This window comes from Pelomonas nitida (genome assembly GCF_043555975.1).
Taxonomy (GTDB): domain Bacteria; phylum Pseudomonadota; class Gammaproteobacteria; order Burkholderiales; family Burkholderiaceae_C; genus Pelomonas; species Pelomonas nitida.
Window position 1 is genome coordinate 1 of sequence record NZ_JBIGIA010000001.1, and the last position, 227,934, is coordinate 227,934.

Consider the following 227,934-nt stretch of genomic DNA (forward strand, 5'->3'; position numbering starts at 1 on the left):
CAAGCCCTGGCCGCACTTCGCATCAAGAAACCGACCATCGACACCCAACTGACCCTGCTGTAGTGGCAATTCCGAAGGGCCAGCCTATACGGATCAGGCACTTACGGCGGTTGGTGTCGAACTCGGGATGTCGGCCTGCCACTTGATCATGGGCGTCAGCGACGAAGGACCGGCCAGGTGCGCGCTGCGTGCGACCTGCAGGCCGTCGGCGAAGGCCAGCAGGGCTGCCGCAGAGCCCATCGAATGGCCGACGACGCCATGCACGGGGCCGCAGTCCGCCGCCATGGCCCGCAACGCCCGCGCCGCATGCACCACGCTGGCGGCCTGGCCGCCCGAATCGCCGTGGGCGGGCAAGTCGAACAGCGTGGCGGAAAAGCCGGCCTCCACCAGCGCCTGGGCGATGTCGAGCAGATGCGCGCCGCGGCTGTTCCAGCCGTGGACCAGCAGCACGCGCGGGCCGGTGCCGAGCGTCCAGCGGGCCAGCTTCAGGCCTTCGTGTCGCAGCGGCGGTTCGGCGGCGCCGGCCAGCGCAGCCTCCTCGTGCGGGGTCATCGGGACTCGCTCAGGCGTCGAGAACGCGTGGCGTGCGGCGGCCAGCCGATGGTCGGCCGACGTGGGCGGGGGTAGGGCGGCGTCCACGGCGTCGCTCGTCAGCGCACATAGGCCGGCGTGGCGCTCGACAGGCTGGCCTTGACCTGCCGGCTGATGTCGTCGGCCAGCACTTCGGCGGCGCCCTCCTGCACGGCGGCCAGCGCGGCCTGGGCGACCGCGTCGGGCGAGGTCTTGGGGGCGTCGATGCCGCGCGTCATGTCCGTGTCCATGTAGCCCACGTGCAGGCTGGTCACCTGGGTGCCCTGCTCGCGCAATTCGCCGCGCAAGGCGTTGCTCACGGCCCAGGCCGCCGCCTTGCTGGCGCTGTAGCCGGCCGTGCCGGGCAAGGACACCCAGGTCAGCGCAGACAGTACATTCAGCACCGCACCGCCGCCGTTGGCGCGGAGCACGGGTGCGAAGGCCTGGCTGAGCTGCCACAGGCCGAAGACGTTGGTGTCGAAGCTGCGGCGCGCGGCCGCGATCGCGTCGGCGCCGAGCACCGGCGCGTTCAGCGAGATGCCGGCGTTGTTGACGAGCAAGGTCACATCGCCGCAGCGTGCCGCCGCTTCGGCGACCTGCGCGGCGTCGGTGACGTCCAGCGCGACGGGGACGACGCCCGGCAGCGTGACGCTGGCGGGGTCGCGCGCGGCGGCATAGACCTTGGCCGCGCCGGCCGCGAGGGCGGCCCGGGCGAAAGCCAGGCCGAGGCCGCGATTGGCCCCGCTGATGAAGACGACGGCATTGCGCAACTGCATGGTGCTCTCCTTTTCATGTCGACTGACATGATTGAGATAAATGTCGGTCAACATATAAAATTCGTCAAGTCCCTTGTTGGAGCGCACCATGAAGGTCACCCGCGAACAGGCCGAAGCCAACCGTGAACGCATCCTCGACAACGCCGGCCGTCTCTTCCGGGAGCGTGGCTTCGACGGCATTGGGCTGAACGACCTCATGCAGGCTGCCGGGCTGACGCGCGGTGGCTTTTACGGTCACTTCGAGTCCAAGGAAGATCTGGCCGCGCAGGCCAGCCGCCAGGCGCTGGCGAGCCATCGGGAGGCCTGGCAGGCGCGCCCCGACCGGAGCCTGGGTGATTGGGTGGCCGCCTATCTGTCGGATGCGCATCGGGACGGGCGTGGCCAGGGCTGCGGGCTCGCGGCACTCGCGGGCGATGCAGCCCGCAGCGGCCCCGCCGTGCAGGCGGCCTTCGCGCAAGGGGTGCGCGGCATCGTCGCCGAGCTGGAGCCGCAGATGCCTGCCGCGGACGCCGAGCATCAGCGCGCGCAGGCCCTGGGGATGCTGTCGACGCTGGTGGGAGCGCTGGTGCTGTCACGTGCGGTGGGCGATGACCCGTTGTCCCGCGAGTTGCGCGACGCAGCGCGCCAGCTTCTGCCTGTCGGCGGCTGAAAGGTCGTTCTGACCGCTTCGGCGGTCGGCGCAGACCGGGGGGGCTGTGGCATGCTCGCGCCCCATGTTGATGCGCGGAAAACCTGGCCGGTTGCGGGCGGGGGCCTTGTGGTGCCTGGGTTGGGTGCTGCTGGGCGCCAGCCTGGTGGCACAGGCACAGGCGCAGCGGCTGCCGCAGCCAAGCGCGGCGGGCGCTGATGATGCCGCCCCTGCGATGCTGGCCACCTCGACCTGGACCCGCGCGCAGTTGGAGACGTGGTGGGACACCTTGCGCCGGCACACCGTGGCGGGCGGCGCGTCGCTGGATGTGCCGGCCGAGTTGCTGCCCCCGGAGACCGACAGCGACTGGCAGCCGGTCATGCTGCCGGATGTGCGCGAACGTCCCGGCGCCTCGGTCGTCAGCGATGCGGGCAGCTTCGAGATGCGCTGGTACCGCGTCCACGTGCCGGCGGACGACGCCGTCATGGCGCTGTACGTGCCGCGCCTCGTGACGCTGTCCGCAGCGGTGCTGGTGCGCACACCTCAGGGTTGGCAGTTGCTGCTAGACAACCAGCACGTGGAACGTCGGCAATGGGTGGAGCCACTGTGGCTGTCGCTGCCGGGCCGGTCAGAGACGGGCATGGATCTCATCGTCGCCGCGCCGGTGCCGGCGGGCAGCTATCACGCCGTCTCGCGCATCTGGGTGGGGCCGCGCGACCAGCTCGAGCGGCGCTGGCTGTGGCGCGAGCGCATGCAGAGCGACCTGCCGCAGGCCGTCAGCTTCACGCTGGCGGTGTTGGGCCTGTTCTCGTTGACGTTGTGGCTGCGCCGCCCCGGCGAGGCGATCTACGCGCTGTTCGCGCTCGGCGCCCTGGCCTGGATGGTGCGCAACCTGCACTACTACGTCAGCCTGCCGGTGGCGCCGTTGGCCCAGGACTGGTTCTGGTGGGCCACGCATGCGTCGCTCGGCTGGGTCATGCTGACCGCGCTGCTGTTCACGCTGCGCTTCACCGAGCGGCGCTGGCCGTGGGTGGAGCGGGTGCTGACCACGAGCGTGGGGCTGATCAGCCTGGTCAGCATGCCGATGTGGCTGCGCCAGGTCGACATGGTGGTGTTGCAGTACGCCGTCACGGCGGCCATCGCGGCCGGCGGCGTCGGCTGGGTGTGCTGGCTGGCCTGGCGCGAGCGGCGCAGCGAGCTGAGCCTGATGGCGCTGGCCCTCGTGCTGGGTGTGGGGCTGGGCGTGCATGACCTCGCCGTGCTCGCAGGCTGGGCCTGGCCCGAGCACTTCTTCGTGATGCCGTTCGCGACGCTGGCGGTGATGCTGAGCTTCCTGCACGCCATCCAGTGCCGCTACGTCGTCACCGTGGCGCAGGTGCAGGCGCAAAACAGCCAGCTGCAGGAAGACCTGGACGAGCAGATCTCGGTGCTGCAGGTGCAGAACGCGCAGCTGCGCGAGGCCGAGCGCCAGCAGGCGCTGCTGCTGGAGCGCCAGCGCATCATGGCCGACATGCACGACGGGTTGGGCTCCTCGCTGCTGTCGGCGCTGGTGGCGGTGGAGCAGGGCAACATGGCCCATGAAAAGGTTGTGGAAGTGCTGCGCGAATGCGTGGACGACTTGCGCCTGGTCATCGACTCGCTGGAGCCCGTGGGGCACGACCTGGTGTCGCTGCTCGCCACGATGCGCTACCGCTTGGGCAAGCGGCTGCAGACCGGCGGCCTCAAGCTCGACTGGGACGTGCAAGACCTGCCCCCGCTGGACTGGCTGGAGCCGCCCGACGCGTTGCACGTGCTGCGCCTGATGCAGGAAGCGCTCAACAACGTGCTCAAGCATGCGCGCGCCAGCCGCGTGCGGCTGGTCACGCGGCATCACGGCAGCTATGTGGAGATCCGCGTCGAGGACGACGGTGCCGGCTTCGACCTGCAGTCCGTCCAGCACGGCCGCGGCCTCAAGAGCCAGATCAAGCGGGCCCAGCGCCTGGGCGGCAAGCTGCGCATCGACTCCGCACCCGGCATGGGTACACGGCTGACGTTGCGATTGCCCGTCGAGCGCAAGGCCTAAACACCATCCTCGACAATCGCCCCATGGTCAAGCAACGCACCCTCAAGTCGATCACGCGCGCCGTCGGCGTGGGCATCCACAGCGGACAAAAAGTCGAACTGACCCTGCGCCCGGCGCCCATCGACACCGGCATCGTCTTCCGCCGTGTGGACCTGTGCCCGCCGGTGGACATTCCCGTGGGCGTGATGTCTGTCAGCGACACGCGCATGGCGACGACCATCAGCCCGGCGGGCGACCCCGGTGCGCCGAAGGTGCAGACCATCGAGCATCTGCTGTCGGCCTGCGCCGGCCTGGGGCTGGACAACCTGTACGTGGACATCAACGCCGACGAGGTGCCCGTGCTCGACGGCTCGGCCGCCAGCTTCGTCTTCCTGCTGCAGTCGGCCGGCATCGCGATGCAGGATGCGCCCAAGCGTTTCCTGAAGGTCAAGAAGCCCATCGAAGTGCGGCAGGGCGAGGGCAAGAAGCTGATGTGGGCGCGGCTGGAGCCGCACCACGGCTACACGCTGAGCTTCGAGATCGAGTTCGACAACCCGGCGGTCGCGGCCACCGGCAGCCAGTTCGTGTTCGACATGGGCTCCGGGCTCTACAAGAAAGAGATCGCCCGCGCGCGCACCTTCGGCATGACGGCCGACATCGACCTGATGCGCTCGCGCGGCCTCACGCTCGGCGGTTCGATGGACAACGCCATCGTCGTGGACGACTACCGCGTGCTGAACGCCGACGGCCTGCGCTACGACGACGAGTTCGTGAAGCACAAGATCCTCGACGCGATCGGCGACATGCAGGTCGCGGGCATGCCGCTGCTGGCTGCTTACACCTCGTTCAAGGGCGGTCACGCGCTGAACAACAAGCTGCTGCGCGCGCTGCTGGCCGACGAGGATGCCTTCGAGATCGTCACCTTCGACGATGCCAAGGCGGCTCCCAAGGGCTTCGCTGAGCTGGCACCGGCCTGGTGAGCGAGCCGCGATGCTGATCGCCCGTCTCGTTATCGGCCTGCTGCTGTTTTCCGCCGTGCTCTGCTTTGCGCTGTCCATCGCCACCGGGCAGCGGCGCTGGCGCCAACTGGGCATCGTCATCGTCAAATGGACGCTGATCGCCGGCTTGGCGTTCTTCGGCGTGCTGATCCTCGAACGATTGGCGCTGTTGCTGTGAAGCCGTTCACGCCAAGGGCCGGTAACCCTGGGCTCACGGGGATGCCGATCGGCCCGGCTGTGCGCAGAATGGCGGCACGGTTGATCGCTGAAGAGTGACAGCCCAGCCCGTCGAAAAGCAAGGCATCGGGCGCCGCGCGCGGAGATGGCCGGGGGGCCGGGGAAGCGCGATGGACTGCACAAGTCCGTTCGACCGAACTTGGGCCGCTCCCGCAGGAGCGGCCCTATTTTTTTGTTCGCCCGCCGCCGTGTGGCCGGCTCAAATGGCTGCGGTCGACGGCGCCGTGTCAGCGCGTCAGGCGCCCAGGTAACGCTTGCGCAGGTGCGCTTCGAAGTGCGCCGGGTTCAGCGCCTCGCCACTCGCGCGGCGCACCAGCTCCGGTGTCTCCCAACGGCTGGCTTCCTGCCAGACGTGGGTTTGCAGCCAGTCGAACACGCCGGCCAGTTCGCCGCGCGCGATGCGGGCGTCCAGGTCGGGCCGCTGGGCGCGCATCGTCGCGAACCATTGCGCCGCGTACATGGCCCCCAGCGTGTAGCAGGGGAAGTAGCCGAACAGGCCGGCGGGCCAGTGCACGTCCTGCATCGGCCCGTCCTTGAAGTTGCCGCGCGTGTCCAGTCCCAGCAACTCGGCCATCTTGGCGTCCCACAGTGCCGGAATGTCGTCGACCTCGGCGTCGCCCTCGATCAAGGCACGTTCGATGTCGAAGCGCAGCAGGATGTGGGCGGGGTAGGTCACCTCGTCGGCATCCACGCGGATGTAGCCGGGTTGCACGCGCGTCAGCAGCTTGTGCAGGTTGCCGGGCTCGAAGGCGGGCTGGTCGCCGAAATGCTTCACGAGCAGCGGCGCCAGCAGGCCGGCGAAGGCGGGGTGGCTGCCCAGCTGCATCTCGAACGACAGGCTCTGGCTTTCGTGGATGCCCATCGAACGCGCGCGTGCGATGGGCTGGCCGAGCAGTTCGCGCGGCAGGCCCTGCTCGTAGCGGCCATGCCCGGTCTCATGGATGACGCCCATCAGCGCCGGCAGGAAATTGTCCTCGCGGTAGCGCGTGGTCATGCGCACGTCTTCGGGCACACCGCCGCAGAACGGATGGGTGCTCTCGTCGAGGCGGCCTGCCGCGAAGTCAAAGCGCATCAGCCGCATCGCGTCCAGGCCCAGTGCCTTCTGCGCGGCGGTGGGGAAGGGGCCGACGGGCTCGATGACCGCCTCGCTGGCCTGCTTCGTCGTCACGTCGCGGATCAGCCCCGGCAGCCATTGGCGCAAGGGGGCGAAGGCCTGTTGCACGTCGGCCGAGCGCATGCCGGGCTCGTACTGGTCCAGCAGCGCGTCGTACTTGCTCAGCCCCGCGCTCTGAGACAGCAGCTCGGCCTCCTCGCGCGCGATCTTCAGCACGTCGCGCAGGTTGGGCGCGAAACCGGCCCAGTCGTTGGCCGGACGCTGTGTGCGCCAGGCGTGTTCGCAGCGGTTGTTGGCCAGGCTCTTGGCTTCCACGAGCGCTTGCGGCAGCGCATTGGCGGCGCGCCAGGCTCGCCGGATCTCGCGCAGATTGGCGCGCTGTTCTTCGTTCAGCGGTTCGGCGGCGGCGGCGTCCAGCAACCCGGCGAGGGCCGGGTCGGTGGCCAGCTGATGCAGCAGGCCGTCCATCTCGGCCAGCGCCAGGCTGCGGGCCTCATTGCCGTTGGCGGGCATGTTGGCGGCCTGGTCCCATTGGGCGATGGACTGCAGGTGCGCCAGGCGGTAGTGGCGCAACTGGCGAGTGGCGAGGTCTTGGTAAGCAGAGGTCATGACAGCCAACTTTCAGGAACGAGCCACAGCAGCGCGGCGGTGTAGAAGACGAAGCGCAGGAACTTGCCGACCGCCATGTAGCCCACGCAGGGCCAGAACGGTAGCTTGAGCCAGCCGGCAACGGCGCACAGCGGGTCGCCAACGATGGGCAGCCAGCTCAACAGGCAGGCCTTGGGGCCGAAGCGCTGAAGCCACTGGACGGCTCGCGAGTGTCGGGGCTCCTGGTGGCGGACGGCTTCCACGGCTTTTTCTGCGCCATAGCCCATCCACCAGCTGACCATGCCGCCGAGCGTGTTGCCGGCGGTTGCCACGAGGATGGCGGGCCAGAACATGGCCGGGTCGGCCTTGACGACCAGGAACACCGCAGGCTCCGAGCCCAGTGGCAGCAGCGTTGCGGAAACGAAGGTGACGACGAAGATCGCGACCAGCCCGACCTGCGGCAAGGCGAGGGCGGCCAGCAGGTCGTGAACGAATTGACCAAGCCAAACTTCCATGGGGTGATTGTCACGGCGGCCGGCTCGCTACAATCCCGCCTCTTTTTTGAGCAGACACGCGTGCAACTCGGCCCCCACCTCCTCCCCAACCGGCTCTTCGTGGCGCCGATGGCCGGGGTGACCGACAGGCCGTTCCGCCAGTTGTGCCGGCGGCTGGGTGCGGGCTACGCAGTCAGCGAGATGGTCACGTCGCGCCGCGAGCTCTGGGGCAGCCTCAAGACGTCCCGACGGGCCGACCACGCGGGCGAGCCTGGCCCCATCGCGGTGCAGATCGCCGGCACGGATGCGGCCATGATGGCCGAGGCTGCGGCCTACAACATCGACCGCGGCGCGCAGATCATCGACATCAACATGGGCTGCCCGGCCAAGAAGGTCTGCAACAAGTGGGCCGGCTCGGCGCTGATGCGCAACGAGGCGTTGGCGCTGGAGATTGTCGACGCCGTCGTTGCGGTGGGGGCGCCGCGCGGCGTGCCCGTGACGCTGAAGATGCGCACCGGCTGGAGCCTGGAGGAGCGCAATGCGCTGCGCCTGGCGCGCCAGTTCGAGGCGGCGGGCATTGCCATGCTCACCATCCACGGCCGCACGCGCGAGCAGGGCTACAAGGGCTTTGCGGAGTACGACACCATCGCGGCCGTGAAGGCGGCGCTGGGCATTCCCGTCGTCGCCAACGGCGACATCGACTCGCCCGAGAAGGCGCGCGATGTGCTGGCCTACACCCAGGCCGACGCCTTGATGATCGGCCGCGCCGCGCAGGGGCGGCCCTGGATCTTTCGTGAAGTGGCCCATTTTTTGGCGACGGGAGAACACCTGGCGGCACCGACCATCACCGAGGCGCGCGATGTGCTGACCGAACATCTGCATGACCACTACGGCCTGTACGGCGAGCTCAGCGGTGTGCGCAGCGCCCGCAAGCACATCGGCTGGGCCGTGCGCGGCCTGCCTGGCGGCGAAGCCTTCCGCCAGCACATGAACACCCTGGAGCGCTGCGACGAGCAGGTGCAGGCGCTCCGCGACTGGTTCGACGAACTCGGCCAGACGCACGACCGGCTGCCGCCCGCCGCGGCCGCCAACGACGAAGAGACGCCGGCCGAAGAAGCCTGCGCCGCCTGACATGGCGCATCCCCTTGCCCAGCGCTGCCCGCCAGATTGGGAGCGGCCCAGCGCTCGGCCCGACAGTGAATAGAGATTTGATATGAGCGCCCAGAAGACCCCCCCGCCCAATCCCATCGACGCCTGCGTGCGCGACAACCTCGAAGCCTTCTTCCGTGACCTCGACGGCCAGGAGCCCCACTCGATGCACGAGATGCTCGTCAAGCTGGTCGAGAAGCCGCTGTTCGAGATCGTCATGCGCGAAGCCGGCGGCAACCAAAGCAAGGCCGCGCAATGGCTGGGCATCAACCGCAACACGTTGCGTCGCAAGCTCGACGACCACGGCTTGCTCTGACCTGCACGGAAAACCTATGGGCCTGCTCGCGTCCTTCAGTGAGTTCCTTGAAGACAGCTTCGGCGTCCTGCGTCGGCTCAGCGCGCGGCTGGAGGTGGTCGAGCAGAACGAGCAGCTGTGCGTCATTCAGGGCGACCGCCGCCGGGTGGTGTTGAACCTTGAGCGCCGCATCGCCGATGTCGGCTCGGCCGGCCGGCTGCCGTTCGCCCAGTTCGGCTCGGTGGAGGTCGAGTACTTCCATGACGAGGACCGCGGCACGTTCTGGCGCGTCAGCCTCATCACCCGGCTGCGCGGGCGCCTGGAGGTCGGCAGCAGCACCATCGACGTCGACGCGTCCATCGCGGCGGCCACCTTGGCACGCCACCTCGGCTGTCCCGTGAAATCGTTCTGAACCGCGCGTCGCCGAGCCCCTATTCAAGACTATTTCGCCTTGCCCACACCATGACCCAACTCACCGCACTCCTCTCCGTCTCCGACAAGACCGGCATCCTCGAATTCGCTCGCGGCCTGCACGCGCTGGGCGCCAAGCTGCTGTCCACCGGGGGCACGGCCAAGCTGCTGGCCGACAACGGCCTGCCCGTCACCGAGGTGGCCGAGCACACCGGCTTCCCAGAAATGATGGACGGCCGCGTGAAGACGCTGCACCCCAAGATCCACGGTGGCCTGCTGGCGCGCAGCGACCTGCCCGAGCATGTGGCAGCGATGAACCAACACGGCATCACGCGCATCGACATCCTGGCCGTCAACCTCTACCCGTTCGAGGCAACGGTGGCCAAGCCCGGTTGCACGCTGGAAGACGCCATCGAGAACATCGACATCGGCGGCCCGGCCATGGTGCGCAGCGCGGCCAAGAACTGGGGTGACGTGACGGTGCTGACCGACGCGGCCCAGTACGCCGCCGTGCTCGACGAACTGCAGACCCAAGGCAAGACCAGCGACAAGACCCGCTTCGCGTGTTCCGTCGCCGCGTTCAACCGCATCGCGCAGTACGACGCCGCCATCAGCAACTACCTGTCGACGCTGAACGAGGACGGCAGCAAGGCCGAATACCCCGCGCAGATGAACTCGACCTTCGTGAAGGTGCAAGACCTGCGCTACGGCGAGAACTCGCACCAGACCGCCGCGCTCTACCGCGACCTGTTCCCGGCGCCTGGTTCGCTGGTCACGGGCAAGCAACTGCAGGGCAAGGAGCTGTCGTACAACAACATCGCCGACGCCGATGCGGCCTGGGAATGCGTGAAGAGCTTTGACGTGCCCGCCTGTGTCATCGTCAAGCATGCCAACCCCTGCGGCGTGGCCGTGGGCGTGAATCCGGCCGAGGCCTACAGCAAGGCCTTCAAGACCGACCCGACGAGCGCCTTTGGCGGCATCATCGCCTTCAACCGCGAGGTGGATGGCGCGGCCGCTCAGTTGGTCAGCAAGCAGTTCGTCGAAGTGCTGATGGCGCCGTCGTTCAGCGCCGAAGCGCTGGAGGTCTTCAAGAGCAAGGTCAACGTGCGCCTGCTGCAGATCGCGCTGCCGGCGGGTGGTGCCCGCCCCTGGGACCAGGGGCGCAACGCGCAGGACGTCAAGCGCGTCGGCTCGGGCCTGCTGGTGCAGACGGCCGACAACCACTTCCTGAAGCGTGAAGACCTCAAGGTCGTCACGGCGCTCAAGCCCACCGAGCAGCAGCTCGACGACCTGATGTTCGCCTGGACCGTCGCCCAGTACGTGAAGAGCAACGCCATCGTCTTCTGCGGTGGCGGCATGACGCTGGGCGTCGGCGCCGGCCAGATGAGCCGCCTGGACTCGGCCCGCATCGCGTCCATCAAGGCCCAGCACGCCGGCCTGACGCTGACCGGCTCGGCCGTGGCCAGCGACGCCTTCTTCCCGTTCCGTGATGGCCTGGACGTGCTGGCCGATGCCGGCGCCAGCTGCGTCATCCAGCCGGGTGGCTCGATGCGCGACGACGAAGTGATTGCCGCCGCCAACGAGCGCGGCATCGCGATGGTGCTGACGGGCGTGCGCCACTTCCGGCATTGATGCGCCCCTCGTCCGGTCTGGCCTGCTGAACGCGGGCCAGACCAGCTGGTCTTGCAGAGCTACGTGACCCAGGACGGCCGAGATCTTTGTCGCCTGCGCGACTAGACGCAATGCTCTAGTCCAGGGCCGGCCCCCATGCCGGCGCCTGCACTTGCGGTTAGCCTTCTGCGATTCGACCAAGAACCGGAGACGAGCCCATGGACATCGCCCTGCAGGAACGCCTGCACCTGGCGCTGACGACGCAACGCCGCGCCTTTGAGGCGGAGCGCATGCCGACGCTCGAGGTGCGCCGCGACCGACTGGCGCGGCTGCTGAAGATGACGCGCGACCACGGCGAGGCGCTGGCCGCCGCCATGGCGCAGGACTTCGGCCACCGCGCGCGCCAGGAGTCGTTGCTGGCCGACCTGTTCACCGTCGAGTCCGCCGCCCGCCATGCCATCAAGCATCTGCGCGGCTGGATGAAGACCCGGCGCGTGGCCACGCCGCTGCACTTCCTGCCCGGCCACAACGTGCTGATGCGTCAGCCGCTGGGCGTGATCGGCGTCGTGGCGCCCTGGAACTACCCGTACTACCTGGCCATGGCGCCCGCCGTCGCCGCGCTGGCGGCCGGCAACCGGGTGCTGATCAAGCCCTCGGAGCTGACGCCGGCCACCAGCGAGCTGATGGCGCGGCTGGTCGCCGAGCATTTCAAGCCCGAGGAGATGCACGTCGTCACCGGCGATGCCGATGTCGGCAAGGCCTTCACGGCATTGCCGTTCGACCATCTGTTCTTCACCGGCTCCACGGCGGTGGGCCGCCATGTGGCGCAGGCGGCGGCCCGGAACCTGACACCCGTGACGCTGGAGTTGGGCGGCAAGTCGCCGGCCATCGTGGACCGCAGTGCCGACCTGGCGCTCACCGCGTCTCGGCTGGCCTTCGGCAAGTGCTTCAACGCCGGGCAGACCTGTGTGGCGCCCGACTACCTGCTGGTGCCGCGCGAGATGGCGGAGCCGCTGGCGCAGCGCATCCTGGCCGAGATGCGCCGCATGTACCCGCGCATTGCCGGCAATGCCGACTACACGAGCATCGCGGCGCCGCGCCACCTGGCCCGGCTGCAGGGCCTGCTGGACGATGCCCAGGCGCGCGGTGCGCGCGTTCTGCGCAGCCACGACGAGGTGCCCGCCGACCGCCGCCTGGTGCCGGCGCTGCTGCTGGACGTGCCGGCCGACGCTGCCGTCATGCGGGAGGAGATCTTCGGCCCGCTGCTGCCGGTGGTGCCGTACGACCGCGTCGACGACGCGCTGGCCCACATCAACGCGGGCGAGCGGCCGCTGGCGCTGTACTGGTTCGGCAGCGACAGCGCGGCGCGCGACCAGGTCATGCAGCAGACCCACGCCGGCGGCGTCACCGTCAACGACTGCCTGTGGCACCTGGGCCAGGAGGAGCAACCCTTCGGCGGCGTGGGCGCAAGCGGCATGGGCGCCTATCACGGCGAATGGGGATTTCGCACCTTCAGCAAGGAGAAGCCGCTGTTCATCCAGTCGCGCTGGGCGGGCACGAAGCTGTTCCAGCCGCCCTACGGCGCCACGTTCGAGCGCCTGCTGGGCCTGCTGAAGAAGATCGTCTGACGCCATGGGCGACACCTCGCGCTTCGACGAGGCGCACGACGTCATCGTCATCGGCGGCGGCTCGTCCGGCTCGGCGCTGGCCGGCCGGCTGAGCGAAGACGACGGCTGCCAGGTGCTGGTGCTGGAGGCCGGCGCCGACGTGCACAACTGGCTGGGTAGCGTGCCCACCGCCGCCGTGCTGATGGTGCCCAGCCATCTGCACAACTACGCCTTCGAGACCGTGCCGCAGCCGGGCCTGAACGGCCGCCGCGGCTATGTGCCGCGCGGCCGCATGCTGGGCGGGTCGTCGGGCATCAATGCCATGGTCTACACGCGCGGCCAGCCCGAGGACTACGACGGGTGGGCGGCCCTTGGCAACGCCGGCTGGGGCTGGGCCGACGTGCTGCCGTTCTTCGTCAGGAGCGAGGGCAATGACAGCTTCGGCGCGCCGCTGCACGGCCGTGACGGCCCGCTCAAGGTGAGCCGCCTGCGCACCGACAACCCGCTGCACGACGCCTGGCTGGCCGCCGGGCGCGAGGCCGGCCATGTCGTCACCGACGACTTCAACGGCGCGTCGCAGGAAGGCATCGGCATCTACCAGGTCACGCAGGACCGGGGAGAGCGCTGCAGCGCGGCGCGCGCCTATCTGCGGCCGCATCTGCAGCGGCCCAACCTGCGCGTGACCGTGCAGGCGCAGGTGCAGCGCGTGTTGTTCGACGGCCGCCGCGCCGTGGGTGTGGAAGTGAAGGTGGCGGGCCGCCTGCGCCGCCTGCAGGCGCGCCGCGAGGTGGTGCTGGCGGCCGGTGCCATCCAGTCGCCGCAGTTGCTGATGCTGTCCGGCGTGGGGAACGCCGCCGAGCTGCAGCGGCTGGGCATCCCCGTGCTGCATCACCTGCCCGGCGTGGGCGCGAATCTGCAGGATCACCCGGACTTCGTGTTCGGCATGCAGACGCGCAGCCCGCATGCCTTTGGCCTGTCGCTGCGTGGCGGCTGGGCGTTCTGGCGGGCCCTGCGGCGTTACCGGGCCGAACGCCGTGGTCCGTTGACCAGCAACTTCGCCGAAGGCGGCGGCTTCCTGCGCAGCAGCGCCGCGCAGCCGCGGCCGGATGTGCAACTGCACTTCGTTGTCGCCGGCGTTGAAGACCATGCCCGCACGCTGCGCTGGGGTCATGGGCTGTCATGCCATATGTGCCTGCTGCGGCCCAAGAGCCGCGGCACGCTGACACTGGCCAGCCCCGATGTAGGCGCGGCGCCGTTGATCGACCCTGCGTTCTTCCAGCACGCGGACGACCTGGCGCAGATGGTGGACGGCTTCAAGCTGACCCGCCAGTTGCTGCAACAGCCGGCGCTGCGCGCCCATTGGCAGCGCGAGCTGTGGAGCACCGAGACCGGCAGCGATGCCGACATCGAGGCGCTGCTGCGCGCGCGCACCGACACCATCTACCACCCGGTAGGCACCTGCCGGATGGGCCATGACGACATGGCCGTGGTGGACGCCCAGCTCCGGGTGCACGGCCTGCAGGGGCTGCGCGTGGTGGATGCGTCCATCATGCCCACGCTGGTGAGCGGCAACACCAACGCGCCGGCCATGATGATCGGTGAGAAGGCCGCGCAGATCATGCGCGCGGGGTGAGCCGCTGCTTGGCCTGCGTCGCCGTCCTACACGTAAAGCCTTGAAACCTGACAGGCCGCCGCCAACTCAGGGGCGCAAACTCTGTCGTGTCACCGCGCCCGTGCGCGGGCAAGGTTTGAGGAGAACGAGATGAAGTCCCCCCGATTCCTGTTGGTCTGCCTGGCGCTGCTGTCCACGCTGTGGATGGGCGTGGCCCATGCGCTGCCGACGGTTGACCAGGTGCAGGCCGCCGCCAAGAGTGGCGATTACGCTGGCGCCGAGAAGATGGTGCGCGAGGTCGTGGCGGCCCGGCCCGACAGCGCGCGTGCCCACTACGTGCTGGCCGAGATCCTGGCCCACGAACGCAAGTTCGACGAAGCGGCCGAGCACACGCGCCGCGCCCGGGCGCTGGACCCCGCCATCAAGTTCACCGATGCGGCCAAGTTCAACGCGTTCGAGCAGTTGCTGCAGCGTGAGCAGGTGTCGGCCGCCAAGCCCGTGGCGCCGACGCCGCTCGAACCGTCTCCGGCCCCTCGCGCCGCACCCGTGCCGCGCGCCGAGCCAGCTGCCGTGAGCGGCGGCGGCAGCAGCGGTGGCGGCGTGCCCGTCTGGCTGCTGGCCGTGGGCGCCATCGCCTTCATCGCCATGGCGGCGAGCTGGATGCGCCGTCGCACGGCGGCACAGGCGCAACCCGTCATGCAGGGCGGCTATGCGCCGGCCGGCTATGGCGCGGGCGGTTACGGCGCCGGTGGCTACGGCGTGCCGCAGCAGCCCACGTCGGGCGGCCGGGGCATGTTGGGCGTGGGCCTGGGTGTGGCCGGCGGTGTGGCGGCCGGCATGCTGGCCGAGCGGCTGCTGCACGGCGGCGACCATGGCGACCGTGGCAGCCTGCCGTCCAACGCCGATGCCGGCAGCCACGCGGGCGGCCTGCTGCCCGGCGCCTTCGGTGGCGGGGGCGATACGGGGGCGGCCGACGAGCTCACGCGGCGTGACATCGACTTCGGCAGCGGCGATGGCTGGGGCGGCGGTGGCAGCAGCGACGCCGGCGGTGGTGACTTCGGTGGCGGCGGCAGCGACGACTGGTAACCCGGAACGGTGGGGCGGATGAGGCGGGGCAGCCCACGATAATCCACCCCATGACGCCAGCCGCCTTCACCGGCCAGTTGCTCGCCTTCATCGCCCGTCTCATCACGGGCGCGCAGGGACACTGGAAGGGCTGCCCGCCAAAAGCCGAGCAGCGCATCTACATCGCCAACCACCAGAGTCATTTCGACCTCGTCCTGATCTGGGCCGCCTTCCCGCATGAACTGCGGGCGCAGACGCGGGCCATCGCCGCGCGTGACTACTGGACCAAGAGCCCCTTCAAGCGCTGGCTGACGACCGAGGTGTTCAACGCCATCTACGTCAGCCGTACCCGCGCCAACCCGGAGGAAGACCCGCTGGAGCCGCTGGTCGAGGCGCTCGCCAACGGCGACTCGCTGGTGATCTTTCCGGAGGGCACGCGTTCCAGCAAGGGCAACCCGATGCCGTTCAAGAGCGGCATCTATCACCTCGCCCAGCAGTTCCCGCACGTGCAGCTCATCCCGACCTGGATCGACAACGTGCAGCGCGTCATGCCCAAGGGCGAGGTCGTGCCGGTGCCCATCCTGTGCACGGTCACGTTCGGCGCGCCGATCCAGTTGCGCGAGGACGAGAGCAAGGTTGACTTCCTGTGCCGTGCGCGCGAGGCCGTCATGGAGCAGAGGCCCGACCCTAGCGAGGTCGGCCGTCTGTTGGAGGCCGACTGATGCGCTGGCTGAAATCGCTGGCCGCCTCCGAGCAGGTGGCGCTGTTGTTCGTCGTGCTGTTCGGCCTGTTGATGCTGCTGACGGCCGGGCTGTTCCTGAACTCGCTGCGTGAGCGCGAGGACGAAGAGGCGCGCCGCGCCTCCGAGCTGACGTGGGAGCGCGTGCGGCGCGACCTGCGGGCCGCCTGGATCGGCGGCAGCATGTTCTGGGTCGCCTGGATCTCGGGTCCGCTGGGCGCGACGCTGCTGTTCGCGCTGTTCTCGTTCCTGGCGCTGCGCGAGTTCATCACGCTGATGCAGACGCAGCGCAGCGACCATCGCACGCTCATCGTCGCCTTCTTCGTGCTGCTGCCCGTGCAGTACATGATTTGCGGCACCCGCTTCTTCGACCTCTTCACCGTGTTCCTGCCGGTCTACGGCTTCCTCGTGCTGCCCATCGTCAGCGCGCTGGCGGACGACCCGACGCGCTTTCTCGAGCGCAACGCCAAGATCCAGTGGGGTGTGATGGTCTGCGTGTACGGCCTGTCCCATGCGCCTGCGCTGCTGCTGCTGGAGTTCCCGGGCTTCACGGGGCGCGGCGCCTTCCTGCTGTTCTTCCTGGTCATGGTGGTGGCGGCCTCGCAGATCGCGCAGGAGATCGCCACGCGCACGATGCGCCGCCGCCCGGTGGTGCGCCGCATCAGCCGCAGCTTCTCGATGCGCGCCTGGTGGATCGGCACGGCAACCGGCTCGCTCGCGGGCCTGGGGCTGTACTGGATCACGCCGTTCAAGGCCGGCCAGGCGCTGGCGATGGCCTTCGTCACGGCTGCCGCAGCCGGCTTCGGTGGCCTCGTCATGAAGGCGCTGAAGAAGGATGCCGGCGTGCGCTACTGGGGCAACCGCAGCTCCATCACCGGCGCCGTGGGCCTGCTCGACCGCATCGCCGTGCTGTGTTTTGCGGCCCCGGTGTTCTTCCACTCGGCGCGCTGGTATTTCCAGTTGCCGCTGGGGTATCGGTGATGACATGACGCAGCCCCTCGCCCAGTCTGGTCGCGCTGAACGCGGGCCAGCCCAGTCGATCCCCCGAGGGGAGGGCGATGCTCGCCGGATCGACCGGCAAGCACATCGCCTCGCGCGGTCCGGCTCGGGAGCGGCCCGGGGCCCGGCCCGCAGGGGTGGAAAGCTGCCATGAGGATTCTCGGCATCGACCCGGGTTTGCAGACGACCGGTTTTAGTTCCGGCCCGTCGCTGTCGCGACTTCACGAGCGCTGCGCGCTCATGAGCCTGCACAGAAACCTCGCTACCGTCACCACCAGCGGTGATTGGCAGCCATGAGGATTCTCGGCATCGATCCGGGCCTGCAGACGACCGGTTTTGGCGTCATCGACGCCGACGGTCCGCGGCTGGCCTACGTGGCCAGCGGCACCATCAAGACCAGCGGCGTCGCGGTGGGCGATCTGCCGGCGCGGCTGAAGATCCTGTTCGATGGCATTCGTGAGGTGTCGGCGCGCTACCAGCCCCAATGCGCGGCGGTGGAAATCGTTTTCGTCAACGTGAACCCGCAGTCCACGCTGCTGCTGGGCCAGGCCCGTGGCGCGGCGCTGACCGCGCTGGTGTCCACGGACCTGCCCGTCAGCGAGTACACCGCGCTGCAGATGAAGAAGGCCATCGTCGGCCACGGCCATGCCAGCAAAGACCAGATCCAGGCCATGGTGCAGCGCCTGTTGAACCTGCCGGGTGTGCCGGGCAAGGACGCGGCGGATGCGCTGGGCCTGGCCATCATGCATGCGCACGCCAGCGTCAGCTTCGAGGCCATGAGCCGCAGCACGACGCTGACGCGGCGCCAGCATGCGCTGTTCAAGGGAAGCCGCACGTATTGAATGGAAACGGCCCGCCGAGGCGGGCCGTTCAAACGACGCAGGGTCTCTCAGGCCTGGCGGCGGCGGGCGACAAAGCCCACGGTGCCCAGGCCGGCCAGCACCAGCGCAAGGCTGGCGGGCTCGGGGACGGCGGAGATACGGTAACCGCCGCTGCTTTCGATGCCGCCAGTCGTTTGGTAGTGCAGGAAGGCGTCGGTCAGATCCATGCTGCCCGAGGTCATGTTCAGCGTCTTGCCCGCATCGGCGTAGCTGTAGGTCAGGCCCAGGAAGACGCCATCCTGGTAGTCGGCAGTGGCACCGGCCGTCAGCGCGTAGCTGGTGAGCTGGAACGTCAGCGAGAAGTCCGTCAGGGACAGGCTCTCGAAGCCGCTACCGGCCAGCACCGAGGTGTCCACGTCGTAGCTGCCGAAGAACGTCTCGGTGGTCAGCGGACCGGCGTCGATGGTGCCGCTGAAGTTGACCGTGGCAGCCTGAGCCGAGGCGGCGATCAGGGCGGCGGCGGCGATGAGCAGGGGACGGAATTTCATGGTTTTGTTGTCCTTGCGTTGACTCAGAACTTGAACGAGGCGTTGCTGATCGCGGAGCAGAGCACACCCTTGAGCTTGACCACGGGGCGGGAGGCCGCGCTGCCGGCGGAACCGTCGGGGTCGTAGCCGATCAGCGCGCCGTCGCTCTGGGCGGTGCAGGTGACGTGACCGGTGGCCAACGGATCGGCGCTGGTGATGCCGACGTTCTTCAACAGGGCCGTGAACACCAGCGTGTCCTTGCCGGGCACAAAGTCCGTGACGGTGTCCAGGCCATCGGAGCCGGTGCGATACACGAACTGGTTGCGGCCACCCTTGCCGGTGATCGTGTCGCGGCCCAGGCCGCCTTCGATGACGTCGTCGCCGTCGGTGCCGGCGATGGTGTCGTTGCCACTGGTGCCAGCGATCGACTTGACCAGATTCAGCCCGATCAGCATCGGATCATGGTCAGACGCGCGGAACGCCGTGGGCTGGTACCAGTCGTTGCCGGCGGCCTTGTCCTTGGTGGTGTAGTCGGTCCACTCGGGTTCGTCGGCGTTGATGTGCCAGCTGGTGGCGCCGGTGACCTTGGGCGCGATGGTGGCGGTGCCCAGGCCGTGGTCCAGCCGGCCCGCGCTGGCGTCGAACACATAGCTGTAGTCGGCCGGGTCGAACTGGCCCACCAGGTCGACGATGCCGGCGCTGGTCAGCACGTGGATGGGGTCTTCCTGCGCATAGGCGTTGAAGTCGCCGATCAGGATGACGTCGTCGGTGCCGGCGGTGGATTTGACCGTTGGCAGCCAGTCCAGCAGGCGCTGGGCCTGCTGCTGGCGCTGCAGGTTCCAGCAGCCTTGCAGATCACCGGTGTCGCCGTTGGCGCCACTGCCGCAGCTGCCCTTGGACTTGAGGTGATTCACGGCCACGGCGAATTTCTCGCCGTTGGGCGCCACGAAGCCCTGGGCGAATGTCGGGCGGTTGTTGATGCTGTGGGTGTCGGCCATGGACGGGCCGATCAGCGCGAGCTTGGCGGGCTTGTAGATCATCGCCACGCGGATCGCGTCCGTGCCCGTGCCGGCGCCGCCGGAGGAGATGAGGGTGGGCAGCGGCACGGCGGCGTAGGTGCCCGCGCCGAGCGTGGCGTTCAGTCCGTCGACGAGGTTCTGCACGGCGAAGTTGCTGGCGTTGTTCTGGATCTCCATCAGGCCGACGACGTCGGCGTTCAGGCCCGACAGCGCCGCCAGGATCTTGGTGCGCTGGCGCGTGAACTCCGTCAGCGAGGTGGCGCCGCGGCAGTCGCTGCAGCTCGGGCTGCCGGCCACGAAGGCGCCGCTGGTGCCGCTGGTGAAGTAGTTCAGCACGTTGGCGCTGGCCACCTTGATGTTGCCGCCCACGGCCGGTGGCGTGACGGGCCGGGCGAGGGGGCGTGCGAAGACGGGCGCTGCGGTCGGATGGATCTTGTAGGCCAGCGAGCCGCTGGTGGAGTCGGTCGACGGGCCGAAGTCGACCACGCCGACCACGCCCTCGACCGTGTCGCCGGCACGCACGGTGCCGTCCTGCCAGAGGTAGGGCGTCGGGTTGGGCAGCTGCAGCGAGCTGCCGTCGTCCAGCACGATGCTGCGTGCCAGGTTGGCCGCCTGCAGCGCGAGCGCGGCGGGGCCCGGCCGCAGCACGTTGGTGGGCGTCAGCGTGCGGCCGCCGGCCGACAGCGTCAGCTGGCCGTAGCTGCCGACGAAGTTGGTCTGATTGACGGTCAGCGGGTCGACGATGCGCACGAGCATGCCCTCGTAGCGCTCCATGTCGGCCTGGGCTGCCAGCGCGGCCAGGCTCACCTCGACGGGCTGCGGCAGCGCGTTGTGGCTGCTGAGCACGGTGACGTTGGACACGCTGCTCAGCTCGGTCAGCGGGGCAGCCTGGCTGGCGGCGCTGGTGGACACCGAGTACTCCTGCACCTTGGCCGTGACGCTGACCTTGTCGCCGACGGCAACGGTCGGCGCCGTGTTCGTGTAGACGAAGATGCCGTCGGAGGTCGTGACGTCGTTGTCGCCGTCAGGGTCCTGCAGGTAGAAGCCGTTGTTCAGCAGCTTGGTGACGACGCCGCGGGCGGTGACGGTGTTGCCGTCCATCAGGCTCCTGGCCCCTGAGCCCTGGATGGCCGGGATCGTGATGGTGCCGCCCACGGTCAGCTTGACGGTGCAGCTCGCGCTCTGGACGGCGTCGTTCTCCCACTTCAGGCCGATGTTGTAGGCGCCGACGGCGACGCTGGCGGCGACGTCGAAGGTCTGCGTCGCGGCGGCGCCGTTCTCTGCGGCGGCAACAAAGCTGCCGAGCAGCACGCCGGCGGGCAGGCTGCCGACGACGGTGACCTTGTCGACCTTGCTGTCTGCGTCGGTCGCGCTGACGGCGAAGCTGCTGGCCGTGCCGGCGGTGGCGGTCTGGTCCGGGCAGTTGGGCACGATGGGCTGGTTGATCGGCGTGCCGTTGCAGCTGAGCGCGGCGCTGGCGCTGTTGCGCGGCGCGGGCGTGCCGGTGGCGAAGTCGGCGGCGTTGTTGTTGGTGTCGGTGCAGCCGTTGCCGGCGCGGAACAGCGCGAGCGAGGTGGAAGCGGCCGGCGCGGCAGCGCTGCCTTCGAAGAAGTTGGCGGTGCCATAGCCCACCAGGTCTTCGATCTGTGCGAGCTGTGCGGCCGAGCAGACCGCGGAGCCACCGTTGCAGGCCAGGCCGGTTGCCACGTTCGCCAGCACCACCTTGCCGGCCGCGCCGGCGAGGTTGAGTGTGCCGGTCGCGTCGGCCGCGGGCAGCGCGGTGCCGCTGGTGGTGCTGGTGAGCTTGACGAGGTAGTAGCCACCCGGGGCGATACTGCCGGACAGTGCAGTCACGCCGTTGCCCGCAAAGTTGCCGGTGCCGGTTGCGCTGGCGTACTGGATGGACCAGCCGCTCAAGCTCACGCTCACCGTGCTGGTGTTGTGCAGCTCGACATAGTCGCTTGCATACACATTGCCATGCGCGCCGTACAGCTGGCTGATGACGACGCCGCTCGTCGAGGCCAGCACGGCGGGCGTGGCGAATGCCGCCGCGAGGAGAGACACCAGGAGCTTGATGCGCATGACTATTTAGTAAGAATTTCGGGAAGCGGCGCGCATCCTATTGACCCTTCATGACGATTTGACCCACCACGTTCATGGGGGGTCTCCTGGCTTCGTATGTTCACCATGTCTCCTGCACTGCTTTTGCTCGGGGTTCTCACTTATTTCGCCCTGCTGCTGGTGCTGGCGCGGTGCGTCTCGCACGGTTCCGGGGCTGAGGGTTTCTACGTGGGAGGCAGGGAAAGTCCCTGGTTGGTTGTTGCGTTAGGCATGGTGGGTACGTCGCTTTCCGGCGTCACCTTCATCAGCGTGCCGGGGTCGGTTGCGGCCAGCGGCTTCAGTTACCTCCAGGTCACGCTGGGCTATGTGGCCGGCTATGTGGCCATTGCCTTCGTGCTGCTGCCGGCCTATCACCGACTAGGGGTGGCCTCCATCTACGAGCTGCTGGGCGAGCGCCTGGGCCCCCCGGCGCGGCGGCTGGGTGCCGGCTACTTCGTGCTGTCGCGCACCGTTGGCGCCACGGCCAGGCTCTACCTTGTCGTGCAGGTGCTGCACTCGCTCATCCTCGGCCCGCTGGGCGTGCCGTTCGTCGCCGGCGCGGCAGTGGTGCTGGCGATGATCCTGCTCTACACGGTGGAGGGCGGCGTGAAGGCGCTGGTGTGGACAGACATGCTGCAGACGGCCGGCATGTTGACCGGCCTGGGAGTCTGCATCGCGCTGCTGTGGCGGCCCGACGCATTTGCTCAGCTGGACGCCGCCGGCCTGAGCCGCGTGTGGGTGACCGACCCGCTGAGCCGCGACTTCTCCGTCAAGGCGCTGCTGGCCGGCATGTTCATCGCCATCGCAATGACGGGGCTGGACCAGGAGATGATGCAGAAGAGCCTGTCGGTGGCGAAGCTGCGCGATGCGCAGAAGAACCTGCTGCTGCTGGCCGGGCTGCTGGTGGTGGTCATCGGCGCCTTCCTGCTGCTGGGCGGTCTGCTGACGCTGTTCGCCCGGGAGCATGGGCTCGCGGCCAAGGGCGACGCGCTGTTCCCCACGGTGGTCATGCAGCATCTGCCGGCCTGGGTGCAGGTGGTGTTCGTGCTGGCGCTGGTGTCGGCGTTGCTGCCCAGTGCCGATGGGGCGCTGACCGCGCTGACAGCCAGCACCTGCCTGGACTTGCTGCGTGTGTCGCGCGACGACGTGCGAACGCGGCGGCGCGTGCATTTCGGTTTTGCGGCGCTGTTTCTGTTGCTGGTGCTGGGCTTCAAGGTGCTGGACAACGCCAGCATGGTGTTCCTGATCCTGAAGCTGGCGGGCTACACCTACGGGCCGCTGCTGGGCCTGTTCGCGTTCGCGATGTTCACGCCGCGACCGGTGTCGGGTCGTGCCCTGGTGGTCATCTGCATCGCCGCCCCCTTGGTGGGTGCCGTGCTGGACTTCGGGCAGCCGTGGGGGGGTTACCAGATCGGGCTGGAGTTGCTGGTGCTCATCGGCTCGCTGACCTGGGCGGGGTTGTGGCTGGTGTCCCGGCGTCCGGCGGCGATCAGACCTGTCTTGGGAGAAATTGGGAACGATTCACCTCGTTAACCTGAAGCGCCTTCCGGTGACGATCCCGGCCTCGCGATACGCTCCCCGCCGCATGTCTGTCTCTGCTGCTTCAGGCCACGCCTTCACACTCACCCGCATGCTCGCTGCCTTTGTGCGCGAGCATTGGCGCGCCTACGGTGCAGCGGGGGCCATGCTCAGCTGCATCGCGGCGATGACCGTCTGGATTCCTCGGCAGGTCGGCCATGTCGTCGACACGCTCGTGGCCGGCGGCCTGCAGGGGCAGGCGCTGATCGGGCAGCTGGGGCTGCTCGTGGCGGCCGGCCTGGTGATCTACCTGCTGCGCGTCGGCTGGCGGCTGCTGCTGTTCAAGGCGGCCTACCAGCTCGGCGCGCGGCTGCGCACACGGTTGTTCGGGCGGCTGGCGCTGCAGGGGCCGGCCTATTTCCAGGGCCAGCGCACGGGTGACCTGATGGCGCTGGCCACCAACGACATCGATGCCGTCGAGCAGGCCGCCGGTGAGGCCATGCTCGCGGGCTTCGACGGCACGCAGACGCTGCTGCTGGTGCTGGCGATGATGACGGTGGCCATCGACTGGCGGCTGGGCCTGGCGGCGCTGCTGCCTTTCCCGTTGATGGGGCTGGCGTTCTGGTGGATCTCCCGGCACCTGCACCAGGCCGCGCAGGATTCGCTGACGCGCTTCGGCGACCTCAACCAGCAGGTACAGGAGAGCCTGGCGGGTGTGCGCACGCTGCGCGCGCTGGGCCTCGTGCACCGCAGCGAGCAGCGTTTCGCCGAGCTGGCGGAGAACGCCGCCGAGGCTGCCTTCCGTTCGCAGCGCTGGGAGGCGGCTTACGAGCCGGCGGTGGGCATGACGCTAGGCCTGGCCACGGCCATCGCGCTGGCCGTGGGGGGCTGGCTGGTCGCGCGGCACGAGATCAGCATCGGCCAGTTGACGGCGTTCACGATGTATCTGGGCCAGTTGATCTGGCCGATGTTCGCCGCCGGCTGGGTGCTGGCGCTGCTGGAGCGCGGCCGGGCGGCCTGGGCGCGGCTGGCGCCGGTGCTGGACGCGCCACTGACGCTCACCGACGAGGGCAGGGCGGCGTTGCCCGCCGGCGCGACGCTGCGGGCCGAAGGGCTGACGTTCAGTTTCCCCGGTGCCGGGGCCAGATCAAGGCCGGCGCTGGATGGCGTGGACCTCACGCTCGCGCCCGGCAAGACGCTGGGCATCGTCGGCGCGACCGGCGCCGGCAAGTCCACGCTCGTGCGCCTGCTGCTGCGCCAGGCCGAGCCCGATGCGGGGCGGCTGACGCTCGGTGGCGTGCCGCTGCCCGAACTGCCGCTGGCCACGCTGCGCGCCCACATCGCCTGGGTGCCGCAGGAGCCCTTCCTGTTCTCGGCAACGGTGGCGGACAACATCGCGCTGGCCAAGCCCGGTGCGACGCCGGCCGACATCGAGGCCGCCGCCCGGCTGGCAGCCGTGCATGACGACATCGCCCGGTTGTCGCAGGGGTACGCCACTGAGGTCGGCGAGCGCGGCGTGACACTGTCCGGCGGCCAGCGGCAGCGCGTCGCCATCGCGCGGGCGCTGCTGGCCGACGCGTCTTTGCTGGTGCTGGACGACGCGCTATCGGCCGTGGACACCGGCACCGAGACGGCCATCCTCGACCATCTGCGCGAGCTGCGCACCGCGCGGCCCGACCGCAGCGTCATCGTCATCGCGCACCGGCTGTCGGCGGTCATGGAGGCCGACGAAGTCATCGTGCTGAAGCAGGGCCGCGTCATCGAGCGCGGTACGCACGCGCAGCTGCTGGCGCTGGGTGGCTGGTATGCCTCGCAATGGCGCTATCAACAGATCGAGGCGACGTTATGAGCCCACCCCCTACCGGCTTCACCGGCCTCCTCAAAGGGGCGCCGCCGACCGCCCGGCAAAGCCGGCTCGGTGGCGGCTGCTGGATGTGTCGCGCGCCTGCGCTCCTGCGCTGGGGAAGGCCTTGATGATGCAAAGAGAGCGCACTTGGCAAGGCGTCGGCCTGCTGCTGGACGCCGCCCGCCCGGAGCGCTCGCACCTGATCCGCGGCGGCCTGTGGCTGCTGCTGGCGGCCGGGCTGGAGGCCGTCGGGCCCATCCTCGGCAAGCGCTACATCGACCATCACCTGCTGCCCGGCCACTACGACATCGGCGCGATGGCGGGGCTGCTTGCGCTGGTGCTGCTGACGGGCTGGGCGTCCACCTGGCTGCGCTACGCGCAGCTGTCGCGCATGGCCGGCGTGGCGCGGCGCTCGGTGCTGCGGCTGCGTGAGCGGGTCTACGCGCATGTGCTGGCGCTGCCCATGGCCTTCTTCGACAAGGCCATCACCGGTCAGCTCGTCAGCCGCGTCACCAACGACACGGAATCCGTCAACCAGCTCTACCGCCAGGTGCTGTATGTGATGCTGGACTCGTCCATCGTCGTCGCCGGCTCGCTGGTCGCCATGGCGTTCCTGGACTGGCGCTTGATGCTGGTCGTCGCCACGCTGGTGCCGGCCATGGTGGTCATCATCCGCGCCTACCAGCGGCTGTCGGCGCCGGCCGTGGCGCGCACGCGGCAGCTGCGCAGCGACATCAACGCGCAGATGGCCGAGAGCATGGCGGGCATGGCCGTGCTGCAGGCGGCCGGCGCGGCGGAGCGGTTCGGCGCGCGCTTCGAGGCGGTGAACGCCCAGCACTGGGAGTCGCGCATCGCCGAGCTGCGCGCCAACGCCTGGCTGCTGCGCCCGGCGCTGGATCTGCTGAACGTGCTGTTGATCGTCACGGTCCTCTACGGATTCGGGCGGCGTGACCTGTCCGGGCCGCTGGGGGCCGTGGAGGTGGGGTTGCTGTATGCCTTCCTGGCCTACATCGCGCGCGTCGTCGAGCCGCTGATCCAGATCACCATGCAGTTCGGCCAGCTGCAGCAGGCCATGGTGGCGGCCTCGCGGGTGAAGGTGCTGCTGGAGGAACACGAGCACCGCGGGCCGCCGCAGGACGGTCAGCCCATCACGCAGGGTGCGCTGCGTGTCGAGGGGCTGGGCTTTGGCTACGACCCTGCGCGGCCGGTGCTGCAGCACATCGACGTGGACATGCCCGCAGGCTCGTTCACCGGTGTCGTCGGCCACACGGGCAGCGGCAAAAGCACCCTGCTGTCGTTGCTGCTGCGCTTCTACACGGCCCAGCAAGGCCGCATCACCGTGGACGGGCAGCCGCTGCAGGCGGTGCCGGACGCGGCCTTCCGGGATGCCGTGGGCCTGGTGCCGCAGGAGCCGTTCCTGTTGTCGGCCAGCGTGCGCGAGAACATCTCGATGGGGCGGGCCGGCATCAGCGACGCGGCCGTCGAGCAGGCGGCTGTCGCGGCGCGCGCGCACGACTTCATCGCCGCACTGCCCCAAGGTTATGACACTCGATTGGGCGAGGGCGGCGCCCGCGTGTCGGCCGGTCAGAAGCAACTGCTGGCCATGGCCCGTGCGCTGGCCGGCGCGCCGCGCCTGTTGTTCCTGGACGAGGCCACCAGCAACGTCGACAGCGAGACCGAGGCACGCATCGGCGAGGCGTTGGCGGCGCTGCATGGCCGGGTGACGGTCATCGCGATCGCCCACCGCTTGTCCACCATCCGCGCAGCCGACCAGATCCTGGTGCTTCACCACGGCCGGCTGGAGGAGCGTGGCTCCCACGAAGCGCTGATGGGGCTGGAGGGCGGTCTGTATCGGCGGCTCGTCGAGTTGCAGACGCTGGAGGAGCGCGAGCTGGATGCCGAGGCGCTTTGACGCCCGGGCCATGGCCTGGCGGCATAGATCTCTGATGTCGGTCAAGGCGGCGGGCGGCGCGCTTCACTAGGCTGCGCGGATGACTGCCCCTGCTTCCTTCGCTCCCCAGGTGTTGATCAGCGGCGCCGGCCCCACCGGCCTGGCGCTGGCGTGTGCACTGCACGACCGCGGCCTGGCCGTGCAGGTGCTGGAGCAGGCCGACGAGGCCTTGCTCGCGGCGCCACCGGATGATGGCCGCGAGATCGCGCTGACCCATCGATCGCGCCGCCTGCTGCAGGCGTTGGGCCTGTGGTCGCACTTGCCGGACATCGCGCCACTGCGCCGCGCCAGCGTGCGCTCCAGTGGTTCGCGCACGGCGCTGCCCTTCGAGGCGGGCGGGCAGGAGCTGGGCTGGCTGGTGTCCAACCGGCACCTGCGTGCAGCGGCCTGGGCGGGCGTGCGCGAGCGCGGCGTGCCGGTGCTGTGCGGCCGCACGGTCGTGGGGTTCGAGGCGGAGGTGCATGTGGCCCGGCTGCGCACGCAGTGCGGCGAGGTCCACGCGGCGCCGCTGGTCGTGGCGGCGGACAGCCGCTTCTCCACCTTGCGCCGGCTGGCCGGCATCGGCGCCCGGCACCGTGACTTCGGCCGCAGCGCGCTGCTGGTGCCGCTGGCTCACGAGCGGGATCACGAGGGGCTGGCGCAGGAGTGCTTCCTGACCGGCCATACGCTGGCGCTGCTGCCGATGAACGGCGGGCGCAGCTCGGCCGTGTGGACGGTGGCGAACGCCGACCTGCCGCGCCTGGCGGCCATGGACGATGCCGCGCTGGCGGCGGCGATCACGGCAGCCGCCGATGCCCGGCTCGGTGCGATGCGCGTGGCCGGCGCCCGCCGTGTGTACCCGCTGGTGGCCGTGTGGGCCGAGCGCTTCGTCGCGCCACGGTTTGCGCTGATCGGCGACGCCGCCGTGGGCATGCACCCGGTGACGGCGCATGGCTACAACCTGGGGCTCTACGGCATCGAAGCGCTGGCGCGGCGGCTGGATGCGGCCCGTGACCCCGGCGAACTCGCGGGCCTGCTTGCCTACGAAGCCGAACATCGCCGTGAGGCGGGGCCCATCTATGCCGGCACCAACGCGCTGGTGCGCTTCTTCACGGACGACCGCGCACCCGTGCTCGCGCTGCGGCGTGCCGTCATCGACATCGCCCGCCACCTGCCGCCGCTGCGCGCGGCGATCACGCGCCGCCTTGTGGACGCGTAGCGGCCCGTTGCGCGCGGCGGTGCTTCAGGCCGCGCGGGCTTCCAGTTGGCTGAGCGAGCGGCGCAGCGAGCGCAGGGCCTGATCCAGGCGCGTGTCACCGGGCTCGGGCAGCAGGCGCGCGTCGCGGTTGGCAAGCACGTCGCCGCGCAGGCGCAGGCCCGCGCGGGCGAACTGAGGGGCCAGCGTGTCGGCGCGCTCGCGCAGCAGGGCGCGTGTGGCCTGGTAGGCGTGCTCGGCCAGATGGCGGCGCTGGCGGTAGCTGAAGGTGTTGGCCAGGAAGAGCTCGGCGTCGCGCGGGTCGGGCTCGAACAGCAGGATGTCGGTCTGCGGATGCGTCAGCTCGTAGCCCTTCATGCCCAGCGCCAGCCGCGAATGGATGAGGGCGCGGAAGGTTTGCGACAGCACCAGCGGCAGGCCGCCGTCCACCAGCCGGTGAATGTGCGGCTGCAGCGCGCGCCCGGCCGGCCGGCCCAGCCGACGCGCCAGGCCGCGCGCGCGGCGCGAACGGTCTTCGCGGGCGGTGGAGCGCCGGTCGCTGGCATAGGGCACCAGCGGGTTCAGACAGATGAGCAGGTCCAGCCCACGGTCCAGCAGCACCGACGCGTGCAGCGTCTTCTTCAGCGCGCCGTCCACGTAGTGCCGGCCGTCGATCTCCACCGGCGGGAACAGGCCCGGCAGTGCGGCGCTGGCCTGCACGGCCTGCGAGATGGGCACGTGGGCCCAGCCCGGCGCGCCGAAGGGCACGGCCTCGCCGCTGTCCAGGTCGGTGGCGACCAGCACCAGCGGGCGGCGCAACTGGCGAAAGTCGTCGCTGCGCCCGGGCTGGGTGAACACCTGCTTCAGCGCCGCGCCGAAGCGCTCGCTGCTGAGCAGCCCGGTGGGCAGCGCCCGCCCCAGTCGCTCGATGGCGCCCAGCGCCGAGCGGCCTTCCAGCAGCACCTCGCGGGCTGCGCCAGCCAGCACTTGCGGCACCAGGCGCAGCCGGTGCCCGAACTCATGCCAGGCGGGCTGCAGCAGCGCACCCGGGTCGAAACGGTCCGGCGCAGCGGCCGTGTTCTCGATGAAGGCGGCGCACAGCTGGCGCGGCGTCATGCCGTTAGCCAGGCCGGCCGCGATGAAGGCCCCGGCGCTGACGCCGATGTAGCCGTCGCAGGCCGTGAAGTCCAGGCCGTCGATGGCCTCTTCCAGTGCGCACAGCGCACCGACCTCGTAGATGGCCCCCAGCGGGCCGCCGCCGGCCAGTGCCAGGCCGATGCGTGGGCGCCCGCCCATCTGGCGGGCGGAACGGCGCTTGAGCCCGTCTGGCGCCCGTTGCCCGCGCATGGTCAGAGCGCGTCAGCGGTGCGTCAACCCTGGGCGACCGGCTGGGTCTTGCGGGCCGTGGCACTGCGCGCGGTCGGGGCCTTCTTGGCGGGTGCGGCCTTCTTGGCTGCGGGCTTGGCCGAGGCGGTCTTGCGTGCGGGCGCGGCAGCCGGCGACTTCTTGGCGGTGGCTGCGCTCTTCTTGGCCGCGGCCTTCTTTACGGGGGGCGCGCCGGCGGCCTTGGCCAACGCGTCGATGCGCTCGATCAGCGCGTCAATGTCGGCCTTGCTGGGAACGCCCAGGCCCTGCAGTGCCTTGGCCACGCGGGCCTCGAAGATGTTCTCCAGCTTGTCCCACTGCTGGCCGGCCTTGCTGCCCACATCGCCGGCGACGCTGCTGACCTTGCTGGCCACGGCGCTGAGCTTTTCCTCGGCGGCGGACTGCGTCTTTTTCTGCAGCTTCAAGCCTTCGGAGACGAGCGCCTCGAACACCTTGGCGCCTTCGCCCTGTGCCTTGGCGAAAGAGGCGAGGCCGGCAGCCCAGATGTGCTGCGCACTGTCCTTCACGTTCTGCGCCACCGCGCTGTCGAGCAGCCCGGCCGGGAAGCCGCTGGCGGCAGCTGCCTTCTTCTTGTCAGCCATCTTCTGAAGCTTCTTGACCATGGGTGTCCTTTCGAGTTCGCGGATTGCGCGAGAAGCACTGTAGCCGCGGCCCGGCGAGCCGGTGCAGACGGCCTTAGTGTGGGCGCTCTACCTTCACCTCCGAGCGGCCCCGGGAAAGTGCCCACCGGGCCGTTCGCGACACTGGGGAAAATCCGCACAAACGCGACAAGCAGGAGACCTACGCATGCAGTATTTCGTCACCGGCGCCACCGGCTTCATCGGCAAGCGGCTCGTCAAGCGGCTGCTGGCCCGGCGCGGCAGCGTCGTGCATTTCCTGCTGCGCGAGGAAAGCGCGGCAAAACTACCCGATCTGCTGGCGTATTGGGGTGTTTCCAAAGCCCGCGCCATTCCCGTCTATGGCGATCTGACGAGCCGCAAGCTGGGCGTGGCCGCCGACGTCGTCAAAGGCTTGAAGGGGCAGATCGATTATCTCTATCACTTGGCTGCCGTCTATGACCTGGGCGCCGACGAGGAGTCGCAGGTGGCCGTCAACATCGAGGGCACGCGCAGCATGGTGGAGTTCGCGCAGGCGGTCGAGGCCCGGCATGTGCACCATGTCAGCTCGATCGCTGCGGCAGGGCTCTACGAGGGCGTGTTCCGCGAGGACATGTTCGACGAGGCCGAGAACCTCGATCACCCCTACTTCATGACCAAGCACGAGAGCGAGAAGATCGTGCGCCAGGAGTGCAAGCGGCCCTGGACGGTCTACCGCCCGGCGCTGGTGGTGGGCGACTCCACCACCGGCGAGATGGACAAGGTCGACGGGCCTTACTACTTCTTCAAGCTGATCCAGCGCATGCGCCAGATCCTGCCACCCTGGATGCCCAGCGTGGGGCTGGAGGGCGGTCGCATCAACATCGTGCCGGTGGATTTCGTCGTCAACGCGCTGGACCACCTCTCGCACAAGGTGACCAAGGGCCAGGGCTGCTACCACCTCGTCGATCCGCAGGGCTACCGGGTGGGCGATGTGCTGGACATCTTCAGCAAGGCAGCACATGCGCCCAAGATGAACCTGTTCATCAACGCGGCGCTGCTGGGCTTCATCCCGCGCAGCGTGAAGAAGGGGCTGATGGCGCTTGCGCCGGTGCGCCGCATCCGCAATGCGGTCATGAAGGACCTCGGCCTGCCGGACGACATGTTCACCTTCATCAACTACCCGACGCGTTTCGACTGCCGAGAGACGGAAGCCGCGCTGAAGGGCTCGGGCATCGCCTGTCCGGACCTCAACGACTACGCGTGGCGGCTGTGGGACTACTGGGAGCGCCACCTCGACCCCGACCTCTTCATCGATCGCTCGCTCAAGGGCGCGACCGGCGGCAAGGTGGTGCTGGTCACCGGCGGGTCGTCGGGCATCGGGCTGGCGGCGGCGATCAAGTTCGCCGAGGCCGGCGCGGTCACCCTCATCTGCGCACGTGACAGCGAAAAGCTCAACGCCGCAGTGGCCGAGATCAAGTCGCACGCCGGCAAGGGCGCCCAGGTGCACGCGTTCGCCTGCGACATTGCCGAAGAGGAGGGCGCCGCCAGCCTCATTCGCTGGTGCACCGAGGAGTTCGGCGGCGTGGACTTCCTCATCAACAACGCGGGCAGGTCCATCCGCCGCGCCATCGAGAGCAGCTACGACCGCTTCCACGATTTCGAGCGCACCATGCAGCTGAACTACTTCGGCTGCCTGCGTGTGACGATGGGCCTGCTGCCGGGCATGGCGGCGAAGAAGAGTGGCCACGTCGTCAACATCAGCTCCATCGGCGTGCTGACGAACGCGCCGCGCTTCAGCGCCTACGTGGCCAGCAAGGCCGCGCTGGACGCCTGGACGCGCTGTGCCTCCAGCGAGTTCGCCGACACGGGCGTCACGTTCACCACCATCAACATGCCATTGGTGCGCACGCCGATGATCGCGCCCACCAAGATCTACAACAACGTGCCGACGCTCTCGCCCGAGGAGGCCGCCGAGATGATCGCCCAGGCCTGCACGGCCAAGCCCGTGCGCATCGCCACCCGGCTGGGCATGACGGGCCAGCTGCTGCACGCCGTGGCGCCGCGCATCGCGCAGATCGTCATGAACACCACCTTCCGCATGTTCCCCGACAGCGACGCTGCCAAGGGCGAGAAGGGGGGCAAGGGTGGCCTGTCACCCGAGGCCGTGGCCTTGCAGCAGATGATGCGCGGCATCCATTTCTGACGCGCCGGGGCGGCGGCTGATGTCGATGCCTGCGGCGGAGCGCGGGCATCGTGTTGTCGTTGCAACGCAGCGGGGCTGTCCACGCGGTCCGGCCTGTGGCAGCAACAGTTTGTCAACGCTTCGCCGCTGGAAAGCCGCTATCGTGCCGCGACAAAAGTGCGCCACGCGGGTCGTCGAGCCCGGGCGCTTGATGGGAGGATTTCTTGCAGCAGCAGCAACCCGCCGGGTCGCGGCCGGCGTTCGAGCCGGCGGCCACGCCGCGCAGCTACCGTCTTCGTGTGTGGGGCGCCGTCGCGGCGCTGGTCGGTTTCCTGGTGGCGTATTTCGGCCTGGCCGGCTGGTTTGCGTGGACGGCCTGGCGCCTGGGGCGCGGTGCGCTCGCGGGCCGGGATGACGCACTGTGGGCGGCGCTGGTCGCGCTGTGCGCGCTGCTGCTGGCCGTCTTCATGTTCAAGGCACTGCTGTTTCGCCAGCGCCGCGACGAGGACCACAGCCTGGAGATTCAGCCGGCTTCGCAGCCCGCGCTGTTCGCGGAGCTGTACGCCGTGGCCGACGCCGTGGGCGCCCCCCGGCCGCATCGGGTGCTGCTGTCAGCACGCGTCAATGCCGCCGTGTTCTATGACCTCTCGCCGCTGAACCTGCTGTTCCCGACAAAGAAGAACCTCGAGATTGGCCTCGGTCTGGTCAATGTGCTGACGCGCAGCGAACTGCGCGCGGTGCTCGCGCACGAGTTCGGGCATTTCGCGCAGCGGGCGATGTCCGTCGGCCGTTGGGTCTATGTGGCACAGCAGATCGCCGGGCGGTTGGTGGCGCAGCGCGACCTGTTGGACAGCTTCCTGAAGAAGCTCGGGAATTTCGACGTTCGCGTCGCCTGGATCGGCTGGCTGTTGAGCCTCATCGTCTGGGCGATCCGCAGCCTGGTGGACAGCGTCTTCACGGGCGTGCAGTTGCTGCAGCGCAGCCTGAGCCGCGAGATGGAGTACGGTGCCGACGCGGTGGCGGTCGCACTGACGGGCAGCGACGCGCTCGTGCACGCGCTCTACAAGCTGCAGACGGCCGACAGCGACTGGGATCGGGCCGTCGGCATCGCCAGCCAGCTCAAGGCCAGGGAGCAGTGCGTGCTGGACCTGTTCGCGCTGCAGAGCGTCATCACCGAGCGCACCGGCCGGGTGCTGGACGACGATCGCTATGGTCGGCTGCCGGTGCAAGGTGGCGGGCCGGCGCGGCTCTTCGATACCGCCGACAGTGCGGTGCCGCAGATGTGGCGGACACACCCGCTCAACCATGAACGAGAGGCGCGCGCCAAGGCCGACTACCGTTCCGGCAAGGTGGACGACCGCAGTGCCTGGACGCTGTTCCACGATGCCCAGGCGCTGCGCACGCAGCTCACGCGCCGGCTGTTCGACCTGCCGGCAGCCGCGCAGCCGGTCGACGACGCGGCGTTGCAGGCGGCGCTGGACCAGCATTTCGGTGGCGAGCTGGCGCGCCCGCGCTACCGCGGCGTCTACCTGGGCCGTGCGTTGACCCGCCATGTCGCGACGCCGCAGGAACTGGTCGGCGAGCTGCCGGCCGGTACCGACGGCATTCGTCGGCTGGTGTCGCTGTACCCGGCCAGCCTGGGAGAGGCGGTGCGCCGCTGGCGCCGTGTGGATGCGCAAAAGGCGTCGGGCGAGCACCTGAGGTTGCAGGCTGAACTGCGCCGCCACGACCGCGCGGCCCGCGAGACTCACCTGGCGCTGGCCCGTGCCTTGGGGGATGGCAGCGAGGCCCGTCTGCGCGGCCTGCTGGCGCAACTGCACTATGCCGAGCACATGTCGGCCAATCTGCGGGACTTGCGTGGTGTGCTGGCCCACACGGTGCAGGTGCTGTCGGCCGGCCGCATCACGGCGTCCGTGCGCAAGCGCGTGCTGGTTGCCGCCGACGAACTGCACGAGGCGTTGGAAGACCTTCATGGACAAGCCGGGCAGTTGAGGCTGGATGCGGCGACGCTCAAGCGCATGGATGTTCAAAGCTGGGCGGCCGTGCTGGGGCCGCTCAGGCTGGGGCCGCCGAGCGCCGACAACCTGGGCGACTGGCTGAATGTCATCGACGGCTGGCTGGACCAGGCGGAGCAGGCGCTGGGGCGGTTGCGCGCGGCCGTGCTGGGCGAACTGCTGGATGCCGAAGCCCGCGTGGCCTGCGGCGAGGCACAGACCTCGCTCCCGGACGATGCGCTGCCCGCCACGCCTTCCCGCTACCCCGTGCTGCTGGAGGGCGCCGAGCGCCCGCGCGCGCTCAAGCCCACGTTGTGGGCGCGCTTTCTGGCGGCCCAGGGGCGTGGTGCCGCGGCGGCGCGTGTGCTCGTGGCAGGCGCCATCGTCGCCGGCGTGCTGAGCTTCGGCGGGGGCTATGGCGACATCAACGTCCATGTGCTCAACGGACTGGATCGACCGGTGCGCGTCAAGCTCGGCAGCGTTCGGGCCGTCACGCTGCCGGCATTCGGCAGCGCCCAACTGTCGCTGGGCCCGGACAGCCGCCTCGGCGTCGTCGCCGAAACGCTTCAGGGTGAGCTCATCGAGCGCTTCGAGGTGGCGCTGGACGACGGCGCCGGAGAGCCGGTCTACAACATTGCGGGCGCTGCGCCGTTGGTGGAACTGTCCTTCAGCTACGGCCGTGAGGCTCAAAACCCGCCACCCCGCGTGGTCGGCGCGCCTCGCTGGTCGACACAGCACGCGCACATCTTCTTCGCCGATCCGCCGGCGAGCGTGTCCGTGAAGGCAGGGCAGACCGAGGTACGCCGCGTGCTCTACAGCGCGGCCGATGCGGCGCCGGGCCTGCAGTTCAGCTTGCTGCAAAACGACGCCGCCGCCGTCGAACGGCTGAGCGAGCAGCATCTGCGCTGGGATCGACCCAATTCGCCTGTGCGTGTCAGCTGGCTGAGCCAGCTGCGTGGTCGCCCGGGTTATGAGCGGATCATGAAGGCAGCACTGGCGCGCGAGCCGGCCAATGTGGACCTGCTGCGCGAGCGTTTCGACACCTTGTCGGCCGAGGCGCTCAAGCCGATGTGCGACGACCTGGGGCGCCGCGCGGCGCTGGCGGGTGCAGATGGCGATCTCACCTACCTCGCCGCTCGCTGCCTGCCCGATGGCCCCGAGCGCGACGCCGCGCTGCACGACGGCTTGCGTCGCTTTCCGAATCACGCCTGGCTGGCATATGGCGCCGCGTGGATGGAGGCCGGCGCGGGCAGCTGGCGCGTGGCTTTGCGCAACTACGAGCTCGCGCGTGCGGAGCCCATGCTTGCGCCGTTCGCCACCATCGAGGCCAACCGGCTGCGCCGTTTGCTCGGTGAGACGCCGTGGAGCGCCGACGGCGAGAGCTTCGGCCCGCCGAGCCGGCTGCTGACGGCGCTGGGATTCGAGGTGCGCGCGGGTTCGGTCATCTCGCAACCGGCCAGCTATGCCCAGCTGGCTGCGGGTCAGCCCGACCAGGCGGCAGCCGTGAGCGCGGCGCCGACCCCCCACTTGCTGCGGCTGGCTGCTGCGTCGGACGGTGCGTCGGCCGAGTTGCGGCAGCGCGCCGCCGAGCTGCCCGCCGGTGCCGGCGTGGAGGCGCAGACGTACTGGACGGCGCTGGCGCTTGCCGAGCGCGAAGGCTGGCCGGCCCCGGAGCTGCCCGACGGCGCGCTGGGCGCGATCGAGCCCGAGCAATGGCGCCGCATGGAAGCCTTCCATGCGGCGCTGGCCAGCTCCGCGACGCTCGGCGGTGCCGAGAAGCTGCTGCAGGGCTTGTCACTCGAGTTGCGTGGTCAGGCCTACAGCATGGCCGTGGTGCGGCTGGGCAACCAGGCGCCACCGGCCTGGCGCGAGGGAGCCAAGCGGCTGCTGCTGGCGCACGAGCGGCCGTATTTCAACTGATGCGGCATGCCGGCGCGCCGAACCTGCCGGGCGGTGAGCCTACCGAGGGCTGGGCGGGGTGCTGACGGCACAATGCCTGGACCGCGATGCGGCACCAGGGATCGGCTGGCAGACAGTTTGGAGGGGTCATGATTCGAGGACAACGCGTCGGCTTGCGTTATGTGACGGAAGACGACTTGCCCTGGCTCAAGCGCACGACGGGGGACCCGCAGGTGCGCGGCCCGTTCCTGGGCTCGCGCATGATGACGCCGCATGCGGTGGACCAGCGCTGGAAGGACACCGGGTTCGCCGGGGAAGAGGCGGAGCGGCTGCTCATCTGCCACCTCATCGATGGCAGCGTCATCGGCGACGTCGTGCATTTCGCGGCGGCCCGCTACACGACGGCACGCGAGATCGGCTGGACGATGGCCGACCTGTCCATGCGAGGGCAGGGCTTGACGACCGAGGCGGCCAGCCTGCTGGTCGACTACCTGTTCGAGAACTGGCCGGTGAACCGGCTGTCATGCGGTATGTCGGTGCACAACCACGCGTCCCGCCGTGTGGCCGAGAAGTGCGGCTTCCAGCATGAAGGCATCCAGCGCGGCGTGATCTTCGTGGCGGGCGAGTATGTGGATTGCCACTCGCTGAGCCTGCTGCGCAGCGACTGGCGGGCGCTCAAGGGGCGTGCCTGAAGCGCAGCACGGCCGCGTCAATCGCGGCCGGCGGGGCGCTCGAATCCGGCGTCCACCCAGGCCTGCGCCGTGGTCTGATTGAAGCGAAAGCTGGCCGGCACCTTGACCTGCGCCAGCGCCGCGCCGCTGGCGTCATGCGCGCGCAGCCAGCCGTAGGGCTCGTCTTCGGCGGGCACGATCTCCAGCGTGACCTTGGTCCAGACGCCATCGTGGGCGACATGGAGTGTCTTGTTCAGTTGCGCGTGCAGCTGCTGCTCGTGGCGGCGGATGACTTCCGACGCGGTCTTCACCAACGTGTTGAAGGCCGCCACATCCAGCGGCTTGGGGTTCTTCTTGTCGCGCCCCATGGTCCACGGCCCGACCAGTGCAGGTTCGCTGACGCCGGCCTTGAACATGGCCACGGCCCAGCCCTCGTCGTCTTCGTTCTTGATGACCTGGGCGGTCCAGCCGTTGTCGCGCCACAGGCGGGCTTCGTGAACGGGTTCGTCCAGCGCGGTGTTGTCGGTGCTCATGGGCCGGATTGTCCGTGCAGGACCGCCCGGCCCAGGCCGCAACCGTCAGCTGCTGGTGGCGGGCGCGGCGGCGGGCACGACGGACGGCGCGCGCATGACGCGGGTCTTGCCGCCGGTGGTCACGAGGATGACGGGGTCGCCGCTGTTGAAGGACTCGGCCCCCTTGGCTTGCACGATCGCGCGACGTTCGCCGTTGCGCAGTTGCACGGTGATCTCCAGCGCGTCTTCACGCGTGGTGGAACGCTCGATGGCATTGCCGATGACGGCACCCGCCACGGCGCCGATGACGCCGGCCACCTGGCCGTCACGGCGGCCGCCCACGGAGCTGCCGGCGATGGCGCCGGTCACGCCACCGGCCACGCCGCCGATGCCGCTTTGCGAGCCGTCGATGACCACGGAGCGGGACGCCAGCACCGTGGCGTCCTGGACCTGGGACATCCGCTGCGCGTCACCGCGCTGAATGACGTCGGGGTTGGACGTGGCGCAGGCCGACAGCACGAGCGCGGCGGCCAGGGAAAGTGAGGTCACGAGCTTGGACATGGGGTGTTACTCCTCGGGCACGACTGCAGCCCTAACGCGTGGAATTCTCCCGCCGTTGACTGTCCGCCAGCTGTGCCTACAAGTCTTTACCCATGCAGCCGGGAGGAGCGCGGCACGCTGGCGAGCAGGAACTCCATCTGATCGGCCAGGATGCGACGGCCGCGCAGGATCATGTCCTCGTGAAGGCTGGGGACGTAGGGCAGGTACAGCAGGCTCATGTGCGCTTCTTCGGGAAGGCGGCTGCCCTTGCGGCCGTTGCAGGATCGGCAGGCGGTGATGCAGTTCATCCACGTGTCCAGGCCGCCTCGCGACGTGGGCTGGATGTGTTCGCGCGTGAGGTCTTCGGTGAGGTAGCGATGCCCGCAGTAGGCGCAGATGAAGCGATCCCGTACGAAGAGCTTGCTGTTGGTCAGCGCCGGCGCCTGGCGCCAGGCCCGGCTGGGGACGGCGCCACGCACCGCGATGATGGGATGCACTTCGATGCGGGACTGCCGGCCCGTGACACGCTGCAACCCGCCACGCAGCACCTGGCAGGGGTCGCCCAGCGTCCATGCGACGCCGTCACTGGCATAGATCACGGCAGCTTCCCGGGTCGTGATCCACGCCTGGGGGCGGCCGGAGACATCAAGCTGGAGCACATCCACAGAATCACCTCCAGGCTGGAGCCTAGCGAGAACCGCGCCAGCGCTCAAGCGCGGGGCCATGACAACGCTTCATGGCGTGTTCAGTCTTCGGTGTCGAGCGCCGGGCCGCTCTCAAGCCGGCTCGCCTGGCGATGTGCGTGCGGCTCGAAGCCGCATGCATCGCCATCCCCTCGGGGGATCGGCTGGGCACGCCCGCGTCCAGCGGCGCGAGACCAGGGGGTCTCAGGGCATACCCTTGGTTGCCCCCTGTATTAGGCGTTTCACCCTAGGATTTTGGTGGGCCAAGCTGGCGCTGTCACAGGAGTGACCTGCAAAATAGAACGATCGTTCGTTTTATTCCAGCGACCCTTGCCCACATCGTCCGTCCCTGCCAAGAAAGCCGCTCCGCTGCGCGCGCTCAAGCCGGTGCGGGTGGCGCGGTCGCTGCAGAAAGGCCTGCAGACGCGTGCCGCCATCCTCGACGCCGCGCTGGGCCTGGCCTCGCACATGGGCCTGGAGGGGCTGTCCATCGGCGCGCTGGCGGACGTGACTGGCATGAGCAAGTCCGGTGTGTTCGCGCACTTCGGCTCCCGTGAGGAGCTGCAGATCGCGGTCGTCACCGAGTACCACGCCAAGTTCGAGGAAGAGGTCTTCTTCACGTCGATCCGCGAGCCGCGCGGCCTGCCGCGCCTGCGCGCGATGTTCGAGCGCTGGGTGCGCCGGGTGTCGGTGGAGGTCGACTCCGGCTGCATCTACATCAGCGGCGCCGTGGAGTTCGATGACCGGCCGGGACCTGTGCGCGACGCCCTCGTGGCCATGGTCAAGGCCTGGCATGCCGCGTTGCACAAGGCCATCGAGTTGTCCGTGCAGGAAAAGCACCTGCGCCCGGATGCCGATGTCGACCAGATCGTCTTCGAGCTGCACGGCCTGATCCTGTCTCTGCATCATGACGCGCGCTTCATGCGCATCCCCGGCGCGTTGACGCGTGCCGGCGCGGGCTTCGACCGCACCATCCAGTTCTACGCGACGCCGGCGGGCCTCGAGCTCGAGCGCGTCAGCAAGCTTCCCCAGACCAGTGCCGCCCGGCGCTGATACTTTTTTCATCACCGACCGCCCCAGGAGTATCCGATGCCCCAGTACACCCCGCCCATGCGTGACATGCAGTTCGTCATGCACGAGCTGCTGAACGTCGTTGACGAGCTGAAGATGCTGCCCGGCCACGAGGACATCGATGCCGACACGATCAATGCGGTGCTCGAGGAAGGTGGCAAGTTCGCCGCCGAGGTCATCTTCCCGATCAACCTGAGTGGTGACGCCGAGGGCTGCAAGCTCGACAAGGCCACGCACGAGGTGACAGCACCCAAGGGCTACAAGGAGGCGTACAAGCAGTACGTCGAGGCCGGCTGGGCGGCGCTGTCGTGCGACACGGCATACGGTGGCCAGGGCCTGCCGCACACGGTGAACCAGTTCTTCTACGAGATGCTGAACTCGGCCAACCAGGCGTGGACGATGTACCCGGGCCTGAGCCATGGCGCCTACGAGGCGCTGCATGCGCACGGCACGCCGGAGCAGAAGGCGCTCTACCTGCCCAAGCTGACCAGCGGCGAGTGGACCGGCACCATGTGCCTGACCGAACCGCACTGCGGCACGGACCTGGGCCTGCTGCGCACCAAGGCCGAGCCCCAGGCCGACGGCACCTACAAGATCACCGGCGCCAAGATCTTCATCTCGGCCGGTGAACACGACATGGCCGACAACATCGTCCACCTCGTGCTGGCCCGCCTGCCCGACGCCCCCGCCGGCTCCAAGGGCATCTCGCTGTTCATCGTGCCCAAGTTCAACGTGAACGCCGATGGCTCGCTGGGCAGCCGCAATCCCGTCTTCTGCGCCGGCCTGGAGCACAAGATGGGCATCCATGGCAACGCCACCGCGCAGATCGTGCTGGAAGGCGCCGTGGGCACCATGGTGGGCCAGCCCAACAAGGGCCTGGCCGCGATGTTCGTCATGATGAACGCCGCCCGCCTGGGCGTGGGCAACCAGTCGCTGGGCCTGACGGAAGTGGCCTACCAGAACGCCGTGGCCTACGCCAAGGACCGCATCCAGATGCGCGCGCTCTCCGGCCCCAAGGCGCCGGACAAGCCGGCCGACCCCATCATCGTGCACCCCGATGTGCGCAAGATGCTGCTGACCGCCCGCGCCTTCGCCGAAGGCGGCCGCATGCTGCAGGGCTACACCGTGCTGCAGCTGGACAAGGCGCTGAAGAGCGATGACGAGGACGAGCGCAAGGACGCCGAGGCCGAAGTCGCGCTGCTGACGCCCATCGTCAAGGCCTTCATCACCGACAACGGCTGGCTGGCCACGTCGCACTGCATGCAGGTGTTCGGCGGCCACGGCTTCATCCACGAGTGGGGCATGGAGCAGTTCGTGCGCGACGCGCGCATCAACATGATCTATGAAGGCACCAACACCATCCAGTCGCTGGACCTGCTGGGCCGCAAGGTGCTGGGCAACAACGGCGCCACGCTGAAGAAGTTCGGCAAGAAGATCGCCGCCTTCATCGAGGAAGAGGGCACCAACGAAGCCATGCAGGAGTTCGTGAACCCGCTCGCCGATCTGGGCGACAAGGTCAACAAGCTCACGCAGGAGCTGGGCATGAAGGCCTTCGGCAACCCCGACGAAGTGGGCGCCGCTGCGGTGGACTACCTGCGCGTCGTGGGCCACATGACCTTCGCCTTCTTCTTCGCGCAGGCCGCCAAGGTCGCGCTGGCCAAGAAGGACAGCGGCGACCCGTTCTACACCGCCAAGCTCGCCACGGCCCGCTTCTACTTCACCAAGCTGCTGCCGGAGACGGCAGGCCTGATCCGCAGCTGCCGCGCCGGCCTGGCGCCGCTGATGGAAATGGACGAGGCGCTGTTCTAAGGCCACCTCGCCGACGCCTCACGCTGACTGGATGCCCGATGAAAACCCTGTTCGCTGCTGCACTGCTGTTGCCCGCTCTTGCCTTGGCGCAAGCCACACCCGTGGGCCTGTGGAAGACCATCGACGACGACGGCAAAACCGCGAAGTCGCAGGTCCGCATCAGCGAGCAGGGGGGCACCCTTGTGGGCAGCATCGACAAGGTGCTGGCGCCGGCCGCGGCGGCCGATGCCCGTTGCGACAAGTGCAGTGACGACCGCAAGGGCCAGCCCCTCGTGGGGCTGCAGATCATTCGCGGCGTCAAGGCCGAGGGCGATGGCGTCTGGGCCGGCGGCGAGATCCTGGACCCCAGTAACGGTAAAACCTACCGCACCCGCTTGAAGCCGGTGGACGGTGGCAACAAACTGGAGGTGCGCGGCTACATCGGCGCCCCTCTGTTCGGTCGCACCCAGACCTGGGTTCGCATCGAGTGACAAGTCAGTTGGGGACGGAGCGGTCGGGCAAGCCTGGCTGGTCAGTCCCGCAAACACAGCAGAATCTTTAGGAGCAAGAACCCATGAGTCGATTCCAAGTCCGCAAGGTCGCCGTGCTCGGCGCCGGCGTGATGGGCGCGCAGATCGCCGCCCACCTCGTCAACTGCAAGGTGCCGGTCGTGCTGTTCGACCTGCCCGCCAAGGAAGGCCCGAAGAACGGCATCGTCACCAAGGCCGTCGACGGCCTGAAGAAGCTCAAGCCCGCGCCGCTGGGCGATGCGGCCGACGCAGCGCTGATCCAGCAAGCCAATTACGAGGAGCACCTCGATGTGCTCAAGGGCTGCGACCTCGTCATCGAGGCCATCGCCGAGCGCATGGACTGGAAGCTCGACCTCTACACCAAGATCGCGCCCTTCGTCGCCCCGCACGCCATCGTGGCGTCCAACACCTCGGGCCTGTCGATCACCAAGCTGAGCGAGGTTCTCCCTGAAGAAATCAAGCCGCGCTTCTGCGGCATCCACTTCTTCAACCCGCCGCGCTACATGGCGCTGGTGGAGCTGATCAACACGCCGACGACTCAAGCCCAGATCCTCGACCAGCTCGAGGCCTTCGTGACCACGTCGCTGGGCAAGAGCGTCGTGCGCGCCCACGACACGCCCAACTTCGTCGCCAACCGCGTCGGCATCGCCGGCATGATGGCCACGATGATCGAGGCCGAGAAGTTCGGCCTGAGCGTGGACGTCGTCGACGACCTGACCGGCAAGAAGCTGGGCCGCGCGTCGAGCGGCACCTTCCGCACCGCAGACGTCGTCGGCCTGGACACCATGGCCCACGTCGTCAAGACGATGCAGGACAACCTGAAGGATGACCCGTTCTACGGCACCTACGCCACGCCCGCCGTGCTGGCCGGCCTGATCGCCAAGGGCGCGCTGGGCCAGAAGACGGGCGCCGGCTTCTACAAGAAGGTCGGCAAGGACATCCAGCGCCTGGACTTCGCCACGGGTGAATACGTCGCCGGCGGCAAGAAGGCCGACGAGATCGTCGCCCGCATGCTCAAGAAGCAGCCTGCCGACCGCCTGAAGCTGCTGCGCGAATCCAGCAACCCGCAAGCCCAGTTCCTGTGGGCCATCCTGCGCGACAGCTTCCACTACGCCGCCGTGCACCTGAACACCGTGGCCGACACCGCGCGCGAGATCGACTTCGCGATGCGCTGGGGCTTCGGCAGCAGCCAGGGCCCGTTCGAGCTGTGGCAGGCCGCCGGCTGGAAGCAGGTCGCCGAGTGGATCTCGGCCGACATCGCCGAAGGTAAGGCTCTGTCCAGCGCGCCGCTGCCGGCCTGGGTCACCGAAGGCCCGGTCGCCGAAGCCGGTGGCGTGCACACGCCTGCCGGTTCGTGGAGCGCCGCCGAGGGCAAGTTCAAGCCGCGCAGCGAGCTGCCGGTCTACAGCCGCCAGGCCTTCCGCGAATCGCTGCTGGGCACCGGCGCTGCCGACCCGCTGAAGAGCGGTACCGAACTGTTCAAGAACGACGAAGTGCGCGTCTGGACGCTGGACGGCAAGGTCGTCATCGCCTCCATCACCGCCAAGCTGCACCTGATCAGCCCGGCCGTGACCGAGGGCCTGCTCAAGGCCGTCGAGATCGCCGAGGCCGACTACCAGGGCCTGGTGATCTGGTCGCCGGACGACGTGTTCTCCGCCGGCGCCAACCTGGAAAGCCTGATGCCCGTCTTCATGAAGATGGGCAGCAAGGGCATCGCCCCGGAAGAGAAGAAGCTGCAGGACATGATGCTGCGCCTGCGCTACGCGGCCGTGCCGGTTGTGGCCGCGATGCGCGGCCTGGCGCTGGGCGGTGGTGCCGAGCTGGCCGTGCACTGCGCGCGCCGTGTCGCTCATGTCGAGAGCTATGTGGGCCTGGTCGAAGTGGGCGTGGGCCTGATCCCCGGTGGCGGCGGCCTGACCTACATCGCCCGCCGCGCCGCCGAGATGGCCGCCGCTGGCAATGCCGGCGCCGACCTGCTGACCTTCCTGAAGGACGGCTTCCTGACCGCCGCGACGGCCAAGGTCGCCACCTCCGCGCATGAAGCCCGCAAGAACGGCTTCCTGCTGGAGTCGGACGTCATCGTGCCGCACAAGGACGAGCTGCTGCACGTGGCCACCGCGACGGCGCTGGGCATGGCCGAGGCCGGCTATCGCCCGCCGCTGAAGACGATGTTCCCGGTTGCGGGCCGCAGCGGCATCGCGACGATCAAGGGCCAGGTCGCCAACATGCGCGATGGCGGTTTCGTCAGCGCCCACGACTACCACCTGGCCGCGGCCATCGCCGACGTGGTCTGCGGTGGTGAGGTCGAGGCCGGTTCGCTGGTGACGGAGGAGTACCTGATGGCGCTGGAGCGCAAGCACTTCTGCTCGCTGCTCGACAACCCGAAAACACAAGAGCGAATCATGGGCATGCTGCAGACCGGCAAGCCCGTCCGGAACTAATGAACTTGCGGGACAGACCGGAGCGCCAGCCCGATGCGAGCGCGCGGAGCTCTGTCCCCAACTGATCAAGGAACAGTCATGAGCAAGCAAGTCCAAGACGCCTACGTCGTTGCCGCCACCCGTCTGCCCATCGGCAAGAGCGGCCGTGGTTACTTCAAGAACACCCGCCCCGACGAGATGCTCGTCAAGGTGATGCAGGCGGCGCTGGCACAGGCCCCGGGCCTGGAAGCCAAGGCCATCGAAGACGCCATCGTCGGCTGCTCCTTCCCGGAAGGCGAGCAGGGCATGAACATCGCCCGCGTGGCCTCGGTGCTGGCCGGCTTCGGCCCCACCATCGGCGGCGTGACGATCAATCGCTACTGCGCCTCGGGCATCACCGCCGTGCAGATGGCGGCTGACCGCATCCGCGTCGGCGAGGCCGACGTGATGTTTGCCGGTGGCGTCGAGTCCATGTCCATGATCCCGATGGGCGGCAACAAACCCAGCCTGTCGCCGCTGATCTTCGAGAAGGACGAGAACATCGGCATCGCCTACGGCATGGGCCTGACGGCGGAGCGCGTGGCCGAGAAGTGGAAAATCAGCCGTGAGGCGCAGGACGCGTTCGCGCTGCAATCGCACCAGCGCGCCATTGCGGCCATGCAGGCGGGCTATTTCGATGCCGAGATGACGCCTTTCGACGTCATCGATCGCACGCCCAACCTCGCTGACGGCACGGTCAACGTGAAGACCCGCACCGTCAAGCTCGACGAAGGCGCCCGCCCCGATACCTCGCTGGAAGGCCTGGCCAAGCTGAAGCCCGTGTTCGCCGCCAAGGGCAGCGTCACCGCCGGCAACAGCTCGCAGACCTCCGACGGTTCGGGCGGCCTGATCATCGTCAGCGAAGCGGCGCTCAAGCGCTACAACCTGACGCCGCTGGCCCGCTTCGTGTCCTTCGCCGTCAAGGGCGTGCCGCCCGAGATCATGGGTATCGGCCCGATCGAAGCCATCCCCGCCGCGCTGAAGGCCGCCGGCATTTCGGCCAAGGACCTGGACTGGGTCGAGCTCAACGAAGCCTTCGCCGCGCAATCGCTGGCCGTGCTGAACGACCTCGACAGCAAGGGCATCGAGCTGGACCGCGCCAAGGTCAACCCCAACGGCGGCGCGATCGCGCTGGGCCACCCGCTGGGCGCCACCGGTGCCATCCGTGCGGCGTCGGTCATCCACAACCTGCGCCGCACCGGCGGCAAGTACGGCATGGTGACGATGTGCGTCGGCGCCGGCCAGGGCGCTGCAGGCATCTTCGAGAGGCTCTGACCCAAACCCCTGCCGGCTTGGCCGGCCACTCTCAACGTGGCACCCTCGGCGGCCTGGCAAGGCCAGTTCAGCGAGGGCCGCTGGGGAGGGCTCGGTCCGGCGACGATTGCCTGCTCACCACAGGGATGGTCAAGCATGAACAGACGCAAGCTTCTTCAATCGTCCGCCGTGTTGCTCGCGGCGCCGCCGCTGGCCGGCTGCACCGGCGAGCTCATGACCTTCCGGAGCTGGCCGCAGGCGCAGCAAGCCGTGCTGGACCTGCTGTTCCACGAGAAGCTCGTGCAAGGCAACCCTTGGAACCTCAGCCAGGTGCTGCAGCATCTGGCCCAGAGCATCGAGTTCTCGATGCAGGGGTTCCCGGTACTCAAGGGCGCCTGGTTTCGCGCTTCCATCGGCTCGGCCGCGTTCAGCGTGTTCAACGCGCGCGGCCAGATGAGCCACAGCCTGGACGAGCCCATTCCCGGCGCGCCGGCGCTGGACGCGGCACAGGCGCTGCGGGCTTCGGTGAACCGCCTGCTGGCGGCGATGGATGCTTTTGCCCAATTCAACGGCGCGCTGCGACCCCATTTGGCCTACGGCGAGCTGACCAAGCCGCAGTACGAGCGCGCCCATCTGATGCACCTGGCGAACCACTGGACGCAGTTCCACGCGAAGACCGCTGTCGCGTGAGCCTCTCGCCCGGCCTTGCCCCGCTGAACGCAGGCACATCGCCAGACGGCCCGGCCAAGGCGCGGCCCGCGACAATGCCGCTGATCCCCGACAGGAGACCCACATGACCATCAAGACCTACACCGTCAACGGCGTTGCGACCCTCGAGATCGCGCGCCCCGAGAAGAAGAACGCCATCACGCAGGACATGTACCAGCAGATGGCCGAGGCGCTGCAGGCCGCCGATGCGGACAAGGCCGTGCGCGCCGTGCTCATCACCGGTCAGCCCGGCATCTTCACGTCGGGCAACGACCTGGAGGATTTCATGGCGCGCCCGCCGCGCGGCGAGGACGCGCCGGTGTTCCAGTTCATGCATGCGCTGCTGGATTGCAGCAAGCCCGTGGTCGCGGCCGTCACCGGTGCGGCCATTGGCATCGGCACCACGTTGCTGCTGCATTGCGACCTCGTGTTCGTGGCCGACGACGCGCGCCTGGCCATGCCGTTCGTGGGCCTGGGCCTGGTGCCGGAGTTCGCTTCCAGCCTGGTCGTGCCGCAGCTGATGGGCAACCGCCGCGCGGCCGAAAAGCTGTTGCTGGGCGATCCATTCACCGGCGAGCAGGCCGTGGAATGCGGCATTGCCAACCGCGTGCTGCCGGGCAGCGAGGTCGTCAACCACGCGCGCCGCATTGCCGAGCGGTTCAACCACCTGGCACCCGGCGCGGTGCGCCAGAGCAAGCAGTTGATCCGTGATCCTCAGCGCGAGGCCGTGAAGGCGGCCATCGCGCGTGAGGCGGAGATCTTCAGCGCCCGCCTGCGCAGCCCGGAGGCGATGGAAGCCTTCCAGGCGTTCTTTCAGAAGCGGGTGCCGGACTTCTCCAAGTTCGACTGAGCCTAGTCCAGCGAATCAGTGAACTTGGTGGTGCGTGAGCCCCTGGCCAGCGGCAATCAAGGCGCAAGCGTGCAGGCGTGTAGGCACCCGGCAAGCGCTTGCAACGCGGAGTGCGGCTGGCCAGGGACTCACCCTTCGGGCAGGGGGCTGGCCGGGCCGGCCGCGTCGTTGCAGCGCTTGCCAAGGCGGCCAGCCTTGGCTGCGCGCTGCGCCTAGCCGCCAGCCCGGCCTGCCCCCTGCGCACCACCGATTTCACTGATTCGCTGGACTAGCGTCGCACCAGGCCGATGAGCAGGCCGATGACGGCCAGGATCAGGAAGCCATAGAACAGCAGTTGGGCGAAGCCCGCTGCACTCGCGGCGATGCCGGTGAAGCCGAAGACGGCGGCGATCAGCGCGATGACGAAGAAGATGATGGCGTAGCGCAGCATGGCGAGCTCCTTGGGGGTTGGTGCCTTGACGGCAGAGGACTGCAGACTACGGTTCGGCACGTTGGTGCAGTGCCGGACGGCGCGGTAGCTCGAGGTCGGACGCCGCTGACGCCTTGACGGCGAAGGCGCCATGGCGCTGCGTTCGGTGCCTGCAGAGGCTTGTCGCCCGGCTGTCGCGGTGCGCGGCGCAGGCCGCCATGTCGGCGGCGGGCTTACCACAGGTTGCAAACCCTACAACCGGTTGGATACGGCAGCGGTAGGTGCCTCCTAGACTCGCGGCATCAACGATGCGGTCATGCCGGCCGGACGAGTGGTTAACAAGGTTGGGTCCAGAAGGAGAACAGAACATGTGGATCGATGAACTTTGCCGGCAAGTGCGCCGGCTGGGCGCGCTGGCGCTCGCGGGTGGCTTGATGACCGTGGCCGTTCCGGCCTCGGCCGCGTTGAGCCTGACAACGGTGTATGACGGCGGCAGCGCCGCCAAGGTGCAGTACCAGGTGGACACGGGCGGCGGCCTCGTGTTCAAGGTGCGGGCCTACGACAACGGCGTCAGCACGCAGTCCAAGGGCGACCTCACCAGCATCCTCTACAACGGCGTGCAGTACGCCGACGCCAGCCGTGGTTCGCAGCTGAACTCCGGCTTCGACTACCTCTACAGCAACGTCTCGGCCGTCGACGTGCAGGCTCAGATGGTCAGCAGCACCGGCGTGGCGACGGCTGCGTCCAAGGCCAATGGCGGCGTCGTGGCCGGTGGTGCCTACGTGAAGGTCACGGTCACCGTGTACAGCGCCAACGGTGGTGTGCTCAAGCACTACTACATGGCCAAGAGCGGTGAACCTCGTGTCTACATGGGCACCTACTTCACCGAGGAGCCCGACACGCTGAACCTCGTGCGCTACATCGTGCGTGTGCCCATCGGTGTGCTGTCCAAGGGCGGCCCCGCAGGCACGCCGGGCGGTGCCGACAGCGCCGGCAACTGGCCGCAGGATCTGCGCAGCACCAACTCGACCATCGAGGCCAGTGACGTGTTCGCGATCTCCGGCACGGGCCAGACGCGCTCCAAGCACTACTCGAACATGCGGCTGAAGGATTGGAAGTACTTCGGTGGCCTCAACAGTGGCAGCAGCGTCGGGCTCTGGTTCTACCGCGACAACAACGAGGGCAACTCCGGCGGGCCGTTCTACCGCAGCCTGCTCAACCAGATCACCTCCACCAACAACGAGTTGACCTACATCGTCAACTACGGTGAGGGGCAGACGGAAGCCTTCCGGTTCGGCGTGCTCAACAGCTACACGCTGATGTTCACGAACGGCAGCGCGCCAACGGCCCCGGACACGAGCTGGTTCTCGCTGATGGCGCTGGACGGGTATGTCGCACCGGCAGGCCGCGGCGCGGTCGCAGGCGTGGGCTTGGCGGGCACCGATCCGGCCTACAGCTACACCGTTGCCTTCTCCAACGCAGCGGCGCAGTACTGGACGACGGCCAACCTGGCGAACAACGGCTACTTCAACAGCGCAGGCATGCGGCCGGGCGTCTACACGATGACCGTCTACAAGAACGAACTGGCGGTCTACACCGGCAGCGTCACAGTCACGGCCGGCGGCACGACGATGCTGCACACGCTGACGATCAATGCCGACCCGGCCAGCACCGCAGCGCTGTGGCGCATCGGCAACTGGGATGGCACGCCTGCCGAGTTCGTCAATGGCGCGCGACTGACGACCATGCACCCGAGCGACGTGCGCATGAGCAGCTGGCTGCCGGCCACGTTCGTCGTCGGCTCGTCGACGGCCGCCGCCGGCTTCCCCGCCTACCAATGGAAGGACGTGAACAACGGCCGCGCCATCCAGTTCACGCTGACGAGTGCGCAGGTGCGCAACCTGACGCTGCGCATCGGCACCACGGCGGAATTCAGTGCCGCGCGCCCGCAGATCACGGTCAACAACTGGACGTCGGCCATCCCCGGGGCGCCGGGCAAGGGTTCGCGCAACCTGACCGTGGGCACCTATCGCGGCGTGAACCGGATCTACAGCATCGCCATTCCGGCCAGCGCGCTGGTGGCGGGCACCAACACGGTGAAGATCAACATCGTCAGCGGCACGGCAGGCTCGGCTTATCTGAGCCCGGCGCTCGCGTACGACGCGGTCGACCTCATCCCCACACCTTGACGAGACAGGGCGCCCGTCGCGGCGCCCCGCATCGGGCCGGCGGCCAATGCCGGCCCCTGGGCGTTCAGCCCGCCTGCTCCGGCGACACCGGCCGGGGGCTGCCTTGGAGGTCGATGGCCACGTAGGTGAGGTTGGCTTCGGTCACCTTGACGACCTTCGGCGCCTCCGGGTTGCGCTCGGCAAACACCTCGACATGCACGGTGATGGACGTGCGGCCGACGCGCGTCACGGTGGCGTAGAAGCTCAGCAGGTCGCCGATGGAGACCGGCTGTTTGAAGACGAACTCGTTGACGGCGACCGTGGCGACGCGGCCGCGGGACAGCCGTGCCGGCATGATGCTGCCGGCGATGTCCACCTGCGCCATGATCCAGCCGCCGAAGATGTCGCCATTGGCGTTGGAATCCGCCGGCATGGGCATGACGCGCAGCACCAGCTCGCGCTGGCCGACGACGGGAGGAGGGGAACTTGAAACCTGGGGCATGGCTTTCACTTGGGACAATCTGACCGCCATTTTCGGTCCCCAGCTCCCATGCGATCCACGCCGCGCGCCATCGAACTGCCCTCCGCGTCCAAAACTCCCGCCGTGCAGGGAGATTGGGGCACGGTCGGCCGCCTGCTGCCCTACTTGTGGCGCTACCGCTGGCGCGTGGGCCTGGCGCTGGCCTTCATGGTGGGCGCCAAGCTCAGCAACGTCGGCGTGCCGCTGTTGCTCAAGCAACTGGTCGACAGCCTGGACCTGAAGCCTGGCCAGCCGCAGGCGCTGCTCGTCGTGCCGCTCGGGCTGCTGGTGGCTTACGGCGCGCTGCGGCTGTCGACGTCGCTGTTCACCGAGCTGCGCGAGCTCATCTTCGCCAAGGCGACGGAGGGCACCGCACGCAGCATCTCGCTGCAGGTGTTTCGCCATCTGCACGACCTCAGCCTGCGCTTCCACCTGGAGCGCCAGACTGGCGGCATGACGCGCGACATCGAGCGCGGCACGCGTGCGGTGCACTCGCTGATCAGCTATTCGCTCTACAGCATCGTGCCGACGCTGATCGAGGTGGTGTTGGTGCTGACGTTGCTCGGCACCAAGTTCGATGTCTGGTTCGCCGGCATCACCGTCGCGGCGCTGGTGGCCTACATCGGCTTCACCGTCGCAGTCACCGAATGGCGCACGAAGTTCCGCAAGACGCTCAACGAGCTGGACTCCGTGGCCCACAGCCGCGCCATCGACTCGCTGCTGAACTACGAGACGGTCAAGTACTTCAACAACGAGAGCTTCGAGGCCGCGCGCTATGACGAGAGCCTCGAGAAGCTGCGCCGCGCCCAGCTCAAGAGCCAGACGACGCTGTCCATGCTCAACACCGGGCAGCAGCTCATCATCGCCACGGCGCTGGTGTTGATGCTGTGGCGGGCGACGCAGGGCGTGGTCAGCGGCCGCATGAGCCTGGGCGACCTGGTCATGGTCAATGCCTTCATGATCCAGCTCTACATCCCGCTGAACTTCCTGGGCGTCATCTACCGCGAGATCAAGCAGTCGCTGACGGACATCGAGAAGCTCTTCCTGCTGCTGGACCGCGAGCGCGAGGTGGCCGATGGGCCCGGCGCGACCGAGTTGCAGGTGCAGGGCGGCAGCGTGCGTTTCGAAGATGTGCGCTTCGCCTACGACGCCTCGCGCCCCATCCTGCACGGCGTCAGTTTCGAGATCCCGGCGGGCAGGAAGGTCGCCGTCGTCGGGCCCAGCGGCTCGGGCAAGAGCACGCTGGCGCGGCTGCTCTACCGCTTCTACGACATCGAGGCCGGCCGCATCAGCATCGACGGGCAGGACATCCGCACCGTGACGCAGGCCAGCCTGCGCCGCGCCATCGGCATCGTGCCGCAGGACACGGTGCTGTTCAACGACACGGTGGCCTACAACATCGCCTACGGGCGGCCCGGCGCGGGGCAGGCTGATGTGGAGGCCGCCGCACGGGCGGCTCACATCCACGACTTCATCGCTGCCACGCCGGCGGGCTACGCCACGATGGTCGGCGAGCGCGGCTTGAAGCTGTCGGGCGGCGAGAAGCAGCGCGTGGCCATCGCCCGCACGCTACTGAAGAACCCGCCCCTCCTCATCTTTGACGAGGCCACGTCGGCGCTCGACTCCACCAACGAGCGCGCCATTCAGGCCGAGCTGGAGGCGGTGGGCCAGAACAAGACGGTGCTGGTCATCGCCCACCGCCTGTCCACGGTGGTCGATGCGCACGAGATCCTGGTGCTGGAGCAGGGCCGCATCATCGAGCGCGGCCGGCACGACGAACTGCTGGCGCGCGGCGGGCGCTATGCCCAGATGTGGCGGCTGCAGCAATCCGGCGACTGAGGGCGGCCGCGCTCCAGGCGACGCGCATCGTCAATGCGGCTTGCGCGGCTTCTCGAAGCTCTTGGGGCGGTAGACGTTGCCGTCCCATTCGCCTTCCACGCGGCCCTGCTGGGCCGAGTCGCGGGCGCGGCGGATGACGCGCTCGGCTTCCAGCGCGGCGGCCCGCGTCTGGCGCTGGCGTCGGCGCCAGCCGACGGCGCTGTCGATCTTGGTTCGAGCCCAGGCCCCCAGGCGCGCAACCACCGCATCGACGCGGCTTCGCAGGCGATAGGGCAGGGCCATGTGCACGGCCAGCGCAATGCAGGTGGCCAGACCGGCGGCAGCGAGGACGGTGTTCAGCATGGGGCGAGTTTGAACCAAAGCTGGGCGGTCGGCCACATCCGGGAAGGGGATAAAGCCCCTTCTTATGTCTTCAGGCGCATCGCCCTCAGCGCCAGCATGGCGTCAGGAATCGAGCGGCTGGCCTCGTCGCGTTCGGCGGCGCTGGCCTGAGCGAGCGGGCCGTCCTCGGCGCCCAGCGCCGCGATGGGCGCCAGCAGCGCGGCAGTCTCCCCGCCGTCGAACAGCGGTGCCCACGCCTCGGGCGCCAGGTCCACGGCGATCAGGAAGCCGGCCGCCCAGTCCTCGGCGTCAGCGTATTCGACGGCGTCGTCGGCGTCTCCCGTCTCGCTGTCACCGTCGGCGAAGCTGAAGATGGGCTCCCAGCCCTGGGGGCGCTGCTGCCAGGCCGTGGCGATGGAATGCAGGTGCCGCAGCACCAGCATGATGACCTTCTTGCGCTGCTTGCCGCTGGCGAAAGGCGCCGGGTCGGGTTCGCCGTCGCCGCCCCACACCACGGGCAGCCAGGCGTCGCCGGGCAGGTCGGCCAGTGCGCGGCCGGGTGTCAGCAGCAGGCCGGCGAGATAGCCGTCCAGGGCCTCGATGTTCAGCGCGCCGTCGGTGGGCAGCGCGGCCAGCAATTCGTCGAGGTCGTTGAGCTCGTCGTCGGACAGCGGGCGGTTGTCGGAGGCGGGGTTGTATTGCGGGTGCCGCATGGGTGTCTTCCTCTGTGCGCGGGCTCAGCCGTGGCGGCCGTGGCGGCTCTTGGGTTTCTTGTTGTCGAACTCGGCGATCTGGGTCTTCAGCAACGCCATCAGCACGCGGGCGTTCTGTTCGGTCATGACCAGCAGGCTGCTGGGCTCGATGCCGTCGATGGGCGTGCGGTTGGAGATGAGGGCATCGACCTTGAGCAATACCTGCCCATGCACGTTGTTCGTGGCGGCCTTGAACTTCTGGATTTCGATTTCGTGGGTTTTCATGAAGGCAACGGGTGGCCGGCAGGTCGCCATCTTGCCATTCCGCGCCGCCGGACTTAAGGTGGCCCGCATGGCACGGCCCGCTCGACTCGAGATTGCCGGCGCGGTCTACCTGATCAGCGCCCATTGCCCGCGCGAAAGCCGTCGGCTCGCGTTCGCCGATGAAGCCGACCGCGCCGAGATGCTCGCCTTGCTGGCCCAGGCGCTGCATCGTTTCGATGCCCAGGCGCTCGCCTACGCGTTGCTGCCGCGTCACTACGAGCTGCTGCTGTTCACTCGCCGCGCCAACTTGTCCGCCCTCATGCGTCACGTGAACGGCGTCTACACGCTTCACCGCCAGCGCCGCGACGGTTTCAGCGGGTCGCTGTTCCAGGGGCGCTTTCACGCCGTGCTGGTGGATCGCGAGCGCCATCTGCTGGATGCCTGTCGCTACGTGGACCTGAGTCCCGTGCGCGAAGGCGCGACGCGCGGCGGCGCGGCGGCGTGGCCCGGCTCGAGTTTTCGTGCGTTGGCCGGCCTGGAGCCCGCGCCCGAGTGGTTGGATGTCGATGGCCTGCACCGCTTTGTGCTGGGCAGGCCAGCGCTGACGGCGGCCGACCATCGGCGTGCTGGGGAGTTGTACGAAACCTTGGTCGCGTCGGACCCGAAGCTGGCGCTGTGGCCGGGGCGCCTGCGCGAGCAGATCTTCCTGGGCGACGCCGATTTCGCCCAGCGCATGCGCGCCGCTGCCGCCAGGCTGCCGCGGCCTGCCGCCCGGGTCGGCTGGCCCGAATGGCTGCGGCGCGCCGACGGCATCCGTGAGCAGGCGCTATGGCTCGCCCATACCGAGGGTGGCGTGGCGATGAGCGCGCTGGCCGGCGAGCTGGGCCTGTCCGTCTCGCGTGTCAGCCGCTTGATCGCGGCGGCCGAGCGCGCCGTCTGACCTCACGCGCCGTTTCGCGGCCCCTGGGGCGTCGCCGGCGCCCGGTTACGACCTTTAGCGACCTGAAGCGGCCGCGTCGCGCGCTGGCCCTAGGATGCGCGCCATGCTCAAGTTCTTCGTCAACCGGCCCTGGCTGGGTTTTCTCGTCTCGGTGCCGTTGTGCCTGCTGCTGCTGGGCGCCATCGTGGCCGCCATCGTCTGGGTGCAACTGCCGCCGCTGGATACGCTGACCGACTACCAGCCCCACCAGCCACTGCGCGTGCTCAGCGCCGACGGGCAGCTCATCGGCGAGTTCGGTGCCGAGCGGCGCCGGTTCGTGCCGCTGAAAGACATTCCGAAGCCCATGCAGGACGCGCTGCTGGCGCTGGAGGATGCCGACTTCTGGACGCACTCGGGCATCGACTTCGGCGGCATCGCGCGGGCGTTCGTGCGCAACATCACCCATGGCGGCCCGCTGCACGGCGGCTCCACGATCACGCAGCAGCTGGCCCGCGACACCTACCTGACCAAGGAGCAGCGCTGGACCCGCAAGATCGTCGAGGCGCTGCTGGCCATCAAGATCGAGCAGGCGCTCACCAAGGAGCAGATCCTCGAGATCTACATGAACCAGATCTTCCTCGGCAACCGGGCCTATGGCTTCGCGGCCGCTGCCGAGCGCTATTTCGGCAAGAGCCTGGACAAGATCGACACGGCCGAGATGGCGCTGCTCATCGGCCTGCCGAAGAACCCGGCGGGCTACAACCCGGCCGTGCACCTGCGCAGCGCCAAGCGCCGCCAGGCTGTCGTGCTGGAGCGGCTGACCGCGGTGGGCCTCATCACGGCCGAGCAGGCCAAGGCGGCGCGCGAGGAGCCGCTGGAGATCGTGCATCCCAAGCGGCTGGCCGGCGTGGCCGACCATGCGGCCGAGCAGGTGCGCGCCGAGATGCTGGCGCGCTTCGGCGAGACGGCCTACACGCACGGTCTCACGGTGACGACGACGCTGTTCTATGCCGAGCAGGCGGCGGCGCAGGATTCGCTGCGCCATGCGCTGTTCGAGCTGGAGCGCCGGCAGCCCTTCCGCGGGCCGGAAGCGACGGTGCAGCTGCCCGACGGCGACGCGCTGGACGAGGCCCTGGACGCCGCCTTCGATGCCCATCCCGACCTGGGCGAGCTGCGGGCGGCCATCCTGCTGGAGCAGGACAAGAACGGCGCCCGGCTGGCGCTGTCGGATGGCGAGCACATCACGCTCAAGGGCCCCGCGCTGCGTTCGCTGCAGGGCGCCAAGCGGGGCGCGGTCGTGCGCGTGCTGGAGGTGGCCAAGCAATGGCAGCTCAGCCAGACGCCGCAGGCTGAGGGCGCCGTCGTCACGCTGGACCCGGCCACCGGCGCCATCCGCGCCCTGGTGGGCGGCTTCGACTTCACACGCAACCAGTTCAACTCGGCCACGCAGGCCTACCGCCAGCCGGGCTCGGCGTTCAAGCCCTTCATCTACTCGGCCATCATCGAGAAGGGCGCGTGGGCCGGCACGCAGGTCAGCGACCAGCCGTTCGTGCAGGGCGACTGGGCGCCGCGCAACTACGACGGCCAGTACGAAGACGCGCTGACGCTGCGCCAGGCGCTGGCCCGCTCCAAGAACATGGTCAGCATCCGCCTCGCGCAGGCCATGGGCCCGCAGTGGGTGCGCAGCTGGGCCAGCCGGTTCGGGCTCGACGAGGAGCGCCAGCCGACGAACCTGACCATCGCGCTGGGCACCGGCGCCGTCACGCCGCTGCAAATGGCGCAGGCCTATGCCGCCTTCGCCAATGGCGGCCTGCGGCCCACAGGCTGGCTGGTGCAGAAGGTGCAGGACGCGCAGGGTGAGGTGCTGTTCCAGGCCGACCCGCCCAAGCCCCGCCAGGCCATCAGCGCGCGCAATGCGTTCATGACGTCCCAACTGCTGGCGGCGGTGGCCCGCGAGGGCACGGCCGCCAAGGCCAGCGCGCTGCTGGGCCGCTGGGACCTCTACGGCAAGACCGGCACCACCAACGATGCTGTCGACGCCTGGTTCTGCGGCTTCCAGATGGCGCGGGCCGGCGCCGTCTGGATCGGCTACCCGACGCCGAAATCGCTCGGCGAACGCGAGAGCGGCGGCGGGCTGGCGTTGCCCGTCTGGGCGTCGACGATGGCCGTCGCGCTGAAGGGGCAGCCCAACACGCAGGTGTCCCCACCGGCCGACGGCCTCACGAAGCTGGGCGACGACTGGTATTACAGCGAGTTCGCCGGCGACATGGCGATCGCCCGCATCGGCATGCCGGCCGAGCCGGCACCACCGCCGGCCGAAGCCGCGTCGGAACCGGGGCTGCCCTGACGTTGCCCGCGGCTTGCGACCCTGCGCACCACCGATTTCACTGATTCGCTGGACTAGTGGTAACAGTTCGTACGGCGCGTGGGCCTGGCCTAGAGTTGCCCTTCCTTCACCGTCACGTCTTCGTCATGTCGCGTTCCGCGCTCGCCGCTGCTTCCGTTCTCGTCCTGTCGCTTGTGGGTTGTTCGTCGGTGAGCCTGTCGCCGCGCGAGGTGAATGTCGCTCGGGCTGACGTGCACATGGCACAGGCGCCCTCGGTGGCCGGCGTCGCGCAGGAGCGCTTCGGCAAGGCGGCCTGGGGCCGGCAGGGCGATTTCTCGCTCGACGGGCAACGCGTGCGCTACACGCGCGGCGCGGAGCGCCTGGCCTTGTTCCAGCCGCTGCCGGCCGAAGTGCGAGCGCCGCTGCGCTTCACGACCGGTGTGGCCGACAACGACGCCAGCTGCGAAGGCTGGACGCCGGAGCAGACGGCCAACGGCCGCTTCGCCGATTCCCGCCCGTGGGTGCTGAGCTGCCGCTGGGGCAGCGCGCCGGCCGCCATGCTGCAGATCGGCGAAGGGCCGTTGCGCGCCGGCGTGCTCACGCGCGAAGGCGCCTACCGCCGTGGCGAGCTGACCGTGGGCCTGCGCTCGGTGCACCTGCTGGAAGGCCAGGCCAAGCCGCAGGGCGCCGCCGTCGGCTACGAGATGCTGTACCAGGGCACCGTGGTGGGCAGCCTGGACCTCAGCGGCGCGGTGCCGCGGCTGCGCCGGCCCGACCCGGCCACCCCGGTGGGCCGGGCCGTCACCGAGGCCGCGCTGGCGCTGGCGCTGGCCTCCGAGGCGGGCGGCCGCTGAGCCGCCCCGCCAAGCCGCCGGCCGGGCCCACCGGGCGGCGGCAGAATCGCCCGACACGCTTTCCCTTGTGCTGACATGACCCTCGACGCTGCCCGCTACGCCGAACAAGGCTTCCTCGTCATTCCCGGCTTCAAGCCCGCCGCAGAGATCGCCGCGCTGCGCCAGCGCGCGCTGCAGATCGTCGACGCGTTCGACCCCGGCGAGCAGCGGCCCGTCTTCACGACCGAGGAGCAGCAGCGCCACGTCGACGACTACTTCCTGGACAGCGGCGACCAGGTGCGCTGCTTCTTCGAGGAAGAGGCCTTCGACGCCGAGGGCCGGCTGCGCGTGCCCAAGGAGCTGGCCATCAACAAGATCGGCCATGCGATGCACGACCTCGACCCCGTGTTCAGCGCCTTCTCCAAGGGCGAGGCGCTGCGCGGCGTGGCCACGGCGCTGGGCCTGGCGCGGCCGCAGGTCTGGCAGAGCATGTTCATCTTCAAGCAGCCGGGCATTGGCGGCGAGGTGCGCTGGCACCAGGACGCCAGCTTCTTCGAGAGCGACCCCGTCACGGTGACGACCTTCTGGTTCGCGCTGGAAGACGCCACGCTGCACAACGGCTGCCTGTGGACCGAACCGGGCGGCCATCGCGGCCCGCGCGGCGTGCTGCGCGAGCGCTTTGTGCGCGAAGGCCGCAAGGCCTGGATGGAGCAGGTCGACGCCACGCCGTGGCCCGCGGCCGATTCGCGCCAGGCCGTGCCGCTGGAAGTCGAGGCGGGTTCGCTGGTGGTCTTCCACGGCCTGCTGCCGCATTACTCAGCCGCCAACCGTTCCGAGAAATCGCGCCACGCCTACACGCTGCATGTGACCGACGGCGCCAGCCGCTACTCGCCGCGCAACTGGCTGCAACGCGGCGCCGACCTGCCCGTGCAGGGCTTCTGATCGACACCGGCCCGCGGCCGGCGCGGCTGCGCGAAGATGCCGGCATGAAAGTGATGGGTATCGCCGGGCGTTCCGGCATGGGCAAGACCACGCTGCTGGAGCGGCTGGTGCCCGAGTTCACCCGTGCCGGGCGGCGGGTCTCGCTGATCAAGCACAGCCACAAGGACATCGAAGTCGACCGCCCCGGCAAGGACAGCTTCCGGCTGCGTGAGGCCGGTTGCCAGGAAGTGCTGCTGCTCGGCGCCACGCGCTGGGCGCTGATGCACGAACTGCGGGGCGACCCCGAGCCCGAGCTGCCCTACCTGCTGAGCCGCATCCAGGCTTGTGACCTGGTGCTCGTGGAGGGTTTCAAGAGCGGCGACTTCCCCAAGCTGGAGGTCTGGCGCGCCGGCCACGGCGCGTCGCCACTGTGGCCGGACTGGCCCGGCATCGTCGCCGTCGCTAGCGATGCCGCCATCGATGGCTGCCCGCTGCCGCAACTGGCCTTGCAGGACGCAGCCGCCATTGCCGACTTCGTCTGGCAGAGGGCCGCACCGGTCGAGCGCTGACCGCCGGGGTCCTGTCCTACGCGCCAAGAGCGCCTGGGCGGGCAAGGGCGGGCTGAGGGGCTTCCAACAATGGGCTCATCGAGAACTTGTCGATGCCGACCCCAGGAGGCGACCATGAAATTCCCCAAGTCCATGCATGCAGAAGGTTGGGTCCGTCATTTCGATGACGGCGCTGCGCCCCGTGTGGCCGCGACGACCCGCCCGGGCATCAAGGCCGGCGCCAAGCCGGTCAACGCCTACACGCCGCTGCACGGCGATGTGCCGCTGCAGGCATCGCGCCCGATCCGCATGAACGCGCCGATGGCCCCGCAAGCGCCGAGGCCCAGCGTGGCGCCTGCTGCAATGTCGACGGTCGGGCGCGCTCCCGTGTTGCCCTGGGTGCTGAGCGCCGGTGCGGCCGTCGTGCTGATCGGCGGCGGTGCGCTCATGGCGCGCAATCGCCCGGTCAGCACGCCGGCGGAGCCCATCGTGGTCAGCCAGGCGTCGCCATCGCCCGAAGAGGCCCAACTGGCGGCCGAACCGCCCAGCGCCGGGGCAGCATCCGCGGCCGAGCCGGCACCGGAAGTGGTGTCCACGCCGGTCGAACACCCGCCCGTGAAGCTGGCGCCGGCCGAGGAGCAGATGGCGGCCACGAAGCAGGCAGCACCAGTGACACGCACGCTGCAGCCGCCCCCCGAGGTGATGGCCGTGGCGGCGCCCGCGCCGGCCTCGGCGCCTGCGTCGGGTGTCGCATTGCCGGCGCTTGCCCAGGCGAGCGAGCTGCCTGCCAGTGCTGCGGCGCCGGCCTCGGCCGACACGCCGCCCGTGGCGCAGGCAGCGCCCTCGGCGACGGAGCCGGCCGACGCCGGCATCACGATGCAGGTGCGTCAGGCGCTGGCAGCCGACGCCGCGCTGGCGACAGTTCCCATCGCCGTGAGCACGGCGCAGGGCGTGGTCAAGCTGGAGGGGCAGGCCCCGGATGCCCAGGCCCGTGAGCGCGCAACGGTCGTGGCCGCCGCGACGTCTGGCGTCAAGGGCGTCGACAACCGCCTGACGCTGCCGCCGGTGGCCTCGCTCGACAAGCCCCTGCTGGCCAGCGGCGGCTGAAGCAGCGAGCAACAAAAAAGCGCCTCGTCAGAGGCGCTTTTTTTGTGGGCGACGCAGGCGTCAGTGGCAATGCTGTGTGCGGGCCGGCGCCAGTTCGGCGTCGATCAGCGCGTCCTGCGTCACTTCGCGAGCGGCTTCCAGTTGCAGGCAGAGTTCGGTGATGCCGTCCTCGCGGCCGCCGACCACGTCGGGCAGCGGAGCAGCGGCGATGTCGGTGGGCAGGTCGGCCAGTGCGCCGATCAGCTGGAACAGCAGTTCGAGGCTGGCTTCGCCGTCCTGCGGCAGATCGCGCGCGGCACCCAGGCTGCGCGCCAGATACCAGCAGGCCTCGGCGGCGTTGTCGCAGGCCTGCGCCTTCAGCTCGAGGGCGCGGTTGCGTGCATCGGCTTCCTCGCGGGCCTGATCGGCCTGGACCACGCCGTAGGCACCCAGGTCGGCCGGGACGGCGTCGTCGAACGAAAGCGCAGCAAAGTCGAGTTCGTGGGCCATGGGCGTCGGTGTTCGTGAGTCGGGGCCATCCTAACGGCGGGTCGGGGGCGGAGGCGCCCCCGCAGTCCCGGCCCCGCAGGGCGATCGCCGGAACTATGTCACAGCGACCGGGCTATTCAACGCTTCTTGGTGGGTCGGGTCCACCCGGCGATGGCCACCTGTTTGCCGCGCGCCACGGCGAGGTCGCCGGGGTTGACGTCCTTGGTGATGGTCGATCCACCGCCGATGGTGGCGCCGTCGCCCAGCGTGACCGGCGCCACCAGCACGCAGTTGGAGCCCACATGCACGTCGTTGCCGATGGTGGTGCGGTGCTTGTTGGCGCCGTCGTAGTTGGCGGTGATGCTGCCGGCGCCGTAGTTGACGCGCTCGCCCACCGTTGCGTCGCCGAGGTAGGCCAGGTGGTTGGCCTTGGCGCCGTCGGCCAGCGTGGCGTTCTTGACCTCGACGAAGTTGCCGATGTGCACCTCGCGGCCCAGCTGCGCGCCGGGGCGCAGGCGGGCGAACGGGCCGATCAGCGTGCCCTCGCCGACGCTGGCGCCCAGCGCCTCGCCGTCGATGTGCGTGAAGTCGTGGATGCGTGCGCCAGCACCGATGCTGACGTTGCGGATCACGCAGTGGCTGCCGATGCGCACGTTGTCGCCCAGCTCGACGCGGCCCTCGAAGACGCAGTTCACGTCGATCTCGCAGTCTTGCCCGTGCGTCAGCGTGCCGCGCAGGTCGAAGCGCGCCGGGTCGGCCAGGCGCACGCCGGCGCGCATCAGCGCCTCGGCCTGGCGGGCCTGGTACGCGCGTTCGAGCTGCGCGAGCTGCACCGGGTCGTTGACGCCCAGCACCTCGGTCTCGCTGTGGGCCTTGATGCCCAGCACCGGCAGGCCTTCGGCCACGGCCATCGCGACGATGTCGGTGAGGTAGTACTCACCCTGGGCATTGTTGTTCGTCAGCTGCGCCACCCAGCGCTTCAGCGCCGCCGTGGGCGCGGCCATCATGCCGCTGTAGCCCTCGCGGATCTGGCGTTGCTCGGGCGTGGCGTCCTTGTGCTCGACGATGGCCAGCACGCCGCCATCGTCCTTGTCGCGCAGGATGCGGCCGTAGCCGGTCGGGTCGGCCAGGTCCACCGTCAGCAGCACCAGCGCGTGGCCGGCGCAGGTGTCGATCAGCGCCTTGGCGGTGCTGGTCTCGATGAGGGGCACGTCGCCGTTGAGGATCAGCGTGGTGCCCTGACCCTGATCCTCGACGAGCGCCGGCACCACTTGCTGGATGGCGTGGCCGGTGCCGAGCTGGGGCATCTGGCGCACGAAAGAGATGCCGGGCGCGGCGACGGCGGCCTCCACCTGCTCGGCGCCATGGCCGGTGATGACGATGCGGGCGGCGGCGTCCAGCGGCTCGCCGCTCTTGAGCACATGGGCCAGCAGCGAGCGGCCCGCGAGCTTGTGCAACACCTTGGGCGTTGCGGATTTCATGCGGGTGCCCTTGCCCGCCGCCATGATCACGATGTTGAGCGCCATGCCTGCCTTGCGACTTCGTTTTTGCGAAGCCGCGATTATGGGCAGGCGGGCGCGGCGCTGTCGGTCAGCGCATGGCCTGCACCGCGACGCGGTGCGACTTGGGCTCGATCTTGGGGAACTCGGCCAGCGCGGCGTCGAACAGCGGCGTCAGCAAGGTGTCGTTGGCCGACAGGCCCTCGTTGCTGGCGTGCGCTTCGTACAGCGCCTCGCCGGAGACGCGGTCGCGCAGCAGCACGGCCACGGCGCGGTCGTAGCGGCGGTCGAAGAACGGGTCCTGGCGCCAGCCCCACGGGCCCGCGCCGACATAGCCATAGCGCGGCGAGAACAGCCGGCCGCGCCAACGCCACCACATCGGGTCGTCCCACGGCACGGGGTCGTAGGCCGTCACGCGGGCGCCCAGCGTGACCAGCACGTCGGCCGTCTTGGCATCGGGTGCGGCGGTAAAGCCGGCCTTCTCGAGGGCGGCCTTGACGGCATCTTCCAGCGCGGTCTGGCGCTTGGCGGCCTCATCGTTCTGCTGCTGCGAGGGCAGGCGGTCGAAGGCGTAGGTGCCGGGCTTGCGGTCGGCCGGCCAGTTGCCGTAACTCGATACGTCGGCGGAGACGGTGTACGGGCCGGCGCAGCCGGTGATGGCCACCACCGAGGCGGCGGCGAGCGCGGAGAGGATCAGACGGCGGTTCATGACAGCGTCTCCATCGTGGTGATGATGGGATTCTGGCCCGACCGCATTGCCCCTTTGTAAATCAGCGTTGCAGCGTGATCACCGAGCTGGCCGGCGACGGGGTGGCGCAAGACTCGTCGTCATCGAAGGCGATGTCGCCACCGGCGTCGGCCTCGCCCGTGGCCTTGACCGTCTCGAACGGGAACAGCTGCTTGTCCATCATGTGCGAGGTCACGATGTTGCCCATGGCCGTGAAGATGTTGTCGATGCGCCCGGGGTAGCGCTTCTCCCACTCGTTGATCATGGCCTTGACCTGCACGCGCTGCAGGTTCTCCTGGCTGCCGCACAGATTGCACGGAATGATGGGGAACTCGCGGTGCTCGGCCCAGCGCACCAGGTCGGGCTCCTTCACGTAGGCCAGCGGGCGGATGACGACGTTCTTGCCGTCGTCGCTGACGAGCTTGGGCGGCATGCCCTTCATGCGGCTGCCGAAGAACATGTTCAGGAACAGCGTCGTGACGATGTCGTCGCGGTGGTGGCCCAGCGCGATCTTGTTGGCGCCCAGCTCACCGGCCACGCGGTACAGGATGCCGCGGCGCAGCCGCGAGCACAGGCTGCAGGTCGTCTTGCCCTCGGGGATGAGCTTCTTGACGATGCTGTAGGTGTCCTGGTTCTCGATGTGGAAGTCCACGCCGCGGCTCTTCAGATAGGCGGGCAGCACCTCCTCGGGGAAGCCGGGCTGCTTCTGGTCGAGATTGACGGCCACGAGGCTGAACTTGATGGGCGCGCGCTGCTGCAGGTTCAGCAGGATGTCCAGCATCGAGTAGCTGTCCTTGCCGCCCGACAGGCACACCATGACCTTGTCGCCGTCTTCGATCATGTTGAAGTCGGTGATGGCCTGGCCCACCTGGCGGTGCAGGCGCTTGGACAGCTTGTTGATCTCGTGGGCGGCCTTCTTCTCGGCGGCGAGAGCGTCGGCGGCGGCCTGGTCGTGGTCGATGACGTCGGTGTTCATGGCGGTCGGGGAAGCAGTCATTCAGAGAGGCTCGCGCAGCGCGCGGCCGATTCATCCAGCGGCTGCCGTGGAACTGGCTTGGCCAGGCCACTGGCAGCGCCCCCTTGAGGGGGGTGAGGCCGGACAGAAAGAGTCCTGAGGACTCTTTCTGCCTGCCGAACGCCGAGGCCTCTGGCCTTGGCAGCGCAAAGCGTGTAGGGGGTGGTCACCATAGTCCGGTTTCGGCGGAGACGGCGACTTCGCAGTCCGGGAAGATTTCGAGCTTGGTCAGCTTCACGCGCACGCCGACGACGCCGGCCAGGCTCATCAGGCGGTTGCTGAGCTTGCCCACCAGCGCCTCGACGAGGTCGGTGTGCTCGGTGGTGCACTCGTCGATGATGGCGGCGCGGATACGGCGGTAGTCCAGCACGCGGCCGATGTCGGCGTCGCGGGCGACGATGGGCAGCGCGCCGAGGTTGACTTCGGCATCCACCTGGATGGGCTGGGGGCCGTCGCGTTCGAAGTCGAGGATGCCCAGGTTGGCCTTGAAGCGCAGGCCCTGCAGGTGGATGACCTGGCGGTTGTTGAAGCGTTGCGGTGCGGCTGCGGAGCCTTCCGGGCGCAGCGCCTGCTCGATGAGCTTGGCGGCCTGCACGCCATCGGCCAGCGCCGTCTGCACGCAGGGGTGCCAGCGGCCGCTCGCGTCACCGGCGACGAAGGCGTGCGGGCGGTCGTGCTCGCTGAGCAGGCCGAAGGCCGAGGGCTCGGGCTCGAAGCCCAGCAGCGCGGCGACGAGGTCGAAGCGCTCGTCGCCGGCGCTGGAGCTCACGTTCACGCCGGCGTCGTCGGGCCGCAGCCCGTCGGGCAGCGGCGTGGCCAGGCGCAGCTGGATGCGCGGGTGGGCCTCGACGCGGTCGATGAGGTGAACCTGCGCCCGCCAGTTGCCGCGCGCCCATAGCGTCACGTCACACCCGCGGTCGGCCAGGAAGAGGGCGTTCTCGGCCGCGTTGTCGCCTGCGCCCAGCAGCAGCACACGGCCCGCGGGCAGCGTGTCGCGCCGGGTGGTCAGCGAGGTCGCGTCCAGCACGCGCGGGTGCGGCACGGCGAAGTAGCGCGCCGGGCGCAGCAGCCGCAGGCCGGTGGCGACCAGCAGCGCGCGCGACTGCACATGCTCGCCGCTGGCCAGCTGCAGCGTCCACGCGCCGGCCAGGTCCTGGGCGCAATAGCGGGCGGATTCGGCCTTGCTGCCCAGGCGCAGCGCGATGCGCGGCGTGGCTTGCACCTGCTGCGCGTAGGCCAGCGCCAGGTCGGCCAGCGCGGCGGCCGGCTGGCCCAGCACCCAGTCCTGGCGGAAGCCCAGCCCCCGCAGCGCGGCGCACAGCTGCGGCTCGCGCTCGACCAGCAGCGTGCTCAGGCCCAGCTGCGCGAGCCACGACGCGGCGCTGCAGCCGGCAGGGCCGCCGCCGAGGATGGCAACGTCGAAGGAAGTCGGTTCGGGCATGGGAGGCCGAGGGCCTGTTAACACGACGGGAGTTGGGCGCGAAGGCCATCCGCCAGGGGCCAATCAAGGCGCAGCACGCCGCCCGCATTGGTATGCGGGCCAGTGGTGCAACGCCGAGTGGCCCCTGGCGGATGGCCTTCCCTTCGGGTTGAGGCCAGAAAGCCCGCGCGCAGCGTTGCAAATCCTCGCCGGGTGTCCAACCCGGCTCCGGTTTGCGCCTTGCTCGCGGGCTTTCTGGCCTCAACGCGGCCTGTTCCCGTCGTGTTAACAGGCCCCGAGCGCCGGATTATCCCAGCCGCGGCTCTTACCGGGTGGCCCGCCGGTAGACCCGCCACCCCAGCAGCGCGGCAAGGATCACGCCGTACACCGCCGGCTCGGCAAAGTTGTGCTTGCCCGCGCGCAGCCAGATGAAGTGCATCAGCCCGATCACCGAGACCGCGTAGACGGCCTTGTGCAGTGCCTGCCAGCGTTTGGCGCCCAGCAGCCGGATGGCCCGGTTGAAGCTCGTGGCGGCCAGCGGCAGCATCAGCGCCCAGGCGGCGAAGCCCATCAGAATGAAGGGCCGCTTGGCGATGTCGCGGGCGATCTCGGGCACATCCAGCCCCATGTCCAGCCAGCCGTAGGCCAGCAGGTGCAGCGACGCGTAGACGAAGGTGAACACGCCCAGCAGGCGCCGAAAGCGCGCCAGCGCGGCCAGGCCGCTGAGCTCGCGCAGCGGCGTGATGGCCAGCGTGAGCATGAGGCCGCGCAGCGTCCAGTCGCCCAGGCCCCGTATCAGCGCCTCGGCCGGGTTGGCGCCGAGCTGGTTGGCCACCGCGCCGTAGACCAGCCAGGCCAGCGGCGCCACGCACAGCAGGAACAGCACCACCTTCGCTGCCGGGTGGAGCAGCGTGCGGGTCAACGCCGGCTTCATCAGAAGTTGCGCTTGAGGTCCATGCCGGCGTAGAGCTGGCCCACCTGGGCCTCGTAGCCGTTGAACATCAGCGTTGGCCGCTTCTTGGCGAACAGGCCGTCCTCGCCGATGCGGCGCTCGGTGGCCTGGCTCCAGCGCGGGTGCGGCACGTTGGGGTTCACGTTGGAATAAAAGCCATATTCCTGCTGGGCGGCCTTGGTCCAGCTGGAGACGGGCTCCTTCTCGGTGAAGCGGATCTTGACGATGCTCTTGGCCGACTTGAAGCCGTACTTCCACGGCAGCACCAGCCGCAGCGGCGCGCCGTTCTGGTTGGGCAGCACCTCGCCATACATGCCGAAGGCCAGCAGCGCCAGCGGGTGCATGGCTTCGTCGATGCGCAGGCCCTCCACGTAAGGCCAGTCCAGCACGCCGGAGCGCACGCCGGGCATCTGCGCTTTGTCGGCCAGGCTGGTGAACTCCACGTACTTGGCCTTGGACGTGGGTTGCGCCTGCTTCAGCAGTTCGGCCAGCGAGTAGCCCACCCACGGGATCACCATGCTCCAGCCCTCCACGCAGCGCAGCCGGTAGACGCGCTCTTCCATGGCGCTGAGCTTGAGCAGGGCCTCGATGTCGAAGCGGCCGGGCTTGGCGCATTCGCCTTCCACGCTGACCGTCCAGGGCCGGGTCTTGAGCGTGTGCGCGTAGGCGGCCGGGTCAGCCTTGTCGGTGCCGAACTCGTAGAAGTTGTTGTAGGACGTGGCATCGGCGTAGCTGGTGGGCTTGTCCAGCACCACGGCGCCGGCCACCGCGCTGCGCGCGCCGGCCAGCTTGGGCAGCTTGCCGCCGCCGGCGGCGGCAGGCTGTGCGCCGGCCAGCGGCGCCGCCGCCGCCAGGCCCAGGCCGGCCAGCAGCGCACGGCGATTCAGATAGCTGGCCTGCGGCGTGATCTCGCTGGGCAGGGGGGCGTGGGGAAAGGGGGCTTTGATCAGCATGGCGGCTCTCTCGTCAGGTGCTGGGCTGTGTCGCGCGGCGAGGGGCGCAACTTACACCGGCTGGGCCCGGGGTGCTGGAGGGCATGCGTAAAGCCGACGGCCACGGCGGTTGATCCGGTCTGCCTCCCCGGGTGCGCGCACGCTTGCCCCAAGCCACCGGCGCGGGCGGCCGCAACGGGCGACGGCTCCGTTAGCATCTGTTCATAGGGAGAGAACCATGAAAAGAAAGAACAAGCGCAGGGAAGACCGCGCGGTCCGCCGTCGCAATGAAACGGCCGTGATGGCACTGGTCATCGGTGTGGCACTGCTCGCCGCGCCGTGGTTTGTCGACCAGCCCGCGCTGGCTGGTGCGCTGGCGGTGGCCCGACCGTTCGGCTACGTGATGCTGCTGGTCGGCGGCGTGCTGCTGGTGCTGGGCCGGGTCTTGTCTAGGCCCGCTGCCGCGAAGCCTGTGGCCACAACACCGGTCCCGCCTGCCGCAGCGAAGATGCCCGTTGCATCAACCGATGACCCCCAGGCCGCCTCGGTGGCGCCCGCCAGCAAGCCGCAGGCCTGGAGTGCGGCAGTGTTCGAGGTCATCGAATGGCGGCGTTTCGAGGCGGTGGTGGAAGCCCTGTTCCGACAGGCCGGCTTCGAGACCCGATCGCAGTCCCACGGCGCCGATGGCGGCGTGGACATCTGGCTGCATTCCAGCAGCGTGCCCGACCGGCCCGTCAGCGTCGTGCAGTGCAAGCACTGGCAGGGCAAGCGGGTGGGCGTCGACAAGGTCCGCGAACTGCGCGGTGTGATGGCTGCGCATGGCGTGCGGCGCGGCCAGTTCGCCACCACCTCCACCTTCACGCCCGACGCGGTGGCGTTTGGGCAGGAGAACAGCATCCACCTGCTCGATGTGCAAGCCCTGCTGGCCTTGATCGCCACGCGCACACCTGAGCAGCAGCAGGCATTGCTGGCCGTGGCGCTGGAAGGCGACTACTGGCGGCCGACCTGCGTCAACTGCGGCACCAAGCTCGTTGAGCGCGTGGCCAAGGGCGGTGAGAGCCGCTTCTGGGGGTGTGCCGGGTTTCCGAAGTGCAGGACGACGATGGCGATGAGGCTGGGGTAACGGGGGGGGGGGGCGCTGGGGCGGCTTTAGGCTGGTTGCTGACGGCCCAGATCAGCCGCCAAACGTCGGCGACGAAGCAAAGCAGTCACTCGTGGCCTCTGCCGCAGCGAGACCAATCCGTATCGGCGGATGCGGCGCATTCAATGCCCGTGACGGTGATGCGCATCCGGGAAATGCCCGTGACTGTGAGTCAGGGCTTCGTGCCGATGTGCATGTGAATGACGAGTTCCGGGAGGCACGGGCGGGACATGGAGATGAGTGTGATGCAGGTCTCCCGCCCCATGGGTGTGTTCGTGGTCATGCTCTAGCACTTCATGCCGATGTTCGTGATCGTGCCGCTCTGTCAGATGCAAAGCCACGCCGACGGCCATCAACAGCCCGGCCAGCAGCAGTTGCCAGGTGACGGACTCACCCAGCATGCCAATGGCCAGCACCGCGCCGACAAAGGGGGCGACCGAGAAGTAGGCCCCCGTGCGTGCCGTGCCCAGATGCCGCAAGCCCAGGACGAACAGAACCAAACTCGCCCCATAGCTGGCAAAGCCCAGCAGGCCTGCGGCGAGCACTGGGCCCATGCCCGGCCAACTGGCGCCGGCCAGCAAGGCCAGCACCAGATTCGTGGCCCCGGCAGCAAGCCCTTTGGTCATCGCGATGTAGCTGGCATCGGACAAGGACGCTTTGCGCGTCAGGTTGTTGTCGATGCCCCAGGCCAGACACGCGCCAAGCACGGCCAATGCCGGCCACCAATCGCCCAAGTCGCCAGCCTTTTGCCCTGATTGAGGCCAGGAAAGCACCAGGCTTCCCACCACGATGGCCAGCATGCCCAGGGCAATCCGACGATCAAAGTTCTCCTTGAAGGCGAACCAGGCCAGCAGCGCCGTCATCACGCCCTCGGCATTGAGCAGCAGGGACACATCTGCTGCGGGCAAGCGTGAGAGCCCGAGCATCAGCAGCACTGGCCCGACTACGCCGCCCGCGAGGATGGCACCGGCCAGCCACCAACGCTCGCTGCGTTCGAGGATCACAGCAGGCTCGCCGCGCAGACGCCGAGCCATGAGCAGACCCAGGCCCGAGCCCAGGTACAGCAGGGCCGCCAACAACCAGGGGCCGGTTTGCGCCAGCAGGGGCTTGGCCAGCGGCGTGCTGGCGCCGAACAAGACGGCCGCGGCCAACGCGGCCGCAACACCGGGTTCAAATTTGAATTGCACGGCTCAACTCTACGACCTGCTCTTTGACGTAGGGCTACTGCCAGCCGAAGCGCCGGCTGTAGAAGCCTTTCATAGCCTGCGTGAGCCCCATGTAGGCCAGCAGGATCGCCGGCAGGAACACGAAGTACAGCGGCGGCAGCGCCTGCAGCTTGAAGTAGTGCGCCAGCGGCCCCATGGGCAGGAAGATGCCCACGGCCATGATGATGCCGCCCATCACCAGCAACGGCGTGGATGCCCGGCTCTGCAGGAAAGGCAGCTTGGGCGTGCGGATCATGTGCACGATCAGCGTCTGCGTGAGTAGCCCCACCACGAACCAGCCGGACTGGAACAGCGTCTGCTGCTCGGGCGTGTTGGCATGGAAGACGAACCACATCAGCGCATAGGTGCCGATGTCGAAGATCGAGCTGATGGGGCCGAAGAACACCATGAAGCGGCCGATGTCTGCCGGCTGCCAGCGCTGCGGGGACTTCAGCATGTCGTCATCGACGTTGTCGAAGGGGATGGCGATCTGCGAGATGTCGTACAGCAGGTTCTGTACCAGCAGGTGCATCGGCAGCATGGGCAGGAAGGGAATGAAGGCGCTGGCCACCAGCACCGACAACACATTGCCGAAGTTGGAACTCGCCGTCATCTTGATGTACTTGAGCATGTTGGCGAAGGTGCGGCGACCTTCCAGCACGCCTTCCTCCAGCACCATCAGGCTCTTCTCCAGCAGGATGATGTCGGCCGCCTCCTTGGCGATGTCCACGCCGGAGTCCACCGAGATGCCGATGTCGGCCGTGCGCAGGGCCGGCGCATCGTTTATGCCGTCGCCCATGAAGCCGACCACATGGCCGTTGGCCTTGAGCAGGCGCACGATGCGCTCCTTGTGGGCGGGCGTCAGACGCGCGAACACATTGGCGCGTTCGACCTCCACAGCCAATTCCGCATCGGTCATGCGCTCCACATCGGAGCCCAGCATCACGCCTTGGCTGTCTAGCCCGACCTGGCTGCAAATCTTGGCGGTGACCCGCTCGTTGTCACCCGTCAGCACCTTGACCGTCACGCCATGCTCGGCCAGGGCCTTCAATGCCGGCGCCGTGCTGTCCTTGGGCGGGTCCAGGAAAGCCACGTAGCCAATCAAGGTCAGCTCGCCCTCGTCGGCCAGGCCGTAGACATCCTTGGCCGGCGGCAGTTCCTTCGCGGCCACGGCCACCACGCGCAGGCCCTCATCGTTGAGTTCGGCTGTCACCTGCCGGATGCGGGCCAGCAGGCCTGCGTCCATCGCTTCAATGGCATCACCATGCCGAACCTGCGTGCAGACGGCCAGCACTTCCTCGACGGCGCCCTTGCAGATCAGCAGGTGGTGGTCATCGCGCTCGGCCACCACCACGGACATGCGCCGCCGCGTGAAGTCGAACGGAATCTCGTCAACCTTGCGGTAGTTGCTCGCCGGGTCCAGCTCGCGATGCACTTCGGCATGCTGCAGCACCGCCACGTCGAGCAGGTTCTTCAGGCCGGTCTGGTAGTAGCTGTTCAGGTAGGCCAGCTCCAGCACCTCGTCCTGCTCGCCGCCCCATGCATCCACATGCCGGGCCAGCACGATCTTGTCCTGGGTCAGGGTGCCCGTCTTGTCGGTGCACAGCACGTCCATGGCGCCGAAGTTCTGGATGGCATCCAGGCGCTTGACGATGACCTTCTTGCGCGACAGGAACACCGCGCCCTTGGCCAGGGTCGAGGTGACGATCATCGGCAGCATCTCGGGTGTGAGCCCCACCGCGACGGACAGCGCGAACAGCAGCGCCTCCGTCCAGTCGCCCTTGGTGAATCCGTTGATGAACAGCACCAGCGGTGTCATGACGAACATGAAGCGGATCAGCAGCCAGCTGACCTTGTTGACGCCGGACTGGAACGACGTGGGCGCGCGGTCCGTCGCACCGACGCGCAGGGCCAGCGCGCCGAAGTAGCTGCGCGGGCCGGTGGCGACGACCACGGCGCTGGCCGAGCCGGACACCACGTTGGTGCCCATGAAGACGAGGTTGTCCAGCTCCAGCGGGTTGAAGGTGTGCGCGTCGCGCTGATGCGCGAATTTCTCCACCGGCAGCGACTCGCCGGTCATGGCGGCCTGGCTGACGAACAGGTCCTTGGCGCCGAGCAGGCGGCAGTCCGCCGGAATCATGTCGCCGGCGGACAGCAGGATCACGTCGCCGGGCACCAGCAACTGGATAGGGAGCTCGGTGCGACCGGGCACATCGGGCTGCGAGGCTGTCTCGCTCCGCGAGCGCAGCACGGTTGCCGTGTTGCTCACCATGGCCTTGAGCGCATCGGCGGCTTTGTTGGACTTCACCTCCTGCCAGAAGCGCATCACGGTGGACAACAGCACCATGCTGGAGATGACGACGGTCGCCTTCATGTCGTCGGTCAGGTAGGACACCAGCGCGAGCAGCGTCAGCAGCAGGTTGAACGGGTTCCTGTAGCAATGCCACAGATGCGCCCACCACGGTAGCGGCTTCTCATGCTCGACCTCGTTGGCGCCAACCGCCTCGCGGATCGCGTCGGCCTCTTCGTCGCGAAGCCCGCAATGTCGGGAGTTCAACGAGGCGAGCAAGGCTTCGACATCGCTGGCAGATGCCGCAATCAGGGTCTGGGACAACGAGGGCGGCAGCTCGCGGCTGACCGTTGCGCCGGCGATGCTCTCGAACAGCGCGAGGCGGCGGAAATGGCGGCCGAAGTGGTGCGTGCGCAGGAAGGCTGCGAACAGTTCCTTCAGGACGGTGAAATTCATGGGTTGCTCCTGGCCTCGCGACGGAGGCAGAAAGGCCGGTCGAGCTCGACCGGAAAAGGGAGGGACGCCACCCGGTCTCGGGCAGCGCGGTGCCAGCGGCCGGGAGCCGTTAGCGGTCGATGACGACGTTCAAGCCCAGGGTCCACCAGGCCGGCGTGCCGGCGTCAAGGTGCTGGGCGCGGCTCAGGTCAAGGCTCAGGCAATGCGTCAAATTCCATCGGCCGCCGAGGCGCCAATGGTTGCGGCCGCCGTCCCGGTAGCGCTCGCCAGTGACCGACCAAGCGGTCTCGGGAGACCACTCCAGTGCGACACCCGCTCGGCTGCTGTCTGCCTGCCCGGGGCGGAAGTCCCGACCGACGTTGACATGCACGAGCCACGGGTCGGACATCTGGAAGGTGACCGGGACCACCAGCGTGCTGCCGACGTAGCGCGGTGTCTGGCTCTGCCAATTGGCCGCTGCGGCGAGGCCGATGCTGAGTTGCTCCGTGACGGCACGTGCCCACTTGACCTGCGGCCCCATGATGGAGATGCCGCTGGAGTCACCAGGGCGCACGCGGTCAAGGTTCAGGCCGATTTCTGCCGAGCCGATACGGCAGGCCGGGCCGACGTGCAGTGCGCGCCGTGCATTGCCGGCCTCGCGGTCGAACCAGGTCTCCAGCTGGCATTGGCCAGTTTCGAGGATGGCGGCGTCGTCCACCGCAAAGTGGCCCCCGGCCGCTCGCGCTGGCGTCGCCGTAGCGGCCAGGCATGCGCACAGGCTCACCGCGAGATAAATCTTGTTGGTCTTCTTCATGAGGAATCCTCTCAGCGCTCAGCGCGCGCAGGTCCTCGGGTCGTCAAACCGGGAAGGGCCTCCGGGGCCGCGCAGATGGCATTGAACTCGTTGTTCGTGGAAGGGGTGCGACAAAGCGCCAACTAGGGGCTGGGTCCATGGGGCCTCCTGCGTCGTTGAATAAGTTCAAGGGACCAGGCTCAGCCGGCCAGCGCCTTGGGCTGGGTCAGGTAGGCGATGCGCACGCGGCGCGTGGACCAGAGCTGCACCTGGTCCAGAGCCTCAAGGTTGCCCACCATGCGCTGGATGGGCTGGGGCGAACGCGGCTCCTGGCCCTGCGCAGGGCGGGCCGCAGTCGTCTTGGCATGGCACATCACAGCACTCCTTCTCCGCGAAGAAGCCTGGTGCGAGCGACCGGCAAGGTGCAGCCTCGGCGAGCGGCAATACCTGTGAGAAGGTCTGCACTCGACGCGAGGGCGTCAGCGATGAAAGCGTTGCTTGGGATATGAGCTTGCCGAACAGCAAGCTTGAAGGCTGCGACGGACTCGCCGCAGCCAGGAGACCTGGGTTACGGTGCCGAGTGCGTTGCGCCGCCCACCTGGGCAAGCTTCACATCACTGATACAACTGGCACTGTCCACGCACGCGGCTCCGAAATGAAAGTGCGCGATTGTTGCGCTGCAACAGGTACGCGGTCAACCCATGCGCCCTCCAAGTCAGGGGCGAGCAAGCTCCAGTGTCGCGGCCAGAAGCAATGCCGCCGAATCGGGATCATCGGCGTCCGTGACCATCAGGAGTTGCATCCGGCCATCCTCGACGGTGACGGCAATGCCCTCGGTCTTGCACTTCAAAGACAAGGGCATCACGGCCTGAAGTTGGCCATCGGCCGTCACGACGCCCACCGCCGATCCCCGACAGGGGCCGTCCGCGTAGTTGTCGGAGGTCGCTTCGGCCGCGGCGCAGAACACCCAGCCGCCGTCCGGCAGTACCGCGCCGTCGGTGAAGCACAGTGGCACGCCGTCGATGTCACCGAGGTTGAACGTCTTCGAGGACATCGGCCTCGGCACCGGTCCGACGCCGCGCAGCCATTCCTCGGTCTGCGTCCAGTCGAATCCGATCAGTGCGTTCTCAGGGCCGGTCTGGTTGCCCCGCTGCAGCAGGAAGAACTGGTCCTTGCCGACGAAGGCCCCCTCGATGTTCAGTTGGTCGTATTTGGCTCGCAGTGGCGAGTAGAAATCGGTGAGGTCGATTTCCTTGGCGGCCTCCGACGAGCTGCCGTCCGCACCGAGCGGGAGCAATGCACCCCGCTGGCGCTGCTTGCGCGACCCCGATCCCAGCGCCAGCAACGCGCCGTAAGGGAAGCTGGCAAACGCGGGCAACAACGCCAGTGATTCCAGGTCAGGCTTGGCAGCTTTGCGGGCCTTGGGTGCCGACGGCAGCTCGCCTGGGAAAAGACGCATGAGCGTGCCGGCTTCGTCGCGTTCAAGGTTGAACATACCCAACGAATTTTCGTCGTCGGCCACGACGAACAGCCGGTCGCCAACGCGCACCAGTCCGCTGGCGGCGCTGACATGCTCACGCCCCGAAGGGCAAGACACATGCAACTCTCGGAGCGCTTTTGCCACAAGCATTGGGGCCTCTGCATTAACCGTTGGGACAGTCAGGGTAGCCCGTACACAGCGCTGGCCTATAGGTGCCGTTCGAAACGGCTGTGTTCAGACCGCGCGTCCCAAAGCGGCGCAGTCAAGATGTTCGATGTGGTCTGCTTGGCAACCATTGAGTTCCACAGCAACGGCGTTTCAGAGTGGGGCTTGAGACCGCTTTCACCGGTGGCGGGCCTGCAGCCAAATGTTCGAAAGGCCAAGTACGCCAGCGACCGCTTCAAGTCAGACACCGTGAACTCGGTCGCCGGCCGCCAAAGACGGCAACCGCTGCATTGCAGCCATTCGCCCGCGATAGCGCCTCGCCCCATCCCGCTCACCTGAAATCCCTGCTCTCCGTCGGCAGCCGCCCCAGCAGCGGGCTGAGGTTGGTGAAGCGTTGCGCCAGCAGGTGCCGCACGTCGCCGTCGCCGCGTTGCCAGACGCCTTCCACGGCCAGCAGTCGGGCGCCGAGGATGGTGTTGCGGTGTTCCTCGTAGACCTGGGGCCAGACGATGACTTGCACGTTGCCGGTCTCGTCTTCCAGCGTGACGAAGAGGGTGCCTTTGGCCGTCTGCGGTTTTTGCCGGCCGGTGACGATGCCGCAGGCGCGGGCGCGGCGGCCGCTGGGCACGCCGTCGAGCTGCGTCGCGGTGAGCCAGCCGTCGCGCGCCAGGCGTGGGCGCAGCAGCGCGAGCGGGTGGCGGCGCAGCGTGAGGCCGGTGGCGGCGTAGTCCCACAGCACTTCTTCGCCTTCGGCCGCGGCGGGGAGGTCGAGGTCGTCTTCGGGCAGCAGGCTGCCCTGCAGCAGCGCCGGCATGGCGTGCAGTGCCGAGGCTTGCCAGACCTGCTGGCGGCGGTGGCCGGCGAGCGAGGTGAGGGCGTCGGCGGCGGCGAGGTGCTGCATGTCCTGCTGGGTGAGCCGGGCCCGGAAGGCGAGGTCTTGCGGGTGCGCGAATGGGCCGTCGCGGTGGCGGGCGGTTTCGATGCGCGTGGCGGCGTCGTCGCCCAGCCCGCTGACCAGGCGCAGGCCCAGGCGCACGGCGGGTTGCTCGCGCGCCGGGGCGGTGCCGTGGCCCGCCGCGTGCGCACGCGGGGGCGGTTGCTGGCCGTCGCGCGGTTCCAGCGTGCTGTCGCGGGCGCTGTGGTTCACGTCGATGGCGCGCACCTCGACGTGGTGCCGCCGCGCGTCCTGCACGAGCTGGCTGGGCGTGTAGAAGCCCAGGGGCTGGGAGTTCAGCAGCGCGCACAAAAAGGCCGCCGGCTCGTGGCATTTGAGCCAGGCGCTGACGTAGGTGAGCAGCGCGAAGCTGGCGGCGTGGCTTTCGGGGAAGCCGTAGCTGGAGAAGCCTTTGATCTGGTCGAAGATGCGGCGGGCGAAGTCGTCGGTGTAGCCGCGCTCGCGCATGCCGTTCACGACCTTGTCGTAGTACTGCTCCAGCACGCCGGGGCGCTTCCAGGCGGCCATGGCGCGGCGCAGCTGGTCGGCCTCGCCGGCGCTGAAGCCGGCGGCGATCATGGCGACCTGCATGACCTGCTCCTGGAAGATGGGCACGCCACGGGTGCGCCACAGCGCGGCCTTCAGCGCCTCGCTGGGGTATTCGACCTGCTCCGGCGGCAGCGCGCGGTTCTTCAGGTAGGGGTGGACCATGCCGCCCTCGATGGGGCCGGGCCGCACGATGGCGACTTCGATGACGAGGTCGTAGTAGTCGCGCGGCTGTAGGCGCGGCAGCATGGACATCTGCGCGCGTGACTCGATCTGGAACACGCCGATGGTGTCGGCCTTGCAGATCATGTCGTAGGTGGCGCTGTCGTTGTCGGGGATGGTGAGGTCGATGGCGGTGCCGCGCATCGGGTTGACGAGGTCGAAGCAGCGGCGGATGGCGCTGAGCATGCCCAGCGCCAGCACGTCGACCTTCATCATCTTGAGCTCGTCGATGTCGTCCTTGTCCCACTCGATGACGCTGCGGTCCTTCATCGTCGCGTTCTCGATGGGCACGAGGCGTTCGAGCGGGCCTTCGGTCAACACAAAGCCGCCGACGTGCTGCGAGAGGTGCCGCGGCAGGCCGTTGAGTTGGCGGGCCAGCGTGATGAGCTGCAGCAGGCGCGGGTCGTCCTCCTGCAAGCCCAGCGGGCCCAGTTGCTGCTGCAGCGCCGCGCGGTGTTCCTCGGGCAGCACCTGAGTGGACCAGCCGCTGTGGTCGTGGCTCATCGCGTCGAGCTGCGCCTCGGTGAGCCCCAGCGCCTTGCCCACGTCGCGGATGGCGCTCTTGGGGCGGTAGCTGATGACGACGGCGGTCAGCGCGGCGCGGTCGCGGCCGTATTTGGCGTAGAGGTACTGGATGACTTCCTCGCGGCGCTCGTGCTCGAAGTCGACGTCGATGTCGGGCGGCTCGTTGCGCTCGCGGCTGATGAAGCGCTCGAACAGCAGCGTGCTGCGGTCGGGGTCCACCGACGTGACGTGCAGGCAGTAGCAGACGATGCTGTTGGCCGCCGAGCCGCGGCCCTGGCAGAGGATGCCGATGCCGCGCGCGAAGGCGACGACGTCGGCCACGGTCAGGAAGTAGTGCTCGTAGCCGAGTTCCTCGATGAGTTCGAGCTCGTGCTCGATGCGGGCGCGCCAGGGGCCGGGGATGCCGCCGGGCCAGCGCTTGCCGGCCCCCGCGTAGGTGAGCGCGCGCAGGTGCTGGCGCGGCGTGACGCCAGCGGGCACCACCTCGCTGGGGTAGCGGTAGCTGATCTCGTCGAGCCGGAAGCTGCAGCGCGCGGCCACGTGCAGCGTCTCGCGCATCAGTGCCGGCGGGCAGATCTGTGCGATGCGCTGGCGGCTGCGCAGGTGGCGCTCGGCGTTGGGCTGCAGGTCGAAGCCGCAGTCGGCCACGGGGCGGCCGAGCCGCGTGGCGGTCATCACGTCCTGCAGCGCCTTGCGCGAGCGCACGTGGAAGTGCACGTCGCCGGCTGCGACGAGCGGCAGCGCGGTGTCGTCGGACAGCGCCTGCAGCCGCTGCAGCCAGGCCATGTCGTCGGCCTCGCGCAGCAGCTCCACGGCCAGCCAGGCGCGGCCGGCGAAGTGGCGCAGCAGCCAGTGCGCCGGTGCGGCGAGTTCGGCGTCGCTGGCCTGGCGCGGCAGCACGATCAGGGCCAGGCAGTCGGCCAGCTTGGCCGGGTCGATCTGCCGCCAGTGCAGCGTGTACTCGCCCTTGACCGGGCTGGCGCGGCGCAGCCCGGTGATGAACTGGCTGAGGTTGCCGTAGCCGTTGAGGTTCTGCGCGATCAGCACGAGCTTGAAGCGCGGCGTGCCGGCGTCGTCACGCACGAGGAACTCGCTGCCGATCAGCAGCTTCAGCAGCGTGGGGGGCGGCAGGTCGTCTTCGGGCTCGCCGGCCAGCCGCGCGGCGGCGCGGGCTTCGTGGTGCGCGGCCTCGCGCAGTTCGCGCAACTGCTTGTGGGCCCGCACGACGCCGGCCAGCGAGCATTCGTCGGTGATGGCCAGCGCCTCGTAGCCGAGCGTGACGGCGCGCTCCACCAGCTCGGCCGGCTCCGAGGCGCCACGCAGGAAGCTGAATGCGCTCAGGCAGTGCAGTTCGGCGTAGCGCAGCCGCCCGCCGGGGATGCCGGGCGCCGTTGCGCGCGGTGTGGATGTGGGCGCCGGTGCCGGTGCCGGTGCCGGTGCCGGTGCCGGTGCTTGCGGGCTCATGCGAACACCCCGTGCAGGAACCACCCGGAGCTGCTGGAGGCTGTGTCGGGAAAGCGCTCGTGATAGACCCACAGCAGCCCGCGCGTGGCGCTGCGGTAGACGAAGTAGTCACGCGTGTGCAGCGCGCCGGGGCCTTCCCACCAGCCGGCCTCAATGCGGTGCGGCCCGCTGATGCGCGTCAGCGGGCCGCAGTACAGCGGCTGCTCCTGCGCATCGCAGCGCAGCGGCTGCGGCGGCTCGGTCAGCCAGGTGGGCTGCGGCCCGGGCGGCGGGCGCACGGCGGCGGGCGACGGCGGCGCGGGCCAGGGCAGCCAGCGCTGCATGCGGTCCAGCCGGTGGTCTTCCTGCAGCCGGCCTTCGCGCACGCGGGCCGGCCCGAGCCGCACGGACAGCCGTTCCAGCAGCGCATGCGTGGTGGTCTGCTCCTGGGCGTCGGTGCGGCCGGGCAGCAGGCCACCGCTGAGCTCCTCCAGCGGCAGCACGGTGTCGGCGCTGAGGGTGATCTCGCCGGCCGGCGCGGCCAGCGTCGTGCGCGCCAGGTGCTCGGCCAGCAGCCGCGACAGGCGGGTCAGGTCGCGCGTGGTGTCGGCCGTGGCCACGGTGAGCTCGCCGCTGCCGGCCACGTCGCGCGCACGCATGGCGTTGTGCTGCCAGCCCAGGCGCAGTGCGCGCACGCCGGCATGGCGCGCCGCCAGGAAGGTGCAGAGCTGGCGCAGCAGCGTCTCGGCGAAGTGCAGCAGCACGGGCGCATGCTCCACGCGCCAGGGCAGCTCCAGCCGGGCGTCGAAGCGGTCGGGCAGCGTCAGCCAGTCGTGCACTTCGGGCAGGTCGCCATAGGCGCGGTCCAGCGCGGCCAGTAGCGCGGGGCCGAAGCGGCGGGCCAGCGCCGGGCGCGGCAGCCGGCGCAGTTCGCCCAGGTGGCGGCAGCCCAGCCGCGCCAGCATGGCGTGGTGGGCCTGCGCGGCGCTGAGGGCGGGCAGGGGCAGGGCGTCCAGCCGTTCGCCGAGGCGGCCAGACGCGGGCCCGCCCGGGCAGCGCGCCAGGGCCAGCGCGGCCAGCGCCGTGGGCGCCCAGGCCGTGGCGCCCAGCGCCAGGCCGGCCTGCTCGGCGCGCGATTGCAGCAGCAGCCGCAGCGCGCGGGCGCCACGGAACAGCCGCAGGCTGCCCGACATCTCGGCGACGACGCCCTCCTCCAGCCGTGCGACGCGGGGCGTGAAGCTCAGCGCCAGCCAGGCCAGGGCGTCGGCGTCGCCGGCCGGCGCATCAGGCTTGCAGCACAGGGCGAGCCAGCGCATCGGCGCGCTCCGTCGGCGGGCTGGCCGGTGTGGGGAAGGGCGCGGGCAGGGGCACGGGAGTGGGCCGGGGCTTGCGCTTGGCCGCCGTCAGCAGCGGCGCCACTGCGGCGGGCAGCGCGGGCAGCTGCAGCCAGCCTTCGTGCATGGGCCCGCGGCGCTTGAGCAGGTGCACGTCCAGCCCCCAGTCGTCGCCGGGCCGCACGGCCACGCGCAGCGGCGCGGCAGACGACTGCTGGCCGGCACGCTCGGGCCGCACGAGGAAGGTGGGTGCGTCCGACCCCAGGGCATGCACCTGCAGGCGCCGCAGTTGCTCCGGCCGCGCGTCGGGCAGCCAGGCCAGCAGCGCCACGCGCGACTTGATGGCCTGCTCGGCGGCCCACAGCGCCTCGGCGGGCGTGGCGGTGCTGGCCCAGATCAGCGCCTGCGGCGGCAGCCCCAGGGCCTGCAGGCCGGGCAGGTGCGGCGTGTGTGGCGGGTTCACGAGCAGCAGCGCGCGCGGCGCAGGCCCGCTGGTGCGCAGCCGGCGGCCCGGCGTGGCGGCGGGCAGGGCCTGGGCGGCCCACCAGCCGCGCAGGGCTGGCGCCAGCAGCCGCCACTCCAGCACGCCGGCCTGGGGCGCCAGCAGTTCGGTGACGGCGTGCAGCGGCCAGCCGCCGCCGGGCAGTTCGGCGTCCAGCGCCGTGAAGCCGCTGGGCAGCGTGGGGGCGAGGGCGGTGCCGAGGCTGCTGCCACGCCACACGCGGCCATGCAGCGGGCCGGCTTCGTCCAGCGGTGCGGGGCTGGGATGGGCTGGTGAGTGCAGGGCCGTGGCTGGATGAGCGGCCGCAGGGGCGACCTCAGGGGCGGGAGCGGGCAGCATGGGGCGGGCGATGAAAGCGAAATACTGTTGTTATATCCAGTATTCTTGCAGATGCATCCCCCACAACCGCAAGTGCCTGTGCGCCCCGGCATGGCGCCCTTTGGGGCGCAAAAGTGCCTGGCGGCAGCGCGCCGTGAATGCCTAGGCGAAGCCGTCGCCGTCGAAGTCCACGATGTCTTCGTCGCGCACGCGTGCGGGCGTCGTGTCCCGGGGGCGCATCGCCTCGAGCTGTTCGCGCAGCAGGGCGGTCTGGTCCATCCAGTAGTTGGGCGTGCCGAACCAGGGGAAGGCCGCCGGGAAGGCCGGGTCGCCCCAGCGGCGGGCGAGCCAGGCGCTGTGGTGGATCATGCGCATGGTGCGCAGCGGCTCGATGAGGCGCAGCTCGCGGTCGTCGAATTCGGCGACCTGCTCGTAGCCGTCCAGCACGGCATGGAGCTGGCGGCGCGCGGCGTCGGGGTCACCGGGCAGCAGCATCCACAGGTCCTGCACCACCGGGCCTTGCGACGCGTCGTCGAGGTCCACGAAATGCGGCCCGCGGTCGGGCGTCCACAGGATGTTGCCGGGGTGGCAGTCGCCGTGCAGGCGAGTCAGCTGCAGGTCGGGCAGGCTGTCGAACGCGGCCTGGATGGCGTCGATGCAGCGGCGCACGGTGTCGTCCCAGGCCGGGGCGGTTTCCGGCGGGATGGCGTCGTTGGCGATCAGCCAGTCGCGGGCGCTCTGGGCCGGCGCGGCGCTGGCCCACTGCATTCGTTCGGTGAACGGCCGCTGGCGGCCCACGCCGTGCAGCCGTGCCAGCAGCCGGCCGATCCAGCGCAGCACGTCGGGGTCTTCCAGCTCCGGCCCGCGGCCGCCCTGGCGCGGCGTGACCGCCAGCCGCTGGCCCTGGTGGTGGAACAGCGTCGAGCCGTCGGCCAGCGCCCAGGGGGCCGCGACGGGCACCTCGGCTGCGGCCAGCTCGGCGGCGAACGCGTGTTCTTCCAGGATCTGGGCGTCGCTCCAGCGCCCCGGCCGGTAGAACTTGGCCACCGCCGCCGTGCTGCCGCAGCGGGCGTCCTCCAGGTGCAGCATCAGCACGCGGTTCTCGAAGGAGTTGAGCTGCAGCATGCGGCCGTCGGCGCGCAGGCCGGCGGCGTCCAGGGCGTCGAGCATGAACTCCGGCGTCAGGTCGCCGAAGCTGAGGTCAGGTGTCGCGTGATGCATCCGGCGAGTGTCGCCGGTCGGCGGCAGCAGGCCGCCAGCGCCGCCTACTCCTTGGCCGCGCGGCCCGAGGCGTCGAAATGCGCCTTCACCTCGGCCACGCTCTCGACGAACTCGCTGATGACCTGGGCCTGGCGCTTGAACTGGAAGTCCAGCTCGCCCAGATGACGCTCCAGCGCCTGCTCGACCTGCGAACCGAAGGAATCCGGTGGCAGGCGCAGGTAGGCGGCCGCTTCGCCGCCGTCCCGCTCCACCACGGCACCGGCGGCCGTGGCGATGCGCAGCATCGGCCGGTTCTCGCTCAGCGCATGGATGAAGAGCGTGTCGATGCCCCGGTTGCGGGCATGCAGGCCGGCGGTCTCGAACAGCCGCCGCCCCAGGCCCTGGCCGCGCGACGCCTGCAGCACCGAGACGCCGAATTCGGCCATCGTGCGCGTCGGGTCGCCCGGCACGGGCTGGTCAAAAGCCAGGTGGGCCAGCGCCACCAACTGCAGTTGGCGGTTGAAGATGCCCAGCACCTCGTCGCGGCTGAAGTCGATGCCGGCGGCGTACTTGTGGATCTGCTCGTCCGACGCGGCATAGCCGAAGCGCAGGTAGCGATCGCGCGCGTCCAGCGTCAGGAGATGCTCGACGATGCGGCGGCGGTGGCTGCGCGTCAGCGAGCGGATGGGCACCCAGGTCGACAGCCGCTCCAGCGCCGCACGCGCACCGGCCAGCGGGCCTTCGGCGGGGGCCGCGGCCTCGGTGACTGGCGCCGCAGGCGGGGGCGGCGATGCCGGGTTGGGCCCGAAGGCCGACAGCACCTCGTCCCAGCCCGAGGCCGGGTCGGCAGCGGGCGTGGGGGCAGGGGTGGGGCGCTTGCGTGGCATGGCTGACGGGGAGCGTATCGTGCCTGGGCTTTTCAAACCAGAGCCTTGCCTGATACACTCGTGGGCTTTTCCGTCAAAAGGCTGCGGGAAAGACGACCGAAATGCAGGCAAGCCGGCCCAAAAGCCGCCGTGCATGCACCGCGCCGAGAGGCTGTGCAACAGACACACGCACCGAGGCCGGTCGACGTTTCAGCCATCCATCGCCGGCCCTTGTTCATCGAGGGCAGGCATAGCGAAAGCAACTCATGAAGACCTTCAGCGCCAAGCCGGCCGAGGTGACGCACGAGTGGTTTGTGATTGACGCCACCGACAAGGTGCTCGGACGTGTTGCCAGCGAAGTGGCACTCCGTTTGCGCGGCAAGCACAAGGCCATTTACACGCCTCACGTGGACACCGGTGATTTCATCGTCATCGTCAACGCCGACAAGCTCCGTGTGACCGGCAACAAGGCCACCGACAAGGTGTACTACCGTCACAGCGGCTTCCCCGGCGGCATCTACGCCACGAAGTTCAAGGACATGCAAGCCAAGCACCCCGGCCGCGCGCTGGAGAAGGCCGTCAAGGGCATGCTGCCCAAGGGCCCGCTGGGTTACGCCATGGTCAAGAAGCTGAAGGTCTACGCAGGTCCCACGCACCCGCACACCGCTCAGCAGCCCAAGGCTCTCGAGATCTAAGGAACGGCCATGATCGGAAACTGGAATTACGGCACTGGCCGCCGCAAGTCGTCGGTCGCTCGCGTCTTCATCAAGAAGGGCACGGGCCAGATCATCGTCAACGGCAAGACCATCGAGGCTTACTTCGGTCGTCAGACTTCCATCATGATCGCCAAGCAGCCCCTGCTGCTGACGAACAATGGTGAAGCCTTCGACATCAAGGTCAACGTGCACGGTGGCGGCGAGTCCGGCCAGGCCGGCGCGCTGCGCCTGGGTATCACCCGCGCGCTGATCGACTACGACGCGAACCTGAAGCCCGAACTGAGCCGCGCCGGCTTCGTCACGCGTGACGCGCGTGAAGTCGAGCGTAAGAAGGTCGGTCTGCACGGCGCCCGTCGCCGCAAGCAGTTCTCCAAGCGTTAATCCATACGCTTCGACAGCCAAGGCCGCACCATGCGGCGGGTTGCAAAAAAGGCCGCTTCATGCGGCCTTTTGTTTTTGCGCCGACAATCCCCATATTCGTTTCTGCACCGATTCACAGGAGCCCGCCATGAGCGCCGTGCTTGATACCCCCGTCACCGACATCCCCGTGCCTCTGGTCTTCACCGACAGCGCCGCCGAGAAGGTGCGCGACCTCGTCGCCGAGGAAGGCAACCCGGACCTGAAGTTGCGCGTGTTCGTGCAGGGCGGCGGTTGCTCGGGCTTCCAGTACGGCTTCACGTTCGACGAGGCCGTGAACGATGACGACACGCAGATGCAGAAGAACGGCGTGACGCTGCTGATCGACTCGATGAGCCTGCAGTACCTGATGGGCGCCGAGATCGACTACAAGGAAGACCTGCAGGGCGCGCAGTTCGTCATCAAGAACCCGAACGCCACGACGACCTGCGGTTGCGGATCGTCCTTCTCCGTTTAATCGACCTGCGGTTGCGGGTCCAGCTTCTCGGCCTGATCAGGCCGGGTACAGGCAGCCCAGCCGCCGCAGCCCGGCGGCACCAGTGACGGCCGGCAGATTGCCCGGCCGTTTTTCCTTGAAGCATTGCGCCAGCCACGCAAAGGCGGCGGCTTCGACCTGATCGACCGGCAGGCCCCGGGCGGCGCTGGATTGCACCGCCACACCCGGCAGCAGGTCCGACAGGCGCTGCATCAGCCGCCCGTTCAGTGCGCCGCCGCCACAGGCGATCACCTGCCGTGCGCCGGGCATGTGGGTGTGAAGCGCATCGGCCACGCAGCGCGCGCTCAACTCCAGCAGCGTGGCCTGCACGTCTTGCGGCGCGAGGCCGGGCACCAGGCGCGTCTGCAGCCACCCGAGGTGGAACAGGTCGCGGCCGGTGCTCTTGGGGGGGGCGAGGGCGAAGAAGGGTTCGGCCAGCAGCGTGGCCAGCAGTGCGGGCGATACCCGCCCCGTCGCGGCCCAGGCGCCATCGGCGTCGTAGGCGCGGCCCTGGTGGCGAGCGATCCAGCCGTCCATCAGGCAATTCGCAGGCCCGCAGTCGAAGCCGCCCGTGCGGCCATCGGCAAAGAGCAGGCTCAGGTTGCTGATGCCGCCGAGGTTGAGGACGGCGGCGTCCTGCCCTTCGGTCGAGAAGACCGCGCGATGAAAAGCCGGCACCAGCGGCGCGCCCTGGCCGCCGGCGGCGACATCGCGGCTGCGCAGGTCGCAGACGACATCGATGCCGCTCTGCTCCGCGAGCAGGGCGCCGTTCAGCAACTGTGAGGTGTAGCCCTCGAAGCCGCCGGGCTGGTGGCGCACCGTCTGCCCATGGGCGCCGATGGCGGCGATCTCGTCGCGCCGCCGGCCGGTCGCTTCCAGCAACTGGGCCACCACATCGGCATAGCTGCGGGCCACGGCATTCGCGGCGAGCGCGGCGCGGTGGAGTTCGTTGGGGCCGGGCGTGTTGAGGGCCAGCAGTTCCTCGCGCAGCGCGGCGGGGAAGGGCGCGTGCACATGGCCGATGACGGCCAGCGATGCCGCGTCGAAGACCACGCCGTCGGTGCCGTCGAGCGATGTGCCCGACATCAGCCCGACGTAGAGGCTGAGATCAGTCGGCCGAGACGCCATCCATCGTCTCGGCGACGGCCAGCTGCGTTTTCACGCTGGCAACGGTGGCCTGGAACTGGGCCTTGGCGTAGCCGGGCAGCGTGACGGCCTCGGAGGCCTTGGCAATGGTGCGCGGGTCCATCAGGCGGCCTCCCGCACGGAACTCGAAGTGCAGGTGCGGGCCGGTGGCCCAGCCGGTCATGCCGACGGCGCCGACACGCTGGCCTTGCTCGATGCGCTGGCCCTTCTTCACGTCGATCTTGCTCAGGTGGGCGTAGACGGTCTCCCGGTCGCCGCCGTGGCGGATCTTGACGACGTTGCCGAAGCCGTTTTGCCAGCCAGCCATCGTGACGCTGCCGTCACCCACGGAGCGCACGGCCGTGCCGGTGGGCGCGCCGTAGTCCACGCCGTTGTGCTGGCGCCAGGTGTTCAGGATGGGGTGGAAGCGCATCGCGAACCCGCTGGTGATGCGCGAGAACTCCATCGGGCTGGCCAGGAAGGCGCGCCGCTTGCTCTGGCCGTCGAAGCCGTAGTAGCTGGCCTTGCCGGTGGCGCTGTCCTTGAAATAGACCGCCGAATAGTTGCGGCCGTTGTTCGTGAACTCGCCGGCCAGCAGCCGGCCGGCGCCGCCGTCCCAGGGGATGGGCTCGCCATCGGCGGTCAGCGTTTCGTAGACGACGCTGAAGCGGTCGCCACGGCGCAGTTCGCGGTGGAAGTCGATGTCGCCCGAGAACATGTCGGCCATCTGCGAGGCGATGGTGTCGGGGATGTTGGCCTCGTCCGTCGCGGCGAACAGCGACGTGCGGATGGTGCCGCTGCCCAGCGCCACCTGCGTTTCCAGCGGCGCGGTCTCGGTGCGGGCGCCGAACGCCTTGCCGTCGCGCTCGATGGTCAGCCGCGTGAAATGACTCTGCTGTTGCTCGACTTTTTCGGCCGGGAAGCGCACCACGATCTTCTGCACCTGGCCCGCGGCGTCGGCCGTCACGTGGACCATCTTGCCGGCGCGGCCCTGCAGCACGCGGCGGCCGAGCGGGTCGTTGCGCAGGAAGGCGGCGGCAGCGGGATCGAAGGCGCCCGCGCGACGCAGCAGGCTGTCGGGCGTGTCGCTGGAGCGCGTGGCCTCCGCGCGGCTCAGCGCGACGTGGTATGCGGCCAGTTCGTCGAGCTGGGTTTCCAGGTCGTGGGTCTGTGGCGCCTCGACCAGCGTGCGCTTGGGCAGCTGGGCGGCATCGGGGGCCAGCGGCGCGATGCCGAAGGCGGTGACGGCGAAGCAGCTGAGCAGGCCGACGACCGAGGAGGTCAGGGCGCGGGGATGGCGGGCGGCGAAGGATTCCGCGCTGCGGAGAACGGTTTTGACTTGTTCTAGACGTTGCTGGACGACGGTCACGCTCGACTTCCCGGGGTTGTCGCTGAGGCAATCCCGGCAGGGCCGGCTCCACGCGAGGGGCAACATCCGTGGGTAACGGGGCTGCCCTTAAAATCCACCGCGGTTGTGTTGAAACAACACCCCGCCTCGAATGCGGGAATTCTACCGGCGTTGTCCTACTCAGGATGCCGGTTTACCCCGATGGATCAATAACTTAACAAATTCGTCCGGCTGTTTACAAGCCGGCGGTGCGCCATGTCCGACGTTGCTCAATTCCCCGTCACCGATGCCGTTCTCGAGGCCCTGGCCATCACCCGCCGCGGCGTCGACGAACTGCTGCCCGAGGCCGAGTGGACGAAGAAGCTGGCCCGCTCGGCCGCGACGGGTGTGCCGCTGCGCATCAAGCTGGGGCTGGACCCGACGGCGCCGGACATCCACGTCGGCCACACGGTGGTGCTCAACAAGATGCGCCAGCTGCAGGACCTGGGCCACCAGGTCATCTTCCTGATCGGCGACTTCACGTCGCTCATCGGCGACCCCTCCGGCCGCAACGCGACCCGCCCGCCGCTGACCAAGGAGCAGATCCAGGCCAACGCCGAGACCTACTACGCCCAGGCCAAGCTGGTGCTGGACCCGGCCAGGACGGAGATTCGCTACAACTCCGAGTGGAGCGAACCGCTGGGAGCGGCCGGCATGATCCAGCTGGCAGCCAAGTACACGGTGGCCCGCATGATGGAGCGCGACGACTTCACGAAGCGCTTCGCGGCGCAGACGCCCATCTCGGTGCACGAGTTCCTGTACCCGCTGATGCAGGGCTACGACTCGGTGGCGCTGAAGAGCGACCTGGAGCTGGGCGGCACTGACCAGAAGTTCAACCTGCTGATGGGCCGCCACCTGCAGCAGGAGTACGGCCAGGAGCCGCAGTGCATCCTGACCATGCCGCTGCTGGAGGGGCTGGACGGCGTCGAGAAGATGTCCAAGTCCAAGAACAACTACATCGGCATCACCGAGGCGCCGAACACCATGTTCGCCAAGATCCTGTCGATCAGCGACGTGCAGATGTGGAAGTGGTACGAGCTGCTGTCGTTCAAGTCCATGGCCGACATCGCGGCGCTGAAGGCGGAGATCGAGGCGGGCCGCAACCCCAAGGATGCCAAGGTGGCGCTGGCCAAGGAAATCACGGCGCGCTTCCACAGCGCGGCGGCGGCGGATGCGGCCGAGCAGGACTTCATCAACCGCTCCAAGGGCGGCATTCCCGACGACATCCCCGAGGTGCCGCTGAGCGGCGCACCCATGGGCATCGCCCAGGTGCTGAAGGCGGCCGGGCTGGTGGCGTCCACCAGCGAAGGCCTGCGCATGGTCGAACAGGGCGGCGTGCGCCGCTCGGGTGAAGTACTGTCGGACAAGGGCCTGAAGCTCGACGCCGGCGAGCATGTGCTGCAGGTCGGCAAGCGCAAGTTCGCGCGGGTCGTGCTGAGCTGAGCGCGTAGCGCGCGTTGACGAAAAGGGAGGCGAGGCCTCCTTTTTTTCATGGGTGTTTGACGTGAAGGTGGGTGCCCGCGGTGAGGGCACACCATGCCGATCGCCTGCGCGTCTGCGCCTTGGCGCGCCGCTTCACGCGGCCTGCGTGTCGCGCTCGCCTTTCTTGCGAAACGCCGCCGGTGGCCGGCCCAGCAGCCGCTGGAACGAGCGCCGCATGCGCTCCGTGCTGCCGAAGCCGCAGTCCTCCGCGATGCGCTGCACCGATGGCAAACCACCCTCCAGCGCGGCGCGCGCGGCCTCCACGCGCAGCCGTTCGACCGCGTGCGCCGGTGTGGTGCCGGTCTCGGCCAGGAAGCTGCGCGCGAAATGCCGTGGGCTCATGCAGGCGCGGGCGGCCAGCTCGTCCACGCGGTGGTCGAGCTGAAGGTGCTTGCGCACGTGATCCAGCAGCCCGCCGAACCGGCCCTCGGGCCGCTGCAGGTCCAGCAGCGGCGAGAACTGGGATTGCCCACCCGGCCGGCGGCGTTCCACCACCAGCTGCCGCGCGGCGTCGCGGGCAAGGTCTTCGCCGCAGTCGTGGGCGACCAGCGCCAGGCACAGGTCGATGCCGGCCGTCATGCCCGCGCTCGTCCACACCTCCGGGCGGCTGCGCGACGCGGGTTCGCGCACGAAGATGCGGTCCGGCTGCAGGCGCACGTCGGGGAAGTCGCTGGAGAACTGCCGGCTGCGTGACCAGTGCGTCGTCGCCGCGCGCTGGTCCAGCAGGCCTGCGGCTGCCAGCACCAGGCTGCCGCTGCAGATGCTCGCCACGCGCGCACCGGCGCGCGCTGCCCGCTGCAGCCAGCGGATGAGTGTCTCGTCACGGCAGGCGGCGTCCACGCCGTCGCCGCCGATCACCATCACCAGGTCGATGTCGCCCCGCAGCCGGGGCAGCGGCTGCACGGGCCAGGCGATGCCCGCCGAACTGAGCGCGGTGCCGCCGCCGTTGGCCGCCAGCCGCCAGCTGTAGCTGTCGGGCCTGGCCAGCCGGGTCAGCTCGAACACCGCCATCGGGCCGGCCAGGTCGAGCTGCTGGAACCCGTTGAACACGACGAAGACGATGCGGCAGGTCATGCCCGATTCTGGCTGGCCTCGCCGTTTTCTGCCATGGCAGAAAAAGTGGGAACAGCGTCATGGCGGTCAGAGCCCGTCGGGCGCAAGCTGCGAACCTTGCAGGCCGGCGAGGCCGGAAGGAGCGACTCCAATGAACACCCCCGTGGCAGCTGCCGGCCCCGGCCGTGCGCTCATCACCATCAACAGCCGGCCGAGCAGCGTCATGGTCCGGGGCGACGGCTCGTGGCTGATGGACGAGGCCGGCAAGCGCTACCTGGACCTGATGCAGGGCTGGGCCGTCAACAGCCTGGGGCACAGCCCAGCGGTCATCGCGCAAGCCCTGGCGGCGCAGGCGCAGCGCCTGCTCAATCCGGGCCCGGCCTTCTACAACCGGCCGGCACTGGACCTGGCCGAGCGGCTCGTCGAGCTGAGCTGCTTCGACCGCGTGTTCTTCGTCAACTCCGGCACCGAGGCCAACGAGGGCGCGGTGAAGCTGGCACGGCGCTGGGGCCGCAAACACCGCGGGGGCGCGTTCGAGATCATCGGCTTCGAGAGCGGCTTTCACGGCCGGTCGCTGGCCATGATGAGCGCGTCCGGCAAGCCGGGCTGGGACCGCATCTACGCGCCCATGCCGGGCGGCTTCGTGAAGGCAACGTTCAACGACATCGCCTCGGTGGAGCGCGCCATCACGCCGGACAGCGTCGCGGTCATGATCGAGCTGGTGCAGGGCGAGGCCGGTGTGCGCCTGGCCGACCCCGGCTTCGTGCGCGAACTGCGGGCGCTGACCACCGAGCGGCAGTTGCTGCTCATCGTGGACGAGGTGCAGACCGGCATCGGCCGCTGTGGCCATGCGTTCGCCCACGAGATGTACGACGTGGAGCCGGACGTCATGACGCTGGCCAAGGGCATCGGCGGCGGCCTGCCGCTGGCGGCGATGCTCTGCAAGGAGGCCTTGAACTGCTTCGAGCCCGGCGACCAGGGCGGCACCTACTGCGGCAACCCGGTGATGACGGCCGTCGGGCTGGCGGTGGTGAACGAGGTCTGCCGCCGCGAGTTTCTCGACACGGTGCGGGAGCGTGCGCGGCAGCTGTCCGACGGACTGCAGGCGCTGGTGCGGGAACACGGGCTCGTTGGCGAGCGTGGCGCCGGCCTGCTGCGGGCGCTGATCCTGTCGACGGACCAGGCCGAGGACGTCGTGCTGGCCGCGCGGAACCTCGCGCCTGTCGGCCTGCTGATCAACGCGCCGCGGCCGCATCTGCTGCGCTTCATGCCCGCGCTGACGATCAGCGAGGCCGAACTGGACGAGGCCTTGCGGATGCTGGGCCGCGTGTTGCGCGACACGCTGCGCTGACGGCGCGGGCAAGGCCGGTCGGGTCTTCGTGTGTCGCACGGGGCCCTGGCGCTGCGGGGGAGGGCGATAGTTGGAAATCGAGTGACAGGAGGCGTTTTCATTCATTGCCCGATGGATGGCCGGCTCGCAAACTGACGCCTTTGTCAGTGAACACCCCGGCCATGCTCCCCTCCAGGCTCCGTTCCCGCCCCTTCGTTCCCCATCTGCTGGCGCTCGCCGCCGCGACCGCGCTGCCCGCAGCGGCGCAGTCCACCGACGTGGCCACGCTGCAACAGGTCGTCGTGACCGGCACGCGCCGCGTGGACCGCACGCTGGCGCAGTCGGAGTCGGCCGTGGACGTCATCAGCGCCGCCGACCTGCAGCGCACCGGCACGACGGAGCTGGCCACCGCGCTGGCGCAGTTGCTGCCTGCGCTGAACTTTCCGCGCCCGTCGCTGACCGATGCCTCCGACGCGGTGCGGCCGGCCCAACTGCGCGGCCTGTCGCCCGACCAGGCGCTGGTGCTGGTGGACGGCAAGCGGCGCCACACCGGCGCGGTGGTCAACATCAATGGCAGCCAGGGGCGCGGCTCGGCGCCGACGGACCTGAACGCCATTCCCGTGGCGGCCATCGAACGCGTGGAGGTGCTGCGCGACGGCGCCGCGGCGCAGTACGGCTCGGATGCAATCGCCGGAGTCATCAACATCGTGCTGAAGAAGGGCGCCAAGGGCGGCGGCGTGAGCGCCCAGGCCGGCAGTACCGATCGTGGCGATGGCCGGCGCGGCCAGCTGGACGCCAGCCTGGGGCTGGGTCTCGGCGACGCCGGCTGGCTGCGCCTGGCCTTGGAGACCGGCCACCAGCAGCGCACCAACCGCGCCGGCGTCGACACGCGCGACGCCGCCACCGAGCCGCGCAAGGGCCAGGTCAACAATCGGCTGGGCGACCCGGACAGCACGAAGCGAGCCCTGCTCGTGAACGGCCAGGCCGAGCTGGCCGGCGGTGTGCAGCTGTATGGCCATGCCAGCTTCAGCCAGCGCGACACCACCAGCGCCGCGTTCTGGCGCACGCAGGCCACGGCGGCCAGCAACGGCGTGGCGGCGCTCTACCCCGAGGGCTTTCTGCCGCTGGAGAACAGCCGCACGCGGGACCTGGCGGCCGTGCTGGGCGTGCGTGGCGAGTCGGCCGGCTGGCGTTGGGACGTCAGCCTCAACCATGGCAGCAATCGTTTCGATATCGAGGTTGCCAACACGGCGAACTACTCGCTGGCCTCGCTGGGCGCGGCGAGCCCGACGCGCTTCGATGCCGGCGGCCTGCGCAACCAGCAGACGCTGCTGAACGCCGACGCCTCGCGCGAGCTGGACTGGGGCCTGGCCAGCCCGGTCGTGCTGACGGCGGGCGCCGAAGTGCGCGAAGAGCGCTACGAGGTCACCGCCGGCCAGCCCAACTCGTACAGCGGCGGCGGCGCGTCGGGCTTTCCGGGCTTTCAGCCCAGCAACGCCGGCAGCCACCGCCGCCACGACGTCGCGGTCTATGCCGACCTGGAGAGCCAGCTGACCCAGCATTTGAGCGCCACGGCGGCCTTGCGGGCCGAGCATTACAGCGACTTCGGCCGGGCCACGGCGGCCAAGCTGTCGGGGCGTTATGCCGTTCATCCGGCCGTCGCGCTGCGCGGCACGCTGTCCACGGGCTTCCGCGCGCCGTCGCTGGCGCAGCAGTACTTCGCGACGACGTCCACCAATCTCATCAACGGCACGCTGGTCGAGGCGGGCACGTTCACGGTGCCGTCGGCGGCCGCGCAGTCGCTGGGCGCCAGGCCGCTGAAGGCCGAGACCTCGCGCAACATCAGCGTCGGCCTGCAGCTGACGCCCACGCGCGATTGGCAGACCACGCTGGACCTCTACCAGGTCGACATCGACGACCGCATCCTGCTGTCCGCCAATCTCACGCTGCCGGCGGCCCTGAAGGCCGTGCTGGCCGCGCAGGGGCTGCAGGTCAGCGCCGGCCGCTATTTCACGAATGCGCTGGATACCCGCACCCGCGGTGCGGACCTGGTCAGCACCTGGCGCCAGGACTGGGGTGCCGCAGGCCGCAGCGACTTCACGCTGGCCTATGGCTACACGCACAACACCGTGCGGCGCGTGGCCGACAACCCGGCGGTGCTGACGGCTAACGCGCTGACGCTGATCGACCGCGTGACGCTGGCGCGGGCCACCGTCAGCTCGCCCAAGGACAAGCTGCTGCTCAGCGCCGAGCACCGCTGGGGTGCGTGGAGCGGCCGGCTCGCCGCCACGCGCTACGGGCGCTATGAAGTCCGGCAGGCCAGCGCGGCGAACGACCAGGCCTTCTCGCCGGCCTGGCTGGCCGACGTATCGGTGGGCTGGTCGCAAGGGGCCTGGAGCGTCGATGCGGGCATCGACAACCTCACCGACCGCTACCCCGAGCGCGTCATCGCCGCCAACGCGGTGGGCGGCATCCTGAGCTACAGCAGCTTCTCGCCGTTCGGCTTCAACGGCCGCCAGTACTTCGCGAAGGTCGGCTACCGCTGGTGATCAGGGCTGCCGGCCCCGCTTGTCGACGTACATCTTGTCGTCGCTGCGCTGCAGCAGTGCCTGCATGGACTCGCCCTCGCGGGCCTGTTCCAGCCCGACGCTGATGCTGACCTGCAGGCCCGGCGCCATGCTGCTCCAGTCGTGTTGCTGGATGGCGGTCTTCATGCGTGTGCAGATCTGCTGAGCGTCGGTGAGCGACGCGCGGCCGAACAGCACAACGAACTCGTCGCCCGCCAGCCGGGCGACGAAGTCGCCGCCGCGCACCGCGCGCGACAGCACGTCGGCGACGACCTTGAGCACCTGGTCGCCGACATGGTGGGAGAAGTTGTCGTTGATGTGCTTGAAGCGGTCCACGTCGATCAGCGCCACGCAGGTCTGGAGCGCCTCGTCGGTGGAGCTGGCCATGCGGGCCTGCAGCTGGCGGTCCAGCGCGCGCCGGTTGGGGATGCGCGTGAGGCTGTCCTCCAGCGACAGCCGCTCGAGCATGCGTGAGCGGGACTCCAGCCGCATGATCTGATCGGCCGAGGCGCGCGCCTGCATCTGCCATTCGGCGGCCTGGTCGCGGCAGTCCAGCGCCTCGATGCGGATGGCCTGCTCGCGCTTGCGCAGGCGTCGCAGCTCGTCGGCTTCGGCGCGGCCGTTGCCGCGCTCGCGCTCCAGCGTGGCGATGACCAGATGGCCCAGGCAGGCCAGCTGTTCGTGCTCGGCCTGCGAGGCGGCAGCCACCATCTCGCGGGCGAGGTCCGCGGCCAGCGGCGGGTCGCCACAGGCCCAGGCGGCCTCGGCCTCCAGCCAGCGCCGCATGCTGGCCAGCCAATTCACACGGCCAGAGCGGGCCTGCCAGGCATCGCACCACAGCAGCTCCGCCGAGGCGGCCTCGAGGTCGCCCACCCAGGCTGCGGCCAGACCCTTGAGCACATGGAACATCGTGCGTGTCGTGACCGTCATGCCCGACATCAGGCCCTCGTCGCCGTGGCGCTCGATGATCTCGGCGCAGTCCACCAGCCGGGTGTTGAGCTTGTTCACGGCCGGCAGCACGCCGGTCTCGAAGCGCTGCGACGCGAAGCGGAAGGCCTCCAGGAACGCGAGGTTCAGCAGCGGCTGCAGCGGGCTGGCGGAGGGCTCGTCGATGTGCACCAGGTCGGCGGATCGCTCGAATGCCGCTTCGGCGCGGCCGAAGTCCTGGCACCAGAAGAACGCCACGCCGAGGTAGTTGTGTGCCAGCGGCTGCAGATGGGACAGCGGCAGCCCTTCCGACAGCGCCACGGCCAGCAGCGCGCTCTCCACGGCCTCGTCGTTGCGGCCCAGGCTGGCCGACACATGCGACAGCGTCGTCAGCGCCATCACCTCGCCGACGAGGTCTTGCGCGTTGCGCAGCAGATGCACGGCCGACTGGCTGTTGCTGTGCGCCCGGCGCAGCTGCGAGAGTTGCCGGTCGCAGTCGGCCAGGCAGGCGAGCGCCCGGCCTTCGTAGAGGACGTTGCGGTTGGCCTGCGCGCTCCTCAGGACCTGGCGCGCCAGGTACACCGCCTGCTCGATGTCGCCCACTTCCAGTGCTTCATGGGCCCTGTGCAGCGTGAAGTCTTCGTTACTCTCGATCACCTTCTGCCCCTGTACGGCGGGCCTTCGTCTGGCCCGGCATTCTCACGCCCTCCGCCGGACGTCCATCCTGCCATCAACCGACGCCTTGGGCAGCCGCGATGGTGGCGGGTGTTGCCCCCGCACTGCCGGCCGCGCGCCGCAGGCATCTGCCCGAAGTGACGAATCCTGCACGCTGGTGCCGGCCGGCGGTGTCACCGCAGATGGAGACCCCGCGGCAGCCGGGGCCTCCAGCGCGCTGATCAGGGTTTCACCGGGCGCGGGTACGGGCCGGGCTTCACCACCGGGACGGGTTGCGCCGCGATGCGGCGGCGCAGTTCGGCGATGGCGGCGTCCAGCTGCGCATCCTGGCCGAGGAAGGTGGCGCGCGGCGGGTTGTCCACGTCGATGTCGGGCGTCACGCCGATGCCCTCGATGAGGAAGCGGCCGTCGGCGTCCAACTGGCCGGTCTCGGCGGCCCGCATGATGCCGTTGTCCAGCAGCCGGTTGCCGTCGGACAGCCACACCCCCGCCCCCGAGCTGCGCTTGCCGATGACCGGGCCGATCTTCAGGCGCTTGAAGCCCTCGGAGAAGGTCTCGCCGTCGCTGTAGGTGTCTTCGTTCATCAGCACCACGGTGTGCCCGCGGTAGACGTTCTGCATGTTGGGGTAGACGCCGGTGCCGGCCGGCGAGCGCGGCTGCCAGAAGGCCCAGGCGCGGCGCAGCAGCTTTTCCAGGATCCAGCTGTCGATGTTGCCGCCGTTGTTGTAGCGCACGTCGATGATGAGGCCGTCGCGGTCGCTGGCGGCGTAGAACTCGCGCACGAAGTCGGCGATGTCGTTGGGGCCCATGGCGCGCAGATGCACATAGCCGATGCGGCCCTGGCCGGCCTGCTCCACGGCCTGGGCGCGGCTGAAGCGCCAGTCGTTGTAGCGCAGCTGGGTTTCGCGCAGCTGCGCGACGGGCGTGACGATGCGTTGCGTCGCCCGGCCGTCGGCGCTCTTCACGTCCAGCAGCACCTGGCGGCCGGCCTGGCCGCGCAGCAGTTCCAGCAGATGCGGCGCGTCGGCCGTGGCGCGGCCGTTCACGGCGGTGATGACGTCGCCGACCGCCAGGCCCAGACCCGGCGCGGCCAGCGGCGGCGCTTCGGAAGGCAGCTCGGGGTCGTGGCGGTAGATGGCGTCGATGCGCCAGCCGCCCGGCGCGCGCGAGAAGCGGCCGCCCAGGCCGGCCAGGCCCGGCTCGTCCGGCGCGGGCCGTGTGTCGCCCGGCGCCACCTGGCTGTGCAGCGCGCCCAGCTCGGACACCATCTGCGCCATCAGCTCGGCCAGCTCGTAGCGGTCGGTCACGCGGTCCACCAGCGGTTCGTACTTGGCCCGCACGGCGGCCCAGTCCACGCCGTGCATGTCCTTGTCGTAGAAGTGGTCGCGGTGCATGCGCCAGGCGTCGGCGAACATCTGCTGCCACTCGGCGCGCGGTTGCGTGGAGATCTGCCAGTCGCTCCAGCGCACCTGCGCCTTGGCCAGATCGGTCGGCAGCTTGGCGGCGGCCTCGACGATCAGCACTTCCGGCGCTGCGCCGGCCTGGTTGCGCACCAGCATGAGCTTCTTGCCGTCGGCGCTGAGCTCGTAGCTGCGCACGTCCAGCGCCATCACCTCGGCCGGTGCGCCCTGGTTGTCGATGGCGATGGACTTGAGCTGGGTCTTGCGGGCCAGATCCCGGTCCAGGAACCACAGCCGCTTGCCGTCGGTGCGCAGCGCCTGGTAGTCACCGGCGGGCACGGGCAGCTCGTAGAGCCGCGCGTTCAGACCCTCGAACTGGATGGCCGGCTTGGCCTTCTTGTCGGAAGGCTTGTCGGCGGGTTTGTCCGCGGGCTTGTCTGCGGGCTTGTCTGCGGGCTTGTCGGTCGGCTTCTTGTCGTCCTTGCCGTCCGGCTTGCGCTCGTCGGCGCGTTGTTCGTCCGCCTTCTTGTCTGCGGGCGATTCGAGTTCGTCCTTGGGCGCGAACGGCGAGCGCAGGCCGGCCTGCAGCGCCACCGCATACAGCTTGCTGCGCATGCCGAAGTAGGGGCCGGTGTTGCGGTCACCCCAGGGGCTGCTGTTGCCGGTGGCGGCGAAGTTGCGGCTGGACGAGAAGTAGAGCCACTGCCCGTCGGGGCTGAAGGCGGCGCCCTCGGCGTCGTAGCGGTCGCTGGTCAGCGTGTGCGTGCGGCCGTCAGCCACGCGGTAGAGCTGCAGCTGCGTGCGGTCCGCGTGGTGCAGCGAGGCCTGCCACACGAGTACCTGGCCGTCCGGGCTCCAGGCCTGCAGCTGGGGCGGTTCGCCCAGGCTGCTGCGGGCGATCTCGCGCGTCGCGGTGGCGGTCGGGGCGCGGAGATCGGTCAGCCAGACGCGGCCTTCCTTGTCGGTATGCGCCAGCCAGCGGCCGTCGGGGGAGGGCAGCAAGTCCCTGCGCTGCGTGGTGGCGCCGCGCGTGAGGCGCTCGGGCTGGCCCGTGCCGTTTGCGGCGAAGCGCCACACCTCGGTCTCGCCGCTGAAGTCGCACAGCCCGTACACCTGTTTGCTGTCGCGGCTGAACTCGGCCTTGCGGCAGCGGCCGTCGGCCGGCTGCGGCAGCTCGGCGCGGCGCAGCTGCTGCACGCCCTGCGTGGCCAGGTGGCCGCGTGCTGCGAGCAGCACGCGCTCGCCGTTGGGGGCGAAGGCGATGTCGGTCAGGAAGTCCTGCGGCTTCTTGATCCAGCGCTCGCGCGTCTGGTCGAAGTCACCGCCCAGCCGGATGTCGAGTTTGCGGGCGGCTTCGGCTTGCGCCAGGTCGACGGTGTAGAGGTCTGCGCCGAGCGCGTAGGCGACGCGGCTGCCGTCGATGGCGGCGTGGCGGATGTCCCAGCCCTTGTGCGTGGTGTGTTGGCGCAGGTCGCCGCCCTGCGCGTTGACGGACCAGACGTTGACGCTGCCATCGCGGTCGGACAGGAAGGCGATGCGCTCGCCGTCGGCCGCGCGGTAGGGCAGCGGTCGGCGGTCGTTGTTGCCTTCGGGCAGCAGCGGGCGGGCCTCGGCGCTGCCGGTCAGGTCCAGCGCCCACAGCCGCGCGATGGCGCCGCCGCGGTACTGGCGCGCGTTGTCGCTGCGCAGGCCGCTGCGGGTGAAGTACAGCGTTCGTCCGTCGGCACTGAGCGCGCCGTCGCTGGCCTGGCCGACGGGGAGCTGGCGGCGCTGGCCAGTCTTCACGTCGATGGCGAACAGCTGCGCGCCGGGGCGGGCATCCAGCGAGGTGTAGACGACTTCACCCGCGGCGCTGAAACCCCACACACGCATGCCGCCGCCCTCCCAGGTCAGGCGGCGCGGCGGGCCACCGGCGGTGGGCATCAGATAGATCTCGGTGCCGCCGTCGTACTGGGCCGTGAAGGCCAGCCATTGCCCGTCGGCCGACACGGCGGGCTGGCTCTCCTGCCCGGCGTGCGTCGTGAGGCGCTGGGCGTCGCCGCCCTGCAGCGGTGCGCGCCACAGGTCGCCCTCGGCGACCAGATAGACCTGGTCGCCATGCAGTGCGGGTTGGCGATAGAAACCGTTGGTGCCGGCCGAGGCGCCGGTGGCGCACAGGGCCGCCGCGAGCGCGGCGAGGGAAAGACGGAACATGGGGATCTCCTGGAACGGCGGCGATTGTGTGGGCAGGCGCGGCGGCTGGCGTTTCGTCATCGACAGCGGCCCGCGCGGCGCGTGGGGCTGGGCAGAAGCAGGTGCGTTCAGCCGGCGTTGACGATGCCCGCCGTCACCTGGCCGGCGGGGACATGGGCGGCGGCGCTCTCGACGTGGCCCATCTGGTCGTCGAAGAAGAAGTCCGGCTCGAACTCGCGCAGGAACTCTCCCTTGGCCAGGCCGCCGAGGAACATGGCCTCGTCGACGGCGATGTCCCAGTCCATCAGCGTGCGGATGGCGCGTTCATGCGCCGGGGCGCTGCGGGCGGTGACCAGCGCGGTGCGCACCTTCATGCCGCCCGACGGCGTCTGCTGCAGCCGCTGCAGCGCGGCCAGCACGGGCTTGAACGGGCCGGCCGGCAGCGGCAGGTGCGCGCGCGAGCTCTCGTGCTCGCGGAAGGCGTCCAGGCCGTCGCGCTGGAAGACCTGCTCGGCTTCGTCGGAGAACAGCACGGCGTCGCCATCGAAGGCGATGCGCAGCTCGTTGGGGTGGGCGGCCGACGCCCGCGCCGCATGCGGCATCACGCGCGCCGCCGCCACGCCGGCACCGAGTGCCTGGCGCACGTCGCCTTCGTTGGTCGACAGGAACAGCTGCGCCCCGAGCGGCCGCAGGTAGCGCCAGGGCGAGGCGCCGCGCGTGAACACGCCTCGCTCGATGCCCAGGCCGTAATGCCGCGCCGAGCGGAACACGCGCATGCCCGAGATGGGGTCGTTGCGCGACAGCACCACCACCTCCACCCGGGGCGTCTCGCCCGCATTGAAACCGAGCAGCTTCTCGACCAGCGAGAACGCCACACCGGGCGGCGCCGGCTCGTCCAGCCGCTGTTGCTGCAAGGCCATGTAGGCATGGTCATCGGCGGCTTCGAAGACCTGGTTCTCGGCTTCGAAATCGAACAGGGCGCGGGAGGAGATGGCGACGACGAGTTGGCCGGTGAGGGTGGCGGGCATGGCGGGATTCTCGGGGCTGGCTCGCCACCCTCCTGCGTTGCTGCATCGTGAAGAAACTTTCGTGACGCACTTGGCGGTCATCCGGGTTTTCCAGGGGGTGGCACTGTCATTGATGCCGTCAGCACGGGAACATGCAGGGCTTTATTGCAGACAGGTTCGCGTCAGCTTCGCGAGCCTTTGGAGAATCGCATGTCCTCGACTTCGTCAGCCCGCACGGGATCCATAGGCCGCCGGCTCGCGCTGGTGCTTTCCGCCATCCTCGGCCTGTCGCTGCTGAGCAGCGTCATCGCGGTCTGGCAGCTGCGCGCCGTGGGCGCGGAGATGGCAGACATGCTGCAGAACAGCCTGATGGTGGAGCGTGCTGCGTCCGACTGGATGCGCAACACCAGCTCCGGTGTGCAGCGCGCCGCCGCCATCGCCAAGAGCACCGATCCGTCGCTGATCGAGTACTTCGCGCCGGCCACGGCGGCGGCCATCAAGGAGACCACCGAGCTGCAGAAGCAGATCGAGGCGTCTTTGGACACGCCGGCCGAGCGCGAGCTGTTCGCCCGCATCGGCGAGCTGCGCAAGGCCTACCTGTCGGCGCGTGAGGAGGTCAGCAAGGCCAAGTCTGCCGGCGATGCAGCAGGCGCGGCCAAGCTGTTCGCCGAGCGTTTCGACCCGGCCTCCAAGAGCTACCTGGATGCCGTGGCCGAACTGACCGCAGGCCAGCGTGCTGAGCTGGACCGGTCAGCCGCCAAGGTCGAGGCGCTGCGCTCGCGCACCGTGTGGGCGCTGGTGCTCTGTACGGGCCTGGCGCTGGCCGTCGGCTGCGTGCTGAGCGTGCTGCTGTCGCGCAGCATCACCGGGCCGCTGCGTGAGGCCGAGCGTTCGGCTCGGGCCATCGCCGACATGGACCTGACCGGCGAACCGCAGCGCAGCTACGCCAACGACGAGACGGGTCAGCTGCTGCGCGCCGTGGACGCGATGCGCGAAGCGCTGCGGCATGCGCTGAGCCAGGTTCGCGGTGTCGTCGACAACATCTCCACCGCCAGCCGCGAGATCGCTTCCGGCAACGCCGACCTGAGCGGGCGCACGGAGCAGGCTGCGTCCAACCTCGAAGAAACGGCCAGCGCCATGGAGGAGCTGACCAGCACCGTCCGCCACAGCGCCGACTCCGCAGCCCAGGCCAACCAGTTGGCCAGTTCGGCGACGCAGGTCGCGCAGCAGGGCGGGGCGGTGGTCACGCAGGTGGTCGACACGATGACCGCCATCCACGCGTCCAGCCGCAAGATCGGCGACATCATCGGCACCATCGACGGCATCGCCTTCCAGACCAACATCCTGGCGCTCAATGCCGCCGTCGAGGCGGCGCGGGCGGGCGAGCAGGGGCGGGGCTTCGCCGTCGTGGCCGGCGAGGTGCGCACGCTGGCGCAGCGCAGCGCGGAAGCCGCCCGCGAGATCAAGTCCCTGATCGGTGCGAGCGTGACGCAGGTCGAAGCCGGTGCGCGGCTGGTCGAGCAAGCCGGTGGCACGATGACCGAGATCGTGGCCAGCGTGCAGCGCGTGACGGACATCGTCGGCGAGATCAGCACCGCCGCCGTGGAGCAGAGCCAAGGCATCGGCCAGGTCAACCTGGCCGTCGCCGACCTGGACAAGATGACCCAGCAGAACGCCGCGCTTGTGGAGCAGTCCACCGCCGCCGCCGAAAGCCTGCGTGAGCAGGCCAGCCGGCTCAGCGAGGTGGTGTCCACCTTCCGCTTGAGCTGAGGCACCCGGCCCACGGGGCCGATCTCTTCACCACTGGTGCGCGCCCCGCGCCGCACCTTCTCCAGCAGCGCCCGGCGATCCGGCTTGGCCGGTCGCTCGGGAGCGCCCCCTTGAGGGGACGCAACTCTGCGCGGTCGGGCATCGAGGTGGCCTGTACCGTCCGCGTCAGCCGAAGCACAGCCCACGCAGCCAGCCCCTTCACCGCTGGTGCGCGCCCCGCGCCGCACCCCTGCCAGCAGCGCCCGGCGATCCGGCTTGGCCGGTCGCTCGGGAGCGCCCCCTTGAGGGGACGCAACTCTGCGCGGTCGGGCATCGAGGTGGCCTGTACCGTCCGCGTCAGCCGAAGCACAGCCCACGCAGCCAGCCCCTTCGCCCCTGGTGCGCGCCCCGCGCCGCACCCCTTCAAGCAGCTCCCGGCGATCCGGCTTGGCCGGTCGCTCGGGAGCGCCCCCTTGAGGGGGCCGCAGCTTCGCTGCGGTAGGGGGTGGTCTATTTCACCCAGGTATTGAGCTGGATGATGGGCAGCAGCACGGCCAGCACGATCAGCAGCACGACGGCGCCCATCGCGACGATGAGCAGCGGCTCCAGCAGCGTGGCGGCGGCCATGGAGCGACGTTGCACTTCGACGCTGAGCTGGCGTGCTGCGCGGCCCAGCATGTCGGGCAGCTGGCCGGTCTGCTCACCGAGGCGGGCGAACATGGCGAGGATGCCCGGGAAGCGTTTCTTGCCCGCCAGGGCCTGGCCCAGTGGCGCTCCTTCGCGCACCTGGATCAGCGCATCCAGCGCGTCGGCCTGCATGGCGCGGTTGGACAGCGTCTCGGCGGCGGCCTGCAGCGCTTTCAGGATGGGCACACCGGCGCCGGCCAGCATGGCCAGCGTGCCGGCGAACCGCGCCGCGTTGTAGCCGCGGGCCAGTCGGCCCAGCAGGGGGACCCCCAGGATGCCGGCATCGAAGCGCTCGCGGAAGGCGGGCACCTTCAAGGACTGGCGCAGCATGATGGCGCCGGCGATCAGCGCGCCCAGCATGACCCAGCCCCAGGCGCGAACGAAGTCGCTGAGCGCCAGCATCGCCACCGTCAACGCGGGCAGCGCCCGCTTGGAGCTGGTGAACACGGTCGCGATCTGCGGCACGACGTAGGTCACCAGGAAGATGACGATGAAGAACGAGATCAGCGAAATGATGGCGGGGTAGGCCATGGCGCCGACGAGCTTGCCCTTGAGTTCCTCGCGCTCCTCCAGGTCGTCGGCCAGACGCTCCAGCACCAGGCCCAGCGCGCCGCTCTGCTCGCCGGCCGCAACGACGCCGCGGTAGACGTCGTCGAACTCGCGCGGCGCGGTCGCCAGCGCGCGCGCGAACGCCGAGCCTGCGTTGACCTCGGCCTTGAGCTGGCTGACCAGCTCGCGTTGGCGGTGGTCTTCCGATTCGTCGGCCAGCGCAGTGAGCGCGCGCTCGATGGGCAGGCCCGAGCCGACCAGGCCGGCGAGCTGTCGTGTCCAGACGGCGAGCGCCGTCGTGCCGAAGACGCGCCGGGCGAAGCGGCCGCCCTCTTGCCCGCCGTGCTGCTGCACCATCTCGATGGACAGCGGCGTCAGGCCCATGATGCGCACGGCCGCCCGGGCGGCGCGTGGGTTGTCGGCCTCGATCAGGCCGGAGGTCTGGCGACCGGCGTCGTTGAGGGCTTCGTATTTGTAGGCAGGCACGCGACTTCCCTCACTCGCGGGTCACGCGCAGCACTTCTTCCAGCGACGTGACGCCGGCCGCGATGAGGCGATCGCCGTCCTCGCGCATCGAGCGAAGGCCGCCGGCCTGCGCGGCGGCCAGCAGTTCGCTTTCCGCTGCCCGGTTGTGGATGAGGCCGCGAACGGTTTCGTCGGCCACCATCAGTTCGTACACGCCCAGCCGGCCCTTGTAGCCGGTGTTGCCGCAGTTCTCGCAGCCCACCGCATGCCAGCGGCCGGTGGTTTCGTCCTGACGCTTGCAGGACGGGCACAGGCGGCGCACCAGCCGCTGAGCCAGCACACCGAGCAGCGACGAGGACAGCAGGAAGGGCTCGATGCCCATGTCGGTCAGGCGCGTGACGGCGCTGGTCGCGTCGTTGGTGTGCAGCGTGGCCAGCACCAAGTGGCCGGTCAGCGAGGCCTGGATGGCGATCTGCGCGGTTTCATAGTCGCGGATTTCGCCGATCATGATGACGTCCGGGTCCTGGCGCAGGATGGCGCGCAGCGCCTTCGCGAAGGTCAGGTCGATCTTGGCGTTGACCTGCGTCTGGCCGATGCCGGGCAGTTCGTATTCGATCGGGTCCTCGACGGTCAGCACGTTGGTGGTGCTGGTGTCGACGGTTTGCAGCGAGGCGTACAGCGACGTCGTCTTGCCGGAGCCGGTCGGGCCCGTGACCAGCACGATGCCGTGCGGTTGCTGCACCAGGTTCTTGAACGAGGTCAGCACACGGCCGTCCATGCCCAGGCCTTCGAGCGTGAACTTGGATTCGCTCTTGTCGAGCAGACGCAGCACGGCGCGCTCGCCGTGGGCGGATGGCAGCGTGGAAACGCGAACGTCGATGGCGCGACCACCGATGCGCAGCGAGATGCGACCGTCCTGCGGCAGGCGCTTCTCCGCGATGTCCAGCTCGGCCATGATCTTCAGGCGGGAGATCAGCGCCGCGTGCAGTGCACGGTTGGGCTGCACCACCTCGCGCAGCGTGCCGTCGACACGGAAGCGCACGGAACTGGACCGCTCGTAGGGCTCGATGTGGATGTCGCTCGCGCCGTCCTTGGCGGCCTGCGTCAGCAGCGCGTTGAGCATGCGGATGATGGGGGCGTCGTTGGCCGCCTCCAGCAGGTCTTCCACGGCGGGGAGGTCCTGCATCATGCGCGACAGGTCCACCGCGCTCTCGACCTCGCCGACGACCGTCGCGGCGCTGCTTTCGCTGCCGGCATAGGCCGCGTTGATGCGGTCCATCAAGGCGTTGGCGGGTTCGGCCTCGAGGCGGTCCACGACGTACTGGCGTTGCACCTCGGACAGGGTGGCCCAGCCGGCGTCCGGCGGCATCCACAGTGTCAGGGAGCTGCCGTCGTCTTCCAGCAGCACGCAGTTGGCCTTCGCGAAGGCGTAGGGCAGGGGGTGGCGGGTGGCGGCCATCGGGTTTACTGCTGCTGCGGCTGCTGTTGCGGCTGCGCTTCCGGTTGCTGCGGAGCGGGCTTGACGACTGGCGTCTTCGCTTCCGGCAGCATCGGCGCGCCGGTATTGGGCAGCACCAGGCTCTTGGCCGGCTGCACGCCCTGTTGCACGGCGCGGATGCTTTCGTAGCGGTCCAGCGACAGCTGGTTGGCGGTCTCGGCGCTGCGCAGCACGACGGGGCGCAGGAAGACCATCAGGTTGGTTTTGGAGCGCTTGCGGGTCTTGCTGCTGAACAGGTTGCCGAGCACCGGGATTTTCGACAGGCCGGGAATGCCGTCTTCGGAGTCTTGGTAGTCGTCCTTGAGCAGGCCGCCCAGCACGATGATGTCGCCGTCGTCCACGACGACCGAGGTCTCGATGGCGCTCTTGTCCAGCGTCGGGCCGTTGCTGCTGCTGCCGGTGCCGTTGACGACGTTGGAGTTCTCCTGATAGACCTGCATGCGGATCGTGCCGCCCTCGCCGATCTGGCTCTTGATCTTCAGCGTCAGGCCCACGTCCTTGCGGTCGACGGTCGTGAACGGGCTGACGGTGCTGGAGCTGCTGCCCGTGTTGGCGTAGGAGCCGGTCACGAACGGCACGTTCTGGCCGATGACGATGCGGGCTTCCTCGTTGTCCAGCGAGATCAGATTCGGCGTGGACAGCACGTTCGCGCCGGTCTGTTGCTCCAGGAAGTTGGCCAGCATGCCGATGGAGTAGGTGCCGCTGACCTTGCCGACCAGGCCGAGGTTGAAACCGCCCAGGGCACCGCTGCCCAGTGCTGCGCCGATCGTGCTGGTGTTGCCGGAGGCGGCAGCGATGACGTTGAAGATGTTGCTGGCGCCGGAGCCGAAGTTGGTTCCGCTGACGCCGACCACCTTGTCGCCGTTCTGGCCGATCAGGTTCTGCCACTGCACGCCGAACTGGCCGAGCTTGGTGACGTCGACCTTGACGATCAGCGACTCGACATAGACCTGCGCCCGGCGCGAGTCGAGCTGGTCGATGACGGCGCGAACCTGGCGATACAGCGGCTCGGCGGCCGTGATGATCAGCGAGTTGGTCGACGGGTCAGCCTGCACGAAGCCGCCGGTCGAGGGGCCGGACGAGGCCGACAGCGGCGACGTGCTGGCGGCCGAAGCGCCACCGCTGGTGTTGCCGGTGCTGTTGTTGGCGTTCGCGGTGTTGTTGGGGGTGCCACTGAAGCTGTTGCCCGAACCGCTGAGCCCGCCGCTGCTGGCGCCGGCCGAGCCGCCGCTGCCGCCGGCCGAGGCGGCCGCGCCGAAGGCCGCGCGCAGCACGGCCGCGAGCTTCACGGCGTCGGCGTTCTTCAGGTAGACCACGCGGATGGGGCTGCCGCCGTCCACGCTGGGCTGGTCCAGCTTTTCCACCATGGAACGCACAGCGGCCAGGCGCGTCGGGTTGCTGGCGCGCAGGATCAGGCCGTTGGAGCGCGGGTCCACCAGCACGCTGACGGCCGTGTTGCCTTGGCCGGGGGCCCCGCCGGCAGCGGTGGCACCGCCATCGGCCAGGCGCTGCAGCAGCGGCGCCAGGTCGGCAGCGACGGCGTTCTTCAGCGGCACGATCTCGATGTCGCTGGTGCCGGGCGTGTCCATCGCCGCGATGATCTTGGCGATGCGCTGCAGGTTGTCCGCGTAGTCGGTGATGACCAGGCTGTTGTTGCCCGGGTTGGCATTGATGGTGTTGTTCGGGCTGATCAGCGGGCGCAGCACGGCAACGAGGTTGTTCGCGTTTTCGTGCTGGACGCGGAAGATCTGCGTGAGGATCTGGTCACCGCGAGCGCCCGTGCTTTCGACGGCGACGGAGCCGGCCTGCAGCTTGGCATCGGCCTCGGGCAGCACCTTCAGCAGGCCGGCCGTCTCCACCACCGTGAAGCCCAGCCCGCGCAGTGCCGCCAGATAGTTGCGGTAGGCCTCGCCCACGGACACCGGCTGTTCGCTGTAGACGGTGACCGTGCCCTTGACGCGCGGGTCGATGATGATCTGGCGGTCCAGCATGACACCGATCGCGCGCGTGACGGCCTCGATGTCGGCGTTGACGAAGTTCAGCGTGACCGGGGAACTGGCCTTGACGGCGGGGCCCTTGCCCGCGGCGGCCTTGGTGGCGCCGGGACGGGCGCGTTGCACGGTGGCGTTGTCGGGCTGGGCGAAGGTGCTGCCTGCGGTCAGCAACTGGGCCGTGACGGCGGCGGCGATGACGGTACGGTGGAAATTCATGATCATCCGATCGTGATGACGGAGCGGGCGCCCTGACGGCGTCCGATGATGTTCAGCAGGTTGTTGAGTGCTTCCTCGCGACCCGGCGCGGCGCCGGCTTCACCGTTGAAGCGGCTCTTGCCGCCGGGGATGATGGTGCCGACGCCGTTGAGCAGCAGCGCACCGTCTAGCGTGGACAGCACCAGCGTGCTGACCACCGGGTTGCCCGGGTCGGCCCTCAGTGTGAAGCGGTAGCTCCCAAGAGGCGCCACGGTGGACACGCGTGAGGAGAGGTTCACCAGGTCGAAATTCAGTTCGCCGAATTGGCGCCAGCGGCCCTGCACGTTCTCCAGCTTGAAGTCACGCGCCGCCAGGCGCAGCGAGCCATTGAGCTGCAGCGTGTTCCAGGGCGTGCCGAGGCCGGACAGCACGCTGGCCGGCAAGCGGGCGAGCCAGTCGGCGCGGCTGTCGATGCTGACTTCCATGCGCCCGAGGCCCGGCTTGATGCCGATCAGCAGGTCGCCATTGGTGCAGCACTCCTGACGGGCAGCCAGCTGCAGCCCCGTGCCCTTGAAGGACAGCTTCCAGTGCAGCCGACCGGGCAGCGACGCGGCGTCACGACTGCCCATGCCGCCAGTCAACACGAGCACGCCGGAGCCGTTCCAGAGGCTGCCGCTCGTGTTGACGAGCAGCAGGTGCTCGCCGGTGGCGGCTGCCAGCCCGCGGGCGAGCCAGCTCGCTGGCGCAAAGATGATCAGCGCGCCCACGAGGCCGATGACACCGCCCGCGATGCCCCAGCGCTGCGCCGCGTCGCGGCGCACGGAACGGCCGTTGCCCAGCGTGCTGACGCCAAACACCGAGTCCTGGATGGACGTCATCGGTGCGGCCGAGGATTTCTTTGTGAACCAGCGCATCAATTACCCCCTCCCAGGGTCAGGATCAGGGTGCCGGTGAAGCCATTGCCCTCGCGTCGCAACTGCGCCTCGACAGGGCGTGCACGTGCGGCGGAGCGCACCTCGACGAGCCACCCCTGCAGCGCGCCCGGTCCGATGCCGGTGAACCGGACGGTGGCGCGGTCGCCCATCAACTCCAGACGCGCGACGGCGCCCAGGTGGTCGACGGATGCTTTCAAGGCCTCCGCGGCCTGTGCGGGTGGAACGGGTGCGATCTGGCGCAGCGTCGCGACCTCCGCAGCCTGCGCCTGCATCTGCTGCAACTGGGCTTCCAGGTCCTCGAGTTCGACCGGCGCCGTCTTGAGCGTGCGCAGCGCCGGCGCCAGCAGCACGCTCCAGGCGATCAGCACGGCCACGACGACCCCGGCCGCCGTCAGCCCGAAGCGTTCGCGCTCGCCAAGGCCTTGCCAGTGGGTCTGTGCCTGTTCCTGCCACTGGCGCAGCCGGACTTTGAACTCGTTGAGCGGGGACGTGGGAGTGGGAGAGAAGCGTGCCATCAGCGTCGTCCTTGGGCGCTGGCGCGGCTGAGGGTCAGCTGGCCGTTGGTGACGTCAAGTTGCCAGCCATCGCTCTGCAACTGGCTGCGGAAATACTCGATCTCGGGCGGGCTCCAGTTCTGTGCCGACAAGGCCAGGCGCCCGCTCTCAAAGTTGATCGTGTCCGCCGGCGCGCGGCCCTGTGGCCAGGCCGAGGCTGCGGCAGCCAGCTGCGATTCAAGGTCCTGCTGCCCGATGCCGCCACCGGCGATACGCAGCATGTCCACCTGCTTTTGCATTTGAGCCGGTGCGTCGAGGATGGCGCGCACTTCGGGGAAGGCGCTGGTCAGCGTCGCGTTGACGGCCTCGCGGCGCGCATTCACCTCGCGGTGCTGGTGCCAAGCCCAGAGGTTCAGGCCCAGCACCTGCACTACCAGCAGGGCCGCCAGGCCTCGACGCGCGGGCTGCCAGGGCTTGCGCATCAGGTTGCGACCCGCCAGTCGCAGCGCGCGGATGCCGCGCGTCCGCGGTGCGAGGTCGAACTGGCGCAGGTCCCAGGGGCTGTCGATGGCGCCCAGTGCGCGTTGCGCGGGCGTCAGCACGGCGACGGCAGTGCCCAGCCAGCGCTCGGCGCTGGTGGCGATGCTGGGCGTCGCCGTCCATTGGGCTGCGTTCACGAGGCCGGGCTGGAAGAACTGACGCGGCATGCCGCCTTGCAGCGGCAGTGTCGAGACGCCGTCCACATGGCTCCAGCGCAGCGAAATGCCGTCTTCAGCCACGCCGTTCTGGGTCTCGAAGAAGTGGCCGCGTGCCAGTTCCTCGGGCCAGGCCAGCGGCGCGACCCGATCGACAAAGATGTTGGCTGCGTCCAGATGGGCCAGATGTTCGGCCAGCCAGGGCTTGGAGGTGATGGCCACCCAGGCGGCATCGCCGCCCGCCGCGTCGGGCTCCACCGCAAAGTGCAGCGTTTCGGGCTCTTCGAGCAAGGCCTCCTCGAGCTTGCCGGCCAGCGCAGCCCGCATCTGCCGGCCAGCGCGCGGCAGGTCGACGCGACGCCAGCTGATATCCGACTCGGAGACTACCGCCACGACCGTTTCGGCCGCAGGCAGCCGCGTGACGGGCGAGCGGCCTTCACGTTCGATGTGACTGCCGTCGTCCGTCAGTGCCCACTCGTATTCGCGCGGCAAGCCGGTGCGGGTCGAATCGGGCGCGATAGGCGCGGGTTTACCCAGCGCGCGTAGGCGCGTTCGGGGGGGGAGGAACAGCAGCAGGGTGCTCATAGGGGCTGGCGGGCGCGGCGCATTCTAGGAGGGGGCTGAGGCGATGGCGGGCGGATCTGGGGTGGTTGTCGAATCTGTTTTCAGCGATCGACTAACTGGCTGATGCGTTCACGGGCGAGCACGATGGTGGTTCGCCCCTGTCGTTCGACGAGGGAGCGCTGTTCCAACTGCCGCTCGTCCAGCCGCAGCCGGCCCGTGACCAGGAAGTAGGACGAGTTGACCGAGGCCCGGTCGGGCGCGATGGGGGTGTCTGCGGGGAGGAATTGGGCTGCGTCGGTCGGGACCTTGAACGCCTTGCCCTTGCGCCCCTGCACGACTCGCTCCGCCGAGGCGAGGTCCACGTTGAGCAGCGCCCCGATGACCTCGCGCGACGCCGTGTTGAGGTTGACCGGCGTGGCCTTGGGCAACAGCACGACGTAGGGCTGCAGCCGCTTGATGGTGTCGGCGGTCAGGCCCAGCCAGGTCAGCTGTTCCAGCCCGGCGGGCTGGATCGGTCCCTCGCTGTTGGCGTTGCCCGTGTTGCTGGCCGGCGCGCTGGCAGGGTTGGGGAATGCGGCGCGCAACCCCTCGATGATCAGCGTGGCCGTGTCGGGCGGTACGTTGACCTGACTGCACAGGCGCTGCAGGGTGATCTTTTCTTCTTCCGGCACCTGCGCGCCGCCCACCAGTGCCCGCAGGTTGTAGCGGCTTTGTGCGTCTTCGATGTAGCCGGACAGAAAGGCCTCCGGCCCGTCGTCGGCGTTGGCGGAGCCGCTTTCGCCGGCCAGGAAGGTGGACAACCGCGACTCGGCCAGTGGCGTGGCCCAGAAGTCGTTGAGATCGTCGACGTCGGACTTATCCGTTCTGAGAATCAGGCGCGCCCAGTCCAGTGCGCCTTGCAGCACCCAGGTGCTTTGAGCGCGCGCGCGGTCGGCGGCTTCGATCTGCACGGCGCGGTACTGCTGCCAGACCATGCCGCCGGCCAGGCTGGCGATCAGCGTCACGATGATCATGGCCGTGAGCAGGGCAGCACCACGCTGCCCCTGGCGAGACTTCATCATCGGACGGTGACCTCGAGTTCACGCGTCATCGTGCCCGCCAGGCCGCTGCCTTCTCCAAACTGCAGGGCCACGCGCAGGCCAGACGGCGGCAACGTCGTGTTGGGGTTGACCGGCCCGTTGGCCGAATTGCCGGTGGACTGGCAGTTGCTCCAGGCATTGCCCCAGAAGCAGTGCAGCTGCCAGCCGGTCACGCCGACGATCGCCCGCAATGGCGGGTTGCGCTGAGACAATTGCTGCAACCCTTGCTCACGTTCTGTTGCAAGATTTTGCAGTGTCTTGACGCTCGCGCTCTCCCAGCGCCACAGGCTGCCCTCGCGCAGGCTCCAGACGACGACCTGCAGGCCCGCGGTGGCCTGGCGCGTCAGCACGAGGTTGGCGCCGTCAAACACCAGGGGTTGCACGGTGCTGTGGCTGTCCTGAACGGCGCGCAGATCGGCTTCCCACTGGGCCATGACGGTTTGCAGGCGGGCCGCCTGCGTGAGATGACCCTGGGCAATCTCGCGGGTGCGGACCAGCGCGTCGATGCCGCGCCAGGCCATGGCGGCCATGACGGCCATGACGACCAGCGCCACGAGCACTTCGACAAGCGTGAAGCCGCGTTGGTGTTCGATGCTGGGCTGCAGGTGTGGGGCGAACTGTGTCGTTGGCATGCTCAACGGCCCACGATGGTGGTCAGCGTCAGCATGGGCAGGCCTTCGTCATTTGCGACGGATGCATCGACACGCTTGAAATTCTGGTTGGGGGTTTGAGTAACCTTGAGTGTGCCGGAGTAAGTGCGTGCCAGTTGTTCGCAGCTGAAACTGGATTCGCCGATGCTCGGCTGTTGCTGCGTTAGGCGAATTTCCGTCAGCACGTTCTCGGCGCACCACTGCGCCGCCGTGACCTGCGCCAGCCGGTCGGCGTTGCTGGACAGCGCGCCAGCTGCCTTGATGCCGGCGCTCAGCGCGATGGCCACGATGACGAGGGCCACGAGCACCTCGATCAGCGTGAAGCCTTGTTGTCGCGCTCCGGGGGTCCCGTTGATGTTGATGTCAGCGGGGTGGTGCAGGGGGCTGAGGCGGTGTGCCATGGTCATTGGACGATGTCGAACGCCGACAGGCCGTCCGTGCCCAGCACCATGCGCTGGTTGCCGAGTTGAAGCACCAGGCGTTGCGCCGGGATGACGGGTTCGGGCCCGAGCACGACCACCGGATTGGCGATGTTCGTGTTCTGGATGGACACGGCTACCGGGTCGCCCAGCCAGCGTGAGGGCAGGCGGATGGCGCTCGGCAAGCCGTCGAAGCGGAAATCGTCGCCGGACTTGACGGCCTTGGGCACCCAGCGGACCGCCAGACCGGAGGCGCGGCTCTCGGCGCGTGCCGTTTCCAGCAGGGCGGCCAGGCGCTGCGCCTCTCGCTCCAGCTGCATTTCAGCCGGGTCGCGCAGCGCGAGCGACACCGTGGCGCTGGTGATGGCCAGCAGCGCCACGACGACGAGCAGCTCGACGAGCGTGAAGCCGCCCGTCCGCCTGGCTTTACTGCCAGGAGCCGATGTCAGCGTCACGACCATCGCCGCCCGCGCGGCCGTCGGCGCCAAAGCTGTACACATCGATGTCACCCTTCACGCCAGGATTGGCGTACTGATACGGGTGGCCCCAGGGGTCGTTGGGCAGCTTTTCCAGGTACTGCTTCCAGTTCGGGGGCGGCGTTCCGGTGGTGGGCTTCTTGACGAGCGCATCAAGGCCCTGTTCGGCGTTGGGGTAGCGCTGGTTGTCGAGCTTGTAGAGCTTGAGCGCTTGCATCAGGTTGTTGACGTCGGTGCGAGCGGCCGTGACACGGGCATCCTCGGCTCGATCCAGCACGTTGGGCACGACGAGTGCCGCCAGCACGCCGATGATGACGAGCACCACCAGCAGTTCAATTAGCGTGAAACCGCGGGAATTAGGGGAGCGACGCATGGCAAACGTAAAAGAGCGCTGAGACAGCGGTGAGCGGGCGATCATAATGGGCCATGCGTGCACGATTGACGACCTTTGGTATTTGGCTGCTACTTGGCGGCTCGGTGGCCTATTGGGGCCTGCAATTGCTAACCCGTCCGCTGGGCATGCCGCCGATGGTGCGGCCTGCTGGCGGGGCATCAACGGGGGCGGTGGACCTGGCGCGTTTGCTCGGTAACGACGCGCCCCAGGTTGTCGCCGAGGCCGAGGCGCCGTCCACCCGACTGCGCCTGCTGGGCGTGGTGGCCCCGAAGAACGCCGAGGCGGCGGAGGCGGGGGAGGGCGTGGCGCTGATCGATGTTGACGGCGTCGCCCGCACGGTACGTGTAGGTGCTGTCGTGGACGGCGAGTTGCGCTTGCTGCGGGTGGATGCCCGCAGCGCCGGGCTTGGCCGCGCTGGGCAGGCCGTGACGCAGACGCTGCAGATCAGCATGCCGTCTGAGCCGGCGACGGGTTCGTTGCCGGTGGCGTCGCCATCGCCGGTGGTGCTGGGGGGGAACCCGCCCGGAACCGCCGTGGAAATGCGGCCGCGCTGAGGTTTCAGGGGGCTGGCGTGGGCGCGTGCGGGGCGGCAGGTGTGCTGCCGGCGCCCAGCCGCGCTTCGGCTACTTCATGCAGATCGGTCAGCAGCGCCGCCGCTGAGCGGATCATGGGCCAGGCCAGTGTGGCGCCTGTGCCGTCGGCACTGTCCATGCCCAACTCGAGCAGTGCCGACGCATGGAGCAGTGCCAGCGCTTGGTCCAGGCTCTGGTGCACGTGGCTGCGGGTGAACACCGCATAGTCGGTGACCGGCGGGCAGATGAGCGACGCGAGCTTGAGCGCGGCGCAGGCGGCGATGCCGTCGACGATGATGAGGCTGCGCTTGCTGGCCGCGACGAGCATCGCGCCAACCATGACGGCGAGCTCATGGCCACCGAAGGCGGCGAGTACTTCCATCGGTTCACGGGCGTTGCGGTGCCGCGCCCGTGCGCCCTGCAGCACCTTGAGCAGTTGAGTCAGGTCTTCCTGCGGGATCGACGGGTCGGGCGCGATGAACTCGCGCACGGACTTGTCGGACAGCCGCGACAGGATCAGCGCGGCGCACTCGGCGGAGCCCTGGCCCATGGCCGCGCAGGCCAGCACATTGCCCGGCAGGTTGTCGGCGATCTCCATGCCCACCCGCACGCCGGCGTGCGCCTGCTCCGCGCTCATGGCGGGTGACGTGCGCGCGTTGCGCGTGCCGTGCGCGACCTTGCGCGCGAGTAGGCGGGCGTGGGGCGGCAGGTTGTCGGCCACGCCGCAGTCGACGACGGTCAGATGCAGGCCTTGCACCCTCGCGAATACCGACACCGGCAGTTGCGCGTGCAGCGCCATCTGCACCAGTTCGCGCGTGGGGCGCCCCCAATGGTCGCCTGCCGCCTCGACGACGAGGCCATGATCGGCCGCGAACAGCGCCAACACCGGGTCACGAAAGCGCGGGGTGAGGCTGTTCTGCACCAGGCCTAGTCGCACCGCCAGCGGCTCCAGTTCGCCGAGACGGCCCGCAACGGCCGAGCGACGGTCGACGCGATCGCGCAGCGCTTTTTCCAGCTCGGCGTTGGCGGTGGGGGCGATCAGCGACGGTGGGGCGATGTTCATGGGCGCGGAGGCGTCAGGCCTGGAACGCAGATCAACCGAGGAACAGGCGATAGGCGGGATTGCTCGTTTCGTCCTCGAATGGATAGTTGAGTCCGAGGAGGAACTCGCGCAGCGCGCCAACCGCGCCCTTGGGCACCTGGATGCCGACGAGGATGCGGCCGTGGTCGGCGCCCTGGTTGCGGTAGTGGAAGAGGCTGATGTTCCAGTCCGGGTGCATGCTGGACAGGAACTTCATCAGCGCGCCAGGGCGCTCCGGGAACACGAAGCGATACACGCGCTCGTTGCGCGCCAACTCGCTGCGTCCGCCCACCATGTGGCGCACGTGCTGCTTGGCGAGTTCATCGTGGGTCAGGTCCAGGGTCTGGAAGCCCGCTTTCGTGAATGCGCGCGCCAGCTTGGCGGCCTCGTCGGGTTTGGAGATGCCGACACCGACGAACACCTGGGCGACATCGGCGTCGGCGATGCGGTAGTTGAACTCGGTGACGCTGCGTGGCCCCAGCAGCTCGCAGAAGCGCTTGAAGCTGCCGCGGGCCTCGGGGATGGTGACGGCGAACAGCGCCTCGCGGTGCTCGCCGACCTCGGCCCGCTCGGCGACGAAGCGCAGCCGGTCGAAGTTCATGTTGGCGCCGCAGGTGATCGCGATCAGCGACTGCCCCTTGGCGCCGGTCTTGGCGACGTACTGCTTGAGTGCTGCCACGCTCATCGCGCCGGAAGGTTCGAGGATGGAGCGTGTGTCCTCGAAGACGTCCTTGATCGCTGCGCAGACGGCATCGGTGTCGACGACGATGTAGTCGTCCACCAGTTCGCGAGCGATGCGGAAGGTCTCCTCGCCGACCAGCTTGACGGCGGTGCCGTCGGCGAACAGGCCGACATCCGTCAGCGTCACGCGTTTGCCCGCCCGCACCGAGCGCAGCATGGCATCGGAGTCGGTCGTCTGCACGCCGATGATCTTGATCTCGGGCCGCAAGGCCTTGACGTAGGCGGCAATGCCCGAGATCAGCCCGCCGCCGCCGATGGCCACGAAGATCGCGTCGATGGGCCCCGGGTGCTGGCGCAGCAACTCCATCGCGATGGTGCCTTGGCCGGCGATGACGTCCGGGTCGTCGAACGGGTGCACGAAGGACAAGCCCTGGGCCTTTTGCAGCGTCAGCGCGTGACCGTAGGCATCGGTGAAGCTCTCGCCGGCCAACACCACCTCGCCGCCCAGCGCCTTGACGGCCTCCACCTTCACCTGCGGCGTGGTCAGTGGCATCACGATGACGGCGCGGCATCCGAGCTTTCGTGCGGACAGCGCGACGCCCTGTGCATGGTTGCCTGCCGATGCGCAGATGACGCCCGCCGCGCGCTGTGCCGGTGTCAGGTGAGCCATCTTGTTATACGCGCCGCGCAGCTTGAAGCTGAAAACGTCCTGCTCGTCCTCGCGCTTGAGCCATACCTTGTTCGCCAGGCGTTTGGACAGCTTGGTGGCGGCGGTCAGGTCGGTCTCGCGAGCGACTTCGTAGACCCGGGCATTCAGGATGCGCTGCAGATAGCTGCTGCCGGGAGGCAGCATGGCCGGCGCCTGGCTGGGCGAGGATGCGCTGGCCTTGGAGGTGGCTGGCTGGCGGCGGCGCGAGGGGGCGCTCATCGGGGCTCCGTGGGATCTTGTTGAGGCGCCGGATGATAGGGGAGGCCCTCGGCGCACCCTTCGGATCTGGGTTCGTGCGGAGTCGACGAAAAAAAACCCGAGCTCTTGCAAGCTCGGGTTGAATCCACCATGGAGGCGGTGGAGGAGACAATCGGTGCGAAAGCTCTTTTCGCGTGTCCGCAGTGTAGCGTCGAGTTATGCTGCGCTGCAATATTTATCTGTGACAAATTGAGTACTTCCTCTACATGAGCATGGAATGCACTGTCAGTTGGCTGGGCCTTGAAGGCCCGAGCGGCATGAGCTTCGTCGCCGAGACCGGCAGCGGGCACGTGATCAGCATGGATGGCGCGCCGGATGGCGGCGGGCGCAACCTCGCGCCGCGCCCGATGGAAACCGTGCTTGCGGGCACCGGTGGCTGCACGGCCTACGACGTTGTGCTCATCCTCAAGCGCGGGCGCCATGACGTGCGTGGCTGCAAGGTTGCGCTGAAGGCCGAGCGTGCCAGCAGCGACCCCAAGGTCTTCACGTCCATCCACTTCCACTTCGTCGTCAGTGGCCGCGGGCTCAAGCCGGAGATCGTCGAGCGCGCCATCGCGCTGTCGCACGAAAAGTACTGTTCGGCCACGGCCATGCTGGCCAAGACTTCCGCGATCAGCACCTCGTTCGAGGTTGTCGAGGCCTGATCAGACGCGGTGGGCAACGGTCGTCATGACCTTGGCCGCCAGCCGCATCAGGCCGCGGACCGGCGCGGGCAGCGGTGCAGCGCCGGCGGCGAGGGCTGCGGCGGCGTGTTCCGCCTCCTCCTGCTTCATTTGCTCGACGATGGCCCGCGATGCGGCATCACCGGGCGGCAGCAGGTCCAGATGCGAAGCCAGATGGGCCTCGACCTGACGCTCTGTTTCAACGACAAAGCCCAGGCTCCAGCGATCGCCGGCGAGGCCGGCAGCGCCGCCCCAAGCGAAGGCGCCGATCCACCACAACGGTGCGAGTCGGCTGGTGTGGGTGTCGAGCTCGGCCACGCGTTCTGCCGTCCACGCCAGGTGGTCGAGTTCTTCCTGCGCCGCCTGCTGAAAATGCGCGCGCAATTCTTCGCTGCGACTGAACAGCGATTGCGATTGATATAGCGCTTGCGCACAGATTTCACCGACGTGATTGACGCGCATGAGGGCGCCGGCCTGGCGTGTCTCTGCTGCGCTGAGTTCGGTGGATTTGCTGTCGCGCGCGGGCGAAGCACGTGTCGCGCGGGTGGGTGTGAAAACTGTTCTCAGGCCGGAATCGAGTGCGGCGAGCAGGCGATCCTGCGCATTCAGCACGAGCGAAGTGGTGGCTTTATGGTGATGCATTGCATTAACACGCTCTGATATGTGAGGAAATGGTGACAAGGTCAAGGCGTTGTGGGGGGGCAACGCAATGGCAGATTTTCATATCCGTGAATTCCCTCGCCAGTCAAACCTGTAGTGGAATACGTGCACTTCCTCTCAGGAGGTGAGCTGCCCTGCCGTCTCGGCTGGCAGCTTCGATGAATACCTAGGAGTATCGAATGAAGAAAGCTCTGATTGCCCTGGCCGTCCTCGGTCTGACCGGCGGCGCTGCTGTTGCGCAATCCTCGTCCGTCACGCTGTTCGGCGTCATCGACGCGGACATGAAGTACGTCAAGACCGGCGACACCAAGATGAAGAAGCTGGACTCCAGCGGTCTGAACACCAGCCGTTTCGGCGTGCGTGGTACGGAAGACCTGGGTGGCGGCCTGAAGGCTGGTTTCTGGCTGGAATCTGAAGTCGCTGCTGATACCGGTGTTGCCGGTGGTGGCAATGCCTTCTGGGGCCGTCGCGCCACGGTGAGCCTGTCGGGCGACTTCGGTGAAGTGCGCCTGGGCCGCAACAAGACCGCTTCGCGCCTGCACATCGAAGACTTCGACCCGTACACCGCGACCGGCCTGGGCAACGTCCTGGCTGTGTACAGCAACCTGGGCAGCGGCAACGGCACGGCTTACGGCCGCGCCGACAACCTGGTGTCGTACTCGCTGCCGACCCAAGGCCTGAACGGCTTCTACGGTGGCGTTGACGTTGCCGCGCCGGAAGGCACGGTCGCCAACAAGCACCAGTCCGTCCGTCTGGGCTACAAGGACGGCGCGCTGCACGTGTCGGGTGCTTACGCCAACGCCAATTCGGCCACCAGCAAGTACAAGCTGGCCTCGGTCGGCGCGTCGTATGACTTCGGCGTCGCCAAGCCGTCGTTCTCGTACACGGAAGGCAAGTACAACGCCGCCAAGCAAAGCATCTGGACGCTGGCCGTCGTGGTGCCGCTGGGTCAAGGTCAAGTCATGGCTTCGTACACCGATGCCAAGGCCAACGTTGCAGCCGAAGCCATCAATGGCGTGGGCGATGCCTCGCTGTTCGCGATCGGCTACCAGTACAACCTGTCCAAGCGCACGGCTCTGTACACGACGTTCGCTCAGATCGACAACAACGGTCGCGGCCGCTTCATCGTTGCTGGCGCGCCTGCTGCTGCCAACGGCCAGAAGTCCAGCGGCTTCGACGTCGGCGTTCGCCACAGCTTCTGATCGTCATCTGCGACCTTCGGGTCGCAATTGCGTCAGACAAAGCCGCCTTCGGGCGGCTTTTTCTTTTCTGGCGGTGACTCTTGGGGCAGGGGAATTGCTGTGTACGGCGAGCAACAGGGCTGCGCTGCTGGGAGGATGCTTGGTTGAGAATGAGTTGGCTTCATACCAATTACAGGAGACAACCTTGATGAATAAAGCCGCATTGGCTGTGGCCGTCCTGGCCGCCAGCACCTCCGCCGCGTGGGCGCAGTCCAGCGTCACCCTTTACGGCATCGTCGATGCCGCCGTGCGTTACACCTCGAATGCCAACCCCGGCACGTCGGACAAGACGATGGTGCCTGGCGGCATGTCGCAGAGCCGGCTCGGCGTGAATATCACGGAGGACATGGGCGGCGGCGTGAAGGCGTTGGCCAACCTGGAGCACCGTTTCAACTCGGATACCGGCACCGCGGGCTCGACCACGGATTTCTGGCGTCAGGCTTGGGTGGGCTTGCAGTCCAATGATTTCGGTCAGATTCGCCTTGGGCGCCAGTACAACATTCTTTTTGACATCTATACGTCGACATTCGCGTCGTTCAGATATTCACCCTATATCGAAGCCTATAAGCCGGAAATCGGCCTGGCCATGACGGCTCGCCAGGACAACATGGTCAAGTACCTGGCCCAGTTCGGCAATGTCTACGCGGAAGTGCAGGTCAGCGCCGGTGAGGGCCAATCTGGTGCGGCGGCAGCCCTGCCCAACAAGACCATCGGCGGCATGCTGCGCTACAACGACGGCGTCTACGGCGTGGGCGGTGCCTACCTGCAGGCGACCGAGCAGACCGGTCGAAAGATCAAGGCGACCGTTTTTGGTGCCTCGTACACGAGTGGGCCGCTGTACGTTCACGCGTCGTGGGGGCAGAACAAGTTCGATTCGATCAACGGGTTGATCACTTCGGCCGCGTCGGTGGCTGACGCGACCAGTGCTTTCCGTGTGGGGCTGAGCACGCGCGGCGCCTACACCAGCGGTTTGCTGGGGGCCAGCGTGTTCAACAACAACTCGGCTGACGTCAACAAGCGCACCATGTACATGCTTGGTGCGACCTACCAGCTGACGCCGCAGTTCAATGTCGGCGCGAACGTTTGGTTGACGAAGCAGACGCATTACGGCTTCGCGCTGGCGCCGCTCGGCCTGTCGACGACGGCGGGTGGCAGTTCCAAGGCCGACTTCTATGCGGCGGTGGCTGACTACGCGTTCTCCAAGCGCACCGATGTTTACCTGGAGGTGGACTACACCAAGACCAGTGGCTCGGTCGCCTTCCTGAACGGCGCCACAAAGCGCGCCGGTGCCATGCTGGGCGTTCGCCACCGGTTCTGAGTGTGGCGGCGGGCGTGCAGCCCGCGTTCGCCAATTGGACGGGTCGCTTCGGCGGCCCGTTGTCATTTCGGGCATTGCTCTTGCTGTTTAGGGCTTTCACGGGGTTTGCTCGGCCCTGCTTTCGCCATGATCTCGCCTTCTTTCGGTGCCTGGTTGGACCGCATCACCTGAGTTTGCATGCTGGTTTTCATCCTTCGCCGATTGATCCAGGCCGTGGTGGTCATGTTGTCGGTGGCCTTCATCGCCTTCATGCTGTTCCAGTACGTCGGAGACCCGGTCAACAACCTGCTGGGCCAGGATGCCACCGAGGAACAGCGCAGCGCACTGCGCAAGGACCTGGGGCTGGACCGGCCCTTCCCGGTGCAGTTCGCGCGCTTCGTGCTGAACGCGGCGCAAGGCGAGTTCGGCATCAGCCTGCGGCAGGGGCGCAAGGTGTCGACGCTGATCGCCGAATGCCTGCCGGCCACACTGGAGCTGGCAGTGGTGGCCGGGCTCATCGCGCTGGTGTTCGGCATTCCGCTGGGGGTTTATGCGGCGCTGCGGCGCGGGCGTGCGACGGCGCAATTGCTGATGACGGGCACGCTGTTCGGCGTCAGCCTGCCCAACTTCGTCATCGGCATCCTGCTGATCTGGATCTTCGCCGTCGAGCTGAAATGGCTGCCCAGCTTCGGCCGTGGCGAGGTGGTGGCCTTCGGCTCCTGGACGTCGGGCCTGCTGACCCGCGACGGCCTGCTGCATCTGGTGCTGCCGGCGGTCACGCTGTCGGCCTTCCAGCTCACGCTGATCATGCGACTGGTGCGGGCGGAGATGCTGGAGGTGCTGCGCACCGACTACATCCGCTTCGCCCGCGCCCGTGGCCTGACGGATCGCAGCGTCTACTTCGGGCACGCGCTGAAGAACACGCTGGTGCCGGTCATCACGATCACGGGCCTGCAGCTCGGCTCGCTGATCGCTTTCGCCATCATCACCGAGCAGGTCTTCCAGTGGCCCGGCATGGGCCTGCTGTTCATCCAGGCGGTGCAGTTTGCCGACATCCCGGTCATGGCGGCCTATCTGTGCCTGATCTCGCTGATCTTCGTCGTCATCAACCTGGGTGTCGATCTTCTCTATTTCGCCGTCGACCCGCGTCTGCGCGTCGAGGGCAAGGCTCACTGACATGGCTGCTGACGCCAATTCCAAGCCGGTGCCGGCCGCCTCCGCGCTGCGGCGGTTCTTCGATGGCGATGTCTGGCATTCCTTTCGCTCGTCGCCCACGGCGGTGGGGGCGGCGCTCGTCGCGCTGGTCTGCGTCGTCTGCGCGCTGTTCGCAGAGTTCGTCGCGCCTCACAACCCCTTCGACCTGGCCACGCTGGAGCTGATGGATTCTCTGAAGCCGCCTGCGTGGCTCGAAGGGGGCGAGCGCAAATTCCTCATCGGCACCGATGGCCAGGGGCGCGACATCCTGTCCGCCTTGATGTATGGCACGCGCATCTCGCTGCTGGTGGGCGTGGCTTCGGTGCTGCTGTCCATTGCCATCGGCGTCAGCCTGGGCCTGCTCGCGGGCTTCGTCGGCGGGCGCACCGATGCCTTCATCATGCGCGTCTGCGATGTGATGCTGTCCTTCCCGTCCATCCTGGTGGCGCTGATGATCAGCGGCGTCGGGCGCAGCCTGTTCCCGCAGGCGCCGGATGCGCTGGCCTTCGTCGTGCTGGTGCTGGCCATCGCGTTGACGGGGTGGGTGCAATACGCGCGCACGGTGCGTGGCTCCACGCTGGTGGAGCGCCACAAGGAGTATGTGCAGGCGGCTCGCGTGATCGGCGTCGGGTCGCTGCGCATCATGCGGCGGCATGTGCTGCCCAATGTGCTGGGCCCGGTGCTGGTGCTGGCCACCATCCAGGTGGCCTCGGCCATCATCACCGAGGCGACGCTGTCGTTTCTCGGCGTCGGCGTGCCGGTCACCAGCCCTTCGCTGGGCACGCTGATCCGCAATGGCAACGACACGCTGTTCTCGGGCGAGTGGTGGATCACGGCCTGGCCCAGCCTGACCCTTGTGCTCATCACGCTCAGCGTGAACCTGCTGGGCGACTGGCTGCGCGACGCGTTGAACCCCCGCCTGCGATGACCGAACCCTTGCTCGAAGTGAACCACCTGCGGGTGGAGTTTCCGACGCGCCGCGGCACGCTGCTGGCGCTGGACGACATCTCCCTGACGATCGCACCCGGCGAAATCCTCGGCGTGGTGGGCGAATCCGGCGCGGGCAAATCGCTGACCGGCGCGGCCATCATCGGCCTGCTAGACCCGCCGGGTCGCATCGCGGCCGGCGAGATTCACCTGGCGGGCCGCCGCATCGACAACCTGCCGTATGACCAGATGCGGCGCGTGCGCGGCCGCGAGATCGGTGCCGTCTTCCAGGACCCGTTGACCTCGCTGAACCCGCTCTACACCGTGGGGCAACAGCTCGTCGAGACCATCGTCACGCACCTGAACCTGAGTGCCGCGCAGGCGCGCCAGCGGGCCATCGAGCTGCTGGCTTCCACCGGCATCCCGGCGCCCGAGGCGCGGGTGGACCACTACCCGCACCAGTTCTCCGGCGGCATGCGCCAGCGTGTCGTCATTGCGCTGGCCCTGGCGGCGCAGCCCAAGCTCATCGTGGCGGATGAGCCGACGACGGCGCTGGATGTCTCCATTCAGGCGCAGATCATTGCGCTGCTCAAGAAGGTGTGCCGAGAGCAGGGCGCCGCCGTCATGCTCGTGACGCACGACATGGGCGTTATCGCCGAGAGTTGCGATCGCGTTGCCGTCATGTATGCGGGCCGGGTTGCCGAGATCGGGCCCGTGGCCGACGTCATCCACCGGCCGGCCCATCCGTACACGGCCGGCCTCATGGGCGCCATTCCGGCGATGGACGAAGACCGTGAGCGGCTGCTGCAGATCGATGGCGCCATGCCGCGCCTGATCGCGATTCCATCCGGCTGCGCCTTTCATCCGCGCTGTGAGCGTGCGACAGATCGGTGCCGGCAGGAGCGTCCGGAACTCGCGGCCGCCGGGGTGACGCAGGCTGCCTGCTGGCATCCCATCGCGGAGGAGGTATCGCCATGAGCCGCCCACTCGTGGAAGTGCAAGACCTGGCCAAGGTCTTCGATGTGTCGGCGCCCTGGCTCAACCGGGTCGTCGAGCGCAAGCCCAGGGCCTTTGTGCACGCAGTGGACGGCGTGTCGTTCAGCATCGAGCGTGGGCAGACGCTGGCCCTCGTCGGCGAGAGCGGCTGCGGCAAGAGCACGATCGCCCGTCTGCTCGTCGGCTTGTACGGCGTGACCCGCGGCGCGGTGCGGTTCGATGGCGAGGACATCGCAAAGACGCTGTCCGGCGCGGGAGCCTTGCCGCTGCGCCGGCGCATGCAGATGATCTTCCAGGACCCTTATGCGTCGCTGAACCCACGCTGGAAGGTGCTCGACATCGTGGCGGAGCCGATGCGGGAGCATGGCCTGGTCAAGGGCGCGGCCGAAGCGCGCGAGCGTGTCGGTGAACTGCTGAGTTCGGTGGGGCTGAACCCGGCCGATGCCGAGAAGTTCCCGCACCAGTTCTCGGGCGGGCAGCGTCAGCGCATCTCGATCGCGCGTGCGCTGGCGACGCAGCCGGAGTTCCTCGTCTGCGACGAGCCGACGTCGGCTCTGGACGTGTCCGTGCAGGCGCAGGTGCTCAACATCATGAAAGACCTGCAGCGGCAGCGCGGCCTCACCTATCTGTTCATCTCGCACAACCTCGCGGTCGTGCGCCATGTGGCGGATCAGGTCGGCGTCATGTACCTGGGGCGGTTGGTGGAGGTGGCGGGCAAGGCGGACTTGTTTGGCCGCCCCCAGCATCCGTACACCCGCATGCTGCTCGATGCGATCCCGGACATCCACATGACCGGGCGCGCCCGCACGCCCGTGCAGGGCGAAGTGCCCAATCCGCTCAATCCGCCCAGTGGCTGCAGTTTTCACCCGCGCTGCCCGCTGGCCAGCGAGCGCTGCAAGGCCGAGCGGCCGGCGCTGCTGGAGATCCGGGGTGTGCGCGTGGCCTGCCACGCGGTGGAAGAGGGGCGGGATTAGCGCGCGGGTGCCGAGGCCGGCCCGGAGGCCGCGCTGGCCGGCTTGGGCAGCGTCAGCGGTCCTTTCTGGCCACAACCCGCGAGGGCGGTAAGGGTGATCGCGAGAGCGACAAGGCGCCCACCTACACTGACGGCAGTTCTCTTCATTGCCGCAGTTTATGTCCCTGTCCGACGCCGAATATCACACCAAGGCCCACGCGCTGCTGGCCCGCATCGAGGCGCAGATCGACGCCTGGCTCGATGACGATGTGGTCGACATCGACACGCACCGCACCGGCGGACTGCTGGAACTCAGCCTGCCGGGCGGCAGCAAGATCGTGTTGAACACGCAGCCGCCGCTGCAGGAGATTTGGCTGGCCGCCCGGTCGGGCGGCTATCACTTCAAGTGGGACGGCTCGCGCTGGATCGACCGGGAAGGCCAGGAGCTGCTGGCGCGTCTGTCGCGCAGTGCCAGCGAGCAGGCCGGCTGCCCGCTGACGTTCAGCGCCTGAGCCGCGGCTCAGCGCTTGAACAGGTCGAGGATGGACTTTTTCTCGTCGTCGCTGGCCGCGGGCGGAGCGCCTGTGTCGTTGCCCAACTCGCTCACGCCGTTGCCGGGGGCAAATTCCTCGTAGAACCATTCGCCGTTCACATTGACGACGCCTTCGGGTGCGGTCACTTCGCTGACGGTTTTGTTCTTCAGCGCGACCTGCATGTATTCAATCCACACCGGCAAACTCAGCCCGCCGCCGGTTTCGCGGTCGCCCAATTTGCGCGGCTGGTCGTAGCCAATCCAGACCACGGCCACCAATTCCTTTTGATACCCGGCAAACCAGGCATCCATCGAATCGTTGGTCGTGCCGGTCTTGCCGTAGATGTCCGGCCGCTTCAGCGTGCCCTGGGCGCGGGCTGCGGTGCCGCTCCTGGTAACTTCTTGTAAGAGGCTGCTCATCAGAAATGCGTTGCGCGGCTCGACGGCACGAGCGCCGTCGGCCAACGCGACGGGCTGGGCTTCGTAGAGCTGCCGGCCCTTGTTGTCGGTGATGCGGGAGATCAGCTGCGGATTGACGCGGTAGCCGCCATTGGCGAACACGGCGTAGCCCTGTGCCATCTGCATCGGCGTCACTGAGCCGGCACCCAGCGCCATGGTCAGGTAGGCCGGGTGCCTGTCGGCCTCGAAGCCGAAGTGCGTGATCCAGTCCTGCGCATAGTGCACGCCGATGGACTGCAGCACGCGGATCGAAACCATGTTCTTCGACTTGGCCAGCGCGGTGCGCAGCGGCATCGGCCCCTCGAACTTGCCGTCGTAGTTCTTGGGCTCCCAGGGCTGGCTGCCCGTGGTGCCGGCGTCGAAGAACAGCGGCGCGTCATTCACGATCGTGGCCGGCGTGAAGCCCTTCTCCAGGGCGGCCGAATAGATGAATGGCTTGAAGCTGGAACCCGGCTGGCGCCAGGCCTGGGTGACGTGGTTGAACTTGTTCTTGTTGTAGTCGAAACCGCCGACCAGCGCTCGCACCTGCCCGTTGCGCGGGTCCAGCGCCACAAACGCGCCTTCCACCTCGGGGAGTTGCGTGATCGTCCACTCGCCGCCGTCCTTTTGTTTGGCGCCCTTGACCACGCGAATCACGGCGCCGCGGCGGATGCGTGTCTTGGGGTTGCCCTTCTCGGACAGGCCAGACGTGGCGGGGCGCAGCCCCTCGCCGGTGATCGTGATCACGTCGCCGCTTTGCAACACGGCCGTGACCTTCTTCGGGTCGGCTTCCAGCACGACCGCGGCCAGCAGTTCGTCGTTGGCGGGGTGGTCGGCCAGGGCCTCGGCGATGCGCGAGTCGAGCGCGCGGGCGTCGCCCGGCAGGTCTGCGTAGGCTTCCGGGCCGCGGTAGACCTGTCGCTTTTCGTAATCGAGCAGGCCGCGCCGCAGGGCGCGGTAGGCCGTGTTCTGCTCGGCGCTGTCCAGCGTCAGGTAGACGTTCAGGCCGCGGGAGTACGCTTCATCGCCGTACTGATTGAAGATCAGCTGGCGCGCCGCCTCGGCGACGAACTCGGCGTGCGACGCCGACTCCTGGACGGGCCGGATGCGCAGCTTTTCGGCCTTGGCCTCGTCCCGCTGTTCCTCCGTGATGTAACCAGTCTCGAACATCCGCTCGATGATGTACTGCTGGCGGATCCCGGCGCGTCTCGGGTTGTTGATCGGGTTGTAGGCCGACGGTGCCTTCGGCAGGCCGGCCAGCATGGCGGCCTCCGCGACGCTGACCTTGTCCAGCGTCTTGCCGAAATAGACCTCGCTGGCGGCGGCGAAGCCGTGGGCGCGGTGCCCCAGGAAGATCTGGTTCATGTAGATCTCGAGGATCTTCTCCTTGGGCAGGGCGGCCTCGATCTTCAGTGCCAGCAGGATCTCGTAGATCTTGCGCGTGAACGTCTTCTCCGTGGAGAGGTAGAAGTTGCGCGCCACCTGCATGGTGATCGTCGACGCCCCCTGGCTGCGCGACTCGCCCACGTTCGCCAGGCCGGCGCGGATGATGCCCAGGTAGTCCACACCACCGTGCTGGTAGAAGCGGGCGTCCTCGATGGCCAGCACCGCCTCCTGCATCACCTTGGGAATCTGCTCGATGGGCAGGTAGCTGCGGCGCTCCTCGCCGAACTCGCCAAGCAGCACGCCATCACTGGACAGCACCCGCATCGGCAGTTTGGGCCGGTAGTCGGTCAGGCCGCTGATGTCCGGCAGGTTCGGATAGGCCAGCGCCAGCCCCATGGCCACTAGCATCACCGCCGCGGCAACGCCGCCCGCCAGCAGGCCGAAGCACCAGAGCACGGCGCGGCCCAGCTTGGCGCCGAAGGAGCGTGGCTTGCGGGAGGGGGAGGCGCCGGCCGCTGCGGGGGGCGAATGGGGAGCGGCGGATCGAGACTTGTCGTTCATGTGCCGGCGAAGCGCGCTCGCAGGCGCGAGAGAGGAGGGCGGCGGATTATAGGAAGCGGCTCACGGTCAGCCTGGCGGACCAGCGTCGCCCGCTGGGGTGTGCAAAACGCCGCTTCCCGGCCGTTTTTTGCATGCGCGGCAGCCGCCGACCTCGTGTATGTTTGGCAACGCGGCGTTACGAGCTGGCACCGAATTCGCGTTCGGCGTCAAAGGCTTTGCTGCTAGCATTCAAGTAACTTATTAATAGTCCGATACGTATCTCAACGCATCGGCGAGCAAAGGGCATGGGAATACTTGACGCGCTTTTGGGTCGCAAGCACCCTCCCCTGATTGGCCTGGATATTAGTTCCTCCAGCGTCAAGCTGGTGGAGTTGAGTCAGACCGCTAACGGCGAATTTGTGCTGGAACGTTTCGCGAGTGAGCCTTTCGAGAAGGGTTGGATCGCCGACGGCCAGATCGAGAAGTTCGATGAGGTGGCGGACGCCGTGCGCCGCGTCGTGGCGCGCAGCGGCAGCAAGACCCGCGAGGCAGCGCTGGCGATGCCGCAGTCGGCTGTCATCACGAAGAAGATCATGCTGCCCGCCGGGCTGCGTGACGAAGAGCTGGAGCTGCAGGTCGAGGCCGAGGCCAATCAGTACATCCCGTTCTCGCTGGACGAGGTCAGCCTGGACTTCTGTGTCATGGGGCCGAGCCCGACTTCGGTTGGTGATGTCGAGGTGCTGATTGCTGCGTCCCGCAAGGATCGCGTGCAGGATCGCCAAGGCCTTGCCGAAGCCGCAGGGCTGCGTCCTGTCGTGCTTGACATCGAATCTCATGCCTCGCGCATGGCGATGGGGCGCATCATTGCGGGCCTGCCAAATCAAGGCAAGGATGCGCTGGTCGCGCTGTTCGAGATCGGTGCGGACACCACCAGTCTCAAGGTGCTGCGCGACGATGAGCTGCTGTATGACCGCGACCAGTCCTTCGGCGGTGCACAGCTGACGCAACTCATTTCGCGTCAATACGGCTTCTCGTTCGAGGAGGCGGAGCAGAAGAAGCTGAGCAACGATCTCCCGGAAGACTATGAATCCGGCGTGCTCAACCCCTTCGTTGACAGCCTGTCTCAAGAGATCGGTCGGGCGCTGCAGTACTTCTTCACCAGCACGCCGCACCACCGAGTGCACTACGTCATGTTGGCTGGCGGCACGGCGACCTTGCCCGGGCTCAAGGACCGGGTGAGTGACCTGACGGGCTTTGCCTGCATGGTCGTCAACCCGTTTGAAAACATGGGTTTGGGGTCGACGGTACGTGAATCCAAGCTTCAACGTGAGGCGCCGTCCTATCTGACGGCCTGTGGTCTCGCGATGCGGAGGTTTTTCCAGTGATCTTGATCAACCTGCTGCCTTACCGCGAGGAAAGGCGCAAGCGGCGCAAGGCCGCGTTCTTCGCCGGCATGGGGCTGGCTGCTTTGGTGGGCGTCGGTCTCGTCGTTGCCGCGTTCTTGCTGCTTGAGCTGTTGACGCAAGATCAGCAGTCCCGCAACCAGTACATCAAGGGCCAGATCGCCGAACTCGAGATCCAGATCAAGGACATCGCCACGCTCAGGGCGGAGATCGACTCTCTGAAGGCGCGTCAGCGCGCTGTGGAGGACTTGCAGACGGATCGCAACACGCCGGTCCAATTGCTGAGCGACGTTTCGCGACTGGCGCCGGAGGGGATCTACCTGACCGCCATCCGTCAGGCAGACAAGTCGGTCACGATCAACGGCATGGCGCAGACCAACGAGCGGGTCTCGGAGTTCCTGCGCAATGTGTCGCGGGGGTCTGAATGGCTGGAGAAGCCCGACCTGATCGAAGTGAAGCTGGCCAATGTCGGTACCAACTCGCGTGACGCGCGCCGGCTGCTGGAGTTCTCGATGAAGCTCTCCATCAAGGAGCCGCCGCGAGATCCTGCAGCGGGTGCGTCCGCTCCGAAGAACAGCTGATCGACATGGCCACATCTTCCATGCGCAAGTTCGACCTCAACGCCTGGTTCGCGGACCTTGCCGCCCAGTTCCAGGGCCTCAATCCTAAGGAGCCCGGCCAATGGCCCATCGCGCCGAAACTCGCGACGGCGCTGGCCGTCGTCGCGGCAGTCGTCGGCGCGGGCTATTTCTTCTGGCTGGCCGACGTTCAGGCTGCACTCGAGGCGGAGCGCGCCCGTGAACCTCAGCTGCGCGAGGAGTTCCGCAGCAAGCTGGCCCAAGCCGTCAACCTGCCTGAACTGCGCAAGCAGAAGAGCCAGGTCGAGGAATACGTCATTCAGCTCGAGAAGCAGTTGCCCGGCAAGGCCGAGATTGACCAGCTCTTGTCTGACATCAGCAGCGCCGGTGTGGGCCGTGGTTTGCAGTTTGAACTGTTCCGACCGGGGCAGATCGTGCTCAAGGACTACTACGCGGAGCTGCCGATCGCGGTCCGCGTTTCCGGTCGCTATCACGACATTGGCTCGTTCGCGGCAGACGTTTCCAACCTGTCTCGCATCGTCACGTTGCACAACCTCAACGTCGTGGCGCCCACGACGCCGAACAGCGGCCTGTTGAGCATGGAAGCGACGGCGCGCACGTATCGCTATCTCGATCCGACCGAAGTGGCCGAGCAGAAGAGGGCTGCAGCTGCGGCCAAGGCCGCTGCAGGGGGCAAGAAATGAGGCAGTCGCTGATTTGCATCGCGTTGCTGTCCACGTTGGTGGGTTGCAGCGGCGATTCGGACGATCTCCGCCAGTGGATGGAGCAGCAGCGCCGGGAGGCCAAGCCGTCGGTCAAGCCCTTGTTGCCCCCCAAAAAGTTCCTGCCGCAGCCGTACGAGGGGGCCGACACGGTGGACCCGTTCAACCCCCAAAAGCTGTCGGCGGGCATTCGCCAAGACGCAGCTCAGCCGAATTCGCTGCTGACCGCCGAGCTCAAGCGACGCAAGGAGCCGCTTGAGGCTTATCCGCTCGACGCCATGCTCATGGTGGGTAGCCTGACGCGGGATGGCAAGCGCTACGCGCTGCTGCGCGTAGACAACCTGCTCTATCACGTCAAGGTCGGGGAGCACCTCGGCCAGAACTTCGGCAGCATCACCAAGATCACGGAAACCGAGATCACGTTGCGAGAGATCGTCCAGGATGCTGCGGGCGAATATGTCGAACGCGCCAGTACCCTCCAGCTGCAGGAGAAGGGACGATGAAGTCATTCCAGGAGAATAAGTCGATGGGCCGTAGCTGGTTGTTGGGAGTGGCCGTCGCGCTGATGAGCGCGCCATCGGCCTGGGCGCAGGCCCAGATCCGGGCGATCAACACCAGCCAGCAGGCCGGTGTCGATGTCGTGCGTATCGAATTGAATGAGCCTCTGGCCGCCGTGCCGACAGGCTTCACGATTCAGACGCCGCCGCGCATTGCGATCGATCTGCCGGGCGTCATCAACAGCCTTGGTCGCAATTCGGTCGACATCAACCAGGGCAATTTGCGCTCTGCCAACGTGGCTCAGACCGGCGATCGTTCGCGCGTCGTGCTGAACCTGCGCCAGGCGTCGAGCTACACCGCGAAACTTGATGGCAGTGCGCTTGTTCTCGTGCTTGGCAGTGCTGCGCCGGCTGCTCAGGCCGCTGGCGGCGAGCCGGTGCACTTTGCGCAAAGCTTGAACACGGCGCCGCAAGCGCTGCGTGACATCGACTTCCGCCGTGGTGCCGACGGCGCTGGGCGTGTCATCGTCAACCTGCCCAGCAACCAGGTGGGTGTGGACATCCAGCAGCAGGGCCAGGGGCTGATCGTCGAATTCCTGCGCTCCAGCCTGCCGGAAAATTTGCGCCGCAAGATCGATGTCACTGACTTCGGCACGCCTGTGCAGTCGGTCACGACGTCGCAAAGCGGTGACCGTGTGCGCATGGTCGTCGAGCCCAAGGGCAACTGGGAGCACAGCGCCTACCAGAGTGACAACCAGTTCGTGCTGGAAGTTCGCCCGCAAAAGGTGGACCCGAACAAGCTGACGCAAGGGCCTGGATATGCAGGTGACAAGTTGTCGCTGAACTTCCAGAACATTGAAGTTCGTGCGCTGCTGCAGGTCATCGCCGACTTCACGAACTTCAACGTCGTCACCAGCGATACGGTGACCGGCACTGTCACGCTGCGTCTGAAGGACGTGCCCTGGGATCAGGCGCTGGACATCATCATGCAGGCCAAGGGGCTGGGCTTGAAGAAGTCCGGCAACGTGCTGTGGATCGCGCCCAAGGATGAACTGGCCGCGAAGGAAAAGCTTGATCTCGAAGCCAAGGCGGCGATCGCCCAGTTGGAGCCGGTGCGCACCCAGTCCTTCCAACTCAATTACGTGAAGGCTGAAGAAGTCGCCAAGGGCATCAGCGGCCAGAGCATCGGAACAAGTGGTGGATCGGGCAGCAGTAGCAGTAGCAGTGGAAGCGGCTCGAATGCCGGCATGCGCATCTTGTCGCCGCGCGGCAGTGTGATTTCGGAATCACGGACGAACCAGCTCTTCGTGTCGGACATCCCGAGCAAGCTCGAGGAAATCCAGGCCATGATCACCAAAATCGACGTGCCTGTCAGGCAGGTTCTGATCGAGGCGCGCATCGTTGAGGCGAACGACAAGTTCGGTCGTGCGCTCGGTGTGAAGCTTGGTGTCAACGATTTGCGTGGGGCTCAGGGCGGCATCCCGGGTTACAGCGTGGGTGGCAACAACTACGTGACGGTTGGCGGCAATTACAACGGTGTGGGTTCTCAAACCAACCAGGGCGTTGCTGCGGACTATGCCAATACCCAGTTCGTCAATCTGGCTGCGAATACCTCATCGGACAGCTTCAGTGGCGCCAATGCAGCGACGGTGGCTTTGTCGCTCTTCAGTGCGACGGCCAACCGATTCCTGAATCTCGAGCTGTCGGCCTTGGAGTCCGAGGGTAAGGGCAAGGTGGTTTCCAGCCCCCGCATCATCACGGCGGACCAGGTCAAGGCCATCATCGAACAGGGTGAGGAACTGCCCTACCAGGTGGCGACCTCAAGCGGTGCGACTTCCATCGCGTTCCGAAAAGCCAATTTGAAGCTCGAGGTGACGCCACAAATCACGCCGGAAGGCAGCGTCATCCTGAATGTGGACGTCAACAAAGACAGCCGTGGCACGCTGACGTCGCAAGGCTACGCCATTAACACCAAGCATGCGCAGACGCAGGTGTTGGTTGAAAACGGTGGCACCGTGGTCATCGGCGGTATCTATACGCAGGATGAGGGCGAGGCAGTCAACAAGGTGCCGGTGCTGGGTGACATTCCCTACCTCGGCAATCTGTTCAAGAACAAAACCCGTACGTCGGCGAAAACCGAACTGCTGATCTTCCTGACGCCGAAGGTCGTCAGCGAGCGTTCGGTGGTGCGTTGATACGATTTGAAATTGACACGTTGAGTTCTGCTTGGCGTTGGGAGTCCGTTCAATGATGAACTTGGGAGGTTGGCATTGGCGCGCTGCGAGGCATTTGCTGGCTGGTGCGTTCGCGCTGGCTGTGGCGGCATGCGGTGGTGGCGGCGGTAGCGCTGGAACCCCGCTGCTTGGTCCCGGTTCCAGTTCGGGCTCTGGGTCCGGTGGGTCCTCGGCCAAGTACTCTTTGACGGTCCAAATCGAGCGTGCCGGCACGGCCGTCACCCAGATCACCAGCGTTGAAACCGTCAAGGCTGTGGCTCGGTTGACCAGCAGCAGCGGCTCGCCAGTGGCGGGTGTGGTGGTTACGTTTGTCGAAGGCTCGGCTGGGTTGCTGGCGTTTCAGCCAGCGGCTGGCACCGCGTTGACCGACGCGGACGGTAAGGCGACGCTGGATGTGGGTGCCAAGGCGAGCACCAGCATCGGGTCCACAACGGTGACGGCGACTGCAACCGTTTCCGGTACATCGGTTACTGCGAGTCAGGCAATCTCGGTGGGAGCGGCGGCGGCCACGACTCCCACGTCGGCAACAATTGCTTTTGTTGGCAGCAGCACATCTGGGCAAGCCATTGCAATCAAGGGTGCCGGAGGAAGTGGTCGTGCGGAAGCGGCGATTCTGGCTTTCAAGGTGCTTGACTCCAAGGGTGCGCCAATTGCCGGTGCGGCCGTGAATTTCACGGCAAATCTGCAGGAGGCGGCCGGTGCCACGTTCAGTCCCGCGTCGGCCGTGAGCGATTCGAGCGGGCGAGTCACGACGGCGGTGCTTTCGGGGTTTTCAGCAGGATCTATGGTGGTGGTTGCGACGGCAGCTTCATCCACGAACGTGGCCGTTCAGTCAGACGCACTGCTGATCAGCAACGGCGCGCCTGTCAGTCCGGGCTTTGAGATTGCAGCAGCCAAGTACAACTTGGACGGCGCGTTGGCCGGCGACGCCACGAAGATCACAGCTTATGTGCGAGATCAGTTTGGCAATCCGGTGCCTGATGGCGTGGCGGTGAGTTTTCAGACCGATTACGGAGCTGTTGCGGCCTCCACGATGGGCGGTTGCACGACGGTTAACGGGATGTGCTCGGTCGACTTCCGCGTTCAAGAGCCTCGAGGAACTGGCTTGGCAACCGTCGTTGCTACGATCGGTGCGGGGACATCAACGGTGTTGCAACGCAGTCTGTCCATGCACATGCCGGTACCGGCAAACTCGTCGCTGATCTCGAAGACCACAGCTGACATGCTCACGAAAGTTGCGATGACTTCGTGCAAGCAAACGTTCGAAGCACGATTGCAGGACAGCACGGGGTATGCAATGGCTGCTGGTACGGTTGTCGCTGTGGACTCGACGTCTACTGGCGATCTCGTAGCCACGATCAAGAGTGGCAATCCAGTCATGGATGCATTGGACTTGGCGCCAACGGCGGTTGCGTTTGAAATCAATGCAACGAATGCGAGCCTTGGCTGCAATGCCGCAGGGACGGGGCAAGGTACTGCAGAGGTGACCTTGAGTTGGACAACGCCGCATGGCGTCAAGCAACCTTGGCTGATAGAAGTCACTTATCCGAAGTGACTGAGTGAAACCCATCGCCCTTGTCGGCATGCCCGGCGGTGGGAAATCCACCGTCGGGAAACAATTGGCACGCCAGATTGGCGTGCCTTTTGTCGATTCAGACCACGAAATCGAGCAGCGCATCGGTGGGTCGATCAAGCAGTTTTTCGAACAGCAGGGCGAAGAAGCTTTTCGCGATCTCGAGACTGAAACGATCGCTGAGCTGATCGCGCGCCCAGGTGATTGCGTGTTGGCGACGGGAGGCGGCGCGGTGCTGCGTGAGCGCAACCGGCAAATGCTTCACGAGGGGGCGACGGTGCTTTACCTGCGTTCGACGCCCGAAGACCTCTTTCGCCGCCTTCGTCATGACACGACCCGGCCACTGTTGCAGGTGAAGGATCCGCTCGCGAAGCTGCGCGAACTGCATCAGCAGCGCGACCCGCTGTATCGCCGCTGTGCCCATTTCGTGCTGGAAAGCGCGAGGCCGTCAGTGCATGCGCTGGTCAACATGGCGTTGATGCAGCTTGAGCTGGCAGGGTTGCTGGACCCGGCTCGGGTGGTGGCTACCGTCGGCGCCGAGCCGCAGTGAGGGCGGCAAGCGCAGAGCCTGCGGCAGGGCGGCCCGTACACTCGATGCATGCCAGTTTCTGACACCGTTCACATCCAGCTGCCCGGCGACCGACGCTACGAAATCCGAATCGGCGCGGGGCTGCTGGACAGCTCCGATGCCTGGCATGGCCTACCCCGGGCGGCAGCTGCGGTCATCGTCAGCAACGAGACGGTGGCACCGCTGTACGCCGGGCGGCTACGCGAGCGCTTGCAGCAGGTCTATGGGCGTGTGGATTTGGTGGTGCTGCCGGATGGCGAGCAGCACAAGGGCTGGGAGAGCCTGAACCGCATCTGCGACCACCTGCTGGGGGCGGCGATGGACCGCAAGACGGTGCTGTTCGCCCTGGGTGGCGGTGTCATCGGGGACATGACGGGCTTCGCGGCGGCCATCTACATGCGTGGCGTGCCCTTTGTGCAGGTGCCGACGACGTTGCTGGCCCAAGTCGATTCGTCCGTGGGCGGCAAGACGGCCATCAACCATCCGCTGGGCAAGAACATGCTGGGCGCGTTCTATCAGCCCGAGCGAGTCATCGCCGATCTCGACACGCTCGATACGCTGCCTGACCGCGAATTGCGGGCCGGGCTTGCAGAGGTCATCAAGTACGGGCCCATTGCCGATGCGTTGTTCCTGGATTGGATCGACGCCAATCTCGACGCACTGCTGGCTCGCGACAAGGGCGTGCTGGCGCATGCCGTTCGGCGCAGTTGCGAGATCAAGGCGCTGGTCGTTGGCCAGGATGAGCGCGAGCAGGGCCTGCGCGCTATCCTGAACTTCGGTCACACCTTCGGCCACGCCATCGAGGCCGGGCTGGGTTACGGGGCCTGGCTGCATGGCGAAGCGGTCGCTTGCGGCATGGTGCTCGCGGCAGACTTGTCGCACCGGCTCGGGCTGGTGCCGGCGGACGCGGTGTTGCGGCTGCGCGCGTTGATCGAGCGGGCCGGGCTGCCGCTGCGGCCGCCACAACTGGGCGTCGATCGCTATCTGCAGCTGATGCGGGTGGACAAGAAGGCCGAGGCGGGTGCCATCCGGTTTGTGCTGCTCGAAGCGGTGGGGCGGGCCGGCTTGCATGCCGTGCCCGATGCCGTCATCGCCGAGGTGCTTCAGGCCCACGGAGCCGCCTGATGGCGTCAACGGTGCGGCCGGCTTACGCGGCGGACTCCGCACGCAGCCGCGGTCGGCGCCTTGCCGAACCCGCAGCGCCCACGCGCAGCGAGTTCCAGCGAGACCGGGATCGCATCATTCACAGCACTGCCTTCCGGCGGCTGGTCTACAAAACCCAGGTCTTCCTGAATCACGAGGGCGACCTGTTCCGAACGCGGTTGACCCATTCACTGGAAGTCGCGCAGCTGGGGCGCTCCATTGGGCGCAGCCTGGGGCTGGACGAGGATCTGGTGGAGGCGGTGGCGCTGGCCCACGACCTGGGCCATACGCCATTCGGGCACGCGGGGCAGGATGTGCTGGACGACTGCATGCGCGATCACGGTGGCTTTGAGCACAACCTGCAGTCGCTGCGTGTTGTCGATAGCCTGGAGCAGCGTTATGCCGCATTCGATGGCCTGAACCTGTGCTTCGAGACCCGGGAAGGCATCCTCAAGCACTGCTCGAGGCGCAATGCCGAGTTGATCGAGGCGTCGGAGCCTGGCGGCATCGCAACCCGTTTCCTGCACGGCGGGCAGCCCAGCCTGGAGGCGCAGCTTTGCAATCTGGCTGACGAGGTGGCCTACAACGCGCATGACGTGGACGACGGTGTGCGCTCGGGTCTCATCGAGCTGGAGCAATTGCTGGAGGTGGATCTTGTTCGCGAGCACTGGCGCGACGCGTTGGCCGCCTACCCGCAGCTGAGCGGCAAGCGCCTGCTGTTCGAGACCATTCGGCGAATGCTGTCGGCGCAGGTGTACGACATCATCGACACCACGCGTGCGGCGCTCGACGATGCCGCGCCTGTCGATGTGCGAGCCGTGCGCGGCATGGACAAGCCACTGCTTCGCTTCAGTGCCGACATGCGCGCCCGCAGCACGGCGCTAAAGCGATTTTTGTTTGCCAACCTCTACCGCCATCCCCAGGTGCAGGCGACTCGCGGGCGTGCAGAGGAGGTGCTGCGCGACATCTTTGAGGCCTACGCAGCAGACGCCACGCAGTTGCCGGCGGACTTCGCTGGGCGCTCGGATCGGGAGCGCGCTTGTGCGGACTACATCGCCGGCATGACCGACCGCTTCGCGATTCGCGAGCACCGCCGTTTGACGGGGAAGATGTTGTTCTGAAATTGGGGTCGGAGTCGACTATGCTGAACCCATCTCCCGATGGGAGCATCAAGGACAAGCATGGCCCGACTACCGCGACTGATCCTGCCCGGTCACCCTCACCACGTGATCCTGCGGGGCAACAACCGCCAGGCGATCTTTTTCAGTGATCACGATCGGGAGCATCTGCTCGCGACATTGGGCGAGGCAGTCGCGCAGTACCGGGTGGCACTGCACGCCTATGTGCTGATGGATAACCATCTGCACCTCTTGCTGACGCCTCCCAGCGCGGACGCGTTGAGCCGCATGATGCAGTCGCTGGGGCGCCGCTATGTCGGTTGGTTCAATGCGCGGCACGGGCGGACAGGCACGCTCTGGGAAGGGCGCTTTCGAGCGGGTGTGATCGAGGGAGAGCGTCATCTGCTGGCCTGCATGCGCTACATCGAGTTGAACCCCGTCCGCGCAGCCTTGTGCGTCGAGCCGGCGCAATGGCCGTGGTCCAGCGCGGCACATCACCTTGGGCTGGCGCGCAATGTGCTCGTCACGGAGCACGAGATGTACTGGCAACTCGGCAACACACCGTTCGAGCGGGAGCATGCCTACCGCGAATTCCTGTCACAGGGTGTCGCTTCATCGGAACAGCGGCAATTCACCGAAGCCGTGCTGCGCGGGAGGCCCGTCGCGAGCGACGCGTTTTTGAAGCCCCTGGCGCAGGATCATGAGGCAGTGGTCGTGCGCCGGCCGCGTGGCCGGCCGCGCAAAGCCGAAGATCCGTCGGCAGCACCTTGACTATGGCCCCAATTTAATTTGCTTGTTGATCAGTGTATTGAAAATGCGAATCTGACCCCATTTTAATTGCGTTGCGATTCAATTCGTGCTGCATTACGCTTCGCCTCTGTCGTGATCCAAGGAGGCCGCCATGAGCCATGCTGCGCAGATTCAGTCCGAAATCCAAGACCTTGCCGCGCACGGGCTGTACCGGCCGGCGAATGAGAAGGACGCTTGCGGCCTGGGTTTCGTGGCTCATATCAAGGGCCAGAAGGCGCACAACATCGTCCAGCAGGGCTTGAAGATTCTCGAGAACCTGGACCACCGTGGCGCCGTGGGTGCCGACAAGCTCATGGGCGACGGTGCCGGCATCCTGATCCAGATTCCGGACGAGTTCTATCGCGAGGAGATGGCGCGCCAGGGCATCAGCCTGCCGCCGCCCGGCGAATACGGTGTCGGCATGATCTTCCTGCCCAAGGAGCATGCGTCGCGCCTGGCCTGCGAGCAGGAACTCGCTCGCGCCATCAAGGCCGAAGGCCAGGTGCTGATCGGCTGGCGCGACGTGCCGGTGGACCGCGACATGCCGATGTCGCCCACCGTGCGCGAAAAAGAGCCGGTGATCCGCCAGATCTTCATCGGCCGTGGCCCGGACATCATCGTGCCCGACGCGCTGGAGCGAAAGCTCTACGTCATCCGCAAGACGGCGTCCAGCGCCATTCAGGCGCTCAAGCTGACGCACAGCCGCGAGTACTACGTGCCCAGCATGAGCTGCCGCACGGTCATCTACAAGGGCTTGCTGCTGGCCGACCAGGTCGGCAAGTACTACCAGGACCTGGCCGACCCGCGCGTTGTCTCGGCCATCGCGCTGGTGCACCAGCGCTTCTCGACCAACACCTTCCCGGAGTGGCCGCTGGCTCATCCGTACCGCATGGTCTGCCACAACGGCGAGATCAACACGGTCAAGGGCAACTTCAACTGGATGCGTGCGCGTGAGGGCGTCATGAAGTCGCCCGTGCTGGGCGACGACCTGAAGAAGCTCTACCCGATCAGCTTCGAGCACCAGTCCGACACGGCCACCTTCGACAACGCCCTCGAACTGCTGACGATGAGCGGCTATCCGCTCGCGCACGCGGCCATGATGATGATCCCGGAGGCCTGGGAGCAGCACGAAGGCATGGACGAGCGTCGCCGCGCCTTCTACGAGTACCACGCCGCGATGATGGAGCCGTGGGACGGCCCCGCCGCCATGGCGTTCACCGATGGCCGCCAGGTCTGCGCTGCGCTGGACCGCAACGGCCTGCGCCCGGCCCGTTACTGCATCACCGACGACGACTTGGTCGTCATGGCCTCCGAGTCGGGCGTGCTGCCCATTCCGGAGAGCAAGATCGTCAAGAAGTGGCGGCTGCAGCCCGGCAAGATGTTCCTGATCGACCTGGAGCAGGGCCGCATCGTCGATGACGAGGAGCTGAAGAACCAGTTCGCCAACGCGCGCCCCTATCGCCAGTGGATCGAGAACGTCCGCGTCAAGCTCGATGACATCGAGATTCCGGAGATCCAGCGCCCCGCGTTCGCAACGCCGCTGCTGGAGCGCCAGCAGGCCTTCGGCACGACGCAGGAAGACATCAAGTTCCTGCTCGCCCCCATGGCCGCCAACGGCGAGGAGGGCATCGGTTCCATGGGCAACGACTCGCCGCTGGCGGTGCTGTCCAACAAGAACAAGCCGCTCTACAACTACTTCAAGCAGTTGTTTGCCCAGGTCACGAACCCGCCGATCGATCCGATCCGCGAGAGCATCGTGATGTCGCTGAACAGCTTCATCGGCCCCAAGCCCAACCTGCTGGACATCAACGCCGTCAACCCGCCGATGCGGCTGGAAGTCAGCCAGCCGGTGCTGGACTTCGACGACATGGCGCGGCTGCGCGGCATCGAGGCGCCCACGCACGGCAAGTTCAAGTCCAGCGAGCTGGACATCACCTACCCGCGCGAGTGGGGCCGTGAAGGCGTGGAGGCCCAACTGGCTTCGCTGTGCGCGTCGGCGGTGGATGCCATCCGCTCGGGCCACAACATCCTCATCATCACGGACCGCGCCGTCAGCGCCGACCGTGTGGCCATCCCCGCGCTGCTGGCCCTGTCCGCCGTTCACCATCATCTGGTGCGTGAAGGCCTGCGCACGACGGCTGGCCTGGTCGTCGAGACCGGCACGGCGCGCGAGGTGCATCACTTCGCCGTGCTGGCCGGTTATGGCGCCGAAGCCGTTCACCCCTACCTGGCGCTCGAAACGCTGGAGGCCATGGGCGACGAACTGCCGGCCAAGCTGACGGCCGAGCAAGCCCGCTACAACTACATCAAGGCCGTGGGCAAGGGTCTGTCCAAGATCATGTCCAAGATGGGCATCTCGACCTACATGTCCTACTGCGGCGCGCAGATCTTCGAGGCCATCGGCCTGAAGGCGGACTTCGTCGAGAAGTACTTCCGCGGCACGGCCACGCAAGTGGGCGGCATCGGCGTGTTCGAGGTGGCCGAAGAGGCCATCCGCATGCACGAGGCCGCCTTCGGCGACGACCCGCTGCTGGAGACCATGCTGGACGCTGGCGGCGAGTACGCCTGGCGCACCCGCGGCGAAGACCACATGTGGACGCCCGACGCCATCGCCAAACTGCAGCACAGCGCGCGCAGTGGCAAGTTCGAGACCTACAAGGACTACGCGCAGATCATCAACGACCAGAGCAAGCGCCACATGACGCTGCGCGGTCTGTTCGAGTTCAAGTTCGACCCGGCCAAGGCCGTGCCGCTGGAAGAGGTCGAGCCGGCCGCCGAGATCGTCAAGCGCTTCGCCACCGGCGCCATGTCGCTGGGCTCCATTTCCACCGAAGCCCATGCGACCCTGGCCGTCGCGATGAACCGCATCGGCGGCAAAAGCAACACGGGCGAAGGCGGCGAGGACCCGGCCCGTTATCGCAACGAACTCAAGGGCATCAAGATCGTCGGCGGCAGCAAGGTCGGCGATGTGCTGGGCCACCAGATCATGGCGGCCGACTACGAGCTGAAGGACGGGGACTCGCTGCGCTCCAAGATCAAGCAGGTCGCGTCGGGCCGCTTCGGGGTCACCACCGAATACCTGGTCAGCGCCGACCAGATCCAGATCAAGATGGCCCAGGGTGCCAAGCCCGGCGAGGGCGGCCAGCTGCCCGGCGGCAAGGTGAGCGACTACATCGGCTTCCTGCGCCACTCCGTGCCTGGCGTGGGCCTCATCAGCCCGCCGCCGCACCACGACATCTATTCCATCGAAGACCTGGCGCAGCTCATTCACGACCTGAAGAACGTCAACCCGCGGGCCGACGTGTCGGTCAAGCTGGTGTCGGAAGTGGGCGTGGGCACCATCGCCACGGGTGTGGCCAAGTGCAAGGCCGACCACATCGTCATCGCCGGCCACGACGGCGGCACGGGCGCGTCGCCCTGGTCGTCCATCAAGCACTGCGGGACGCCGTGGGAGCTGGGCCTGGCCGAGACGCAGCAGACGCTGGTCGTCAACCGCCTGCGCGGCCGTGTGCGCGTGCAGGCCGACGGCCAGATGAAGACCGGCCGCGACGTCGTCATCGGCGCGCTGCTGGGGGCCGACGAGTTCGGCTTCGCCACCGCGCCGCTGGTGGCCGAGGGCTGCATCATGATGCGCAAGTGCCACCTGAACACCTGCCCGGTGGGTGTGGCCACGCAAGACCCGGTGCTGCGCAAGAAGTTCACCGGCCGCCCCGAGCACGTCGTCAACTACTTCTTCTTCGTCGCTGAAGAGGCGCGCCAGATCATGGCCCAGCTCGGCGTGCGCAAGTTCGACGAGCTGATCGGCCGCTCTGACTGGCTGGACACCAGGAAGGCCATCTCGCACTGGAAGGCCAAGGGCCTGGAGTTCGGCCGCATCTTCCACCGCCCGAACGTGCCGGCCGATGTGGCCCGCATCCACAACGACGTGCAAGACCACGGCCTGGACCGCGCGCTCGACGTCAAGCTCATCGAGAAGTGCCTACCCGCCTTCGAGAAGGGCGAGAAGGTGCAGTTCATGCAGGAGGTGACCAACGTGCGCCGCTCGGTCGGGGCGCGCCTGTCCGGTGAACTCATCCGCCGCAAGCCCGAGGGGCTGCCCGATCACACCATCTTCATCCAGATGGAAGGCACGGGCGGCCAGAGCTTCGGCGCCTTCCTGGCGCAGGGCATCTCGTTCTACCTGATCGGTGACGCCAACGACTACACCGGCAAGGGGCTGTCGGGCGGCCGTATCGTCGTGCGCCCCAGCATCGACTTCCGCGGCGATGCAACCAAGAACATCATCGTCGGCAACACCGCGCTGATCGGCGCGACGCGCGGTGAGGCCTTCTTCCGTGGCGTGGCGGGCGAGCGCTTCGCGGTGCGCCTGTCGGGCGCCACGGCGGTCGTCGAAGGCACGGGCGACCACGGCTGCGAGTACATGACCGGCGGCACCGTGGCCGTGCTGGGCAAGACCGGTCGCAACTTCGCTGCCGGCATGAGCGGCGGCATCGCCTACGTGTTCGACGAGGACGGCCACTTCGCCAAGCGCTGCAACACCAGCATGGTCACGCTCGAAAAGCTGCAGACCTCGCAAGAGCAGGAGGCCGGTGTCGACAAGGCCATCTGGCACCGCACCAAGGGCGTGGACGGCCTGGACCGCGAGCCGCAGACCGACGAGGCCATCCTGAAGAAGCTGCTGGAAGACCACCACCGCTGGACCGGCAGCCAGCGCGCGCGGGACATCCTCGACCACTGGGCCGACTCGCGCGCCAAGTTCATCAAGGTGTTCCCGAACGAATACCGCCGTGCCCTGGGTGAGCTGAACGCCGCCAAGGAAGCCGCCACCACCATCGCCCAGGCCAAGGCGCCTGCGGCCGCCAAGGTCTAAGGAGAAGAAGCATGGGGAAAGTCACCGGCTTCCTGGAGTACGAGCGTCTGGAAGAGGGCTACGAGCCCGTCACCGCTCGCGTCAAGAACTACAAGGAATTCGTCATCGGGCTGAACGTTGATCAGGCCAAGCAGCAGGGTGCCCGCTGCATGGACTGCGGCACGCCGTTCTGCAACAACGGCTGCCCGGTCAACAACGTGATCCCGGACTTCAACGACCTGGTCTACAAGGGCCGCCCTGAAGACTGGAAGCACGCGATCACGGTGCTGCACAGCACCAACAACTTCCCCGAGTTCACCGGCCGCATCTGCCCCGCGCCCTGCGAGGCGGCCTGCACGCTGAACGTCAATGACGACGCGGTGGGCATCAAGTCCATCGAGCACGCCATCATCGACCGTGCCTGGGCGGAGGGCTGGGTCAAGCCGCAGCCTCCCAAGCACAAGACCGGCAAGACCGTTGCCATCGTCGGCGGCGGCCCGGCGGGTCTGGCGGCGGCGCAGCAACTCGCGCGCGCAGGGCACAGCGTCACGGTGTTCGAGAAGAACGACCGCGTGGGCGGCCTGCTGCGCTACGGCATCCCGGACTTCAAGATGGAGAAGTCGCACATCGACCGCCGCGTCGAGCAGATGAAGGCCGAGGGCGTCGAGTTCCGCACCGGCGTGCTGGTTGCGGCGCTGCCGGAGGGATCCAAGGTCACCAACTGGGCCAAGGAAACCATCTCGGCCGACGACCTGAAGGCCCAGTTCGACGCCGTGCTGCTGACCGGTGGCGCCGAGCAGTCGCGCGACCTGCCCGTGCCGGGGCGTGACCTGGCCGGCGTGCATTTCGCGATGGAATTCCTGCCGCAGCAGAACAAGGTCAACGCCGGCGACAAGCTCAAGAACCAGATCCGTGCCGACGGCAAGCACGTCATCGTCATCGGCGGTGGCGACACGGGCTCCGACTGCGTGGGCACCAGCAATCGCCATGGCGCCAAGAGCGTCGTGCAGTTCGAACTGATGCCCCAGCCTCCCGAAGTGGAAGACCGCCCGCTGACCTGGCCCTACTGGCCGATCAAGCTGCGCACCTCGTCCAGCCATGAAGAAGGCTGCGAGCGCGAGTTCGCCATTGCCACCAAGGAATTCATCGGCGAAAAGGGCAAGCTCACCGGCGTCAAGACCGTGCGCCTGAAGTGGGAAGGCGGCCGCATGACCGAAGTCGAGGGCAGCGAGCAGATCCTCAAGGCCGACCTGGCCTTCCTGGCCATGGGCTTCGTGTCGCCTGTCGCCACCATCCTCGACGCGTTTGGCATCGACAAGGATGCGCGCGGCAACGGCAAGGTGAGCACCGAAGGCTCCGCAGCCTACAAGACCAATGTGGACAAGGTCTTCGCCGCCGGCGACATGCGCCGTGGCCAGAGCCTGGTGGTCTGGGCCATCCGCGAGGGCCGCCAGGCCGCCAAGGCGGTGGACGAGTTCCTGATGGGGGCCAGCAGCCTGCCTCGCTAGGGCGCCAGGCGAGCATCGCTCGCGCTACCACTCGATCACACGCGGCCCTGGTGGCCGCGTTTTCTTTTTTGCGCGCGCGAGCTGCCACGTCGACTCTGGCGCCGCCGAGCAATTGCTTACCTTTGGGCGCCGTTCGTCGCGGCCGGGTTCGCGTCCGTCGAGAGGGGCAGCAGGCCTGCGGCGTTTGCACGATATTTCATCTCGCCAGTGCCGAGAATCTGCGTCTCCAACCGTTTGCAGTCGCACTGGCAGGTGCTTGCCGCGCCGTCGACGTTCTACAGGATCCGCCCATGCCCCGACTCTCGCGCCTTGCCCCGCAACGTGGTTTCACACTGATCGAACTGATGATCACCGTGGCCATCGTCGCCATCCTGGCAGCCGTGGCCATTCCCGCCTATGGCGACTACGTGCGCCGCGGTTCGCTGACCGAGGCGTTCTCGCAGCTGGCCGACTACCGCGTGAAGATGGAGCAGTACTACCAGGACAACCGCAACTACGGCTCGACGGACTGCGTCGACGGCACCGCCGCGCCAAGCTGGAAGACGTTTGCACCGACGGGGGCGAAGTACTTCGACTACGGGTGTGCGGTGGCCGGCAGTGGCCAGGAGTACACGGTGACCGCCACGGGCAAGACCGGCACGGTGGCGGCGGGCCACATCTTCACGATCAACCAGAACAACGTGCAGGCCACGACGAAGTTCAAAGGCACGACCGTGAGTCAGTCCTGCTGGCTGGTGAAGAGCGCAACATGCAGCTGACGTCCACCATGAAGCGGCCTGCCGGCCGTGGCGTCACGCTGGTCGAGCTGATCGTCGTGGTGGTCCTGGTGTCGATGCTGCTCGCCTTGGCCATGCCCAGCGCCACTGCGTGGATGCGCAACACGCAGATCCGCAATGTCGCCACCGCCATCCAGAACGGCCTGCAGCGTGCTCGCGTCGAAGCCATGCGCCGCAACACCAATGTGCAGTTTTCGCTGGTGTCGCTGACCGACCGCGCGGTCATGGACAACAGCTGCGCGTTGTCCGCCGCCGGTGCCTCCTGGGTGGTGAGCCTGGACAGCCCGCAGACGAAGTGCGGTGTCGCCATCGGTGACACCACCACGCCACGCATCCTCGATCTCAAGGCGGCGGGCGGCGGCAGCGCCCAGGCCACGGTCGAGGCCAAGGACTCGGCAGGCACTGCGGCATCCACCGTGCTGTTCGACGGGTTTGGTCGCGTGGTGAATGGCAGTGGCATAGCCACCATCGATGTTCAGAGCAGCGTGACCGGCAGCGAATACCGCGCGCTGCGCATCGCCATCGGCACGGGCGGCACCATCCGCATGTGCGAGCCGGCCGTGACTGCCACGACCGACCCGCGCGCCTGCTGAGCGGCTCTTGGGTATGGACGGAGTTCCCGAAATGAATGCAACCCTTGCCGCTCGACCGCTGCGGCGCCGCCGCAGCGCCGGCTTCGCGATGTTCGAGGCGCTCATCGCGCTGTTGATCTGCTCCATGGGCATCCTGGGTGTCGTGGGCTTGCAGAGCGCCATGACGCGGGCGCAGACCTCCGCGACCTTCCGTGCCGAGGCCTCGTTCCTGGCGCAGCAGCTCATCGGCGTGATGTGGACGGATCGCGCCAACCTGGCCCAGTACGACTCCAACTCCTGCGGCACGGCCTGCGTCGACTGGGATGCGCGCGTGGCCGCCCGTCTGCCGGGCGGGGCGTCGACCGTCACGGTCAATGCCGCCACCGGCGCGGTCGCCATCGAGATCCGCTGGACTCAGGCGGGCGAGTCGACCAACCGTTACACGACGGCCGTGTCCATCAACTGAGGCAGAGAGCCGTGATTGCAACGTTGAACAATCCTCGCCCGAGCGCTCCGCTGCGCGCGGCCTGCCTGCGGGGCGTGACGCTGATCGAGCTGATGATCGGCATGCTGCTGGGCATCATCGTGGTGCTCGTGGTGGCTCAGGTGCTGTCGTTCGCCGAGGGGTACAAGCGTGCCACCACGAGTGGCGCCGATGCCCAGGTGAACGGCTCGCTGGCGCTGTATACGCTGCAGCGCGAGATCCAGATGTCGGGCTATGGCCTGATCAATCAGCTGTCGTCGCTGGGCTGCCCCGTGCAGGCCAACCACACGAGTACCGGCGCCGCCTCCTGGACATTGGCGCCCGTGGTCATCGCGGCCGGCGCCAATGACGCCCCCGACAGCCTGACCGTGATGTACTCCAGCCGGCCCTATTCCGTCCCGGCCGTGGTCAGCGTCGATCACCCGACGACGCTGGACCGCTTCACCGTCCGGTCCGCTGTGGGCATCGCCGCGGGTGACATGGTGATCGTGACGCCGAGCGCCTATAACGCAACGAACTGGTGCGGTGCCTACGTCGTCACCCAGCTGCCCGGTTCCGGTCAGCTCGTTCATGGCCAGTCGCCTTGGAATACAGGCGCCACGGTGTCGCCGGCCGGTGGATACCCGTCGGGCTCGCTGCTGGTCAACGCGGGGCAGTTGGTGCGCCGGACGTTCTCTTTGACCGCCGATTACGACCTGCAGCAGCAGACGCTGAACCTGACGTCGGGAGGGGTGGATGCGCAGGACCTCTTTGCGCAGATCGTCAACATGCGGGCGCTGTACGGCAAGGACACCAATGGCGACGGCGTCGTCGACAGCTATGACCGTGTGACGCCCACCACCAACGCAGGCTGGCAGCAAGTGCGATCGGTGCGCATTGCGCTGGTGTCGCGCAGCAACGCCTACCAGAAGGACGAGGTGACGCAGGCGTCGCCGCAGTGGGATGTCGGCACGTCCACGAGCGTTACCGGCAGCGCGACTTGCGGCAGCAGCAAATGCCTGACGTTGAAGGTCGACTCGGTGTCGGACTGGAAGCACTACCGCTACTCGGTGTCCGAGGTCACGGTTCCATTGCGCAATGTGATCTGGGGAATCTGAGATGTTTGATCGTCAAATCGTCAGGGGTGCGCAGCGCAGCGCGGCGCACGGCGCTCAGCGCGGCATCTCGCTGCTGTTCGCGCTGATGGCGCTGGTCGTGATCTCGCTCGCGGCCGTGGCACTCGTGCGTTCGGTTGACACCAGTTCATTGGTCATCGGCAATCTCGGCTTCAAGCAGGATGCGACCGCTGCGGCCAGCCAGGCCGCCGAGCAGGCGGTGACCTACCTGAACGCGGCAGCGCCGGCGACCTTGGAGCAGGATGTCATCGCATCGGGCTATTACGCGGCCAGCCGCGATGCGCTGGACGTGACCGGGCAGCGGTCCACCAGCGCCAGCCGTGATGTGGTCGATTGGAACCAGGATGGCTGCAAGCTGTATGCCACCGGCACCTACGCGAATTGCGTCAAGCCGGTGAACACCGAAATCAGCCTGAACAGCGGCGCCAACAAGGCCCGCTACATCATCACCCGCCTGTGTTCGGCCGTTGGTGCGCCGTCCGCCGTGGACTGCGCGACACCGCTGGGATCCGCGCTGACGGGTGGCGGCAACAAGGGCGCGGTGGACTACAGCCACGGCAAGGCGGACGTCAAGGTCGTCAACGCCCAGTACTACCGCATCGTCGTGCGTTCGACCAGTGCGCGAGGCACGGTCTCGTTCACCGAAACCATGGTCCAGCGCTGAGACATTGGAGCAAGCATGAACATCTCTCGCGATTTGAACCGCATCGCTCGGGCCGCCATGGCGCTGTGTGCCTTGGTGGCCGGCGCTTCCCACGCTGCGATTGCCGATATTTCCAACAGCCCCTTGGCCACGCAGGCCGATGGCACGCTGGTGCGCAGCAACGTCATGTTCATCCTGGACGATTCCGGATCGATGGGTAGCAACTATCTGCCCGATAACGCGCCGCGATCGGACGTTTGCTTTGGGTCCAACGACCGCAATCTGATCTTCTACGATCCGAGTCGCATTTATTCGCCGCCGCTTACCGCCGCCGGCAAATCCATGCCCGATGCGAGCTTCACGGCCGCCTGGACCGATGGGTACAACACCAGTGCCGGCACGGTGAACCTGTCCAACAACAACCCGGAGACGCCCAAGATCTCCAACGAGAGATTCCTGTGGGCTGTGCGCAAAGCCACGGCCTCCAGCACTTCTTGCAATGCGAGTGATTTCACGATCACCCGGGTCACCAATGCTCTGACCGACACGGAGAAGAAGAACTACGCCAACTGGTTTTCCTACTACCGCACACGCATGCTGGCGATCCGCGCCGGCGCGGGTTTTGCGTTTGCCAAGATTGACCCGTCGCGGTTCCGCGTCGGCTTCTCGAAGATCAGCGAATACAGCAACGGTGGCGCAGACGGCACCGGGTTCCTGAACGTGCGCAATTACGACGGCGGAACCCAGAAGGCGGACTTTTTCTCGCGCCTCTATTCCACGTCGGGCACCAGCACCACGCCTTTGCGCCCGGCCTTGGCTCGTGCGGGGCGATATTTCGCCAACAAGCTCAGTGGCCAGACCGATCCGATCCAGTACGCCTGCCAGCGCAACTACACCATCCTGTCGACGGACGGCTACTGGAACGAAGACAGCATCACGCACAAGGACCTGAACGGGAAGACGGGTGTCGGCAACACCGACGCCGGCACCGGGATCGCACGGCCGATGCGTGACGAGGGCAACAAAGGTGCTGGCTATGCCGATACGCTGGCCGACGTGGCGCAGTACTACTACGTGAACGACCTGCGCACCTCGGCGTTGAACAACTGCAGCGGCGCGGAGCCCGGCCAGGACGTGTGTGAAAAGGAAACGGCTCCTCAGCGCAAGGATGGCGCCAAGGGCCAGTTCATGACGACGTTCACCATGGGCCTGGGCTTGAACGGCACCTTGACCTATGACAAGGACTACGAGACGCAGACGAGCGGCGACTTTGTCGCCCTCAAGAACGGAACCAAGGTCTGGCCCCAGCCTGTCTCCAACACGATCACGGCGGTGGACGACCTGTGGCACGCGGCGGTGAACGGGCGCGGTACTTATTACAGCGCAAAGAATTCCACCGACATGGCCGACAGCCTGGCCGCTGCGCTGGCCGCGATCGACAAGCAGGCCGGTAGCGGCGCGGCCGCCGCGACCAGCTCGCTGACACCCACGTCCGGTGACGACTGGCTGTTCGTCCCGTCCTACAACACGAACAGCTGGGACGGCACGGTCACGGCCTACAAGGTGCTGCCGGCAACGGGGGCGGTGACTGGGGCTGCCGTGTGGTCATCGGCGGACCGCCTCAAAGGCCAGACCTCCAGAAAGATCCTGTTCAAGAGCGGCAACTCGCTGGTTGAATTCACCAAGGCCAACCTGAGCACGGCCGGCCTGTTGACCCAGTTCGACGGGCTGTGCACGACGGGTGCGGAAAAGCTGAGCCAGTGCACCAAGCTCACGACCAACGCCAAGGCGAATGCCACATCCGACAACCTGATCGCCTTCCTGCGCGGCGGCAGCACTTACGAACAGAGTGCTGCGAGCGCCGACGACAAGGTGTTCCGCACCCGTGTGAGCCCCATGGGGGATATCGTCAATAGCGGGCCGATCTATGTCCGCAAGTCGCCGCTGCAATACACCGAGAACAACCACGCTGCCTACGTCGCGACAACCAAGAGCGAGGCCGATAAGCGTGGTTATGGCGTTCTGTATGTCGGCGCCAACGACGGCATGCTGCATGCGATCAAGGTCGCTGACAGCACCACGGACACCACCGGCGGGACCGAGCTGTGGGCCTATGTGCCGTCGATGGTGATGGCCAACATGTACCGCCTGGCGGATGTCAACTACGAAACCAACCATCGCCCGTTCGTCGATGCGCCGCCCATTGTGTCGGACGTGTTCGATGGCACTAACTGGCGCACCATCCTGATCGGCGGCCTCGGCAACGGTGGGCGTGGCTATTACGCGCTCGACATCACCGATCCTGCATCCCCGACGCCGCTCTGGGAGTTCACGAACGACAACCTCGGCTACACCTTCGGCAACCCCGTCGTGACGAAGAACAAGGCGGGCACCTGGGTGGTGTTGTTCTCGTCGGGCTACAACAACGTCAACCCGGGCGACGGAAACGGTCGCCTCTACGTCGTGAATGCCCTCACGGGGGCGCGCATCGGCAGCGAGATCGCCACAAAGATCGGCACGGCCAACGCAGGCTCTACCGGCACGCCGAGCAATCTGGGCCGCATCAATGCCTGGGTTGATGACGACAAGTTGGGTGTCGCATCGCGTGTGTATGGCGGCGATATGTTGGGCAATATCTGGCGCTTCGACTTCGACGACAACGTGGCCCCCAGTGGCAACGAAGCCGTGCTGCTGGGGCAGACGGCTGGCAGCACCCAGCCCATCACGACCCGGCCTGTGCTGACCGAGATCGTCAGCGGCAACTACAAGTACTCGGTCATCTCGGTGGGGACCGGGCGCTACCTGGGCGTGCCCGACGTGGGCGACAAATCGGTGCAGTCGATCTACACGTTCAAGGATGAACTCGGCACCACCGGGCTGGGTGCGCTGCGCGCCAGTACGTCCGGCATGGTCAAGCAAACCTTGGCGGCGGATCGCAGCGGGCTGGCCAATGGGTCGACCGTGGACTGGGCGGTCAACAAGGGCTGGTACGTGGACCTGAGCTTGACCCCGGGCGAGCGTGTCAACGTCGACTTCGATCAACAGCTCAACCAGTTGATCGTGGCCAGCAACATCCCGACGCCCACCGTCTGCTCACCGGGCGGTACATCGTGGCTGTACTTCCTCGATGTGGGAACCGGCAAGCCGCTGAAGTCTTACTTCAGCAGCGTGATGACGGTCGGGGTGACCGTGTTTTTGACCTCCGGCGGTACGGTGGGGGCTCAGGCCGTGAAGTCTGACAAGACCATCACGCCTTACATGGGTGCCGAAAACACCGGCGCACCGGCGGGCACGCTGCGTCGTACGTCGTGGCGCGAACTGGTGAACTGAGGACGAACACGCGCCGCCAGGGGCCCGGCGGCGTGCCGCTGCTGTGCCTGGTTGGCGCCCTGGCCGGGCACGTCGCGATGCTGGTGCTCGGCGCTGAAGAGGCGCACCGTTGGCAGCAAGCGCAGCTGCAGGTGCCGCCGGCCACGGCGCCCCAGTCGGTGACCGTGCGACATCTGGGCCCGGAGCCTGCCGCGATGGCCGCTGCCCGCCAGGCCGTCGACACCCCCCGGATCGTCCATCCGGCGCGGCCGGCCTCTGCGTCGGCCGCGGCCCCGGTGCCCGCCGACGTGCATGACACGGTTGCACCGGTCGCCGCGCCAGTGGTTTATGTGCCGCGTGCGTTGTTGACGGTGCCGCCGGTGGCGCGCAAGTCCGTCCCGCTGGTGTGGCCCGACAGCTGGCCGGCGCAGGCGTCCTACACGGCGGTCCTCAAGCTCTTCCTCGACGAGCAGGGGCAGGTCGAGCGTGTGGAGCCGGACGGCGATCCGGTGTTGCCCGAGCCGCTGTTCGAACAGGCGCGTCAGGCCTTCATGGCCGCAGGTTTCACCCCCGGCGAGTTGAACGGCCAGGCGGTCAAGTCTTGGGTCCGTGTGGAGGTCACGTTTGACAGCGGCCGCCGGCCGCCGGGGCATTGAATCCGCGTCCAGAGCCCGGTCGGTGTTTCCACCTATGATGGCATCTTTGGATTGAAGGGCCTGGCCCTATGTCCCAGCGGCTCATGGCCCCATCGATGGATTCCGCGACATCTCCGCCGGCTCCCCTGATCGAACTGCGCAACGTCAGCGTCGGCTACGGCGACCGGATCATTCTGGATAGCGTCAATCTCACGCTCGAGCGCGGCAAGGTGCTCGCGCTGATTGGCACCTCGGGCGGCGGCAAGACCACGATGCTTCGCCTCTTAGGTCGGCAGTTGCGCCCGCTCTCGGGCCAGGTGCTGTTCGATGGCCAGGATCTCGCGCCGCTGGACCTGGCCGGCCTGTACGCCGTGCGCCGTCGCATGGGCATGCTGTTCCAGTTCGGCGCCCTGTTCACCGACCTCAGCGTTTACGAGAACGTCGCGTTTCCGCTTCGGGAGCACACCGATCTGCCCGAGGCCATGATCCGCGACCTCGTGCTGATGAAGCTCAATGCGGTGGGCCTGCGTGGCGCGCGCGACCTGCTGCCCAGCGAGATTTCGGGCGGCATGGCGCGTCGTGTGGCGCTCGCCCGGGCGATCGCGCTGGACCCCGACCTCGTGCTCTACGACGAGCCGTTTGCGGGCCTGGACCCGATCTCGCTGGGTGTGGCGGCGCGGCTCATCCGCGACCTGAACGACGCCTTGGGGCTCACCAGCGTCATCGTGTCTCATGATTTGCACGAGACCTTCGGCATTGCCGACCAGGTGGCCATGGTGGCCAACGGCCGCGTGGTGGCCCAGGGAACGCCCGATGAACTTCGCCACAGCGACGACCCGCTCGTGCGTCAATTCGTGGGTGCCGAGCCCGATGGGCCGGTTCGCTTCCACCAACCGGCGCGCCCCGTGGCCGAAGATTTCGGGATGACGCCATGATGATGTCGCTGGCCTCCCGCATTGGCGCTGGCGTGCGTCACAACCTGGCCGACGTGGGCGCGGCCGCGCGGCTGTTCGCGAGCCTGCTGGGCCGGCTGCCTCGGGCGCTGCTGCGCTTCGTGCTCGTGCGTGAGCAGATCTACCACCTGGGCAACAAGTCTCTGTCCATCATCGGCGTCTCGGGGCTGTTCGTCGGTTTCGTGCTGGCGCTGCAGGGCTACTACACGCTGCAGCGTTATGGCTCGGCGGAGGCGGTGGGCTTGCTGGTGGCGTTGAGCCTCGTCCGCGAGCTCGGGCCCGTCGTCACCGCGCTGCTGTTCGCCGGGCGGGCCGGTACCTCGCTGACCGCTGAGATCGGCCTGATGAAAGCTGGCGAGCAGTTGACGGCCATGGAGATGATGGCGGTCGACCCCATCCAGCGCGTGCTCGCGCCGCGCTTCCTGGGTGGCTTCATCGCCATGCCCTTGCTGGCCGCCGTCTTTTCCGCCGTTGGCATCATTGGTGGCTGGCTGGTGGCCGTGCCCTTGATCGGCATCGACGCTGGCGCGTTCTGGTCGCAGATGCAAGGCGGCGTGGATGTGTTCAAGGATGTCGGCAACGGCGTCATCAAGAGCCTGGTGTTCGGTGTGACCGTCACCTTCGTTTCGTTGCTGCAGGGATATACCTGCCGGCCGACGCCGGAAGGCGTTTCTGAGGCCACCACCCGCACCGTCGTGCTGTCGTCCCTTGCCGTACTGGCGTTGGACTTCATGCTGACCGCGATGATGTTTTCGATTTGATTGGAGCCAGGGACACCACATGCAAGCCTCTCGACATGACGCCTGGGTGGGCCTTTTCGTGCTGCTGGGCGGCGCGGCGCTGCTCTTCCTGGCGCTGAAGGCCGGTAATTTGCTCAGCCTCAATTTCGACGCCACCTATCAGGTGTCGGCGCGGTTCGACAACATCGGCGGCTTGAAGCCGAACGCCGCCGTGAAGAGCGCCGGCGTCGTCGTCGGCCGGGTCGAGGCCATCACGTTCGATGACAAGACTTTCCAGGCCAAGGTGCTCATCAACCTGAACAAGGCCACCCAGTTCCCCAAGGACAGCTCCGCCAAGATCCTGACGTCGGGTCTGCTGGGCGAGCAGTACATCGGCCTGGAGCCCGGCGCCGACGAGAAGAACCTCGTGGCCGGTGATCTGATCAAGCAGACGCAGAGTGCCGTGGTGCTGGAGAATCTGATCGGCCAGTTCATCAACAGCAAGGCGTCGGACATGGGCAGCACGGGTTCCACAGCGCCGGCCTCCGGGGGCAAACCGTGAGAGGCTGGGCGCGCTGGCTGGCGTTGATGACGCTGGCGCTGGGCTTGGCCGGCTGCCAGACGGTCAAGGGCGTGGGAACGCGCATCGACCGGGCGCTGGACAAGGTGATGGGCTCCAAGGGGCAGCGGCTTGACCCGTGGGAGTCGTGGAACCGCAAGGTCTTCACCTTCAACGAGAAGCTCGACGAGAACGTGATGAAGCCGGTGGCGACGGCTTATTTCGATGTGGTGCCTTCGCCGATCCGCACCGGCATTGACAACTTCTTCGGCAACATCGGCGACGCTTGGTCGGCCGTGAACCTGATGCTGCAGGGGCGTTTCAAGGCCGGCGTGGAGCAGGGCATGCGCTTCGCGGTCAACTCCACGCTGGGCTTGGTGGGGGTGCTGGACATCGCGACCGAGGCTGGTCTGGACAAGAACAGCCAGGACTTCGGCAAGACACTGGGCAAGTGGGGCATGGGCACGGGGGCCTACGTCGTCTGGCCGTTCTTCGGGCCCTCGTCGGTGCGCGACTCGCTCGCCCTGCCGGTGGATTGGCAGGCTTCACCGGGCGTCGTCTTCGACGACGGCAGCAAGAAGGTGGCGCTCACCGGGCTCAACCTGATCAATACGCGGGCCAACTTCCTCCGCGCCGGTGAAATGCTGGAAGGCATTGCGCTGGACAAATACACCTTCTACCGCGACGCCTACCTGCAGCGGCGCGGCAGCTTCGACGATGACGACGAGGTCGAGGTTCTGGTGCCCGGTAGTGCGGCATCGGCACCGGCCGAGCCGGCTGTTGCGGCCTCGGCACCCCCACCGCCGGCGGCAGCTTCCGCGCCCCAGCCTGCGGCGTCGGAGCCCGTTGAGGCCGCGGCCGCCGAACCTCCAGCCTCCGCCGCTTCGCGGTGAACCGATTGCGGGGCTGGTGCGTTGAAAACCGGTCCCTGTTCAGAGAAAGCGACACCATGACCTTGATGACTTCCCTGCGCCGCCGAGTTTTCGTCGCCGCCACCGTGGCCACGCTGAGCTTGGGCTTTGTGCATGCAGCCCACGCGGTCGATGGCAGCGCACCGGACCAACTGATCCGCAGCCTCTCCATCGAAGTCCTGGAAACGGTCAAGTCCGACAAGGACATCCAGGCTGGCAACATCGGCAAGATCATTGCGCTGGTGGAAGCCAAGGTCATGCCCCACGTCAACTTCCAGCGCATGACGGCCTCCGCCGTCGGCCGTTTTTGGCGGCAGGCCACACCTGAGCAGCAAGGCAAGCTGCAGGCCGAGTTCAAGACGCTGCTGATGCGCACCTACGCTGGCGCCCTGACGCAGGTGAAGGACCAGACCATCGGCCTGAAGCCGCTGCGCGCCCAGCCCACCGACACCGAGGTGGTCGTTCGCACGGAGATCCGCGGCAAGGGTGATGCCATCCAGCTCGACTACCGCCTCGAGAAGGCTGGCGCCGAGTGGAAGATCTACGACGTCAATGTGCTGGGCATCTGGCTGGCCGATCAATACCGCAACAGCTTCGCGCAGGAGATTGGCGCGAACGGCATCGACGGGCTGATCAAGAGCCTGGCCGACAAGAACGCGAAGGCCAGCGCGCCCGCCGCCAAGAGCTGATCTTGAGCGCTTTGAAGCTGCCAGCGCGCTTGCGCATGGATGGAGCTCGCGCGGCGTGGGCTCAGATGTCGCCCGCACTGCGCGCGGAGGCCGCGCAGGTGCTGGCGGCCGCCGGGCGCGAGGTGAGGTTGTCCGCAGCGGCGTTGACGGATTTCGATTCGTCGGCGCTCAGCCTGCTGCTGTCCGCCGGCCGGCAGTGCGCCGAACAAGGGGCGACGCTCAAGCTCGACGATGCACCCGACAAGCTGCGGGAGCTGGCCCGGGTGTATGGGGTGGCCGAGCTGATCTGGCCACCTGCCTGATCGATCAGCCGGCGTAGCGCTTGGCGCGCAGGTTCTTCTTGATTTCCTGCAGCACGGGCCGCAGGTGCTGGCCCAGCTTGAGCGCCACGCCCGTGGTCAGGATGTCCACGGCGATGAGGTGCAGCAGCCGCGACACCATCGGGCTGTAGCGGTCGAAGTCCTCGGGGTGGTCCACGGCCAGCAGGATCTGGCCCGGGCCCAGCGCCAGTTGGGCCAGCGGCGAGGCGCTGGCCGTGATGATGATGATGGTCGCGCCCTTCTTGCGGGCGATGTCGGCGGCGTCCAGCAGGTCGCGGCTGCGGCCGGAATTGCTGATGATGACGGCGCAGTCTCCCGGCTGCAGCATGGTGGCGCTCATCAGCTGCACGTGGCCGTCGCTGGTGGCGACGGTATTCACGCCGAGGCGGAAGAACTTGTGCTGCGCGTCCTGCGCCACGATGCCTGAATTGCCGACGCCGTAGAACTCGATGCGCTTGTTGTGGCGGGCCGATTCGGTGAGCGCGTCGATGGCGCGCTCGAAGGCGTGGCTGGCCGCATCGTTGCGGTAGTGCAGCAAGGCAGCCACCGCGTTGTCCACGACCTTGACGATGATGTCGCCCGGCTTGTCGTCCTCATCGACGGCGCGGTGCACAAAGGGCACGCCTTCGTTGACGCTGCCGGCCAGCTTCAGCTTGAAGTCGGCCAGGCCGTCGTATCCGACGCTGCGGCAAAAGCGCACGACCGTGGGCTTGCTGACATGCGCTCGGTCGGCGAGTTCGCTGACCGGCAGGCTGGCGAAGCTGCGGGCATCGGTGAGCAGCAGCTTGGCGACGCGCTGCTCGGCGGGCGGCAATGCGGGCAGGGCTGCCTTGACGCGCTCGAGGATGCTCATGTTTGCTCCCCGTTCAACGGGTACGTTGAACGACCCTCCAAGAGGGTGTGGCCTTGCTTGGGGCGGCCCGGCGCGGCGTCCTTCATTGCTCTTCTGCCCACGAGAAGCCGTCGCGCGCCACGAGCGCACTCGCGGCTGCCGGCCCCCAGGAGCCGGCGGCGTAGGGGCGCGGGCCGCTGGTGTCGGCGGCCCAGGCGTCCAGGATGGGCTCCACCCAGCGCCAGGCCTGCTCCTGCTCGTCGCTGCGCACGAAGAGGTTCAGTCGCCCGGCAATGGCGTCGAGCAGCAGGCGCTCGTACGCGCCGACGCGTTGCGTCGCGAAGGCCTTGTCGAAGTCCAGGTCCAGCGACACGGGCGTCAGCTGCTCGCCATGGCCAGTGCCTTTTTGTGCCAGCAGTTGGAGCTCCAGGCCGTCTTCGGGCTGCAGCTTGATGACCAGGCGATTGGGCTGGCTCGCGCCGGGGAAGATCTTGTGGGGAACGGGCCGGAAGTTGACGACGATCTGGGCATCGCGCTCCGCCAGCCGCTTGCCGGTGCGCAAGTAGAACGGCACGCCGGCCCAGCGCCAGTTGTTGACCTCGGTGCGTAGCGCGACGAAGGTTTCGCAGGTGCTGTCGGCCGGCACCTTGACCTCGTCCAGGTAGCCCGGCACCGAGGCGCCTTCGATGCTGCCGGCGCGGTATTGGCCGCGCACCACGTCGCGCGCCACGCTCTCGGCCGTGAAGGGCTTCAGCGAGCGCAGCACCTTGAGCTTCTCGTCGCGGATCGCGTCCGCATCGTTGCTGGAGGGCGGCTCCATGGCGATCATCGTCAGCAACTGCAGCGCATGGTTCTGGATCATGTCGCGCAGCGCGCCGGTGCCGTCGTAGAACGCGCCCCGCGTACCGACGCCCAGGCGCTCCGCCAGCGTGATCTGGATGTTGGCAATGCTCTCGCGGCGCCACAGCGGCTCGAACAGCGCGTTGCCGAAGCGCAGCGCCATCAGGTTCTGCACCGACGGCTTGCCCAGGTAGTGATCGATGCGGAAGGCCTGGCTCTCGGCGAAGACACAGCGCACCGCGCGGTTGATCTCCTGCGCGCTGGCCAGGTCGTGGCCCAGGGGCTTTTCCAGCACCACGCGCACCTTGTCGTGGTTGAGCCCGACGGCACCGAGTTGCTGGCAGATCCCTGTGAACAAATAAGGGCTGGTGGCCAGGTACAGCACGACGGTGTCGGCGTTGCGTGCGTCCAGCCAGTCCTTCAGGCCCTGGTAATGGTCGGCCTGCGCCAGGTCCATGCGGCGGTAATGGATGAGCGCCGCGAACTGCTCGAACTCCTCGTCCGTCGGGCGCTTGGCGCCGTCCACCTCGCGGAATCGCTCCTTCAACCACTCGCGGTAACGCTCGTCGGTCTGGTCGTCACGCGCGACGGCGAGAATGCGACCGCCCTCGGGCAATTTGCCGTGCCGGAAGGCCTGGAACAGTGCGGGCATCAGCTTGCGCCACGTCAGGTCGCCGGTACCGCCAAAGAACACGAGATCGAAGGACATCTGCGGAGTCTCCAGGCCAGCGTCTGAGGGATGCGCCAACCGTTGTGTAACTTAGTTTCGTGAAATACTATGCAGCAGTTTCTTTGCCGGGTCAATCCGGCGCGCATGCCATGAATCAGCTCGACCAGCTCAAAGCCTTCACCACCGTCGTTGCCGACACGGGCAACTTCCTGCAGCTCGCGCAGTTCGCGCCACGCGACGCGACGACCAATCCGTCGCTGATCCTGAAGGCCGTGCAGTCGCCCGACTACGCACCGCTGCTGAAGGAAACGGTCGAAGCCCATCGCGGCAAGCCGCTCGACGAGATCGTCGACCATGTGCTCGTGCGCTTCGGGCTGGAGATCCTGAAGGTCGTGCCGGGCCGCGTGTCGACCGAGGTCGATGCCCGGTTGTCGTTTGACAAGGCGGCCAGCCTGTTCCGCGCCCGCCGCATCATCGCGCTGTACGAGGCGGCCGGCATCGGCCGCGAGCGCGTGCTGATCAAGCTGGCATCGACGTGGGAGGGCATCCAGGCGGCTGCCGAGCTGGAGCGCGAAGGCATCCATTGCAACCTGACGCTGCTGTTCGCTTTCGCGCAGGCGGTGGCCTGTGGCGAAGCCAAGGTGCAGCTGATCTCGCCGTTCGTGGGCCGCATCTACGACTGGTACAAGAAGTCCGCTGGCGCCGGCTGGGACGATGCCGCCATGTCCGGCGTCAACGACCCGGGCGTGAAGTCGGTGTCGCAGATCTACAGCTACTACAAGCAGCATGGCATCAAGACCGAGGTGATGGGTGCGAGCTTCCGCAACATCGGTCAGATCCAGGCGCTGGCCGGCTGCGACCTGCTGACCATCAGCCCCGACCTGCTGGCCCAACTGCAGGCCAACGAGGCGCCGATGGCGCGGGTGCTGGACCCCGCCAAGACGGCGGCGATGCCCGAGGTGCGGCTCGACGAGGCGGCTTTCCGCTTCGCGCTGAACGAGGACGCCATGGCCACGGAAAAACTGGCCGAGGGCATCCGCTTGTTCGCCGTCGACGCCGGCAAGCTCGACAAGCTCATCGAAGCCGCCTGACCATGACCACACGCTGCGACCTCTCGCCCGTCTGGGCTGAGCTTCAAGCCCACTACGCTGCGAGCGGTCGCGGCTTCGATCTCCGCGACGCCTTCCGGGCCGATGCTGGCCGTTTCAGCGCGCTGTCTGTCGAGGCGCCCGAGGTGTTCGCCGATCTGTCCAAGAACCGCGTCGACGCGTCGACGCTGGCATTGCTGCTGAAGCTGGCGGCGGATTGCGGCCTGGAGGCGCGCCGCGACGCCTTGCTGCGTGGCGACCCGGTCAACCACACCGAAGGCCGAGCCGTGCTGCACACGGCGCTGCGGGCGCCCGCGGGTAGCGACGCACCGTTCAACGCCGAGGTGCAGGCCTCGCTGGAGGCCATGCTGGCGTTCGCCGAGAGCGTCCGCCGCGGCGAGCGCGGCGCGATCACCGATGTGGTCCACATCGGCATTGGTGGCAGCGATCTCGGCCCGGCCATGGTGGTGCAGGCGCTGGAAGCCTTCCGGGCGCCGAACCTGCGGCTGCATTTCGTGTCCAACGTCGACGGTCACGATCTCGCGCCGGTACTGCGCGAGTTGAACGCGCAGCACACGCTGTTCGTCATCGCGTCCAAGACCTTCACGACGCAGGAGACGATCGCCAACGCCCAGGCCGCCAAGGCCTGGTTCCACGCGGTGGGCGGCACGGACGTGGCGCGCCATTTCGTCGCGACCAGCAGCAATACCGCGGCCGCAGCGGCCTTTGGTATCGACACGGCCTTCGGCTTCTGGGATTGGGTGGGGGGGCGCTATTCGCTGTGGTCCGTCATCGGCCTGCCCATCGCCATCGCCGTGGGCGCCGACAACTTCCGTGCGCTGCTGGCCGGTGCGCATGCGATGGACCAGCATTTCGCGTCATCGCCGCTGGCTGGCAATCTGCCGGTGCTGCTGGGCCTGATCGACATCTGGTACCGCAATTTCCACGGCTTCACGAGCCGCAGCGTCGCCCCCTATCACCAGGGCCTGCGCCGGCTGCCGGCCTATCTGCAGCAACTGGAGATGGAGAGCAACGGCAAGGGGGTCGACCTTGATGGCAACGCGTTGCCGCTCGCGACATCGCCCGTTGTGTGGGGCGAGGCGGGCACCAATGGCCAGCATGCCTACTTCCAGATGCTGCATCAGGGGACCGATGTCATCCCGGTCGAGTTCATCGCCGTGAAGCGGGCCAACCACGGCGCCAGCGGTGAGCTGGCGGCCAAGCTCGCCGATCAGCACCGCAAGCTGCTGGCCAACTGCCTGGCCCAGAGCCAGGCGTTGATGCAGGGCAAGACGGCCGATGAGGCGCGCACGGAAACGGCGCCCACGGCCTCCGCCACGCTGGACCGTGAGGTTCTCGCCCGTCACCGCAGCTTTCCGGGCAACCGCCCCAGCACGACGCTGGTGCTGGATGCGCTGACACCCCGGTCGCTCGGTGCGCTGATCGCGTTGTACGAGCACCGCGTGTTCGTGACCGGCGCGCTGTGGGGCATCAACAGTTTCGACCAATGGGGCGTGGAGCTCGGCAAGGCGCTGTGCAACCAGTTGCTGCCGCGCCTGGAGAGCGGTGACGCGCAGGGCCTGGACGGCTCAACGGCCGGGTTGCTGCGCCGCCTGACAACTGCGTGACGAGCACATGAAGATCGTCTTCGATTTTGGCGGTGTCGTGTTTCGCTGGCACCCGGCGAGTTTCCTTGCGCGGGTCTGGTCGCATCGCATCGCAACGCCGGAGCAGGGGGCCGAGGCGGCGGCCGTGTTCTTTCAGAACTACGGCGGCGACTGGGGCTTGTTCGACCAGGGGCTGATCGGTGCTGACGAGGTGGTGCGCCGCATCTCGGCCCGAACGGGCTGGTCGCACGGCGATGTGGAAACGGTCGTGCGTGCGGTGCCTGACGAGCTCATGCCCATCCCGGGAACGGTTGCGCTGATCCGGGACCTGAAGGCGGCCGGGCACAGCTTGTACTTTCTGTCCAACATGCCGGAGCCCTATGCCGACCATCTCAGCGCCAGCTACCCGCTGGCCGAGTGGTTCGAGTCGGGCGTCTTCTCAGGCCGCGTCAAGCAGAGCAAGCCCGTCATGCCGATCTTCGAGATCGCCGAGCGGCAGTTTGGTGCGGTGGGCGCTGAGCTGCTGTTCATCGACGACCACCCGGCCAATGTCGACGCCGCCCGGTCGCGCGACTGGCAGGCCTTCGTGTTCACCGATGCGGCCAGCGCGCGCCGCGAACTCGTGTCGCGTGGTTTGCTGAGCGCCTAGGGGGCTAGTGCAAGGCGGCCACGCGCTCGGGGTCGCCTTCATCGGGATCCTGCGGTGGTGCCGCAGGTACGCGGAATGATTCGCTGGCCCAGGCGCCCAGGTCGATCTGGCGGCAGCGTTCGCTGCAGAACGGACGCCACTTGTTGCTGGGGGCGAACACGCTGTCGCCGCCGCATTGCGGGCAACGTACCAAGCGTTGGCCCTGGCTGTTGGTCTTCATTGGCACAGTGAAAGTTCGAAGCTGGTGTCTTCCTGGGTCAGCTTGAGGCGCCCTTCTTCATCCTGGCGCATCAGCCGGATGGAGACCATGAGCCGGTGACCGGAGATTTCAGGGATCAGGCCGAGGCTGGGGTCGATGCGCATACGCAGCAGCTGATAGACGCGACCGGCTGGCAGGCTTTGTTGAAACTGACCCGCGACAGCGGCGACCTTGTGTGGGGCGCCGGAATCGCGCAGCAGTCCGAGGAGCACTTGCAACGCTTCGGCCATGGGCATGAGCGACTGTGCCCAGTTCACCAAGTCCTTGCGGCGGCGCACCGGCAGCAGCTGTTGCCAGTGATAGTAGGCCGGCAGGTCGAATTCGCAGGTGCCGCCTGGGATGCTGATGCGGCTGCGAATGCTCATCAGCCACTCGTTGCTGGCGAGCGTTGCGCCGGTCTTGCCGTTGAGCGCGTTCAGGCGCTGGAACGCGCCGTCGATGCGGGCGATGACCTCGTCCAGTCGAGCGGTGTCAACGCCCGGGCTGCCACGATAGGCATTGAACTGGACCTTGTGCTTCTCCAGTTCCTTCAGCAGATCGCTTTTGAGGTCGGCGCGCGAGGCAACGTCGAGGATCTCGAACAGCGTGACGAGCGCGAAATGGTGATCGAGCGCGGGGTCGCGTGCCATCAGGGCGCCGAGGCGGTCGAACAGGTGTTCGAGGCGGAGCATTGTCCGGATGCTCTCGTTGAACGGATACTCGTACAGGACCACGGCGCAGGCTTCAGTCAGGGCGGTGACATTCTTTCACACCCCCAGCGTTCAGCCAGCTTGACGACCTCGTTTCTGAGCGCTTCAAGCCCGATCCCATCATTCATCAGCACCACGTCCGCCGCTGCTCGGCGCGCTTCGCGGCTGGTTTGTGCCGCGAGCGCACCTTCAACGCGCTCGCGGGACCAGCCTGATCGTTGCATGACGCGCGTGATTTGCGTGTCAGCCGAGCAATCGACGACCAGGACGCGCGCGACCCTTGCTCGCCAGCGCCCGGACTCGACAAGCAACGGCACATCGAAGGCCACCAGCGGCGCGGTGGCTGCCTCGGCCTGCGTCAGTGCGACCGCCGTGATCTGAGGATGCAGGATGGACTCCAGCCGGCGCTTGGCGGTTGAGTCGGTGAAGGCGAGGGCGCGCATCCGGTCGCGGTTCATGGCGCCGTCCTCGGCAACGAAGTCGGCACCAAAGGCCTGCTCGATGGCTGCCATGGCGCCGCCGCCCGGGCCGGTCAGGGTTCGCGCAATCGCGTCCGTGTCGATGATGGTGGCGCCCGCTTCGCGCAGGAAACCAGCAACCGTGCTCTTGCCGGAACCGATGCCGCCGGTCAGGCCTATCCTCATGCCACCCAGCCGAGCCAGGAGAGCACCGTCTCCCGTCCTGCGAACAGCACCACCAGCCCGCCGCCGGCCAGGAAGGGGCCAAACGGCACGTAGCGCCCTTCGCGCAGGCTCGAGGTCACCTTCATCAACAGCCCAACGACGGCTCCCACGGCGGAGGCGCCCAGCACCACCGGCAGCAGCATCTGCCAACCCAGCCATGCGCCCAGAGCCGCCAGCAGCTTGAAGTCGCCGGGCGCCATGCCGATCTGACCGCGCAACCGCTCGTACACGGTGGCGATGCTCCACAACGACAGATAGCCTGCGATCGCACCGATGACGGAGCTCTGCAGCGAGACAGGCGTCCAGCCGATCAGCGAGGCGAGTACGCCCGCCCATAGCAAAGGCTGGTTGATGCTGTCCGGCAGCAGCGTGGTGTCCCAGTCGATCATGGCCAGGGCAATGAGGGCTGCGACGAAGCCGCACCACGCCAACGTGGCGGGTTGCTCGCCGAAGCGCCACGAGAGGGCGGCAAAAGCCAGTCCGGTCGTGAGCTCCACGAGCGGATAGCGCGCGGAGATCGGTGCCTTGCAGGCAGCGCATTTGCCGCCGAGGCACAGCCAGCCGATGAGCGGCAGGTTTTCGTGCCAGCGCAGCTGGTGGCCGCAGCGGGGGCAGCGCGAGCGCGGCGCGGCAATGCCAAAGGGTGCCAGCGACTCGATCTTCGTACCGTAGTCATCGACCGCCTTGGCCAGCTTGTCAGCCTCAACCTGCGGCACCTGCGCGACTCGCGCCATCGCCGCGGCATCGGTCAGTTGGGCCGCCGACTCATGCAGCCACTGGCGCTCCAGCATCAGCGGCAGCCGATGGATGACGACGTTCAGAAAACTGCCGATGCACAGGCCGAAAACCCCGAGCACCCAGGGAGAGAGCCAAAAAGACCAGTCGATGGAAGCAGGGGGCATGGTGGGCAGCGAAGAAAAGATGCGGGCAGCAATCTACCCGCATTTGGCGGCCTCGCCGCGCTGGCGTCAGACGACCTGGCCGAGCTTGAAGATGGGCATGTACATCGCCACGACGATGCCGCCGATCAGCACGCCGAGAATGACGATGATGAAGGGCTCCATCAGGCTGGACAGCGCCTTGACGGCCTCGTCCACCTCGTCCTCATAGAACTCCGCCGCCTTGGCCAGCATGTGGTCCAGCGAGCCCGACTCCTCACCAATGGACGCCATCTGCAGCACCATCGTCGGGAAGATGCCTGCCGTCTGCATACAGGTCGTCAATGACGAGCCCGAGGACACGTCGCGCTGGATCTGCTCGGTGGCTTCCTGGAAGACGGCATTGCCGGAAGCACCGCCTACGGAATCCAGGGCTTCGACCAGCGGAACGCCCGCAGCGAACATCGTCGACAGCGTGCGCGTCCAGCGTGCGACGGCGGACTTGTACATGAGATCGCCGAACACCGGCACCTTCAGCAGGAGGCGATCCATGCGCTTTTGCATGGGCACCGAGCGCTTCCAGCTCTGGATGAAGAAGTAGACGCCACCACCGATGCTGAGGAAGATCAGCCACCAATAGGCGACGAAGAACTCCGACATGTTGATGACCACCACGGTCGGCGCCGGCAGATCGGCACCGAAGGACTGGAAGACATCTTTGAACGCCGGCACCACGAAGATCATGATGACCGCGACGACGATGAACGCGACCGTCAGCACGGCGATCGGGTAGGTCAGCGCGGATCTGATCTTGTTCTTGATGGCGACCGTCTTTTCCTGGTAGAGCGCCAGCCGGTCCAGCAGAGCTTCCAGAATACCGCCGGCCTCACCGGCCTCGACCAGGTTGCAGTACAGCGCATCGAAATACATCGGATGCTTGCGGAAGGCCGATGACAGGCTGGTACCGGTTTCGACATCCTGGCGGATGTCGTTGAGCAGGCGTGTCAGGCGTGGGTTGGTCGCGCCGCGCGCCACGATGTCGAAGGCCTGCATCAACGGCACGCCGGCCCGCATCATCGTCGCCAACTGCCGCGTGAAGACGGCGATGTCCTTCTGCTTGATGGCGGTGCCGCCACTGACCCGGCGCTTCTTGACCTTGCTGACCAGAATGCCTTGTCGCCGCAGCGTGGCACTGACCATGGCCTCGCCGCCAGCGCGCAGTTCGCCCTTGACGATCTTGCCGTGGCGATCCTTGCCTTCCCATTCGAAGACAAAGTCCTTGACGCCCTTGGCTGTGGCTGCGGCAGTGGCCATGCTTCTCTTGCAACTTTCTTATTCGTTGGTGGCGGACAGGACTTCTTCCAGCGTCGTGGTGCCGTTGCGAACCTTGACGAGCCCAGACTGACGCAGATCACGCACTCCGTCTTTCTGCGCCTGCGCGGCGATGTCCATCGCCGTACCTTGGGCCAGGATGATGCGCTGGATTTCTTCCGTGATGGGCATCACTTGGTAAAGGCCAAGACGTCCGCGGTAACCGTTTGTGCAACTGCCGCAACCCACGGCGCGATAAGGCTTCCAGTTGCCGTCGAAGTCTGTCTCGGCGAAGCCGGCTTTCAGCATTGCGTCGCGTGGATAGTCGGCCGGCGCCTTGCAGCTCTCGCAGAGGCGGCGCACCAGACGCTGGGCTGTGATCAACAGCACGCTGGATGCAATGTTGAACGGCGCGACGCCCATGTTCAGCAGCCGGGTCAGTGTCTTCGGCGCATCGTTCGTGTGCAGCGTCGACATGACCATGTGGCCGGTCTGGGCGGCCTTGATGGCGATGTCTGCGGTCTCCAGGTCGCGAATTTCACCGACCATGATGATGTCGGGATCCTGGCGCAGGAAGGACTTCAGGGCCGCCGAGAAGTTCAGGCCCGCCTTGTCATTCACGTTGACCTGGTTGATGCCTGGCAGGTTGATTTCGGCCGGGTCCTCGACGGTGGAGATGTTGACGCCGGGCTGGTTGAGGATGTTCAGGCAGGTGTAGAGCGACACCGTCTTGCCGGAGCCGGTCGGGCCGGTCACGAGCACCATGCCGTAGGGCCGGTAGATGGCTGCCAGCAAGCGATCTTTTTCGATCTTCTCGTAGCCCAGTGCGTCGATGCCCAGCTTGGCCGATGAGGAGTCCAGGATACGGATGACGATTTTTTCGCCGAACAGCGTGGGCAGCGTGCTCACGCGGAAGTCGATGGACTTGGTGCCGAACTTCAGCTTCATCCGGCCGTCTTGCGGGACGCGCCGCTCGGCGATGTCGAGCCGGGAGATGACCTTGATCCGCGACGACAGCTTGTCCTTGATGGCGATCGGCGGCTGCGTGATCTCGCGCAGTTCACCGTCGACACGGAAGCGGACACGGTAGTGGAACTCGTAGGGTTCGAAGTGCAGGTCGGATGCGCGCAGGTTGATCGCATCGACGAGCATCTTCTGCAGGAAGCGCACGACTGGCGCGTCTTCGACGTCAGCGAGTTCGGCGGCGGCCTCGGGCTGAGCCGACGAATCATCTTCAGCGATGTCGAAATCGATATCGCCGCCAGCGATGCTTTCCAGGGCTTCTGCGGTCGTGGCGGCCGAGCCAGCCAGCATCTTCGCCAGCTTGTCGTGTTCGACGATCACCCATTCGGGCTGCAGCTGGGTTGCAAACTTGATGCGCTCGATGACCTCGAGGTCGGTCGGGTCGGCGCCGCCAACGAACAGACGGCTGCCGCGCCGCGAGAGCGCGACGACCTGATATTGCAGCGCGAGTTTGCCGTCGATAACGTCCTTTGGCATCCGTTGCGGATCCATTGCGGACAAATCAAGCAAAGGCAGAGCCAGCGCGCTGGACAGCGTGTGCGCGAGATCAAACGGACTGACCTGGCCGCTGGCGATCAATGTATTGACGAAGCTCGCCTTTTTCTCGCGCGCCTGACGCACCAAATCTTCGGCGGCCTTGGCCTGCAGTTTGCCGGCATGCACCAACATGCGTGCAACGCCTGACAGAGAGGACTGAGCTGGCTCGGCGAGCGGTGTTTCCACGGGGGTGGAGTCGGGGTCGACTGAGGAGGAGGTTGATCGATTGTGCCAGCGAGCCGTAAGGGCTCATGGGGGCACGCCGCCGTGATAACAGCAATTTACAGTCTTGCAATGTGACGTGCGTCTCGCTGCGTCGGTTCTTGCCTAGTCTGGAGCGCCGGCCCCGGCAGGTGGCGGCGCGCGGCCGAGGCGGGGGAGGAGGCTCCGCGACGGGGCCAGTGCCCGCGCCATGGGCGCTTGCCCGGCGCTGCGCACGTTCGCAGTTCCCGCGTGCCTCGCCAGATATCCGCGCTAAGCCCGGGGCGAGCTCGTCGGCGAGCCGCTGGTGGCCGGGTTCGCCCCGGCGACACCCTGAGCGGCGGCGCGGCCGGCGCGTACCGCGCCCTCCAGCGTGGCGGGGTAGGGGCCATCGACATAGTCCCCGGCCGCCCACAGCCCGGGCGCGATGAAGGCAGGCGGGCGGCGCAAGCCCGGTGTGCAGGCGAAGGTGGCGCGTTTCTCGGTCAGCACCTTGTCGATGACCGGTGGCGTGGCCCAGCGCAGCTCGCGCAGCGCCTGGGCCAGCACGGCCTCGCCGCAATCGCCGCGCGCCACCCACGGCGCGGCGCCGCTGACGACGAAGGCGAAGCGGCCCGGGGCACCGCCGAGCGCGCCCTGGTCGAAGGCGAACTGGGCCGGCGCGTCCGGGCCCTCGCGCAGCGCCAGCATGGGCGACGGCAGCGCACTCCCGGTGCTGTGCAGGTAGACCGTGACGATGGGCTCGAAGCCCAGGCCCTGCGCGGTGGCCGACCAGGCCGGCGCGATGTCGGCCGCCAGCCGGGCGGCCTCGACGCTGGTGCAGGCGAGCACGACGGCGTCGAAGGCTTCGCTGCCTTTGTCGCCATGCACCCGCCAGCCGGGTTCCAGGCGCTGCACCCGCTGGCCCAGCCGCAACCGCGGCCCCAGCCAGGCGGCGGCCGGCCCGGCCAGCAGGTCGGACAGCGGCCGTTTGGGCAGCAGCAAGTCGGCACTGCCGGCGCCGCTGAACAGCGCGTCCTTCAGCACGCGCAGGAACACGCGGGCGCTGGCCTGCGGTGCGGGCGTGTTGAGCGCGGCCACGCATAGCGGCTCGATGAGATCGCGCTTCACTTCGTGGGGCAGCGCGGCGCACAGCGCGGCGACGCTCAGGCCCGCGTCGCAGCGAAAGCCGCGCAGCAGCCAGCCGCCGGCCGCTGCGAGCAGCCCCAGCCGCGCGCGCAGCGGCCAGCCGGCGTGGCCCAGCACGCCGCGCGTGAAGGCCACGAGCGGTGCGCCGGGCGGCAGCCGCAGCCCGGGCTCGCCGGGGTAGGGCAGGGCCAGTGGCAGGCGCTGCAACACCAGGTCCGGGTCGACGCCCAGGCGGCGCATCAGCGCGAGGCTGTCGCGATAGGCGCCGATGAGGATGTGCTGGCCGTTGTCGTAGTCGGGCCGGCCCGCGACGCTGCGCGCCCGCCCGCCGAGCTGCGGCGCCATCTCGAACACGACGACCTCATGCCCCGCGTCCACCAGGCTGACGGCGGTAGCAATGCCCGCCCAGCCGCCGCCCACCACGGCGACTTTCACGACCGGGTGGCTCCCGCAGACGTGGCCTTGCCAGGCGCCGAACGACCAGGCCGCTGGCCTTGGCGCGGCGAAGCAGGCAGGGAGCGGGTCATTTCTTCCAGTTCGTCTTCATCGCGATCCAGAGCTTGCGCAGCGGCGTCAGCGAGATGCGCTGGTGCAGCACCTGGAAGTTCTCACGCTCGATCTCCACGAGCAGGGCGCGGTAGATGTTGGCCATCATCAGCCCCGGCTTCTGCGCGGCGCGGTCGGCGGGGGGTAGCAGCGCCAGTGCCTCGTCGTAGAGGCGATGGGCGCGTTCGGCCTGGAAGGTCATCAGCGCCGTGAAGCGCTCCGAATAGCCCCAGGGCTGGGTGCGCAGCAGGATCTCGTTGGCCTTGACGCCGAACTGCTGCAGTTCATTCACGGGCAGGTAGATGCGGCCGCGTCGCGCGTCGTCGCCGACATCGCGAATGATGTTGGTCAGCTGCATGGCCTGGCCCAGCTTGTGGGCGAACTCGACCGTCTGCGGCTGCGTGCGCCCGAAGATGCCGCTGGCCACCTCGCCGACGACGCCAGCCACCAGGTGGCAGTAGCGCTGAAGGCCGGCGTAGTCGAGGTAGCGGGTCTGCTGCAGGTCCATCTCGCAGCCCTCGATGACGGCCAGCAGGTGCTCCAGCCGGATGTCGTAGGCCTGCACGTGGGGCATCAGCGCCTTCATGGCCGGGTGGCTGGGCTGGCCGGCGAAGGCGCTGGTCGCCTCCTTGCGCCACCAGGCCAGCTTGGTGGCGGCGACGCCGGCATCCTGCGTCTCGTCGACGACGTCGTCGACCTCGCGGCAGAACGCGTAGAAGGCCGTGATGGCCGCGCGGCGGGGCGGCGGCAAAAACAGGAAGGCGTAGTAGAAGCTCGAACCGCTGGCGGCGGCCTTCTCCTGGACGTATTGCTCGGGACTCATGATGTGGCGCGCATTGTCAGCGCACGCCAGGCCAGCCGGGGAAGATCCCATGGCTTGATGGCCGGTCGGCGCAACAGGCTGTCGTGGCCGCCGGCGGCGATCTTGTCCAGGATGAGCAGGCCGCCCTGCACCACCAGGCGCAACTCCCAGCCGGCGCGGCCCTTGAGTTGCAGCGCCAGCGGGGCGCCTTCGCGCATCAGCGCGCGGGCCCAGCCGCACAGGTCGGCGATCAGCGCGCGCGCGGCCGGGCTGTCACGCCGGGCCAGCACGTCGTCGGCGCTCACGCCGTGGCGATCGAGGTCGGCCTGCGGTACGTAGAGCCGGCCGTTGGGGCCGTCGCGGGTGAAGTCCTGCCAGAAGTTGATGAGTTGCAGCGCCGAGCAGACGGCGTCGGAGCGGCGCAGTGCGTCGGCGTCAGCCACGTCGTACAGCCCCAGCAGCAGCCGGCCGACCGGGTTGGCGGAGCGGCGGCAGTAGTCCAGCAGCTGGGCGCGGTCGCCGTAGCGCGGCGGCGCCAGGTCCTGCTCGAAGGCGTCCAGCAGGTCGTGCAGCAGCGCCGGTTGCAGGCGATGCAGCTCGCGCGCCAATGGCGTGAACACGGCGGCCCAGCGCGGCGACGCCGGCCGGCCGGCGACCGTGGCGGTCAGGTCGGCGCGGTAGTCGTGCAGCGCCTGGCGCCGGACCTCGGTGCTGGCGTCGCCTTCATCGGCCAGGTCGTCGGCGGTGCGCGCGAAGTGGTAGATCGCCACCACCGCCGGCCGCAACGCGGGCGGGCACAGCAGCGAGGCGACGGGAAAGTTTTCGTAGTGATCGACGCTCAAGCTCTTTCTCAACTTCGGCTTGCAAAGCAGGGGTGTAACAGCAAAATTTGACGAGGTTTGACAGCGTTTGCGTGCACTGAATACATTACTGACCCGCCGGTCATTAGAGCTTTGGCCGCCGTCACATCTTGCCGAGGTCTGCATGCCCCTTCTTTCGCGTCTCGCGTCGCCGCTGTTGCTGGCGACCCTGCTTCCGGCGTTGCTGTCGGGATGTGGCAAGCAGCCCGCAGCGCCCGAGCCCGAGCGCGCGGTGCGCACCCAGGTGGTGACGGCCGGCACGGCCGGGGCCAGCCAGGAGTATGCGGCCGAGGTGAAGGCGCGCATCGAGTCGCGGTTGTCGTTCCGCGTCGGCGGCAAGCTGGCGACCCGTGAGGTCAATCTGGGCGACGCCGTGAAGCGCGGGCAGGTGCTGGCCCGCCTGGACGCGCAGGACCTCAAGCTCGCCCAGGCTGCGGCGCTCGCGGCCGTGGCTGCCGCACGAACCAACCGTGACCAGACGGCCGCCGACTACCGCCGCTACGTGGACCTGCAGCGCCAGGGTTTCATCAGCATGGCCGAGCTGGAGCGGCGCGATTCGGCCTTCAAGGCGGCCCAGGCGCAGCTGGACCAGGCCAAGGCGCAGGCCGACGTGCAGGTCAACCAGTCCGGCTATTCGCAGCTGATGGCCGATGGGCCGGGCGTCGTCACCGGCGTCAACGCGGAGCCCGGCCAGGTGCTGGCCGCCGGCAGCCCGGTTGTCACGGTGGCGATGGACGGGCCGCGCGATGTCGTGTTCTCCGTGCCCGAGGACCAGATCGCCCGCGTGCGTGCCGCTGCTGCGCGACCCGGCGCGCTGAAGATGCGGCTGTGGGGTGGCGCCGAGCTGCACCCGCTGACGCTGCGTGAGGTGGCGGCGGCGACAGACCCTGTCACGCGCACCTTCCTTGTCAAGGCCGACGCCGGCAAGCTGGCGGTGCAATTGGGCCAGTCGGCCACGGTGGTGCTGGACCTGCCGTCGCAGCCCGGCGTCGTCAAACTGCCGCTGGCGTCGGTGATGCAGCAAGCGGGCAAGACATCGGTCTGGGTGCTCGACACCGCGGCCATGACGGTGAAGCCGGTGCCGGTGCAGGTGGGCGGGGCCGATGGCAACGAGGTCGTCATTGCCGGCGGGTTGCAGCCTGGCCAGGAGGTCGTCGTGGCCGGCGTGCATGTGCTGACGCCGGGGCAGAAGGTCAAGCGCTATGTGCCGCCTCGCACGACCGGGGCTCAGCCCGCCGCTGCGTCCGCTGCTTCGCGCTGAACCGGGGGCGCGCATGAACATCCCGCCGAACAAGGCCGCCGTGGGCGAAGGCTTCAATGTGTCTCGCTGGGCGCTCGAGCACCCGGCGCTGACGCGCTACCTGATGGTCGTGCTGATGCTGATGGGCTTTGCCGCCTATTTCCAGCTCGGGCAGGACGAGGACCCGCCGTTCACGTTCCGCGTCATGGTCGTTCAGGCCTACTGGCCCGGCGCGACGGCCGAGCAGATGGCCGACCAGGTCACCGACAAGATCGAGAAGACGCTGCAGGAGGTGAACTACGCGGACAAGATCCGCTCGTCCGCCAAGCCCGGCGAGTCCATCACCGTCTTCCAGCTCAAGGACAGCACGCCGCCCAAGGAGGTGGCCGACATCTGGTATCAGGTGCGCAAGAAGGTGGGCGACATGCGTGCCACCTTGCCGCAAGGGGTGCAGGGCCCGTTCTTCAACGACGAGTTCGGCGACGTCTATGGATCCATCTATGCGCTGTCGGCCGATGGCTTCAGCCGCGAGGAGTTGCGCGAGCACGCCGATCGCGTGCGCCAGGCGCTGCTGCAGGTCAGGGATGTGGCCAAGGTCGAGATCTTCGGCATCCAGCCGGAGAAGCTGTTCGTCGAGATCCCGCAGCGACGGCTGGCCCAGCTGGGCCTGGACTTCAACCAGGTGATCAACCAGATCGGCGCGCAGAACGCCGTCGAGGGCGCCGGCGTGCTGAATGCGGGCAGCGCGAACTTCCAGATCCGTGTGCAGGGCCAGTTCATGTCGGCGCAGGCCTTGGCCGACGTGCCCATCCGCGCCGTGAACCCGCAGACCGGCGTGGCCAGCCAGATGCGCCTGGGTGATATCGCCGACATCCGCCGCGGCTATGTCGATCCGCCGACCACCCAGGTGCGCTTCCAGGGCAAGGAGGTGCTGGCGTTGGGGGTGTCGATGGCCAAGGGGGGCGACATCATCGCCATGGGCAAGGCGCTCGGCGTGGCGGCCGAGGCCATCGGCCGCGACTTGCCGGCCGGCATCCAGCTCGACCAGATCCAGGACCAGCCCAAGGCGGTGACCACCTCCGTCGGCGAGTTCGTGCACGTGCTCATCGAGGCGGTCGTCATCGTGCTGCTGGTCAGCTTCCTGTCGCTGGGCCTGCACACGCGGCCGCTGCGTGTGGACATCTGGCCGGGCCTGGTCGTGGCCATCACCATCCCGCTGGTGCTGGCCATCACCTTCGTGACGATGTTCTATTGGGGCGTGGGCCTGCACAAGATCTCGCTGGGCTCGCTGATCATCGCGCTGGGCCTGCTGGTGGACGACGCCATCATTGCCGTCGAGATGATGGTGCGCAAGCTCGAAGAGGGCTACGACAAGATGCATGCCGCCACCTTCGCCTACGACGTGACGGCCATGCCCATGCTGACGGGCACGTTGATCACGGCGGTCGGCTTCCTGCCCATCGGGCTGGCCAAGTCGATGACGGGTGAATACACCTTCGCGATCTTCGCCGTGACCGCCGCGGCGCTGGTGATCTCCTGGGTGGTATCCGTCTATTTCGTGCCCTATCTCGGGGCTCTGCTCCTCAAGACGCGGCCGAGCGCCGGTGGTGAGGCCCACGAGCTGTTCGACACGCCGTTCTACAACCGCTTTCGCGTGCTGGTGCGCTGGTGCGTGGAGAACCGCTGGAAGACCATCGCGCTCACGCTGCTGGTGTTCGGGCTGGGCCTGTTCGGCATGACGCGCGTGCAGCAGCAGTTCTTCCCGGACTCGAGCCGGCCCGAGATCCTCGTCGACCTCACGCTGCCCGAAGGCTCGACGATCCAGGAGACCGAGGCGCTGGCCCGCCGCTTCGAGGCCCGCATGCTCACCGAGCCGGGCATGGCCACCGTGACGAGCTGGGTCGGCTCCGGCGTGCCGCGCTTCTATCTGCCGCTGGACAACATCTTCCCGGCGTCGAACGTCACGCAGTCCATCCTGCTGCCCAAGGGGCTGGCGGAGCGCGAAGCGCTGCGCCAGCGCCTGCCTGCACTGCTGGCCGAGGAGTTCCCCGAGGCGCGTGGCCGGGTCAAGCTGCTGCCCAATGGGCCGCCCGTGTCTTACCCCGTGCAGTTCCGCGTCGCGGGTGTGGATCCGAAGGTGGTTCGCGAATGGGCCGACAAGGCCAAGGACATCCTGCGAGCCAGCCCCAACATGCGCGGGGTCAACGACAACTGGAACGAGAACATCAAGACGCTGCGGCTCAACATCGACCAGGACAAGGCCCGGGCGCTGGGCGTGTCGAGCCAGGCGTTGGCCCAGTCGGTGCGCACGCTGCTGTCGGGCACCGTCATCGGCCAGTACCGCGAGGCGGACAAGCTCATCGACATCGTGCTGCGCCAGCCGGCGGATGAGCGCGCCGTCATCACCGATATCGGCAATGCCTATGTCCCGTCGTCGACGGGCCGCGCCATCCCGCTGACGCAGATCGCCAAGATCGACTTCGCATGGGAGCCGGGCGTTCTGTGGCGCGAGGGCCGGCTGTATGCCGTCACCGTGCAGGGCGACGTGGCCGAGGGCTTGCAGGGCGCGACGGTGACCAAGGAGGTCTGGCCGCAGCTCGAGGCGCTGCAGCGCCAGATGCCCAGCGGCTACGGCATCCAGATCGCTGGCGCGGTGGAGGAGAGCAGCAAGGGCCAGGGCTCCATCGCGGCCGGCGTTCCGATCATGTTGTTCATCACCTTCACGCTGCTGATGCTGCAACTGCAGAGCTTCAGCCGCGCCATGCTCGTCTTCCTGACCGGTCCGCTGGGCATCGCCGGCGTGGCCATGGCACTGCTGCTGCTCAACCGGCCGTTCGGCTTCGTGGCGCTGCTGGGTGTCATCGCGCTGATGGGCATGATCATGCGCAATTCGGTCATCCTGATCGACCAGATCGAGCAGGACCGCGCCCGCGGCGTGCCGGACTGGTCGGCCATCGTCGAGTCGGCGGTGCGGCGCTTCCGGCCCATCGTGCTGACGGCTGCGGCGGCCGTGCTGGCCATGATTCCGCTGTCGCGCAGCGTGTTCTGGGGACCCATGGCGGTGGCCATCATGGGCGGCCTCGTCGTGGCGACCGTGCTCACGCTGCTGGCCTTGCCCGCCATGTACGCGGCCTGGTTCCGCGTCGCGCGGCCCAAAGAGGACGGGCACAGCCGCATGCACAGCCATCTGCCCAGCGATTTGCCCGACAACGCGTGAAGCTGGAGCATTTCGGGCCGAGTGCTGGGCCGCTCCCGAGCCGGCCCATCTGAAGCCGTTTGCGGCTCAATGCCGCAAACGGCTTTGTCCCCGCGGGGGACCGACCGGGCTGGCCCGCGTTCAGCGGCGACAGACCGTGCGAGGGGCTCACATTGCCTAGGGTTTTGCCGCCCCGCGCACCGGGGCGGCCGGCAAGCCGCGCAGCATCGCTACAATCGCCGGTTTGCCGAATCGCCTACGGGGCAGCGCTGAAGCTGTCCAACCCAAGAATTGCGCGGGTGGCGAAATTGGTAGACGCACCAGGTTTAGGTCCTGACGCCTTCACGGGCGTGCCGGTTCGAGTCCGGCCCCGCGCACCACTACTGTCCTTCAACTGTTCCCGAGTCCATCATGGCCGTCACCGTCGAAACCCTCGAAAAGCTGGAACGCCGCATCACCCTGCACGTGGCGGCCGCTGACATCAACAGCGAAGTCGAAGCCCGTCTGAAGAAGCTGGCCCGTACCGTCAAGGCCGATGGCTTCCGCCCCGGCAAGGTGCCGATGAACGTCGTGGCCCAGCGCTACGGCTACTCGGTGCAGTACGAAGTCGTCAACGACAAGCTCGGCGCCGCCTTCAACAACGCCGCCAACGAAGCCCAACTGCGCGTGGCCGGCATGCCGCGCATCGAGCAGAAGGACGAAGCGCCCGAAGGCCAGATGGCCTTCGACGCCACCTTCGAGATCTACCCCGACGTGAAGATCGGTGATCTGGCCGCCGCTGAAGTCGAGCGCATCGCCAGTGACGTGACCGAAGAAGCCATCGACAAGACCGTCGAGATCCTGCGCAAGCAGCGCCGCAGCTTCGCCCAGCGTGCCGCCGCCGACGTGGCCCAGGCCGGTGACCGCGTCACGATCGACTTCGAAGGCAAGATCGACGGCGAGCCCTTCCAGGGCGGCAAGGCCGAGGGCTTCCAGTTCCTGATCGGCGAAGGCCAGATGCTGGAGCAGTTCGACGCCGCCGTGCGTGGCATGAAGGCTGGTGAGTCCAAGACCTTCCCGCTGCAATTCCCCGAGGACTACCACGGCAAGGACGTGGCCGGCAAGGAAGCGGACTTCCTCGTCACCGTCAAGAAGATCGAGGCGCAGCACCTGCCCGAAGTGAACGAGGCGTTCGCCAAGTCGCTGGGCATCAAGGACGCGACGGTCGAAGCCCTGCGCGCCGACATCAAGAAGAACCTCGAGCGCGAGGTGAAGTTCCGCGTGCTGGCTCGCAACAAGGGCGCCGTGATGGACGCGCTGGTCGCCGTGGCCGAGCTGGACGTTCCCAACGCGCTGGTGCTGGGCGAAGCCGAACGCATGGTCGGCCAGGCCCGTGAGGACCTGAAGAAGCGCGGCGTCAAGGATGCCGACAAGGCCGAGATCCCCGCCGACATCTTCAAGCCGCAGGCCGAGCGTCGCGTGCGCCTGGGTCTGGTCGTCGCCGAGCTGGTGCGCGCTAACAACCTGCAGGCCAAGCCGGCCCAGCTGCAGGCTCACATCGAAGAGCTGTCGCAGAGCTACGAGAAGCCGGCCGAAGTGCTGCGCTGGTACCTGAGCGACCGCGAGCGCATGGCGGAAGTCGAGGCGGTCGTCGTCGAGAACAACGTCACCGAGTTCGTGCTGTCCAAGGCCAAGGTGACCGACAAGGCCCTGCCGTTCGACGAACTGATGGCTGCCGGCAACTGAGAGCCCACAAGCCGAAAAAGGCGCCGCGCCGCGAGGCCCGGCGCCTTCTTTCTTGCGTGGCCATAATTCGCCCCCATAACAGCCCTTACCGCTTTGTCTTCAAGGATTTGAATGAGCGCGCTTGAAACCAGCAATCTGGGCATGGTGCCCATGGTCATCGAACAGTCGGGGCGCGGCGAACGTGCCTACGACATCTACTCGCGCCTGCTGCGCGAGCGCATCATCTTTCTGGTGGGGCCGGTCAACGACGCGGTGGCCAACCTCGTCGTCGCCCAGCTGCTGTTCCTCGAGAGCGAGAACCCCGACAAGGAAATTTCGCTCTACATCAACAGCCCGGGCGGCAGCGTCTCGGCGGGCATGTCGATCTTCGACACGATGAACTTCATCAAGCCCGAGGTCTCGACGCTGTGCATGGGCATGGCCGCGAGCATGGGCGCCTTCCTGCTGGCCGCCGGCGCCAAGGGCAAGCGTTTCTCGCTGCCCAATGCCAAGGTGATGATTCACCAGCCGCTGGGCGGCGCCCAGGGCCAGGCCACGGATATTGAAATCCATGCGCGTGAAATCCTGAAGACACGCGAGGCCTTGAACCGCATCCTGGCCGAGCGCACCGGCCAGACGCTGGAGAAAATTCAGTCCGACACCGAGCGTGACTATTTCATGTCTGCGGCCGAAGCCCAGGGCTACGGCCTGATCGACCAGGTGCTGGAGCACCGGCCCTGAGTCCCCTGGGGGCTGGCAACGGCCCCCGGATTCGCAGCGAAATCGGGGCCCTTATCCCTACGAGGGCCCCGAGATCGTTTGGACTATCATCATTCGAGGCATCCCGCCCCGATCCCTCAAGTTCTATCGAGCAGTTCTCATGGCCGACAAAAAAGGCACCTCCAGCGAGAAAGTTCTGTACTGCTCCTTCTGCGGCAAGAGCCAGCACGAGGTCAAGAAGCTGATCGCCGGGCCGTCCGTCTTCATCTGCGACGAGTGCATCGAGCTGTGCAACGACATCGTCCGTGACGAGATCCCCGCGCCCGCACCGGCCGCCCGCGCCGGCAAGTCCGACCTGCCGGTGCCCAGCGAGATCAAGGCCAGCCTCGATCAATACGTCATCGGCCAGGACGTCGCCAAGCGCACGCTGGCCGTGGCGGTCTACAACCACTACAAGCGCCTGCGCCACATGGCGACGGCCAAGGAATCGGTGGAGCTGTCCAAGAGCAACATCCTGCTCATCGGCCCCACCGGCTCCGGCAAGACGCTGCTGGCGCAGACGCTCGCGCGTCTGCTGAATGTGCCGTTCGTGATCGCCGATGCGACGACGCTGACCGAGGCCGGCTACGTCGGCGAGGACGTCGAAAACATCATCCAGAAGCTGCTGCAGAACTGCAATTACGACGTCGAGCGTGCGCAGCGCGGCATCGTCTACATCGACGAGATCGACAAGATCTCGCGCAAGGCCGACAACCCGTCCATCACGCGCGACGTGTCCGGCGAAGGCGTGCAGCAGGCGCTGCTCAAGCTCGTCGAAGGCACGATGGCGTCGGTGCCCCCGCAGGGCGGCCGCAAGCACCCCAACCAGGACTTCCTGCAGATCGACACGACCAACATCCTGTTCATCTGCGGCGGCGCGTTCGATGGCCTGGAGAAGGTCATCCAGAACCGCAGCGAGAAGTCCGGCATTGGCTTCGGCGCGACCGTGAAGAGCAAGTCCGACCGAAAGGTCGGCGAGGTCTTCCGCGAGTGCGAGCCCGAGGACATCATCAAGTTCGGCCTGATTCCCGAACTCGTCGGTCGCCTGCCTGTCGTTGCGACGCTGGGCGAGTTGACCGAGGACGCGCTGATCCAGATCCTGACCGAGCCCAAGAACGCGCTGGTCAAGCAGTACCAGCAGCTGTTCGAGATGGACGGCGTCGAGCTCGAAATCCGCAAGCCGGCGCTGGCCGCCATCGCCCGCAAGGCCCTGGCCCGCAAGACCGGCGCTCGGGGGCTGCGTTCCATCATGGAGCAGGCGCTCATCGACACCATGTTCGACCTGCCCGCGCTGGACGGCGTCGAAAAGGTCGTGCTGGACGAGCACAACATCGAGGACGCAGCGGCACGCCCCTTGCTGGTCTATCGCGAGCAAGCCAAGGCCAGCGCCTGAGCCCTCAACTTGCAATCGTCCCCTCAGGCCTGATATCGGCCTGAGAAAGAGAGGTCTTCATGTCCGGACACCCCATCCTCCCCGCCGACCCGATCACGCTGCCGCTGTTGCCGCTGCGTGACGTGGTCGTGTTCCCGCACATGGTCATTCCGCTGTTCGTCGGGCGTCCCAAGTCCATCAAGGCGCTGGAAGCCGCGATGGAAGCCGGCCGCCAGATCATGCTGGTCGCCCAGAAGGCTGCCGGCAAGGACGAGCCCAAGCCCGAGGACATGTTCGAGGTCGGCTGCGTCTCCAGCATCCTGCAGATGCTGAAGCTGCCCGACGGCACCGTGAAGGTGCTGGTCGAAGGCCTGCAGCGTGCCACCACGCAGTCCATCACCGAGCCGGGCGAGCACTTCGTTGCCGAGGTGACGCCCATCCCGCCTGAAACCGAGCATGCGCCCGAAGTCGAGGCCCTGCGCCGCGCCGTCACGCAGCAGTTCGATCAGTACGTCAAGCTCAACAAGAAGATCCCGCCCGAGATCCTCACGTCCATCGGCGGCATCGACGATCCGGGCCGCCTGGCGGACACCATCGCCGCCCATCTGCCGCTCAAGCTCGACGCCAAGCAGGCCGTGCTGGACCTGGCCGATGTCGCCAAGCGCCTGGAAAAGCTGCTGGACCTGCTGGAGCATGAGGTCGACATCCTGCAGGTCGAAAAGCGCATCCGTGGCCGCGTCAAGCGCCAGATGGAGAAGAGCCAGCGCGAGTACTACCTGAACGAGCAGGTCAAGGCCATCCAGAAGGAGCTCGGCGACGGCGAAGACGGCGCCGACATGGAGGAGCTCGAGAAGAAGATCCTCGCTGCCAAGATGCCCAAGGAGGCGCGCAAGAAGGCCGACGCCGAGCTGAAGAAGCTCAAGCTGATGTCGCCGATGTCCGCCGAGGCGACGGTGGTGCGCAATTACATCGACACGCTGGTCAACCTGCCCTGGAGCAAGAAGACCAAGATCAAGCACGACCTCAAGAACGCCGAGGACGTGCTGAACGAAGACCACTATGGCCTCGAGAAGGTCAAGGACCGCATCCTCGAATATCTCGCGGTGCAACAGCGCGTCGACAAGGTCAAGGCGCCCATCCTGTGCCTGGTTGGCCCCCCAGGCGTCGGCAAGACCTCGCTGGGCCAGAGCGTTGCGCGCGCCACGGGCCGCAAGTTCGTTCGCATGGCGTTGGGCGGCGTGCGTGACGAGGCCGAGATCCGCGGCCATCGCCGCACCTACATCGGCTCCATGCCGGGCAAGGTGCTGCAGTCGCTGACCAAGGTGGGCACGCGCAACCCGTTGTTCCTGCTCGACGAGATCGACAAGCTGGGCATGGACTTCCGCGGCGACCCGTCGTCGGCGCTGCTGGAAGTGCTGGACCCCGAGCAGAACCACACCTTCGGTGACCACTACATCGAGGTCGACTTCGACCTGTCCGATGTGATGTTCGTCGCCACGTCCAACTCGATGAACATCCCGCCGGCCCTGCTGGACCGGATGGAAGTCATCCGCCTGTCGGGCTACACCGAGGACGAGAAGGTCAACATCGCCCAGACCTACCTGCTGCCTAAGCAACGCAAGAACAATGGCGTGCTGAACGAGGAGCTGGAAGTCACCGAGTCGGCCATCCGCGGCGTGATCCGCTACTACACGCGGGAAGCCGGCGTGCGTTCGCTCGAGCGCGAGATGTCCAAGATCTGCCGCAAGGTGGTCAAGGGTATCCAGCTGAAGTCGTACGAAGGCAAGGTGGTCGTCACGGAGGAGAACCTCCACGACTTCCTGGGCGTTCGCAAGTACGACTTCGGTCGTGCCGAGAAGAAGAACCAGGTCGGCCAGGTGGTTGGCCTCGCGTGGACCGAAGTGGGCGGCGATCTGCTGACCATCGAGGCGACCGCGATGCCGGGCAAGGGCAACATCATCCGCACCGGCTCGCTGGGCGACGTGATGAAGGAATCCGTCGAAGCGGCCCGCACCGTGGTGCGCTCGCGCGCCCGCCGCCTGGGCATCAAGGACGAAGTCTTCGAGAAGCGCGATGTGCACGTGCACGTGCCCGACGGCGCGACGCCCAAGGATGGCCCGAGCGCGGGTGCCGCGATGACCACGGCCTTCGTGTCTGCGCTGACCGGCATCCCGGTGCGCGCCGACGTGGCGATGACCGGCGAGATCACGTTGCGCGGCGAAGTCACTGCCATCGGTGGCCTGAAAGAGAAGCTGCTCGCGGCTCACCGCGGCGGCATCAAGACCGTGATGATCCCGGAAGAGAACGTCAAGGACTTGCAGGACATTCCGGAGAACGTGAAGAACCAGCTCGAGATCGTGCCCGTGCGCTGGATCGAACGTGTGTTGGAGGTCGCTCTCGAGTCCGTGCCGACGCCACTGCCGGACGAGGAAGTCCCCGTCGCGGCGGCCAAGCCGGATGATGGTGCAGCCAAGAGCACGGTGGTGCCGCACTGAAGAAATTGCATTTATCTTGTCATCCGGCCAAAAACTGGATTACAATGCCAGCTTCGCTAGATCGCAGAGAGTGATTGAAACGGCCTAGTGAAGTTGCTGAACAAGACGGCGCAAGCGGTTGAGTCAGGCAATGCGGGTGTAGCTCAGTTGGTAGAGCGCAACCTTGCCAAGGTTGAGGTCACGAGTTCGAGCCTCGTTACCCGCTCCAGTTTTTCGAGAAGGGAAGCCCCGGCTTCCCTTTTTCATCAGTAGTTGTCAGAGTCGCACCAACGACTTTGATGTTGGGTTTTACGGCGGCGCGGTAGCAAAGCGGTTATGCCCCGGATTGCAAATCCGGTTAGTCCGGTTCGACTCCGGACCGCGCCTCCAAAATAAACACCATGCGGGTGTAGCTCAGTTGGTAGAGCGCAACCTTGCCAAGGTTGAGGTCACGAGTTCGAGCCTCGTTACCCGCTCCAGTAAAAATCGGTCGCACCGATGTTTGGCCTACCATGCCAAGCGAAATGCGCGGGTGTAGCTCAGTTGGTAGAGCGCAACCTTGCCAAGGTTGAGGTCACGAGTTCGAGCCTCGTTACCCGCTCCAATTCACGGGAGATTCGATGATGTCGAATCTCCCGTTTTCTTTTGTGCGGCCCGGATAATGCGGCCAGCGCGCGGGTGGCGAAATCGGTAAACGCAGCGGACTTAAAATCCGCCGCCCTCAACAGGCGTACGGGTTCAAGTCCCGTCCCGCGCACCAATGATCAGCGAGCCCGGAAATGGGGTCAGGCGTAGGTGTTGACATTGCGTCCCACGCTGCCTTCGGTGGCCAAGGGCGGCTGTTGCGGTGGCGCATTCAGCAGCGCGATGGCGCCGGAGGCTTGCACGTCCAGCGCCTTCTTGAGTACGAGGATGCTCGCTGCGCCTTGGGCGGTGCCCAGGTCGCCGCTGGAAGCGTTGGTGGTTGCCGTGCTGACCACGGCCGAATTGGCGATGTTCATGTGCTGACTATCGGCCAAGCTCGCTCGAACTTGAGTCACCGCGCTGCGGGCCAATGCCGAACATCTGCATCGTGCCAGCCCAGGACGCGTCGTATCCAGCCCCGCAGTGCAAGCGGGTCGCCACTGGTCTCAATCTGCAGATCCGGTGCAGGGTCTGCCGTTGGCACCCACAGATCCACGGCACGGCGGGCAACGGCGGTCTCGATGCGCAGTAGCTTGACGGTTGGGCCCAGCTCAGCCTGCCACAGCGCCTCGATCAGCGGGTAGTGAGTGCAGCCCAGCAAGGCCGTGTCGACGCCGGCGGCGCGCAGCTGTTCGCAGTGATGGGCCACGAGGGCGCGCAGTTCGGCGCTGTCGAGATCGCCGGCTTCGATGCGATCGACGATACCGGGGCAACCTTGGACGATCACCTGCTGCCCGTTGGCATGGCGCGCGATGAGCGCGCGCAGCCTTGCGCTGGCCGCCGTGGCCGGCGTGGCCAGCAAGCCGATGCGGCCGTTGCGCGTGGCGGCGACGGCGGGCTTGATGCCGGGCTCGGTGCCGACGATCGGCACGTTGGGCCAGCGTTCACGCATAGCGTCGATGGCGTGTGCGGTGGCTGTGTTGCAGGCGTTCACGACGAGGCCGGCACCGCAATCGATCAAGTGCGCAGTGATGGCCAGGCTGCGGGCCCGGATCTCTTCCGGGCTTCTGCCGCCGTAAGGCGCGTAGGCCGTGTCGGCGAGGTAGCGGAAGCGGGCGGTCGGCAACAGCGCGCGAAGTTCGCGCAGTACCGTGAAGCCGCCGACGCCGGAGTCGAAGACACCGATTTCTCGGTGCGGGGAAGAGTCGGTCTGCATGGGCGCAGGCAGTCTAGCCTCACGATTCGAGAGGCCTCTCCAGAAAGTCTTTCGCTGCGGGCGCCGGACCTCTGGCTAGAATCGAACGATCGTGCTTTTTTAAGTGCGGCTCTGCGACGAGCGCCTCGTAGAATCCAATTAACGTATACGTCAATTCGAGCTGGAGTTTCCGATGAAGGTCTTGGTCCCTGTCAAACGCGTCGTGGACTACAACGTCAAGGTGCGCGTGAAGAGCGACGGCACGGGTGTGGACATCGCCAACGTGAAGATGTCGATGAACCCCTTTGACGAGATCGCCGTCGAGGAGGCTGTCCGCCTGAAGGAGAAGGGCGCCGTCACCGAGGTGATCGCCGTGTCCTGCGGCGTCCCGCAATGCCAGGAAACGCTGCGCACGGCCATGGCCATCGGTGCGGACCGCGCCATCCTGGTCGAGACGCCGGCCGATGTGGAACTGCAGCCGCTGGCCGTCGCCAAGCTGCTGAAGGCGCTGGTGGACAAGGAAGGCCCGAGCCTGGTCATCCTCGGCAAGCAGGCCATCGACGACGATTGCAACCAGACCGGCCAGATGCTGGCCGCGCTGACCGGCATGCCGCAAGGCACGTTCGCCTCCAAGGTGGAAGTGGCTGGCGACAAGGTCAACGTGACGCGTGAAGTGGACGGTGGCCTCGAGACCGTGGCGCTGAGCCTGCCGGCCGTCGTGACGACCGACCTGCGCCTGAACGAGCCGCGTTACGTGACGCTGCCCAACATCATGAAGGCCAAGAAGAAGCCGCTGGACGTCGTCAAGCCGGCCGACCTTGGTGTGGACGTGACCCCGCGCATCAAGACGCTGAAGGTCAGCGAGCCGCCCAAGCGCGGCGCCGGCGTGAAGGTGGCCGATGTGGCAGCGCTCGTCACCAAGCTGAAGACCGAAGCCAAGGTCATCTAACCCAAAATTCCGGAGACTTTGAGATGACCGCACTCGTCATTGCCGAACACGACAACGCCTCCATCAAGGGCGCCACGCTGAACACTGTCACCGCCGCCGCAGCGCTGGGCGGTGATGTGCATGTGCTGGTGGCTGGCCACAACGCGGCTGCGGCCGCCGCAGCCGCCGGCCAGATCGCTGGCGTCACCAAGGTGTTGCACGCCGACTCGGCCGCGTTGGCCGATGGCCTGGCCGAGAACGTCGCGGCGCAAGTCATTGCGCTGGCGTCTGGCTACAGCCACATCCTGTTCCCCGCCACCGCCTCGGGCAAGAACGTGGCGCCGCGCGTGAGCGCGCTGCTCGACGTGGCTCAACTGAGCGACATCACCAAGGTCGTCAGCGCCGACACCTTCGAGCGCCCCATCTACGCCGGCAACGCGATCGCGACGGTGCAGAGCAGCGATGCCACCAAGGTCATCACGGTTCGCACGACCGGCTTCGACCCGGCCGCTTCCACCGGTGGCGCGGCTGCCGTCGAGACCGTGGCTGCTGCCGCCGACAGCGGCAAGAGCAGCTTCGTGGGCCGTGAGGTGACCAAGAGCGATCGCCCCGAGCTGACCGCCGCCAAGATCATCGTGTCGGGTGGCCGTGCGCTGGGCTCGAGCGAGAAGTTCATGGAAGTGCTGACGCCGCTGGCGGACAAGCTGGGCGCCGCCCTCGGTGCGTCGCGTGCCGCTGTGGATGCCGGTTATGCGCCGAACGACTGGCAGGTGGGCCAGACGGGCAAGATCGTCGCGCCGCAGCTCTATGTCGCCGCCGGCATCTCCGGCGCCATCCAGCATCTGGCCGGCATGAAGGACTCCAAGGTCATCGTCGCGATCAACAAGGACCCGGAAGCGCCGATCTTCTCGGTGGCCGACTACGGCCTGGAAGCCGATCTCTTCACGGCGGTGCCCGAGCTCGTCAAGGCGCTCTGAGCCACGAGCGACATCCCTGCGGGCGCCCGGCTGTCGTCGAGGCGCCCTTTTTTCGCCCGCAGCCAGCGTTGCACCCGCGAATCGCGGCACACGGGCGGTCCTTCACTCCAGGATTCAAGCGATGAGTTATCAAGCTCCCGTCAAGGACATGCTCTTCAACCTCCAGCACCTGGCCGGGCTGGAGCACCTGACGAGCCAGGTGCCGGCATTCGCCGACTTCGGCCTGGACACGGCCGCCGCCGTGCTGGAGGAGTGCGCCAAGCTGTCGCAGGACGTCATCGCGCCGCTGAACTTCGAGGGCGACAAGAACCCGTCGTTCTGGAAGGACGGCGCGGTCACGACGACGCCGGGCTTCAAGGATGCGTTCCGCGCCTACGCCGAAGGCGGCTGGCAGGGTTTGCAGCACCCGGCGGACTTCGGCGGCCAGGGCGCGCCCAAGACCATCGGTGCGGCCTGCAACGAGATGCTGCAGGCGGCCAACATGAGCTTCGCGCTGTGCCCGCTGCTGACCGACGGCGCTGTCGAGGCGCTGCTGACGGCCGGCAGCGACGAGCAGCGTGCCACCTTCATCCCCAAGCTGCTGGACGGCTCGTGGACCGGCACGATGAACCTCACCGAGCCGCAGGCCGGCTCTGACCTGGCGCTGGTGCGCACCCGCGCCGAGCCGCAGGGCGACGGCACGTACAAGATCTTCGGCACGAAGATCTTCATCACCTGGGGCGAGCACGACATGGCCGAGAACATCGTCCACCTCGTGCTGGCCCGCGTGGCCGGCGCGCCGGAGGGCGTGAAGGGCATCAGCCTGTTCCTGGTGCCGAAGTTCATGGTGAACGCTGACGGCAGCCTCGGCGCGCGCAACGACGCGCATTGCGTGTCCATCGAGCACAAGATGGGCATCAAGGCCAGCCCGACGGCGGTGCTGCAGTTCGGCGACCACGGTGGCGCCGTTGGCACGCTGGTGGGCCAGGAGAACCGCGGCCTGGAGTACATGTTCATCATGATGAACGCGGCCCGCTACGGCGTGGGTGTGCAGGGCATCGCCATCGCCGACCGCGCCTACCAGAAGGCCGTGGCCTATGCGCGGGACCGCGTGCAGTCGCGCCCCGTGGACGGCTCGGTGGCCGGCAGCGCCGCCATCATTCACCACCCCGACGTGCGCCGCATGCTGATGACGATGCGCTCGCTGACCGAGGGCTGCCGCGCCATGGCCAGCACGGCGGCCGCGGCCTATGACGCCGCCCACCACCACCCGGACGCGGACGCTGCTAAGCAGAACCAGGCCTTCTACGAGTTCATGGTGCCGCTGGTGAAGGGCTACAGCACCGAGATGAGCCTGGAGGTCACCTCCTTGGGCGTGCAGGTGCATGGCGGCATGGGCTTCATCGAGGAGACCGGTGCGGCCCAGTACTACCGCGACGCCAAGATCCTGACCATCTACGAAGGCACGACGGCCATCCAGGCCAACGACCTCGTCGGCCGCAAGACGTCGCGCGACGGCGGCCAGTTGGCGCGCGCCGTGGCCGGCCAGATCGAGCTGACCGAAGGCGAGCTGGCCCAGCGCGACAGCGCCGCCGCCAAGGCCATGCTGAAGGCGCTGCGCGCCTCGCGCGCGGACTACCTCGCCGTCGTCGACTTCATCGCGGCTGAAGCCAAGGCCAGCCCCAACGCGGCCTATGCGGGCTCCGTGCCCTACCTGATGCTGGCCGGCAACCTCGTGGCCGGCTGGCAGCTGGCGCGCGCGCTGCTGGCTGCCGAGGACGCGTTGGCGACCGACAAGCCGTTCATGGAAGCCAAGATCGCCACCGCGCGCTTCTACGCCGAACACATCCTGCCGCGCACCGCGTCGCTGCGTGCCGCCATCGTCGATGGCGCCGACAGCGTCACCGCGCTCTCTCTCGACGCTTTCTGACGGAGTCCACCTTGGCCCTGCCTCCCATCCTGAAGCACCTCCCGCTGCCGGTCATCGGCTCGCCGCTGTTCATCATCAGCAACCCCAAGCTCGTCATCGAGCAGTGCAAGGCCGGCATCGTCGGCTCCATGCCGGCGCTGAACGCACGCCCGGCCGAACTGCTCGACGAGTGGCTGGCCGAGATCACCGAGACGCTGGCGGCCTATAACAAGGCCAACCCGGACCGCCCGGCCGCGCCGTTCGCCATCAACCAGATCGTGCACAAGAGCAATGAGCGGCTCGAGCACGACATGCAGGTGTGTGCCAAGTACAAGGTGCCCATCGTCATCACGAGCCTGGGCGCGCGTGAGGATGTGAACCAGGCCGTGCACGGCTGGGGTGGCATCGTGCTGCACGACGTCATCAACAACAAGTTCGCGAAGAAGGCCATCGAGAAGGGCGCCGACGGGCTCATCGCCGTCGCCGCCGGTGCTGGCGGCCACGCGGGCGTGAAGAGCCCGTTTGCGCTGATCCAGGAAATCCGCGAGTGGTTCGATGGCCCGCTCGCGTTGTCGGGCGCCATCGCCACGGGCGACGCCATCCTGGCCGCGCAGGCCTGCGGCGCCGACCTGGCCTACATCGGCTCGGCCTTCATCGCGACGGAGGAGGCGCGCGCCAGCGCCGAGTACAAGCAGATGATCGTCGCCAGCAACAGCGACGACATCGTCTACAGCAACCTGTTCACCGGCGTGCACGGCAACTACCTGCGCGGCTCCGTCGTCGCGGCGGGGCTGGACCCGGAGAACCTGCCCGAAAGCGACCCCAGCAAGATGAACTTCGGCGGCGGTGCTGCCAAGGCCTGGAAGGACATCTGGGGCAGCGGGCAGGGCATCGGCGCGGTGCGCGAGGTGCTGCCGGCGGCGCAGCTCGTGGCGCGCCTCAAGCGCGAGTACGCGGCGGCTCGGCAGCGCCTGGCGCTGGGCTGACGTTTCACCTGCGCTGACTCACGGCCGCCTTCGGGCGGCCGTTGTCGTTTCAGCGCCGCAGCAGCCGCAGCCCGTTGCCGACCACCAGCAGGCTGGCGCCCATGTCGGCGAACACGGCCATCCACATCGTCGCGCTGCCGAACACGGCCAGCCCGAAGAACACGGCCTTGATGCCCAAGGCCAGTGTGATGTTCTGCCACAGCAGACCATGCGTGCGGCGAGACAGCCGGAGCGTCTCGGCGACGCGGCGCAGGTCGTCGTTCATGACCAGCACGTCGGCGGCTTCCTTGGCGGTGTCGGTGCCCGCGGCGCCCAGCGAAAAGCCGACGGCGGCCGCGGCCAGGCTGGGCGCGTCGTTGATGCCGTCGCCGACCATGCCCACGGTGCCCGGCTCGCCCAAGGCCGCCACCGCCGCCTGCTTGTCGTGCGGCAGCAATTGCGCGCGCACGTCGGTGATGCCGAGCGTGGCGGCGATGGCCTGCGCGGTGACGGGGTTGTCGCCAGTCAGCATGACCGGGCGCACGCCCAGGGCCTGAAGCTCGGCCACCGCCTCGCGGGCGCTGGCACGCGGCGTGTCGGCCACGGCGAACAGCGCGAGCACGCGGTGCGCATCGGCCAGCAGCGACACGGTGTGCCCCTGCGCTTCGTGGGCCTGCATGGCGGCCTCCAGCGCCGGCGTGCACAGGCCCCGCTCATGCAGCCAGCGATGGTTGCCCAGGATCAGCTCATGGCCGTCGACGCGGCCCTGCACGCCGCGGCCCACCTCGGCGCCGAAGTCGTCCACTGGCAGCGGCTGCTGCGCCTCTGAGGCTTCACCCGCCAGGCCGGCGGCGATGGCGCGGGAGACGGGGTGGTCCGAGCGGGCGGCCAGGCTGCGCGCGACGCGGCGCCACCGCATCGGGTCCAGGTCGTCGGCCATCCACTGCTGGGCGACGAGGCGGGGGTGGCCGGCCGTCAGCGTGCCGGTCTTGTCCAGCGCCATCACGCGAAGCCGGCGCGCCTGCTCCAGATGCACGCCGCCCTTGATGAGGATGCCGCGCCGTGCGGCGGCCGCGAGACCGCTGACGACGGTGACCGGCGTGGAGATGACGAGCGCGCAGGGGCAGGCGATGACGAGCAGCACCAGGGCCTTGTAGGCGGCCGCCAGCCATGGCCAGCCCAGCAGCAACGGCGCGCCGAGCGCGACGGCCAGGGCCAGCACGAACACGGCGGGCGTGTAGATGGACGCGAAGCGGTCGACGAAGCGCTGCGTGGGGGCGCGCTGGCTTTGCGCCGCCTCGACGGCGTGGATGATGCCGGCCAGCACCGTGTCGGTGGCGCTGCGGGTGACGCGGAACTCCAGGGCGCCGCTCTGGTTGACGGTGCCGGCGAAGACGGGGTCGCCCGGTCCCTTGTCGACCGGGATGCTCTCGCCGGTAACAGGCGATTGGTCCACCGCGCTGCGGCCGGTGCTGACGGTGCCGTCGAGCGCCAACCGCTCGCCGGGCTTCACGCGCACCGTGTCGCCGGGCGCCACCGCCTTGGCGTCCATGTGCCGCCAGCTGCCGTCGGGTTGGCGGACCTCGGCCTGCGTGGGCGAGAGCGCCAGCAGCCCCGTGATGGCCTGGCGCGCCCGGGCGACGGAGGCGGCCTCGATCAGCTCGGCCAGCGAGTACAGCGCCATCACCATGGCGGCCTCGGGCCACTGGCCGATGACGAAGGCGCCGATGACGGCCACGGACATGAGCGCGTTGATGTCCAGGCGCCAGCGGGCCAGCGACGCCAGCCCCTTGCCCAGCACGGCGAAGCCCGACAACGCGATGGCGACGGCGGCGAACAGCATGCCGGCGGCATGCCACACCGCGTCGTCGGGCCCGATGGCATGCAGCAACTCCGCGCCCAGCGCCACGGCCAACGCGGCCAGCAGGCGCGTGCGCTCGCGGCGCCGGGCGCTGGCGGTGGCCTCGGCCGATGGGGGCGCCGACAGCAGCTCGCTCGTGAAGCCGGCGCGGGCGACGGCGGCGGTGACGGCCCCCCAGGTTGCCGGCGGCGCGTCCACGGCCAGCGTGCGGGCCGCGAGGTCGAATTGCAGCCGCCCCAGGTCGGCCACATCGGCCAAGGCCTGGCGGATCAGCGCTTCCTCGGTGGGGCAGTCCATGGCCGGGATGCGCAGCAGCAGCGCGCCATCGGCTGCTGCGGGCGTGGGCGCGCTGGCGTCGCCGCAGTTGTTGCAGTTGTTGCAGTTGTTGCAGTTGCCGGCCGAGCCACAGGCCGCCGCGTGGTCATGCGCATGGGGGTGGTCGTGACCGTGGTTGCCGTGCGGGTGCGAATGGGGGTGTGAATGGGAAGGCATGCGGGTGGGGCGGGTGTCTGGTGGGCATTGGAATCCCTGGAGCCACTCCAGAGTCAAGTGCCTACACTGGCAAGCCGGATTCCCAGGAGCACGTGATGAAGATCGGTCAGCTGGCTGCGGCGTCGGTGACGGCGGTCGACACCATCCGCTACTACGAACGCGAGGGGCTTCTGCCGGCGCCGGGGCGAACCGAGGGTGGATTTCGCGTCTACGAACCCGCTCACCTGGAGCGCTTGCAGTTCATCCGCTACTGCCGCAGCCTGGACATGTCGCTGGACGAGGTGCGCGTGCTGCTGCGGGTGCGGGACGCGCCGGGCGGCGATTGCGGCGACGTCAATGCGCTGCTGGATGCCCACATCGGCCATGTGTCGCGCCGCATCGGCGAGCTGAAGGCGCTGGAGCGGCAATTGAAGGACCTGCGGCGCAGCTGCGCGACGGCGCAAACGGCCCGGCAGTGCGGCATCCTGACCGGCCTGGCCGCTGCGGCGCAGGAGGGGGGTGTGCCGGTGGCGGCGGGTGCGCCATCGCATTTGCGCAGCGTTCACGGCCGGTGACGGTGCAGGCCTGTTGCCCGACGCATTGACAAACTGGGGGTGTGGCGTCCCCGAAGCGGGCGACGCCAAAAACGGGTTGATACGGGTTTTCCATGAGATCGTTTGCCCGTGTCTGCCGAGACGATGACGAGGGAGTTTGAAAGCGCTTTCATTTGCTTTCAAATGGCGGCTTGAACGGGGCAGCGGCTGCCCGCCCCGGGATGTTTTGAAGCCTTCTGCAGTCGTCATGACGGTCTCCCAGAACACACGTTGGGGCCCCTGAACACCCGTCGGTCCCTTCGACGAGCGGGCAAGGAGAAGAGAGTTGAATCCTGTATTTCGTTGCTTGCGCCTGTTCGGCGCTTGCGTTCTTCTGGCGCTCGGCCTGATCGGCATCGCGCGCGCCGCCGACTACAGCCACGGGGTCGAGGTCAACGGCACGGCCGCCACGATCTGGTTCAAGTCCAACGTGTCGACCACCTGGGTCGACGTCCACTACAGCGTCAACAACGGCGCGCAGCAGAACCTGCGCATGACGGCCGCGAACGGTCGTTTCGAGCAGAAGCTCACGGTGGCCAGCGGCAATGTCATTGGCTACTGGTTCACCTACAACAACGGCTCGCCGGCCTACGACTCGCCCAAGTCCAGCTACACCGTGGGTAGCAGCGCGCCGGCGCCGAGCGGCCCGGTGTGCTTCTACGCCGACATCAACTACGGCGGTGCGAGCTTCTGCGCCAGCGCCGACTCCAGCTGGGTCGGCACGACCTGGAACGACCGCATCTCGTCGGTGAAGGTTCAGGCCGGCTACCAGGCCACGCTGTTCAACGACATCAACTTCGGCGGCTCGTCGCTGGTGCTGACGGCCGATGAGCCCAACCTCGTCAACCGCGGCTTCAACGACCTGACGTCCTCGTTCAAGGTCGGCGCTGCGGCATCGGGCACCTGGAATGGCCGCACGACCTTCAACATCGTCAACCAGACGGCCGGCCGCTGGGCCGACGATCAGGTCTACTGGGCCATCATTGGCCGCGACTGGTCGACGGGCAAGTTCGTGCGGGTGGATGCTTCGGGCAATCTCATCCCGATGTCGATCTCGGACAACGGCGCGCTGACGAAGAACGGCGTCACCTACACCAACTACTTCCACAAGCTCAGCGCCACGCGCTCCATCACCATTCCGGCGCTGGACTCGGCCCGCGTGATGATGTCCGTCGGCTCGCCGATGTACATCCGCGTCGTCCTCGACGGCAACGGCAACGTCGGCTATGCCGGCGCCAACATCGAGAACCCGAGCGACCCCAACATCGACGTCTACTTCGACTTCGGTGAAATGGCCATCATCCCGCCGGGCAAGGCCAACCCCGGCATCTTCATCAACACGACGCGTGTGGACCACTTCGGCTTCCCGCTGAAGCTGCGTGTGCAAGGCCTGGGTGGTTATGACCAGAGCGTTGGCGAGGCGCTGACCGAGACGCGTGACCAGCTGTTCAGCAAGTTCGTGGCGGAAGTGCCGGCGCAGTTCAAGCCGCTGGCCCAGGCCCCGTACTCGCCGTACCGCATCATGGCGCCGGCCCATGCGACCTTCAAGCCGGGCCAGGCCAACGCCAATTACCTGCAGCCCTATATCGACGCGGTGTGGGCGCGCTATCGCAACGAAGACCTGGTCTTCTCGCTGCAGAACCTGGGCACCTTCCGGGGGCGCGTCAGCGGCGATCGCTTCACGTTCACGGGCGGTTCGCCGGCCGGCACGTTCTACATCAACGGCAAGCCCGACACCGCCATGGTGCTGCTGGGCGCGGGCCTGCTGGCCGATGCCAGCGGCAACCCGACCAACATCGGCACGCAGCTGCAGATCCAGGCCCAAATCTGCGCGGCGCTGAACCGCCACGTGATGGAGACGCCGGCCAACTGGTACGTGCAGTCGGCCCACTATCCCGCCGGTCAGGTGGGCAACTGGTTCGCCAAGTTCTGGCACGACCACAGCATCAACAAGAAGGCCTACGGCTTCGCCTACGACGACGTGGGTGATTTCAGCCCGTCGCTGCACACGCAGGCGCCGACGACCGTGACCTACACGATCGGCTGGTGATCGACCGCGGGACCTGACGGTCCTGACCATGAGCAAGGCCCCGCAGTGCGGGGCCTTTTTCTTTGCGCGGCGTGGTCAGCGTGGTGCGTTGATGCGCCAGGCCGGCAGCGTCCAGTTGCGCCACAAGGACAGCGCGCGCAGCAGCACGGCCGTCGCCGCGGCTGCGCTGATGGCCGCCCACTCGGGCGCGTCCATCCGCACGGCCGCCACCAGCACCCATGCGCCGGCAAAGCTGCACAGCGCGTAGGGCCGATGGTCGTGGAAGGCGGCAGGGATCTCGTTGCAGACGATGTCCCGTAGCACGCCACCGAAGGTGGCCGTGATGACGCCCATCAGCACCGCGACGATGGCCGGCTGGCCGGTCTGCAGCGCCAGCAGCGCACCGTTGGCCGTGAACAGGCCCAGGCCCAGCGCATCGGGCCACTGGATGGCCTTCTCGGTCAGCGCGAGGTGGCGGCGACGCAGGAACAGCATCGCGGCGAACGACAGGCCCATCAGCGCCCACAGCCAGTCGGCATGCTCGACCCAGAAGAACGGCCGGCGGTCCAGCAGCACGTCGCGCAGCGTGCCGCCACCGAAGGCCGACAGCCCGGCGACGATGCACAAGCCCACCACATCCAGATGTTTGCGCGCACCGGCCAGCAGGCCCGACAAGGCGAAGGCGAGGGTGGCCGCGATCTCGATGACGGACTGCAGCGTCGAGAAGTTGATGATGGGCGGCCTCATGTCGCTCCGATCAATTCGGCGTCCTTCAGGAAACGGGACGGTCGGCCGGCGTCGTGCGTCACCGTGAGGCGGCGCCTGGCGCGCGTCATGGCCACATACAACAGGTTGCGGTTCTCGGTCGAGCCGTCGCCGAACTCACCTTGCGACAGATGCGGAATGACGACGTGGTCGAACTCCAGCCCTTTGGCTGCCTCGATGCTGGACAGCACCACGCGCTCATTGGCCTGCCGCCGGTGCCGCGCCTGGTCCATGGCAGAGAACAGGCGGAACGCGCCGTTCACGTCGGTGTCTTCCGCCACCGCGACGCGGTGCAGTTGGGCGATGTTGTCGACCACCTGTTGCGCATCCTGCTGGCGCACGAACACACGGGCTGCCAGCGCAGCCGCGTCCAGCGCTTTCAGGAAGGAGGCCTCGAACGCGGCGATGTCGTTCCCGCGCAGCACGGCCATGGCGGCTTCCAGCCGGCGTCGGGCGTCGGCGTGGGCGCTGCGCAGCACATGGGCTTCGATGAAGGACTTGGTCGAGTCCAGGCTGGCCGACGCCTCGCCGACGGCGGCGCGTTGGGCGTCGGTGTGGTCGAGGTGACGCAGCTCGATGCTGTCGACCCGGGCGCCAGAGAACAGCAGCAGCGCGTCGAGCAACGCGGCGCGCTGGGCCGCGGTCTCGAAGCCAGTGAAGTCGCCGCAGGCGCAGGCGTACAGGCCGCGCACCAGCAGGACATCGGCGCGTTCCAGATAGGGAGCGAAGCCGACGGTGCCGTAGGGCACGCCCAGGCGCAGCAGCTCATGTTCGATGAGCACCGACTGCGAGGGGTGGCGCAGCAACACCCGCAGGCTGGCCACGGCTTGCTGCTGGTGGTGCGCCTGCGCCAGGCGGGCGACGAAGGTGGCGGCCAGGCGGTGCGACTCGCAAGGCGCCAGCTGGATGCCGGTGTGCAGCGCCGCGTCCGCCGTGTACGGCTTGCGCGCCAGCGCGCCCACGTGGCGGGCCAGCTGAGGGCTGAAGCGGCGGCTCTGCGTCAGCGGCAGCACGGTCGGTGGGCCGATCTCCGCAGCGAAGTGCTGGCCCATGAAGGCCGCGTCGGCGCCGGTTTGCGAGTGGATGACCTGGTCGCGGTCACCCACGCCCACGAAGCCGGCCCGAGGGTGGGCGGCCAGTACGGCCTTCAACACGGTGAAGGCGGCACGGTTCACGTCGTGCATCTCGTCGACGCACACGAGCGACAGGCCGAGCTGCAGCGCGGCGTCGCCGGCGTCGATCTCGCCGCTCAGCAACGCTCGGGCCAGGTCGTAGACGCCGTCGCCGTTGAAGCGGAACTCGGGCCGGTCCGGGTGGCCGCCCTTGCGGATGAATTCGTAGCAACGCCACGCGCGCATCGTCAAATAGCCGAAGCCGAGCTCGTCGGCCAGCTGGGGCGTGAGGCGCTCCTCGGGATCGAGGTGCTCGAACACCATGCTTCCCTTGAGCCGGTCGAATGATTTCAGCAGTCCTTCGACAAGGTTGCCCGGCATCGCGTCGGTCATCAGCTCGTCCGGGTAGGGCTCCTGCGGCAGCGACTGTGCCGTGTCGATGGCGCGCACCACGTGAGGCCTGACCAGCTCGTGCGATGTGACGACACGCGTCTTCGTGCCCTCGGCCTGCTCCAGCACGCCCAGCGCGAACGCCTCGAAGGTCTCGATGCGCAACTGCTGCACCGTCGCCCTGGGCAGGCCGATGCCGATCAGCCGCTCCTTCAGCGCCGCGACGGCCGGCGCGGTGTAGGTGAGCGCCAGCACGGTCCGCGGCTCGGCGCCACGCTGCAGGGCCTGGGCGATGCGCAGGGCCAGTGTCGTCGTCTTCGCCGCGCCGGCGTTGGCCTCCACCAGCAGCAGGCGGCCCCGGTGCAACTGGATGGCGAGCTGCTCGTCGCTCGGTGTGATGTGGGTGGGCTGGAACGCAGCGTCGCTCATGGGGTGGATTGGAACCCACCCCGGCGCCCATCCATCACTTCACGGTCGTGTAGCGCGCCTCGAAGTAGTCGTTCGAGCGATGCAGCGTGTCGACGTTCTTCTTCATCGCCCACGGGCGGATCTGGTGGTGGATGGGGATGAACAGGAACTCATCGCGGATGCGCAGCAGCGCGTCCTTGATGAGGGCGTTGCGCTTGGGCACGTCGGGCTCGAACTTGATCTTCTGGATCAGCGCGTCCAGCGGCGCGTCGCTGACCTTGCCGAAGTTGAAGTTGCCGTCCGCGCCGTTGGTGCGCGTGTGGCCCCAGGCCTGCATGGCGTACAGCGCGTCGTAGGTGGAGACGCCCCAGCCCAGCATGTAGAACGGCGATTCGCCGCGTTGGAAGGTCTGGCTGTGCGTCGCGAACGGCGTGGCCACGAGCCGCGCCTTCACGCCGATCTTGGCCCACATGGACACGGCCGCCTGGCACACCTGCTCATCGTTGACGTAGCGGTTGTTGGGGCAGTGCAGCGGCAGCTCGAAACCCTGCGGGTAGCCCGCGTCGGCCAGCAGTTTGCGGGCCTTGTCCAGGTCGGGCTTGGCCACCTTGTCGAGCGCAGCGTCATAGCCGTTGACGCCCGGCGGCACCATCAGCGCGGCCGGCACCGACAGGCCGCGCATGATGGTGCGCTTGATGGCCTCGCGGTCCAGCGCCAGATTGAGCGCCTCGCGCACCCGCTTGTCCTTGAAGGGGTTCTTGCCCTTCACGCTGGCGTCGCGCAGTTCGTCGCTGCCCTCGTCCATGACGAAGAAGACGGTGCGTGTCTCGGCGCCTTCCAGCAGCTTGACCTTGCCGTCTTCCTTCAGGCGGAAGAAGTCCTGCGGCGGCATGTCGGTGACGATGTCCACGTCGCCCGACAGCAGCGCCGCCACCCGCGTCGGTGGGCTCTTGATGGGCAGGTAGCTCAGCTCGGTGATGTTGCCGGGGTTCTTGTCCCACCAGGCGGTGTTGGCCACCAGCTTCACGGCCTGGTCCGGCTGCCAGCTGACGAGCTTGTAGGGGCCGGTGCCATTCGCGTTGCGCGAGGCGAAGTTCTCTTCCTTGGCCTTGTAGTCCTGCGTGTTGGTCGTGTTGTTCTTCACCGACCACGCCTTGCTCATGATGGGGAAGCTGATGATGTTCTGCAGCAGCATGGGCGTGGGCGCCTCCAGCAGCAGGTCGACGGTGTAGTCGTCGATCTTCTTCACTTCCTTGATGCCGGACACATAGGTCTGCTTGGTGCCTTGCGGCTGCGTGATGCGGCCGAAGCTGAAGACGACGTCGTCGGCCGTGAACGGCGAGCCGTCATGGAACTTGACGCCACGGCGCAGCTCGAAGCGCACCTGCGTCTGCGACAGGTAGGTCCATTGGGTAGCCAGTGCGGGCTCCGGCCGGTAGGCCTGGCTCAGGCGGGTCAGCCCTTCGTAGATGTGGGCGCCGATGGCGTTGGAGGTGTTGTGATCCTGGGAGTGCGGATCCAGCGTCAGGATGTCGTTCTGGGCGGCCCAGCGCAGCGGTGCGGCCTGGGCGGTGGTGGCGGCGCCCAGCGCCAGGGCGGCCAGCAAGGGCAGGAGTCGGAGGACAGATTTCACGCGGCTTCCTTCATCGGGATTGAGGGACGGCAGAAGCCAAAAATACTAGCGGCGCCAGCAGGCGGTGGCGGCTAGGGCTTGCCCGCGACTTCCAGTGAACAATCGCAGCCCTTGCCGGCGGCAATCCAGCGTTTCACCCACCAGCCGCGCCAGCCGCTCGGTTGCGTCGTCAGCACGCCGCACACATAGCGTGCGCCGTCCCATTGCAGGGCGGTGCATGCACCTTTGAGGCGCCGGCTCAGCAGCATGCCCAGCGGGCAGGGTTCGGTCAGGCAGCAGACGCCGCAGCCGTTGCAGACGGCCCCGACCGCCGGCTTGGCCGGCGCGTCGGGGTGGATTTCAATGACCCGAGGCTGATTCATTCATTGATGCTGCAACGGCCTTCATGGTTGCCGGTCCAGCGAAAAGTAGCCCATGGGCTTGCCTCTACGAAGGCCGAAGCCGTAGTACTTGCCGCGCACGGGAAGCTTCTTGAGCGAGCCACTGAGATGGACGTAGTCGTCGCAGATCTCGTTGCGGCCCAGAGTCAGCTTGGAGCCGTCCAACGCGTACGACAGGGGCTCTCTGGCGGGAAAGAATTTCTCGTCGCTCGTCGCAACGGACTGCAAGATGACGCGTCGCCACGTCCCTGCTAGGCAGGACGAGGCCGCAGCCTTGGCGAAACGCAAGGTTAACGTCGTGACTGGCTGGTGAGCCGCGTTCTCGACTTTCAGCACCCACAAACCGCTCAGATCCTCGGCGCTGGCGATGTGTGACGTGAATGTGAGAGCAGCAGCCAGGATAGAACGTCGAACGAGATGCGACATGAATGCAAGGTGGGCGACCGGAGGTTTCCCATCATCGGATCTTGCAAACGAGAACGCCACCGATCAATGACCGGTGGCGTTGGATGGCGTGCTGCGCAGGCGACGCGGATTCAGGTCTTCACGCCCAGCTCGCGCAGGCGCTCGTTGAGGTAGCTGTCCGCCGTGTAGCGGTCGCTCAGCACGACGTTGTCGCGCGGGTGCAGGAACAGCGGCAGCGACACGCGGCTCTTCGTCGCCCCTTCGCCGGTCGGGTTGACGACGCGGTGCTGCGTCGACGGGTAGTAGCCCTCGGAGGCTTCCTGCAGCATGTCGCCGATGTTGATGGTCAGCGTGCCGAAGTCGCAGGGCACGTCGTGCCAGGCGTTGTCCTTGCCCAGCACCTGCAGCCCCGGCTCGTTGGCGGCGGGCAGGATGGTCAGCAGGTTGATGTCGCCATGCGCCGCCGCGCGCAGCGAGCCGGCGGGCTCCTGCCCGGTCAGCGGCGGGTAGCGCAACACGCGCAGCAGCGTCTTCGTGCTGCCCTTGATCATGTTGGACAAGGGCTCGCGGTACCTGGCGGCGATGTCGGGCGGCGTGTACTTCTCGACCCAGCCCAGCAACTCCTCGGCGAGCGCATTGGCTTCGCGGTAGTAGGTGAGGGCGTCTTCCTTGAGCTGGGGCGGAATGCGGCCCCAGGGGTAGACGTGGAAGTACTCCTTGATGTCCTTGAGCGTGGCGCCCTTGGCGGTCTCGGAAATCTGGGTGGAGAACCAGCCGTCCTGCGTCTCCTTCGAGAACGCATAGGCATCCTTGCCGTCGCCATTGAAGAAGGCGAGCCAGTCGGCGTAGATCTTCTCGACGAGCGCCTGGCGGATCGGGTGGTTGGTCAGCACGCCGAAGCCGGTTTCGTGCAGGGAGCGGGTGAACTTCTCGGCCGCGTCGGGTGCGCGGTAGTCGACGACCTGGACTTGCATGGGAATTCCTTGTTGTCCCGTGGCGCAGCCATTCAATCGCGGGGCTGTCGCGGTCGCAAGTTTACGGTTCAGTCAAATTCGACCAGATACAACGAGTGAACTTTGTCGCATCCCCAGGTACTTGTCGGGCAAACCCGCAGTGCTAGAGTTCGCCCCCGATGGAACCCGTCTGTTGCTCAGAAGGCCTGCACCGTTTGTGGGCAGGTTTTTCGAGCAGCGGACGGGTTCCTGGTCCTTCCCGTCCCTTTGCTGTTCGCAGCGAGGTGGGTCGCAATCCGCCAATCGGTCGAGCCGTGTCGCGGAAGGTTCTTCAACCAGCCAAGGCTCTGGAAACCAGGGCATGAGGTGAGCGAAAGATGATGCAGCAATACAGGTCGAACTCCTACCTGTTCGGTGGCAATGCCCCGTATGTGGAGGAGATGTACGAGGCTTACCTCGACAACCCGGGCTCCGTGCCCGACAACTGGCGCGACTACTTCGACGCGCTCCAGCACGTGCCTGCCGTCGATGGCAGCGAGGCCCGCGACGTGGCCCACGCACCGGTCATCGAGTCTTTCGCTCAACGCGCCAAGGCCAACGCCTTTGCCAACAAGGCCTCCAGCGCCGATCTGGCCGTCGCCCGCAAGCAGGTGCACGTGCAGTCGCTGATCGCGGCCTACCGCTTCCTCGGCAATCGCTGGGCGGAGCTGGACCCCCTCAAGCGCTCCGAGCGCCCCAAGATCCCCGAGCTCGACCCCGCGTTCTACGACCTGAGCGAGTCCGACATGGACATCTCGTTCAGCGCCGTGAACAGCTACTTCGGTGGCGAGACGATGACGCTGCGCCAGATCGTGCAGGCCCTGCGCGAGACCTACTGCAGCTCGATCGGCGCCGAATTCATGCATGGCTCCGACCCGGCCGAGAAGCGCTGGTGGCAGGAGCGCCTGGAGAAGGCGCGCAGCAAGCCCAGCTTCAGCGCCGAAAAGAAGAAGCAGATCCTTGAGCGACTGACCGCAGCCGAGGGCCTGGAGCGCTATCTGCACACCAAGTACGTCGGCCAGAAGCGCTTCTCGCTGGAAGGCGGCGAGAGCTTCATCGCGGCGATGGACGAGGTGATCCAGCGCGGCGGCGAGCGCGGCGTGCAGGAAATCGTCATCGGCATGGCCCACCGTGGCCGCCTGAACGTGCTGGTCAACACGCTGGGCAAGATGCCCAAGGACTTGTTCGCCGAGTTCGAACACACGGCGGCCGAAGACCTGCCTGCCGGTGACGTGAAGTACCACCAGGGCTTCAGCTCCGACGTGTCTACGGCCGGCGGCCCGGTGCACCTGTCGCTGGCCTTCAACCCCTCGCACCTGGAAATCGTCAACCCGGTCGTCGAAGGCAGCGTGCGTGCTCGCCAGGACCGCCGTGGCGACACCGTCGGCAAGCAGGTGCTGCCGGTGCTGGTGCACGGTGACGCGGCCTTCGGTGGCCAGGGTGTCGTGCAGGAAACGCTGGCGATGGCGCAGACGCGCGGCTATCGCACCGGCGGCACGGTCCACATCGTCATCAACAACCAGATCGGCTTCACCACCAGCGACCCGCGCGACCTGCGCTCGACCTGGTACTGCTCCGACGTCGTCAAGATGATCGAAGCGCCGGTGCTGCACGTGAACGGCGATGACCCCGAAGCGGTCGTGTGGGCCACGCAGCTGTGCATGGACTACCGCACCGAGTTCGGCAAGGACGTCGTGCTGGACATCGTTTGCTTCCGCAAGCTGGGCCACAACGAGCAGGACACGCCGGCGCTGACCCAGCCGCTGATGTACAAGAAGATCGGCGCCCACCCCGGTACCCGCAGGCTGTACGGCGACAAGCTGGTGACGCAGGGCGTGCTGACCGCCGAAGGCCCGGACGAAATGGTCAAGGCCTATCGCGCCGCGATGGACGAAGGCCGCCACACCGTCGACCCGGTGCTGACCAACTTCAAGAGCAAGTTCGCCACCGACTGGTCGCCCTTCCTGGGCAAGAAGTGGACGGACAGCTGCGACACCGCCATCCCGGCCACCGAGTGGAAGCGTCTGGCCGAGAAGCTGACGACGCTGCCCAAGGACTTCGCGCCCCACAACCTGGTCGCCAAGCTGTATGCCGATCGCGCCGCGATGGGCCGTGGCGAGGTCAACATCGACTGGGGCATGGGTGAGTCCATGGCCTTCGCATCGCTGGTCGCGTCGGGCTACCCGGTGCGCCTGTCGGGCGAGGACAGCGGCCGTGGCACGTTCACGCACCGCCACGCGGTCATGCACGACCAGAACCGCGCCAACTGGGACGCCGGCACCTACATCCCGCTGCAGAACGTGGCGGATGGCCAGGCGCCGTTCACCGTCATCGACTCCATCCTGTCGGAAGAGGCGGTGCTGGGCTTCGAGTACGGCTACGCCGCTGCCGAGCCCAACACGCTGACCATCTGGGAAGCCCAGTTCGGTGACTTCGTCAACGGCGCGCAGGTCGTCATCGACCAGTTCATCGCCTCCGGCGAAGTGAAGTGGGGCCGCTCCAACGGCCTGACGATGATGCTGCCGCACGGCTACGAAGGCCAAGGCCCCGAGCACAGCTCGGCCCGCCTGGAGCGCTTCATGCAGCTGGCCGCGGACAACAACATGCAGATCGTGCAGCCCACCACGGCGTCGCAGATCTTCCACGTGCTGCGTCGTCAGATGCTGCGCATGTTCCGCAAGCCGCTGGTCATCATGACCCCCAAGAGCCTGCTGCGCGCCAAGGATGCGACGTCGCCGCTGGCCGAGTTCACCAAGGGCGAGTTCAAGACCGTCATCGGCGAGCTGAACGACGAGATCGCGGCCGACAAGGTCAAGCGCGTCATCGTCTGCTCGGGCAAGGTCTACTACGACCTGGTGCGCAAGCGCGACGAGAAGAAGGCCACCGACGTGGCGATCCTGCGCGTCGAGCAGCTCTATCCGTTCCCGCACAAGGCCTTCTCGGCCGAGCTGAAGAAGTACCCGAACGCCACCGACATCGTCTGGTGCCAGGACGAGCCGCAGAACCAGGGCGCCTGGTTCTTCGTGCAGCACTACGTGCACGAGAACATGCTCGAGGGCCAGAAGCTCGGCTACGCCGGCCGCCCGGCCAGCGCCAGCCCTGCCTGCGGCTACGCGCACCTGCACCAGGAGCAGCAGAAGGCGCTGCTGGATCAGGCCTTCGCCAAGCTCAAGGGCTTCATCCTCACCAAGTAAGACCGTGACGCGCGGCGCCCGAGAGGCGCCGCGCGTGCGCGCGCCTGCACCCATCACACCGAATAAAGAACACGGAGCCTCACACCATGGCCATCGTTGACGTCCAAGTTCCCCAGTTCTCCGAATCCGTTTCCGAGGGCACCCTGCTGACCTGGAAGAAGAAGCCCGGCGAAGCCGTCACGGTCGACGAAACCCTCGTCGAGATCGAGACCGACAAGGTCGTGCTCGAAGTTCCCGCACCCGCGTCCGGCGTGCTGTCCGAAATCGGCGTTGCCGATGGCAGCACCGTCACCAGCCAGCAACTGCTGGCCAAGATCGACACCGAAGGCAAGGCCGGCGCCGCGGCGCCCGCACCCGCTGCCGCCGCTCCGGCTGCCGCCCCCGCAACCGCTGCAGCACCCGCTGCCACCGGCGGCAACAAGGGCGATGTGGCCATGCCGGCCGCCGCCAAGATCCTGGCCGAGAAGGGCCTCGCCGCCACCGATGTGGCCGGCTCCGGCAAGGACGGCCGCGTGACCAAGGGCGACGCCCTGGCTGCCGGTGCCAAGGCGGTTGCTGCGCCCGTGGCGGTGCCCGCCGCCCCCGCCGTTGCCAAGCCGCTGCCGTCCGTGGCAGCGCCCGCGCAGAACCTGGCGAGCCTTGGCGAGCGCCCTGAGCAGCGCGTGCCCATGACCCGCCTGCGCGCCCGTATCGCCGAGCGCCTGCTGCAGTCGCAAGCCACCAACGCCATCCTGACCACGTTCAACGAAGTGAACATGGCGCCGGTCATGGAGCTGCGCAAGAAGTTCCAGGACAGCTTCACCAAGGAGCACGGCACCAAGCTGGGCTTCATGAGCTTCTTCGTGAAGGCCGCCGTGCACGCGCTGAAGAAGTACCCGGTGCTGAACGCCTCGGTCGACGGCAACGACATCGTCTACCACGGCTACTTCGACATCGGCATCGCCGTCGGCTCGCCGCGCGGCCTGGTCGTGCCCATCCTGCGCAATGCCGACCAGATGAGCTTCGCCGACATCGAGAAGAAGATCGCCGAGTTCGGCAAGAAGGCCCAGGAAGGCAAGCTGGGCATCGACGAGATGAGCGGCGGCACCTTCTCCATCTCCAACGGCGGCACCTTCGGCTCCATGCTGTCCACGCCCATCATCAACCCGCCGCAATCGGCCATCCTGGGCGTGCACGCCACCAAGGACCGCGCGGTGGTGGAGAACGGTCAGATCGTCATCCGCCCGATCAACTACCTGGCCATGTCCTATGACCACCGCATCATCGACGGCCGCGAAGCCGTGCTGGGCCTGGTGGCCATGAAGGACGCGCTGGAAGATCCGTCGCGCCTGCTGTTCGACATCTAAGCCAAGGACACGATCAGCATGACTACCAAGCAATTCGACGTCGTCGTCATCGGTGGCGGCCCCGGTGGCTACATCGCGGCCATCCGCGCGGCCCAACTGGGCATGAACGTGGCCTGCGTGGACGAATGGAAGAACGCGCAGGGCGGCGACGCCCTCGGCGGCACCTGCACCAACGTGGGCTGCATCCCGTCCAAGGCGCTGCTGCAGTCGTCGGAGCATTTCGACCACGCCGGCCATCACTTCGCGGACCACGGCATCAGCCTGGACAACCTGAAGATCGACATCGCCAAGATGGTCGCCCGCAAGGACGCCGTCGTGAAGCAGAACAACGAAGGCGTGCGCTACCTGTTCAAGAAGAACAAGGTGAGCTTCTTCCACGGCCGCGGCAGTTTCGTGGCGGCCAAGGACGGCGGCTACGAGCTCAAGGCCGGCGACGAGACCATCATCGCCAAGCAGGTCATCCTGGCCACAGGCTCCAATGCCCGCCAGCTGCCCGGCGCGGAGTTCGATGAGGAGCTGATCCTGTCGAACGACGGTGCACTGCGCATCCCGGCCGTGCCGGCGAAGCTGGGCGTCATCGGCTCCGGCGTGATCGGCCTGGAGATGGGTTCCGTCTGGCGCCGCCTGGGCTCGGAGGTGACCATCCTCGAAGCCATGCCGGCGTTCCTGGCTGCTGCCGACGAGAGCGTGGCCAAGGAGGCTGCCAAGGTCTTCAAGAAGCAGGGCCTGGACATCCAGCTCAGCGTCAAGATTTCCAAGGTCACCAAGGGCAAGAAGGACGTCACCATCGCCTACACCGACGCCAAGGGCGCCGAGCAGACGCTGGTGGTGGACAAGCTCATCGTGTCGATCGGCCGCGTGCCCAACACCATTGGCCTGAACCCCGAGGCCGTGGGCCTGAAGCTCGACGAACGCGGCGCCATCGTCGTCGACGACGAGTGCAAGACCAACCTGCCCGGCGTCTGGGCCATCGGTGACGTTGTGCGCGGCCCCATGCTTGCGCACAAGGCCGAGGAAGAGGGCGTGGCGGTGGCGGAGCGCATGGCGGGCCAGCATGGCCACGTCAACTTCAACACCATCCCCTGGGTCATCTACACCAGCCCCGAGATCTCCTGGGTCGGCAAGACCGAGCAGCAGCTCAAGGCGGAGGGCGTGGCCTACAAGGCGGGTCAGTTCCCCTTCCTGGCCAACGGCCGCGCCCGTGCGCTGGGCGACACGACGGGCTTCGTCAAGTTCCTGGCCGATGCCAAGACCGACGAGATCCTGGGTGTTCACATCATTGGCCCGTTCGCGTCCGAGCTGATCTCGGAAGCCGTCGTGGCCATGGAGTTCAAGGCCTCGGCCGAGGACATCGCCCGCATCTGCCACGCGCATCCGTCGCTGTCCGAGGCGACCAAGGAAGCGGCACTGGCCGTCGACAAGCGCACGTTGAACTTCTGATCGCGTAGCGCAAACCACAAGGGGCGGCCAATCAGTCGCCCTTTTTTTCGTGATGACCTGTCCGAATGACGTCCGTTAGCGATCTCTATCAGCAGACCCTCGCCGAGCGCGGCTTCAAGGCCGACGCCGCGCAGCTGCGCGCCATCGAGGCCTTGCAGCGCTGCCAGGACGAATGGGAGGCCTACAAGGCCCGCCGCAGCAATGCGGTGACCAAGTTGCTCGTGCGCCCGCCCATCCCGCGCGGCGTCTACATGTACGGCGGTGTCGGCCGGGGCAAGAGCTTCCTGATGGACTGCTTCTTCCAGGCCGTGCCGCTGACGCGCAAGACGCGGCTGCACTTCCACGAGTTCATGCGCGAGGTGCACCGCGAGCTGCAGGAACTCAAGGGCATCGCCGACCCGCTGGAGGAGCTCGGCAAGCGCATCGCGCGGCGGTTCCGGCTGATCTGCTTCGACGAGTTCCACGTCGCCGACGTGACCGACGCGATGATCCTGCATCGCCTGCTGGACGCACTGTTCCGCAACCGCGTGTCCATCGTCACGACGTCCAATTTCCACCCGGACGAGCTCTACCCGAACGGCCTGCACCGTGACCGCATCCTGCCGGCCATCGAGCTGCTGAAGGCCAACCTCGAAGTCATCAACGTCGACGCCGGCACCGACTATCGCCGCCGTTCGCTGGAGGACATGAACCTCTACCTGACGCCGCTGAACGCGGACACCGATGCAGCGCTGACGCAGGCCTTCGAGTCGCTCGCCGAGGCCAAGGATGAGGACCGCAAGCTGATGATCGAGCACCGCGCGATCTATGCCTGGCGTCGTGCCGGTGGCGTCGTGTGGTTCGACTTCCAGACCTTGTGCGGCGGCCCGCGCTCGCAGAACGACTACCTGGAGCTGGCCAGTCAGTTCCACACCGTCATCTTGTCGGATGTGCCCGAGATGCCGGTGCGCCTGGCCAGCGAGGCGCGGCGTTTCACGTGGCTGGTGGATGTGCTGTACGACCGGCGCGTCAAGCTCATCATCTCGGCGGCGGTGCCGGCCGAAGCGCTCTACACCGAAGGCCCGCTGGCGCATGAGTTCCCGCGCACTGTCTCACGCTTGCAGGAGATGCGCTCGGCGGAGTACCTTGCGCTGTCCCGTCGTGAAGTCGATACCTCGTTGACCTGATGAACCCGCTGCTGATCCTGCTGGCCGCTGCGGCTTCAGCGCCGCTGAATGCCTCCTTCGCCACCCGGGCCGAGGTCGCGGCGCAGCGCGCCGCGCTCGAGCAGCGCTTTGACCGCGACAGGGCCGAATGCGCGGAGCGATTCGCGGTCACGCCGTGCCTGGAAGATGTGCGCAAGCGACGTCAGGAGGCGTTGGCGCCGTTGATCGAGCACGAGCATGAGCTGGCCGCGCTGGAGCGCCGTGCGCGTGCGCAGGCGCAGGTTGAGCGCGTCAAGGCGCGTGAGCTCGCCGCAGCCGAGGACGAGGCGCAGCGCCTGGAGCGGGTGGTCAAGGCGCCGCCGCCCATCGCAGTGGCCACGCCGGCGCCGCGCCCATCCCGGCAGCGCAGCCCGGAGGAGGCCCAGCGTGCTCAGGCGCGAGCGGCCAGCCAGGCGCAGGCCGAGGCGGCGCAGCGTGTTGCCAGGGCGAAAGAACGGGAGCGGCTGCTGCAGGAGCGACAGGCAGAGCACGCGGCCAGGGAGCAGCGCCGCAGCCGCCCGGCCGCCAAGCCGCTGCCTTTGCCTTCAACTCTGCCGCCGGCATCGGCGCCTTCCGCGCCGACGTGATCGTCAGTCCAGCGCTTCGAGCTTGACGATGGCGATCGACAGGTTGTCGCCGCCGCCACGTGCGCGCTGACGAGCCTTGCTCACCAGCAGCTCGGCCGCCTCGCGGGGTGGCAGGCTGTGCAGCACGCTGCCCAGCTCCTGGGCGGTGAAGTAGTGCCACAGCCCGTCGCTGCAGCACATCAGCGTGTCGCCGACCTCCATGCCTTCGAAGCGCTCGGCGGTGGATGTCGGGTCCTGCACGGTGCCCAGACACGCCGTTAGCAGGTTGCTCTGTGGGTGCGAGCTGGCCTCGGCTTCAGTCAGCTGTCCCTCGTCGACGAGGCGCTGCACGTAGGAGTGATCCATGGAGCGCTTGACCAGCTTCGGGCCACGGAACCAGTAGATGCGGGAGTCGCCCGAGTGGGTCCAGTAGGCGCAGCGATCACTGCTGACGACGAAGCTCGCGATCGTGCTGTGCGGTTCTTCCTCGGCGGAGATGGCCGTCAGCTTGATCATCAGATGCGCTTCCGACGTGATCTGGCTCAGCAGTTCGGCGGGGGATTCGTCTTCGGGCGAATAGCGCTCGAACAACTGTTGCGCCGTCAGGATGACCTGGTCGGCGGCTTTGCGGCCGCCGCTCTTGCCGCCCATGCCGTCTGCCACGATGCCCATGACGCAGCCGTCGATGCGCGGGTGCGCGATGACAGCGACCTGGTCCTGCTGATATGAACGGTCCCCGCGGTGGGTGCCGGTCGCAGCGGTGAGTCGGAATCCGACGTCGGAAGAAGTGGCCATGCGAAAACTATACTGGCCCGCCCGCCTGGGGGCCGGTGCTCCTCGCTCACATAAACCCCCGAATGAATGAACAACTTCACTCGTTGAGCCGGCGGCTGATCGAGCTGCGCATGGAGCATGGAGATCTTGACGCGATGATCGATCGCTTGGTTGTGCAGGTGCCGGTGGATGAACTGTCGCTGCAGCGCCTGAAAAAGCGCCGTTTGGCCTTGCGCGACATGATCGCCCGGCTCGAAGCCACGACGGAGCCCGATGACCTCGCCTGACCCGGGCCTGGATGACTGGCTGGACGCGCTGGATGGTGCAACGCCGGCTGCCGCGCCTGATGCCGATGAGCTCGAACAGGCGGTGCTGGCCGCGTTCGATGCGGGAGGCCCCCTGGCGCGCCTTGACGCTGGCTACAAGCCGCGTGAGCCGCAGCTGCAGATGAGTCGCGCCGTGGCGCGGGCGTTGAGCCGGCGGCAGGCGCTGGTGGTTGAGGCCGGGACCGGCGTGGGCAAGACCTTCGCCTATCTGGTGCCCACGCTGCTGGCCGGCAGCCGCGCGCTCATCAGCACCGCAACCAAGAGCCTGCAGGATCAGCTGTTCCTGCGGGATCTGCCGCGCCTGACACGGGCGCTGAACACGCCCGTGCGGCTGGCGTTGCTCAAAGGGCGCAGCAGCTACCTGTGCCTGCACCGCATGAAGGAGGCGCGCGTCAGCGGCGAGTTCCCGGACCGTCGTACGGCGCTGTCCCTGGCGCGCATCGAGCGCTGGGCGCTGGGCACGGCCACCGGCGACTTCGCCGAGATCGACGGCCTCGACGAGCGCTCACCCATCATCCCGATCGTCAGCTCCAGCCGCGAGAACTGCCTGGGACAGGAATGCCCCGACTGGAAGTCCTGTTATGTCGTGAAGGCGCGGCGCGAGGCGATGGAGGCCGATGTCGTCGTCGTCAACCACCATCTGTTCTTTGCAGACGTGACGCTGCGCGACACCGGTGTGGCCGAGCTGCTGCCCAGCGTGGAGATTGCCGTCTTCGACGAGGCGCACCAACTGGCCGAGGCCGGTGTGCAATTCCTCGGCACCTTGCTGGGCACGGCCGCGCTGGTGGACTTTGCCCGTGACATGCTGGCCCACGGCTTGGCCCATGCGCGCGGGGTGCATGACTGGCAGGCCTTGCAGGCGGCCGTCGAGAAGGCGACGCGGGAGTTGCGCCTGGCGGCGGCCGGGCCGCTGGCCACGGCAGGTCGCGAGTTGCGCGGCACGCTGAAGCTGGGCTGGAAGGAACGGGCTTCGCAGTCGGCCTTCGCCGCAGCCCTTGCCGGTGTGGAGGCGGCCTGCGCCCAGGCGCTCGAGGCGCTGACGGCCGTCCAGGCAGCTTCGCCGGACTTTGCACGTCTTTGCGAGCGCGCCCAGCAACTGCGTGATCTGGCGAAGCAGTTCGCGGCCGATCCTGCACCGGGCGATGTGCGGTGGATCGACATCAGCCCGCACACGGCCAGGCTGGTCGAGTCGCCGCTGGACATCCGCGATGCCATGCAGCAGCAGCTCGAGGGGCCGCCCAAGGCCTGGGTGTTCACCTCGGCGACGCTGGGTGATGACGAAGGCCTGACCTGGTTCACCGAACCTGCGGGCCTGACCGACGCCGAGATCCTGCGCGTGGGCAGTCCGTTCGACTACCCGGCCAACGCGCGGCTGTACGTGCCGCGCGGTTTTCCCAAACCGTCAGAGCCCGCGCACCCGCCCAGCGTGGCTTTGCTGGCGTCGCGGCTGGCGCGGGCGCTGGGCGGGCGCACCTTCGTGTTGACGACGACGCTGCGCAATCTGCAGACGGTGGCTGACGCGCTGCGCGAGCGCTTCGAGGAGGCCGGCGACGCCATTGGCGTGCTGCAGCAGGGTGCAGCACCCAAGCGTGTGCTGTTGCAGCGCTTCATCGACAACCCTGCCTCGGTGCTGGTCGGCTCGGCCAGCTTCTGGGAGGGTATCGACGTGCCGGGCGATGCGCTGCAATGCGTCGTTATCGACAAGCTGCCGTTCCCGCCGCCGAATGATCCGCTCGTCGAGGCGCGCGTGCAGCGGCTGGAGGCGGAGGGCCGCAATGCGTTCTCGGAGTACTTCGTCGCCGAGGCGGCCATCGCGTTGAAGCAGGGCGCCGGGCGCCTGATCCGCACCGAGACCGACCGCGGCCTGCTGGTGGTGTGCGACCCGCGCATGGCGGGCATGAACTACGGCCGCCGCCTGCGCGCCGCACTGCCGCCGATGACGCCGGTGGCCAACGAGGCCGAGGCGCTTGAATGGTTGCAGCGCCTCAATGAAGAACGGGCCTGAACGGCCCGTCTGAGGTTTCTTGCCTTTCGCGCCGAGCGCTGGGCCGCTCCCGAGGCGGCCCGCTTGGGCGAGGGGCTCGCCTCAGCTCCAGAACTTCCAGAGCATGTACCAGGGCTTGCCCTTCTTCTTGCCGCCGTTGGAGGCGAACTCGCTGTCGGGGAAGTTCCTGTCCAGCACGCGGCGGGCGTCGTCGCGCAGTTGCGTGAGGCCCAGCTTGTCGTAGCTCTCGCCCATGATGTAGAGCGCTTCTTCGATGCCGGGGGCGTGCTGGAACTCGGCCACGGCGGCCTGCGCGCGGTTGGCGGCCGCGACGTAGGCCTTGCGGTTGAAGTAGTAGCGCGCCACGTGGATTTCGTAGGCGGCCAGCGTGTTCGTGATGAAGTCGATGCGCGAGGACGCGTCGGGCGCGTACTTCGATTCCGGGAACTGCTCGACGAGCTGACGGAAGGCCAGCACGGCTTCGCGCGAGGCCTGCTGGTCGCGCTCGGCGACGTCCTGGTTGGCCAGGCGGCCGAACAGGCCGAGGTCTTCGTTGAAGTTGACGATGCCCTTCAGGTAGAGGGCGTAGTCCATCGCCGGGCTGGACGGGTTGAGCTTGATGAAGCGATCCAGCGTCGTGACGGCCTGCGCGCGTTCGCCGGTCTTGTAGTAGGCCCAGGCGACATCCAGCGTGGCCTGCTGGCCCATGGTCGTCCCGGCGGCGCGGCCCTCGATCTTCTCGAGCGTCTTGATGGCGCGGTCGTAGCTGCCGGAACTCAGGTCGTCCTTGGCGTCTGCATACAATTTGTCGAGAGCGGCCTGAGAGTTCGGGTCCTCTTTCGGCGTCGAGCCGCAACCGGCCAGGCCAAGGGCAAGTGCCATCGTGAAGGCGCCGAGGAAGGCGCGGCCGGCCTGGGATTTCTCAACAAACATGTCTGAAGCTGGGGGCGTTGAAGCCGGCCCGGTCACACTGAACAATGGACGCTGAGTATAGGGCGGGGGGGCTGACGGACCCGGAAGACGAGGCCGGCGAGTTGTCGCCTGCCGAGGCCGCGGAGCGCCGCAGCGCCGATGTGGACGCCGCAGGCCATGGCGAGCGGCTGGACCGGTGGCTCACGGGCCTGGCGCCGGAGTTCTCCCGCAATCACCTGCAGTCGCTCATCGAGCGCGGCTGCGTGCTGCTCGACGGCCGTGCGTTGCTCAAGCCGGCGCACAAGTTGCGCGCTGGCCAGCATGTCGAGATCGAGCTGCAGCCCACGGACGAGAGCCGGGCCTTCCGGGCCGAGGCGATGCCGCTGGACATCGTTTTCGAGGACGAGCACCTGGCCGTCATCAACAAGCCCGTGGGGCTGGTGGTGCATCCCGCGCCGGGCAACTGGTCGGGGACGCTGATGAACGGGCTGCTGGCCCACCATGCCGCCGCGGCGACGCTGCCGCGTGCCGGCATCGTGCATCGGCTGGACAAGGACACCAGCGGCCTCATGCTGGTCGGCAAGACGCTGGAGGCCGTCACCTCGCTGAGCCGGCAGATCGCCGCCCGGGAGGTGCATCGCGAGTACCTGGCGCTGGTCTGGGGGCGCGTGGAGGAGGAGATGGTCATCGAGCGGGCCATGCGGCGCGACCCGGTGTCGCGCGTCAAGATGGCCATCGCGCCCGCCAACCTCGGCAAGCCGGCGCGCACCGACGTGTTTCCGCTGGGTGTGGGCGACGTGCAGGGGCGTCCCGTCAGCGCGGTCCACTGCGTGTTGCACACGGGGCGCACGCACCAGATCCGCGTGCACCTCACGCACATGGGCCACCCGCTCGTGGCCGATGCGCTGTACGGCGGGGTGCCGGCCCTGGGCCTCGCGCGCCAGGCACTGCACGCGGCGAGGTTGTCGTTCACGCACCCGGCCACCGGTGAGGCCGTGGTGCTGGAGGCTGAACTGCCGGCGGACCTGGCGGCCGCCTGGGCTGAAATCGGCGCCAGCGGGCTGCCGGCATGATGCGGCGCGGGGTGTTGCGCCGACATGGCTACAATGCGCGCCGGTCGTCGTGACTGAGCGCTGCCCGAAGTGGATGCGCCCAAAGCGGGAATGCAGTCATCCCCGGCGCCGTCGACCATCTCGCTACGCCGCCGGCTGCTGACAAGGCCGGAACGGCGCCCGATGCAAGCAAGACCCGCCCCGCCCGCCTGACGAACGCTGGACTGAAAGCGTCCTGACCCGGGGCCAACGCCAGAGCTCTACCCATTGAGGGTGCGAAGTTGAGTTCATGAACACCCAGGATGCCAAGCGCGTCCTCGAAACCGCGCTGATCTGTGCCTCGCAGCCGCTGACGCTGCGCGAGATGCGCAGCCTGTTTGCCGACGAGTTGGGCGCCGACAGCGTTCGGAGCCTGATCGACGAGCTGTCCCGCGACTGGGAAGGTCGCGGCGTGGAGCTTGTGGCGCTGGCCTCCGGTTGGCGCTTCCAGAGCCGGCCCGAGTTGCGCGAGTACCTCGATCGCCTCCACCCGGAGAAGCCGCCGCGGTATTCGCGGGCCGTGCTGGAGACGCTGGCCATCATTGCCTACCGGCAGCCGGTCACGCGGGGCGACATCGAAGACATCCGCGGTGTCGTCGTCGCGAGCCAGATCATCAAGCAGCTCGAGGACCGCGGCTGGATCGAGGCCATCGGCCACCGCGAGACGCCAGGGCGTCCGGCGCTGTACGCGACGACCAAGGCCTTCCTGGATGACCTCGGTCTGGCCAGCCTGGAGCAACTGCCGGCACTGGAAGTCGGCAGCGAGCCGCCGGCCTTCGAAGCCCTGCAAGGTCAGTTGCTCACCGACCCCGAAGAGGCGGCGGCTGAGCCATCGCCGCCGCCGCCGGCCGCCGGGGCGCCGGTTGGCGCTGTCGAACTCGCGGCGCCCGCTCCCGAGCCTCTTGTCGAGGCAGGCGTGCAGGGCAACGCAGACGGAGAGCCGCCGGCCGAACCGTCTGTCGATGCGCCGCCTTTGTCGCAAAGCCTGTTTGGTGCCGACGGTACGCCGGCCCTTCCCAACCCCGATTTCACTGATCCCTCCGACCCGCCCTCGCAACCTCCGCACGAATCCGCATGAACGACGCTGCCGACCAAGAACATTCCCTGCCTCCCGCCGCTGATGCGGAGGCGCCTGCCGCACCCAAGCGGCGTCGCACCACGGCCAAGCCGGCCGCCGATGCGCCGGCAGAAGCCGCAGAGGCTGCTGTGCCCGTGAAGCGCACGCGTCGCAAGGCCGAAGCGGTCGCGGAAAGCGATGCGCCGGTTGCGGAGGCGGCGGCTGAAGACGTGCCGGCCCCGGCCCGCAAGCGCGCACCGCGCAAGACAGCCGTCGCTGCCGATGGCGTTGTGCAGGCGCCGCTGTTCGAGGCGCCGGCAGCCGTGGCGGCTGCGCCGGCCCCTGCGCCAGCACCGATCTTCACGCTGGGTGATGCACCGGCTGTCGCCATGGGTGACGAGGGTGCGGAAGGTGACGAGGGCGGCGAGTCGGGTGATGGCGAGGGTGAGGATGGTGAGCGCGGCGGTCGCGGTCGCAACCGGCGGCGTAACCGCAAGGAGCGCGGTGAGCGCCCGGCGGGCGCAGCGCCTGCGGCGGTGGGCGCGGATGCGCTGCCGGGTCGGGCGCTGGCGCCTGAGCTGGTGGAGGCGGCGGGTGCGCGCTTCGCCGATGTGCTGTCGGGCAACCTGGATGCGGAGTCCGAGGGCCCTGTCGGTGAACTGCCGACGCTGCGCCCCGAGCCGGAAGAGGCGGCCGAGGGGGCTGTTGATGGCGAGGCCAAGCGCGTGCTGGCGGCCGACGCCGATGCGCCCAAACTGCAGAAGGTGCTGGCTCAGTCGGGCATCGGCTCGCGCCGCGACATCGAGGAGTGGATCGCCGAAGGCAAGATCGAGGTGAACGGCGAGGTCGCCCATGTCGGCCAGCGCATCTCGTTCGGCGACCGCGTCAAGGTCAACGGCAAGGACGTGCGCGTGCGCATCTCGCCGCCGAACCCGCGCATCCTGGCTTATCACAAGCCCACCGGCGAGGTCTCCACCTTCAACGACCCCGAAGGCCGCCCCACGGTGTTCCGCACGCTGCCGCGCGTGCAGGGCCAGAAGTGGCAGTCCGTCGGCCGCCTGGACATCAACACCGAAGGCCTGCTGCTGTTCACCAACTCCGGCGAACTGGCCAACCAGCTCATGCACCCGCGCTTCGGCGTGGAGCGCGAGTACGCGGCTCGCGTGCTGGGCTCGCTGAGTGACGAGCAGCGCGCGCGCCTGCTGGAGGGCGTCAGCGTGGATGGCCAGACGGCGTCCTTCAAGAGCATCGAGGACGGCGGTGGCGAAGGCGCGAACCGCTGGTATCGCGTCGTCATCACCGAAGGCCGCAACCGCGAAGTGCGCAAGCTGTTCGAGGCGGTGGGCATGGTGGTCAGCCGCCTGATCCGCATCCGCTACGGCACCGTCGTGCTGCCGCGCGGCCTCAAGCGTGGCGTCTGGGTGGAGCTGGGTGACGACGATGTGCGCGTCATCCGCCGTCTGGCCGGTCACACCTCGCATGCGGGCGCCAGTGCAGGCAACGGCCAGGGCAAGGCTCAGGCTCAGCCGCAAGGCGGCAAGAACGATCGCAACAAGCGCCGCTCCGATGACCGCCACAGTGGCGTCGGTCCGCGCCCGAGCCGTCCGCAAGAGCCGCAGCAGCGCCCGCAGCGTGAGGAGCGTGCGCAGCGCCGCGACGACGATGAAGACGACGACGGTTTCATCCCGCATCACATCAACCCGCTGGAGCAGACTTTCGACCGCCGCCATGCAACGGGTGGCAAGCGCGGCATTCCGCAGGGCTTCGGCGCCGGCGGCAGCCAGCAGGTCGACCGCCCTGGCAAGGGCGGCAACAAGGGCGGCCAGCGCGAGCCTGATCCGATGCAGACCTCGCTGGGCTACATCGGGGGCGATGCCTATCTGCGCCGCGGTGGCGGCGGCGGTGGACGCGGCGGCAAGGGCGGTGGCGGTGGGCGTTCCGGCGGCGGCTTCGGCGGCCGGCGCTGAAGTCCGCTCGGGACCGCAACTGGGGTCATCCCCCAACGCTACAATCACGGGTTTTGTCCAATACACCTCATCAGGAGATTTCCATGGCAATCGAACGCACCCTGTCCATCATCAAGCCCGATGCCGTGGCGAAGAACGTCATCGGCCAGATCTACGCCCGCTTCGAAGGCGCTGGTCTGAAGATCGCTGCTGCCAAGCTGGTGCAGCTGTCGCGCGGTGAAGCCGAGCAGTTCTACGGCGTCCACAAGGCCCGCCCGTTCTTCAACGATCTGGTCAACTTCATGATCTCCGGCCCGGTGATGATCCAGGTGCTGGAAGGCGAGAACGCCATCCTGAAGAACCGTGAACTGATGGGCGCCACGGACCCGAAGAAGGCAGAGAAGGGCACCATCCGTGCCGACTTCGCTGACAGCATCGACGCCAATGCCGTGCACGGCTCCGATGCCCCGGAGACGGCCGCCGTTGAAGTGGCCTTCTTCTTCCCCGGCCTGAACGTCTACTCGCGTTAAACCCCCAACGGGGTCGGTGACCCCGGCCCAGGAAGTTCGTATGGATGCGGTCAACCTGCTCGGTTTTGATCTGCCAGGCTTGGCCGCCTTCTGCGAGCAACTGGGCGAAAAGAAATTCCGTGCGACCCAGCTGTTCCGCTGGGTTCACCAGAAGGGCGTGTCGGACTTCGACCAGATGTCCGACCTCGCCAAGTCCCTGCGCGACAAGCTCAAGGGGCGCGCCCACGTGACGGCGCTGCCCGTCATCTCCGAGCATGTCTCGGCGGACGGCACCATCAAGTGGCTGTTCGATGTCGGCGCCGGCAACGCCGTCGAGGCGGTCTTCATCCCCGAAGACGATCGCGGCACGCTGTGCGTGTCCAGCCAGGCCGGGTGTGCCGTGGGCTGCCGCTTCTGCTCCACCGGCCACCAGGGCTTCAGCCGCAATCTGGCAACCGCCGAGATCACCGCCCAGCTGTGGTTTGCCGAGCATGCGCTGCGCAAGCGCCTCAACACGACGGATCGCGTCATCTCCAACGTCGTGATGATGGGCATGGGCGAGCCGTTGCAGAACTACGACCAGCTCGTGCCGGCCCTCAAGACCATGCTCGACGATCACGGCTACGGCCTGAGCCGTCGGCGTGTCACCGTGTCGACCTCCGGCGTCGTGCCGATGATCGACCGGCTGCGCGAGGACTGTCCCGTCGCTCTGGCGGTCAGTCTGCATGCACCCACCGATCCGCTGCGCGACCAGCTCGTGCCGCTGAACAAGAAGTACCCGATCGCCGAACTGCTGGACGCCTGCAATCGCTACCTGGAGAAGGCGCCACGCGACTTCATCACCTTCGAGTACTGCATGCTGCAGGAGGTGAACGATTCACCCGAGCAGGCGCGTGAGCTGCTGAAGCTGGTGAAGAACCACGTCAACTGCAAGATCAACCTGATCCCCTTCAACCCCTTCCCGGCGTCGGGCCTGACACGCAGCACGAATGCGCGCGTGCAGGCCTTTGCCGAGGTGTTGATCCAGGCGGGCCTGGTGACGACTGTGCGCAAGACCCGCGGCGACGACATCGATGCTGCCTGTGGCCAGCTGGCCGGCGAGGTACAGGATCGCACCCGCGCGCATATCCGCATGGTCAGGGCCCCTGTGACGGTGGCCAAATCCACGTGATGCCCGTCCCCTTCGTTCCGTTCGCACCGCCCGTCAATCGCCCGGACGGCGGCGGGCGGCGTGGGGCGGCAACGTGCCATTGATGTCCACCCCCGAGGATCTGATGAAGCGACTGCTGATCGTTCTGTTCGCCGCTGTGCTTGCCGCCTGCGCCGGCACACGCACCGCCCCCAATGCCGACCGCGAGATCAAGACCGAGTCCGATCAGACGGACGCTGATCGTCGTGCGGCGATCCGGCTGGAGCTGGCGCAGGGCTATTTCTCGCGCGGTCAGTTCTCGACGGCGCTGGACGAACTCAAGCTCGCGCTGCAGGCCAAGCCCGACATGCGCGAGGCCGTCAATCTGCGTGGCCTCATCTACGCAGCCATGGGCGACCATACGCTGGCCGAGGACACCTTCCGCCGCGCGCTGACGGTCTATCCGAACGACGCCGACACCTTGCACAACTTCGGCTGGTTCCAGTGCCAGCAACAGCGCTGGCAGGCGGCCGACACCTTGTTCGATCAGGCGCTGGCTCAGCCCACGTACCGTGGCGCGTCGCGCACACAGTTGGCCAAAGGCGTCTGCGAAGCCCGTTCGGGGCGGCTGCCGGTGGCTGAGAAGACGCTGGTCCGCGCCTTCGAGCTGGACCCCGCCAGCCCGGTCATCGCCGTCAACTTGTCTGAAGTGCTCTATCGCAACGGTGAGCTGGAGCGTGCACGCTTTTACGTGAAGCGCGTCAATGACCAGCCCGAGCAGGCCAACGCACAGAGCCTGTGGCTGCAACTGCGGGTGGAGCGCAAGCTGGGCAACACGGTGGCGACCAACGATCTGTCTCAGCAATTGCGTCGCAAGTACCCGCAATCCCCCGAGATCCAGGCCTTGGACGCTGGCCGCTACGACGACTGAGCCGCCTGCCGGCCACCCACAGAACAAGACGATGCAACCCATTTCCGAGGGACGAGTGCCAGAGCCGACGACAGCGGGCGCCTGGCTTCGCCATGCGCGCCAGCAGCGCGGCCTGCACATCGCTGCACTGGCGGTCACGCTCAAGGTGCCGCAGGCGAAGCTCGAGGCGCTGGAGGCTGACCGCTACGCCGATCTGCCCGATGCCACGTTCGCGCGCGCGCTGGCGACGGCCGTTTGCCGCGCGCTGAAGGTCGAGGCTGCGCCGGTGCTGGCGATGCTCCCTCGCACCAGCGAGCAGGGCTTCGATATGCGTCCGGGCCTCAATCAGCCGTTTCGCGAGCGTAGCGTCGGCCCCATCGATGGCAGCGTGCTGACGTGGCTGAAGCGGCCAGTCGTTTGGCTGGCCGGGCTGCTGCTGGTCGCTGCGGCGGCCATCTACTGGGTGCCGGCCGGCTGGCTGCCCGAGGCGGGCATCGCGCCCGCGCCGGTGCCGGCGTCGGGTCAAGTGACGCCGGCGGCCAGCGTCGCCGCGGGCGAGTTCGTGCCGGCGCCGTCGGCCGCGTCGGAGCCGGGGGTCTCGGTATCGGTGTCCGCGCCGACGGCGGTTGCCCTGCCGGTCGCGGTGCCATCGGCGCCTGCGTCAGCGCCAGCGGCTCTTGCGCCGGTGGCCTCCGAGCCCGCCTCTGCGCCTGCGGTTCGTGCTTCCGCGCCGCTGCAGGTGCGTGATGTGCCGGCGCCGGCCCAGGTCGGCTCGGCGTTGCGCATCTCGGCGAGCGAGGACAGCTGGGTCGAGGTCGTCGATGCGGGCGGCCAGTTGCTGCTGTCGCGCGTGTTGCGCCAGGGTGAGCAGCAGCAGTTCAATGGCGCAGCGCCTTACAAGGTGCGCGTCGGCAATGTGCGTGGCACGCAGGTCGAATGGCGCGGTGCCGCCGTCGACCTGGCGGGGCGCGCGAGCAACAACGTCGCCCGTCTGGAGTTGAATTGATGAGCGAATGGATCATTCCCGAAGCGGCGCCGGCGGCGCGCCGCAGCCGCCAGGCCCGCGTGGTCTGGGGCGGCCGTGTCGTGACGGTGGGCGGTGACGCGCCGGTGCGCGTGCAGTCCATGACCAACACGGACACCGTGGACGCCATCGGCACCGCCATCCAGATCAAGGAGCTGGCCATCGCCGGCTCCGAGCTCGTGCGCATCACGGTGAACACGCCGGAGGCTGCCGAGCAGGTGCCCTACATCCGCGAGCAGCTCGACCGCATGGGCATCGATGTGCCGTTGGTGGGCGACTTCCACTACAACGGCCATCGCCTGTTGACCGAGCACCCGGCCATGGCCCAGGCCCTGTCCAAGTACCGCATCAATCCCGGCAACGTGGGCAAGGGCGAGAAGAAGGACAAGCAGTTTGCGCAGATGATCGAGGCGGCGATGAAGTACGACAAGGTCGTGCGCATCGGCGTCAACTGGGGCAGCCTGGACCAGGAGCTGCTCGCGCAGTTCATGGACGAGAACGCGCGCCGTGCGGTGCCGTGGGGCGCCAAGCCGGTCATGTACCAGGCGTTGGTGGAGTCGGCGCTGACGTCGGCCGGCTATGCCCGCGAGCTGGGCATGAACCCCGACAACATCATCATCAGCTGCAAGGTCAGCGGCGTGCAGGACCTGATCTCGGTCTACCGCGAGCTGGCCCGCCGCTGCGACTACGCGCTGCACCTGGGCCTGACCGAAGCCGGCATGGGCACCAAGGGCACGGTGGCGTCGTCGGTGGCGCTGGGCATCCTGGCGCAGGAAGGCATCGGCGACACCATCCGCGTCAGCCTGACGCCCCAACCGGGCGAGTCGCGCACGCAGGAGGTCGTCGTCGCGCTGGAGATCCTGCAGTCGCTGGGCCTGCGTCACTTCAACCCGAGCGTCACGGCCTGCCCGGGCTGCGGCCGCACGACCAGCACCACCTTCCAGGAACTCGCCAAGCAGATCGACGACTTCCTGCGCCTGCAGATGCCCGTCTGGCGCAGCAAGTACCCGGGCGTGGAAGAGATGAAAGTGGCCGTCATGGGCTGCATCGTCAACGGCCCGGGCGAGAGCAAGCACGCCGACATCGGCATCAGCCTGCCGGGCACCGGCGAGGCGCCGGCGGCACCCGTCTTCATCGACGGCGAGAAGGCCGTGACACTGCGCGGTGACAACATCGCGCAGGAGTTCCACGCGCTGGTCGAGAACTACATCGAGAAGCGCTTCGGCGCCACGGCTACTGCATGAGTGACAACAAGAAAGTCCAGCCGCTGCAGGCGGTGAAAGGCATGAACGACATCCTGCCGCCGGAGTCGGCGCGCTGGGAGTGGCTGGAGGCGAAGATGCGCAGCGTGCTGCAGCGCTACGGCTACAGCAACGTGCGCGTGCCCATCGTCGAGCCGACGGCGCTGTTCGTGCGCGGCATCGGCGAGGTGACCGACATCGTCGAGAAGGAGATGTACGCCTTCGAAGACCGCGCCGACAAGCATGGTCAGGCCGAACACCTGGCGCTGCGCCCCGAGGGCACGGCCGGCGTCGTGCGCGCGATGATCGAGCACAGCTACCTGCGCGACAGCCCGCGGCGCCTGTACTACACGGGCCCGATGTTCCGCCGCGAGAAGCCGCAGAAGGGCCGCTATCGCCAGTTCCACCAGATGGGCATCGAGGCGCTGGGCTTCGCCGGCCCCGACGTCGACGCCGAGGTCATCCTGCTGGCCCGCACGCTGTGGCGCGAGCTGGGCCTGAAGGAGGGCGAAGACGTCACGCTGGAACTCAACTGCCTGGGCCAACCCGACGAGCGCGCCGCGCACCGCGCCGCGCTGATCGCCCACCTCGAACAGCACCAGGATGTGCTGGACGATGAGGCCAAGGCCCGCATGTACAGCAACCCGCTTCGCGTGCTGGACACGAAGAACCCGGCCATGCAGGCGATGGCCGAAGGCGCGCCCAAGCTGTTGGACTTCCTCGGTGAAGCCTCGTTGGCCCACTTCAACGGCGTGCGCGCGCTGCTGGACGCCGTCGGCCTGGCCTACCGCATCAACCCGCGTCTCGTGCGCGGGCTGGACTACTACAACCTCACCGTGTTCGAGTGGGTGACGACCAAGCTGGGCGCTCAGGGCACAGTGTGTGCCGGCGGCCGCTACGACGGCCTGATCGAGCAACTGGGCGGCAAGGCCGCGCCGGCCGTGGGCTTCGGCATGGGCCTGGAGCGCCTGCTGCTGCTGCTCGAAACGCTGAACCTGCAGGCCCCGGCTGCCGCGCCGGACGTCTACGCCGTCGTGCCCGAGCCGGCCGACCTGCCGCGCATCCTGCCCACGCTGGAAGCGCTGCGCGCCGCCGGCGTGGCCGTGCAGATGCACGGTGGCGGCGGGTCGTTCAAGTCGCAGTTCAAGAAGGCCGACGCCTCGGGCGCCCGCTTCGCGCTGGTGTTCGGTGGCGATGAACTCGCCCGTGGTGAAGTGACCGTCAAACCCCTGCGCGATGGCGCCGAACAGGTGGCCCGCCCGCTCGCGGACGTGGCTGCACTGGCGGCCGAGTTGCGCACCGCATAATCCCGGGCCCTGCCCGCACATCGCTGTATTCCTCCCATGGCATCGCATCTCGACCTCGAAGAACAAGAACAACTTGACCAGCTCAAGGCCTTCTGGAAGCGCTGGGGCAACCTGATCACCTGGTTGCTGACCGCTGCACTGGCTGTCTTTGCCGCTTGGCAGGGCTGGCAATGGCGCGAGCGCAACCAGGCCGCCGAGGCTGCCGCGATGTACGGCGAGTTCGATCGCCTGCTGACCGCGCAAGACGTCGACAAGGCCGCAGCGGCCGCCGGCGACCTGAAGGCGCGCTTCGCCAGCACCGGTTTTGCGGCCCAGGCCAGCCTGCAAGTGGCCAAGCTGCAGCTCGACAAGGGCAAGGCCGACGACGCCAAGGCCAGCCTGAGCTGGGTGGCCGCGCAGGGCTCGGAGCCGGCTTACCGCGATCTGGCCCGCCTGCGCCTGGCCGGTCTGCAGCTGGACCAGCCTAAGACCTACGATGAAGTCGCCAAGACGCTGGATGCGATCAAGTCGCCCGAGTTCGCCGCCCTCGTCGCCGATCGACGTGGCGACCTCCTGTTGCAGGAAGGTAAGCGCGACGCCGCCAAGGCCGAGTACCAGAAGGCCCTGGCCGGCATGGAGAAGACGCAGGACTACCGCCGCGTCATCGAAGCAAAGCTCGCGACGCTGGGCGTGCCCACGGTCGTCGAGACCGCCGGAGCCGCGCAATGAGGCGCTGGGCCCAGATCACGCTGGCTGCCTTGGTGGCCGGCTCGCTGGCCGGCTGCTCGACGTGGAACAGCTGGTTCGGCTCCGACAAGGACAAGCCGGCGGCGCTGGAGACCCTGTCCGGCCCGGCAACGGGCCGGCTGGTGTGGAGCAGCCGTGGCAACGACATCAAGTTCCCGCTCAGCATCGCGACGCCGGGCGACCGCTTCGTCGTCGCCAGCAGCGACGGCACCGTGCTGGCGTTGGCGGCTGCCGATGGCCGCGAGCTGTGGCGCGGTGATGTCGGCGCCAAGCTGTCGGCCGGCGTGGGCAGCGATGGCCGCTTCGCGGCGGTCGTCAACCGCGACAACGAGCTGGTAGTGCTCGACGCCGGCAAGGTGGCCTGGAAGAAGGCATTGCCGACGCCCGTCGTGGCCTCGCCGTTCGTCGCCGGCGAGCGCGTCTTCGCGCTGACGCTGGACCGCCAGGTGCTGGCCTACGACGCGCTCGACGGCCGCAAGATCTGGGAACTCAAGCGCCCCGGCGAGCCGCTGACGCTGGCCAAGGCCGGCGTGCTGACGGCGTACAAGGACACCTTGGTGGTCGGGCAGGGCGCCCGTCTGGCGGGTGTGGACCCGGTCAAGGGTCAGTTGCGTTGGGAAGCCAGCGTTGCGACGCCGCGCGGCACGAACGAGGTCGAGCGCCTGGCGGATCTGGTCGGTCCGGCGGTGCGTCAGGGTGACCTGATCTGCGCACGAGCCTTCCAGTCGTCGGTGGGCTGCGTGAATGCCGAGCGCGGCAGCGCGCTGTGGAACCGCATCGTGGGCGGCGCCAACGGCATCGGCGCCGATGACCAGGTCGTCGTGGCCGGCGATGCCTCGGACCGCCTGTCGGCATGGAAGCTCGCCAATGGCGACCTGGCCTGGTCGGCCGACCAGTTCCAGCGCCGCAAGCTGTCGGCGCCGGTGGTGCTGAACAAGCAGGTGCTCATTGGCGACTTCGAGGGCCAGGTTCACCTGCTGGACCGCGACACCGGCAAGACGCGTTCGCGCATCGCCACCGACGGATCGCCCGTTGCCACCATCGCGCTGCAGGGCACCACCGCCCTCGTGGCCACCCAGAACGGCGGCCTGTTCGCCATCAAGGCCGAGTGAAGGCCACGACATGAAGCCAGTGATTGCCTTGGTCGGCCGCCCCAATGTGGGCAAGTCGACGCTGTTCAACCGCCTGACGAAGTCGCGTGACGCCATCGTGGCCGACTTTGCCGGCCTGACGCGCGACCGCCACTACGGCGACGGCCGCCTGGGCGACCGCGAGTTCATCGTCATCGACACCGGCGGTTTTGAGCCCGACAGCAGCACGGGCATCGTCAAGGAGATGGCCAAGCAGACCAAGCAGGCCGTTGCCGAAGCCGATGCGGTGATCTTCGTCGTCGACATCCGCCTGGGGCTGTCGGCCCATGACAGCGACATCGCCCGCTACCTGCGCAGCGTCAACAAGCGTGTGCACCTGGCCGTCAACAAGGCCGAAGGCATGAGCGAGTCGCCGCTGCTGGCCGAGTTCCACGAGCTGGGCATGGGCGAGCCGCACCCGATTTCTTCGGCGCACGGGCAGGGCATTCGCAGCCTGCTGGATGCCGTGCTGGAGCCGTTTGAGGACACCAGCGAGGAATTCGGCGCGGGCCCGCAGCAAGACGGGGTCATCCGCCTGGCGGTGGCCGGCCGCCCCAACGTCGGCAAGAGCACGCTGATCAACACCTGGCTGGGTGAGGAGCGCCTCGTCGCGTTCGACATGCCCGGCACGACGCGCGACGCCATTGCCGTGGACTTCGAGCGTAACGGCCAGAAGTTCAAGCTCATCGACACGGCCGGTCTGCGCCGTAAGGGCAAGGTGTTCGAGGCCATCGAGAAGTTCTCGGTGGTCAAGACGCTGCAAGCCATTGCCGACGCCCACGTCGTGCTGCTGCTGCTGGATGCCACGCAGGGCGTGACCGACCAGGACGCCCACATCGCCGGCTACATCCTCGACAGCGGCCGCGCCGTCGTGCTGGCCTGCAACAAGTGGGATGCCGTCGACAGCTACCAGCGCGAGACGCTGCAGCGCCAGATCGAGCAGCGTCTGGCGTTCCTGAAGTTCGCGCCCATGCACCACATCTCGGCGCTCAAGCGCCAGGGCCTGAGCAGCCTGTGGAACGCCATGGCCGACGCTTATGCGTCCGCGTATCGCAAGATGACCACGCCGGTGCTGACCCGCCTCATCCAGGAAGCCGTCGAACACCAGCAGCCCAAGCGTTCGGGGGTTTCTCGCCCCAAGATGCGCTATGCCCACCAGGGCGGCCAGAACCCGCCCATCGTCGTCATCCACGGCAATGCGCTGGATGGCGTCACCGAGGTCTACAAGCGTTATCTGGAAGGCCGCATCCGTGCCCACTACAAACTCGTTGGCACGCCGCTGAAGATAGAGCTGCGTTCTTCGAAGAATCCCTTCGATGAAAAGACCTAGGTGATTTCCGGCCTTATGGAGGCGCTGTGTTAAGGTCTTACCCGTATCCCACCCCCCGATAACTCGGAGCATACCGATGAGCAACAAAGGCCAACTTTTGCAGGACCCCTTTTTGAACCTGCTGCGCAAAGAGCATGTGCCGGTGTCCATTTACCTGGTCAACGGCATCAAGCTGCAAGGCCATATCGAATCCTTTGACCAATACGTCGTGCTGCTGCGCAACACGGTGACGCAGATGGTCTACAAGCACGCGATTTCTACCGTCGTGCCCGGCCGCGCGGTCAACTTCCACGCCGGCGACGCTCCTGCGGACGCCTGATCCCGCGCCCTTGTCCTCGACCTCTACCCACACCGCGACGCCGCCCTCCGAGGCGGCGCGCGCCATTCTCGTGGGTGTCGATTTCGGTCGGCAGTCCGCCAAGCAGGGTTTCGACGAGAGTCTCGACGAACTGGCTCTGCTGGCTGAGTCGGCCGGTGACACCCCCGTCGCCAAGGTCATTGCCCGCCGGCAGGCGCCCGATGCGGCGCTGTTCGTCGGCTCCGGCAAGGCCGATGAGATCAAGCTGCTCGTGCAGGCCCACCAGGCCCACACGGTGCTGTTCGATCAGGCCATCTCGCCGGCGCAGCAGCGCAACCTCGAGCGCGTGCTGGGCGTGCCGGTGGCCGACCGCACGGCGCTGATCCTCGAGATCTTCGCCGCCCGCGCCCAGAGCCATGAAGGCAAGCTGCAGGTCGAGCTGGCCCGGCTGCAATACCTGGCCACGCGGCTTGTGCGCCGCTGGAGCCACCTGGAGCGGCAAAGCGGCGGCATCGGCATGCGCGGCGGCCCCGGCGAGGCCCAGATCGAGCTGGACCGTCGCATGATCGACGACCGCATCAAGAAGACCAAGGACCGCCTCAAGCAGGTCCAGAAGCAGCGCAGCACGCAGCGCCGCTCGCGTTCACGCAACGGCGTCTTCAAGGTCTCGCTGGTCGGCTACACGAACGCGGGCAAGAGCACGCTGTTCAATGCGCTGACAAAGGCCCGTGCCTACGCGGCCAACCAGCTGTTTGCCACGCTCGACACGACGACGCGTTCGCTCTACCTGGAGCAGGCCGGCGCGAGCGTGTCGCTGTCCGATACCGTCGGCTTCATCCGCGACCTGCCGCACAAGCTCGTCGAGGCCTTCCGCGCGACGCTGCAGGAGGCGGCCGATGCCGACCTGCTGCTGCATGTCGTCGATGCCGCCAGCCCGGTGCTGGACGAGCAGATGGCCGAGGTCGAGCGCGTGCTCGAGGAAATCGGCGCCGGCCAGGTGCCGCAGATCCTCGTCTACAACAAGCAGGATCTGCTGGCCGACGACCAGCGTCCGCGCGAGATCGTCGATGCGATGCTGCGCCCTAACGGCTCCACCGAACCGACGCCGCGCGTCTTCGTCAGTGCGATCGACGGCAGCGGTCTCGCCGAGCTGCGCCAGCTGATCTCGACGGCCATGCAGGCCCAGCCCTTGATTCCCGACGAGCGGGACCCACGTTTCGACGTCGACCCGTCGCATCTGCTGGACGACGACGAACCCACTTCCTCAGACCCTTCGCAGGCATGAGCAGCACTTTCCACACACCGCCCCGCAGCCCTTGGGCTCGACGCCTGATGACGCCGATCGCCCGTGCGGCGGGCCGGCTGCTGAACAATGGCCGCAACGATGGTCCGCCGGACCTCGATGAACTCTGGCGCGATTTCAACCGCAAGCTCTCGGGCCTGTTCGGTGGCCGTGGCGGCGGCTCCTCCAGCGGCGGTGCCGGCGGTTCGCCCGACATGAAGGGCGCCGGCATCGGCGCGGGCCTGATTGCCGGTGTCGTGGCGCTGGGCTGGCTGGCGAGCGGCTTCTTCATCGTGCAGGAAGGCCAGCAGGGCGTGGTCACGTCCTTCGGCAAGTTCAGCAAGACGGTGGATGCCGGCTTCCAGTGGCGCCTGCCTTATCCGTTCCAGGCACACGAAATCGTGTCGGTGTCGCAGCTGCAGCAGGTTGAGGTGGGTCGCGCCAGCGTCGTGCCGGCCACCGGTCTGCGCGATTCGTCGATGCTGACGCAGGACGAGAACATCGTCGACATCCGCTTCACCGTGCAGTACACGATCAAGGATGCGCGCGACTTCCTGTTTGAGAACGCGCAGCCCAAGGATGCGGTCATGCTGGCGGCCGAATCGGCCGTGCGCGAGATCGTCGGCAAGAGCTCGATGGACTCGGTGCTCTACGAGCAGCGCGACGCGATCGCGATGGACCTGGCGAAATCCATCCAGGTGCAGCTGGATCGGCTCAAGGCCGGCATCCAGGTCAAGAATGTCAACGTGCTGAGCGTGCAGCCGCCCGAGCAGGTGCAGGCGGCCTTCGACGATGTGCAGAAGGCCAACGCCAACCGCGAGCAGCTGAAGAACGACGCACAGGCTTACGCCAACCAGGTCATCCCCAGCGCCAAGGGCGATGCGGCCGCGCTGCACGAGCAGGCCGAAGGCTACAAGGCGCGCGTCATCGCGACGGCCGAGGGTGATGCGCAGCGCTTCAAGAGCGTGCTGGCCGAGTACCAGAAGGCACCGCAGGTCACGCGTGATCGTATCTACATCGACACGATGCGGCAGGTGTATGCCAACGTCAGCAAGGTCATGGTGGACAGCCGCAGCGGCTCCAACATGCTCTATCTGCCGCTGGACAAGCTGATGCAGCAGGGCAGCAGTGGCAGCGTCACCGTGTCGGCACCGCAGCCGACGGCGGTGCCCGAGCCGACCACCGTGCCCGGCGCCAACGACCCCCGCAGCCGCGACAACCAACGCAGCCGCGACGGCCGCTGATCGAGGACTCACCGAATGAACCGCATTGCCGCCATCGTCGCCGGCGCTCTCGTCGTCCTGATGCTGCTGTCGTCGACGCTCTTCATCGTCGACCAGCGCCAGTTCGCCGTCGTGTATGCCCTGGGCGAAATCAAGGAAGTCATCACCGAGCCGGGCCTGAAGTTCAAGCTGCCGCCGCCGCTGCAGAACGCCGTGCTGCTGGACCGCCGCGTGCAGACGCTGGACAGCTCCGAGTCGCGTCCCATCTTCACGGCCGAGAAGAAGAGCCTGGTCATCGACTGGCTCATCAAGTGGCGCATCGCCGAGCCGCGCCAGTTCATCCGCAACAGCGGCGCCGATATCCGCAACGTCGAGAACCGCCTCGCGCCGGTCGTGCAGGCAGCCTTCAACGAGGAAGTCACCAAGCGCACCGTCATCGCGGTGCTGGCGTCCGAGCGCGAGAAGATCATGCAGGACGTGCGCAAGCGCCTGGCCGATGAGGCCAAGCAATTCGGCATCGAGGTCGTGGACGTGCGCATCAAGCGCGTGGACTTCGCATCCAGCATCACCGAGTCGGTCTATCGCCGCATGGACTCCGAGCGCAAGCGCGTGGCCGCCGAGGCGCGCTCCACCGGCTCGGCCGAAGGGGCCAAGATCAAGGCTGATGCCGATCGCCAGCGCGAAATCATCGTTGCCGAAGCCAGCCGCGACGCGCAGAAGATCATGGGTGAGGGCGATGCGCAGGCGTCCGCCATCTATGCCGAAGCCTTCGGCCGTGATCCGCAGTTCGCTCAGTTCTATCGCTCGCTGGAGGCCTACCGCGCCAGCTTCTCGAAGAAGAGCGACGTCATGGTCGTCGACCCGAGCGCCGACTTCTTCAAGGCCATGCGTGGCGCCGGCGCAGCACCGGCTGCGGCTCCCGCGCGCAAGTGACGGAACTGCTCGCCGCGCTGGCGCTGGTGCTGGTCATCGAGGGCGCGTTGCCCCTGATCAGCCCGGCGCGGTGGCGGGAGGTTTTCACCCGCGTGCTGGCCATGAGCGATGGCCAGATCCGTTTCATCGGGCTGGTCAGCGTGCTGCTCGGCACGGCCGGATGGTTGTGGTTGCGCTGATCTGAAGGTGCGTTGAGAAACGGCATAGGTACAATGCCGTTTTTAACCGCCTAGCCCGCGCCCATGACCTCTGCTTGGCTGCTGCCCGAGCACATCGCCGATGTCCTGCCGTCGCAGGCGCGCCGTATCGAAGAGCTGCGTAGAGAGCTGCTCGACATGGCCCGCAGCTATGGCTGCGAGCTCGTCATTCCGCCACTGCTGGAGCACCTCGACTCGCTGCTGTCCGGCACGGGTCGCGGCTCCGAGATCAAGCTCTTCAAGCTGGTGGACCAGCTCTCCGGTCGCTCCCTCGGCCTGCGCGCCGACATGACGCCCCAGGTCGCGCGCATCGATGCCCACCTGCTGAACCGCCAGGGCGTGACCCGGCTGTGCTACTGCGGCCCGGTCACGCACACGCGGCCCGATGGCCTGAACACCAGCCGCGAGCCGCTGCAATTTGGCGTCGAGGTCTACGGGCACGCCGGCCTGGAAGCCGACCTGGAAGTGCACGACCTGGCGCTGGACGCGCTGCGCCGCGCCGGCATCACGGGTGTCATCCTGGACCTGGGTGACGCCCGCCTGCTCCAAGGCGTGCTCGACGGCGTGAAGCTGTCGCCCGAGGCGCTGGCCGCGCTGACGGCAGCGCTGGCGGCCAAGGACGTCGCCGGGCTGGCCGCGTTGACGGCTGGCATGCCAGCGGCCACCCGAGATGCCTTGCAGGCGCTGCCCAGCCTGTTTGGTGGGCGAGAGGTGCTGGCCGAGGCGGCTCGCCGGCTCCCGGCCCACCCGCTGGTGAAGGCGGCGTTGGCCGATCTGGACTGGCTGGCCGGCCACCTGGCGGCGGTGCACCCGGAGGTGAGCCTGGGCTTCGATCTGGCCGATCTGCAGGGCTATGCCTACTACACCGGCATCCGCTTCGCGGCCTATGCGCCGGGTTGCGCCGATGCCGTGCTGCGCGGCGGCCGCTACGACGAGGTCGGTGCGGCGTTCGGCCGGCGTCGGCCGGCCGTGGGCTTCAGCCTGGACCTCAAGACACTCGTGAGCCTCGTGCCGGCCACGCCGCTGCGGGCGGCCGTGCGGGCGCCCTGGGGCGAGGACGCGTCGCTGCGGCAGGCGGTGCGCGCGCTGCGCGAGCGCGGCGAGACGGTGGTCTGCGTGTTGCCCGGGCACGAGCACGAGGCCGATGAATTCGACTGTGACCGCGAACTGGTTCGCGAGCACGCTGAGTGGGTCGTGCGGCCGCTCTGAGCGCCAGCGCCCCTTTCCATTTCAAGCAAGACAGGCAATCAACATGAGCCAAACCGCGC

Annotated in this window: 196 protein-coding genes, 6 tRNA genes and 1 pseudogene (1 of these 203 only partly in view); 125 read left to right on the forward strand and 78 right to left on the reverse strand. The window is 67.8% G+C overall.

From position 1 onward, the window contains the following. Positions 1-93 precede the first annotated feature (93 nt). Together ACG00X_RS00005 and ACG00X_RS00010 are read right to left on the reverse strand one after the other, a co-directional pair. On the reverse strand, positions 94-639 hold the full coding sequence (locus ACG00X_RS00005) for an alpha/beta hydrolase (RefSeq protein WP_394485705.1): 546 nt from the start codon (positions 637-639) through the stop codon (positions 94-96). Positions 640-650: 11 nt separating this feature from the next. Next, positions 651-1,346 carry an SDR family oxidoreductase gene (locus tag ACG00X_RS00010; protein ID WP_394485707.1) on the reverse strand — a complete coding sequence of 232 codons (696 nt, stop codon included), beginning with the start codon at positions 1,344-1,346 and terminating at the stop codon, positions 651-653. An 88-nt stretch (positions 1,347-1,434) separates the two neighbouring features. On the opposite strand from ACG00X_RS00010, the gene ACG00X_RS00015 reads away from it, so the two are divergent. The 4 genes from ACG00X_RS00015 to ACG00X_RS00030 all read left to right on the forward strand — a co-directional run bounded on the left by ACG00X_RS00015 (position 1,435) and on the right by ACG00X_RS00030 (position 5,191). Then, positions 1,435-1,995 carry a TetR/AcrR family transcriptional regulator gene (locus ACG00X_RS00015; protein ID WP_394485709.1) on the forward strand — a complete coding sequence of 187 codons (561 nt, stop codon included), beginning with the start codon at positions 1,435-1,437 and terminating at the stop codon, positions 1,993-1,995. Positions 1,996-2,059: 64 nt separating this feature from the next. Continuing rightward, positions 2,060-4,036 (forward strand): sensor histidine kinase, encoded by a 1,977-nt coding sequence (locus ACG00X_RS00020; RefSeq protein WP_394485710.1) that lies wholly within the window; start codon positions 2,060-2,062, stop codon positions 4,034-4,036. 23 nt (positions 4,037-4,059) lie between these two features. Next, positions 4,060-4,995: a UDP-3-O-acyl-N-acetylglucosamine deacetylase gene (gene lpxC / locus ACG00X_RS00025; RefSeq protein ID WP_394485712.1), complete on the forward strand. Its 936-nt coding sequence runs from the start codon at positions 4,060-4,062 to the stop codon at positions 4,993-4,995. A gap of 10 nt (positions 4,996-5,005) precedes the next feature. Further along, a complete protein-coding gene (locus tag ACG00X_RS00030; RefSeq protein ID WP_394485713.1) occupies positions 5,006-5,191 on the forward strand; it encodes a hypothetical protein in 186 nt (61 codons plus the stop codon). 294 nt (positions 5,192-5,485) lie between these two features. Here the strand turns inward: ACG00X_RS00030 and ACG00X_RS00035 are convergent, their stop codons facing one another. Beyond that, positions 5,486-6,973: a carboxypeptidase M32 gene (locus ACG00X_RS00035; RefSeq protein WP_394485715.1), complete on the reverse strand. Its 1,488-nt coding sequence runs from the start codon at positions 6,971-6,973 to the stop codon at positions 5,486-5,488. After that, complete coding sequence (locus tag ACG00X_RS00040) at positions 6,970-7,467, reverse strand: YqaA family protein (protein ID WP_394485717.1); 498 nt, start codon at positions 7,465-7,467, stop codon at positions 6,970-6,972. Before ACG00X_RS00040 ends, ACG00X_RS00035 begins: the two co-directional genes overlap by 4 nt. A 60-nt stretch (positions 7,468-7,527) precedes the next feature. Between ACG00X_RS00040 and dusB the strand changes: the two genes are divergently transcribed. From dusB to ruvC, 10 genes are all read left to right on the forward strand, one after another. Continuing rightward, on the forward strand, positions 7,528-8,577 hold the full coding sequence (dusB, locus tag ACG00X_RS00045) for a tRNA dihydrouridine synthase DusB (protein ID WP_394485719.1): 1,050 nt from the start codon (positions 7,528-7,530) through the stop codon (positions 8,575-8,577). 82 nt (positions 8,578-8,659) lie between these two features. Then, positions 8,660-8,911, forward strand: a complete 252-nt coding sequence (locus tag ACG00X_RS00050; protein WP_394485720.1) for a helix-turn-helix domain-containing protein — start codon at positions 8,660-8,662, stop codon at positions 8,909-8,911. Between the two features lie 16 nt (positions 8,912-8,927). Further along, entirely contained in the window at positions 8,928-9,302 is a 375-nt protein-coding gene (locus ACG00X_RS00055; RefSeq protein ID WP_394485722.1) for a hypothetical protein, read from the forward strand. A gap of 50 nt (positions 9,303-9,352) precedes the next feature. Then, complete coding sequence (gene purH / locus ACG00X_RS00060; protein WP_394485724.1) at positions 9,353-10,933, forward strand: bifunctional phosphoribosylaminoimidazolecarboxamide formyltransferase/IMP cyclohydrolase; 1,581 nt, start codon at positions 9,353-9,355, stop codon at positions 10,931-10,933. A gap of 197 nt (positions 10,934-11,130) precedes the next feature. After that, positions 11,131-12,540 carry a coniferyl aldehyde dehydrogenase gene (locus tag ACG00X_RS00065; RefSeq protein WP_394485725.1) on the forward strand — a complete coding sequence of 470 codons (1,410 nt, stop codon included), beginning with the start codon at positions 11,131-11,133 and terminating at the stop codon, positions 12,538-12,540. Between the two features lie 4 nt (positions 12,541-12,544). Further along, positions 12,545-14,152 (forward strand): GMC family oxidoreductase, encoded by a 1,608-nt coding sequence (locus ACG00X_RS00070; RefSeq protein WP_394485726.1) that lies wholly within the window; start codon positions 12,545-12,547, stop codon positions 14,150-14,152. A 129-nt stretch (positions 14,153-14,281) separates the two neighbouring features. Then, positions 14,282-15,217, forward strand: a complete 936-nt coding sequence (locus ACG00X_RS00075; RefSeq protein ID WP_394485728.1) for a tetratricopeptide repeat protein — start codon at positions 14,282-14,284, stop codon at positions 15,215-15,217. A gap of 50 nt (positions 15,218-15,267) precedes the next feature. Continuing rightward, entirely contained in the window at positions 15,268-15,918 is a 651-nt protein-coding gene (locus ACG00X_RS00080) for a lysophospholipid acyltransferase family protein (protein WP_394485730.1), read from the forward strand. Then, entirely contained in the window at positions 15,918-16,916 is a 999-nt protein-coding gene (locus tag ACG00X_RS00085; RefSeq protein ID WP_394485732.1) for a phosphatidate cytidylyltransferase, read from the forward strand. Before ACG00X_RS00080 ends, ACG00X_RS00085 begins: the two co-directional genes overlap by 1 nt. A gap of 311 nt (positions 16,917-17,227) precedes the next feature. Beyond that, positions 17,228-17,776, forward strand: coding sequence for a crossover junction endodeoxyribonuclease RuvC (gene ruvC / locus ACG00X_RS00090; protein WP_394485733.1), 549 nt, complete (start codon positions 17,228-17,230; stop codon positions 17,774-17,776). A 47-nt stretch (positions 17,777-17,823) separates the two neighbouring features. Here the strand turns inward: ruvC and ACG00X_RS00095 are convergent, their stop codons facing one another. Both ACG00X_RS00095 and ACG00X_RS00100 read right to left on the reverse strand, forming a co-directional pair. After that, positions 17,824-18,303: a PEP-CTERM sorting domain-containing protein gene (locus ACG00X_RS00095; RefSeq protein WP_394485734.1), complete on the reverse strand. Its 480-nt coding sequence runs from the start codon at positions 18,301-18,303 to the stop codon at positions 17,824-17,826. 23 nt (positions 18,304-18,326) lie between these two features. Then, complete coding sequence (locus ACG00X_RS00100; RefSeq protein WP_394485736.1) at positions 18,327-21,383, reverse strand: ExeM/NucH family extracellular endonuclease; 3,057 nt, start codon at positions 21,381-21,383, stop codon at positions 18,327-18,329. Between the two features lie 105 nt (positions 21,384-21,488). On the opposite strand from ACG00X_RS00100, the gene ACG00X_RS00105 reads away from it, so the two are divergent. From ACG00X_RS00105 to ACG00X_RS00120, 4 genes are all read left to right on the forward strand, one after another. After that, a complete protein-coding gene (locus ACG00X_RS00105) occupies positions 21,489-22,934 on the forward strand; it encodes a sodium:solute symporter (protein WP_394485737.1) in 1,446 nt (481 codons plus the stop codon). Between the two features lie 97 nt (positions 22,935-23,031). Further along, a complete protein-coding gene (locus ACG00X_RS00110) occupies positions 23,032-24,768 on the forward strand; it encodes an ABC transporter ATP-binding protein (protein ID WP_394485740.1) in 1,737 nt (578 codons plus the stop codon). Between the two features lie 127 nt (positions 24,769-24,895). Further along, entirely contained in the window at positions 24,896-26,677 is a 1,782-nt protein-coding gene (locus tag ACG00X_RS00115; protein WP_394485742.1) for an ABC transporter ATP-binding protein, read from the forward strand. A gap of 79 nt (positions 26,678-26,756) precedes the next feature. After that, the gene (locus ACG00X_RS00120; RefSeq protein ID WP_394485744.1) at positions 26,757-27,914 is read left to right on the forward strand and encodes an FAD-dependent monooxygenase; all 1,158 of its coding nucleotides are present in this window, start codon (positions 26,757-26,759) and stop codon (positions 27,912-27,914) included. A 24-nt stretch (positions 27,915-27,938) separates the two neighbouring features. On the opposite strand, the gene ACG00X_RS00125 is transcribed toward ACG00X_RS00120, so the two are convergent. Beyond that, a complete protein-coding gene (locus ACG00X_RS00125; RefSeq protein WP_394485746.1) occupies positions 27,939-29,237 on the reverse strand; it encodes a patatin-like phospholipase family protein in 1,299 nt (432 codons plus the stop codon). Between the two features lie 23 nt (positions 29,238-29,260). Continuing rightward, a complete protein-coding gene (locus ACG00X_RS00130; RefSeq protein ID WP_394485748.1) occupies positions 29,261-29,878 on the reverse strand; it encodes a phasin family protein in 618 nt (205 codons plus the stop codon). 184 nt (positions 29,879-30,062) lie between these two features. On the opposite strand from ACG00X_RS00130, the gene ACG00X_RS00135 reads away from it, so the two are divergent. From ACG00X_RS00135 to ACG00X_RS00145, 3 genes are all read left to right on the forward strand, one after another. Next, positions 30,063-32,057, forward strand: coding sequence for an SDR family oxidoreductase (locus ACG00X_RS00135; protein WP_394485749.1), 1,995 nt, complete (start codon positions 30,063-30,065; stop codon positions 32,055-32,057). Between the two features lie 203 nt (positions 32,058-32,260). Continuing rightward, positions 32,261-35,950 (forward strand): M48 family metallopeptidase, encoded by a 3,690-nt coding sequence (locus tag ACG00X_RS00140; RefSeq protein WP_394485751.1) that lies wholly within the window; start codon positions 32,261-32,263, stop codon positions 35,948-35,950. A gap of 128 nt (positions 35,951-36,078) precedes the next feature. Continuing rightward, a complete protein-coding gene (locus ACG00X_RS00145) occupies positions 36,079-36,621 on the forward strand; it encodes a GNAT family N-acetyltransferase (protein ID WP_394485753.1) in 543 nt (180 codons plus the stop codon). Positions 36,622-36,638: 17 nt separating this feature from the next. On the opposite strand, the gene ACG00X_RS00150 is transcribed toward ACG00X_RS00145, so the two are convergent. The 3 genes from ACG00X_RS00150 to ACG00X_RS00160 all read right to left on the reverse strand — a co-directional run bounded on the left by ACG00X_RS00150 (position 36,639) and on the right by ACG00X_RS00160 (position 38,317). Beyond that, positions 36,639-37,133 carry a hypothetical protein gene (locus tag ACG00X_RS00150; protein ID WP_394485755.1) on the reverse strand — a complete coding sequence of 165 codons (495 nt, stop codon included), beginning with the start codon at positions 37,131-37,133 and terminating at the stop codon, positions 36,639-36,641. 45 nt (positions 37,134-37,178) lie between these two features. Continuing rightward, the gene (locus tag ACG00X_RS00155) at positions 37,179-37,673 is read right to left on the reverse strand and encodes an outer membrane lipoprotein (protein ID WP_394485757.1); all 495 of its coding nucleotides are present in this window, start codon (positions 37,671-37,673) and stop codon (positions 37,179-37,181) included. Positions 37,674-37,759: 86 nt separating this feature from the next. After that, positions 37,760-38,317: an HNH endonuclease gene (locus ACG00X_RS00160; RefSeq protein WP_394485759.1), complete on the reverse strand. Its 558-nt coding sequence runs from the start codon at positions 38,315-38,317 to the stop codon at positions 37,760-37,762. A 387-nt stretch (positions 38,318-38,704) separates the two neighbouring features. On the opposite strand from ACG00X_RS00160, the gene ACG00X_RS00165 reads away from it, so the two are divergent. The 7 genes from ACG00X_RS00165 to ACG00X_RS00195 all read left to right on the forward strand — a co-directional run bounded on the left by ACG00X_RS00165 (position 38,705) and on the right by ACG00X_RS00195 (position 46,995). After that, complete coding sequence (locus tag ACG00X_RS00165) at positions 38,705-39,388, forward strand: TetR/AcrR family transcriptional regulator (protein ID WP_394486349.1); 684 nt, start codon at positions 38,705-38,707, stop codon at positions 39,386-39,388. Positions 39,389-39,424: 36 nt separating this feature from the next. Further along, positions 39,425-41,215 carry an acyl-CoA dehydrogenase C-terminal domain-containing protein gene (locus ACG00X_RS00170; protein ID WP_394485760.1) on the forward strand — a complete coding sequence of 597 codons (1,791 nt, stop codon included), beginning with the start codon at positions 39,425-39,427 and terminating at the stop codon, positions 41,213-41,215. A gap of 38 nt (positions 41,216-41,253) precedes the next feature. Then, positions 41,254-41,685, forward strand: coding sequence for a DUF2147 domain-containing protein (locus ACG00X_RS00175; protein ID WP_394485762.1), 432 nt, complete (start codon positions 41,254-41,256; stop codon positions 41,683-41,685). 83 nt (positions 41,686-41,768) lie between these two features. After that, on the forward strand, positions 41,769-44,165 hold the full coding sequence (locus ACG00X_RS00180) for a 3-hydroxyacyl-CoA dehydrogenase/enoyl-CoA hydratase family protein (RefSeq protein ID WP_394485764.1): 2,397 nt from the start codon (positions 41,769-41,771) through the stop codon (positions 44,163-44,165). Between the two features lie 78 nt (positions 44,166-44,243). Next, entirely contained in the window at positions 44,244-45,458 is a 1,215-nt protein-coding gene (locus ACG00X_RS00185; RefSeq protein WP_394485765.1) for an acetyl-CoA C-acyltransferase, read from the forward strand. 135 nt (positions 45,459-45,593) lie between these two features. After that, positions 45,594-46,127 carry a DUF1569 domain-containing protein gene (locus ACG00X_RS00190; RefSeq protein WP_394485767.1) on the forward strand — a complete coding sequence of 178 codons (534 nt, stop codon included), beginning with the start codon at positions 45,594-45,596 and terminating at the stop codon, positions 46,125-46,127. Positions 46,128-46,230: 103 nt separating this feature from the next. After that, positions 46,231-46,995 carry an enoyl-CoA hydratase gene (locus tag ACG00X_RS00195; RefSeq protein WP_394485768.1) on the forward strand — a complete coding sequence of 255 codons (765 nt, stop codon included), beginning with the start codon at positions 46,231-46,233 and terminating at the stop codon, positions 46,993-46,995. Positions 46,996-47,263: 268 nt separating this feature from the next. Here the strand turns inward: ACG00X_RS00195 and ACG00X_RS00200 are convergent, their stop codons facing one another. After that, the gene (locus tag ACG00X_RS00200) at positions 47,264-47,425 is read right to left on the reverse strand and encodes a DUF1328 domain-containing protein (protein ID WP_394485769.1); all 162 of its coding nucleotides are present in this window, start codon (positions 47,423-47,425) and stop codon (positions 47,264-47,266) included. A 347-nt stretch (positions 47,426-47,772) separates the two neighbouring features. On the opposite strand from ACG00X_RS00200, the gene ACG00X_RS00205 reads away from it, so the two are divergent. Then, positions 47,773-49,593, forward strand: a complete 1,821-nt coding sequence (locus ACG00X_RS00205) for a rhamnogalacturonan lyase B N-terminal domain-containing protein (protein ID WP_394485770.1) — start codon at positions 47,773-47,775, stop codon at positions 49,591-49,593. Positions 49,594-49,657: 64 nt separating this feature from the next. Here the strand turns inward: ACG00X_RS00205 and ACG00X_RS00210 are convergent, their stop codons facing one another. Beyond that, positions 49,658-50,074 (reverse strand): acyl-CoA thioesterase, encoded by a 417-nt coding sequence (locus ACG00X_RS00210; RefSeq protein WP_394485771.1) that lies wholly within the window; start codon positions 50,072-50,074, stop codon positions 49,658-49,660. Positions 50,075-50,122: 48 nt separating this feature from the next. On the opposite strand from ACG00X_RS00210, the gene ACG00X_RS00215 reads away from it, so the two are divergent. Beyond that, positions 50,123-51,931, forward strand: coding sequence for an ABCB family ABC transporter ATP-binding protein/permease (locus ACG00X_RS00215; protein ID WP_394485772.1), 1,809 nt, complete (start codon positions 50,123-50,125; stop codon positions 51,929-51,931). A 30-nt stretch (positions 51,932-51,961) separates the two neighbouring features. Here ACG00X_RS00215 and ACG00X_RS00220 read toward each other — a convergent pair whose 3' ends face one another. The 3 genes from ACG00X_RS00220 to ACG00X_RS00230 all read right to left on the reverse strand — a co-directional run bounded on the left by ACG00X_RS00220 (position 51,962) and on the right by ACG00X_RS00230 (position 53,229). Next, a complete protein-coding gene (locus ACG00X_RS00220; protein WP_394485773.1) occupies positions 51,962-52,273 on the reverse strand; it encodes a hypothetical protein in 312 nt (103 codons plus the stop codon). A gap of 62 nt (positions 52,274-52,335) precedes the next feature. Continuing rightward, positions 52,336-52,965: a UPF0149 family protein gene (locus ACG00X_RS00225; protein WP_394485774.1), complete on the reverse strand. Its 630-nt coding sequence runs from the start codon at positions 52,963-52,965 to the stop codon at positions 52,336-52,338. A 24-nt stretch (positions 52,966-52,989) separates the two neighbouring features. Further along, positions 52,990-53,229, reverse strand: a complete 240-nt coding sequence (locus tag ACG00X_RS00230; protein WP_394485776.1) for a hypothetical protein — start codon at positions 53,227-53,229, stop codon at positions 52,990-52,992. Between the two features lie 67 nt (positions 53,230-53,296). Here ACG00X_RS00230 and ACG00X_RS00235 point away from each other — a divergent pair, with 67 nt between their 5' ends. The 6 genes from ACG00X_RS00235 to ACG00X_RS00260 all read left to right on the forward strand — a co-directional run bounded on the left by ACG00X_RS00235 (position 53,297) and on the right by ACG00X_RS00260 (position 59,862). Beyond that, the gene (locus tag ACG00X_RS00235) at positions 53,297-54,148 is read left to right on the forward strand and encodes a transposase (protein ID WP_394485777.1); all 852 of its coding nucleotides are present in this window, start codon (positions 53,297-53,299) and stop codon (positions 54,146-54,148) included. A 103-nt stretch (positions 54,149-54,251) separates the two neighbouring features. Beyond that, complete coding sequence (locus tag ACG00X_RS00240) at positions 54,252-56,474, forward strand: penicillin-binding protein 1A (RefSeq protein ID WP_394485779.1); 2,223 nt, start codon at positions 54,252-54,254, stop codon at positions 56,472-56,474. A gap of 125 nt (positions 56,475-56,599) precedes the next feature. Next, positions 56,600-57,307, forward strand: a complete 708-nt coding sequence (locus ACG00X_RS00245) for a hypothetical protein (RefSeq protein WP_394485781.1) — start codon at positions 56,600-56,602, stop codon at positions 57,305-57,307. Positions 57,308-57,382: 75 nt separating this feature from the next. Then, a complete protein-coding gene (locus tag ACG00X_RS00250) occupies positions 57,383-58,228 on the forward strand; it encodes a phytanoyl-CoA dioxygenase family protein (RefSeq protein ID WP_394485783.1) in 846 nt (281 codons plus the stop codon). 44 nt (positions 58,229-58,272) lie between these two features. Continuing rightward, on the forward strand, positions 58,273-58,776 hold the full coding sequence (gene mobB / locus ACG00X_RS00255; protein WP_394485785.1) for a molybdopterin-guanine dinucleotide biosynthesis protein B: 504 nt from the start codon (positions 58,273-58,275) through the stop codon (positions 58,774-58,776). Positions 58,777-58,890: 114 nt separating this feature from the next. Continuing rightward, on the forward strand, positions 58,891-59,862 hold the full coding sequence (locus ACG00X_RS00260; protein ID WP_394485787.1) for a BON domain-containing protein: 972 nt from the start codon (positions 58,891-58,893) through the stop codon (positions 59,860-59,862). A 60-nt stretch (positions 59,863-59,922) separates the two neighbouring features. On the opposite strand, the gene ACG00X_RS00265 is transcribed toward ACG00X_RS00260, so the two are convergent. The 8 genes and pseudogenes from ACG00X_RS00265 to msrP form a co-directional block, all read right to left on the reverse strand. Next, positions 59,923-60,351, reverse strand: coding sequence for a hypothetical protein (locus ACG00X_RS00265; RefSeq protein WP_394485789.1), 429 nt, complete (start codon positions 60,349-60,351; stop codon positions 59,923-59,925). Between the two features lie 116 nt (positions 60,352-60,467). Then, positions 60,468-61,856: a bifunctional UDP-N-acetylglucosamine diphosphorylase/glucosamine-1-phosphate N-acetyltransferase GlmU gene (glmU, locus tag ACG00X_RS00270; RefSeq protein ID WP_394485791.1), complete on the reverse strand. Its 1,389-nt coding sequence runs from the start codon at positions 61,854-61,856 to the stop codon at positions 60,468-60,470. Between the two features lie 64 nt (positions 61,857-61,920). Further along, complete coding sequence (locus tag ACG00X_RS00275) at positions 61,921-62,538, reverse strand: DUF4136 domain-containing protein (protein WP_394485793.1); 618 nt, start codon at positions 62,536-62,538, stop codon at positions 61,921-61,923. A gap of 61 nt (positions 62,539-62,599) precedes the next feature. Then, on the reverse strand, positions 62,600-63,532 hold the full coding sequence (gene ttcA, locus ACG00X_RS00280; protein ID WP_394485795.1) for a tRNA 2-thiocytidine(32) synthetase TtcA: 933 nt from the start codon (positions 63,530-63,532) through the stop codon (positions 62,600-62,602). 205 nt (positions 63,533-63,737) lie between these two features. Then, entirely contained in the window at positions 63,738-64,136 is a 399-nt protein-coding gene (locus ACG00X_RS00285; RefSeq protein ID WP_394486350.1) for a dihydroneopterin aldolase, read from the reverse strand. 147 nt (positions 64,137-64,283) lie between these two features. Continuing rightward, a pseudogene (locus ACG00X_RS00290) lies at positions 64,284-65,012 on the reverse strand (NAD(P)/FAD-dependent oxidoreductase); the annotation flags it as partial. 304 nt (positions 65,013-65,316) lie between these two features. Further along, positions 65,317-65,913, reverse strand: a complete 597-nt coding sequence (locus ACG00X_RS00295) for a protein-methionine-sulfoxide reductase heme-binding subunit MsrQ (RefSeq protein WP_394486351.1) — start codon at positions 65,911-65,913, stop codon at positions 65,317-65,319. Positions 65,914-65,924: 11 nt separating this feature from the next. Next, positions 65,925-66,896, reverse strand: coding sequence for a protein-methionine-sulfoxide reductase catalytic subunit MsrP (gene msrP / locus ACG00X_RS00300; protein ID WP_394485797.1), 972 nt, complete (start codon positions 66,894-66,896; stop codon positions 65,925-65,927). 217 nt (positions 66,897-67,113) lie between these two features. Here msrP and ACG00X_RS00305 point away from each other — a divergent pair, with 217 nt between their 5' ends. After that, entirely contained in the window at positions 67,114-67,998 is an 885-nt protein-coding gene (locus ACG00X_RS00305; protein WP_394485799.1) for a restriction endonuclease, read from the forward strand. Positions 67,999-68,138: 140 nt separating this feature from the next. Here ACG00X_RS00305 and ACG00X_RS00310 read toward each other — a convergent pair whose 3' ends face one another. From ACG00X_RS00310 to ACG00X_RS00355, 10 genes are all read right to left on the reverse strand, one after another. Further along, positions 68,139-69,203 (reverse strand): DMT family transporter, encoded by a 1,065-nt coding sequence (locus ACG00X_RS00310; protein WP_394485801.1) that lies wholly within the window; start codon positions 69,201-69,203, stop codon positions 68,139-68,141. A gap of 34 nt (positions 69,204-69,237) precedes the next feature. After that, positions 69,238-71,967 (reverse strand): magnesium-translocating P-type ATPase, encoded by a 2,730-nt coding sequence (mgtA, locus tag ACG00X_RS00315; protein WP_394485803.1) that lies wholly within the window; start codon positions 71,965-71,967, stop codon positions 69,238-69,240. A 109-nt stretch (positions 71,968-72,076) separates the two neighbouring features. Next, positions 72,077-72,760, reverse strand: a complete 684-nt coding sequence (locus ACG00X_RS00320) for a hypothetical protein (RefSeq protein WP_394485805.1) — start codon at positions 72,758-72,760, stop codon at positions 72,077-72,079. 179 nt (positions 72,761-72,939) lie between these two features. After that, entirely contained in the window at positions 72,940-73,113 is a 174-nt protein-coding gene (locus ACG00X_RS00325; protein WP_394485807.1) for a hypothetical protein, read from the reverse strand. A gap of 341 nt (positions 73,114-73,454) precedes the next feature. Beyond that, the gene (locus tag ACG00X_RS00330) at positions 73,455-74,369 is read right to left on the reverse strand and encodes a DUF6929 family protein (protein ID WP_394485809.1); all 915 of its coding nucleotides are present in this window, start codon (positions 74,367-74,369) and stop codon (positions 73,455-73,457) included. A gap of 346 nt (positions 74,370-74,715) precedes the next feature. Next, positions 74,716-78,075, reverse strand: a complete 3,360-nt coding sequence (locus ACG00X_RS00335; RefSeq protein WP_394485811.1) for an error-prone DNA polymerase — start codon at positions 78,073-78,075, stop codon at positions 74,716-74,718. After that, positions 78,072-79,370, reverse strand: coding sequence for a Y-family DNA polymerase (locus ACG00X_RS00340; protein ID WP_394485813.1), 1,299 nt, complete (start codon positions 79,368-79,370; stop codon positions 78,072-78,074). The genes ACG00X_RS00335 and ACG00X_RS00340 overlap by 4 nt, the downstream gene beginning before the upstream one ends. Then, entirely contained in the window at positions 79,339-80,229 is an 891-nt protein-coding gene (gene imuA / locus ACG00X_RS00345; RefSeq protein ID WP_394485815.1) for a translesion DNA synthesis-associated protein ImuA, read from the reverse strand. The genes ACG00X_RS00340 and imuA overlap by 32 nt, the downstream gene beginning before the upstream one ends. 141 nt (positions 80,230-80,370) lie before the next feature. Continuing rightward, positions 80,371-81,429, reverse strand: a complete 1,059-nt coding sequence (locus ACG00X_RS00350; RefSeq protein ID WP_394485817.1) for a serine/threonine protein kinase — start codon at positions 81,427-81,429, stop codon at positions 80,371-80,373. 44 nt (positions 81,430-81,473) lie between these two features. Continuing rightward, entirely contained in the window at positions 81,474-82,295 is an 822-nt protein-coding gene (locus tag ACG00X_RS00355; protein ID WP_394485819.1) for a GNAT family N-acetyltransferase, read from the reverse strand. A 245-nt stretch (positions 82,296-82,540) separates the two neighbouring features. Here ACG00X_RS00355 and rplM point away from each other — a divergent pair, with 245 nt between their 5' ends. The 3 genes from rplM to erpA all read left to right on the forward strand — a co-directional run bounded on the left by rplM (position 82,541) and on the right by erpA (position 83,864). Continuing rightward, entirely contained in the window at positions 82,541-82,969 is a 429-nt protein-coding gene (gene rplM, locus ACG00X_RS00360; protein ID WP_088482271.1) for a 50S ribosomal protein L13, read from the forward strand. A 9-nt stretch (positions 82,970-82,978) separates the two neighbouring features. Beyond that, the gene (rpsI, locus tag ACG00X_RS00365; protein WP_394485820.1) at positions 82,979-83,371 is read left to right on the forward strand and encodes a 30S ribosomal protein S9; all 393 of its coding nucleotides are present in this window, start codon (positions 82,979-82,981) and stop codon (positions 83,369-83,371) included. 127 nt (positions 83,372-83,498) lie between these two features. Next, complete coding sequence (gene erpA / locus ACG00X_RS00370) at positions 83,499-83,864, forward strand: iron-sulfur cluster insertion protein ErpA (RefSeq protein WP_394485823.1); 366 nt, start codon at positions 83,499-83,501, stop codon at positions 83,862-83,864. A 36-nt stretch (positions 83,865-83,900) separates the two neighbouring features. Here erpA and ACG00X_RS00375 read toward each other — a convergent pair whose 3' ends face one another. Both ACG00X_RS00375 and ACG00X_RS00380 read right to left on the reverse strand, forming a co-directional pair. Next, a complete protein-coding gene (locus tag ACG00X_RS00375) occupies positions 83,901-85,010 on the reverse strand; it encodes an anhydro-N-acetylmuramic acid kinase (RefSeq protein ID WP_394485825.1) in 1,110 nt (369 codons plus the stop codon). Continuing rightward, complete coding sequence (locus tag ACG00X_RS00380) at positions 84,991-86,376, reverse strand: peptidoglycan DD-metalloendopeptidase family protein (RefSeq protein ID WP_394485826.1); 1,386 nt, start codon at positions 86,374-86,376, stop codon at positions 84,991-84,993. The genes ACG00X_RS00375 and ACG00X_RS00380 overlap by 20 nt, the downstream gene beginning before the upstream one ends. A gap of 234 nt (positions 86,377-86,610) precedes the next feature. On the opposite strand from ACG00X_RS00380, the gene tyrS reads away from it, so the two are divergent. After that, positions 86,611-87,837 carry a tyrosine--tRNA ligase gene (gene tyrS / locus ACG00X_RS00385; RefSeq protein WP_394485828.1) on the forward strand — a complete coding sequence of 409 codons (1,227 nt, stop codon included), beginning with the start codon at positions 86,611-86,613 and terminating at the stop codon, positions 87,835-87,837. 132 nt (positions 87,838-87,969) lie between these two features. On the opposite strand, the gene ACG00X_RS00390 is transcribed toward tyrS, so the two are convergent. Next, positions 87,970-88,950 carry a GlxA family transcriptional regulator gene (locus ACG00X_RS00390; RefSeq protein WP_394485829.1) on the reverse strand — a complete coding sequence of 327 codons (981 nt, stop codon included), beginning with the start codon at positions 88,948-88,950 and terminating at the stop codon, positions 87,970-87,972. Positions 88,951-89,080: 130 nt separating this feature from the next. On the opposite strand from ACG00X_RS00390, the gene ACG00X_RS00395 reads away from it, so the two are divergent. Next, positions 89,081-90,280, forward strand: a complete 1,200-nt coding sequence (locus tag ACG00X_RS00395) for an acetylornithine transaminase (RefSeq protein WP_394485831.1) — start codon at positions 89,081-89,083, stop codon at positions 90,278-90,280. Between the two features lie 161 nt (positions 90,281-90,441). After that, complete coding sequence (locus tag ACG00X_RS00400) at positions 90,442-92,808, forward strand: TonB-dependent receptor plug domain-containing protein (RefSeq protein WP_394485833.1); 2,367 nt, start codon at positions 90,442-90,444, stop codon at positions 92,806-92,808. Here the strand turns inward: ACG00X_RS00400 and ACG00X_RS00405 are convergent, their stop codons facing one another. The 3 genes from ACG00X_RS00405 to ACG00X_RS00415 all read right to left on the reverse strand — a co-directional run bounded on the left by ACG00X_RS00405 (position 92,809) and on the right by ACG00X_RS00415 (position 99,028). After that, a complete protein-coding gene (locus tag ACG00X_RS00405) occupies positions 92,809-94,410 on the reverse strand; it encodes a diguanylate cyclase (RefSeq protein WP_394485836.1) in 1,602 nt (533 codons plus the stop codon). It abuts the gene before it with no gap. Positions 94,411-94,649: 239 nt separating this feature from the next. Then, positions 94,650-98,021: a S41 family peptidase gene (locus tag ACG00X_RS00410; RefSeq protein ID WP_394485837.1), complete on the reverse strand. Its 3,372-nt coding sequence runs from the start codon at positions 98,019-98,021 to the stop codon at positions 94,650-94,652. A gap of 107 nt (positions 98,022-98,128) precedes the next feature. Further along, positions 98,129-99,028, reverse strand: a complete 900-nt coding sequence (locus ACG00X_RS00415; protein WP_394485839.1) for a 5'-nucleotidase — start codon at positions 99,026-99,028, stop codon at positions 98,129-98,131. Between the two features lie 189 nt (positions 99,029-99,217). Here ACG00X_RS00415 and ACG00X_RS00420 point away from each other — a divergent pair, with 189 nt between their 5' ends. Next, on the forward strand, positions 99,218-100,777 hold the full coding sequence (locus ACG00X_RS00420) for a methyl-accepting chemotaxis protein (protein ID WP_394485840.1): 1,560 nt from the start codon (positions 99,218-99,220) through the stop codon (positions 100,775-100,777). A 489-nt stretch (positions 100,778-101,266) separates the two neighbouring features. Here the strand turns inward: ACG00X_RS00420 and gspF are convergent, their stop codons facing one another. The 11 genes from gspF to gspG form a co-directional block, all read right to left on the reverse strand. Continuing rightward, positions 101,267-102,478 (reverse strand): type II secretion system inner membrane protein GspF, encoded by a 1,212-nt coding sequence (gspF, locus tag ACG00X_RS00425; protein ID WP_394485842.1) that lies wholly within the window; start codon positions 102,476-102,478, stop codon positions 101,267-101,269. Positions 102,479-102,488: 10 nt separating this feature from the next. Next, a complete protein-coding gene (gene gspE / locus ACG00X_RS00430) occupies positions 102,489-103,916 on the reverse strand; it encodes a type II secretion system ATPase GspE (protein WP_394485844.1) in 1,428 nt (475 codons plus the stop codon). Positions 103,917-103,921: 5 nt separating this feature from the next. Next, on the reverse strand, positions 103,922-106,165 hold the full coding sequence (gene gspD / locus ACG00X_RS00435; protein WP_394485846.1) for a type II secretion system secretin GspD: 2,244 nt from the start codon (positions 106,163-106,165) through the stop codon (positions 103,922-103,924). A 2-nt stretch (positions 106,166-106,167) separates the two neighbouring features. Further along, on the reverse strand, positions 106,168-107,058 hold the full coding sequence (gene gspN / locus ACG00X_RS00440; RefSeq protein ID WP_394485848.1) for a type II secretion system protein N: 891 nt from the start codon (positions 107,056-107,058) through the stop codon (positions 106,168-106,170). Then, a complete protein-coding gene (gspM, locus tag ACG00X_RS00445) occupies positions 107,058-107,594 on the reverse strand; it encodes a type II secretion system protein GspM (RefSeq protein ID WP_394485850.1) in 537 nt (178 codons plus the stop codon). Before gspM ends, gspN begins: the two co-directional genes overlap by 1 nt. Then, a complete protein-coding gene (gspL, locus tag ACG00X_RS00450) occupies positions 107,594-108,853 on the reverse strand; it encodes a type II secretion system protein GspL (RefSeq protein ID WP_394485851.1) in 1,260 nt (419 codons plus the stop codon). Before gspL ends, gspM begins: the two co-directional genes overlap by 1 nt. Positions 108,854-108,933: 80 nt before the next feature. After that, positions 108,934-109,893: a type II secretion system minor pseudopilin GspK gene (gene gspK, locus ACG00X_RS00455; RefSeq protein ID WP_394485852.1), complete on the reverse strand. Its 960-nt coding sequence runs from the start codon at positions 109,891-109,893 to the stop codon at positions 108,934-108,936. Then, complete coding sequence (locus ACG00X_RS00460; protein ID WP_394485854.1) at positions 109,890-110,543, reverse strand: PulJ/GspJ family protein; 654 nt, start codon at positions 110,541-110,543, stop codon at positions 109,890-109,892. The genes gspK and ACG00X_RS00460 overlap by 4 nt, the downstream gene beginning before the upstream one ends. Positions 110,544-110,545: 2 nt before the next feature. Then, positions 110,546-110,962, reverse strand: coding sequence for a type II secretion system minor pseudopilin GspI (gene gspI, locus ACG00X_RS00465; RefSeq protein WP_394485856.1), 417 nt, complete (start codon positions 110,960-110,962; stop codon positions 110,546-110,548). 2 nt (positions 110,963-110,964) lie between these two features. Beyond that, complete coding sequence (locus ACG00X_RS00470) at positions 110,965-111,435, reverse strand: prepilin-type N-terminal cleavage/methylation domain-containing protein (protein ID WP_394485858.1); 471 nt, start codon at positions 111,433-111,435, stop codon at positions 110,965-110,967. After that, positions 111,407-111,829 (reverse strand): type II secretion system major pseudopilin GspG, encoded by a 423-nt coding sequence (gene gspG / locus ACG00X_RS00475; RefSeq protein WP_394485859.1) that lies wholly within the window; start codon positions 111,827-111,829, stop codon positions 111,407-111,409. The genes ACG00X_RS00470 and gspG overlap by 29 nt, the downstream gene beginning before the upstream one ends. Before the next feature lie 53 nt (positions 111,830-111,882). Between gspG and ACG00X_RS00480 the strand changes: the two genes are divergently transcribed. Further along, positions 111,883-112,404, forward strand: a complete 522-nt coding sequence (locus ACG00X_RS00480; RefSeq protein WP_394485861.1) for a type II secretion system protein N — start codon at positions 111,883-111,885, stop codon at positions 112,402-112,404. A 4-nt stretch (positions 112,405-112,408) separates the two neighbouring features. Here ACG00X_RS00480 and ACG00X_RS00485 read toward each other — a convergent pair whose 3' ends face one another. Further along, positions 112,409-113,485, reverse strand: a complete 1,077-nt coding sequence (locus ACG00X_RS00485; RefSeq protein ID WP_394485863.1) for a nicotinate-nucleotide--dimethylbenzimidazole phosphoribosyltransferase — start codon at positions 113,483-113,485, stop codon at positions 112,409-112,411. 31 nt (positions 113,486-113,516) lie between these two features. Continuing rightward, positions 113,517-115,037 (reverse strand): threonine ammonia-lyase, biosynthetic, encoded by a 1,521-nt coding sequence (gene ilvA / locus ACG00X_RS00490; RefSeq protein WP_394486352.1) that lies wholly within the window; start codon positions 115,035-115,037, stop codon positions 113,517-113,519. A gap of 326 nt (positions 115,038-115,363) precedes the next feature. Here ilvA and ACG00X_RS00495 point away from each other — a divergent pair, with 326 nt between their 5' ends. After that, positions 115,364-115,795, forward strand: a complete 432-nt coding sequence (locus ACG00X_RS00495) for an OsmC family protein (protein ID WP_394485866.1) — start codon at positions 115,364-115,366, stop codon at positions 115,793-115,795. Here ACG00X_RS00495 and coq7 read toward each other — a convergent pair whose 3' ends face one another. Continuing rightward, positions 115,796-116,455 carry a 2-polyprenyl-3-methyl-6-methoxy-1,4-benzoquinone monooxygenase gene (coq7, locus tag ACG00X_RS00500; RefSeq protein ID WP_394485869.1) on the reverse strand — a complete coding sequence of 220 codons (660 nt, stop codon included), beginning with the start codon at positions 116,453-116,455 and terminating at the stop codon, positions 115,796-115,798. Positions 116,456-116,652: 197 nt separating this feature from the next. On the opposite strand from coq7, the gene ACG00X_RS00505 reads away from it, so the two are divergent. From ACG00X_RS00505 to ACG00X_RS00530, 6 genes are all read left to right on the forward strand, one after another. Further along, complete coding sequence (locus ACG00X_RS00505; protein WP_394485871.1) at positions 116,653-117,675, forward strand: porin; 1,023 nt, start codon at positions 116,653-116,655, stop codon at positions 117,673-117,675. Positions 117,676-117,862: 187 nt separating this feature from the next. Further along, a complete protein-coding gene (locus ACG00X_RS00510; RefSeq protein ID WP_394485873.1) occupies positions 117,863-119,032 on the forward strand; it encodes a porin in 1,170 nt (389 codons plus the stop codon). 177 nt (positions 119,033-119,209) lie between these two features. Further along, positions 119,210-120,187, forward strand: a complete 978-nt coding sequence (locus ACG00X_RS00515; protein WP_394485874.1) for an ABC transporter permease — start codon at positions 119,210-119,212, stop codon at positions 120,185-120,187. A 1-nt stretch (position 120,188) separates the two neighbouring features. Further along, the gene (locus ACG00X_RS00520; protein ID WP_394485876.1) at positions 120,189-121,133 is read left to right on the forward strand and encodes an ABC transporter permease; all 945 of its coding nucleotides are present in this window, start codon (positions 120,189-120,191) and stop codon (positions 121,131-121,133) included. Next, complete coding sequence (locus ACG00X_RS00525; RefSeq protein WP_394485878.1) at positions 121,130-122,110, forward strand: ABC transporter ATP-binding protein; 981 nt, start codon at positions 121,130-121,132, stop codon at positions 122,108-122,110. The genes ACG00X_RS00520 and ACG00X_RS00525 overlap by 4 nt, the downstream gene beginning before the upstream one ends. After that, positions 122,107-123,102, forward strand: a complete 996-nt coding sequence (locus ACG00X_RS00530) for an ABC transporter ATP-binding protein (protein ID WP_394485880.1) — start codon at positions 122,107-122,109, stop codon at positions 123,100-123,102. Before ACG00X_RS00525 ends, ACG00X_RS00530 begins: the two co-directional genes overlap by 4 nt. Here ACG00X_RS00530 and lptM read toward each other — a convergent pair. Further along, positions 123,099-123,248, reverse strand: coding sequence for an LPS translocon maturation chaperone LptM (lptM, locus tag ACG00X_RS00535; RefSeq protein WP_394485881.1), 150 nt, complete (start codon positions 123,246-123,248; stop codon positions 123,099-123,101). The two genes, ACG00X_RS00530 and lptM, sit on opposite strands and share 4 nt — an antisense overlap. 11 nt (positions 123,249-123,259) lie before the next feature. On the opposite strand from lptM, the gene cyaY reads away from it, so the two are divergent. Beyond that, positions 123,260-123,592 carry an iron donor protein CyaY gene (gene cyaY, locus ACG00X_RS00540; protein WP_394485883.1) on the forward strand — a complete coding sequence of 111 codons (333 nt, stop codon included), beginning with the start codon at positions 123,260-123,262 and terminating at the stop codon, positions 123,590-123,592. A gap of 8 nt (positions 123,593-123,600) precedes the next feature. On the opposite strand, the gene ACG00X_RS00545 is transcribed toward cyaY, so the two are convergent. After that, the gene (locus tag ACG00X_RS00545; RefSeq protein WP_394485885.1) at positions 123,601-125,997 is read right to left on the reverse strand and encodes a penicillin-binding protein 1A; all 2,397 of its coding nucleotides are present in this window, start codon (positions 125,995-125,997) and stop codon (positions 123,601-123,603) included. 284 nt (positions 125,998-126,281) lie between these two features. Here ACG00X_RS00545 and ACG00X_RS00550 point away from each other — a divergent pair, with 284 nt between their 5' ends. The 25 genes from ACG00X_RS00550 to ACG00X_RS00670 all read left to right on the forward strand — a co-directional run bounded on the left by ACG00X_RS00550 (position 126,282) and on the right by ACG00X_RS00670 (position 154,625). Then, the gene (locus ACG00X_RS00550) at positions 126,282-127,361 is read left to right on the forward strand and encodes a pilus assembly protein PilM (RefSeq protein ID WP_394485887.1); all 1,080 of its coding nucleotides are present in this window, start codon (positions 126,282-126,284) and stop codon (positions 127,359-127,361) included. Beyond that, positions 127,358-127,960, forward strand: a complete 603-nt coding sequence (locus ACG00X_RS00555; protein ID WP_394485890.1) for a PilN domain-containing protein — start codon at positions 127,358-127,360, stop codon at positions 127,958-127,960. The genes ACG00X_RS00550 and ACG00X_RS00555 overlap by 4 nt, the downstream gene beginning before the upstream one ends. Positions 127,961-127,965: 5 nt before the next feature. Next, a complete protein-coding gene (locus tag ACG00X_RS00560) occupies positions 127,966-128,661 on the forward strand; it encodes a type IV pilus inner membrane component PilO (protein ID WP_394485891.1) in 696 nt (231 codons plus the stop codon). Next, positions 128,658-129,182: a pilus assembly protein PilP gene (locus ACG00X_RS00565; protein WP_394485893.1), complete on the forward strand. Its 525-nt coding sequence runs from the start codon at positions 128,658-128,660 to the stop codon at positions 129,180-129,182. Before ACG00X_RS00560 ends, ACG00X_RS00565 begins: the two co-directional genes overlap by 4 nt. Next, a complete protein-coding gene (locus ACG00X_RS00570; protein WP_394485895.1) occupies positions 129,179-131,371 on the forward strand; it encodes a type IV pilus secretin PilQ in 2,193 nt (730 codons plus the stop codon). The genes ACG00X_RS00565 and ACG00X_RS00570 overlap by 4 nt, the downstream gene beginning before the upstream one ends. Positions 131,372-131,594: 223 nt before the next feature. Then, positions 131,595-132,965: an Ig-like domain-containing protein gene (locus tag ACG00X_RS00575; RefSeq protein ID WP_394485897.1), complete on the forward strand. Its 1,371-nt coding sequence runs from the start codon at positions 131,595-131,597 to the stop codon at positions 132,963-132,965. Positions 132,966-132,969: 4 nt separating this feature from the next. Then, positions 132,970-133,533, forward strand: coding sequence for a shikimate kinase (locus tag ACG00X_RS00580; RefSeq protein ID WP_394485899.1), 564 nt, complete (start codon positions 132,970-132,972; stop codon positions 133,531-133,533). Between the two features lie 48 nt (positions 133,534-133,581). Further along, positions 133,582-134,676 (forward strand): 3-dehydroquinate synthase, encoded by a 1,095-nt coding sequence (gene aroB, locus ACG00X_RS00585; RefSeq protein ID WP_394485901.1) that lies wholly within the window; start codon positions 133,582-133,584, stop codon positions 134,674-134,676. After that, positions 134,676-135,815, forward strand: a complete 1,140-nt coding sequence (locus ACG00X_RS00590; RefSeq protein ID WP_394485903.1) for a deoxyguanosinetriphosphate triphosphohydrolase — start codon at positions 134,676-134,678, stop codon at positions 135,813-135,815. The genes aroB and ACG00X_RS00590 overlap by 1 nt, the downstream gene beginning before the upstream one ends. Before the next feature lie 60 nt (positions 135,816-135,875). After that, positions 135,876-136,583: an REP-associated tyrosine transposase gene (locus tag ACG00X_RS00595; protein WP_394485905.1), complete on the forward strand. Its 708-nt coding sequence runs from the start codon at positions 135,876-135,878 to the stop codon at positions 136,581-136,583. Positions 136,584-136,713: 130 nt separating this feature from the next. After that, positions 136,714-141,471, forward strand: a complete 4,758-nt coding sequence (locus tag ACG00X_RS00600) for a glutamate synthase-related protein (protein ID WP_394485906.1) — start codon at positions 136,714-136,716, stop codon at positions 141,469-141,471. A gap of 11 nt (positions 141,472-141,482) precedes the next feature. Next, positions 141,483-142,958, forward strand: a complete 1,476-nt coding sequence (locus ACG00X_RS00605) for a glutamate synthase subunit beta (protein WP_394485908.1) — start codon at positions 141,483-141,485, stop codon at positions 142,956-142,958. 290 nt (positions 142,959-143,248) lie between these two features. Then, positions 143,249-143,716 (forward strand): type IV pilin protein, encoded by a 468-nt coding sequence (locus ACG00X_RS00610; protein WP_394485911.1) that lies wholly within the window; start codon positions 143,249-143,251, stop codon positions 143,714-143,716. Then, entirely contained in the window at positions 143,707-144,327 is a 621-nt protein-coding gene (locus tag ACG00X_RS00615; protein ID WP_394485913.1) for a GspH/FimT family pseudopilin, read from the forward strand. Before ACG00X_RS00610 ends, ACG00X_RS00615 begins: the two co-directional genes overlap by 10 nt. A 31-nt stretch (positions 144,328-144,358) precedes the next feature. Beyond that, entirely contained in the window at positions 144,359-144,772 is a 414-nt protein-coding gene (gene pilV, locus ACG00X_RS00620; RefSeq protein ID WP_394485915.1) for a type IV pilus modification protein PilV, read from the forward strand. Positions 144,773-144,795: 23 nt separating this feature from the next. Next, entirely contained in the window at positions 144,796-145,887 is a 1,092-nt protein-coding gene (locus ACG00X_RS00625; protein WP_394485918.1) for a PilW family protein, read from the forward strand. 1 nt (position 145,888) lies between these two features. Beyond that, a complete protein-coding gene (locus tag ACG00X_RS00630; RefSeq protein WP_394485920.1) occupies positions 145,889-146,569 on the forward strand; it encodes a pilus assembly PilX family protein in 681 nt (226 codons plus the stop codon). Positions 146,570-146,584: 15 nt separating this feature from the next. Beyond that, positions 146,585-149,878: a pilus assembly protein gene (locus ACG00X_RS00635; protein WP_394485921.1), complete on the forward strand. Its 3,294-nt coding sequence runs from the start codon at positions 146,585-146,587 to the stop codon at positions 149,876-149,878. Next, positions 149,857-150,513 carry an energy transducer TonB gene (locus ACG00X_RS00640; protein ID WP_394485923.1) on the forward strand — a complete coding sequence of 219 codons (657 nt, stop codon included), beginning with the start codon at positions 149,857-149,859 and terminating at the stop codon, positions 150,511-150,513. Before ACG00X_RS00635 ends, ACG00X_RS00640 begins: the two co-directional genes overlap by 22 nt. Positions 150,514-150,608: 95 nt before the next feature. Continuing rightward, entirely contained in the window at positions 150,609-151,427 is an 819-nt protein-coding gene (locus tag ACG00X_RS00645; RefSeq protein ID WP_394485925.1) for an ABC transporter ATP-binding protein, read from the forward strand. After that, on the forward strand, positions 151,424-152,206 hold the full coding sequence (gene mlaE, locus ACG00X_RS00650) for a lipid asymmetry maintenance ABC transporter permease subunit MlaE (RefSeq protein ID WP_394485926.1): 783 nt from the start codon (positions 151,424-151,426) through the stop codon (positions 152,204-152,206). The genes ACG00X_RS00645 and mlaE overlap by 4 nt, the downstream gene beginning before the upstream one ends. A gap of 19 nt (positions 152,207-152,225) precedes the next feature. After that, positions 152,226-152,726 carry an outer membrane lipid asymmetry maintenance protein MlaD gene (gene mlaD / locus ACG00X_RS00655; RefSeq protein ID WP_394485928.1) on the forward strand — a complete coding sequence of 167 codons (501 nt, stop codon included), beginning with the start codon at positions 152,226-152,228 and terminating at the stop codon, positions 152,724-152,726. Next, entirely contained in the window at positions 152,723-153,616 is an 894-nt protein-coding gene (locus ACG00X_RS00660) for an MlaA family lipoprotein (RefSeq protein ID WP_394485930.1), read from the forward strand. Before mlaD ends, ACG00X_RS00660 begins: the two co-directional genes overlap by 4 nt. A 56-nt stretch (positions 153,617-153,672) precedes the next feature. Further along, entirely contained in the window at positions 153,673-154,323 is a 651-nt protein-coding gene (locus ACG00X_RS00665) for an MlaC/ttg2D family ABC transporter substrate-binding protein (RefSeq protein WP_394485931.1), read from the forward strand. Positions 154,324-154,325: 2 nt separating this feature from the next. Then, positions 154,326-154,625 (forward strand): STAS domain-containing protein, encoded by a 300-nt coding sequence (locus tag ACG00X_RS00670; protein WP_394485934.1) that lies wholly within the window; start codon positions 154,326-154,328, stop codon positions 154,623-154,625. A gap of 4 nt (positions 154,626-154,629) precedes the next feature. Here the strand turns inward: ACG00X_RS00670 and ACG00X_RS00675 are convergent, their stop codons facing one another. Both ACG00X_RS00675 and zwf read right to left on the reverse strand, forming a co-directional pair. Next, positions 154,630-155,490: a MurR/RpiR family transcriptional regulator gene (locus ACG00X_RS00675; RefSeq protein WP_394486353.1), complete on the reverse strand. Its 861-nt coding sequence runs from the start codon at positions 155,488-155,490 to the stop codon at positions 154,630-154,632. 88 nt (positions 155,491-155,578) lie between these two features. After that, positions 155,579-157,024 (reverse strand): glucose-6-phosphate dehydrogenase, encoded by a 1,446-nt coding sequence (zwf, locus tag ACG00X_RS00680; RefSeq protein WP_394485935.1) that lies wholly within the window; start codon positions 157,022-157,024, stop codon positions 155,579-155,581. A 110-nt stretch (positions 157,025-157,134) separates the two neighbouring features. Between zwf and tal the strand changes: the two genes are divergently transcribed. Genes tal through ACG00X_RS00695 form a run of 3 tightly spaced genes read left to right on the forward strand, consistent with a single transcriptional unit; the run spans position 157,135 to position 160,329 of the window. Further along, positions 157,135-158,076, forward strand: a complete 942-nt coding sequence (tal, locus tag ACG00X_RS00685; protein WP_394485937.1) for a transaldolase — start codon at positions 157,135-157,137, stop codon at positions 158,074-158,076. Between the two features lie 2 nt (positions 158,077-158,078). Continuing rightward, positions 158,079-159,701: a glucose-6-phosphate isomerase gene (pgi, locus tag ACG00X_RS00690; protein ID WP_394485939.1), complete on the forward strand. Its 1,623-nt coding sequence runs from the start codon at positions 158,079-158,081 to the stop codon at positions 159,699-159,701. 7 nt (positions 159,702-159,708) lie between these two features. After that, positions 159,709-160,329 carry an HAD family hydrolase gene (locus tag ACG00X_RS00695; protein WP_394485941.1) on the forward strand — a complete coding sequence of 207 codons (621 nt, stop codon included), beginning with the start codon at positions 159,709-159,711 and terminating at the stop codon, positions 160,327-160,329. 4 nt (positions 160,330-160,333) lie between these two features. On the opposite strand, the gene ACG00X_RS00700 is transcribed toward ACG00X_RS00695, so the two are convergent. From ACG00X_RS00700 to hpnC, 9 genes are all read right to left on the reverse strand, one after another. Beyond that, positions 160,334-160,549, reverse strand: coding sequence for a DNA gyrase inhibitor YacG (locus tag ACG00X_RS00700; RefSeq protein ID WP_394485942.1), 216 nt, complete (start codon positions 160,547-160,549; stop codon positions 160,334-160,336). Further along, positions 160,546-161,301 carry a cell division protein ZapD gene (gene zapD / locus ACG00X_RS00705; RefSeq protein WP_394485944.1) on the reverse strand — a complete coding sequence of 252 codons (756 nt, stop codon included), beginning with the start codon at positions 161,299-161,301 and terminating at the stop codon, positions 160,546-160,548. Before zapD ends, ACG00X_RS00700 begins: the two co-directional genes overlap by 4 nt. 14 nt (positions 161,302-161,315) lie before the next feature. Beyond that, positions 161,316-161,921 (reverse strand): dephospho-CoA kinase, encoded by a 606-nt coding sequence (coaE, locus tag ACG00X_RS00710; RefSeq protein WP_394485946.1) that lies wholly within the window; start codon positions 161,919-161,921, stop codon positions 161,316-161,318. Further along, on the reverse strand, positions 161,918-162,862 hold the full coding sequence (locus ACG00X_RS00715; RefSeq protein ID WP_394485948.1) for a prepilin peptidase: 945 nt from the start codon (positions 162,860-162,862) through the stop codon (positions 161,918-161,920). Before ACG00X_RS00715 ends, coaE begins: the two co-directional genes overlap by 4 nt. A gap of 66 nt (positions 162,863-162,928) precedes the next feature. After that, positions 162,929-164,152 carry a type II secretion system F family protein gene (locus ACG00X_RS00720; RefSeq protein WP_394485950.1) on the reverse strand — a complete coding sequence of 408 codons (1,224 nt, stop codon included), beginning with the start codon at positions 164,150-164,152 and terminating at the stop codon, positions 162,929-162,931. 18 nt (positions 164,153-164,170) lie between these two features. Then, on the reverse strand, positions 164,171-165,841 hold the full coding sequence (pilB, locus tag ACG00X_RS00725) for a type IV-A pilus assembly ATPase PilB (protein WP_394486354.1): 1,671 nt from the start codon (positions 165,839-165,841) through the stop codon (positions 164,171-164,173). 342 nt (positions 165,842-166,183) lie between these two features. After that, positions 166,184-167,473: a hydroxysqualene dehydroxylase HpnE gene (gene hpnE, locus ACG00X_RS00730; protein WP_394485952.1), complete on the reverse strand. Its 1,290-nt coding sequence runs from the start codon at positions 167,471-167,473 to the stop codon at positions 166,184-166,186. 88 nt (positions 167,474-167,561) lie between these two features. Next, a complete protein-coding gene (hpnD, locus tag ACG00X_RS00735; protein WP_394485954.1) occupies positions 167,562-168,407 on the reverse strand; it encodes a presqualene diphosphate synthase HpnD in 846 nt (281 codons plus the stop codon). After that, positions 168,404-169,228, reverse strand: coding sequence for a squalene synthase HpnC (gene hpnC, locus ACG00X_RS00740; protein WP_394485956.1), 825 nt, complete (start codon positions 169,226-169,228; stop codon positions 168,404-168,406). Before hpnC ends, hpnD begins: the two co-directional genes overlap by 4 nt. Before the next feature lie 142 nt (positions 169,229-169,370). Between hpnC and ACG00X_RS00745 the strand changes: the two genes are divergently transcribed. The 12 genes from ACG00X_RS00745 to ACG00X_RS00800 all read left to right on the forward strand — a co-directional run bounded on the left by ACG00X_RS00745 (position 169,371) and on the right by ACG00X_RS00800 (position 180,751). Next, a complete protein-coding gene (locus tag ACG00X_RS00745) occupies positions 169,371-170,507 on the forward strand; it encodes an efflux RND transporter periplasmic adaptor subunit (RefSeq protein ID WP_394485958.1) in 1,137 nt (378 codons plus the stop codon). Between the two features lie 13 nt (positions 170,508-170,520). Beyond that, positions 170,521-173,703 carry an efflux RND transporter permease subunit gene (locus tag ACG00X_RS00750; RefSeq protein ID WP_394485960.1) on the forward strand — a complete coding sequence of 1,061 codons (3,183 nt, stop codon included), beginning with the start codon at positions 170,521-170,523 and terminating at the stop codon, positions 173,701-173,703. Between the two features lie 272 nt (positions 173,704-173,975). Next, positions 173,976-174,062: transfer RNA gene (locus ACG00X_RS00755), tRNA-Leu, on the forward strand. A 31-nt stretch (positions 174,063-174,093) separates the two neighbouring features. After that, entirely contained in the window at positions 174,094-175,407 is a 1,314-nt protein-coding gene (gene tig, locus ACG00X_RS00760; protein WP_394485962.1) for a trigger factor, read from the forward strand. Positions 175,408-175,518: 111 nt separating this feature from the next. Beyond that, complete coding sequence (gene clpP, locus ACG00X_RS00765; protein WP_394485964.1) at positions 175,519-176,127, forward strand: ATP-dependent Clp endopeptidase proteolytic subunit ClpP; 609 nt, start codon at positions 175,519-175,521, stop codon at positions 176,125-176,127. A 139-nt stretch (positions 176,128-176,266) separates the two neighbouring features. Beyond that, a complete protein-coding gene (gene clpX, locus ACG00X_RS00770; RefSeq protein WP_394485966.1) occupies positions 176,267-177,538 on the forward strand; it encodes an ATP-dependent Clp protease ATP-binding subunit ClpX in 1,272 nt (423 codons plus the stop codon). A gap of 59 nt (positions 177,539-177,597) precedes the next feature. Then, entirely contained in the window at positions 177,598-180,012 is a 2,415-nt protein-coding gene (gene lon / locus ACG00X_RS00775) for an endopeptidase La (protein WP_394485968.1), read from the forward strand. Positions 180,013-180,144: 132 nt separating this feature from the next. Beyond that, a tRNA-Gly gene (locus tag ACG00X_RS00780) sits at positions 180,145-180,220 on the forward strand. Between the two features lie 87 nt (positions 180,221-180,307). Next, a tRNA-Cys gene (locus ACG00X_RS00785) sits at positions 180,308-180,381 on the forward strand. Positions 180,382-180,394: 13 nt separating this feature from the next. Next, a tRNA-Gly gene (locus ACG00X_RS00790) sits at positions 180,395-180,470 on the forward strand. Between the two features lie 49 nt (positions 180,471-180,519). Next, positions 180,520-180,595, forward strand: a tRNA-Gly gene (locus ACG00X_RS00795). A gap of 68 nt (positions 180,596-180,663) precedes the next feature. Then, positions 180,664-180,751, forward strand: a tRNA-Leu gene (locus ACG00X_RS00800). A 25-nt stretch (positions 180,752-180,776) separates the two neighbouring features. On the opposite strand, the gene ACG00X_RS00805 is transcribed toward ACG00X_RS00800, so the two are convergent. Both ACG00X_RS00805 and murI read right to left on the reverse strand, forming a co-directional pair. Then, a complete protein-coding gene (locus ACG00X_RS00805) occupies positions 180,777-180,992 on the reverse strand; it encodes a putative motility protein (RefSeq protein ID WP_394485970.1) in 216 nt (71 codons plus the stop codon). 35 nt (positions 180,993-181,027) lie between these two features. Then, positions 181,028-181,831 (reverse strand): glutamate racemase, encoded by an 804-nt coding sequence (gene murI / locus ACG00X_RS00810; RefSeq protein ID WP_394485972.1) that lies wholly within the window; start codon positions 181,829-181,831, stop codon positions 181,028-181,030. Positions 181,832-182,003: 172 nt separating this feature from the next. On the opposite strand from murI, the gene ACG00X_RS00815 reads away from it, so the two are divergent. The 4 genes from ACG00X_RS00815 (at position 182,004) to ACG00X_RS00830 (ending at position 186,589) form a co-directional block, all read left to right on the forward strand. Beyond that, entirely contained in the window at positions 182,004-182,759 is a 756-nt protein-coding gene (locus ACG00X_RS00815; RefSeq protein ID WP_394485973.1) for an electron transfer flavoprotein subunit beta/FixA family protein, read from the forward strand. 23 nt (positions 182,760-182,782) lie between these two features. Further along, positions 182,783-183,715 carry an electron transfer flavoprotein subunit alpha/FixB family protein gene (locus ACG00X_RS00820; RefSeq protein WP_394485975.1) on the forward strand — a complete coding sequence of 311 codons (933 nt, stop codon included), beginning with the start codon at positions 182,783-182,785 and terminating at the stop codon, positions 183,713-183,715. A gap of 121 nt (positions 183,716-183,836) precedes the next feature. Further along, positions 183,837-185,624, forward strand: a complete 1,788-nt coding sequence (locus ACG00X_RS00825; RefSeq protein ID WP_394485977.1) for an acyl-CoA dehydrogenase — start codon at positions 183,837-183,839, stop codon at positions 185,622-185,624. Between the two features lie 11 nt (positions 185,625-185,635). Beyond that, positions 185,636-186,589 (forward strand): NAD(P)H-dependent flavin oxidoreductase, encoded by a 954-nt coding sequence (locus tag ACG00X_RS00830; RefSeq protein ID WP_394485979.1) that lies wholly within the window; start codon positions 185,636-185,638, stop codon positions 186,587-186,589. A gap of 49 nt (positions 186,590-186,638) precedes the next feature. On the opposite strand, the gene ACG00X_RS00835 is transcribed toward ACG00X_RS00830, so the two are convergent. Continuing rightward, positions 186,639-188,921: a heavy metal translocating P-type ATPase gene (locus ACG00X_RS00835; RefSeq protein ID WP_394485980.1), complete on the reverse strand. Its 2,283-nt coding sequence runs from the start codon at positions 188,919-188,921 to the stop codon at positions 186,639-186,641. A 95-nt stretch (positions 188,922-189,016) separates the two neighbouring features. Between ACG00X_RS00835 and cadR the strand changes: the two genes are divergently transcribed. Further along, complete coding sequence (gene cadR / locus ACG00X_RS00840) at positions 189,017-189,475, forward strand: Cd(II)/Pb(II)-responsive transcriptional regulator (RefSeq protein WP_394485983.1); 459 nt, start codon at positions 189,017-189,019, stop codon at positions 189,473-189,475. A 304-nt stretch (positions 189,476-189,779) separates the two neighbouring features. After that, entirely contained in the window at positions 189,780-191,543 is a 1,764-nt protein-coding gene (locus ACG00X_RS00845; protein WP_394485986.1) for a beta-1,3-glucanase family protein, read from the forward strand. Positions 191,544-191,618: 75 nt separating this feature from the next. On the opposite strand, the gene ACG00X_RS00850 is transcribed toward ACG00X_RS00845, so the two are convergent. From ACG00X_RS00850 to ACG00X_RS00875, 6 genes are all read right to left on the reverse strand, one after another. Continuing rightward, on the reverse strand, positions 191,619-192,269 hold the full coding sequence (locus ACG00X_RS00850; RefSeq protein ID WP_394485987.1) for a trimeric intracellular cation channel family protein: 651 nt from the start codon (positions 192,267-192,269) through the stop codon (positions 191,619-191,621). Further along, positions 192,266-194,218: a UvrD-helicase domain-containing protein gene (locus tag ACG00X_RS00855; RefSeq protein ID WP_394485988.1), complete on the reverse strand. Its 1,953-nt coding sequence runs from the start codon at positions 194,216-194,218 to the stop codon at positions 192,266-192,268. The genes ACG00X_RS00850 and ACG00X_RS00855 overlap by 4 nt, the downstream gene beginning before the upstream one ends. A 34-nt stretch (positions 194,219-194,252) precedes the next feature. Further along, the gene (locus ACG00X_RS00860; protein ID WP_394485989.1) at positions 194,253-195,830 is read right to left on the reverse strand and encodes an ABC transporter substrate-binding protein; all 1,578 of its coding nucleotides are present in this window, start codon (positions 195,828-195,830) and stop codon (positions 194,253-194,255) included. A gap of 71 nt (positions 195,831-195,901) precedes the next feature. After that, on the reverse strand, positions 195,902-196,192 hold the full coding sequence (locus ACG00X_RS00865; RefSeq protein WP_394485990.1) for a hypothetical protein: 291 nt from the start codon (positions 196,190-196,192) through the stop codon (positions 195,902-195,904). 21 nt (positions 196,193-196,213) lie between these two features. Continuing rightward, positions 196,214-196,636 carry a hypothetical protein gene (locus ACG00X_RS00870; RefSeq protein ID WP_394485991.1) on the reverse strand — a complete coding sequence of 141 codons (423 nt, stop codon included), beginning with the start codon at positions 196,634-196,636 and terminating at the stop codon, positions 196,214-196,216. Positions 196,637-196,746: 110 nt separating this feature from the next. Beyond that, on the reverse strand, positions 196,747-197,589 hold the full coding sequence (locus ACG00X_RS00875) for a 2OG-Fe(II) oxygenase family protein (protein WP_394485992.1): 843 nt from the start codon (positions 197,587-197,589) through the stop codon (positions 196,747-196,749). 356 nt (positions 197,590-197,945) lie between these two features. Between ACG00X_RS00875 and ACG00X_RS00880 the strand changes: the two genes are divergently transcribed. The 5 genes from ACG00X_RS00880 to ACG00X_RS00900 all read left to right on the forward strand — a co-directional run bounded on the left by ACG00X_RS00880 (position 197,946) and on the right by ACG00X_RS00900 (position 205,358). Beyond that, a complete protein-coding gene (locus ACG00X_RS00880) occupies positions 197,946-200,801 on the forward strand; it encodes a 2-oxoglutarate dehydrogenase E1 component (RefSeq protein WP_394485994.1) in 2,856 nt (951 codons plus the stop codon). Positions 200,802-200,887: 86 nt separating this feature from the next. Continuing rightward, positions 200,888-202,147, forward strand: a complete 1,260-nt coding sequence (gene odhB / locus ACG00X_RS00885; protein WP_394485996.1) for a 2-oxoglutarate dehydrogenase complex dihydrolipoyllysine-residue succinyltransferase — start codon at positions 200,888-200,890, stop codon at positions 202,145-202,147. Positions 202,148-202,165: 18 nt separating this feature from the next. Then, positions 202,166-203,587: a dihydrolipoyl dehydrogenase gene (gene lpdA / locus ACG00X_RS00890; RefSeq protein WP_394485998.1), complete on the forward strand. Its 1,422-nt coding sequence runs from the start codon at positions 202,166-202,168 to the stop codon at positions 203,585-203,587. 65 nt (positions 203,588-203,652) lie between these two features. Beyond that, a complete protein-coding gene (zapE, locus tag ACG00X_RS00895) occupies positions 203,653-204,753 on the forward strand; it encodes a cell division protein ZapE (RefSeq protein WP_394486001.1) in 1,101 nt (366 codons plus the stop codon). Further along, positions 204,753-205,358, forward strand: coding sequence for a hypothetical protein (locus ACG00X_RS00900; RefSeq protein WP_394486003.1), 606 nt, complete (start codon positions 204,753-204,755; stop codon positions 205,356-205,358). Before zapE ends, ACG00X_RS00900 begins: the two co-directional genes overlap by 1 nt. Positions 205,359-205,361: 3 nt before the next feature. Here ACG00X_RS00900 and ACG00X_RS00905 read toward each other — a convergent pair whose 3' ends face one another. After that, on the reverse strand, positions 205,362-206,132 hold the full coding sequence (locus tag ACG00X_RS00905) for a PP2C family protein-serine/threonine phosphatase (RefSeq protein WP_394486005.1): 771 nt from the start codon (positions 206,130-206,132) through the stop codon (positions 205,362-205,364). A gap of 62 nt (positions 206,133-206,194) precedes the next feature. Between ACG00X_RS00905 and ACG00X_RS00910 the strand changes: the two genes are divergently transcribed. Together ACG00X_RS00910 and ACG00X_RS00915 are read left to right on the forward strand one after the other, a co-directional pair. Continuing rightward, positions 206,195-206,398, forward strand: coding sequence for a YdcH family protein (locus tag ACG00X_RS00910; RefSeq protein ID WP_394486007.1), 204 nt, complete (start codon positions 206,195-206,197; stop codon positions 206,396-206,398). Beyond that, positions 206,385-208,442, forward strand: a complete 2,058-nt coding sequence (locus ACG00X_RS00915; RefSeq protein WP_394486009.1) for a DNA repair helicase YoaA — start codon at positions 206,385-206,387, stop codon at positions 208,440-208,442. The genes ACG00X_RS00910 and ACG00X_RS00915 overlap by 14 nt, the downstream gene beginning before the upstream one ends. Before the next feature lie 81 nt (positions 208,443-208,523). On the opposite strand, the gene ACG00X_RS00920 is transcribed toward ACG00X_RS00915, so the two are convergent. Beyond that, positions 208,524-209,354 carry an outer membrane protein assembly factor BamD gene (locus ACG00X_RS00920; protein WP_394486011.1) on the reverse strand — a complete coding sequence of 277 codons (831 nt, stop codon included), beginning with the start codon at positions 209,352-209,354 and terminating at the stop codon, positions 208,524-208,526. 44 nt (positions 209,355-209,398) lie between these two features. On the opposite strand from ACG00X_RS00920, the gene ACG00X_RS00925 reads away from it, so the two are divergent. From ACG00X_RS00925 to ACG00X_RS01015, 19 genes are all read left to right on the forward strand, one after another. Then, positions 209,399-210,406 (forward strand): RluA family pseudouridine synthase, encoded by a 1,008-nt coding sequence (locus ACG00X_RS00925; protein WP_394486014.1) that lies wholly within the window; start codon positions 209,399-209,401, stop codon positions 210,404-210,406. 268 nt (positions 210,407-210,674) lie between these two features. Then, positions 210,675-211,502, forward strand: coding sequence for an SMC-Scp complex subunit ScpB (gene scpB, locus ACG00X_RS00930; RefSeq protein ID WP_394486016.1), 828 nt, complete (start codon positions 210,675-210,677; stop codon positions 211,500-211,502). After that, on the forward strand, positions 211,499-213,448 hold the full coding sequence (locus ACG00X_RS00935; RefSeq protein WP_394486017.1) for a pseudouridine synthase: 1,950 nt from the start codon (positions 211,499-211,501) through the stop codon (positions 213,446-213,448). The genes scpB and ACG00X_RS00935 overlap by 4 nt, the downstream gene beginning before the upstream one ends. Positions 213,449-213,531: 83 nt before the next feature. Then, the gene (gene ndk / locus ACG00X_RS00940) at positions 213,532-213,957 is read left to right on the forward strand and encodes a nucleoside-diphosphate kinase (RefSeq protein WP_394486019.1); all 426 of its coding nucleotides are present in this window, start codon (positions 213,532-213,534) and stop codon (positions 213,955-213,957) included. 40 nt (positions 213,958-213,997) lie between these two features. Next, on the forward strand, positions 213,998-215,107 hold the full coding sequence (gene rlmN, locus ACG00X_RS00945; RefSeq protein WP_394486021.1) for a dual-specificity RNA methyltransferase RlmN: 1,110 nt from the start codon (positions 213,998-214,000) through the stop codon (positions 215,105-215,107). Positions 215,108-215,210: 103 nt separating this feature from the next. Next, positions 215,211-215,996 carry a type IV pilus biogenesis/stability protein PilW gene (gene pilW / locus ACG00X_RS00950; RefSeq protein WP_394486023.1) on the forward strand — a complete coding sequence of 262 codons (786 nt, stop codon included), beginning with the start codon at positions 215,211-215,213 and terminating at the stop codon, positions 215,994-215,996. A 31-nt stretch (positions 215,997-216,027) separates the two neighbouring features. Next, the gene (locus tag ACG00X_RS00955; protein WP_394486024.1) at positions 216,028-216,981 is read left to right on the forward strand and encodes a helix-turn-helix domain-containing protein; all 954 of its coding nucleotides are present in this window, start codon (positions 216,028-216,030) and stop codon (positions 216,979-216,981) included. Next, positions 216,981-218,243 (forward strand): flavodoxin-dependent (E)-4-hydroxy-3-methylbut-2-enyl-diphosphate synthase, encoded by a 1,263-nt coding sequence (ispG, locus tag ACG00X_RS00960; RefSeq protein WP_394486027.1) that lies wholly within the window; start codon positions 216,981-216,983, stop codon positions 218,241-218,243. Before ACG00X_RS00955 ends, ispG begins: the two co-directional genes overlap by 1 nt. Then, a complete protein-coding gene (gene hisS, locus ACG00X_RS00965; protein WP_394486029.1) occupies positions 218,240-219,547 on the forward strand; it encodes a histidine--tRNA ligase in 1,308 nt (435 codons plus the stop codon). Before ispG ends, hisS begins: the two co-directional genes overlap by 4 nt. A 36-nt stretch (positions 219,548-219,583) precedes the next feature. Beyond that, complete coding sequence (locus ACG00X_RS00970; RefSeq protein WP_394486031.1) at positions 219,584-220,255, forward strand: YfgM family protein; 672 nt, start codon at positions 219,584-219,586, stop codon at positions 220,253-220,255. After that, a complete protein-coding gene (gene bamB, locus ACG00X_RS00975) occupies positions 220,252-221,385 on the forward strand; it encodes an outer membrane protein assembly factor BamB (RefSeq protein WP_394486033.1) in 1,134 nt (377 codons plus the stop codon). Before ACG00X_RS00970 ends, bamB begins: the two co-directional genes overlap by 4 nt. A 10-nt stretch (positions 221,386-221,395) precedes the next feature. Further along, a complete protein-coding gene (gene der, locus ACG00X_RS00980; protein ID WP_394486035.1) occupies positions 221,396-222,733 on the forward strand; it encodes a ribosome biogenesis GTPase Der in 1,338 nt (445 codons plus the stop codon). Between the two features lie 76 nt (positions 222,734-222,809). Continuing rightward, the gene (gene hfq / locus ACG00X_RS00985) at positions 222,810-223,052 is read left to right on the forward strand and encodes an RNA chaperone Hfq (protein ID WP_056198163.1); all 243 of its coding nucleotides are present in this window, start codon (positions 222,810-222,812) and stop codon (positions 223,050-223,052) included. A 10-nt stretch (positions 223,053-223,062) separates the two neighbouring features. Beyond that, positions 223,063-224,316: a GTPase HflX gene (gene hflX, locus ACG00X_RS00990; protein ID WP_394486036.1), complete on the forward strand. Its 1,254-nt coding sequence runs from the start codon at positions 223,063-223,065 to the stop codon at positions 224,314-224,316. 47 nt (positions 224,317-224,363) lie between these two features. Continuing rightward, positions 224,364-225,557 (forward strand): FtsH protease activity modulator HflK, encoded by a 1,194-nt coding sequence (gene hflK, locus ACG00X_RS00995; protein WP_394486038.1) that lies wholly within the window; start codon positions 224,364-224,366, stop codon positions 225,555-225,557. A 15-nt stretch (positions 225,558-225,572) separates the two neighbouring features. Further along, a complete protein-coding gene (gene hflC, locus ACG00X_RS01000; RefSeq protein ID WP_394486040.1) occupies positions 225,573-226,469 on the forward strand; it encodes a protease modulator HflC in 897 nt (298 codons plus the stop codon). Further along, on the forward strand, positions 226,466-226,648 hold the full coding sequence (locus ACG00X_RS01005) for a DUF2065 domain-containing protein (protein ID WP_394486043.1): 183 nt from the start codon (positions 226,466-226,468) through the stop codon (positions 226,646-226,648). The genes hflC and ACG00X_RS01005 overlap by 4 nt, the downstream gene beginning before the upstream one ends. Before the next feature lie 63 nt (positions 226,649-226,711). Then, positions 226,712-227,875: an ATP phosphoribosyltransferase regulatory subunit gene (locus ACG00X_RS01010; protein WP_394486044.1), complete on the forward strand. Its 1,164-nt coding sequence runs from the start codon at positions 226,712-226,714 to the stop codon at positions 227,873-227,875. A 43-nt stretch (positions 227,876-227,918) separates the two neighbouring features. Continuing rightward, positions 227,919-227,934, forward strand: the start of a protein-coding gene (locus ACG00X_RS01015; RefSeq protein WP_394486045.1) for an adenylosuccinate synthase. It continues 1,316 nt past the right edge of the window; 16 of the gene's 1,332 nt are visible here — the first part of the coding sequence; its start codon is at positions 227,919-227,921; its stop codon lies off the right edge, out of view.

Excerpts from the sequence above, each read along its gene's own strand:
- ACG00X_RS00375 (WP_394485825.1), bottom strand. The coding sequence starts at position 85,010 with ATGGCGTCTCGGCCGACTGATCTCAGCCTCTACGTCGGGCTGATGTCG.
- ACG00X_RS00335 (WP_394485811.1), bottom strand. The coding sequence starts at position 78,075 with ATGAGCCCGCAAGCACCGGCACCGGCACCGGCACCGGCACCGGCACCG.
- ACG00X_RS00815 (WP_394485973.1), top strand. The coding sequence starts at position 182,004 with ATGAAGGTCTTGGTCCCTGTCAAACGCGTCGTGGACTACAACGTCAAG.
- ACG00X_RS00205 (WP_394485770.1), top strand. The coding sequence starts at position 47,773 with ATGTGGATCGATGAACTTTGCCGGCAAGTGCGCCGGCTGGGCGCGCTG.
- ACG00X_RS00125 (WP_394485746.1), bottom strand. The coding sequence starts at position 29,237 with ATGCGCGGGCAACGGGCGCCAGACGGGCTCAAGCGCCGTTCCGCCCGC.
- ACG00X_RS00835 (WP_394485980.1), bottom strand. The coding sequence starts at position 188,921 with ATGCCTTCCCATTCACACCCCCATTCGCACCCGCACGGCAACCACGGT.
- ACG00X_RS00565 (WP_394485893.1), top strand. The coding sequence starts at position 128,658 with ATGAGGCAGTCGCTGATTTGCATCGCGTTGCTGTCCACGTTGGTGGGT.
- odhB (WP_394485996.1), top strand. The coding sequence starts at position 200,888 with ATGGCCATCGTTGACGTCCAAGTTCCCCAGTTCTCCGAATCCGTTTCC.
- ACG00X_RS00590 (WP_394485903.1), top strand. The coding sequence starts at position 134,676 with ATGGCGTCAACGGTGCGGCCGGCTTACGCGGCGGACTCCGCACGCAGC.
- ruvC (WP_394485733.1), top strand. The coding sequence starts at position 17,228 with ATGAGGATTCTCGGCATCGATCCGGGCCTGCAGACGACCGGTTTTGGC.
- ACG00X_RS00395 (WP_394485831.1), top strand. The coding sequence starts at position 89,081 with ATGAACACCCCCGTGGCAGCTGCCGGCCCCGGCCGTGCGCTCATCACC.
- ACG00X_RS00610 (WP_394485911.1), top strand. The coding sequence starts at position 143,249 with ATGCCCCGACTCTCGCGCCTTGCCCCGCAACGTGGTTTCACACTGATC.
- rplM (WP_088482271.1), top strand. The coding sequence starts at position 82,541 with ATGAAGACCTTCAGCGCCAAGCCGGCCGAGGTGACGCACGAGTGGTTT.
- ilvA (WP_394486352.1), bottom strand. The coding sequence starts at position 115,037 with ATGCTGCCTCCCGGCAGCAGCTATCTGCAGCGCATCCTGAATGCCCGG.
- ACG00X_RS00330 (WP_394485809.1), bottom strand. The coding sequence starts at position 74,369 with ATGCTTGTGGCAAAAGCGCTCCGAGAGTTGCATGTGTCTTGCCCTTCG.
- ACG00X_RS00605 (WP_394485908.1), top strand. The coding sequence starts at position 141,483 with ATGGGGAAAGTCACCGGCTTCCTGGAGTACGAGCGTCTGGAAGAGGGC.
- ACG00X_RS00920 (WP_394486011.1), bottom strand. The coding sequence starts at position 209,354 with ATGTTTGTTGAGAAATCCCAGGCCGGCCGCGCCTTCCTCGGCGCCTTC.
- ispG (WP_394486027.1), top strand. The coding sequence starts at position 216,981 with ATGAGCGAATGGATCATTCCCGAAGCGGCGCCGGCGGCGCGCCGCAGC.
- pilW (WP_394486023.1), top strand. The coding sequence starts at position 215,211 with ATGAAGCGACTGCTGATCGTTCTGTTCGCCGCTGTGCTTGCCGCCTGC.
- ACG00X_RS00955 (WP_394486024.1), top strand. The coding sequence starts at position 216,028 with ATGCAACCCATTTCCGAGGGACGAGTGCCAGAGCCGACGACAGCGGGC.
- ACG00X_RS00700 (WP_394485942.1), bottom strand. The coding sequence starts at position 160,549 with ATGAAGACCAACAGCCAGGGCCAACGCTTGGTACGTTGCCCGCAATGC.
- ACG00X_RS00210 (WP_394485771.1), bottom strand. The coding sequence starts at position 50,074 with ATGCCCCAGGTTTCAAGTTCCCCTCCTCCCGTCGTCGGCCAGCGCGAG.
- ACG00X_RS00750 (WP_394485960.1), top strand. The coding sequence starts at position 170,521 with ATGAACATCCCGCCGAACAAGGCCGCCGTGGGCGAAGGCTTCAATGTG.
- tyrS (WP_394485828.1), top strand. The coding sequence starts at position 86,611 with ATGTCCGACGTTGCTCAATTCCCCGTCACCGATGCCGTTCTCGAGGCC.
- pilV (WP_394485915.1), top strand. The coding sequence starts at position 144,359 with ATGAATGCAACCCTTGCCGCTCGACCGCTGCGGCGCCGCCGCAGCGCC.
- ACG00X_RS00525 (WP_394485878.1), top strand. The coding sequence starts at position 121,130 with ATGACCGAACCCTTGCTCGAAGTGAACCACCTGCGGGTGGAGTTTCCG.
- ACG00X_RS00035 (WP_394485715.1), bottom strand. The coding sequence starts at position 6,973 with ATGACCTCTGCTTACCAAGACCTCGCCACTCGCCAGTTGCGCCACTAC.
- ACG00X_RS00200 (WP_394485769.1), bottom strand. The coding sequence starts at position 47,425 with ATGCTGCGCTACGCCATCATCTTCTTCGTCATCGCGCTGATCGCCGCC.
- ACG00X_RS00175 (WP_394485762.1), top strand. The coding sequence starts at position 41,254 with ATGAAAACCCTGTTCGCTGCTGCACTGCTGTTGCCCGCTCTTGCCTTG.
- purH (WP_394485724.1), top strand. The coding sequence starts at position 9,353 with ATGACCCAACTCACCGCACTCCTCTCCGTCTCCGACAAGACCGGCATC.
- ACG00X_RS00480 (WP_394485861.1), top strand. The coding sequence starts at position 111,883 with ATGCGTGCACGATTGACGACCTTTGGTATTTGGCTGCTACTTGGCGGC.
- ACG00X_RS00905 (WP_394486005.1), bottom strand. The coding sequence starts at position 206,132 with ATGGCCACTTCTTCCGACGTCGGATTCCGACTCACCGCTGCGACCGGC.
- ACG00X_RS00150 (WP_394485755.1), bottom strand. The coding sequence starts at position 37,133 with ATGAGCACCGACAACACCGCGCTGGACGAACCCGTTCACGAAGCCCGC.
- lpxC (WP_394485712.1), top strand. The coding sequence starts at position 4,060 with ATGGTCAAGCAACGCACCCTCAAGTCGATCACGCGCGCCGTCGGCGTG.
- lptM (WP_394485881.1), bottom strand. The coding sequence starts at position 123,248 with ATGAAGAGAACTGCCGTCAGTGTAGGTGGGCGCCTTGTCGCTCTCGCG.
- msrP (WP_394485797.1), bottom strand. The coding sequence starts at position 66,896 with ATGCTGATCAAAGCCCCCTTTCCCCACGCCCCCCTGCCCAGCGAGATC.
- zwf (WP_394485935.1), bottom strand. The coding sequence starts at position 157,024 with ATGTCCTTCGATCTCGTGTTCTTTGGCGGTACCGGCGACCTGACGTGG.
- lon (WP_394485968.1), top strand. The coding sequence starts at position 177,598 with ATGTCCGGACACCCCATCCTCCCCGCCGACCCGATCACGCTGCCGCTG.
- ACG00X_RS00320 (WP_394485805.1), bottom strand. The coding sequence starts at position 72,760 with ATGAAGAAGACCAACAAGATTTATCTCGCGGTGAGCCTGTGCGCATGC.
- ACG00X_RS00910 (WP_394486007.1), top strand. The coding sequence starts at position 206,195 with ATGAATGAACAACTTCACTCGTTGAGCCGGCGGCTGATCGAGCTGCGC.
- ACG00X_RS00240 (WP_394485779.1), top strand. The coding sequence starts at position 54,252 with ATGCTCAAGTTCTTCGTCAACCGGCCCTGGCTGGGTTTTCTCGTCTCG.
- ACG00X_RS00265 (WP_394485789.1), bottom strand. The coding sequence starts at position 60,351 with ATGGCCCACGAACTCGACTTTGCTGCGCTTTCGTTCGACGACGCCGTC.
- coq7 (WP_394485869.1), bottom strand. The coding sequence starts at position 116,455 with ATGCATCACCATAAAGCCACCACTTCGCTCGTGCTGAATGCGCAGGAT.
- cyaY (WP_394485883.1), top strand. The coding sequence starts at position 123,260 with ATGTCCCTGTCCGACGCCGAATATCACACCAAGGCCCACGCGCTGCTG.
- erpA (WP_394485823.1), top strand. The coding sequence starts at position 83,499 with ATGAGCGCCGTGCTTGATACCCCCGTCACCGACATCCCCGTGCCTCTG.
- hfq (WP_056198163.1), top strand. The coding sequence starts at position 222,810 with ATGAGCAACAAAGGCCAACTTTTGCAGGACCCCTTTTTGAACCTGCTG.
- ACG00X_RS00970 (WP_394486031.1), top strand. The coding sequence starts at position 219,584 with ATGGCATCGCATCTCGACCTCGAAGAACAAGAACAACTTGACCAGCTC.
- ACG00X_RS00250 (WP_394485783.1), top strand. The coding sequence starts at position 57,383 with ATGACCCTCGACGCTGCCCGCTACGCCGAACAAGGCTTCCTCGTCATT.
- ACG00X_RS00415 (WP_394485839.1), bottom strand. The coding sequence starts at position 99,028 with ATGCCCGCCACCCTCACCGGCCAACTCGTCGTCGCCATCTCCTCCCGC.
- ACG00X_RS00570 (WP_394485895.1), top strand. The coding sequence starts at position 129,179 with ATGAAGTCATTCCAGGAGAATAAGTCGATGGGCCGTAGCTGGTTGTTG.
- ACG00X_RS00070 (WP_394485726.1), top strand. The coding sequence starts at position 12,545 with ATGGGCGACACCTCGCGCTTCGACGAGGCGCACGACGTCATCGTCATC.
- ACG00X_RS00900 (WP_394486003.1), top strand. The coding sequence starts at position 204,753 with ATGAACCCGCTGCTGATCCTGCTGGCCGCTGCGGCTTCAGCGCCGCTG.
- clpX (WP_394485966.1), top strand. The coding sequence starts at position 176,267 with ATGGCCGACAAAAAAGGCACCTCCAGCGAGAAAGTTCTGTACTGCTCC.
- ACG00X_RS00410 (WP_394485837.1), bottom strand. The coding sequence starts at position 98,021 with ATGTTCCGTCTTTCCCTCGCCGCGCTCGCGGCGGCCCTGTGCGCCACC.
- ACG00X_RS00485 (WP_394485863.1), bottom strand. The coding sequence starts at position 113,485 with ATGAACATCGCCCCACCGTCGCTGATCGCCCCCACCGCCAACGCCGAG.
- ACG00X_RS00020 (WP_394485710.1), top strand. The coding sequence starts at position 2,060 with ATGTTGATGCGCGGAAAACCTGGCCGGTTGCGGGCGGGGGCCTTGTGG.
- ACG00X_RS00010 (WP_394485707.1), bottom strand. The coding sequence starts at position 1,346 with ATGCAGTTGCGCAATGCCGTCGTCTTCATCAGCGGGGCCAATCGCGGC.
- pgi (WP_394485939.1), top strand. The coding sequence starts at position 158,079 with ATGACCACACGCTGCGACCTCTCGCCCGTCTGGGCTGAGCTTCAAGCC.
- ACG00X_RS00665 (WP_394485931.1), top strand. The coding sequence starts at position 153,673 with ATGACCTTGATGACTTCCCTGCGCCGCCGAGTTTTCGTCGCCGCCACC.
- ACG00X_RS00545 (WP_394485885.1), bottom strand. The coding sequence starts at position 125,997 with ATGAACGACAAGTCTCGATCCGCCGCTCCCCATTCGCCCCCCGCAGCG.
- hflK (WP_394486038.1), top strand. The coding sequence starts at position 224,364 with ATGACGCCGATCGCCCGTGCGGCGGGCCGGCTGCTGAACAATGGCCGC.
- ACG00X_RS00155 (WP_394485757.1), bottom strand. The coding sequence starts at position 37,673 with ATGTCCAAGCTCGTGACCTCACTTTCCCTGGCCGCCGCGCTCGTGCTG.
- ACG00X_RS00720 (WP_394485950.1), bottom strand. The coding sequence starts at position 164,152 with ATGGCCACTGCCGCAGCCACAGCCAAGGGCGTCAAGGACTTTGTCTTC.
- ACG00X_RS00595 (WP_394485905.1), top strand. The coding sequence starts at position 135,876 with ATGGCCCGACTACCGCGACTGATCCTGCCCGGTCACCCTCACCACGTG.
- hpnD (WP_394485954.1), bottom strand. The coding sequence starts at position 168,407 with ATGAGTCCCGAGCAATACGTCCAGGAGAAGGCCGCCGCCAGCGGTTCG.
- bamB (WP_394486033.1), top strand. The coding sequence starts at position 220,252 with ATGAGGCGCTGGGCCCAGATCACGCTGGCTGCCTTGGTGGCCGGCTCG.
- ACG00X_RS00460 (WP_394485854.1), bottom strand. The coding sequence starts at position 110,543 with ATGCCAACGACACAGTTCGCCCCACACCTGCAGCCCAGCATCGAACAC.
- ACG00X_RS00185 (WP_394485765.1), top strand. The coding sequence starts at position 44,244 with ATGAGCAAGCAAGTCCAAGACGCCTACGTCGTTGCCGCCACCCGTCTG.
- ACG00X_RS00190 (WP_394485767.1), top strand. The coding sequence starts at position 45,594 with ATGAACAGACGCAAGCTTCTTCAATCGTCCGCCGTGTTGCTCGCGGCG.
- mgtA (WP_394485803.1), bottom strand. The coding sequence starts at position 71,967 with ATGAATTTCACCGTCCTGAAGGAACTGTTCGCAGCCTTCCTGCGCACG.
- ACG00X_RS00520 (WP_394485876.1), top strand. The coding sequence starts at position 120,189 with ATGGCTGCTGACGCCAATTCCAAGCCGGTGCCGGCCGCCTCCGCGCTG.
- aroB (WP_394485901.1), top strand. The coding sequence starts at position 133,582 with ATGCCAGTTTCTGACACCGTTCACATCCAGCTGCCCGGCGACCGACGC.
- gspK (WP_394485852.1), bottom strand. The coding sequence starts at position 109,893 with ATGATGAAGTCTCGCCAGGGGCAGCGTGGTGCTGCCCTGCTCACGGCC.
- ACG00X_RS00515 (WP_394485874.1), top strand. The coding sequence starts at position 119,210 with ATGCTGGTTTTCATCCTTCGCCGATTGATCCAGGCCGTGGTGGTCATG.
- ACG00X_RS00870 (WP_394485991.1), bottom strand. The coding sequence starts at position 196,636 with ATGTCGCATCTCGTTCGACGTTCTATCCTGGCTGCTGCTCTCACATTC.
- ACG00X_RS00635 (WP_394485921.1), top strand. The coding sequence starts at position 146,585 with ATGAACATCTCTCGCGATTTGAACCGCATCGCTCGGGCCGCCATGGCG.
- pilB (WP_394486354.1), bottom strand. The coding sequence starts at position 165,841 with ATGTTGGTGCATGCCGGCAAACTGCAGGCCAAGGCCGCCGAAGATTTG.
- ttcA (WP_394485795.1), bottom strand. The coding sequence starts at position 63,532 with ATGAACACCGACGTCATCGACCACGACCAGGCCGCCGCCGACGCTCTC.
- ACG00X_RS00110 (WP_394485740.1), top strand. The coding sequence starts at position 23,032 with ATGCTCGCTGCCTTTGTGCGCGAGCATTGGCGCGCCTACGGTGCAGCG.
- gspE (WP_394485844.1), bottom strand. The coding sequence starts at position 103,916 with ATGGCCGCCACCCGCCACCCCCTGCCCTACGCCTTCGCGAAGGCCAAC.
- ACG00X_RS00080 (WP_394485730.1), top strand. The coding sequence starts at position 15,268 with ATGACGCCAGCCGCCTTCACCGGCCAGTTGCTCGCCTTCATCGCCCGT.
- ACG00X_RS00170 (WP_394485760.1), top strand. The coding sequence starts at position 39,425 with ATGCCCCAGTACACCCCGCCCATGCGTGACATGCAGTTCGTCATGCAC.
- ndk (WP_394486019.1), top strand. The coding sequence starts at position 213,532 with ATGGCAATCGAACGCACCCTGTCCATCATCAAGCCCGATGCCGTGGCG.
- ACG00X_RS00805 (WP_394485970.1), bottom strand. The coding sequence starts at position 180,992 with ATGAACATCGCCAATTCGGCCGTGGTCAGCACGGCAACCACCAACGCT.
- ACG00X_RS00390 (WP_394485829.1), bottom strand. The coding sequence starts at position 88,950 with ATGACCTGCCGCATCGTCTTCGTCGTGTTCAACGGGTTCCAGCAGCTC.
- mobB (WP_394485785.1), top strand. The coding sequence starts at position 58,273 with ATGAAAGTGATGGGTATCGCCGGGCGTTCCGGCATGGGCAAGACCACG.
- ACG00X_RS00245 (WP_394485781.1), top strand. The coding sequence starts at position 56,600 with ATGTCGCGTTCCGCGCTCGCCGCTGCTTCCGTTCTCGTCCTGTCGCTT.
- ACG00X_RS00195 (WP_394485768.1), top strand. The coding sequence starts at position 46,231 with ATGACCATCAAGACCTACACCGTCAACGGCGTTGCGACCCTCGAGATC.
- lpdA (WP_394485998.1), top strand. The coding sequence starts at position 202,166 with ATGACTACCAAGCAATTCGACGTCGTCGTCATCGGTGGCGGCCCCGGT.
- ACG00X_RS00180 (WP_394485764.1), top strand. The coding sequence starts at position 41,769 with ATGAGTCGATTCCAAGTCCGCAAGGTCGCCGTGCTCGGCGCCGGCGTG.
- ACG00X_RS00855 (WP_394485988.1), bottom strand. The coding sequence starts at position 194,218 with ATGAGCGACGCTGCGTTCCAGCCCACCCACATCACACCGAGCGACGAG.
- ACG00X_RS00275 (WP_394485793.1), bottom strand. The coding sequence starts at position 62,538 with ATGAACCGCCGTCTGATCCTCTCCGCGCTCGCCGCCGCCTCGGTGGTG.
- cadR (WP_394485983.1), top strand. The coding sequence starts at position 189,017 with ATGAAGATCGGTCAGCTGGCTGCGGCGTCGGTGACGGCGGTCGACACC.
- ACG00X_RS00550 (WP_394485887.1), top strand. The coding sequence starts at position 126,282 with ATGGGAATACTTGACGCGCTTTTGGGTCGCAAGCACCCTCCCCTGATT.
- ACG00X_RS00715 (WP_394485948.1), bottom strand. The coding sequence starts at position 162,862 with ATGCCCCCTGCTTCCATCGACTGGTCTTTTTGGCTCTCTCCCTGGGTG.
- ACG00X_RS00400 (WP_394485833.1), top strand. The coding sequence starts at position 90,442 with ATGCTCCCCTCCAGGCTCCGTTCCCGCCCCTTCGTTCCCCATCTGCTG.
- ACG00X_RS00925 (WP_394486014.1), top strand. The coding sequence starts at position 209,399 with ATGGACGCTGAGTATAGGGCGGGGGGGCTGACGGACCCGGAAGACGAG.
- ACG00X_RS00260 (WP_394485787.1), top strand. The coding sequence starts at position 58,891 with ATGAAATTCCCCAAGTCCATGCATGCAGAAGGTTGGGTCCGTCATTTC.
- ACG00X_RS00215 (WP_394485772.1), top strand. The coding sequence starts at position 50,123 with ATGCGATCCACGCCGCGCGCCATCGAACTGCCCTCCGCGTCCAAAACT.
- murI (WP_394485972.1), bottom strand. The coding sequence starts at position 181,831 with ATGCAGACCGACTCTTCCCCGCACCGAGAAATCGGTGTCTTCGACTCC.
- ACG00X_RS00105 (WP_394485737.1), top strand. The coding sequence starts at position 21,489 with ATGTCTCCTGCACTGCTTTTGCTCGGGGTTCTCACTTATTTCGCCCTG.
- ACG00X_RS00120 (WP_394485744.1), top strand. The coding sequence starts at position 26,757 with ATGACTGCCCCTGCTTCCTTCGCTCCCCAGGTGTTGATCAGCGGCGCC.
- ACG00X_RS00230 (WP_394485776.1), bottom strand. The coding sequence starts at position 53,229 with ATGAAAACCCACGAAATCGAAATCCAGAAGTTCAAGGCCGCCACGAAC.
- ACG00X_RS00935 (WP_394486017.1), top strand. The coding sequence starts at position 211,499 with ATGAACGACGCTGCCGACCAAGAACATTCCCTGCCTCCCGCCGCTGAT.
- ACG00X_RS00340 (WP_394485813.1), bottom strand. The coding sequence starts at position 79,370 with ATGCGCTGGCTCGCCCTGTGCTGCAAGCCTGATGCGCCGGCCGGCGAC.
- ACG00X_RS00530 (WP_394485880.1), top strand. The coding sequence starts at position 122,107 with ATGAGCCGCCCACTCGTGGAAGTGCAAGACCTGGCCAAGGTCTTCGAT.
- rlmN (WP_394486021.1), top strand. The coding sequence starts at position 213,998 with ATGGATGCGGTCAACCTGCTCGGTTTTGATCTGCCAGGCTTGGCCGCC.
- imuA (WP_394485815.1), bottom strand. The coding sequence starts at position 80,229 with ATGCTGCCCGCTCCCGCCCCTGAGGTCGCCCCTGCGGCCGCTCATCCA.
- ACG00X_RS00645 (WP_394485925.1), top strand. The coding sequence starts at position 150,609 with ATGGATTCCGCGACATCTCCGCCGGCTCCCCTGATCGAACTGCGCAAC.
- ACG00X_RS00745 (WP_394485958.1), top strand. The coding sequence starts at position 169,371 with ATGCCCCTTCTTTCGCGTCTCGCGTCGCCGCTGTTGCTGGCGACCCTG.
- ACG00X_RS00880 (WP_394485994.1), top strand. The coding sequence starts at position 197,946 with ATGATGCAGCAATACAGGTCGAACTCCTACCTGTTCGGTGGCAATGCC.
- ACG00X_RS00495 (WP_394485866.1), top strand. The coding sequence starts at position 115,364 with ATGGAATGCACTGTCAGTTGGCTGGGCCTTGAAGGCCCGAGCGGCATG.
- ACG00X_RS00600 (WP_394485906.1), top strand. The coding sequence starts at position 136,714 with ATGAGCCATGCTGCGCAGATTCAGTCCGAAATCCAAGACCTTGCCGCG.
- ACG00X_RS00865 (WP_394485990.1), bottom strand. The coding sequence starts at position 196,192 with ATGAATCAGCCTCGGGTCATTGAAATCCACCCCGACGCGCCGGCCAAG.
- glmU (WP_394485791.1), bottom strand. The coding sequence starts at position 61,856 with ATGGCGCTCAACATCGTGATCATGGCGGCGGGCAAGGGCACCCGCATG.
- gspL (WP_394485851.1), bottom strand. The coding sequence starts at position 108,853 with ATGAGCACCCTGCTGCTGTTCCTCCCCCCCCGAACGCGCCTACGCGCG.
- gspG (WP_394485859.1), bottom strand. The coding sequence starts at position 111,829 with ATGCGTCGCTCCCCTAATTCCCGCGGTTTCACGCTAATTGAACTGCTG.
- ACG00X_RS01010 (WP_394486044.1), top strand. The coding sequence starts at position 226,712 with ATGACCTCTGCTTGGCTGCTGCCCGAGCACATCGCCGATGTCCTGCCG.
- hisS (WP_394486029.1), top strand. The coding sequence starts at position 218,240 with ATGAGTGACAACAAGAAAGTCCAGCCGCTGCAGGCGGTGAAAGGCATG.
- ACG00X_RS00130 (WP_394485748.1), bottom strand. The coding sequence starts at position 29,878 with ATGGTCAAGAAGCTTCAGAAGATGGCTGACAAGAAGAAGGCAGCTGCC.
- clpP (WP_394485964.1), top strand. The coding sequence starts at position 175,519 with ATGAGCGCGCTTGAAACCAGCAATCTGGGCATGGTGCCCATGGTCATC.
- coaE (WP_394485946.1), bottom strand. The coding sequence starts at position 161,921 with ATGAGGATAGGCCTGACCGGCGGCATCGGTTCCGGCAAGAGCACGGTT.
- ACG00X_RS00825 (WP_394485977.1), top strand. The coding sequence starts at position 183,837 with ATGAGTTATCAAGCTCCCGTCAAGGACATGCTCTTCAACCTCCAGCAC.
- ACG00X_RS00915 (WP_394486009.1), top strand. The coding sequence starts at position 206,385 with ATGACCTCGCCTGACCCGGGCCTGGATGACTGGCTGGACGCGCTGGAT.
- ACG00X_RS00220 (WP_394485773.1), bottom strand. The coding sequence starts at position 52,273 with ATGCTGAACACCGTCCTCGCTGCCGCCGGTCTGGCCACCTGCATTGCG.
- ACG00X_RS00355 (WP_394485819.1), bottom strand. The coding sequence starts at position 82,295 with ATGCCACGCAAGCGCCCCACCCCTGCCCCCACGCCCGCTGCCGACCCG.
- ACG00X_RS00420 (WP_394485840.1), top strand. The coding sequence starts at position 99,218 with ATGTCCTCGACTTCGTCAGCCCGCACGGGATCCATAGGCCGCCGGCTC.
- ACG00X_RS00135 (WP_394485749.1), top strand. The coding sequence starts at position 30,063 with ATGCAGTATTTCGTCACCGGCGCCACCGGCTTCATCGGCAAGCGGCTC.
- ACG00X_RS00065 (WP_394485725.1), top strand. The coding sequence starts at position 11,131 with ATGGACATCGCCCTGCAGGAACGCCTGCACCTGGCGCTGACGACGCAA.
- tal (WP_394485937.1), top strand. The coding sequence starts at position 157,135 with ATGAATCAGCTCGACCAGCTCAAAGCCTTCACCACCGTCGTTGCCGAC.
- ACG00X_RS00630 (WP_394485920.1), top strand. The coding sequence starts at position 145,889 with ATGTTTGATCGTCAAATCGTCAGGGGTGCGCAGCGCAGCGCGGCGCAC.
- ACG00X_RS00100 (WP_394485736.1), bottom strand. The coding sequence starts at position 21,383 with ATGCGCATCAAGCTCCTGGTGTCTCTCCTCGCGGCGGCATTCGCCACG.
- ACG00X_RS00235 (WP_394485777.1), top strand. The coding sequence starts at position 53,297 with ATGGCACGGCCCGCTCGACTCGAGATTGCCGGCGCGGTCTACCTGATC.
- zapE (WP_394486001.1), top strand. The coding sequence starts at position 203,653 with ATGACGTCCGTTAGCGATCTCTATCAGCAGACCCTCGCCGAGCGCGGC.
- ACG00X_RS00820 (WP_394485975.1), top strand. The coding sequence starts at position 182,783 with ATGACCGCACTCGTCATTGCCGAACACGACAACGCCTCCATCAAGGGC.
- ACG00X_RS00615 (WP_394485913.1), top strand. The coding sequence starts at position 143,707 with ATGCAGCTGACGTCCACCATGAAGCGGCCTGCCGGCCGTGGCGTCACG.
- ACG00X_RS00050 (WP_394485720.1), top strand. The coding sequence starts at position 8,660 with ATGAGCGCCCAGAAGACCCCCCCGCCCAATCCCATCGACGCCTGCGTG.
- gspM (WP_394485850.1), bottom strand. The coding sequence starts at position 107,594 with ATGGCACGCTTCTCTCCCACTCCCACGTCCCCGCTCAACGAGTTCAAA.
- gspD (WP_394485846.1), bottom strand. The coding sequence starts at position 106,165 with ATGAATTTCCACCGTACCGTCATCGCCGCCGCCGTCACGGCCCAGTTG.
- mlaE (WP_394485926.1), top strand. The coding sequence starts at position 151,424 with ATGATGATGTCGCTGGCCTCCCGCATTGGCGCTGGCGTGCGTCACAAC.
- tig (WP_394485962.1), top strand. The coding sequence starts at position 174,094 with ATGGCCGTCACCGTCGAAACCCTCGAAAAGCTGGAACGCCGCATCACC.
- ACG00X_RS00085 (WP_394485732.1), top strand. The coding sequence starts at position 15,918 with ATGCGCTGGCTGAAATCGCTGGCCGCCTCCGAGCAGGTGGCGCTGTTG.
- gspN (WP_394485848.1), bottom strand. The coding sequence starts at position 107,058 with ATGCGCTGGTTCACAAAGAAATCCTCGGCCGCACCGATGACGTCCATC.
- ACG00X_RS00875 (WP_394485992.1), bottom strand. The coding sequence starts at position 197,589 with ATGCAAGTCCAGGTCGTCGACTACCGCGCACCCGACGCGGCCGAGAAG.
- ACG00X_RS00560 (WP_394485891.1), top strand. The coding sequence starts at position 127,966 with ATGGCCACATCTTCCATGCGCAAGTTCGACCTCAACGCCTGGTTCGCG.
- ACG00X_RS00225 (WP_394485774.1), bottom strand. The coding sequence starts at position 52,965 with ATGCGGCACCCGCAATACAACCCCGCCTCCGACAACCGCCCGCTGTCC.
- ACG00X_RS00505 (WP_394485871.1), top strand. The coding sequence starts at position 116,653 with ATGAAGAAAGCTCTGATTGCCCTGGCCGTCCTCGGTCTGACCGGCGGC.
- rpsI (WP_394485820.1), top strand. The coding sequence starts at position 82,979 with ATGATCGGAAACTGGAATTACGGCACTGGCCGCCGCAAGTCGTCGGTC.
- ACG00X_RS00305 (WP_394485799.1), top strand. The coding sequence starts at position 67,114 with ATGAAAAGAAAGAACAAGCGCAGGGAAGACCGCGCGGTCCGCCGTCGC.
- ACG00X_RS00350 (WP_394485817.1), bottom strand. The coding sequence starts at position 81,429 with ATGCATCACGCGACACCTGACCTCAGCTTCGGCGACCTGACGCCGGAG.
- scpB (WP_394486016.1), top strand. The coding sequence starts at position 210,675 with ATGAACACCCAGGATGCCAAGCGCGTCCTCGAAACCGCGCTGATCTGT.
- ACG00X_RS00030 (WP_394485713.1), top strand. The coding sequence starts at position 5,006 with ATGCTGATCGCCCGTCTCGTTATCGGCCTGCTGCTGTTTTCCGCCGTG.
- ACG00X_RS00695 (WP_394485941.1), top strand. The coding sequence starts at position 159,709 with ATGAAGATCGTCTTCGATTTTGGCGGTGTCGTGTTTCGCTGGCACCCG.
- der (WP_394486035.1), top strand. The coding sequence starts at position 221,396 with ATGAAGCCAGTGATTGCCTTGGTCGGCCGCCCCAATGTGGGCAAGTCG.
- ACG00X_RS00055 (WP_394485722.1), top strand. The coding sequence starts at position 8,928 with ATGGGCCTGCTCGCGTCCTTCAGTGAGTTCCTTGAAGACAGCTTCGGC.
- ACG00X_RS00115 (WP_394485742.1), top strand. The coding sequence starts at position 24,896 with ATGCAAAGAGAGCGCACTTGGCAAGGCGTCGGCCTGCTGCTGGACGCC.
- ACG00X_RS00145 (WP_394485753.1), top strand. The coding sequence starts at position 36,079 with ATGATTCGAGGACAACGCGTCGGCTTGCGTTATGTGACGGAAGACGAC.
- ACG00X_RS00095 (WP_394485734.1), bottom strand. The coding sequence starts at position 18,303 with ATGAAATTCCGTCCCCTGCTCATCGCCGCCGCCGCCCTGATCGCCGCC.
- mlaD (WP_394485928.1), top strand. The coding sequence starts at position 152,226 with ATGCAAGCCTCTCGACATGACGCCTGGGTGGGCCTTTTCGTGCTGCTG.
- ACG00X_RS00325 (WP_394485807.1), bottom strand. The coding sequence starts at position 73,113 with ATGTGCCATGCCAAGACGACTGCGGCCCGCCCTGCGCAGGGCCAGGAG.
- ACG00X_RS00850 (WP_394485987.1), bottom strand. The coding sequence starts at position 192,269 with ATGAGGCCGCCCATCATCAACTTCTCGACGCTGCAGTCCGTCATCGAG.
- ACG00X_RS00040 (WP_394485717.1), bottom strand. The coding sequence starts at position 7,467 with ATGGAAGTTTGGCTTGGTCAATTCGTTCACGACCTGCTGGCCGCCCTC.
- gspI (WP_394485856.1), bottom strand. The coding sequence starts at position 110,962 with ATGGCACACCGCCTCAGCCCCCTGCACCACCCCGCTGACATCAACATC.
- hflC (WP_394486040.1), top strand. The coding sequence starts at position 225,573 with ATGAACCGCATTGCCGCCATCGTCGCCGGCGCTCTCGTCGTCCTGATG.
- ACG00X_RS00075 (WP_394485728.1), top strand. The coding sequence starts at position 14,282 with ATGAAGTCCCCCCGATTCCTGTTGGTCTGCCTGGCGCTGCTGTCCACG.
- ACG00X_RS00015 (WP_394485709.1), top strand. The coding sequence starts at position 1,435 with ATGAAGGTCACCCGCGAACAGGCCGAAGCCAACCGTGAACGCATCCTC.
- ACG00X_RS00510 (WP_394485873.1), top strand. The coding sequence starts at position 117,863 with ATGAATAAAGCCGCATTGGCTGTGGCCGTCCTGGCCGCCAGCACCTCC.